This is a genomic window from Streptomyces sp. NBC_00354, from assembly GCF_036106915.1.
Classification (GTDB): domain Bacteria; phylum Actinomycetota; class Actinomycetes; order Streptomycetales; family Streptomycetaceae; genus Streptomyces.
The window spans coordinates 7,268,665-7,492,855 of record NZ_CP107983.1 but is presented as its reverse complement, the minus strand read 5'-3'; the positions used below and the strand labels follow the sequence as shown (position 1 = coordinate 7,492,855).

Genomic DNA, 224,191 nt, shown 5'->3' with positions numbered 1-224,191 from the left:
CCGCCGCGGCTGGCCACCCGCGAGGCGCTGCTGTGGACCCTGCTGTCCCTGCTCGGCACCGAGGACGACGGGTCCTCGCACGAGGCCGGGCTGTACGGGCAGTGCGCGGCGTTCGTCCGTGCCGGTCTGCCCTCGCTGCGCCACGCGGCGGCCGCCGCTCCGGGCTCCGTGTCGGCCGCCTACGTGGACGGCGTCGTGGAGCTGCTCGGGCTGGGTTCCTGACGGTCCTGCCGCGGAACACCCCCGGCGAGGCAGCGCCGCAGCAGGTCCGGAGTCACGTCCTCCAGGGACTGCGCGAAGGTCCGTACGGGTGAGGCCGGCACCTCCAGCAGCGACGGGACCACCAGCACCCCGCACCCGGCGGCTTCCGCAGAGGCCGCCCCGTCGGGCGAGTCCTCCACCGCCACGCAGTCCCGTACCGCGGCGCCGAGCCGGTCGGCGGCCGCCCGGTACGGGTCCGGGTGCGGCTTCGTCCGGTCCGTGTCGTCGGCGGACAGGGTGAACGCGAACGGGACATGGGCCAGCGAACCGCCGACGACCGAGTCGACGACCAGCCGCGGCGAGGCGCTGACCAGGGCGAAGGGCACGCCCTCGGCCTCGAGCGCGGTCAGCAGCCGTTGGGCGCCGGGCCGCATCGGCGCCCCGGCCTCCACCCGGCGGAAGAAGTCCGCGGTCAGGGCCTGCGCCACCTCGGACGGATCTCCCCCTCCGGAGACCCGTACGAGGTGGGCGGCCGTGTCCTCGACGGCCCGGCCGACGACTTCGGGCGCGTCCGCGCCGGTGAGTTCGTGGCCGAGGCCCTGCGCGATCCGCTCGGTGGTCCGCCACCACAGCACCTCGGTGTCGACCAGGGTGCCGTCCATGTCGAACAGGACGGCGGCGAGGCCGGTCACGCGGACCGGGCCACGACGAGCACCGGACGCTCGGCCAGGCCGACTGCGGCCCGCGCACCCGGTGCCAGCTCGCCGGCGTCCCGCGAGGGCAGGTCCGCCTTGACGGAGGTGCCGCCGGGCAGTTCGAGGTGGAGCCGGGTCACCGCGCCGAAGAAGGACGCGGACACCACGGTGGCCGTGCCTTCGGGGACGGCGGTCGCCGTCACGTTCTCGGGCCGGACCAGCACCTCCACCTCCCGCGTCGCCGTCGGGACGGGGCCGTCGACGGGCAGCCGGGTGCCGGCCACCTCCACCAGGCCGGAGTCGGTGAGCCGTCCGGGCAGCCGGTTCATGGTGCCGACGAACTCGGCGACGAACGGCGTCGCGGGGCGCTCGTACAGCTCGGCCGGGGCCGCGCACTGCTCGAGGCGGCCGGCGTTCAGGACGGCGACGCGGTCGGCCATCGACAGCGCCTCCTCCTGGTCGTGCGTGACGAACACGGTGGTGATGCCGAGGGAGAGCTGGAGCCGGCGGATCTCGTCGCGCAGGTTGGCCCGTACCTTGGCGTCGAGCGCGGAGAGCGGCTCGTCGAGCAGCAGGACGCGCGGGCGCAGCGCCAGGGCGCGGGCGAGTGCGACGCGCTGCTGCTGGCCGCCCGACATCTGGTGGGGGTAGCGGTCGCCGTGGTCCGGCAGGCCGACCAGGTCGAGGAGTTCGGCGGCCCGCTCGCGGCGCTGGGCCGCGCCGACCTTGCGTACGCGCAGGCCGAAGGCCACGTTGTCGCGGGCGCTGAGGTTCGGGAAGAGGCTGTACGACTGGAAGACCATCCCGGCGTCGCGCCGGTTGGCCGGTACGCGGGTGATGTCCTCGCCGTCGACCAGGACTTCACCGGAGTCGGGCTGTTCGAAGCCCGCGACCACGCGCAGGGCGGTGGTCTTTCCGCAGCCCGACGGGCCGAGCAGGGCGACGAGTTCGCCCGGCTCGATGGTCAGGTCGAGTCCGTCGAGGGCGACGGTGGAGCCGAACGCCCGCCGCAGGCCGCGGAATTCGACGCGCGCGCCCGCGGGGGTCGCGGAGTTCGCGGGCTCCTCGGGCTTCCTGGCCGCGGGAAGGGTGGTGGACATGGAGGTCAGGACTCCTTGCGGGAGGTGGGGGACGTGCTGGGGGCGGAGGACACCGTGGCGGGGTTGGTCCCGGCCCGCGAGAGGACGAGCAGCAGCAGCCACGTGATGAGCAGGCTGAGGATGGAGACGGCGACCGACATCCGGGCGTGGGCTCCGGAGATCGTGACGATCCACACGGCGAAGGGCCGGAAGCCCAGCAGGGAGGCGATGGTGAACTCGCCGAGGACCAGGGCCAGCGTGAGGAAGGCGGCTCCGGCGAGGGAGGACCGCAGGTTGGGCAGCAGCACGCGCAGGACCACGTACGGCCAGCTCGCCCCGCAGCTGCGGGCGGCCTCGACGAGCGTCGGCACGTCGATGGCGCGCAGTCCCGCGTCGAGCGAACGGTAGACGAAGGGCAGCGCCAGCACGGTGTACGCGAGGACCAGGACGACGGGGAACTGCTCGTTCTGCACGGCCAGGAAGGTCTGGTAGAACGGCGTCCGCGACAGGCGCTCGGGGCCCCAGCGCAGCACGGTGGTGATACCGGTGACCAGCGCGATCGGCGGGACCACCAGCGGCAGCATGCACATCACCTCCACGACCGGGCGCAGCCGCGGCGAGCCGAGCCGTACGGCGACCAGCGCGGGCACGGCGAGGAGCAGCGACAGCGCGATGGTGGCGGCGGCCAGCCCGAGCGAGAGCAGCATGCTCTCGGTGAACCCGTCGGCGGAGAGCAGCTGGGTGTACGCCTCGAAGCTGATGCCCTGGCCGGGCACGTGCACGGTGAAGACGAAGGAGGCGATGAGGGGGACGAGGAAGTACGCGCCCGCCGGCAGGAGTACGGCTCCGCGCCAGACCCGGGGACGGGGGCGGCGGCGCGGCCGGGAGGCCGGGGCCTGCGCCGTGGAGCCGGCGGGCGCCGCCCCGGTGTCCGGGGCGGTCGGTGCGGGCGTCGGGGTCATCGCAGCCATCGGGCGCTCCGTCGCTGGAGGGGCAGGTAGACCGCCATGACGAGGCCGGCGATCAGGATCATGTCGAGGCCGAGGGCGAGCGCCACGTTCTCCTGTCCGGTCAGTACGTTGCCGGACAGCGCGTCGGCGATCTTCAGCGTGACCAGCGGTACGGAGCCGCCGACGAGGGCCGCGGCCGTGGCGTGCGCGGCGAACGCGGTGCCGAAGAGCAGCACGAACCCGCCGAGCAGCGAGGGCGCCAGGACGGGCAGTCCGACGTGGCGCCAGAACTGCCATCCGGTGGCCCCGTTGTTCTGGGCGGCTTCGCGCCACTGCGGGCGCAGCCCGTCCAGCGCGGGGGCGATCACGAGCACCATGAGCGGGATGAGGAAGTACAGGTAGACCACGGCGAGGCCGGTGAAGGAGTACAGGCTCCAGCCGAGGCTCGTGAGGTCGGCGAGCTGGGTGACGACTCCGGAGATGCCGACGGTGGCGATGAACGCGAACGCGAGCGGCACGCCGCCGAAGTTGGCGAGGACGCCGGAGGCGGTCAGCGCGGCACTGCGCAGGGCCTGGGAGCGGGAGGTGACCAGGCCTTGCGCGATCAGGACCCCGAGCACGCCGCCGATCAGTGCGGTAAGCGCGGAGAGCTGCACGCTGCCGATGAGCGAGCCGAGGTAGGGGCCCTGGAGCGAGCGCGCGAGGTGCTCGCCGGTCAGCCGGGTGGCGCCGCTCGACGGGTCGGTCCGGGTGACCGCGCCGAAGGCGATGGCGCCGAGCGGGACGCCGAAGCAGAGCCCGGTGAAGACGAGGAGCGGGAGGGCGGCGAGCCAGGTGCGCGGGCCGCGCCGCCGGCGGCGGCTGGTGCTGCCGCCGGCGGTGCCCTCCGAGTGGGAGGCTGGGGTGGAGGGGGACATCAGGAGAGGGCCTTGTCCCACTTCTCGGCGAGGGTGGCCTTGGCCTTGTCCAGCTCCGCGGAGGCGGGGAAGGCCGGGGTGCCCTGGATCTGCGGGAGCTTGGCTGCGGCGTCCTTGTCGACGGTGCCGTCCTGGGTCATGACCGGGAGCAGGACCGGGCGGGCGTGGCCCTTCAGCCACAGGTTCTGGCCCTCGGCGCTGTACAGGAACTCCATCCACAGGCGGGCGGCCGCCGGGTTGGGGGCCTCCTTGTTGATGGCCTGCGAGTAGTACTGGGCATAGACGCCGTCGGTGGGTACGGCGACCTTCCAGTCGACGCCCTTGCCCTTGAACTGCTCGGCGTAGCCGGCGTTCAGGTAGTCCCAGTCGATGGAGATGGGCGTCTCGCCCTTCTCGACGGTGGCCGGGGTGGACTCGACGGGGATGAGGTTCCCGCTCTTGCGCAGCTGGCCGAAGAAGTCGATGCCGGGCTGGATGTCCGCGAAGGAGCCCTTGTTGGCGAGGGCGGCCGCGTAGACGCCGCCGAAGGCCGAACCGGACTTGGTCGGGTTGCCGTTGAGGGCGACCTTGCCCTTGTACTCGGGCTTCAGCAGGTCCGCGAAGGTCGTCGGGCAGTTCGGGATCTTGGCCGCGTCGCAGCCGATGGAGATGTAGCCGCCGTAGTCGTTGTACCAGCGGCCGTCGGCGTCCTTCTGGCCGGCCGGGATCTTGTCCCAGGCGGTGACCTTGTACGGGGCGAACAGGTTCTCGCCGGCGCCGCTGCGCGCGAAGGCGATGCCGAGGTCCATGACGTCGGGGGCGCGCTTCTGGCCCTTGCGGGACTTCACGGCGGCGATCTCGTCGGAGCTGGAGGCGTCCGGGTTCTCGCTGTTGACCTTGACCTTGTACTTGGCCTCGAAGGCCTTGATGATCTCGCCGTAGTTCGCCCAGTCCGGCGGCAGCGCGATGACGTTGAGCTGGCCTTCCTTCTGGGCGGCCGCGAGGAGGGCGTCCATGCCGCCGAGGTCGGCGAGCGAGGCGGCGGCGCCCGGCTGGACCTTGGACTTGCCGTCGGCAGCACCGGCGGCCTGGTCGGGAGCGGCGCCACACGCGCTGAGCGTGGTGAGGACGGCGGCGCTGAGCAGTACGGCTGCACCACGGCGGGCGGAGGAACTGAGCACGGTCTCTCCCGGAGACGGGTTCCTGACGGGGGTCTACTTGTCTGAACAAGTTGGCTCCAGTTCGCCCGGCTTCCCTGTACGGACGATGAACGGAGCCTGGACCGCGGGGCACGGCTCGACGAAGAGACGAGAATGACCGAAAGAAGACGTGACAGGAGGGGTGTAATGATCTTCGAGGCCTAGGCCGGCGGGCACTTCGGGTTACGGTCGTCGGCAGATTCGACAGCAAGGGGGCGGCGCGGAATGGGTACGGTCCGGTATCTGGAGATCGCCGAGGCACTGCGTACGGCGATCCTGTCCGGTGAGTACGCGGTGGGCGCCCAGCTGCCCTCGGAGAGCGATCTGGCCGCGCGCTGGTCCGCCTCGCGCGGGACCGTCCGGCAGGCGGTGGCCACGCTCGCCGCGGAAGGGCTGATCGGTTCCCGGCAGGGCGCCCGGAGGATCGTTCTGCGCCACGAGCGCCGGCACAGCTTCGGCGAACTGAACAGCTTCGCCCAGTGGGCCGAGGGGCTCGGCCAAGAGGTCACCAGCCGCTTCCTCTCCCGGATCCGCCGGCCGGCCACCGCCGAGGAGGCGGAGCGGCTCGCGCTCGCGCCGGGCACCGTCATCCTGTACGTGGTGCGGCTGCGGCTCCTCGACGGGGAGCCCACCATGGTGGAGCGGACCGCGTACGCCGACTGGGTCGCGGCCGCGGTCGAGGCGATGCCGGACGACGTCCGCTCGGTGATGGACGGCCTCGCGAACGACTCCGGGATCGTCGCCCATTACGGCGAGCACCTCATCGACGCCCTTCCGGCCGGCAGCGAGGACGCCCGGCTTCTGGAGATCCGGCGCGGGAGCCCGCTGCTGCGCCAACGGCATGTTTCCGCCACCGCCACCGGCCGCCCGATCGAGTGGACGGACGACCGCTACCGCGCGGGAAGCGTCACGTTCAGTGTGAGCAACTCAGCGGTAGCCACTCCGTTGGAGCGCCGTACGGGCGACGGGTGAGGGGTCAGCGGGCCGCCTCGGCGAGCTCCTCGGTGATCGCCCCCGGCAGCCAGTCCGCGACCCGGCCGAAGCCGAAACCCAGGCCGGCGGCCCGGCTGTTGTCCAGGGCGTAGGAGCGGTCGAAGGAGAACGGCGAGGCGGGGGCGCCCTGTTCGACGACCCGGTGGCGGGCGGGCCTCCCGACCCGGTCGGCGACCAGCTCGCACAGCCCGAGGACGTCGAGCGCTCCGTGGGAGGCGGCGTCGACCACCCCGGTGAAGGACTGCCCGGCCGCCCACTGCAGGAAGCGGGCGATCTCCCGGTGGTGGATGAAGGAGGTGGCGTACGGGGCTGCGTGGACGTCCACCGGGGTTCCGGCGGCGATCCGCCCGACGTAATGGGCAAGGCGCCCGGTGAACTCCTCCCGGCCGCCGCCGAGGACGTGCGCGGTCCGTACGGCGGCGAAGCCGAAGGGCGCGGGACCGACGCCCTCGGTGCCGACGGTCTCCGGTGCACCCTGGAGGACGGCCTCGGCCTGCCGCTTGCCCTCGGCGTAGGCGCGGGCCTCGAGGTTGGGCGGCGCGGGGTCGTACACCTCCATCGTGGAGGTCATCACGTACCGTGCGGTCCGGCCCGCGAAGACCCGGCGGGCGACGGCGGCCTGAAGCGGCGTGTAGCAGACCTGGTCGACGACGGTGTCGAAGGTGCGCGCGCCCAGGGCGGCGAGCAGCTGCGCCGCGTCGTCGCGGTCGGCGACGAGACGGCGCACGCCGGGCGGCGCAGCGGCGGAGCCGCGGTTGAGGACGGTGACCTCGTCGCCCGCATCGCGCAGCAGGGTGACGAGGTGCTTTCCGAAGTACCGGCTTCCGCCGATCACGAGAATCTTCTGCATGGCTTCGACTGTGCCGCTGTATCGTCCCCAGCAGAACCGATCACCTGCTGAACAGGTATGAAGGAAAACTGATGATGGCGGTGCGCAGCACCCGCGGGGTCACCCTGACGGAGCCGGGGCAGCTCCTGGCCGAGGCGGCGGTGGAACGGTGAGCGGGCACCTGCTGGCCGGTCTCGCTGCCAACCCGGCGCTGCCGGCCGAGCTGCTCGACCGGCTGATCGCCGGGCTGCTCGCGCGTACGGCCTCGGACGTGGACAAGGGCCCGGACGAGGACGATGCCGACCTCGCCCGGGCCCTGAGCGAGCGCACGGACCTCGGGCCCGCCCGGGTGGCCACGCTCGCCGCGGGCGACGAAGACGCCGCGCTCCGCCTCGCCCACGCGGGCCTGCTGGACGCCGCCGGTGTGGACCCGGTGGTCCGGCCGTCGGTGGCCCTCGCCCTGCTGGCCGAGGGCGCCGGACCGCCCGGCTGGGCCCGCCTGCTGGCGGCCCATCCGGACCGGCAGATCCGCCGGCGGCTGGCCTCCCGGCCCGGTCTGCCGCTCGACGTACTGGAGACGCTGGCTGCCGATCCGGATGTCGAGGTGGTCGCCGAGCTGGCCTTCTGCACGACCGAGCCGTCCATCGCCGCACGCCTCGCGGCGCATCCGCATGCCGAGGTGCGCAGGGACGCCGCTTCCAACGAGGCGACGCCGCCCGCTGCGCTGGCCGCGTTGATCACCGGCGAGGGGCTCGCTCCGGCCCGCTCCTGCCTGGTCTGCGACCGCGAGGAGATCCCCTTCACGCACGATCCGCACTGCCCCCGGACGGACTGCGACCTGCGCGGCGGCGCGGCGTGCGCGGGCGGGCACGATTCCACCGTGCACGAGATCCGGCAGCAGGCCGCGCGGAATCCCGCCACGCCGACGGCCGCCGCGGCATCCCTCGCCTGCCATCCGTCCATGCTGATCCGCTGGGCGCTGGCCGAACGGACCGACCTGCCGCAGGAGTTGTACGCACGGCTCGCCGCGGACCCGATCCCGGGGGTCCGGTCCGAGGTGGCCGGGAACCCCGCGATCGGCGAGCCCCTGATCCGCGCCCTGGCCGCCCGCTGCGGGAAGGGCGGAACCGGTGGGGACGAGGTCGCCCACAGCCTCGCCCGGCACCAGCGGGTGCCGCTCGACGTCCTCGCGCAGCTGGCCCGGGCGACCAGGATCGGGCCGACCCTGTTGCCGCGGATCGCCGACGCCGCGCCCGCCGAGCTCGCCGGTCCGGCCGCTTCGGCTGATGCCCGCGTACGGATGCTCGTGGCCCAACGGCATGATCTGGCACCGGAATTGCGCGACGCCCTGGCCGCCGATCCTGATGCGGCGGTGGTCAAGGCCGTAGCCCCGCATCCGGGTCTGTCCGAGGCGCAGCTGCGCGCCATGGCCGGGCTGCACGGCGTACGGGTCCTCGCGCGGGTGGCGGCCAACCCGGACGCCCCGCCGGCCCTGCTGGTGGACCTGGCCCGGCACGATCCGCCGGTGCGGCGGGTCTTCCGCGAGATCGCCGGCCACCTGCACGCGACGGCCGAGGCGCTCCTGCCCTGTCTCGCCGACGAGAAGGCCCGGCCGCGCGCCGCCGGTCACCCGGCCCTGCCCGCGGAGGTCCTCACCGGCCTGCTCACCGACGCCGATCCCGAGGTGGCACGGGCGGCGGCCGCCAACCCTTCCCTTCCGGTCGACGTGATGACGGACCTGCTCGGGGATCTGCTCAAAGACCGGCGGGGGTGACGGGACGTGGAGTCAGACCGCCGCCCGTCAGGGCCTTGACTGGGGCGCCCGCCTCGAGGGTGACGGGGGCGCGCCCCGGAGCGGGCTCGGCCCCGCCGCTCAGGCGACCAGGCCGTCGACGATCCGGCCGTCGCGCAACTCCACCACCCGGTCGGCGAGTTCGATCAGGTTCTGGTCGTGGGTGGCGACCAGGACGGTGACGCCCTCGCTGCGCACCACCGCGCGCAGCAGCTGCATGATCGAGCGGCCGGTCTCGGAGTCGAGCTGGCCGGTCGGCTCGTCCGCGATGATCAGCGCGGGCTCGTTGGCCAGGGCGCGGGCGACGGCGACCCGTTGCTGCTGGCCGCCGGAGAGCTCGCCGGGGCGCTGGTCCATGTGGTCGGCCAGGCCCACCAGGGCCAGCAGGGTACGGGCGCGCTCCTCGCGCTGCTGCGCCGGTACTTTGCGCATCCGCATCGGGATGCCGACGTTCTCGAGGGCGGTCAGTACGGGGATCAGCCCGAAGGACTGGAAGACGAAGCCGATCCGGTCGCGGCGCAGGGCGAGCAGTGCGGCCTCGTCCAGCCCGGCGAGATCGGTGCCGTCGAGCGTGACCGTGCCGCCGGTCGGGCTGTCGAGGCCGCCGACCAGATTGAGCACGGTGGTCTTGCCGGAGCCGGACCGGCCCTTGAGCGCGGTGAGTTCGCCGCGGCGAATCTCGAACGACACCCCGCGCAGCGCGTGGACGGCCCGCGCGCCGCTGCCGAAGCTCCGGCGGAGGTCCTGCACCGCCACCATGGGTGCTGACGTGCTGTTCTGATGCTGCGTCATGGTCTGGATCCCCCTGGAATCGGCCCGGCGGACACCGTCTGACATCCCGCCCTTTCGAATTTGCTCATCCGTCACATCGTTCGCGCAAGTCCCTTCCGGTCCCTTCCGCTCTGCATTCGAATCTGACAGCATCGTCCGCTATCCGGTGCCAACGGTCCGGATGGGGGAGGAAAACGGCACATGCTCGGCTTCGTCGTGCGCCGGCTCCGGGGGCGACTGCCGCTCGCCGCCGCCGTACTGCTGACCGTACTGATCACCACGACCGTGCTGACCGCACTGCTCGCGTTCAACCAAAGCGTGGGCGAGGCCGGGCTGCGCCGGGCGCTCCAGGCACCGGGCCAGACCCGGACCACCGTCCTGGTCGCCGGCGAGCATCCGGCGGCCGCGCGCAGCAAGGACGACGAGGCCGTACGGGCCTTCTCCGACGAGGTGTTCGGCAGACTGCCGGTCACCGTCGAGAGCGTGGCGCGCAGCCGCTCGTACGGGCTGCCCGGCGTACGCACCCCCGGCCGGGACGCCGACCTGACCCTGCTCGCGGCCCTCGCCCGGGACCGCGTCCGCCTGGTCTCCGGGCAGTGGCCCGAGCCGGCCGCGGCGCCGGGGGGCCGGGTGCAGGCGGCCGTCCCGCAGGCGGCCCTGACCCGGCTCGGGCTGGCGCCGAGCGCGCTCCCCGCCGAGGTGCGCCTCGACGACCGGTACGGCGGCGCCCCGCTCACCGTGGTGGTCACGGGCGTGTACCGCGCGGCCGACCCCGACGCCGCGTACTGGCGGCTCGACCCGCTCGGCGGCCGGGAGTTCCAGGTCGGCAGTTTCACCACGTACGGGCCGCTGCTCGTGGACGACACCGTCTTCGGCGCCGGCGGGCTCGTCCAGAACAGCCGCGACTCCCTCCTCACCGCCGACTTCGCCACCGTCCGCGTCGCCGAGACCAGGGCGCTCCGGGCCCGCGCCGACGGCGCGGCGGACGCCCTCGCCGGCGCTTCGGGGCTCCACGCCAGGACCGAACTGCCGGAGCTGCTCGGCGAACTGGAGTCCGGGCTGCTCGTCGCCCGGTCCACGCTGCTGGTCGGCGCACTGCAGCTCACCGTCCTGGCCACGGCCGCACTGCTGCTCGTCTCCCACCTCCTGACGGGCCGGCAGGAGACCGAGCGCCTGCTGCTCGCCGCTCGCGGGGCCTCCCGGCGCCGCCTCGGAGCCCTCACCGCGGCGGAAGGCCTGCTGCTCGCGCTGCCGGCCGCCGTCCTGGCACCTCTGCTCACCCCTCCGCTGCTGCGGCTGCTCGCCGGTTTCGGCCCGCTGTCCCGGGTGCCGCTGGACAGCTCCGGGACCTGGCTGCTGTGGCCGGTCGCGGCGGGCTGCGCCCTCGCCTGTGTCCTGCTGACCGCGCTGCCGGCCGTACTGCGCGGCGCGGCGGCCGCGGCCCTGCGCCGTGCGCGCGGCCGGCAGGTGCTCACCGCGCGCGCCACCCGTTCCGGGGCGGACCTCGCGCTGGTGGTGCTGGCCGTCCTCGCGTACCAGCAGCTGTCCCGGTACAACGACGCCGGGCACGGGTCGGGCCGGCCCGGGGGCTCCGGCGCCTCCGGCGCTCTGGGCATCGACCCGGTGCTGGTCGCCGCGCCGAGCCTCGCGCTGTGCGCCGGCACCCTGCTGGTGCTGCGGCTGCTGCCGTTCGCCGCCGCCCGGCTGGGCGGGCGGCTGGCGGCCCGCGGACGCGGCCTCGGCCCGGCGCTGGTCGGCTGGCAGCTCGCCCGGCGGCCCGGTCGCGCCACCGGGCCGGTGCTGCTCCTCGTCCTCGCCGTCTCCAGCGGGGTCCTGGCCCTCGGCCAGCAGAGCGCGTGGTCCGCCTCCCAGCGCGACCAGGCCGAGTTCGCCACCGCGGGCGGGCTGCGGATATCCGGGGCCGATCTGTCGGCCATGGGCCAGGGCGGCCGGTACGCGGCGCTGCCCGGCGGCGAGCGGGTGATCCCGGTGATCCGCGAGCAGCAGGAACTGGTGGGCGGGACTCCCGCGGAGTTGCTCGCACTGGACGCCGGGGCCGTGGCGGAACGGGTGCCGCTGCGGGCCGATCTGCGGGACGGGCGCCCGATGGCGCAACTGTTCACCCCGCTCGCCGCCGACGCGGGCACACCCGCTGCCGACGGTGTCGTACTGCCCGGCACACCCGTACGGATCGACGTGGACGTGACGCTGCGCGGGCAGCAAGGCAGCAACCCCGGCATCTCGCTGCTGCTGCGCGACCGGTTCGGCCTCACCTTCCGGACACCGATGATGGCGATCCCCGCCGACGGCGAGGCCACCCTCTCCGCGCATCTGGGCGCCCTGACCGATGCCCCCGTCGGGTCGGCCGCCGCGCCGCTGAGCCTCGTCGGCATGGCGGTCGGATACTCCGCCCTGATGCCGGAACCCGGGGAGTTCCGGGTGTCCGCCGGAGAGCTGGCCGTCCGCCGGATCTCCGCCTCCGACACGGCGAGCGGCGCAGCCGTCCCCCTCCCCCCGTCCGCGACGTCCGGCTGGAAGCTGTCGGCGCCGACCCTCAAGGACGGAGCCGCCGCCGCGCAGTTGCCGGGCGCGACCGACGGCTCGGAGCTGCTGCGGATGAGCTACCGCGGCGGGGCCGACGCCCTGGGAGACGCCGGCATCATGCTGACTCCCGCCGCCATGCCGCCGGCCTCCCGCGAGCTCCCCGGCATCGCCACGCCCGGCTACCTCGACGCCGTGGGAGCGAAGGTGGGCGATACGATCCCCGTCCGGTTCGGCGTCTCGGCCCTGCGGGTCCGGGTGACCGCGGCCGTGAGCTCGCTGCCCGTGGCCGGAGACACCGCGCTGGCCGTCGATCTGTCCGCCCTGGGCCGGATGTTCGCCGCGGAGAACGGGCGCGCGCTCCCACCGCCCACCGAATGGTGGCTGCCGGCGGCCTCCGCCGACGATCTGCGCCCTGCACAAGCTGCCGCCGAACTGCGCTCCGGCGCCGGCCTGCAGAAGGTGCAGCTGCGCGAGGAGGTGGCAGCCGAACTGCTCGACGATCCGCTGAGCGCGGGCCCGCAGAGCGCGCTGGCCGCCCTCGCCGTCGCGTGTGCGGTCCTGGCCGCGATCGGCTTCGCGGCCTCGTCCGCGGCAGCCGCACGGGAGCGGACCCGGGAGTTCACCGTGCTGTCGGCCCTCGGTGCGCCCCGGCGGAGCCTGGCCCGCACGACTGCCGCCGAGAGTCTGCTCCTGGTAGGCCTCGGCAGTGCCGTGGGTGTGGGGCTGGGCGCCGCGATCGTGCACCTGGTCGTACCGCTGATGGTGCTGACACCGGCCGGCCGCCGCCCGCTGCCGCCTGTGATGGTGGATCTGCCGGACGGCCGGACGCTGCTGCTGGCCGTCGCGATCGCCGTGCTGCCGCTGCTGTCGGCTCTGGCCGGCGGCCGGCGTGACCGTAATGTGGCCGCCCGGCTGCGGTACGTGGAGGAGATATGACCAGCCCGGCCACGCCGGACGCCGGCACGGCGCCCGAGTCCCCGCCCGGCACCGCGCCCGGTGCCCGGCCCGGCACCCCGCCCGGGTCCGGCATCCGCCCGGCACCCTGGGTGCGTACCCGGCTGAGTGCGGCGCCGCTGACCGCCCTGCTCGCCGCCGCGCTGGCCTTCGTCACCGTGCTGCTGTCGGCCGCCCTGCCGCGCGCCATGGACCGCGGCGCCGATCAGGGGCTGCGCTCCTTCCTGCACGACCGCGGCGCGAGCGCGACGAGCGTGCTGGTCACCTCCCCCGCGCAGGACGGGCCGCAGAGCCCGGAGGGCCTGGACACGGCGCTGGCCGCCCTGCTCGCCCGGACCGGCCCCGGATACGGCATCGCGCCGAGCGGGCCGGTGTACGGCGCCCGGGGCGTCAAGCCGCGCTCCCTCGACAATCCCGAACTGGCCCGCCCCGAGAAAGTTTCGCCGATTCTCCACCTGATGCACGTGCACGGGGCCGAGGAGCACGTACGCCTGGTGGAGGGGCGCTGGCCGGGCGGCGGGACGCCCGACGGCCCGGTCCCCGTCGCGCTGCCGCAACAGACTGCGCAGACCCTCGGTGCCAAGGTCGGCACGGTGCTGCAGGGCTCCTCCGGCACCTCGGACGCCATGAGCGCCGAAGTCGTCGGCCTCTACGCCGCGCACGACGAGGCGGACGTCTTCTGGACCGATCTGCCCTGCCCTACGCACGCCTGTCAGCGGTACACCCGCGCTGCCCTGCCGGAGATGTACTGGGAGGCCGCCGCCCTCGTCGGGCCGGACGCCCTCGGCCGGCTCGGCACGTGGGGCGGGAAAGCCGAGGAGTTCTGGCGGCTCCCGGTGGACACGGACGTGCTCCGGGCCGATCAACTGGCCACCGTCGGGCACCGGATCGCGGCGTATGCGGCCGGGCAGACCGCCACCGACCTGGCGCAGGCCACGGGCCGGCCCGGGCTGCGGATCAGTTCCGGGCTGCCGGAGCTGTTCACCCAGGCCCGGGCCCGGGAGGCGGCTGCCGCGCCGCTGGCCGCGATCGGCCCGGCAGGGGTCGCCGGGGTGGCCGTCGTGGTGTTCTGCCTGGCCGGCGCGCTCACCGGGGACCGGCGCGAGACCGAGCTGCGGCTGCTGCACGCCCGCGGCGGGTCCCGCCGCGGCATCCTGCTCCGCCTGCTCGGCGAGGGCGCGGTCACCGTCCTGCCGGCCGCCGCGCTCGCGACCGCGCTGGCCGTACTGCTGCTGCCGACCCCGCGGTGGACGGCCACCCTGCTCGCCGCGTCGGCCGCCGCGCTGTTCGCGCTGCTCGCCTTCCCCGTACGGGCCGCCGTGGTGCTGTCCGGGCGGCGCGGCCCGCGCCCCCGGCGCCGGCTGGCCGGCGAGCTGCTCGTCCTCGTCGCGACCGCCGCCGCCGTGTTCGAGGTCCGGCTGCGCGGGGTCGCCCCGGCCGGGGAGGGCGTGGACCCGCTGCTGGTCGCCGCCCCGCTGCTGCTCGCCCTGTGCGGCGGCCTGGTGCTGGCACGGCTCGTACCCGCCCTCGTCGGAGCGCTGGCCTGGCTCGCCGGACGGCGGTCCGGACTCATCGGCTTCCTCGGGCTGGCCCGGGCCGGCCGCGGCACCGGCGGCCGGCGACGCCCCTCCGTACTGCCGGTGGTCGCCCTGCTGCTCGCGATCACCACGGGAGGCTTCGGGGCCGCCGTCCTCGCCACCGTGGACAGTGCCAGGACCGAGACGGCGCGGGTGAACGTGGGCGGCGACGCGCAGGTCACCGCGCCCTACGGGGAGATCCTGCCGGAATCCCTCCTCGAGGCCGCCGCCGCACTGCCCGGGGTACGGCTGTCCGTACCGGTGTGGACGGACGACGACGCGTTCGTCTCCGGCACCGAGCAGGGTTCCACCAAGGTGCGGGTGGTCGTCGCCGACCCGGTGGCGTACGCGCAGCTGGCCCGGGCCGTGGGGTCGGGCGGGTTCGACCCGGCCCGGCTGGCGGTCGGCGGTGCCGGAGCTCCCGTACCCGCCCTGTTCAGCCGCGACCTCGCCCGGCTGGCCGGCTCCGGCCCGCACGAGCTGCGCCTCGACAACGCCGGGGCGGTGCCGGTGAAGGAGGCGGGAGTGGTCGAGGGCACGCCCGCCCTGCCGGGCGTCGGCGGCTCCTTCCTCGTCCTGCCGGCCGGCCCGGCCACGGCGGCGATCGCCCAGACGGCCCACCCGACCCGGTGGTTCGCCCTCGGCTCCCCCGACAAGGCCGCGCTGGACGAGCTGGTCCGCGCCGCGCCCCGGAGCCCCACCTTCGATGGCTGGGCCGTGCACACCAGCGCCGACGAGAAGGCCCGGCTGGCGCGCGACCCGCTGGGGCGCTCGGCGGCCCGGCTGTTCTGGGCGTCGGTGGCCGGCGCGGGGGGCCTCGCCCTGCTGGCCGTCCTGCTCACCATGGTCCGGGCCGCGCCGGAACGGGCCGCGCTGCTCGCACGGTTGCGCACCATGGGTCTGCGTCCCCGGCAGGGCGTGGCGTTGATCCTGACGGAGGCACTGCCCCAGGCCTTGGCCGCCGCACTGGGCGGCGCCCTGGTCGCGGCGGCCGCCGTGGCCCTGCTGGGTCCGGCCGTGGACCTGTCCGCGCTGGTCGGCTCGCGTGCGCACACCGGCGTACGGCCGGCCGTGCGGCCGGTGCTGACACAGGCCCTGATCCTGGCCGGCCTGGTCGCGGCGGCCGTGCTCGCCGAGGCGGCCGTGACCGGGCGGCGCCAGATCACCACCGAGTTGAGAGCGGGAGACCAGCGTTGAACAGCGACCAGCCGACCTACGAAGAGCTGCGCCGGCAGGCCCTGGCCGCCGCCGAGCCCCGGAGCATCGGGGCGGACACGGCCATCGCCTGCGACCGCCTGGTCCGGATCTTCAGCAGCGACGGCATCGAGGTGCAGGCTCTGCAGGGGCTGGAACTGACCGTCGCCCAGGGGGACCTGGTGGCCCTCGTGGGTGCCTCCGGCAGCGGCAAGTCCACCCTGCTCAACATCCTGGCGGGTCTGGACGTGCCCACTGCGGGCACCGCGACCGTCGGCGGCTACAACCTGCTCGAGATGTCCGCGAAGGACACCCTGCGCTACCGCCGCGAGGCGGTGGGCTTCGTCTGGCAGCAGACCGCCCGCAACCTCCTGCCGTTCCTGACGGCTGCTCAGAACATCGCGGTGCCACTCCAGTTGAAGAGCGGTGCGGGGCGTGGCGCGGCGAAACGCCATGCCGCCCGGGTCGCGGACCTCCTCGAAGCCCTCGGGATCGGCCACCTCGCCGACCGCCGCCCCGCCCAGCTGTCCGGCGGCGAGCAGCAGCGCGTGGCCGTCGCCGTCGCGATGGCCAACAACCCGCCGGTCCTCCTCGCGGACGAGCCCACCGGCGAGCTCGACTCCGAGACCGGCGCCGCGATCTTCGAGGCGTTCCGCACCGTGAACCGGGAGCTCGGCGCCACGGTCGTCATCGTGACGCACGACCCGCTCGTCGCGGGCGAGGTCCGCCGTACGGTCGCCATCCGCGACGGCCGCACCAGCAGCGAGGTGCTGCGCCGCACGGTCACGGACGAGCACGGCGCGGAGTCGGTGAGCGAGCGCGAGTACGTGATGCTGGACCGGACCGGCCGCGTGCAGCTCCCGTACAAGTTCCTGGAGGCCCTGGGCATGGAACACCGCGTGGCGGTCGACCTGGCCCCGGACCACATCGAGATCCGCCCCGACTCCGCGGAGGACCCGGCCTGAGCCGGGATCGGCTGCCCTGACCCGGGCGTCACTTCCGTGGGGCGGGTGTCGTTAGGGGCTCGGGGTTGACTCTGGGGGCGAAGGGATGACGGTATGCGGCAGTTTCCTCTGGAGATGCACCACATGGCACCCGGACGGGTCGTCGAGTGGCGGTTGCGGTCCACGGCCGGGGCGGCGGCGGACACCGACGGCACGGGCGATGCGCCGGGCGGTGCAGCGAGCGATGCGGCGGGCAGGAGGGCTTCGTTCAACCAGGACAAGCACTTCACCGTCGCCGAGGAGAGCCGTGGCGCCGACGATCCCGTGGCGTCCTGGGTCGCGGTCACCTTCGAGGTCGCGGGGGCGCTCGACGAGCAGGCCCTGACCCGGGCCCTGCTGGCCCTCGTACGCCGGCACGAGGTGCTGCGGTGCGAGTTCCGGCGCCTCGCGGGCGAGTTGGCGTGCGAGCCCATCGACGCCGGCGAACTCGCCCTCGACACCACGCCCGTGGGCGCCTTCGATTCCTCCGAGGCCCTGCGCGGCTTCCTCGCCGAGCGGTTCACGCGCAGCATCGACACCCTCTCCTGGCCGCTGTTCACCATGGGCGCCGTCCTGCGCGAGGACTCCGCGACCGTCTACCTGGCCTTCGACCACATCGTCTGCGACGGCCTGTCGATGCCGATCGTCGTCCAGGAGGTGCAGAACGCGTACGAGGCGCTGCTTCGCGGCGAGGACGCCGATCTGCCGCCCGCGCCGAGTTACCTCGACTTCGCCGAGGAGCAGCGGCGCCGCTACCTCTCCATCGACGCCGACGACGAACGCCTCGGCTACTGGAAGTCGTTCATCGCGCGCGGCGGCGGCGAGTTCTTCCCCCGGTTCCCGCTCGAACTCGGCGTGGAGCCGGACCGGATGTACCCGATCGTCAACGAGGCCTCGACGCTGCTGGACGCCGCCGAGGCCGAGGTGTTCGAGAAGGCCTGCCGGGCCGTCGACGGCAAGCCGTTCATGGGGGTCCTCGCCGCAGTCGCGGTCTGTCTGCGCGAGGCCGGCGGGCCGGGCGTGTACCGGGGCTTCATGCCGCTCAGCGAGCGCGGCCGGGGCGGCTGGGCGAACTCGGTGGGCTGGTTCGTCAACACCCTCCCCATCGAGTTCGATGCCTCGCCCGGCCGGGACTTCGCCCAGGTCATCGCGGCGGTCCGGGCCGGGTTCGGCGAGATGATGAAGCACATCGACGTGCCGTTCGTCCGGGCCTGGCAGCTGCTGGCGCCCACCGAGTTCGCCGCCCGCTCCTGGCCGTACCCGGTGAACTTCTTCTCGTACATCGACGTCCGCAAGTGTCCCGGCGCCGAGCGGCACGAGGACTGGCGCCCGACCTCGCACGTGTGGTCGGCGCGCGCCAACGGCGCCTGCTCCTGGTTCCAGCGGGACACGGACGGCCTGCACATGAACTCGCTCTACGTGGACACCGCCGCCGCACGCCGCACCATGGAGGACTTCCAGGAGGCGCTGCGTCAGACGGTCCGGGAGATCGCCCGGCACGGGGCGCTGCGCCGGCCGGTCGCGCTGACCTCGCCGCGCCGCGCCGTCGGCACCCCGCTCGACACGGCCCCGTACGCCCGCCGCTCCTGACGACGCCGGCCGCCCGTGTTCATGCGCGGGCGGCACGCCCCCGCAGCAGCGACTGTTCCCGTGCGTTGCGCGTGAGCGAGGCGGCGCGTTCGAACTCCGCCCGGGCCTCCTCCCGGCGGCCCAGCCGCTCCAGCAGGTCGCCCCGTACGCTCGGCAGCAGGTGGTAGGCGCGCAGGGCCGGTTCCTCGGCCAGGGCGTCGACCAGCGGGAGCGCCGCTTCCGGGCCCTCGGCCATCGAGACGGCGACCGCCCGGTTGAGTTCCACGACCGGTGACGGGACCAGCTCGACGAGCCGTCCGTAGAGGGTGGCGATCGTCGCCCAGTCCGTGTCCTCGTAGCGGACCGCCTCCGCATGGCAGCCGGCGATCGCGGCCTGGACGGAGTACGGACCGCTCCCCGCGTGCTGCATCGCCAGGGCGCCGCGGCGGATCAGCATCCGGTTCCACTTGGACCGGTTCTGGTCAGCGAGCAGCACGGGCTCGCCGTCGGGGCCGGTGCGTGCGGAGATCCGGGAGGCCTGGAACTCCAGCAGGGCCGCCAGCCCGTGCACCTCGGGCTCCCTGGGCATCAGGGCGGCCAGCACGCGGGCCAGGCGCAGGGCGTCCTCGCACAGGGCGGGGCGGACGAGGTCGTCGCCGGCCGTCGCCGAATACCCCTCGTTGAAGATCAGGTAGATGACCTCGAGGACCGAGGCGAGCCGCTCCTCGCGATCGGCTCCGTACGGGACCTCGAAGGGCACGTCCGCCTTGGCGAGCGCCCGTTTCGCCCGGACGATGCGCTGGGCGACGGCCGGCTCCGAGGCCAGGAAGGCGCGGGCGATCTCCTGGGTGGTCAGTCCGCCCATCAGGCGCAGGGTGAGCGCGATGCGGGCCTCGGTGGCCAGGACGGGGTGGCAGGCGGTGAAGATCAGCCGCAGCAGGTCGTCGTCGATGTCGTCCGGGGCCGCCGGCTCGGCGGGCGGCGGCACGTCCTCCAGGGTCCGGCCGACCTCGGCGAGCTTGCGGGCGTACGTCTCCTTGCGGCGGACGAGGTCGATCGCGCGGTGTTTGGCGGTGGCCGTGAGCCAGGCGCCCGGCTTGTCCGGGACACCCGACTCCGGCCACTGTTCCAGGGCGGCGACCAGTGCGTCCTGGGCGATCTCCTCGGCGATGCCGAGGTCGCGCACGATGCGCGCGACACCGGCGATGATCCGCGCCGACTCGATCCGGAACACCGCTTCGACCGCCTGGGTCGCACTCACTGCCGTCACGGCCACCCATCAGAGCAGCCGTGACGGGGCAGGGCAAACGCGGCGCGGCGCGGCGCGAGGCGCAGCCGCGTGCGGTCAGCCCTCGTCGATCTGGCGCAGCTCGGCGCCGACCGTCCACTCCACCGGGTGGATCTCGAGGAACCGCTTGGTCCACTCCAGCGCCTCGGCCTTGTCCTTGGCCTGGAGGATGGCGTAGCCGCCGACGGCCTCCTTGGTCTCGGTGAAGGGCCCGTCGGTGTAGCTCAGCTTGCCGCCGGACCACGTCACCCGGGTCCCCTCGGAGGTCGGGAGCAGCCCGGCGGTGTCCAGCATCACCCCGGCCTTGGTGATCTCCTCCATCAGCGCGCCCATCCGCTGCCCGAACTCGGGCGGGAACTCGGTGTCGGCGGGAAGGGCCTGCTCGTCGATACGGATCATGGAAAGGAAGCGCGGCACGGTGACTCCTCGGTCGGACGGGCGGGGGCTTTCCCCGCCTCTCACTCCTGCGTCGAACGGGAGACGCCCGGATCGACAACTCCCCGGAGATTTCTTCAAAAGAAATCTTCCAGGCCGAAAAGCCCTACCCGCGAGTAGGATCGCGGGCTCCGGCCCCTCCGAGAGGACCTTCCGATGCCGCGCACCCCTTCTTCCCCTGTCCTGCTCGCCGGCCTGCTGGCGACCGCGAGCGTGGCGCATGCGATCGCGCCGAAGCAGTTCGACGCGACCATCCCGAGCTCTCTGCCCGGCACCCCGCGGCAGTGGACGTACGCGAGCGGCGCGGCCGAGCTGGTGCTCGCCGCCGGTGTCGCCCATCCGCGGACCCGCCGGGTCGCGGCGCTGGCCGCGGCGGCGTTCTTCGTCGGGGTGTTCCCCGCGAACGTGAAGATGGCCGTCGATGCCCGCCGCCGCTCCCCCGCCGCCGTGCAGGCCGTGACGATCGCCCGGCTGCCGCTTCAGCTCCCGCTGGTCCTGTGGGCCCGGAACGTGAGCCGCGGCGCTGCCGGCTGACGCCCCGCCACCGGGGTCACTGCCCGGGTCACCGGCTGTCGCCCGACCAGTCCCAGTGGTCCGGGTCGGCCGCGCGGCGGCGGTAGTGGGCGCGGCCGCCGGCCCCGTAGCGCCCTATCTCGGTGGGGAGCCGGGCCTCCTCGGCAAGTTGGGGCGCACTCCAGCCCGTGATGTCCAGGAGGAGCCCGTCGAGGGGGCCGCCCACGAGTTCGCCGTAGACATGGCCGGGGCGTGGGCCGGGGTCGGGGTCGTCGTGGTCGGCGCCGTAGACCCGGCGCCGGAGCATCCTGTCGTCCATACCGCCCAGCTTCACAGGCGCCACTGACAACGAGCCCGGGGGCGGCGGGAGCCGGCCCGCCCGAGGGACCTCCGGCTTCAGCCTTCGAGCAGGCCCTGCCCGACGCACTCCCCCGGCGCGGCCCCGCCCGGCACGGCGAACAGGGCGGACACCTCGTGCTCGATGCAGCGCGCGAGCGCGTCGCCCCGGGCCGGCCGCTGCCGGACGGGGCCCTTGGCGGAAACACCCATTGCGGACGGGATTTCGGGGTCGGCGGAGCCGGCGGCGATGATGGGGCCGACCGCCCACGGCCACTCGGCACACGAAGCAGGAGCACCATCCATGACACGTCGGGTACACCAGCCGCTGGAGAACCAGGAGTTCGACTTCATCCTCGGCATGGCCGGGGGGCCGGTTCTCGCCTACTTCATCGGGACCTGGCCCAAGGCCCTGGAGGGCTGCCGGGCGATGGACGCACTCGTGGCCGAGGCGGCCGAGGAGTACGGCACGCGGCTGACTGCCGTCCGCACCGACATGACCCGCTGCCCCGAGCCGACCAGGCGGTTCGGCGTGACCGGCGCGCCCACCGTCGTCATCGTCAAGGACGGCGAGGCCGTGGCGAGCCGGGCCGGCGCGATGAGCCGCGCGGAGCTCCGGGAGTTCCTGGACACCCACCTCTGAGCGGCTCGGCGGCCACCCGGCCGGGCGGGCCAAAGTGGGCTATCTGGCCGAAACTGGCATAGGTCAGATAGGTGCCTAGGGCATGTAATGGGTTCCGGTGAGACGGACACACGGAACCATGCTTACGAGGTGCTGCATGTCAGAGACCGTTGCCTTCCCTCAGGACCGAACCTGCCCCTACCACCCGCCGGCCGCCTACCGACCCCTCCGCGAGGGCCGGCCGCTCTCCCGGGTCACCCTCTTCGACGGCCGCTCGGTCTGGGTGGTCACCGGGCACGCCGAGGCGCGCGCCCTGCTCTCCGACGGACGGCTCTCGGCCGACCGGCAGAACGAGGCCTTCCCCGCCCCCACGAAGCGGTTCAAGGGCCTGCAGAACCGCCGCACGGCCCTGCTCGGCGTCGACGACCCCGTGCACAACACCCAGCGCCGGATGCTCATCCCGAGCTTCACCCTGAAGCGGACGGCGGCCCTGCGGCCCGCGATCCGGCAGACCGTGGACCGGCTGATCGACGACATGATCGCCAGGGGGCCGGAGGCCGAGCTGGTCAGCGCCTTCGCCCTGCCCGTGCCGTCGATGGTGATCTGCGCCCTGCTCGGAGTCCCGTACGAGGACCACGAGTTCTTCGAGGCGCAGTCCCGGCGGCTGCTGCGCGGACCGGAGCCCGCCGACGTCGAGGACGCGCGGGCCCGGATCAACGGGTACCTGGCCGATCTGATCGAGCGCAAGCGGACGCACCGGGGCGACGGGCTGCTGGACGAGCTCGTCGAGCGGCGCCTGGAGACCGGTGAGACCGACATCGACGAGCTGGTCTCGCTGGCCGCGATCCTGCTGATCGCGGGCCACGAGACCACGGCGAACATGATCTCGCTCGGTACGTTCACCCTGCTGCGGCACCCGGAGCAGCTGACCGAGCTGCGCGCCGACCCCTCGCTGATCTCGGTGGCCGTGGAGGAGCTGATGCGCTTCCTGTCCATCGCGGACGGGATGCTGCGGGTGGCGACGGACGACATCGCGATCGGCGGGGTGACGGTCCGCGCCGACGACGGGGTGATCTTCTCCACCTCCGTCATCAACCGGGACCCGGCGGTGTTCGAGGAGCCCGACGCGCTGGACTGGCACCGGCCCGCCCGGCACCACGTCGGGTTCGGCTTCGGGGTCCACCAGTGCCTCGGGCAGAACCTGGCCCGCGCCGAGATGGAGATCGCCCTGGGGACGCTGTTCGCCCGGCTGCCGGGGCTCCGGCTGGCGGCCGAACCGGACCGGATCCCGTTCCGGCCCGGCGACACCATCCAGGGCATGGTCGAACTCCCCGTGGCATGGTGAGAGGCATGTCGCCACAGCGCATCGACATCGACACGGCCGTCTACATCGGCGCCGGGCAGTGCGCCCTGACCGCGCCGGACGTGTTCACCCAGGACGACGACGGCTTCAGCCAGTTGCTCCCGGGCCGGGAGGACGGCAACGGCAGCCCGCTGCTCCGCGAGGCCGCCCGCGCCTGCCCGGTCGCCGCCATCCGGATCCAGGAGGAGTAGCCGGCGCAGGCGAAGCGGAGCAACCCCTTCGCGGGGGCCCGTACGGCTCAGAGCAGGCCGACGGCCCGGCGCTCCAGGTCCAGCGAGCGGTCCACCAGGTCGGCGCACGCGTCGAACAGGGCCCGCCGCCCGCCGACGTCGGAGTCCGGGTCGGCCGTACGGGCCAGGGCCGCCAGCTCGGACCAGTGCCGGGCGGAGTCCCGCAGGAGCGAGGCCGCCTCCGGCCGCCCGGCGAGGTCGAGGAAGTCGGCGTACAGCGGCCGGGTGGCGCCGGGGGCGGTCCACTCCTCCTCCAGGCAGGCGTACAGCCGCCCGGTGCCCACCCGGAACGCCTCCGGGCTGCCGAACCGCCGCTCCCAGCCCGTCTTCGTGCTGGTGTCCCGCAGCTGCGCGGCGAACTTCGCCATGCCGGAGAAGCCGAAGTTGACGTCGAACTGGTTGCCGAGCACCGGCCCGGTGAGCCGGGCGGCGGTGGTGGCGACGGCCTCGTCGAGGTCCGGTTCGGCGGTGGCCGGCCCGGTGGGCACCACCATCTGGTGGTGGCCCTTGCGGTGCCCCGTCCAGGCGGCACCGAATTCCTCCCGGCCGATCCGGTACGGGACATCGGCCCCGTCCTCGACGTACAGGGTCTCGCCCTCGGCGCCCTCGTAGCCCACCACGACCACGGTGTACGGATCCGCGCCGGCCATCTCCGGAACGCCCTCGTGCCACGGCAGCCGGGACCGGTCGACCGTGCAGAACACCGGACGCCCGTCGTCGAGGGCGGCGCACACCCGCCCCCAGCGGGGTCTGGCGCTGCGCGTGGCCTCGTACGGGACGTGCAGCCGGCCCAGAGCCGTCTGCACCCAGGGCTGGGGGTGGGCCTGCGCGACGATCGTCGGCATCGGCGGGTGGCCCGCGTACTCGAAGACGAAGTACATGAAGCCGATCCCGCCCGCGAGGCCCGCGACCAGCACCTCGTCGTGCACGCTCCCGAGGGCGTGGCGGATGAGCGAGGCCTCGCGGTGGCGGCCGGTGCCGAAGTCCGAATGGACGAGGGGGGTCATGTGGTCAGCGTAGCCGCGCCCGTTCGGGTGACCGCACATCCGACTTCCTGTACAGTTGTCCAGGAAGTCGCCCGCCGGCGCCTTTCCCACAGCCCGAGAAACGGAGGTGGCCGTGCACACGGTCGCTCAGGTCCTCATCGGCGTCGTCGCCGCGCTGCACGTGTACTTCCTGGTCCTGGAGATGTTCCTGTGGCAGCGGCCGCCCGGCCGGGCCCTGTCCGGGTTCGACGAGGACCTCGCCCGCCGCACCGCACCGCTCGCCGCCAACCAGGGCCTCTACAACGGCTTCCTGGCCGCCGGCCTGGTCTGGTCGCTGGTCATCGACTCGCTCGCCACGCAGATCTTCTTCCTCGTCTGCGTGATCGTCGCCGGTGTGTACGGTGCCGCGACCGCCAATCGCCGCATCCTGATCGCCCAGGCCCTGCCCGGCGCACTCGCCCTGGGCACGACGCTGCTGGCCGCGTGAGCGCCGAGCACCCCGTGAGCCCCGAGGACCCGCGGACCGCCCGCACCAAGGCCCGGCTGCGCGAGAGCCTGCTCGCCGAGTGCGCGGACCGGCCGCTCGGCGAGGTCAGCGTCTCGGCGGTGGTCCGCCGGGCCGGGGTCGGCCGCGCCACGTTCTACCTGCACTACGAGGACCTCCCGGCGCTGGCCGTCGACGCGTGCGCCGATGTGGTGCACGCGGCGGTCGACGCCCTGCACGCCTGGCAGACGGAGCCCGGGGCGCGGGCCCCGGTCCGGCCCCCGGCCGCGCTCGCCGGCTTCCTCGCCGGCGCCGCCGCGCATGCGGCCCTCTACCGCGCGCTGCTCCTGCCGGGCGGCGGCGGCCCGCTCGGCGAGCGGCTCCACCGGGAGCTGCGCGCCCGCGCCCACGCCGAGCGCACGGCGGCCGGCGCCCCGCACGCCGACCTGGTGGCCTCGGCGGTGGCCGCGACCTTCACCGGGATCCTCGCCGACTGGCTGCACGACAGCGTTCCGGGCTCCCCGGCGGAGCTGGCGGACCACCTCTGGCCGCTGCTGCTGGCCCTGCACCGCGCGGGCTCCCGGCCGCCCGCCCCATGACAGCGATGAGCCCCGCCGGACCGACCGGCGGGGCTCATGTCACGGGCCGGGCTCGTGAAATGGCGTCAGCGAGCGACAGTCACATTCTCCGCCTGCGGGCCCTTGGGGCCCTGGGTGACGTCGTACTCGACCTTGTCGTTCTCCTGCAGCTCCTTGAAGCCGGTGCCCTGGATGGCGGAGAAGTGCACGAACACGTCGGGGCCGCCGTTGTCCTGCTGGATGAAGCCGAACCCCTTCTCCGAGTTGAACCACTTCACGGTGCCTGTTGCCATCAGTACTGATCCTTCTCAACGTTCCACGCGGGCCGCACGTGCGGTGCAGCCAGGTCCATCCTGCCCACCCGTCACGCCCACCACACCGCAGGCGCGGCCAATCGGGGACACTTCGAACTTTCGTTCACACACCGCCGTCCGCTGCGGGCGACAGTTCGGCGGGCCCGGGCAGCTTGGCTGCCGCCGCGGCGCGCCGGGGTCCACCGGCCCGGCAGCCCAGGCACTGCGCGTGCCCGGTCCGGGCGACGGTGTCCCGGGTGCGCCAGTCCCAGTCGGCGCGGGGGCGGGGGCCGCTGGGCTTGCCCCAGCCGGCGAGGTGCAGGCCCCAGGTGAGGACTCCGGCCACGGCGACGAGACCGAGGCCGAGCCAGATGCCGGGGGCCCAGGCCGCGCAGACGGCAACCCCGGCTCCGGTGCAGCCCAGCAGGGCCAGGGCGGTGCCGGTCCAGCCGGCGACCGTGTGACCCATGTCGACGTCTCCGTGCGCGCTCATGATTCTCCCCGGACGGACTGGCGGCAGTAGGCTCGAAGGGCGAGATGCCTTAGTGGGCAAGATAAGCATCTCACGAGCTAAGTTACTTAGACAGTAAGGAGTATCTGCGTGCAGGGCAAGTCCCGCCCCGCGGCCACGCCCGCGGAGGCGCTGTCGCGCATGGACCGGTACGTCGCGCTCGGCCTCATCGGCCAGCAGGAAGTGGCGCAGCTGCTGGGGCTGAACGTCACCGACCTGACCTGCCTGGGCCACGTCCTGGGCGCCGGTGACACCCCGCTGGGCGCCGGCGACCTCGCCGAGCTGACGAACCTGACCACCGGGGCCGTCACCGGGGTGCTCAACCGTCTGGAGCGGGCCGGATACGCCCGCCGGCAGCCGGATCCCGCGGACCGGCGCCGGGTGCGCGTGGTCGCCGACCCGGCGGCCGCCGCCCGGGTCTTCGCCGTGTACGAGCCCTTCTACGCCCGGCTCGGCGCGGTGTTCGCCGAGTACTCCCCCGACGAGATCGCCGTCATCGCCGACTGGTTCGCGCGGGCGACGGTCGAGATGACCGCCCACCTCGCCGAGGTGCGGTCCGGGCAGCTCGGCCCCGTGGCTCCAGGTGCCGTTACGCCGTAATCCCGTGGCGCCGTGGTCCCGTGGCCCCGATGGTAAAATTTCTCTTTTCACGTCTCACGGAAGGTTCTGCATGAGGAACCCGTCAGCTCACGGGCGTTTCGGCATCAAGGCCGGAGCCAAGGCAGGCCCCAAGGGCGGTGCGAAGTCCGGCGGCAAGACCCCCCGGACCGCCCCCCTGAAGGGCGAGTTCGCGATGCCGAAGACGGTCGAGCCGGCGCTGCCGCCGGTGGAGGCGTTCGCCGAGCTCGACCTGCCCCGTGAGCTGGTGAAGACGATGACCGACCTGGGGGTGACGGAGCCCTTCCCCATCCAGGCGGCCACGCTCCCCAACTCCCTGGCCGGCCGGGACATCCTCGGCCGGGGGCGGACCGGCTCCGGCAAGACCCTGGCGTTCGGCCTGGCCCTGCTGGCGCGTACAGCGGGCCGCAAGGCCGACCCGAAGCGCCCGCTGGCCCTGGTCCTCGTACCGACGCGCGAGCTGGCGCAGCAGGTGACCGAGGCGCTCACGCCGTACGCGCAGGCCCTGGACCTGCGGATGGCCACGGTGGTCGGCGGACTGTCGATCGGCAGGCAGGTGAGCGCGCTGCGCACCGGCGCCGAGGTCGTGGTGGCCACCCCCGGGCGCCTCAGCGACCTGGTCGGGCGGCGCGACGTCCACCTGGAGCGGGTGAAGATCACGGTCCTCGACGAGGCCGACCAGATGTGCGACATGGGCTTCATGCCGCAGGTCACCGAGATCCTGGACCAGGTGCACCATGCCGGGCAGCGGATGCTGTTCTCGGCCACCCTGGACCGCAATGTGGACCAGCTCGTGCGGAGCTACCTGAAGGACCCGGTCTCCCATTCCGTCGACCCGTCGGCGGCTTCGGTGAGCACGATGGACCACCACGTGCTGCACATCCACTCCGCCGACAAGTACTCGGCGGCCACCGAGATCGCGGCGCGCGAGGGCCGGGTGCTGATGTTCCTGGACACCAAGCACGGGGTGGACCAGTTCGTGAAGCACCTGCGGGCCATGGGCGTACGGGCGGAAGGGCTGCACAGCGGCAAGTCGCAGCCGCAGCGCACGCGGACGCTCGCGCAGTTCAAGACCGGGGCCGTCACGGTCCTCGTCGCGACGAACGTCGCCGCGCGCGGCATCCACATCGACGACCTCGACCTCGTCGTGAACGTGGACCCGCCGGCCGACCACAAGGACTACCTGCACCGGGGCGGCCGTACCGCCCGTGCGGGCGAGTCCGGCAAGGTCGTCACCCTGGTCACCCCGAACCAGCGCCGGGACATGGTCCGGCTGATGGCCGAGGCCAAGATCCGGCCGACCACCACCCAGGTCCGCTCCGGCGAGGCCGCGCTGAGCCGGATCACCGGGGCCAAGCCCCCGTCCGGGGTGCCGCTGGCGGGCGCCGAGCCGACCGACGCGAAGGGCCGGCCCTCGGGCTCGGACCTCGGCTTCCGCGGGATCGGCACCCGCCCGGGACGGCCGGGTGCGGCCAAGGAGTCCCGCAAGACCGCGGAGGCCCGGCAGCTCGCCGAGGCACGCCGCGCGGCCCGCGTCCGGCGGGGCGGCTGAGACCCGACGCTTGCGGTGCCGGCCCCCGGATGCGGGGACCGGCACCGTACGTGCATACGCGTGCGGGCGGCTCGACCGGTCAGCCGCGGCGGCGGCGCCGCCAGGACACGATCGCGCGGGTGACGACCGGCGGGAGCAGGTCCTTGGCCAGCCTGCGCCACGCGGTTCCGGCCCGCGGGCGGGGTCCGGGCAGGTGCACGGGCGGCGCGGGCGCCACGACGGGCTCGGGCGCGGGATGCAGCAGTTCGGGGGGCGCCGGCGGGACGGCCCCTTCGTCACCGATGCGGACGAGGGACTGGCCGGCCACGGCGTCCACCCCGTGCCACAGGTCGGTGCGGCCCTCCAGCCAGGCGAGCAGCGCCGACTGGTAGACCGCCGGGTCGTCCCAGGTCGCGTACAGCTTCGACCCGGACACGGCGATCAGGTGCAGCTCGCCGGTGGCCACGGCGCCCCAGACGGCGGCGGCGACGCCGGGGCAGTGTTCGGAGCGGTAGTCGTCGAAGACGACCACGGCGCCCGGGGCCGCCACGACGCGCGAGGACGCGATGTCCTGGACGACGTGCTCGTAGAGGTGCGAGGCGTCGATGTGGATGAAGCGGCAGCTCGCCGGGCGCACCCGGTCGGCGACCACGAACGTCGGTGCCTGGATGACCGTGGGCAGGGCCTCGTGGAAGGCCAGGTAGTTCGTCTCGAACCCGCGGCGCGTGAGGGTGGGGTACGAGTCCTGCATCTCCGCGAGGTTGGAGTCGTCCGGTGCGGGCGAGTCGAAGAGGTCGCAGACGGTGAACTCCTCGCCCTCCCGCAGATACCCCCCGAGGAAGATCGCGCTCTTCCCCATGAAAGCGCCGAGCTCGAGAAGATCGCCCGGTTTTTCCTCTTCGCCGTTCTGGCGTGTCAGGAACCAGTCGAAGAGCACCTGGTCATAGTCCGAGAACCAACCCTTGACCTGGCTGTACTCGGTCGGGGCGGGCGGGGCCGGCTCGCCGTCGGGGGTGGTGACGGGAGCTTGGGAAACGTGCGACACGGAGAGCAGCCTCCAGTGGAACGGCATCGGATCAACGCTGATACCCGGCCAGGTAGGCAGACCATAAACCCCCGAACAGCCGTGTGACGAGACTCCTGTGCGCAGCGGACAAAACCGCCGGCGCCGTTTTCCCATCTTGCTCCTGATTGCCCCTTTCTTTCCAGCTGCACCGGTCCTTCCAGCTGCACCGGGGGGCGGGCGGGCTCGCGGCCTCAGCTCGCGATGTTGCGGCGGTGCAGGCGCTGGGCGGCGGCGTTGCGCACGCGGCGGGTGCGGGCCGTGGCGGCGAGCAGGTCGAGGGCCTCGTACGAGGGCAGCGACCGGGCGGCGGTGCGCTGACACCAGTCGGAGGCGGCGGTGAGCTCGGCCGGCGACCACGGCACGCCGTCGGTGATCGCCTTGAGCAGGGTCCACTCGCGCAGCCGGCGGGCCGGGAAGGCGCGGGCGCCGATCGCGGTGTCCATGGCCCGGGCCCAGCCGGGGAAACCTGCGTCGGTCAGCAGGTGGGCGGCGCGGCGGTCGAGGTGGGTGACCACCGCGCTCTCGGCCATCACCGGGTCGCGATCGCGCAGCACCTCGGCCACGGCGTCCGCCTCGGCCCCGACCGTCGTACCGGCCGCGGCGGCCAGGGCGTCGAGGTGGCGGGCGTAGCGCCAGCGGTCGGGCGCTGTGGTGGTCGTGCTCTCGGCGCGGTGCGCCGGGCCGCCCCCCTCTCGTATCTGGTTCTCGCTTCTCCCCATGCCGCCCATTCCACACGACCGCCGTGAACGACCGGCGCGCAGGGGTGCTTCAGCCCGCGCCCCGGTCACCGTCCACCGCGGCTACCGCTGCGGCTGCGGCAGCAGCAGGGCCTCGGAGCCCACGGGGCGGAACCCGGCGGCCTGGAAGGCGCGGATGCTGCGGGCGTTGCCCGCGGCCTGCTGGGACCAGACCGGGCCGCCGTCGGGGACGAGATGGCGTGCGGCGCGGGCCAGCTCCCGGCCCAGACCCCGGTGGCGGACGGCCTCGTCCACCTCGATCGCCGTCTCCCAGCGCCCGGCCACGCCGCGGCCGAGGACGAGCACTCCCCCGTCGGCCGCCCAGACCCGCACGTCGTCGCGGCGCCGCAGCGCCCGGCGCACCCGCGGGTGGTCGGGATCTGCGATCTGCCGCAGCTCCAGCGGCGGGTCGCCGGGCAGCGACGCGGCGACGGTGAGCAGGTCAATGGTGTCGGTGGTACGGCCGGTGCGGTCGAGCAGGGCGGCGAGGAAGCGCGGGTTCATGCTGGCCGCGAGGCCGTCGCACTCGAGCGCGCCGAGGGCGGAGTGCACCCAGTGGGGGTCCTCGTCGGTGAACACCACGGAGTGCGCGGTGAACGCGATGACGCCCACGTCGCGCGGGCTCGGCTGCGGGACCACGGTCGTGCCGCCGTCGGGCGGCGGGAACCGCCCGGCGGCCGCCGCGTCCAAGATCGCCTCGAGGGTGTGGCCCATGCCCGTCAGACCTGCTCGAAACGGAAGGACTTGATGAAGCAGTCGCGGGGCTGGCCGATGGCGAAGAAGATGCAGTCCACCAGCGACTGGGCGGTGAGCGGGTCCTTCGCCGTGCGCGGGGCGCTCTCCCATTCCGGGGACAGCGGGTCGTGGTTGTCGAAGTCCGGCGGGTAGAGGGAGATGACGCGGACGCCCTGGTCGCGCAGCCGGCGCGAGAGGATCTCGGTGAAACCGGCCTGGGCGGACTTGGCGGCGTAGAACGCGTCGTGCGCGTCGGAGCGGTGGTGTCCGGTTTCGCCGCAGCCGGAGACCATCGTCACAATGTCTGGCTTGTCCGAGTTCAGCAGCATCGGGAGGAAGGCTTTGGTGACGAGGACGGTGCCGGTGGCGCCCGAGGCGAGGGTGTCGACGACGTCGGCGTCGGATGCGGAGAGCAGGTCCGTGCCGTGCTGGTAGCGGGAGCCGTTGTTCACGAGTACGTCGATGCGGTCGGTGCGGGCGGCCACTGCGGCGGCGAACTCCCGTACGGAGGCCGGGTCCGTGAGGTCGCACGCGAAGGCGTGGACGCGGTCGGCGGCGTGGCCCTGCGCGAGGATCTCCTCGCGGACGCGTTCGGCGGCTTCGAGGGTGCGCGCGGAGAGGTGGACCTCGGCGCCCCGGGCGGCGAACCGGAGGGCGAGGGTGCGCCCGAAGTCGCGGCCTGCGGCGGTGATGACGACGCGGTGGTGGTCGAGGGTCATGTCAGCGCTCCTGATTCCGTGGTCGTTACACATGATCTCAGGCGCGACGTACGGCTGTTCGGGCGGGGCTGCGCGGGGCGGGGGCGCGGGGCGGGCACGGCGGGGGCGGGATGGACCGGCGCCGGGCCCGCCCCCGGCCGGTGCCCCCGGGCTCAGCCCCCGTGGCTCTCGTACCCGCCCCGCCCCTGGTCCGTATCGTGCCCCGGTTCCGGCAGCGGAGCCCCGGTCTCCAGCAGGGTCTTGAGGCTGGAGGCGAGCATCGGCCAGGCCCGGCTGCACATGCCGATCAGGGTGCCGCCGGGTTCGAAGCCCTCGTGGAGGATGGTCAGCCGCGCGAGCGTGTCCCCGACGGGCTCGATCTCGTACGTCACCGTCGTACGCCGCTCCTGCGCCAGCTCGGCCCGCAGCTCCTCGGCGATGCCGACCGAGGCCGCCCACTGCGGGGTGAAGGTGTGCCAGGTGTACGAGAGCCGGCGGTTCGGGACGCAGTCGAGGACCACCTGCTCGGGATCACTGGTCCGGGCCCCGCGCTCCACCCAGTCCATCCTCGATCCCACCGCCCAGTCGGTCTCGAAGCTCAGCCCCCAGTACCGCCGGGTGAAGGCGGGCTCGGTGAGGGCCTGCCAGACCCGGTCGGGATCGGCCTGGACGTACAGGGTGTAGGTGATCGCGCTGTCGCTCATCCCCCCATGCTGCGGGACCGGCACCCGCGGACCCCGGATTTCCCAGGTCGCGGCGGGGGCGGCCCGGTACCTGGGATCCGGCGAACACCCGGCCCATCGGGATGGACCGCCGCCTCGTCTTCACCGACGCGGCATGGGCCTGCCCCTGAGCCCGTGATCCCCCGCCGGGCCGGTCAGTGGACATGCAACGCGACCGCGCAGAGCCCGCGCCCCGCCGCGGCGGCGGACCGCCAGACGCGGAGCGGCCCGTCGGTGACGTGCTCTTCGCGGGCGCCGTAGTCCAGCCAGTCCCGGTCGGAGACGTGGGCCCGTTCCCCGGAGGTGAAGTTCAGCGCCTGCTCCACGCCCGGCAGCGTCCGGCGCACCTCGGCCGCGGTGAGGAGCACGTTGCCGCACCAGCCGGGCAGCAGGGCGGCCCGGTCCGGGCCGATGGCGTGGAACAGGGCGGCGACCGCGTAGTCCTTGCGATGCACGGAGACGAACATGTCCGCCGGGTCCGGTTCGGGCTCCCAGAGGTCCTGCATGACATGGAACTCGGGGTCGGTGATGCCGTTGCAGACGTCGTCGACGTGCTCGCCGGGGCGGGTCAGGTTCCAGAACGAGTCGATGGCATCACCGTGTGCCCGGTCGGTGTACCAGGTGCGGTGGTCCGGCAGCGGGGCGCCCTGCCATGCCTCCCAGCGGCGGCGGGCCGCCGGGTTCGTGCGGTCGGCTTCGAGGGCCGGCGCGAGGCGGGGCGCGAGCTCCTGGATGACGGAGTCGGGGTGGCTGCTGATCGACCAGACGCTGGTGAATCCCATGCCGATCACGCTACGGGGCACCACTGACGGGGCCCGGTGGCGTCACCGGTGGGTGCCGTGTTCGGGGAGTTCCGTGAGGGGGGTGCGGGGTGGGCGCGGGAGGGAGAGGTGGGCGCGGGCCGTGTGGACCGCGGCGAGTTCGGCGTGGCCGGCCGGGCCCCAGTCGGCGAGTTCACGGACCTGCTCGGGGGTGGCCAGCAGGCGCGCGTACGCCGGGTCCGCGGCCGGGGGCAGGGAGCCGAGGCGGGCCGCGCTACGGGGATGGGCGGCCTCGTCGGCGTACCGGTAGCCGAGCGGGGTGGAGCCCGCCGTCGGGGGCGGGAGCTGGGCGGCGCCGGTGGTGCGGCAGACCAGGAGCAGGACCCGGCCGTCGGGGGCGAACAGCCAGGCCGAGGGCTCCCGTACGGGCAGCGCCGCGGGCACCGGGCCGGGGTGCCAGGTGCCGTGGTGCCGGGTGCGGCGGGTGCGCAGGACCCCGAGCCGGTCCAGGGCGGTCGGCGCGACGGGGCGGCCGTCCTCCAGCAGGGCCGGGCCGCCGCCGTTGATGCGGGCGCGCAGGGCCGACAGGGCGCGGCGGGCGTCGCCCGGGTCCATCAGGGCGGGCAGGTCGGCCGGTTCGGCGAAGTGGACGCCGGTGATCTCCTGGGCGGGGAGGCGGATCGCATCGATCCGGTCCGGGCTCCAGGTGCCGCCGTCGTACACGTACAGGACCTCTCCCGGGAAGCGCATCTCGGGCGGGAAGCCGGGGGTGTCCGCCGGGATCCAGTCCACGGCGAGGCCGTTCGGGTAGCTGCCGTCGACGCCGAGCTCCTCCCGCATCTCGCGGGCCGCGGCGGCCGACGGGGCCTCGCCCGCGTCCACCGCGCCGCCGGGCAGCATGCGGTCGGCGCGGTAGTCGACGCTCTGGACGAGGACCCGGCCGTCGGTGTCGGTGACCAGGACGACGGCGCCGGTCCAGAGCGCGGCCCGCGAAGCCCCGTACTCCTGCGGGGTCATCCACGTGCCCGGCCGTCCGCCGTCCTCGTCGGTCACGGCCTCGTCGGTCAGCTGCGGCATCGGAACTCCGTTCACCGTGGATGGGCCCTCTCCCTGTGCAACAGCCCGCACGGCCTGCGGGTTACGCCGGTCGCGCCACTCCGGCCACTGACCGCCGCTTTGCCGCCCCTATACCTCCTTATTACCTTGTTACGCCCTCCTTGGTACGTTCGCGTCGCGGACTGGCGGCCTGAAAACCCGCCGGTCCGACCACGTCACCGGACCCGCGCCGGACCCGCACCGGACCCGCACCGGGCCCGCACCCAGGAGAGACACAGCCATGCGACGCGCATCCCGTCCGGACCCGGCACCGGCCAACAGGCCCGCCACCGCCGGACGGTGGAGCGCGCCGCCCGCAGCGGGCGTGGCCGGCGGCCGGCCCGCCCGCACGTGCGCGTGACGGCCGTGCGCAACGGCGCAGCGACCGGCACCGGACCCGGCCCCGGGCGGCTCGCCGCCGTCGACGCCGTCCGCGGGCTCGCGGTCCTCGGCATGTTCGCCGTACACGTCGGCCCGGGCCCGCGCCCCGAGGGCGCCGGCTACCTGCTGGTCGCGGCCGACGGGCGGGCGCCCGCGCTGTTCACCCTCCTCGCAGGGTTCTCGCTCGCCCTCGCCCAGCGCGGCCGCACCCCCGCGGAGCAACCGGACGGCTGGGCCCGGCGCTACCGCCCCCTGCTGATCCGCTGTGCGGTCCTGGCCGGGCTGGGCCTGCTGCTGGCCGCGCTGTGGCCGGGGATCCTGGTCATCCTGGCCTTCTTCGCCGTCTACTTCCTCGCCGCCGAGCCGTTCACCCGGCTGTCCACCCCGGTGCTCACCGTCGTCGCCGGGGTCTGCGTGGTGGCGGGTCCGCTGCTCTCGTTCCTGCTCGGCCCGGTGTTCGGGTACGAGGCCTCCGGGCGTGGCGCGGTCCCCGAACCGACCGCCCTGACCGGCTGGGACGGGCTGGGCCGGGTGCTGTGCGATCTGCTGCTCACCGGCGCGTATCCGCTCGCCACGTACTTCCCGTACGTTCTGGCCGGGCTGGCCCTCGGCCGGCTGTGCGATCTGCGGGAACGCCGCGTCGCCCGGCGGATGGCGCTCTGGGGTACGGCCGCCGCGGCCGCGGCCTACGGCACCGCCTGGGTGGCCGCCCATGTGCTCGGCGGCCGGGAGCGGCTGCTCGACGCGGTCGCGGCCCGCCATCCGGAAGCCCTCGGTGCGGCCGATCCCGTACGCGAAGTGCTGCGCGGGCAGTTCGGAGCCGTGCCCAGCACCTCCTGGGACTGGCTGCTCGTGGCCGATCCGTACAGCCAGACGCCGCTCGAGACGATCGGCAACGCAGGGGTGGGCTGCGCGCTCATCGGGCTCTTCGTGCTCGCCGCGCGCAGCCGGGCCGGTGCGCGGCTGCTACGGCCGCTGACCGCGCTCGGGGCGATGGCGCTGAGCGCGTACGTCCTGCATGCGCTGGCGCTGGCCGGACCGGCCCACGGGGCCGCCTCCTGGGGTGCGCTGGCCGGCTTCGCGGGTGTGGCGCTGTCGGCGGCCTGGGCCTGGCAGCGGTTCTGGGCGGACAGCCCGCTGCGCCGGGGCCCGCTGGAACACCTGCTCCGGCTGGCCACACAGGGGCCCCGGCCGCGTAGCCGGTCCGAGCCGGGCCGTCACCCGTGTGTGTGACGGCGCGTAGGTTCCACGGGCTGCCGTACGGCAGGGTGGGCGGATGCAGTTACGCCAGGTGGCTCTGCCCCTGCCCTTGATCCTCGCTGCGCTGGCGCTGACCGCCGGGTGCGTGACCGTACGGCCGACCGGGCCCGCACAACCGGTTCCGGAGGTGGACCGGACCGCGGCCCGGGAAACGGCGGTCGGGGCCCTGCCGTTGGGCCGGCTGCCGACGTCGGAGCCCCCGTCGGCCCCGCCGGCGGCCGAGCCCGAGCCGGAGCCGGAGCCCGAACATCCCGCGCAGCCCGCAGCGCAGCCCCGGGAGAACCGGCCGCCGCGGCACCGGACCGGCGATCGCGCGCCCGCTCGGCCGGCGCGGCCCGAGCGCGCCGCCCCGGCGCCGAAGCCCCGCAAGCGGCCGCCCGTACGGCCGAAACCGCGGTCCGCGCCGCCGCGCACGTACGACATGGCACCCCTGTGCGAGGCGGCCAAGGGGACGGTCTCCCCGTCGATCGTCGCCCTGTGCCGGTAATCACCGCGCCCGGCGGACCGGATCATCCGAGTGGACCCGGCCCGGCTGCCGGGTGACGGCGGACCGGTTCGCTTGGATGGGCGGCGCGGGTCCGACCGGAGGCCCGTACCGCCTCCACCCCCAGGGAGTCGCCATGGCGAAGATCGCCCTGTTCGGCGCGACCGGCACCATCGGAGCCCTTGTGCTGCGCGAAGCGCTCGGGCGCGGCCACGAGGTCACGGCGGTGGTACGCGACCCCGCGAAGCTCGCGGATTCCGGCGCCGAGGTGCTGCGCGGCGACGTCCTCGACCCGCACTCCGTCGCCGAGGCGGCCGCCGGCCGGGACGTGGTCGTCAGCGCGATCGGCCCCGGGGCCGGGGATCCGGGCGTGCTCGTCACCGCCGCCAAGTCCCTGATCGGCGGCGTCTGCACGCTCGGCCCGGACGTCCCCCGACCCCGGCTGATCGTCGTGGGCGGAGCAGGCTCGCTGCGCACCCCCGGCGGCCCGCTGGTCTGGGAGGCGGCGGGCGTCCCGGAGCCGGTCCGCGCGCTCATGCGCGCCCACGGGGAGGCGCTGGACTTCCTGCGCACCGTGCCCGTGGAGGAGGTGAGCTGGACCTGTCTGAGCCCCGCGGCGCAGATCGGTCCGGGTGAGCGCACGGGCACGTACCGGCTGGCCCTCGACGATCTGATCGTGGACGAGGACGGCCGCAGCCACATCTCGGCCGAGGACTACGCCGTGGCACTGGTCGACGAGATCGAGCGCGACGCGCATCCGGGCCTGCGGTTCACCATCGGCTACTGACCGGGCGGCGCGTCCCGCGTGTCCCCCGCGTACACCGCGGTGAGCTCGGCGCCGATCCGGGCCAGCCACTGCCGTACCTCCGGCGGCTCCAGGACCTCGACCCCCGCTCCCAGCCCGGACAGGTGGCCGGCCAGGGCCTTGGGGGCCGGGCCGTCGACCCACACCTCGGTCCAGCCGTCGGGCAGCGGGCCGCCGACGCGCACCCGGCCGCCGAGGAACCGTTGCAGCAGGGCCAGCGCGTCGGGGTGGACGCGGGCCCGCGCCGTCACCGCGTACATGCCGTCCTGGAAGGCCCCGGACAGCTCCCGCCAGGCCGTGGCGAGGTCGAAGCCGGGCGGCCGGACCACGGGTTCGCCGGTCGGCTCGACGGAGCGGACGCGGCTGAGCCGGAAGGTGCGCAGGCCCTTCTCCGTGTCGGCGACCAGGTAGTCGACCCCCGCCTTGGCGACGAGCCCGAGGGGGTCGACCGTACGCTCGCCGGCCGGTTTGCCGACGCCCGCGTACCCGAGGCGGACGCGGATCCCGTCCACGACGGCGCCCTGGAGCGCGGTGCGGTGGGCGGCATCGGCGGTGACGGCGTTGCGGGACCAGTCCGTCGCGTCGACGACTCCGGCCCGCGTGGCGGCCACGGCCTCCGCCCGCAGGGTGGACGGCAGGGCCCGGACCAGCTTGCGCAGGGTGGTGCGCAGTTCGGGGGTGGCCGTCAGCGGCCCGGTGACGAGGAACAGCGCCCGGATCTCGTCGGCGGTCAGCCCGGTGAGGTTGGTCCGGGCGCCGCCGACGAGGGACCAGCCGCCACCGCGGCCCCGCTGCGAGTAGACGGGGATGCCGGACGCGGCCAGCGCCTCCAGATCGCGGCGGGCGGTGCGCTGGGACACCTCCAGTTCGGCGGCCACCTCGGGGACGGTGACGCGGCCGCGTTCCTGGAGGAACAGCAGGGTCGCCACCAGCCGGTCGGCTCTCATGTCCCTCTTCCCTGCCTGCGTCCCGGGCGTTTTCGCCGGTCCGTTCATTCTCCCCGGGAAACTGGCCAGAAGGTGGCCAGTTCAGCTTCCAGGATGAAGTCATGACCGAGATCACTCAGCTCACCAAGACCCCGTCCGCCTCCACCATCACGTTCGACCCGCGGCTCGACCTCGCCGCGGCCGTCGAGCTGGCGGGCCGCACCCTTGCCGCCGTCCGGCCCGACCAGTACGACATCCCCACCCCCTGCGACGAGTTCGACGTCCGGCGGCTCTCGAGCCACCTCGTCGCCGTCGTCCGCCGGATCTCGGTGATCGGGCGCGGCGAGGACCCGTTCAGCGTCCCGTCCTTCGCCGACGAGCTCGCCGACGGGGCGTGGGCGGCGGCCTGGGAGCCGGGCGCCCGCGAGGTCGCCGAGGTGTGGGCGGACCCGGCCCTGCTCGGCCGGCAGCTGCGCCTGCCGATGGGCGTCATGCCGGGCGCGGCCGCCGCGGCCGTCTACACGCACGAACTCACCGTGCACACCTGGGACCTGGCCAGGGCGACCGGACAGCACCCGGAATGGGACGCCGCCCTGATCGAGCGGGTGATCGCCGTCGTACGCCGCGCGCTGCCGGCCGAAACCCGCGGCGGGCGGATCCCGTTCGCCGAGGTCGTGGCCGTGGACCCCGGTGCGCCGGCCATCGACCGGCTGGTGGCCTGGGCCGGGCGGCGGCCCTGACGGACCGGGCGACCCCGCGCGGGGGTTATTGATTGGATGCCCCGGCTCCGGATACCTAGAGTGACGACGACCCCGTCGTCGAGCAGGAGCCGGTCATGCGCACCCACTACCCCCGTACGCCGCATCTTCCCTGGTCCCCCGGGGTGACTGCGGACGACGTGCGCGCCTCCGGGCTCCCGGGGCTGGCCGGGCGCGAGGTCGTCGTCACCGAGAAGCTCGACGGGGAGAACACCACCCTGTACGCGGACGGCCTGCACGCGCGCTCGCTCGACTCGGGCCACCACCCCTCGCGGGCCTGGGTCAAGGGCCTCCAGAGCCGGATCGGCGCCGGCATACCGGCCGGGTGGCGGGTGTGCGGGGAGAACCTGTACGCCCGCCACTCGATCCCCTACGAGGACCTCGACAGCTGGTTCTACGGTTTCTCGGTGTGGGACGGCGAACACTGCCTGGACTGGGACCGGACCGTGAGCTTCCTGCACGGCCTCGGGGTGCCCACCCCGCGCGTGCTCTGGCGGGGCGTCTTCGACGAACGCGCGCTGCGCAAGCTGCGGCTCGACACCGCTCGGCAGGAGGGCTACGTCGTACGGACGGTGGCCGGCTTCTCGCGTGCGGACTTCGGGCGGTACCTCGCCAAGTGGGTGCGCGTCGGCCATGTGCAGACCGACACCCACTGGATGTACGCCCAGGTGGTGCCGAACGGGCTCGGTCCGCAGGCACCGCTGTGGGCGGTGCGCTCGGGCGCCGAGCCCGATGCGGCGGAGCTGGCGGCCGCCCTCGGCCCGGATCCCGCACCCGGTGCCGCGCCTGATGCCGCAGTCGAGCCGGTCGTCGCCGAGGTGGCGGGCCGGCTGGACGCGTCGGGCCGCACCGGTGAGGACCGGCTGGCCGGCGTACTGGCCGCCGTGCTGCACCGCGCGCCGCGGGCCCGGATCGGGGCGCGGCTGGCGGCGGGGCCGCTCGGGATGCCGCTCGCCCGGCGGGTCGCCGACCTGGTCGGGCTGTACCCGTCTCTGCAGCGGCCGTTCCCGGACGAGGGGCGGCGGGCCGGCCTGGTCCGGATGGCCGTGGCCGCCGATCTCGGGGTGCTGCACGCCCTCGCCGGTGCGGAGGCCGCGCGGGATGCCGAGGCGCGGGAGTGCGTGGACTGGTCCGCGCTGTACGCCGAGGAGGCCGGGCTCCTCGGTCCCGATCCGCTGGGCCCGCTGCGCACCGGACTGCGGGAGGCCCTCGGGGGGCTCGGCGCGGACGCTGCGGACCGGTGCTGGGCGGAGGCCCGGGAGGCGTTCGCGCGGGGCGGGATCTCCACCTCCGAGGAGGCGGTGGCCGCGACCTGGCGGTGGCGCGACGGCGGCTTCCCACGGCTGGTCCAGCTGTGCGGGCCCTCGGGCAGCGGCAAGAGCACGTACGCCCGGAGCCTGCCGGGCGTGGCCGCGTACATCAGTCTCGACGATCTGCGCACCGCCCGGGGTTCCCGCGCCGACCAGCGGGCCAATGCGGATGTGTTGCGCGAGGGCCTGGACCGGCTGAACGCTGCGCTGGCCGCCGCGGCGGGCGCCGGCGGCACGGTGGTGTGGGACGCCACCTCCCTCACCGAGCAGCAGCGCGGGCTGGTCGCCGCGGTCGCGCAGCGCCGCGACGCGCTGGTCACCCAGGCCGTGGTGCTGGTCGAGGAGGCGGAGCTGGTCCGGCGCAACGCCGTCCGTCCCCATCCCGTACCGCCGCAGGTGCTGGCCACCCAGCTGCACCGGTTCAGCCCGCCGTACCCCGGACACGGGCCGGGGCACCGCACCTGGTACGTCGGGGCGGGCGGGACCGTGGAGGACACGGCGGGAACCATCGGGGCGACGGCAGTGACGGCGGCCGTCGCCGCGGCAGCGGGCGAGGACGGCTGATGCGTACCAGCGAGGAGCTCTACCACCAGGTCCGCTGGGACCCCCGGTTCGATCCGGCGCGCTTCGTGTTCGGGCTGCACCAGCGCGGGGCGCCGCCGAAGCGGATCCCGCTGCACTCGTTCGTGCCCGGCGGCGACATCCCCTGGCACCGGGTGCTGTTCGTCGAGGCGGACGGCGAGCTCGTCTGGGACCGGGCGAGCGGCGTCGACCGGATCGACTCCACCGAGGCCGGGCGGATCCGCGAACCGCGGCTGCTGCGGGCCCCGTTCTTCACCTCCCGTACCCCGCACGCGTGGGATCCGGCGGACGGCGGCGCCTGGCGGCCGGCCGAGGTGCCGGCCGGCGGGTCTGCGTCATCCGGCCCGGCCGGCGGCCCGGGGCCGCAGCAGGTGCGGCTGCTGACCTGGAACACCCTGTGGGACCGGTACGACGCCCCGCGCATCGACACTGCCCGGCGCAGGCCGATGCTGCTGGCCGACCTGGCGGGCGCCGACGCCGATGTAATCGCCCTCCAGGAGGTCGAACCCGCGCTGCTCGGCATGCTGCTGGCGGAGCCGTGGGTGCGGGCCGGATACACGGTGGGCACCGATCCGCGCGGCAAGGACGTCGCCGCCAGCGGGCTGCTGGTGCTGAGCAGGCTGCCCGTGCGGGAGGCGGGGTTGCACCTGCTGGGGCCGCACAAGGCGGTCGCCGCGGTGACGGTGGGCACCGCGAGCGGCCCCCTCGTCGTGGCCTGCCTCCATCTGACGAGCGATCACACGGAGAACGGCGCCGGGCGGCGGACCGTCGAACTGGCCCGGATCGCGGAGGGCTTGAGCGGCATCGAGGCGGACGCGGTGCTGCTCGGCGACTTCAACGACGGCCGCTCCGGCCCGGAGGGGCCGGCGGCCGCACTCGGCATGCGGGACACGTGGAGCGAGGTCCACGGGGCGCCGGACGCCACGCCGACCTTCGACCCGGCTGCCAATCCGCTGGCCGCGGTGGGCTCGCTCTCGGGGCGGGCCGCCCGGCTGGACCGGGTCCTGCTGCGCTCGGCGGGGGCGCGGGTGCGGGAAGCCGTCCTGCGGGGCAACACCCCGGGTCCGGACGGGCTGTTCATCTCCGACCACTTCGGGGTCGAGGCGGTGGTGGACTTCGCCGAGCCGGACGCCGGGCGCGCGGCGCTCGACGTACGGGCGACCGCGCGGACGGCGGTGGCCTGGCTGCCGCCGCACGATCCGGCGGTCGAAGAGCTGCGGCGGGAGCACGACCCGGCGGTCCACCGCTGGCCCGCGCACGTGAACCTGCTGTTCGGCTTCGTACCGGAGTCCTCGTTCGAGGAGGCGCTGCCGCTGGTGGCCGAAGTGGCCGCGCAGACGCCGCCGTTCACGGCCCGGGTGGCCGGGGTGCACAGCTTCGGGCACCGGGAGGACGGCACGCTGTGGCTGGACCCGGCGGCGGCCGGCGACGCGCCGTGGCAGCAGCTGCGGCGGCGGCTCGCCGAGCGGTTCCCGGGGTGCCGCGGGCGCGACGGCTTCACCCCGCACCTGACGCTGGGGCGCAGCCGGGATCCGCAGCGGGCCCTGGCCGAGTTCGCCGCGCGACTCGGCGGATCCGGGACGGGGACGCCGGCCCGGGTCGGGGAGCTCGCGGTGCTGTCACGGCGCGGGGACGGGCCGATGCAGGTCCGGGCGACCGTGGAACTCGGCACCGGCAGGTGGCGGTGGGCACAGGAACCCGAGCCTGGACCGGGGCCCGGACCGGGGCCCGGACCGAAGCCTGGACCGGAACAAGAAGCCGAACCGGAAGCAGCATCCGCACGTGACGCGGAAGCCGAGTCCCTCACCGCCCGGATCGCGGAGGCGCTCGGCGACGGCGTGCTGCACCTCGCCGGATCCCGTCGCATGGGCTGCGCCCTGCCCGGGGCCGACCTCGACCTGGTCGCGGCCCTGCCGGGCACGGTCGGGATCGAGGAGGTGCGGGAGCGGGTGGCGGCAGCCCTCCCGGAGGCCGAGGGGCTGCGGGAAGTGAAGGGCGCTCGGGTGCCCGGGCTGCGGCTGCGTACGGCCGGACTGGATGTGGACCTGGTGGTCGTCGCCACGGGCGCGGTGGACCCGGCTCAGGCGGTGGAACGCCGGGCGGAGCTCGGCGAGGCGGCCGCGATCGCGCTGAGCTCGGTGAGCGACGCCGATGCGGTACGGGACTTCGCGGGCTCCGAGGCGCACGCGGCGTTCGTCCGGCTGGCCCGGGAGGTGAAGGCGTGGGCCCGGGCCCGGGGGCTGGATTCGGCTCCGTTCGGCGGACTGCCGGGGGTGGCCTGGGCGGTACTGGCGGCGCGTACGGTCCGCGAGGCCGCCGACCTGTCCCCCGCTGCCCTGCTCCGGGAGTTCTTCGGAACCTGGGCGGCCTGGGACTGGCGCGACCCTATCGCCCTGACGCCCCCGGCCGCGGACCCGCACGCGGAGCCTCTTGCGCACCCGGCCCCGACCCCGGACCCCGTCACCGTCCTCACCCCCTCCGCACCGGCGCGCAGCTGCACGGCCCAGGTCGGCCCGGGGGTGGGCGACCTGCTGGGCCGGGAGCTGTACCGGACGTGGGAACTCCTGGAGGCGGAGCCCCACCTCCAGGCCCTGCCCCTCGGCAACCCGCCGCTGCACCGCCGGCACGCGGCGTGGGCCGTGGTGACCGTACGGGCCGATGCGCCCCGGGAGTTCGAGGAATACCTGGGCCGGGCGCGGGGCCGGATGCGCGCCCTGCTCGGTGCACTGGCAGAGGCCGGTGTCCGGGACGCGCACGCCTGGCCGCGGCCCTGCGCGGTCTCCCCCGTCTCGGCCAGGTATGCGATCGGGCTCGGCGCGAGCCCGCCGGATGCGGCCGGTCTCGACGCGCTCGCAGGCCGCTGGTCCGCCGGCCTCACGGGCGTCGAGGTCGCCTGGGCGGAGTGCGGGGCGGTCCCCCCGCTCGGCTGACGCATCCGCCTCGCTGACGACAAGTAACGAACGGACGGCAGCACTTGCCCTCCGGACCGGGCCACTCCCCGAAGACGGCCGAGCTCTGTCCCGCCCAGCGGGCGCGGCGGGACAGAGCGGCCTGAAGTCTCAGTAGATTCCTGACACCTTTTTTCGTCAACACTTTTCACAAGGATTGAAGAAACTCCGAGTTCACAGGCCCCAAGGGCAATTGACACCCCCTCAAGCCTTCACTTCATGAACGCTGAAACCCTTGACGGCCCTCGTGGCGGGCAGTTCACTCACGCTTCGATCCCCCCGGATCCACGACGTCAGGAGAGCCCCCCATGCCCCGCCTCTCGGACCATCCACCGCGACCGACGGTCGCGGCTCTCGCCGCCGCGCTGGTCGCAGCCCTCCTCGTGCTGCTGCCGGGTACCACCGCCCAGGCCGCGCCCGTCCTCCTCTCCCAGGGCAGACCCGCCACCGCCTCCAGCCAGGAGAACGGCGGCACCCCCGCCTCCGGCGCTGTCGACGGCGACAACGCCACCCGCTGGTCTAGCCAGTTCGCCGACCCGCAGTGGATACAGGTCGACCTCGGCGCCCCCGCCCAGGTCAGCCAGGTCGTGCTGCGCTGGGAGACCGCGTACGCGACGGCGTACCGGATCGAGCTGTCCGACGACGGCGCGCACTGGAGCACCGCCTACTCCACGACCACCGCCACCGGCGGGGTCCGGACCCACGACATCACCGGCACCGCCCGCTACGTCCGCGTGTACGGCACCCAGCGCGCCACCCAGTGGGGTTACTCCCTCTACGAGTTCCAGGTCTACGGCACCACCGACGCAGGCCCCACCCTCCCCGGCGGCGGCGACCTCGGCCCCAACGTGATCGTGTTCGACCCGTCCACGCCCGGCATCCAGGCCCGGCTCGACGAGGTCTTCCGGCAGCAGGAGTCGGCCCAGTTCGGCGCCGGCCGCTACCAGTTCCTGTTCAAGCCGGGCACGTACAACGGCCTCAACGCCCAGATCGGCTTCTACACCTCCATCTCGGGACTGGGCCTCAGCCCCGACGACACCACCATCAACGGCGACGTGACCGTCGACGCCGGCTGGTTCGGCGGCAACGCCACCCAGAACTTCTGGCGTTCGGCCGAGAACCTCGCGCTCAACCCGGTCAACGGCACCGACCGCTGGGCCGTCTCCCAGGCCGCGCCCTTCCGCCGCATGCACGTCAAGGGCGGCCTCAACCTCGCCCCCGACGGCTTCGGCTGGGCCTCCGGCGGCTACATCGCCGACTCGAAGATCGACGGCCAAATCGGCAACTACTCGCAGCAGCAGTGGTACACCCGCGACAGCGCGATCGGCAGCTGGGGCAACGGCGTCTGGAACCAGGTCTTCTCCGGGGTCCAGGGCGCACCCGCCCAGTCCTTCCCGAACCCGCCGTACACCACACTCGACTCCACGCCCGTCTCCCGGGAGAAGCCTTTCCTCTACCTGGACGGTGCCGAGTACAAGGTCTTCGTCCCGGCCAAGCGCGTGAACGCCCGCGGCACTTCATGGGGCAGCGGCGCACCGCAGGGCACCTCGATCCCGCTGAGCAGGTTCTACGTGGTCAAGCCGGGCACGACCGCCGCGACGATGAACCAGGCGCTGGCCCAGGGCCTGCACCTGCTCTTCACGCCCGGTGTCTACCACGTCGACCAGACCATTCGGGTGAACCGCGCGGACACGGTCGTCCTGGGTCTCGGCCTGGCGACGATCGTCCCGGACAACGGGGTGACGGCGATGAAGGTCGCCGACGTCGACGGGGTGAAGCTCGCCGGGTTCCTGATCGACGCCGGCCCGGTCAACTCGCCGAGCCTGCTGGAGGTCGGCCCGGCCGGGACGACCACGGACCACGGCGGCAACCCGACGACCGTGCAGGACGTGTTCGTCCGGGTGGGCGGCGCAGGCGCCGGCAAGGCCACCGTCGGCATGGTGATCAACAACCACGACACGATCGTCGACCACACCTGGATCTGGCGCGCCGACCACGGGGACGGGGTGGGCTGGGAGACCAACCGCGCCGACTACGGGTTCCGGGTGAACGGTGACGACGTCCTGGCCACCGGGCTGTTCGTCGAGCACTTCAACAAGTACGACGTGGAATGGAACGGCGAGCGCGGCCGCACGGTGTTCTTCCAGAACGAGAAGGCGTACGACGCCCCGAACCAGGCGGCGATCCAGAACGGCACGACCAAGGGCTACGCGGCCTACAAGGTGGCCGACTCGGTGACCACGCACGAGGGCTGGGGGCTGGGCAGCTACTGCTTCTACAACGTGGACCCGACGATCCGTCAGGACCACGGCTTCCAGGCGCCGGTGAAGCCGGGCGTGCGGTTCCACGACCTGCTCGTCGTCTCGCTCGGCGGCAAGGGCCAGTACGAGCACGTCATCAACACCACGGGCGCACCCACCTCGGGTACGTCGACGACCCCGTCCACGGTCGTCTCCTTCCCCTGATACACAGCACCCTCCGGGAGGAGCGGGCCGATGCCTGCGCCTCCCGGAGCGGGGGAGCAAACCTCGCCCAATCGGTGTGCGCGGCCACGGCGTTCTGCCAGAATTCGCTTCCGGCAGAGCGTGCGCGCGTGAGGGGCGGAAGCACTTGTCAGCAGAGAGTTCCGGAACCAGCCTGTCAGAAGTGGCGCTGTGGGTGGCGCCGGCCCTACTCCTGATCGGCCTGCTGGTCTGGGCAATCAAGGCGATCCAGGTGATCCCGCAGGCCAGCACCGCCGTCGTCGAGCGCTCCGGCCGCTACAGGCGCACCCTCTACGCGGGCCGCCACGTCGTCGTCCCGTTCATCGACTCGATCCGCAACCGCATCGACCTGCGCGAGCAGGTCGTGCCGTTCCCCCCGCAGCCGGTCATCACCCGGGACAACCTGGTCGTCAACATCGACACGGTCGTCTACTACCAGGTGACCGACTCCCGCGCCGCGACGTACGAGGTCGCCAGCTACATCCAGGCCATCGAGCAGCTCACCATCACCACCCTGCGCAACATCGTCGGCAGCATGGACCTCGAGCGGACCCTGACCTCCCGCGAGGAGATCAACGCGGCCCTGCGCGGAGTCCTCGACGAGGCCACCGGCAAGTGGGGCATCCGCGTCAACCGCGTCGAGCTCAAGGCGATCGAGCCGCCGACCTCCATCCAGGACTCGATGGAGAGGCAAGCGAGCGCCGACCGCGACAAGCGCGCCGCGATCCTCCAGGCCGAAGGTGTCCGGCAGTCCGAGATCCTGCGCGCCGAAGGGGACCGGCAGGCGGCGATCCTGCGGGCCGAGACCGAGGTGGCGGTCGCGGAGATCCACCGACGCGGCGCACGGGCGACGGCGCCGCCCGGTGTGTCCGTACGCCCCGTGCAGCACGATCCGCTGCTGCCCGGCGACCCCCGCCGGGTCGGTCGCTACCGGCTCAGCGCCCGGCTCGGCGAGGGCGGGATGGGGACGGTCTACCTGGGGCTGTCGCCCGGTGAGCGGCGGGTGGCGGTGAAGGTCGTACGGGCGGACCTGGCGGCGGATCCGGGCTTCCGGCAGCGGTTCGCCCGGGAGATCGAATCCGTGCGCCGGGTGGGCGGCTTCCACACGGCGCAGGTGGTGGACGCGTCGGCCGAGGGAGAACTGCCCTGGCTGGTGACGGAGTACATCCCGGGCCCGTCCCTGCACGCCGTCCTGCGCGAGCACGGAGCGCTGCCCGCCTGGACGCTGCGCACCCTGGCACTCGGGGTGGCCGAGGCACTGGAGGGGATCCACGCCTGCGGGATCGTCCACCGCGATCTGAAGCCCGGCAACATCATCATCTCGGACACGGGTGCGCGGGTGATCGACTTCGGGATCGCCCGGGCGGTCGATGCCACCGCCCTGACCCGGACGGACTTCCTGGTCGGGACCCGGGGCTTCCTCGCCCCGGAGCAGCTGACGGGGGCTCCGCTCACGCCGGCCGTCGACGCGTACGCCTTCGGAATGGTGCTGGGCCACGCGTGCGGGGCCGCGCCCTTCCCGCCGGGAGCTGAGCTGGCTACGGCCCTGCGGTCGCTGCCCTCGGACCTGTCGGCGGTCGTGACGGGCTGCCTCTCCCCCGACCCGGTCGCCAGGCCGACCCCGGCGCAGATCCTGGAGCGGCTGGGCGCCGGGGACGAGAAGCCAGCCGGGGACTGGCTGCCCCCGGCCGTACGGACGATGGTGGATCTGCACAACATGCCGACAGCTGCGGCAGGCTGACGGGGTCTCGGGTCAGACCTCCAGGATGATCTTTCCGGCGGCGCGCCCCGTCTGGCTGAACTCGAAGGCCGCCGCCAGCTCCGAGAGCGGGAAGGTCTTGGCCACGGGGACCGTGAGCTGCCCGCCGTCGGCGAGCCGGGCCAGCTCCGCCAGGCCCTCGGCGTCGGGCCGGACCCACATCCACTGGCCGCCCGCGCCGAGCACGGTGTGGTCGGCGATGGAGGCGTGCCGGCCGCCGTTCGCCAGGACCGCCTGGGTGACGTCGAGGACGCCGCCGACGAAGTCCGCGGCGACGGTGATCCCGTCGGGGGCGAGCGCACGCACCCGGTCGATCAGGCCGTCCCCGTACTCGACGGGCTCGCAGCCGAGGTCGCGCAGCCGGTCGTGGTTGCGCGGCGAGGCGGTGCCGATGACCCGGGCGCCCAGCGCGCGGGCGATCTGCACGCCGAACGAGCCGACGCCGCCCGCCGCCCCGTGGATGAGGACGATGTCGTCCTTGCCGGTGGCGAGCCGGGTGAGCAGCTGGTACGCGGTGAGCCCGGCCAGCGGCAGGCCGGCCGCCTCGTGCCAGCTGAGCGAGGCGGGCTTGGCCGCGGCGGCGCGGACGGGCACGCTGACGTACTCGGCGAACGTCCCTCCGTGCACGTAGTCCTTGCGGGCGTACGCCATGACCTCGTCGCCGACCGAGAACTCGGGTGTGTCGATGCCGACCCGCTCGACAGTGCCGGCGACGTCCCAGCCGGGGACGACGGGGTACACGACGTCCATCAGGGCGTCGAGCCCGCCCGACATGATCTTCCAGTCGACGGGGTTGACCGAGGCGCACTTGACCCGGACGAGGAGCTCGCCGGGGGCGAGCTTGGGCATCGGCAGCCGGGTCTCGGTGAGCACCTCCGTCCCGCCGTACGTCTCGTACGCCATCGCCCGCATGGTGTCCTCGGACATCTACCCGACCTCTCCGTGAGCTGGTGGAAGCACTCGTTCCCCATCCCATCACGAAAGGCCGGGCCCGCCCCGAGAAGCGGGGCGGGCGCGGCGCGGCGCGGGGGCCTGCGGTCTCACAGGGCCCGGTGCGCGGCGATCACCTCGGCGTAGCGGCGGCCGCTGGTCTTGATCGTGCGGCGCTGGGTGGCGTAGTCGACGCGGACGAGGCCGAAGCGCTTGTCGTAGCCGTAGGCCCACTCGAAGTTGTCCAGCAGGGACCAGGCGTAGTACCCGGCCACCGGCGCGCCGCGGCGGGCGGCGCGGGCGCAGGCCGCCAGATGCCCGGTCAGGTACGCGGCCCGCTCGGGGTCGTGGACGCTGCCGTCGGCGGCGACGGTGTCGTGGTACGAGGAGCCGTTCTCGGTGACATGGATGCGCCGGGCCCCGTACTCCTCGGTCAGCCGCATGAGCAGAGCCTCGAGGCCGTTCGCGTCGACCTCCCAGTCCATGCCGGTGCGCGGGACGCCGGGCCGGTCGATCTGGCGGGCGTACGGGGCGGGGCCGGCCGGGTCGGCGGTGACGGTCTGCGGGAAGTAGTAGTTCAGGCCGGTCCAGTCGAGCGGGGCGGCGATGGCGGCCAGGTCTCCGGGACGTTCGGGGAGGTCCACGGCGTAGACCTCGCGCATGTCGGCGGGGAAGCCGCGGCCGTGGACGGGGTCGAGCCACCAGCGGTTGACGTGGCCGTCCATACGGAGGGCTGCCGCCCGGTCGGCTTCGCCGCCGGTTGCGGGCTCGACGGTGGAGAGGTTGTTGACGATGCCGATCTGCGCGCCGGGGGCGGCGGCCCGGACGGCCTGGGTGGCGAGCCCGTGGCCGAGCAGCAGGTGGTAGGAGGCCCGGACGGCGGCGGTGAGGTCGCGCCGGCCGGGGGCCATCCTGCCCTCCAGGTGGCCGATCCACGCCGAGCACAGGGGCTCGTTGAGCGTGGCCCACTGCGTGACGCGGTCGCCGAGGCGGGCGGCGACGAGGCCCGCGTACGCGGCGAAGTGCTCGGCGGTCGCCCGCTCGGGCCAGCCTCCGCGGTCCTGGAGGGCCTGGGGCAGGTCCCAGTGGTAGAGGGTGACGGAGGGGGTGATCCCGGCGGCGAGCAGCCCGTCGACGAGCCGGTCGTAGAACGCGAGGCCCTTGGGGTTGGCGGGGCCGTCGCCGCCGGGGACCACGCGCGGCCAGGCGACGGACATCCGGTAGGCGTTCGTGCCGAGCTCCCGCATCAGGGCGATGTCCTCGCGCCAGCGGTGGTAGTGGTCGCAGGCGGTGTCGCCGGTGTGGCCGCCGTCGACGGCGCCGGGGGTGTGGGAGAAGGTGTCCCAGATGGAGGGGGCGCGGCCGTCCTCGTCCACCGCACCCTCGATCTGGTAGGCGGAGGTCGCGGTGCCCCAGGCGAAGTCGCGGGGCAGGGCGGCGAGGTCGACGGATGCCGGGTCGCGAGCAGTGTCGGGGCGGGCTTCGGAACGCGTTTCGGAAAGGGTCACTTGACGGCTCCTGCCGAAAGGGTCATTTGACGGCTCCCGCCGTGAGGCCGGCCACCAAGTACCGCTGCAGCAGCAGGAATCCGGCGACGACGGGGATGCTGACGACGAGCGAGGCGGCCATGATCTGGTTCCAGTAGACGTCGTTCTGCGTGGAGTAGCCCTGCAGGCCGACGGCGAGGGTACGGGTGGTGTCGTTCGTCATGACGGAGGCGAAGAGCACCTCGCCCCAGGCGGTCATGAAGGCGTACACGGCGACGGCGACGATGCCGGGGACGGCGGCCGGGACCACGACCCGCAGCAGCGCGCCGAGGGGGCCGCAGCCGTCGACGGTGGCCGCCTCGTCGAGGTCGCGGGGCACCGAGTCGAAGTAGCCGATGAGCATCCAGATGGAGAAGGGGAGGGAGAAGGTCAGGTACGTGAGGATCAGGGCGCCGCGGGAGCCGTAGAGGGCGATTCCGGTGGCATTGCCGATGTTCACGAAGATCAGGAACAGCGGGAGGAGGAAGAGGATCCCGGGGAACATCTGGGTGGAGAGCACGGTGACGGTGAACAGGCGCTTGCCGCGGAAGCGGTGGCGGCTGACCGCGTAGGCCGCGAAGACGGCGATGACGACGGAGGCGGCGGTGGCCGCGCCCGCCACGATCAGGGAGTTCACGAAGTACCGGGCGAGCGGGACGGTGTGCCAGATGTCGACGTAGGGGCGGACGGTGAGCCCGCTGGGGATCCAGCGGAATCGGCCGGCGACGTCCTGGAGCGGTTTGAGCGAGCTGGTGACCATCACGTAGACGGGCAGCAGGACGAAGCCGGTGAGCAGGGTGAGGAAGACGGCGCGGACCACCCGGAAGGAGGCGGGCGGGGCCGACGGCGACGATCGGCGGCGGTCAGGCACGCTCGTTCCTCCGTCCGCGTGTCGTGGCGAGCAGGTAGCCGGCGGTGACGAACAGCAGGAAGAGCAGCAGCAGGACGGACATCGCCGATCCGGTGCCGAAGTTCCAGGTGACGAAGCTGGATTGGTAGATGTGGAGGGAGACCAGGTCGGCGGCCTCGGGGGCGGATCTGCCGAACAGCACGAACGGCGTGTTGAAGTCGTTGAAGGTCCACAGGAACAGCACCAGGACCAGCACCCGGTTGACCGCGCCGACGGAGGGCAGGGTGATCCGGCGGATCTGCTGCCAGACGCCGGCGCCGTCCAGCGCGGCGGCCTCGTACAGCTCCGCGGGGATGTTCTGCAGGGCGGCCATCACGATGAGGAAGGCGAAGGGCCAGCCCTTCCAGACGGAGACGGTCAGCAGGGCCCAGAAGCTGTTGTCGCCCAGCAGCCAGAAGGTGTGCTCGGCGCCGCCGAGGCCGAGCTGGTCGTGGAGGACGTGGTTCACCAGGCCGTTGTCCCGCTGGAACATGAACGCCCAGGTGATGACGGCCGCGTACACGGGCAGGGCGTACGGGACGAGGAACAGGGCGCGCAGGATGCCGCGGCCGCGGAAGTTCTCCTGCATGAACACCGCCGCAGCGGTGCCCAGCAGCCAGCACAGGCCGACGGAGAGCAGGGTGAACAGGCAGGTGGTGAGGAAGGAGCGCAAGAGGGCCTCGCCGACGGGCCGGTTGACGTCGACGGCGAGTTCGTAGTTGGCCAGTCCCGTCCAGGGGGCGCGGGACCAGTCGCGGATGAAGAACTGGGTCAGCTGCCGGAAGCTCATCAGGATGCCCATCACCATGGGGACGAGGTGGATGAGCAGTTCGAGGAGCAGGGCGGGCAGGAGCAGGAGGTAGGGCAGGGCGCTGCGGCGCAGGCGGGCGGCCCTGGGGCTCATGCGGCTCTTGGGGATCTTGGGACTCGTCGGGCTCGTCGGGCTCATCGGGCTCTTGAGGCTCATCGGGCCGGACTCAGCTCGCCATCTGCTGCTGCGCCTTGGTGAGCTTGGCCTTGACCGACTCGGTGGTGACCGGGCGTCCCGCCGCGGCGTCGGCGAAGAGCTCCTTGACGGCGGTGCCGACGGCGGTCTCGAACTGGGACTCCTGCGGGACCTGCGGGAGCGGGGCGGCGCTGGTGCCCAGGGTGGTACGGAGCACGGTGAGGTCGTCGGTGGCGAACGCGGGGTCGTTCTGGGCGGCCTTGACCGGCGGGACGGAGCCGTACGTCTTGTTGAGGAGCTTCTGTTCCTCGTCGCTGGTCATGAACTTCACGAACTTGAGGGAGCCGTCGATGTTGTCGGTGTTCTTGAATACGGCCAGGTTGATGCCGGCGACCATGGAATTGGTGTTGCGGCCGGTGCCCGGCACGCTGCCGGCGGGCACCGGTACCGGGGCCACGCCCCAGTCGCCCTCCTTCATGCCGTGGGTCTTGAAGGAGGAGGCGGCGCTCTGCCACAGGACCATGGCGGTCTTGCCGTTGGCGAAGTCCTGGAGGGACTGGTTCTGGGCGTACTCGGCGTTGCCCGGCGCGATGATCTTGTCCTTGGCCATCAGGTCGACGTACTGCTTGACGGCGTCGACGGCGGCCGGGGAGTCGAAGGTGGGCCTGCCGGCCGCGTCGAAGAAGTCCGCACCGTGCTGTTTGGCGAGGACGAAGACCTGGTGGATGTTGTTGGCGAGGTTGCCCCCTTCGGCGCCGAGCGCCCACGTGCCGTCCTTGGACAGGCTCCGGCCGATCGTGACCATCTCGTCCCAGGTGGCCGGGGGCTTCGCTATGCCCGCCTCCTGGAACATCTTCTTGTTGTAGTAGAGCGCGTACGACATCGAGTAGAGCGGGACGGCGGCCGGGTCCTGGCCGGCGGCGCCCGCCGAGCCGATGGCCGACTCCACGAAGCGGTCCTTGCCGCCGATTGCGTCGAAGTTCTTGCCGTCCCACGGGAGCAGGGCCCCGGTGGCCTGGAGGGAGGCGGACCAGGTGTTGCCGATGTTGAGGACGTCCGGGCCCTGGCCGGAGGCGGTGGCGGCGAGGATCCGGTTGAGCAGATCGGACCAGGGGACGACTTCGAGCTTGACCTTGATGCCGGTCCGCTCCTCGAACTTCTTCAGCTCCGGGCCGAGGGTCGCCTGGTCCGCCGCGAGGTCGGGGCCCTGGTTGGAGGCCCAGTACGTGAGCTCCTCGGGGGCGGTGTTGGAGCCGCCGCTGTTGTCCGCGGTGCCGCCGCCGCAGGCGGTGGCCGTGGCTGCGAGCAGGCAGGCGGTGACGGCGGCAGCGGCGGCTCGGGTTCTGCGCATGGCGGATCGGCCCCTTTCGGCAGGTTCGGGGGAAGGCCGGCGGATGGTCTCGGCTCGGGTGCTTCGAGGGCGCCCCACGCGCCAAGGCCTTAATTCAGGACGTGAGTTAAGCCTCGTGAAAGGGTCGCGTCAAGGGGCCCCGCACGGGTATGTTGCGAGCGACGACAGGGCGGACGGCAGGACGGAAGGAGCCAGATGACCACAGGGCGTGGCGGCCGTACGGTGCGGGACCTGCGGCGCGGCAACCGCAGCGCCGTGCTCCAGCGGCTGTACTTCGGCGGGCCGATGAGCCGGCAGGAACTCGGGCCCGCCACCGGGCTGAGCTCCGGTTCCGTCAGCAACGTGGTCGGCGAACTCGTCGCGGACGGACTCCTGGAGGAGGCCGGCATCGTCGACTCGGACGGCGGCCGGCCCCGCACCCTGCTGCGCGTGGCCCCCGGCAGCGCCCACATGATCGGGGTCGACGTCGGCGAAACCCGGGTCCGCGTGGAGCTGTTCGACCTGGCGCTCACCGAACTGGCCCGCACCGAGCTGCCGTTGCTGCCCCGTGGCTGCTACGACGTCGGCCCGATCGTGGACCACGTCCGGACCGGGATCGCCACCGTCCTCGCCGAGGCCGGGGTCGGGACCGAGCGGCTGCTGGGCGTGGGCGTCGGCGTCCCGGGCATAGTGGACCGCGAGGCGCCGGGCGGAGCGGTCGTGCACGGGCAGACCATCGGCTGGGACGCGGTGCCGCTGGAGGCGCTGCTGCGCGCCACCGGGGCCCTGCCGGACGAGGTCCCGTACATCATCGACAACGGCGCGCGCACCCTCGGCCAGGCCGAGATGTGGTTCGGGGCGGGGCGCGGGGCCCGGGAGGCCGTCGTCGTCCTGTTCGGCTCGGGCGTCGGCGCCAGCCTGATCACGGACGGCTCGCCCGACGGGAGCACGACGGAGGGCACCCCGCTGGAGTGGGGGCACCTCACGGTGTCGGTACGGGGGCGGCGCTGCCGGTGCGGTGCGCTGGGCTGCCTCGAAGCGTACACGGGGGCCGAGTCCCTGCTGGCGCGCTGGGCGGAGCGGGGCGGGCGCGCCGGCGGCGCGGTGGACGCGGTGGACGCGCTGGACGAGCTGGACGAGGAGGAGGCCCTCTCGGCCCTGCTGGCGGCGGCGGTCGCGGCGGATCCGGTGGCTCTGGAGGTTCTGGAGGAGACCGCGGAGTACCTGGGCGCGGGCCTGTCGGACGTCATCAACCTGTTCCGGCCGGAGCGCATCCTGATCGGCGGCTGGGCGGGCCTGCTGCTGGGCCCGCACATCCTGCCCGCCGTACGGGAGCACGCGGCCCGGTACTCCCTGCGCCATCCCGCCGACCGGGTCACCATCGACCTCGGTTCCCTGGGCCCGGACGCGGTCACGGTCGGGGCGGCGACGCTCCTGCTGTCGGCCTTCTTCGCCACGGGAGGCCGCCGCACGCCCCCGCAGCAGCAGGCCGAACCGCCGGGCTGGCGCACGGCCCTGGAGGTCCGCGGCGAACCGGCGGCCCGCCGGGGCTGAGTTCAGGCGGCGCCGGCCCCCGCATGCCCGGCGAGGGTGTCCAGGAAGGCCGTGGTCAGCGGGTCGGGGTGCGGGCGCGTGTAGGCGGCCAGCATCCGGCGCACCGGCGGCTCGGGGCGCAGTACCCGGCCCGCGAAGCCGGGCGGCAGAACGCTCTCGGGGACCAGGGCCGGACCCAGACCGGTGGCGGCCAACAGCGGCGCTGCGGCCGTCTGTTCGGTCCGTACGGCGGCACGCGGCCGGAAGCCGGCCGCCGCACAGGCCTGGTCCACCACCTCGGCCAGGCCGTTGCCGGGCGCGTAGTGCACCCACGAGCGGTCCGCCAGGTCCCCGAGGTGCACCCGGTCCGGGGCCGGATCGTCTACGGGGACGGCGACCACGAACTCCTCCTCCCCCAACTCCCGTACGGGACCGTCCCATCCGCGCGGTGCCGGGCCGACGGCGAGGTCGGCGCTGCCCGCGGCCATGGCGGCGAGCAGCGCGTCGGTGTGCGGGAACTCCCTCAGCCGGATGCGCACCTGCGGATGCCGCTCGTGCCAGGTGCGCAGCACCGGGAGCAGGATCCCGAGGGTGATCGAGTAGACCGCGGCGACCTGGATCTCGCCACCCTCCAGGCCGACGGCGCGACGGGCGGCGGTACGGGCCCGTTCGGCGTCGGCGAGCGCGGCGCGGGCGTGCGGGAGCATCGCACGGCCCATCGGGGTCAGCCGGACCGCCCGCGGGAGCCGCTCCAGCAGCGGGCCGCCCGCCTCCCGCTCCAGCGCGCGGACCTGGTGGGACAGGGCGGGCTGGGAGACGTGCAGCAGCTCGGCGGCGCGTGTGAAGGAGCCGGTGTCGACGACGGTGACCAGGTACTCGAGCTGCCGCAGGGTAGTCATGAGCAAATGTTATGGCAGCAGTAGAAACCAAGTCTTGGACGTATGGGCTCCGGCCGACGGAGAGTCGTGTCGTACCCGGCGGCCATCCTCGGCACGCACCGGAACTCACAGGACACAGGACCTCCGATGCCCACTTCCGCTCTTTTCCAGGACTCCCTCGACGGCAAGCGGCTGGTCGTCGTCGGCGCCGGCTCGCACATCGGGCGCACGCTGGCCCGTACGGCATCGGCTGCCGGCGCCGAGCTGATCCTCGCGGGGCCCGACGCGGAGCGGCTGGCGGCGACCGCGAACGCGCTGCCCGCACCCGCCCGCCTCCAGCCGGCCGACCTCACCGACGAGGACTCGATCGCCGCCCTCGCCGAAGCGGTGGGCCCGGTCGACCACGTCGTCTCCACGGCCGCCGTCCCTGCCAACGGGCCCGTCTCCGGGCTCGTGCTCGCCGACGTCCAGCGGGCGTTCGCCGCCAAGGTGTTCGGCCCGCTGCTGCTCGCCAAGCACCTGGCGGGGCGGATGAACGAGGGCGGCTCCCTCACGTTCTTCTCCGGCGTCGCGGCCTGGCGGCCCGCCCCGGAGCGGGTGGTCATGGCCACCGCCAACGGCGCGCTGTCCTTCCTGGTGGAGGCGCTCGCCGTCGAGCTGGCGCCACTGCGGGTCAACGCAGTCTCCCCCGGCATCATCGACTCCGGGGCCTGGGACCGGCTCGGCGCGGACAAGGAGGCGTTCCTGCGCGGCGTCGCCGACCGCAACCCCGCCCGCAGGACGGGCACTCCCGACGACGTGGTGCGCTCGGTGCTGTACGCGATCGGCAACCCGTTCGTCACCGGGACCGTGCTGCACGTGGACGGCGGTGCGCGCCTTGTCTGACACCCGTTCCGGACGGCGGTGACGTCCGGGCGAAGCCGCCGGCACACCGGCGACGGCGCCACCGGCGAGGTCGCGTACGAGCAGGGCGACACCCGCCATCTCACCTTCGCCCGGGGCGAGTTCCTGCTGCACGGTCTGGGAAGCAGACAGCTCAGACCGGAAAGGCGGCCTGGAAGGCCAGCCGACGATCGGCACCGTCGGCGATCCGGCCGAGCAACTCGTCCAGATCGAGGAATACGGCCCACGGCTCGGTGTCCGCGGCCTCGGCGATCCGGCGGACCAGGAGGTTCTCCAGTTCGGGCACGCGCTTGCCCTTCCACACCTTGTCGGCGGTGCTCACCAGCAGCTCCTCGACGCTGATGCCGGGCGCCGCCCAGCCGGCATGGGTGGCGGCGAAGCGGGCCTGCTCCTCGGTGAACCCGTGTGCGAGGAGCATTTCCCGCCCGGCGGCCTCGTGTGCGGAACCCGGTCCGCTGAGCTCGGCGGTGTGGACTGCCTTGCCCACGTCGTGCGTGGCCGCGCCGAAGAGCACGGCCTCACGGGCGAAGGGCAGGCCGGGGCAGTATGCGGCCAGCCAGTCGGCGAGCCGGCCCGCCACGTCGTGCACGAGCCGCAGGTGCGCCGCCAGCCGGGGCGGCGCAGCCAGCTCACGCAGCAACGCGGCCACGCCGGGCGGCAACTGGCGCAGCGGAGGTTCCGCCTGCGCCTCGAGGGCCCGGGACAGCACATCGGAGTCGGCCATCGGGTCAGGCTACCCGGAGCTCCTCGGCCCGCACCGGGGTCACTCGTACTCCGTGCCGCCCTTGCGGGTGAGGTACGCCGGGCTGACCGCCTTTGCGATCGCGCGGCCGCCGACCACAGGGCTGTAGCGTTCCGCCGCCGGGCGGATCACGACGCCCTCGCGCAGGTGCTCGGCCCGGCCGGACACCGTCTCCCTGCCGGTGGCCAGCTCCAGGACCGCGTCGAGCTCGTACGGGCCCTCGAACAGCCTGGGTACGAGCGGCAGCTCGCCGCCCTGGAGCAGCTCGTGCGGGTCCAGCCAGCGCACCTGCCCGTCGATCTCCGCGGACACGTCGAAGACGGCGTATCCCGGCCCCGTGGCGGCCGTCCGCGCGTCGGTTCCGTACGCGAGGTCCTGGACGCCCGCGCCGTACACCTCGCCGAAGACGCCGATCCGGGTGGCTCCCAGCCGCGCGGCCAGCTTCGCCGCGATCTCCGGGACGCCGTGGCCGCGTACGGCCCGCCAGTAGAGGTTGCGGTCCTCCTCCTTGAGTGCCAGCCCCTTGGACCCGAAGCCCTTGGAGGAGACCAGCACCCGGCCACCCTCGACGACGTACGTCACCAGGCAGGCCGTGCCGTGCAGTTTCTCGGTGAGGACGACCGGCTCGCCGGGCTCGAAGAGGTGCGGGTAGCGCTGGAGGTTCTCGATGTCCACCCAGGGCAGCAGGTCCGGCGCGGCCTCCACCTCGCCGTTCATGGTCGTCGGCACGGGCGGCGCCCATTTGGTGATCCCGAGCAGCTCGGCGAAGTCCGTACCCTCCTCGGCCGCCTGCGCCAGGTCCACATCGGCCAGCGCACGCGGCCGGCACACCAGCCCCTGCGACAGCTCACCGCGCAGCCGGACCGCCTTGACCCGGTCGGCGGAGCCGCCGGCGAGGCGGCCGGTCAGGCCGAGCTCCTCGATCAGCTCGGCCGGCAGCACGGCCTGTTCGGGTATGTAGACGGCGAACTCGCCGCTGCGGTAGGCGCCCTTGGCGACGACGGCGCGGTAGAGGCCCACTTGGGCCAGCTCCAGCGCGTCGGCGTTCGGATGCTCGTGGACGGTCAGCTCTTCGGCGGTGACCCGCAAGGTCGACATGTGCGCAACTCCTCGGATGTGACGGCGTCGTGTGACGGCGTCGTGTTGCCATGCCGTCCACTCTGCGGCCCGGCATTTTTGCTGGTCCAGCCGATATCACGGTGTTAGCCTGACCCGCCCGCCGCCCCGGCGGCCCGTCCCGTCGCCCAGGAGGCCCCCGTGCCACGTCGTCCGGTCACCGTCGTCACCGGAGGCAGCAGGGGCATCGGCGCCGCGACGTGCGTGCGGCTCGCAGCCGACGGCCATGACGTGGTGCTCGGCTACCTCCGGGACGACGCAGCCGCCGAGGCCGTCGCGGAGCGCGTACGGGCGACCGGTGCGCGCTGTCTGACCGTACGGGGCGACACCTCCCGGGAGTGCGGGGTGGAGCGGCTCTTCGACATCGCCGGGGCCGAGTTCGGCGCGGTGACCGGGCTGGTGAACAACGCCGGGGTGACCGGCCCGCTCGGCCGGCTCGCCGACGCAGCGACCGAGGATCTGCGGCGCGTGGTCGAGGTCAACCTGCTCGGGTACCTGCTGTGCTGCCGCCGCGCCGCCCGGGACATGGCGGATGCGGGCGGCGGGGCCATCGTGAACGTGTCCTCGGCGGCCGCCACGCTCGGCAGCCCCGGCGACTACGTCCACTACGCGGCGACCAAGGCCGCCACGGATGCCCTGACGGTGGGGCTGTCGAAGGAGCTCGGCCCGGACCGCATCCGGGTCAACGCGGTGGCGCCCGGCATCATCGAGACCGGCATGCACGCCGCGATGGGCGACCCCGACCGGCCGGCTCGCGCAGCTGCCGGCATCCCGCTCGGGCGGGCCGGGCAGCCCGAAGAGGTTGCCGGGGCCATCGCATGGCTGCTGTCCCCGGACGCCTCGTACACGACGGGCGCCGTCCTCCGCGTCTCCGGCGGCCGCTGAGTTCGATCTTTGTCTTCGGCTGAGCAGGGCCGATGCCCCGGCCCCGGCGGGTCACCCCCCGAAGGCGGCCCGGGTGGCCGGGCCGTAGACGCCCGGTTGGTCGCCCTTGATGTCCCGGTCGCGCTGGAGCTGGGCGACCCCGCGCTTGGTCTGGCTGTCGTAGACGCCGGTGACGTCGACGTACGTGAACCCCTGGCCGCGGAGCCGCTCCTGCAGGGCGCTCACCTCGGGCCCTCGGTCGCCCATCCGCAGCGTCCCGGAAGCCCCCGTCGGCTGCTGCCCGGCCGAGGCGCTCGGCGGGGGCGTCGACTTCGGCGTCCGGCTCGCGGACGGGCCGGCCGACGCCGATGCGGCCGCCGAGGATGCGGAGGCCCGTACGGACCCCTCGGGCGAGGGCTCGTCGCCCGCGCCGGAGCTGCGCGCCGGGAGCATCGGTACGGACAACTCCGGCGGCGCCACGGCCCGCTCGGGCCGCGGATCGGGGCCGCTCAGCAGGTACACCAGCCCGCCGGCCGCACCGAGGGCGACCAGGGCGAGGACAGCCGGCAGGAGCGGGCCGCCACGGTCCCGCCGGCCGGCGCGGGCATCGGCAGCGCCAGTGGCCCCGGCGGGCCGCTCGGGGTCGTCCTCAAGCCGGCCGTCGGGGGCGCGGAAGGAGACCGGGACGGGTCCGGTGTGCGGCCAGGCGGGCGTCGTCGCCCGGTACGGCCGCTGGGAGGAGGCGACGTACGGGCCTACGAGCCGGCGGTCGTCCGGGACGCTTTCGCTCTCATCGGGATGGTGGGACACGATTGTCTCCCGGCAGGGGTGGGGACCGGCGCGGCGGTGCGGTGTCGGCCCCCACCCGGCCGGTCAGGCCCTGCGCCGCCGCGCGACCAGGACCATGCCCGTAAGGGGTGTCCCCGGCACGAGGACGCCTCCGGTCGTCATGGGGTCAAGCGAAGAGCGGACCGATATGAACATATGAGATATCTCCGAAGTGCAGCTCATGCGGTGGTTCTTGAGTGCTTGATCGGCGCACTCTTTCCCCCCGGGACGGCCCGGGTCAAGCCAGGTGTCCGAACTGCCCCATCCGTCCGGTCTACCCATCGGCGGCGGTAGCCCTCGGCATCCGGACCGTGACGGTGAGGCTGACCGTGACCGCGGCCACGAGCATCAGCGCGGCCCCGGTGAGCGGGGCCGCCGGGGCGCCGATCCCGTCGACCGCGAAGCCGCCCGCCAGGGCGCCCGCCGCGATGGCCAGGTTGAACATGGCCACCATCAGCGAGGTGGCGGCCTCGGCCGCGCCCGGCGCCGCCTTGATCATCCAGCTCTGCAGACTGACCGAGACACCCCCGTACGCGAGCCCCCAGGCGATCAGCAGCGCGGTCCCGGCGGCCGCTCCCGGCAGGGTGGCGATCAGCCCGAGGACCACGGTCAGCGCGGTGCTGATCACCAGGACCGCACGGTACGCATCGCGCGCCCCGGCCAGGAAGTTGCCCGCGACGCCGGCCACCCCGTAGCCCAGGAGCAGGGTGCTCACGTACGCGGCGTCGATGCCGGAGACGTCCTGCAGGACGGGCCGTACGAAGGTGTAGGCGGCGAACTGCCCGGTCACCACCAGGAAGGTGACGATCACCCCGGCCCGGACCCCGCGGTTCCCGCGCAGCAGGGCGGGCAGTTCACGGAAGGTGACGTCCCGGGTCGGCGGCAGCGGGGGCAGCAGCAGAAGCAGCGCGGCCAGCGCGAGGAGGCCGAGGACGCCGACCGCACCGAAGGCGGCCCGCCAGCCGCCGAGTTCGCCGAGCAGCGTGCCTGCGGGCACGCCGAGTACGGAGGCGGTGGGGACGCCGCCGAAGACGAGCGCGGTGGCCCGGCCGACGTGGCGCTCCGGTACGAGGCGTACCGCGAGCCCGCCCGCCAGCGCCCAGAAGCCGCCGACGCCGACCCCGACGAGCAGGCGCGCGGCGAGCAGCACGGCGAAGCCCGGGGCGACGGCGGCGGCGAGGTTGGCGGCCGCCATCAGGGCGATCAGTACGCACAGCACGAGCCGCCGGTCGAGCCGGCCCGCGCCGACGGTGACGAGCGGGGCGCAGAGTCCGGCGACGAGCCCGGGCACGGTCACCATCAGCCCGGCGGTGCCGTCGGACACCCCGAGGGCGTCCCCGACGGGGGTGAGCAGGCCGACGGGCAGTAGTTCGGAGGTGATCAGGCAGAAGATCGCGAGCGCGACGGCGAGGACGGCCGCCCAGCCCTTCCAGGGCGCGGGGAGGGCGGTGGGTGGGAGGGGGTCAGGAGTCGGTGCGGGTTCGCCGGGCGCGTCGGCTGCAGTCATGGATCGGTACTCCGTACGGTCCGTCGGGATGTGAGGGCAGGGCAGCGCGGTGCACCGGGGGTCGCGCCTCCCCGGCCATCGCACTGTCGTTCCCGTCCTCCGGCAGACTACGGAAATTCCCGGTCCGGGCAATCGTTTCTGCAGTCGTCGCCGGGCCGGGAGCGACGCCGGGCGCCCCTGGTGACGCCGGGCCGACTCCGCGATCGCCCCCGCGGCGGGCTCCGCGGGCCGGCTTCGGGCCTCGTCACCCGGACGCGTGAGCGCGGGGACCGGCCGGCCGTGCGGTACGGCATGGTGGTCGGATGCAGTTACGCCGGGCCCTGCCCCTGTCCCTCGCCGCGCTGCTCGCGAGCAGCGGCTGCGTCTCCGTCGGCTCGGGCGCGGATCCGGCCCCGGCGCCCGGCACCTCGGCGCCGCTGGACGCGCGGGATCCGGCCGATGCGCCGCCCCCGACGGCTGGTCCCGACCTGCCGCCGCCCATCCCGGAGTCCCGGCCCCTGCCGCTGGGGCGGCTCCCGCAGCCCGACGGGGAGCCGGATCCGGAACGTCCGCCGGCCGGGGCCGCCCGGCAGCCTGCCGCGCGCAGCGCGAAGCCGGCGGCTGCGCCGCGCCGGGCGCACCCGCCCCAGCCCGCGCCGCCGCGCGGCCCGCGGCATGCGGCCCCGCTTCCCCGGCCGGACGAGGTGTGCGCGGCGGCCGAGGGCACCGTACCGCCGTCCATCGTGGACCTGTGCATTCGGCAGTATGGCCGCTGACCAGCAGGTATCGCTCAGGACTTGACCCTCCCCCCGTGTCAGGGCCTGCACTGGAAGGCGTCATGTTCACCATCGGAGACTTCGCCAAACACGGCCGGGTATCGGTCCGCATGCTGCGCCACTACGACGCCATCGGACTGCTGCACCCCGCACGTGTCGACCCCGCCAGCGGCTACCGCTACTACGAGGCCGAACAGCTCGCCCGCCTCAACCGTGTCATCGCGCTCAAGGAGCTCGGCTTCAGCCTGGACCAGGTGGGGTCGATCCTCGACGAGCGGGTGGGCGCGGAGGAGTTGCGAGGCATGCTGCGGCTGCGCCGGGCGGAGCTGGAGTCGGCCATGGCCGCCGCGGCGGCCCGGCTGACCCAGGTCGAGGCGAGGCTCCGGACCATCGAGAGCGAGGGATCCATGTCCACCGTCGACATCGTCGTGAAGAGCCTCCCGCCCGTCCGGCTCGTGGAACTGACCGGGGTCGCGGGGAGCTACCAGCCGCAGGACATCGGGCCGGTCATCGGCCCGCTGTACGACGAGCTCTGCCGCCGGATCGAGGCTGCCGGGGTGGTTCCGACCGGCCCGGGGACCGCGTACTACGAGGACGCGCCGGGGGCCGAGGCCGGAGCCGTCCTCGTCCACGCCGGGCTGCCGGTGGGGGCCTCGGTCCGCGCCGAGGACCTCGGGGGCGCGGTCCGGGTGGTCGAACTGCCGGGGGTCGAGCGGGCAGCGACCGTGGTGCACCGCGGCTCGATGGACCGAGTCCTGCCCACCGCCCAGACGCTCGCGCGGTGGATCGACGCCAACGGCCACCGCTCGGCGGGGTACGCGCGTGAGCTGACCCTCGCCTGCCCGGAGGACCGGGACCAGTGGGTCACGGAACTCCAGGAGCCGCTCGCGCCTGCCTAAGGGCTGTCCCGCTATTCCCCCGCGGACGGTCAGGCGGCGCGGTCCCGGGGGACGGCGGCGGGGCGGCGGCGGGTACGGACCGAGGCGTAGCGGCGAGCCGTGTCCCGGCGGGCGGTGCGCAGTCGGCGCATCGTGGCGTGGCCGCGCCGGCGCCACTCGGCCCGGGGCAGGCCCGCCCGCTGGCCGCCGTTGGTGATGAGGGCGTTGACGGGGGTGTGCGGGTCGGCGGCCATGCCCTTGGCGACCAGGACGCCGACCACGAGCGGGACCAGGGCCACGGCCAGGGCCGAGCCGGCGGTGGTCACGTGCTGCATGCGGCGCGGGCGGGGCGCGGTGCGGGCGGCGGCGTCGAAGGTCATGCCCCTATTCGATCAGCGGCGGGGGCCCGGGGAATCGGGGCGGATACTCAGGTCGTTGGGTGTGAGGTACTCAGACCGAGGGAGGGCGGTGGGTGGTGACGTCACCCGGGCAGGGCTTCGAACCCGCGACCGGCGACGGACCGCAGCGGCCCGCCACGGCAGCGCGGGCGGCCGAGGTCCGCACGGCGTACGAGGGCCTGCTGCAGATCCGCCGCCTGGTGAACGGCCCGGCGGGGACGGCGGTTCCCGCCCCGTGGGAGCTGCGGCAGATGCCGCGCGCGGTGGCCCTCGTACTGGAGGCGGCGGGTATCACGCCGTCGGCGGTGGACGCGGAGGGCCGGCGTACGCGGACGGGGTACCGGGTGGCGCCCGGCCCGTCCGAGTCCGGGGACGTACGGGTCGAGGTGACCTGGGCCGGCCCGCCGGGCGGCGGCGCGGCCGAAGCCGAGCAGGAGCGCCTGACGGCCTGCGCGGCCGCGCTGGAGCCCCTGGGCTGGGGCTGCCTGCTCTACCGGGGCCCACGCCGCCGCCGCTTCCTCGAGGTGGAACCCCCGCGCTGACCGGCCCGGCGCGTACCGCGCCCGAGAAAAGCGGTGTCCCGAACGCCGCCACGGCGGGCACACTCGCCCGATGGGCATGCTCGACGCATTGGCGGACCGCATCGGCCGGGGCGAGACCGTGGAGTTCCGGCCTGCCGGCGACTCGATGGTGCCTCTGATCCGCAGCAGGCAGCGGGTCCGGGTCGCCCCGGTCGACCCGGCGCTCGTCGAGCCCGGCGACATCGTCCTGGCCCGGGTCGCCGGCACGGTGTACCTGCACCTGGTCTCGGCCGTGGACACTCCGCGCCGACGCGTGCAGATCAGCAACAACCGGGGCCGTGTCAACGGCTGGACCGGCCACGACCGCGTCTTCGGGATCTGCCTCGCCGTGGAGGGCGTGCCTCGCCCGCGTGCGGCGGCGAAGGTCCGGCGGCCCCGGGCCCGTACGGCCGGTGCCGGTCCGCTCGGCAGCGCCCGCCTGGACCTCCTCCCCCTGGGCGTCGAGCACGCCCCGGAGATGGCCGTCGTCCTGGGCGATCCCGTACTGCACGAATTCATCGGCGGCGCCCCGCTCACGGCCGACGCGCTGCGCGAGCGCTACGCCCGGCTGGCGGCCGGGTCCGCGGACCCCGCGGTCGTGTGGTGCAACTGGGTGCTGAGGCTGCGCGGGGACGGGCCGCTGGTGGGGACCGTACAGACCACCGTCACGCCCGCGCGGGACACGGCCGAGCTGGCCTGGGTGATCGGAACCCCCTGGCAGGGCCGGGGCTTCGCCACCGAGGCGGCCCGGACGGTCACGGCATGGCTGGCGGACCTCCCCACCGGGCTGCTGATCGCGCACGTCCACCCGGACCACCACGCCTCGGCGGCGGTCGCCGCGGCCTGCGGCTTCGCCCCGACCCCGCACCGCGAGGACGGCGAGATCCGCTGGGAGCACCGCCCGACGGAGCCGCCGGTCACCTACGCCTGGGGGGTGTCAGAGATTCGGTCGAGTCTGCTTCGGCGAAGTCCACAGTGAGCGTGGTGCGTGGCACGCTGATCACCGCGTCGTAGGCATCCAGGGCCGGCACGGGCAGGAAGCCGTTGTCCATGCGGATCAGGGCCGGCTCCGGCAGGCCATGTCGCCGGGCGTGCGTGCGCAGCGCGCGGGTGTCCACCAGCGCGGGCTCCTCGAGCACCCCTGCGAACAGCGACTCCACGCTGTCAGGTGTCGCTTCGGGGGCGTCGGCCGCAGATTGGCGCATCCCGGAAGGGTGCGCCGGATCGGGGACGTTCGCCACGGTCCGGCCGCCACCGCTGGTCAGCGCCACGGACACATAGTCCGTCCCGAGCTCTTGGGCGAGTGGGTATCCCATGGGCGTCCGGGCGAGCGGGCTGCCCTCGGGGTTGGCGGTGCGTTGGATGTGGGCGTTGTGCGCGGAGACGATGATGCGGGTACCGGGTGCGGATCGGTCGATCAGGTGCAGCAGGCTGTCTGCCAGGTAGCGGTCTCGGGTGGCGAGGTCGGCGGCGTCGGGTGCGCCGCCGAGCAGTTCGGACATCGCGCGCTGCATCTGGTCGGTGCGCCAGGCCGCCCAGACGTCCGAGAGGGCATTCTCGTACGCCTGGCGGCCGCCGTTCTCGACATAGACCTCACGCATGACGGTGACCCGATTGAGCAGCCGGCCGAGGATGGCCGAGAGTCGATCCTGGACTGCGGGATCGAGGCGCAGGCGGGCGTGGGCGGGGACCAGACCCGAGCCGCCCGCAAGCGGCTCCGACAGCTCCAGAGCGGTACGCGCATAGTGCACCGCGCCGGAGTCGACATCGGCCAGATAGCTGGCGACCGGCTCCAGTACGGGCGCCAGCGAGCCGCCGGCCGCCGGGACGTCGAGCCCGGCGAAGCGGACCGGATGCGGCGCGGTGGCATTGTGGGCGCGCAGCCACCGCAGGGTGTCGCGGCCCTCGGCGGACTGGCCCGGACAGCCGTCGCTGCGAGGCGTGATCAGCGCGTCGAGATCACCGTCATCGCCCCTGACCCAGGCGTCAACGGCCCGGCCGGAGGCAGCCCCGAACTCCGCCGCGTAGACGGTGAATCCGCACTCCTGGACCAAAAAGCGCAGCATCCGATCGCGCATCAGCCCGAACTCGCGTATCTGGTGGGAGTTCTCGCCCAGCGCGACCACTCGCGCGTCACCGATGAGTCGGCGCAGCGGCTCAGGTCGTCGAGCGGGGCGGCAAGGTCGGGAGTGGCAAGACGGACGGCGTTGTGCGTAGTCCACTCGGCGAGAGGGAGCGGGCGTGACAGGCTCGTGATCGCGACACCAACAATCAGTACTCCTGCTCGAGTGAGCTGATTCAGACGTTCCCTGACAGTTCCCGCTCGGGCTGAGGTTCAGCCGTACCGCTCGGCCAGCGCCGCGACCGTGTCCGTGAGGGCCTGCCGGAGCTCGGGCGGGCCGAGGACCTCGGCTTCGGTGCCGAGGCGGAGCAGGTCTCCGACCGCGACGGCCTCGGATTCGACGTCGAGGTCGACGCGGACCCAGCCGTCGGGGTCCGCGGGGTCGACCGGGCCGGCGCCGGCCAGCGCCCGTACGCCGGCGGCGCCGAACTGCATCGGCAGCAGCCGGCGGCCGCGCGGGGACAGCAGCAGCCGGGCGGTCCCCTGCCGGGTCGCCTCCTCCATCCGGCGGGCGGACTCCGCCCAGTACGCGGCGAGTTCGAAGCCGGCCGGACGCTCGAAGCCCTCCTCCGCGGTGTCCACGGCGAGGAACCGCGAGACCCGGTAGCTGCGCACGCGCTCGTCGGCAGCCTGCGCCACCAGGTACCAGATGCCGCCCTTGAGGACGAGGCCGAGGGGGTGCAGCGGCCGCCCGGCCCGCTCCTCGCCGTTCCAGCGGCGGTAGTGGGTGAGCAGTACGCGCTGGTCCCAGACCGCCTGGGCGATCTGCGCGAGGTGCGGGACGGGGTCGGCGTCGCGGAACCAGGCCGGGGCGTCCAGGTGGAAGCGGTCCTGGAGCCGCCGGGCCCGGTCGGCGAGCGCGGCGGGCAGTGCGGCCTGGAGCTTGAGCTGGGCGGCGGCCAGATCGGCGCCGAGGCCGAGCTCCTGCGCGGGGCCGGGCGCACCGGCGAGGAAGAGGGAGCCGGCCTGGGCGTCGGTGAGTCCGGTGAGCCGGGTGCGGTAGCCGTCCATGAGCCGGTAGCCGCCGTCGGGTCCGCGGTCGGCGTGGACCGGGACGCCGGAGGCGCCGAGGGCTTCGACGTCCCGGTAGACCGTACGGACCGACACCTCGAGCTCGGCGGCCAGTTCGGGTGCGGTCATCCGGCCGCGGTTCTGCAGCAGGAGGAGCAGGGAGAGGAGCCGGTCGGCGCGCATGGGGCCATTGTGTCCGAGGTACCTGACAGAGGATGTCAGGTATCCCGGACAGACTGTTCTCGTGCCGGAGGGACCGAACCTGCCCGGCCGTGAACCAGGAGGTCCGCCCATGTCCGCCCGTACCACCACCCGTACCACCGGCAGTTTCACCTTCGCCGACTGGGAGGAGCAGCCGATCGGTTCGCCCGACTCCACCCCGCGCCTCGCCCGTTCCACGGTCGTCAACTCCTTCGCGGGCGGGATCGAGGCCGGGGCGACCAACGCCGGCTACACGTTCACGTACACCGGGGAGGGCTCCGGCTCCTACGCCGGCATGGAGCTCCTGTCCGGCACCGTCGACGGCCGCAAGGGCACGTTCGTCATGGAGCAGCGCGGCACGTTCGACGCCGCCGGCACCCGGTGCACGTTCGAGGTGGTCCCGGGCTCCGCGACGGGCGAGCTGGCCGGGCTGGCGGGCTCCGGCTCGTTCACGTACCGCCACGGCGAGACGCCCGTCCCGTACGAGTTCACCTACACGGTGGCCTAGGCAGGGCGGACGTCGGCCGTACGACCGAGGGGGCGCGGACCACAACGGTCCGCGCCCCCTCGGTGCGGTCACTCCTACGGTGCGCCGAAGGTCAGCGTCAGCTGCGGCGTGCCTTCGTTCGCCGTCGCCTCGGAGGACCACAGCCACAGCGCGTCCGTACCGGGGCTGGTCAGGGCCAGGGCGTAGCTCGTGCCGAGTGCGCCCGCGAGGGCGGTCGCGGACAGGCCGGTGGTGTGGACCGCCGAGCCGTCCGGGAACCCGGCGAAGCTGCCGAGGGCCGGAGTGCCGGTGGCAGGGCGGTTGTTGTAGGTGGTGCCGGCCTCGGTCCAGCTGCCGGTGACCGGGACCACCGAGACGGTGTCCGCCGTACCGGCTCCGCTCATCGTGCTGGTCTTCACACTGAGGGCGGCCGACTTGAGCACGGTGCCCGCGGGTGCGGCGGGCAGGTTGAAGCGCAGGTAGCTCGTGTACAGCGAGGTGCCCCGTACGGCGAGCGAGGACGAGGTCCCGTAATTCGTGTCCGGGGCGCCCGCGTTGGCGTACGTGTCCTCGGCGGCCTGCACCTGGACGACCGAGTCGGCCGGGGCAGTGGCCAGGGCGTAGTGGTTCTGCACCTGGGCCCCGCTCAGGACGCTCGGGTAGACGGCGGTCTCGTCGAGCTGGCCCGCCCAGAACTCGCTGGTCGGCCGGTCGGGCCAGCCGCCGAGGCTGTCGCCGCCGGCGTGCCAGTAACCGGCGTAGTTCTCGTGCGTGGTGACGGCGAGGGTGCCCTTCTGGGCGCCGTCCACGTAGAGGACCATGCCGCCCGGTCCCTGGGTGGCGACGGCGTGGTGCCACTTGTTGTCGTTGTACGCGGCGCCTGTGGTGACGGTGCGGGTGGCGCCGGTGTAGACCCCGAAGACGATGCGCCCGTCGTTGGTCATGTAGAGGTGCTTGTCGTACTGGTTGCTGCCGCGCACCTGGTTGTTGCCGAAGCCGAGGAGTTTGCCGCCCCGTGTGGTGTTCGTCTTGAACCAGGTCTCGATGGTGTAGCTGCTGCCGATGTTCTGGCGGAGGTCCCCGTAGACCCGGGTGTCCGTGCCGTTGAAGCCGATCGCCGTGCTCGCGCCCGAGACCGCGCCGGGCGTCTGGCGCAGGGCGGGGGCGTTCAGGTGGACGCCGTTCTGGTTGCCGCTGCCCGAGGAGTCCGCGACGTTCGGCAGGGCCGACTCGTCGTAGCGCCAGAACAGCTGGGCGCCGTCCGTACGGACCTGGTTGGGGTACGCGTCGACCGAGGCCGGGACCGTCACGCTCGCGGTCGCCGACAGGGCGCTGGTGTTGCCGGCCGCGTCGGTGGCCGTCACCCGGTACGTGTACGACTGACCCGCGGTGACGGTGGTGTCGGTCCAGGAGGCCTGCGGACGCTTGAAGAACAGCGAGTCCGCCGTGACCGTGGCAATGGGCGTGGCCGCGCCATTGCGGTAGACGCGGTACGTCAGCGCGCTGTCGTCCAGGTCGAGACTGGTGCGCCAGCGCACCTGCACCTCACCGGGCTTGAAGCTCGCCGCGGTCGCGACGGGGACGGTGGGCGCACCCGTGTCCCCGGTGGACGCGAACCGGGTCAGGCTCTGCTGTGCGGACCCGTTGACGGTGGTGAACTCGCCGCCGACCCACAGGTACTGGACGCCGCCTTTGGAGCCGACCGCCATCACCCGCGGGCCGATGCCCTCACCGATGCCGTCGTTGGTGTCGGGGGCCCACCCCAGTTTGCCGACGCCGGTGGTCGGCTGCGCGAGCAGGTGGTGGCGCTGGCCGTCCGGGTACTCGCCCACGCTGGAGCAGTCGTGCGCATGCGAGGCGCTGTACAGCACGTTCTGGTACGGGAGCACGGCCTGCGTGGCGCCGAGGCAGGTGTCGCGCCAGCGCTGGTTGAAGTCGGTCAGGTTGAGCGCGATCCGGCCGTCGAAGACACCTCCGCCGGTGCCTTCGTTGGCGGTGTAGAAGCCGGTCGCGTCCGTCGCGATGTCCTTGACGACGGAGTTGGTCTCGATGAAGCCGGGGTACGTCTTGGTGAGCGCGCCGCTGGTGGCGTCGACGACGGCCAGCGCGTGCGTGTTCGTGCCGTTGAGGGTGAAGAAGTCGCCGCCGAGGACGACGTTGTTGCCGTCGGGCGTGACCTCGACGGCGCGGCCCGGCTCGTCGGCGTCGGCCGTGAAGGGCCGGAGCGCGCCGTCGGCCGCATCGACGGCGGCGAAGCGCTCGCGCTGCTGGCCGGCGACGGTGAGGAAGTCGCCGCCCGCGTAGACGGTGTCGTTCGTGACGGCCAGGGCGCGGACGGTGGCCGCGAAGGCCGGCCGGAAGGAGGCCTTGACGGTACAGGTCGCCACGTCGATGGCGGCGAGACTGGAGACCGGGGTGCCGTTGACGGCCCCGAAGTAGCCCCCCGCGTACAGGGTCTTCTTGTCCGGCGAGAGGGTGAGGGCGCGGACGGTGGCGGTGCCGCCGCCGACCGTGAAGGAAAGGTTGCAGGAGGTCGGGGCGCCGGTCGCGGCGTCGAGTGCGGCGAAGTTCACCGCCGGCTGCTCGCTGCCGCCGGCGCCGTCGGGAGGACGTACGGCGGAGAACGTGCCGCCGACGAACACCGTGCCGCCCGCCTCGGCGAGGGCCCAGACGACGCCGTTGGGCTGCCAGGTGGACAGCGCGTCGGCGGTGAAGGCAACGGGCGGGGTGATGGCCGCCGCCTGCGGGACGAGGCCGAGGCCCATCCCTGCGCCGGTGCCGGCCAGGGACAGGGCGAGAGCGACCGCCAGCCCTCTGGATCTACGCATGAGCCCCCCAGTTCGGTTCACTGTGCGGTGGTGGCCGAAAACAGCCGTACAGCCGTTCGCAACCGTGCGTACGGGCGCACCCTAGGCCCCTTTGGGCACGCGTTCAGCACACTTGACGCATCGGATGCCGAATTGCCGGATCCAGGCTCTTCCGGCTTGCCTATCCTTCCCTCATGATCACTTCCACTGAGCCGTTCGAACTCGTCATATTCGACTGCGACGGGGTCCTCGTCGACACCGAGCGGATCGCGACCCGCGTGAACGTCGCCCTCGGCGCGGAATTCGGCTGGCCCCTCACCGAGGACGAGGCGATCAGCCTGTTCATCGGCCGCTCCAGCGCCTCGAACCGGGAGCTGGTCGCCGACCGCCTCGGCGCGCAGGCCGCCCGGGAGTGGGAGGAGCGCTTCGCGCAGATGCACACGGAAGCGGTGGACGCCGGGCTCACCCCGGTCGACGGCCTGCCCGAGGCGCTCGCCGCGATCACGCTGCCGACCTGCGTCGCCTCCAGCGGCAGCCACGAGAAGATGCAGCACACCCTCGGCCGCACCGGCCTCTACGAGCGCTTCGCGGGCCGCATCCACAGCGCCACCGAGGTCGCCCGCGGCAAGCCCGCCCCCGACGTCTTCCTGTACGCCGCGCAGCGCATGGGCGTCGACCCCTCGGCCTGCGCGGTGGTCGAGGACAGCCGCCCGGGCATCGAGGCCGCCCGCGCGGCGGGCATGCGCTCCTTCGGCTACGCGGGCGGCCTGACGCCGGCGTCCCACCTCGCCGGCCCGGGCACGGTCGTGTTCACCGACATGCGCGACCTCCCGGGCCTGCTCGCCGGCGCCGCCGCCGACGGCGGTCGCTGACGGCGGTCGCTGACGGCGGTCGCTGACGGCGCCGACGTCGTGGGTGAACCGATCAGGCGGACGGCAGCGGGCGGCACAGGAGCGCCGCCGGGCCCGGTCGGGAGGCCGCGCGGGTGGTGAAGGCGATGCCCGCCGCGTACTCGGTGGGCAGGCACTGGCCCTTGTAGTCGCCGTACGCGTACTCGCCCCCGGGGCCGCCCGGCGGGCGGTTGTCGCCGCGGTCGAACCAGAGCGTGCGCCCGCCCGTGGGGAGGGCCGTCCGGGACGGCGCGCACAGGGCCGCCGAGACCCGCTCGCCCCGCAGGCTGTACCCGATCAGGAACTGGCCGGACGGGCACTGGAACTTCGTGTACCCGGTCGCCCAGTCGCCGCCCGCCGGGACGTACGCCTCGTCGCGGACCACGGTGTGCCCGCCCGTCGGGGCCCTCAGGTCGGAGGTGGTGCACAGGCCGCGGCCCCCCGTGTGCCCGAGTCCGGCCAGGCGGGCGCCGTCGGGGCAGACCGCCTTGCGGGCCCCGCTGTCCCAGTCGCCGGTGGCCCGCGTGCGCAGCGAGGCGTTGTGGTCGCGGTGGTCGGTGGTCAGCTGGTACCAGGCGGGGGTGGCGGGCACCTGCCCGGTGCGCCCGGCGGTGGCGGCGAGGGCGGTCCACGGCTGCGTACGCCAGTCGGCCGCATCCAGGACGCCGGACCGGCGGCCGGAGGAGTCGTAGCGGAGCATCGCCCAGGTGTCGCCGCCGGGGGCGCCCTGGGCGGTGGTGCTCCAGCCGACGAGCGGCCAGTACGCGAAGTCGGCGTCGGCGGCGGTCAGATAGCCGGTGAGGTTCTGGAACCAGGCGCGCGGGAGGGCGCCCGTCTCGTCGGCGCCGATGCCGAACTCGCTGATCCAGACGGGGGCGGTGAAATGGGCGCCGGTCTCGGCGGATACGTAGAGGGCCTGGTCGTGGAGGGTGTCTGTTCGAGCTGGGCCCGGCTCATGTCCTGGTAGCGGAGGTCGCTGGTCTCGCCCATGCCGGTCGCGCCGCTGTGCCGGGGGCCGGTGTACCCGTAGAAGTGGGCCGAGTACACGAGCTTGTTGGACACCACGAGCGTGTGGGACAGGGTGCGTACGGGTGTGAGGGTGGGGCGGCCGTGCGGGAAGCCGTCCACGGGGATGCCGGTCCAGTTGATGCCTTCGACCACGATGAGCAGGTTCGGGTTGGCCTCGGCGAGGATCCGGTCGCCGGCCTCCTGGGCGGCCGCCTGCCAGTCGTGGCCGTCGCCGAGGCCCCAGTTGGGGTCGTCGAGGAAGTCGCGGCGGACCTCGTTGTAGAGGTCGGCGCCGACCACGCGCGGGTTGTCGCGGTAGCGGCGGGCCAGGAACACCCAGTCGTCGGCCCACTGGGCGGTGGACCGGCCGCTGTTCCAGCGTTCGTTGCCGTCGAGTGCGCAGCACCAGCGGGTGGTGACGGTGTGGTTGTTGAGGATGACGGCGAACCCGGCGTCGGTGAGCGCCGTGACGACGGCGTCGTAGACCTGGAGCGGGGTACGGCCGCGCAGCGCCGGGTTGGCGGCGACGGCTGTGTCCGGGACGGGGGCGGTGGTGCGGAGCATCTCGTTGGAGAAGGGCAGCCGGATGCTGTTGAGGCCGAGGGCCCGGAAGTCGGCCAGCAGGGTGGGCAGCGGCACCCGGTCGAGTCCGAGCGGGATGCCGTGGGAGTCCTGGCCGCTGTGGTGGGTGGCGGGGTCGTTCCGGTCGCCGGAGCCGCCCCAGGAGCCCTGGGCTCCGTCCCAGTTGCCGGAGCGGAGGCGGAACCGGTTGCCGTTCGCGTCGACGATGTAGCGGCCGCGGGTGGACAGCGGCGGGGCCCACGCCTCCCCCGCGGGCGCGGCCGGCGCGGCCACGGCGGGCACCGGAGCGGCCACCGCCGGCAGGACTCCCACCAGCAGCAGGAGGGCGGCGAACAGCGCGCGGACGAGGCTCTTCATGTCGCTCCTGGGGGGTCGGGCCGTCCGGGCCGGTCGGGCAACGGACGGATGCCGCGGCCAAGTTACCGGCCGGTCGCCGACCAGGGAACCCAAAGGAGCGCCGACTTTCCGGCCGCCGCCCCGCCGACGCCCATGCCGGTCGCAAGGCCGGGACGGGCGGTGGTGCGGGCCGGCCCCTTACGTGCGGTCACCCTGGCGAAACCGCCCCGCGCGGGGCCCTCAGCGCCTACCGTGCCCCTGAGGGGGACGGGAACGCACGGGAGGGTGGGGCAGATGGACGAAGAAGAGGACCTGCGGCTGGCGAGGATGACGCCGGAGATCTCCCGCCGCACCCTCACCATGCTGCGCGGTCTCGCCGGGCTCGAGCCACCCGAGCAGGTTCCCGAGGACGCGATGATCGTCGCCGACGCGATCCTGGCCGAGCACGGCACCGACGGGCTGCGCGTCCTGGTCATGACCCTGGCGGCCTGGGCCACGGCGCAGATCGAGAACGTCGCCGAGCTGAGCCGGCGCAGCCACGAGGCGGTCCTCGACGCGATGGAGCTGGCCTGCCTGGAGGCGAACGCCGAGGAATGACCCTGCGCCGGGACCCTGCTCAGGAACCCCGCGCAGGGGCTCTGCGGAAGGACCGCCCGGACGGACCACCCGGAGCGACCGCCCGGACGGAGCGCGCGCCGTGACCCCGGGGAGACTTCGGGGAGTCGTCGGCGATGCCCGCGTCCGGCGTGTGCAGGGCCGCCTGTGGGGTACTCGGACAACCGGGTGATGCGCCGCACCTGCATTCGTACGGGCGTCGGCGACACTGGGGGTAGCGGGGGGCCCTGATCGGAGGCCGTCGTGAGCACACCTTCCCCCATCCGAATCGCCGCCGTCCTCTCCGCCGAACATCGCGGACGGCTGATGTCACAGGCCCGTGAGGTCAACTTCCCCGAAGGCGCGACGATCTTCGAGGAGGGCGGCCGGACCGAAGCCTTCTGGATCGTGCGGTCCGGCACGGTGACGCTCCAGATCCCCCTGCCCGGCCGCCGGCCCGCCCCCGTCGAGAACCTCGGCCCCGGTGAACTGGTGGGCTGGTCCTGGCTCTTCCCGCCGTACGTGTGGCAGCTGAGCGCGGAGGCGATGACCCCGGTGCGCTCGTACGAGTTCGACGCGACCGCCGTACGGATGCTGATGGACGCCGACCCCGCCTTCGGCTCCGCCGTCGGCCACTGGGTCGGACGCGTGCTCGCGCTCCGGCTCCAGCAGACCCGCACCCGGCTCATCGACCTCTACGCCCCGCGCATGTCGACGACCCGCTAGGACGCCGAAACCGCCCCCCGGGGGCCGGTCCCGACCCGCCCCCGGAATGTTTCAGCGCGTGTGTTCGGCCGATTCGGCGGCCCGCTCCCCCACAGGTCAGCACCCCTCACACGGCTGCGGTCTGCATACATTCGCTTACGATCGGTGACGAGAAATGGCCATACGAACGGGCGATCACGGTCCGTGTCGGCAAGACTCCTGTCCGCTATCCGAAGCAACCACTCAAGGGAGTTCGAAATGCGGTCCATCGCAAAGGGTCTCGGCCTCGGTTCCGCCGCCATGGCGCTCACCGCTCTCACGGCCCTGGCCTGGCCCGGAGCTGCCGACGCCGCACCGTCCGGTGCGCAGAGCCTGTACGCGCCGTCCGCCCTCGTCCTGAGCATCACGGCCGGGGAGGACACCACCCACGGCACGGTGCTGCGCGCGGTGACGCTCGTCTGTGCGCCGGCCCCGGGCGGGACGCACCCGGCCCCGGCCGCCGCGTGTGCCGAACTACGGGCGAACTCGCACGAGTTGGACGCGGTCGCGGCACCGGGCGCCGGCGTCGACTGCACCAGGGAGTGGAACCCGATGACGGTCACCGCCGTCGGGGTGTGGCAGGGCCGCCGGCTGAACTACTCGTACACCTTCGGCAACCCCTGCGGCCTGCGGCACACCAGCGGCGCCCTGTTCGGATTCTGACCCGGCACGACGCGACCGGCCGGGCGGCGTCGTGCGACCGCCGTCCGGCACCCCGCCTCACGCCCGCCCCATCCCCGCATCACGCCCGGCGTCCCGTCGGGCCGTCAGCCCAGTTCGAGGCTCGTCACCCCGTACACCCCGGCCAGCTCGACCTCCGGGGCAGGGCCGGTGTACATCCGGGCGGCCTCGAACGAGGGGGCCAGCCCCAGACCGGCCAGCAGGGCGGTGGCCGCCGGATTGGCGTCGGGCACGTCCACGGCGACCGCCCCGTCGGGGGTGTGCTCCGCGAGCCGGTACAGCAGGGCGGCCGCGATGCCCGGGGTGGAGGCGTACAGCGGGCCGATCCGGGAGGCCCCGCTGCACGGGCGGATCACGCCGAGGCCCTCGATCCGCCCGTCGCGGACGGCGGCGAGGGCGGTGCGGCCGGGCAGGCCGGTCCAGGCGGACAGGAAGGCGTCGCGCGACGCGGGGAAGAACCGGCGGTCGTAGGCGGCCAGCTGCCCGAAGGGGAGCGAGGCCGCGTCGACCACCTCGACCCCGACCCCGACCCCCTCCGCGCCCGCGCCGTTCACCCGTGGGGCGCCCTCGTACCGGACGTTGTTCCAGGCCGAACGGAACCCGGACTTGCGGTAGTTGTCCTGCTGGTCGACCACCCCGTCCAGGCCGACGAGCCGCCCGTCGAGCCGCTCCATCCCGGCGTGCCACAGCCGGATCCCGTAACCCCGCCCGCGGACGGCGGGGCGGGCGATGTAGAAGCCGATGAAACCGAAGGCGGACCCGTACCGCACGGCCGAGATGCAGGCCACCGGTTCACCGTCGGTCCGGCCGACGAGGAAACCGGCCGGATCGGCGACCGCGAAAGCGAACCGGTCGGAGTCGCCCGGGTTCCACCCTTCCTCATCGGCCCAGGTACGGATCATTTCCATGTCGGCGGCGCTCGCGCCGGTGATCTCGAATCCCGTCATGTCCGGTGTTGTACCAGACGGCGTACGGGCGGTCAGCCCGCGCAGATCACATCGTCGAGCTTGATCGGCCGGGAGTCGAGCCGCACGTACGCCGTGAACGTGTCGGTGCTGTCCGCGCTCCAGTGCGTGGTGACGGTGGCCCAGCCGACACCGGCCGACTGGGCGACGGTGACCGCGCCGATGGCGATGTCCCAGGGCTCGTTCTGGGCGCAGAGCAGAACGTCGGAGTACGGGCTGTGTGCCTGCTTCTCCTTGAGCTGCTGCGAGACGCGCTGGTCGCGGTCGTGCGGGGAAGGGCCGTGGTGGCCGTAGAAGGAGGCGAGGAAGGTACTGATCTCGGCGGCGTTGTGCCGGTGGCGGACGGCGACCGGGGCGGGGTCGGCGACGGCGGTGGTCGGGGCCGGCAGCGCGAGCAAGGGCAGCAGCAGGGCACCGAGGCTGTACGGCATGATCTTCATGCGGGATGTGTAACCACCGCGGGTCTTCGCGGGCAGGGGTGGACCGCGGATCTCACTCCTGTGGGGGGCGGGATTCACCGCAGAAACGACCCTCTCGGACGAAGGTAATCCAGTCGCGGGTCCGTACCGGCCGTACGTAGGGTCGGGGCATGGGGAAGCCGCTTGTCGCAGTGTTGAGTGGGGCCGGGATGTCCACCGACTCCGGGATTCCGGACTACCGGGGGCCGCAGGGGTTGTGGCGCCGTGATCCCGAGGCCGAGAAGCTCGTGACGTACGAGTACTACATGGCGGATCCGGAGATCCGGCGCCGCTCCTGGCAGATGCGCGCCGAGGTCGGCGCCCTCGGGGCGCGGCCGAATGCCGCGCATCTGGCCGTGGCCGCACTGGAGCGCGGCGGCACCCCGGTCCGGGTGATCACGCAGAACGTGGACGGGCTGCACCAGCTCGCCGGGATGCCGCCGCGCAAGGTGTTCGAGCTGCACGGGACCGCGCGGGCGGTGGTCTGCACGGCGTGCCACGCCCGGTCGGGGATGGACGAGGCACTGGCCCGGGTCGCCGCCGGGGAGCCGGATCCGGCCTGTCCCGCCTGCGGCGGGATCCTCAAGTCGGCGACCGTGATGTTCGGCGAGCGGCTCGACCCGGAGGTGCTGCGGCAGGCGGTGGCCGTGGCGAAGGGCGCTCACGTGTTCATCGCCGTCGGGACCACGCTCCAGGTGCAGCCCGCCGCCTCGCTGGCCGGGATGGCCGCCGAGGCGGGGGCCCGCCTGATCATCGTGAATGCCGAGGAGACCCCGTACGATCCGCTCGCGGACGAGGTGATCCGCGAGCCGATCGGGACGGCCCTCCCGGCGCTGCTGGCCCGGATCGGCGACCTCGGCCCGGCCGCCTAGGCGCCGGCTCGGGCAGGTTCGGAGCTCCTCCTCGGACCTAGCGGAGCCCTGTTACACGGCGTCGGCCGCCCGGCGCATTTCCGCCACGTCCAGCTTCTTCATCTTCATCATGGCCGCGGTGGCGCGGGCGGCCCGCCCCGGGTCCGGGTCGGTGACCAGGTCGATGGCGCCGGCCGGGACCACCTGCCAGGACACCCCGAACTTGTCCTTGACCCAGCCGCAGGCGGACTCCTGGCCGCCGTCCTTCGTCAGCTCGTCGTAGTAGTAGTCCGACTCCGCCTCGTCGCCGCAGTGGATCTGGAACGAGATCGCCTCGGTGAAGGGGAACTGCGGACCGCCGTTGAGGCCGACGAACTTCTGGCCGTTGATCTCGAACTCGACGACCATCACGTCACCGGCCGTGCCCGGCCCCGCCTCGTTGTAGTAGCCGGTCCGCCCGATCTTCCCGTCCTTGAAGACGGACACGTAGTAGTCGGCGGCGGCCTCCGCGTTGCCGTCGAACCACAGGCACGTGGTGAATCCGTTGCTGCTGCTCATGACTGCCTCCAGGCGGGTGCGTGGTCGAGTCCGTGCGGTGGGGCACCGTCTCGCTCCTATACAGACCGGCCCCGGTCCCGAAATTCATCGGTGGGCCCGGGGCCGGTCCGTAACGCTTCCTGAATGCACTCCTACGGCTTACACCGCAGGCCTGAGGCTCACACCGCGAGCTCGGCCGCCATGCCGAGCATCCGGTCGACGACGCGCTCGGCGGCGCCGCCGTCGTCCAGGTCGCAGAACTCGGCGCGGAACGCGGCCCGCGCCTCCTTGTACTCCGCGCCGACCGAGTCCGCGCCCCGCACGGCCTCGATCAGGCTCGCCGAGTCCGCCAGCAGCGGGCCGGGGGCCTTCTCCGCCAGGTCGAAGTTGAAGCCGCGCAGCGTGGTCCGGTAGTGATCCATGTCGTACGTGAAGAGCAGGATCGGCCGGTCGGTGAGCGCGAAGTCGAACAGCGCCGAGGAGTAGTCCGAGATCAGCACGTCGGCGACGAGCAGCAGGTCCGTCGCGTCGGGCCAGCGGGACACGTCCACGACGAAGCCGTCGCGCACGTCGTCCCGGACCTGCTCGGTGACGTGGTGGTGGCCGCGGACCAGCAGGACGTGGTTCTCGCCGAGCTCGCGCCGCGCGGCGTCCAGGTCGATCTGCAGGTCGAGCTTGTAGCCGCCCGACCAGCCCTCGCGGTTCTCACGCCAGGTCGGCATGTAGAGGACGACCTTCTTGCCCTCGGGCAGGCCGAGCCGGCGGCGGACCTCCGCGATCCGCTGCGCGTCGGGCTTGACGAGCGCGTCCGTACGCGGGCTGCCGGACTCGATGACCTCGCCCTTGTAGCCGAGGGCGCGCTTCAGGAGGGGCGTCGCGTACGAGCTCGGGGAGGCGAGCAGCGACCACTGGGCGCTGTCGTGCTCCAGTGCCTCGAGGATCTCGGGGCTCGTGTAGTAGTCGTGGATGAAGTCGTGGCCGATCTCCTTGATCGGCGTCCCGTGCCAGGTCTGGACGACGATCTGGCCGGCGCGGCGCTGGAAGCGCTGCGGCACGTTGTCGTTCACGACGTAGTAGCGGGCCCGGGCGAGGACCTCCCAGGCCTCGACGCTGTCGTACTGCACGGCGCGGGCGGTCGCGGGGACCTCGGCGCGGCCGTCGCGGACGAGCCAGACGTGGTCCAGCTTCTCGCCGCGGCGCAGCAGCTCCTCGTGGATGGCGCGGGGCGAGTCGCCCGCGCCGTTCCCCTGGAAGGTGTCGTACACGACGATGTCCTTGACCGGCAGGGCGCGCTGCGCCGGGTAGGTCTCGTACCGGGTGACGCGCTGGGCGTACCGGGTGCGGTCGTGCGGGCTGAGCAGCGGGTCGGCGACGAGCACCATGCGGTCGTAGAAGCGGGCCTCGACCCGCATCCGGCGGCCCTCCACGGTGAGGGCGTGCGGCCCGGCGTGCAGGGCGGTGGGCGCGAACTGCACCGGGGCGCCGCGGTCGACGCCGAGCAGGCCCGCGGTGGTGCCGCCCTGGGCGAGCGGGCGCAGGGTGGGCCACCAGCGGCCCTGAGGCAGCGTGGTGCGGCCGGCGTAGGCCTCGGGGAGCACGGGCTCGAACGAGGACTCGAAGCGGTCGCCGTCGCGGGTGAGGGGGTAGCTGAACTCGGTGCCGTGGGCGTCGTGCAGGACCAGCTCGTACGGCTCGTCGGTCGGGGCGACGAAGCGGCCCTTCAGGGTGACGGTGCCGTCCTGGGTGGCGACCGAGTCGACCAGCGGCGGCGAGGGCTGCACCGAGAGGGTCAGGTGTCCGGTGTTGCCGCGCTTGGCGAAGAGGGCACGGCCCGCGTCCCCGCCGGTCAGGGGCACGACCAGACCGGCGAAGCCGCCGCGCTCGTCGTGCACGAGACGGTGGTCGGAGCCGTCGGCGCCGACGATGGTCAGGCTCCACGGCTCGGGGGTCCACTCGCCGGGCTCGCACGCGGCGTCCGGTACGGCGGCCAGCTCGGCCAGCGGTACGCGCACGGTGAACGGGATCCGCCCGCCGCCGGCGGCGGCGGTCTCGAGCGGGAAGGTGAGGACTGTGCCGGTGGAGACGTGCTCGGCGCGCAGGGTCGCGTCGGCGCCGAGCTCGGCGGCGAGCTCGCCGGCCACCTCGACGGCGTCGTCACCGGCGGCGCGGACGTCCAGGGCGCGGGCCCGGACGACCTCCACCTGGATGGTGAGGGCACCGGTGGAGTTCGGGACGATCCGGACGTCCGGGGCCACCCAGTGGGCGGGCGGGTTCTGGCCGGTGTCGGACTCGCCGCCCTTGAGGCGGGCGCGGTGCAGGCCGCCGGCGCCGGTGACGGCGATGGACGTGGTCCATATGCCGTCGTTCCACTTGCCGCCCGACTGGAAGACGGTGGGGTCGACGACGGCGGTGAAGCCGGCCCAGTCGGCGTGCCGCAGGGCGAGGTGCGGGGAGTTCACGGTGGCCATCGGGGAGGCCACCGTACGGGTGCTGACGACCGTGCGGCGGCGCTTGCCGCCCTCGCGGAAGACCAGCACCTTGCGCGAGCCGAGGCGGCTCTCCGCGCCGAGGTGGCCGGGCAGCGCGTAGCCGCGCAGCAGCAGCTTGCCGTCGCTCCAGACGGCCTGCTCGAGGCGGCTGACGACGCGGCGCTCGCGCGGGCCGAGGGCGAGGATCTTGGCGGGGACCGGCGGACGGCCGTGCAGGAAGGGGTAGTCGGCCTGCGGGCGGGCCAGCCCCTTGACGGGGACGCTGTAGGAGTAGTCGCTCTGGTGCTGCGTGAGGGCGATGAAGTCCTCGACGCGGCCTTCGCCGGCCAGGTACGCCTTGAGGCGGTCGGCGACGGTCAGGGCGGCCCAGGGACCGGTGCCGATCTCGCGGACGAGCCCGCCGACCTCCTTGACGAAGGCGGCCCGGAAGTCGGCTCCGCCCTCACCGACGTACTTGTAGATGAGCGGGAGCTCCTCGCTCAGCACGTTGTAGTCGTAGTCGCGCAGGTAGCGGACGTACTTGGCGCCCTCCTTGGCCTTGAGGGCCTCGCGGACCAGGCGGACGGAGGTGACGCGGTCGATCAGGGAGACCGGGTCGGTGGAGCGCTGGGTGATCGAGCGCTCGCCGGTCTCGCGGACGCGCCAGTGGTAGACGCAGTCACTGATGACGTCGACGCTGGACGCGAAGTAGTGCGCGGGGATGCTGACGGGGGCGTCCTCGTAGAGGATGCCCTCCGGGTACTGGAAGCCGTGCTCGTCCCAGAAGCTGCGCCGGTAGACCTTGTTCCACGCGGTGCGGTCGGTGACCAGCGCCGGGAACTTGGAGATGTGGGTCTTCAGCTGCGTCTTGGCGAAGGCGGCCCGGTGGCCCCAGGACTGCTGCATGCCGACGGAGCGGAAACGCTTCACGTTGCCGCCGGCGAAGTCGGAGCCGGTCTCGTCGAGGGCGGCGATCAGGCGCTCGTAGGCGTAGTCCGGCATCGTGTCGTCACTGTCGACGAAGGCCAGGTACTCGCTGTCCTTGGACGCGTGGCGGGCGCCCACGTTGCGGGCGGCACCGAGTCCGGCGTTGTCCTGCATGACGACCCGGAAACGCTTGTCCCGCGCGGCGAAGGCCTTGGCGATGACGGCGCTGGTGTCGGTGGACCCGTCGTCGACGAGGATGCACTCGAAGTCGTCGAACGTCTGGGCGGCAATGGACTCCAGGCACTCGTCGAGGTAGAGCTCGACGTTGTAGACGGGGACGACGATGCTCAGGCGCGGGGGCATGGGTGGCGGGTTCTCCAGCGTTTTAAGCTATTTCGATGATCAGGTGATGACAGCATCCTACTCGGTAACGGGATGATAAAGTCCCCCCATCCTGGACATATAGCCCTTGTCCCCCGGGGCGGACGGCAAAGAATTCAGCCGCCCGCCACCTCTGCGTCGGGGTCGGACCGAACGTCTGCTCAGATTTCGAGCTCCGCCTCGATCTTCTTGAGCTGGTGCCGGGCCATCGCGAGGTTGGCCCGGCCGCGGTCGAGCGCGAGGTAGAGGAAGAACCCCTTGGAGTCGCGGTTCTTCATCAGCCGGATGAGGTGGTACTGGGTGCCGAGGGTGATCAGGATGTCCTCGATCTCGTCCTTGAGGCCGAGCATCTCCATGGTGCGGACCTTGGCTCGGACCACATCGGTGTTGCCGGCCGCGGCCACCGTGAGGTCGAGGTCCTTGCCGCCGCCGATGGTGCCGAGGGCCATGCCGCTGCCGTAGTCGACCAGGGCGGCGCCGATCGCGCCGTCGATCGTGGCGAGGGTTTCCTTGAGTGCGGTCTCCACGTTGGCCATGAGGGGCCCTCCTTCTTCTTCTACCGTTTCTACGGTGTCTGCGGTTTCTGCGGTCTATCGGTGGTGGGTACGGGGTGTGGTGCGGCAGCGCGGCTCAGCCCGACGGGATCTCGGGGCCGCGGCGTCCGAGGACGTGGTCGATGAGCTCCGCTATCCGGAGGCTGGAGCGGCGGGCCTCCAGATGGAGCCGGCCGACGTTGACGCGGGGCTCCGCGATCAGGGTGAGGACGGCCGCGTCCCCGGCCGCGTAGGTGGCCACGTATCCGTGTTCGCCGCGTATCAGCAGCTCACGGAATCCGCCCTGGCCGGTGCAGTCGCTGAGCCGCTGGGCCACACCGAGGGCGGCCGCGGTCAGTGCCGCGACGGACTCCACCTCGGTGGCGGCGCTGTCCTGCGCGAGAACCAGGCCGTCGGCGCTGCCGGCGAGGGCGCCGGTGAGCTGGGGGACCCGGGCGCGCAGCCTGCGGAGCTCGGCGAGTATGTCGGCCTCGGCCTCGGGGGGCACCATCGCCGTGCTCATGTCGGCCTTTCTCCTTTCGGGCTGCCTTCGCTCGGAGCGGTCGGCGCGCTCGGAGCGCAGAGCCGGTCGCAGCGGGAGCCTCACAGGCTTGCCTCCAGTGCGTCGCGTAACCGGCGAAGCAGCGCCACGTCCGGGGATTGGGTCTGGGTCATCCAGTCGGGCAGGGGTGTTTCGACCGGTGCCAGGACCGGCGTGTGCGGGGTCTCGACCAGTCCGGCCGCCGCGAGGCGCCGTACGTCGAGCAGCGTGTGGAACGCCGGCCGGCCCAGCACCCACGCGAGGTCCGCGGGGGTCCGTACGCCGTCCGCCTGGGCCAGCAGGATCCGCTGGCGCGCGGTGACGGTCTGGCCGGGGGCGGCGGCCCGCGGCACCACGGGGGAGGTGTCCAGCAGCGGGTACGGCCACACGGCGTCGAGCAGCTCCCGCCTGCGCCGGGTCTCCCGCTCGACGGCGGCGGCCGGGACCGAGCGGACGGAGCCGATCCAGTGGGTGGCGCCGCGGCGGAACCGGGAGGGGCCGGTGCCCGGGGACAGGGCGAAGAAGGCGGCGTCGAATATCGCGGCGAGATGGCAGATCTCCAGTTCGCCGCCGGCGAGGCCGCCGCTGTCCACGAGGAAGCGGGCGACCTGGCGGCGGGCGCCGGCCCGGTCCACCGCCTCGCGCCAGCGCTCGGGGGCGAGGCCGCCGCCGGTGGTGAGGAGTACGTCGAGGCCGGGGGTGGCCGGGCTCTCTGCGTGCACGATGCGGCCGTCCTCCAGGAAGAGGGTGCCGCGGTCGCGGAGCAGGGCGCCGGTGGCGCGCTCGGCGGCGAGCCGGGTGAGCAGGGGGGAGACGGCGGCGAGGCCGCCCACCTGGGTCCCGGTCATCTGAGGACCAGCCCCTCGGCGAGGACGCGGAGTCTGTGCCGGGCGAGGGCGAGGTTGCCGTCGGTGCGGTCCAGCCACAGGTGGAGGAAGACGCTGCTGTCGAAGCTGGTCTCGACGAAGCGGAGGACGTGGTATCCGGTCCGGGTGGTGACGATCAGGTCCTCCACGGGCTGGCCCGCGGGCTCACCCCGGGCGGAGTCCGGGGCCGGCTGGGCGAAGGACTCGTACTCGGCGGCCGCCCGGGCCAGCTCGGCGGTCTCGGCGGCGGTGGTCTCGTGGTCGCCGACCGGCGAGTCCCCGGCGGTGCCGAGGGCCAGTCCGCTGCTCCAGTCGACCAGCGCGGCCCCCCGCGCACCAGGCAGGGCCATGGCTTCGAGCAGGCATTCGTCGATCCCGGGCACGCGGGCTCCCCTCCCGGCCAGACGTGCGAAGTGCACGGTCTACGGCGCGACAGGAGGGAACTTACTCACGTTCCACAGCACGGATGGGGCTTCTGGCATTTTCCGCTGGAACATGCACAGAACCACGCGACAGCTTGGCCGGAACCCGTCGACTTCTGATCACGAATGTTGATCACCGCCGCCGGTGGCGCAAGGGCGCACGGGGGCTCACGAAGCAAGCGGAAGATGTTCCGCGAGCCGGAACGCGCCGCCCTCGCGCTCCACATATCCCTCGTGGGTGAGGGTGCGCAGCAGGTGGTACACGGTGGGCAGCGGAATGCCGGTGACCCGCGCGAGCCGTTTCGCCGTCGCCCCGCCCTCGGCGTACATCGCCTCGACGAGGCGCAGCGCGCGCTGCACGGAACCGATCAGGGTGGGTGCGCTGTCCTTGTGGCTGCCGTCGGTGCCCATGAATACTCCCCCTGCTCCGGTACGAGTCCTGGCACCCCCATGAAAGTCGCTTACCGCCCGCAATCCCAGCTGACTCGCGCACTTCCGGGCATAAGATCACCACGCTTCGGGTCCGCTCCCCGCACACTCGCGCAAAACACCGCCCTCCGGCCCCGGTTCGGGCCGCATCGCCGCCGCGCGGCGCAGGCCCGCCGCGGAGTACTGGGTGCATTCGGACAGGCCGGCGGATGCGGCACGGTCCGGGCCCTCCCCTCGAACCCCTCCCCCGTGTCACTCTGCCCGTCATGGAGCGGATCATCGAGGAGATACGAGAGGACCTGTCCCGCCGCATCGCGGTGACAGCGGACCGGCTCGCCGACCGGACGCTGGCCGAGGACCCCGCGTACGCCGCCCTGCTCGGCCGGGCCGAGCTGCGCGAGCGGATCCACCACAACCTGCGGCAGGCGGTCGAGGGCCTGGTCCTCGGCATCCGCGGGCTGCCCGTGGAACTCGCCGATGCACGCGCCACCGGTACGCTCCGCGCCGAACAGGGCCTGCCGCTCGCCTCGCTGCTGCGCACCTACCGGCGCGGCGGCCGGCTGGTGTGGCAGGCCCTCAACGAAGCCGTGGCCGCGCACGATCCGGCGGCGCTGCCCCGGCTGCTGCCGGCCGCGGGCGTGCTGTGGGACGTACTGGACCAGCTGACGGACGCGGTGGCCGACGCGTACCGCCGTACGGAGGCCGCGCGCTGGGACCGCGACCGGGAGCGCCGGGCGGCCCTCCTGGACGCGCTGCTCGACGGCGCGGGTCCGTCGGACGGGCCCGCGGTCTCGGAGGCGGCGGCCCAGCTGGGGCTGCCCGAGCGCGGCCGGTTCGCGGTCGTCGTACTCGGCGCGGGCGGCTCGGGCGGGTCCGGCGATCCGGGCGGCCCCGGCCGGCCCGACGCCGAGCCGGCCGCGAGCGGCCTGCGCGTGCTGTGGCGGATCCGCGCCGACGGGGAGACCGGCCTCGTGGAGCTGGGCCACCATCCGCTGGAGTCCGTACGGGAGCTGCTCGGCCCGCTCAGAGCCCGCGCCGGGGTCAGCCCCGTCGTGGAGACCCCCGGCGACCTGGCCCGGGCACGCTGGCTCGCCGCGCTGGCACTGCGCACCGTCCCGGCGTCCGGCGGTCCGTGCACCGCCCTGCTGGACGAACGGCTGCCGACGGCGCTGGTCGCCTCCCAGGCCGAACTCGCGGGCCGGCTGCGGCAAGTGGTGCTGGGGCCGGTGCTGGCGCTGCCCGCGGAGGACCGCCGGGTGCTGCTGAACACGCTGGGCACCTGGCTGACCTGCCACGGCTCGACGACGTACGCCGCCCAGCGGCTGTACTGCCACCGCAACACCGTCTCGAACCGGCTGCGGCGCCTCGAGCAGCTGACCGGCCGCACGCTGTCCGACCCCGCGCACGTGGTGGAGCTGGCGCTGGCCCATGCGGCGGTGCTCCAGCGGGCCGCGGGCGAGCCGGCGGCACCGGGAGCGAAGCCGGCCGGCCGCGCCCCGCGCCGCAGCAACTGACCTCAGGCCCTGGTCGATTCCGCCGGCTCGTGCGGGGCGGCCGGCCGGGCCGACTCGAGCAGGTACGGTACGTCGATCACCGCGACGCCCGGGGTGAACAGCAGCCTCGCCTTCAGCCGGAACGCGTTCTGGTTGTGCAGGGGCTGCTCCCACCAGTGCCCGACCACGTACTCGGGGATGACCACGGACAGGATGTCCGTCCCCTCGGCGGCGGCCAGCTCCTGGATGTGCGCGAGCACCGGCCCGACGACCTCGCGGTACGGGGAGTGCAGGATCTTCAGCGGGACGCCCGGGTCGTGCTCCGCCCATGCCTCGCGCAGCCGGCGCGCGTCCTCCTCGTCGGCGGCGACGGTGACGGCCGTCAGGGTGTCCGGCCGCAGTGCCTGTGCGTAGCCGAGCGCCTTCAGCGTCGGGGCGTGCACGTTGGCGACCAGCACCAGCACGTGGTGGCGGGAGGGTTTGCGCGGTCTGACCCCGGGGGCGACGGCGACCTGGGCCGAGACCCGGTCGTAGTGCCGGCGGACCCCCTTCATGCCGAGGAACAGCAGCGGCATCGCGATGACGACCAGCCAGGCGCCGTGCGTGAACTTGGTGAGCAGGACGATGACCAGGACCACGGCGGTCAGGGTGGCGCCGACCGCGTTGATCGCCAGCCGGCGGTGGATGTGGATGCGCTGCTCCCGGGGCGTGGCCGGGGAGGCGAGTTCGCGGCGCCAGTGCCGGACCATGCCCGCCTGGGAGAGGGTGAAGGAGACGAAGACGCCGATGATGTAGAGCTGGATGAGGCGGGTCAGCTGGGCGTCGAAGGAGACGATGAGGGCGACGGCGACGAGCGCGAGCAGCACGATGCCGTTGGAGTAGACGAGCCGGTCGCCGCGGTTGAAGAGCTGGCGCGGTGCGTACTTGTCCTTGGCCAGGATCGAGGCGAGCATCGGGAAGCCGTTGAAGGCGGTGTTGGCGGCGAGGATCAGTACGCCCGCGGTGACGGCCTGGAGCAGGTAGAAGAGGAAGTGCCAGTCCCCGAAGGTGGCACGGCCGATCTGGGCGAGCGCGGTGGACATCGGTGTGCCGGGCGGCAGGCCCAGTTCCGTCGGGTCGGCGGCGACGTGCACCTCGTACACCATGGCCAGGATGGTGATGCCGACGAACATGGTCACCGACAGGACGCCCATCGCGGCAAGGGTGTTGGCGGCGTTGCGGCTCTTGGGCTTCCGGAAGGCGGGTACGCCGTTGCTGATCGCCTCGACGCCGGTGAGCGCCGTACAGCCGGAGGCGAAGGCCCGCATCGCGAGGAGCACCAGGCCCAGGCCGGTGAACGTGCCCTCGGCGGTGATCGGGAGGTCGGCGGACTCGGCGCGGATGGTCTCGCCGGTCGCGAGCCGGACGGCCGCCACGGCGAACATGACGTAGATGACGAGGACGAACCCGTAGGTCGGAATGGCGAAGATCCGTCCCGACTCCCGTACGCCGCGCAGGTTCATCAGCACCAGCAGCACCACGAACCCCACCGACAGGCCGACTTCGTGGTCGCTGAGGGAAGGGATCGCGGACGTGATGGCGTCCACGCCGGAGACCACGGAGACGGCGACGGTCATGACGTAGTCGACGAGGAGCGCGCTGGCAGCCGTCAGGGCGGCAGTCTGGCCGAGGTTCTCGGAGCTGACGATGTACGCACCGCCGCCGCCGGGATAGGCGTAACAGGTCTGCCGGTAGGAGGCGACGACCACGATCATCAGGAAGACGATGGCGGCGGCGGCGTACCAGGCGAGGTGGAGCAGGGCGACACCGCCGAGGGCGAGGATCAGCAGGATCTCCTCAGTGGCGTAGGCCACCGAGGAGAGCGGGTCGCTGCAGAAGATCGGCAGCGCGAGCCGTTTGGGCAGCAGGGTCTCGCCCAGTCGCGCGGTGTCGAGCGGTTCACCCACCAGCACGCGCTTCAGATTGATACGCCTCATCCCGGCATGATCGTGCATATTTCATGCACTTTGCCCCTTATTGGGGCTGTGTCATGCCGTGAACCCGGCCAGTTCCTCGGCCCGGTGAGCCAGCCACAGGTCGTAGCGGGCGCTCGGCGAGCGCAGCAGCGAGCGCTCCAGCAGCGCCTCGATCCGGGCCAGCCGCTTGCGCGTGCCCGGCACCGAAATGCCGAGCGCGGCCGCCGCCGGGACCAGGTGCGCGTCGTGGCGCAGCCAGGCCCGTACGGTCTCCCGGGCGCCGGGCGGGGCGTCCCGCCCGGCCAGCGGCGCCAGATGCGCGCGGGCCCAGGCCGCCAGGTCGGGGTGGCGCAGTACGCCGTCCAGATCGGCCGGAGCGCCGGCCGCGCCGCCGGGGGAAACCCCGGCGGCGCCGCCCGTGGAGGCCCCCGCGCCGCCGCCCGCCCCGCCCGGGGTCAGCCGCAGCGCGAGCGAGAGCGCCGCCTGCTCGGGGAGCCGCGCGAGGTCCACGCCGAGCACCGACTCGATCAGCCGCAGCCGGGTGGCCAGGGTGTTGCGGTGGATCTTCAGCAGCCGCGTCGCGTGCGAGCAGAAGTTCAGCCAGGCGTGCGCGGTGGCCCGCAGCTCCTGCGGGCCGGGGTCCTGGGGGCGCCGGGGCACGTACGTGTGCAGGGGCGCGAGCAGGGCCTCGGCCCAGCCGGTCCCGGCCACGTGGGCGGCCAGCTCCAGTTCGGGCCCGGGGCCGAAGCGGGCGTGGCGCCCGCCGCGGCCCCGGGCGACGGCCAGGGCGTGGAAGGCCTGGGTGTAGGCGGCCGGGGCCTCGCGCAGCCGCAGTTCCGCGCTGACCCCGACCGTGCAGTCGCGGGCCACCGCCGCCAGGGCCTCGGCGAGCGGATCGTGCGCGGCCGCGGTCGCCGCGAGGTCGCCGGGGACCAGGACGATGAGGTGGCGCACGTACACCGGGCAGCGCACGATCCAGGCCCGGCCGCCCGTCAGCTCCTCGCAGAGCCGGGCCACTTCGCCGCGCTCCCCGGCCCGGCACTCCACGACGTACATCCGCATCGGCTCGGGCAGCGAGGGGCAGAGCGCCTCGGCGATCTGGTGGGCGGTGGAGAGCCGGCCGTTCATCAGCAGGTGCAGGACGGCCTCGCGGGCCCGTGATTCGGCGAGTTCGGCCCGCTCCTCGCGCCGCTCGGCCTCCTCGGCCCGCAGGACGAGGGCCAGTACGGCGGCGGCGTCCGCGAGCAGCGCGGACGCTCCCGGGTGGTGCTGCGGGTCCGGTACTGCGGCCAGTGCGCGGCTCCCGTCCAGCGCGAACAGCAGCGCGGCCGAGCCCTCGCCGTGCAGGACGGCCGAGCGCACGCCCCGGGCGCCCCGCGGACGGCGAGTTCCGGGCCCGCGGCTCCGTCGGCGTCCACCACTCCGGTCCAGCCGCCCAGCCGGGCGGCGAGCCACTGCAACACCGCGGCCGAACCGCCCGAGTGGGCGAGCCGGTGCAGCTTGAGGATGTCCTCGGACCGGCTGCGGGTCCGGTCCGCCGACGTTTGCGGGATGCGCGGGTGCGAAATGAGAGGTCCCTTCGGTCCGGGTCGCGCTGTCGCAGTCGACCACCCGGTGTATCACTGTGCCGAGTGATACCCGCCCCGCCCGGTCACTGTGCACGGCGGACCCTGCGAACCGGCGGCCGACCGCCTAGGTTTGACCGCGAGCGGTCGGGCCCCGGGAACGACGGGGGAGTCCCCGGGGCCCCTCTCGCTCACGCCCGGATCACTCACGCCCGATCGCTCACGCCCGATCGCTCACGCCCGATCGCTCACGCCCGGTCGCTCACATCCGGGCGGCCGCGCTGCGGATGGCCTCCCGGATGCGGAAGTAGGTGCCGCAGCGGCAGATGTTGGCGATGGCGTCGATGTCCTCGTCCGTGGGCGTACTCGTGCGCTTCAGCAGGGCGACGGCGGCCATGATCTGGCCGGGCTGGCAGAAACCGCACTGGGAGACGTCCTGTTCGAGCCAGGCTTCCTGCACGGGGTGCAGCTCGTCCCCGTTCGCCAGTCCCTCGATGGTGGTCACCGTCTTGCCGGCGCACGCGGCGACGGGCACCACGCACGGGCGGATGTCCGTCCCGTCGAGATGGCTGGTGCAGGCCTTGCAGACGTCCACGCCGCAGCCGTACTTGGGGCCGCGTACGCCCAGCATGTCGCGGAGCACCCACAGCAGGGGCAGATCGTCGGGCGCGTCCACGGTGACGCTCTGCCCGTTGACGGTGAAGGTGTGCGAGGGCACGGCGGACTCTCCTGACCTGACTGGCTGTTGCTGTTCTAGCGGGGGTACGGGGTGAAGTCGACGTCGAAGTCGAGGGGGAAACTGCGCGGCTTGTTGCCGGTGGCCCGGGCCCAGGCGTTGGCGATGGCGCCCACCGCGGCGGGTACGCCGAGCTCGCCCGCGCCGCCCGGCTCCTCCCCGGTGGCCGGCAGCACGAAGACCCGTACGTCCTGCGGGGTGTCGCGCTGCCGGGCCCAGTGGAACTGACTGTAACTGCCCTCCAGCGGCAGCCCCTTGTCTATGTGCAGCCCGGCCTTCAGGGTGGTGGAGATCGCGTCGGTGAGGCCGCCGATCATCTGGGCCTCCAGTCCGCGCGGGTTGACGGGCAGGCCCACGTCGACCGCGATGACGGCCTTGGTGACGCGGACGTGCTCCGGGTCGCGGGCGTCGATCTCGACCAGGCAGGCGGTCCGGGACTTGTACTCGTCGTGGAAGGCGATGCCCTGCGCGCAGCCCGCCGGCATCGGCCGTCCCCACTCCCCCTCCGTCGCCGCCTTGTCGAGCACCGCGCGCTGGGCGGCGGTCTTCAGGAAGGCGCGCCGGAACTGGTACGGGTCCTTCCCGGTCCGCGCCGCGAGTTCGTCGACCACGATCTCCTCGGCGCCCCGGGTGTTGGCGGAGTACACCGAACGCCAGGAGCCGGTCGGGATGCCGGTGGGTACCTCGCTGAGCCCGTGGGTGGTGAGCCCGAAGTGGTAGGGGGACTTGATCGTGGTGTGGAACAGGGTCTGCGCCAGGGTCGCGTTGCCGATGCCGAGCGGCAGGCTGGCGGCGGTGGCGGTGATGATCTCGCCGAGCCCGTGCCGGAAGTCGGTCTCGGCGGCGGCCACCCGGTGCTCGAAGCTGAGTACCTCGCCCAGCAGGTGGGTGGCGCGGATCTTGTGGTGGGTGGCGGGGCGCATCCGGCCGTGCCGGGTGTCGTCGACGCGGGTCCACATCAGCCGGACGGGACGGCGGCAGGCCTTGGAGACGCGGGCGGCCTCCAGGGCGGCGTCGAAGAAGAGCCGCCGCCCGAAGGAGCCGCCAGCCTGGACCACGTGCACGGTGACCTTGTCCAGCGGCAGGCCGAGCTCGGCGGCGATGGTCTCGCGGGCCACGATCGGGGACTTCAGCCCGGACCAGATCTCGGCGCGGTCGTCCCGTACGTCGGCGACGGCGGAGTTGGTCTCCATGGCCGCGTGGCTGACGAAGGCGAAGTCGAACTCGGCGTCCACGTACGGGGTGAGCAGCGGCGGCACCAGCAGCGGCGGGGTGGCGGCGCGCAGCTTGGCGCGGATCTGCGCGTCCGAGAGCTGGTCGGCGGGGCCGGGCCCCCAGGTGACCTGGAGGGCGGCCTTGGCGTCGAGGGCCTGCCCGAAGGTCTCGGCGACGACGGCGACCCCGGTCGGGACGGTGACCACGTGCAGGACGCCGGGCATGGCGCGGACGGCGCCGAGGTTGGCGACGGCCTTGACGCTGCCGCCGAGGGAGGGCGGGCGGCGCACCACGCAGGGCTTTGCGCCGGGCACGTCGAGGTCGAGGGTGTACTGCTGGGCGCCGGTCACCATGGCGCGGGCGTCGATCCGGCCGGTGGGCCTGCCGACGAGGGAGTGCTTCGCCGCCTTCTTCGGGGTGGCGCCGAGGACGATCAGGGCGGGGTCGGCGGCGGCCGCGGAGAGGCTGCCGTAGTCGGCGGTGCGTCCGTCGGGGGCCCGTACGGCGCCGTTCGCGGTGGCCAGCGAGGAGGCGGCGAGGCCCCACCGGCGGGCGGCCGCCGCCACCAGGCGGGCCCGGGCGGTGGCGGCGGCCTGCCGGACCGGCCCGTAGAGGGAGCGGATGGAGTTGGAGCTTCCGGTGAGCTGGTTGAACAGCAGCTCGGGCCGCGCGTCGTCCAGTTCCACGCGGACGGCGGCCAGCGGCGCGTCGAGCTCCTCCGCGACGAGCATGGCCACGGCGGTGGTGAGCCCCTGGCCGACCTCCTCGCGCGGCAGCCGGAAGCGGATGGTCCCGTCCGTCTCCACGGAGAGCGCCAGCAGGGCGGAGGTGGGCGCGCCGGCCAGGATGAACAGGTCGCCGAGGTCGACCAGATCGGCCGGGGCGGGCAGGCTCGGGACCACGGCGTGGGCGGGCTGCGGGGCGAGGACGTCGGCCCCGGCCCGGGTGACGAGGGCGAGCGTCGGCGCCGCAACGAGGTACGTGAGGAAGGAGCGGCGGCTCTGCCCGGTCATGTTGCTGTGTCCCCTCACCCTGCGCGGGCCCGCGTTCGCGGGCCTTACCCCGGCTCGTTACCGACACGTAGAGTAGCGATCACCTGGTGGGGTGGGAAGCGGGGTGACGGTAAAGGCCGCGCGGGGAGGGGGTCCTTCGTTCGGGGGGTACTCCCGCGGGGGTGTTGATCCGGCTCGGGTACGGGTTCTGCCGCGCGGAGGTCTCGCACATCTCGTCCGTACGATCGATCCGCGCCCTCCGAAGGGCCGGTTTCCGGCCGCGGGAGGACGATGGGAGGAGAAACGGCTGCACTCCCGAAAACGTGAGGAGGTGTGCGGCGGTGACGATGTACATGGATGTCCACCATGGCATGAAGGGCATCACGGAAGCCGAGCTGATGGCCGCCCACAAGGCGGACCTGGCGATCGAGGGCGACGAGAAGGTGCACTTCGAGCGCGCCTGGGCCGACCCCGCATCCGGGACCGTCTACTGCCTGTCCGAGGCTCCCTCGGCGGACGCGGTGCTGCGGATCCACGAGCGCACGGGACACCCGGCAAGCGAGATCCACCCGGTGCCGCTCAGCGTGTGAAACCGGACGGCGGCCGGAGACCGCCGACGGGAGCCCGGCACAGGGCTGACCGGAAACGTTCGTACAGGCGAGGGGGGGGCCGGGAGGCCCTTGGCATATGCCAGAAGCAACGACGTTACGGATGTTGCCAAACGCCTTACGGCCCGTCGCGGCCTGTGCAACAGTCGTAACCGGTCCTTCCTTCAGACTTGGCCGTGCCGCGCCGCCTGTATCGGAGTTCTCATGCCGTCCCACCTCTTCGCGGACCGTCCCGCGCAGCCGTCCGAGCCCGGTTCGGTGGACGCCCTGATCTCGCAGACCCGGCGGCTTCGCGGCGAGGTGGACGCGGTGCGCCGCGACACCGTGGTCGACGACGACGACGCCCAGGGCCGCTGGCAGCGCGCCCTGTGCGACCTCGCCGTCCACCACCTCGACGACCTGCGCGAGCACCTGGGACAGCTCAAGGAAGGCCTGCCGCCGGCCCCCGAACTCGACGAGCTCCCCGAAGGAGCGACCGGGGCCGAGCCGCAGCAGACCCGCGTCGGCAGCGCCGAGTGGAACCTGCTCACCGACGAGGTCAACTGGTCCGAGGAGCTGTTCCAGATCTTCGGCCGCTCGCCCGAGGCGGGCCCGCTCCCCCTCGACGAACTCGGCTCCACCCTCTTCTCCGAGGACCAGCCGCTGCTCACCTCGATGGTGACGGCCTGTCTGGTCGACGGCAAACCGATCGACGGCGAGTTCCGCATCGTCCGGGCCGACGGCCGCGTCCGGACGCTGCACATGCGAGGCGAGCCGGTACTCGACTCCGACGGCTGCACGGCCTCCATGTGGGCCGTGCTCCGGGACGTGAGTGAGCTGCGCCGAAGCCAGCGCGCCGAACGCGAGTCCCGTGACTCGTTGCAGCGCCGGCGGGAGATCGCGCAGACCGAGCACCGGCTGGCGGTCGAGCTGCAGGAAGCCGTGCTCCCCCCGTGGCGCGGCTCCCTGCGGTTCCCGCACCACACCACCGGCGCGCTCGACGTCGCCGCGCACTACCTGCCCTCCGCGACGAGTGCCCTGATCGGCGGCGACTGGTACGACGCGCTCGAACTGCCGGACGGCCGCTCGCTGTTGACGGTCGGCGACCTGACCGGGCACGGGGTGACGGCCACCTCCGGGATGGCGATGATGCTGGGCGCCCTGCGCGGCATGGCCATGGCCGGGATCGAGCCGGGCCCGCTGATGGGCTGGCTCAACCAGCTCCTGGAGACCTCCGTACAGCCGGCGCTCGGCTCGGCCGTTTGCTGCCGCTACGATCCCGCGCGCCGTGTGCTCTCCTGGGCGCAGGCCGGCCATCCCGCCCCGCTGCTGTTCCGCGGCAGCTCGGGCCGCGCCCTGCAGCCGCCGGAGGGCGTACTGCTGGGCGCGACCTCCGGGGCGGCGTACGGGCAGGCCGAGGAACGGCTCCAGGCCGGCGACGTACTCGTCCTGCACACGGACGGACTGACGCCGCGCAGCATCGAGTTCAGCCGGGCGGACGGCACCGAGCGGCTGCTGGCCCTCGCGCCGCGGTTCACGGCGGCGCGGTCGGCGCAGGACTGCGTGCGGATGGTGGTCGAGGAATTCGGCGAGAGCGAACGCGAGGACGACGCCTGCGTCCTGGTGGCCAGGGTCGGTGGCTGAGCGCCCGGTACCGACGTTTCAGGGCCGCGCCGGAAGGCGCGGCCTTTCTCGTCTCCGTACGGGTGCCGATGGCGGTGCCGGTGCACGCACCGGCGCGGGGTGCCCGCGCAAGGCTAGACGGTGCGCTGCGTCGGGCTGCTCGGCAGGGCCATCTCGATCTCCGCGCGCAGGTCCTCGATGCGCGCGTACCCGGCGTACTGGCCGGTGAGCCGGTACATCTCGCGCAGCCGGTCCCAAGTCCGGTGTGAGGAGGTCTCGTTCATCGAGACCAGCGCGAGCCGGGCGTAGCGGTCGGCCTGCTCCGGGTCGTCGGCGATGAAACAGGCCGAGGCCATGGAGATGTAGTCGAAGATCTGCGAGCGCTGGTGGCCGCCGGACCGCAGCCGCAGCGCCTCCCGGGCGTGCCGCTGGGCGATCGGCGCGACCGAGGGGTCGTGTTCGGCGAGGGTGCGGAACGCCAGGGCCTGCATGCCGTGCAGGTCCGCCTCGTCGAAGTTCTGCATCCACGACGGCGGGGGCACGTCGCCCTTGTCCGACACGAACAGGTCCTCGGCCTCGCCGAGCGTGCGGCGCATGGCCTGGCCCTTGCCCATCGAGGCCTGTGCCCAGGCCTCGATGGTGTGCAGCATGGCGCGGGTACGGGGCAGGGTCTGCTCGCCGGAGCCCGACTGCGCCAGTTTCATGAGGTCGAGGGCCTCGTGCGGCTTGCCCAGGTGGACCATCTGGCGCGCCGCCCGGGACAGCGCTTCGCCGGCCCGCGGCCGGTCCCCGCCCTCCCGGGCGGCGTGCGCGGCGATGACGAAGTACTTCTGCGCGGTGGGTTCGAGACCCACGTCGTGGGACATCCAGCCCGCCAGCACGGCGAGGTTGGCCGCCACGCCCCACAGCCGCCGCTGCAGGTGGTCGGGGTGGTGGTACGCGAGCATGCCGCCGACCTCGTTGAGCTGGCCGACCACGGCTTTGCGCTGCAGTCCGCCTCCTCGGGAGGCGTCCCAGGCGCGGAAGACCTCCACGGAGCGCTCCAGGGCCTCGATCTCCTGGGAGCCGATGGGGGCGGCCTCGTAGCGGTCGTAGCCGATCGGATCGGCCTGGTAGGAGTCGCCGAAGTTCTGCGGGGCCTTGGCGGGGGCGGGGTCGGTGTGCAGCCAGTCGTTCATGGCGTGGGTGAGGGCGGAGCCTGCGGTGAGCGCGACACCCGCGCCCATCAGACCGCGTCGGTTGAGCATGAGGTCCATTCCCGTGAATTCGGTGAGGACCGCGGCTGTGCGTTCGGGCGCCCAGGGCATTCCGTCGGGGTTGTCCTTCGCCCCGTCCGGCTGCCGTTTGGAGGTGCGCCGCTGCCGTACGAACCCGAGGTCCTCGATGGTCACGACACGACCGAGCCGCTCGGTGAACAGGGCTGCCAGTACGGTGGGCACCGGTTCGCGCGGGGTCTCCCCCATGTCGATCCAGCGCCTTACCCGCGAGGTGTCGGTGGCCAGTTGGTGGTGGCCCATGGCCGCCGCCTGCCGGTTGACCATCCTCGCCAGCTCACCCTTCGACCAGCCGGCAAGGCCGAACAAGTCGTTCAGGCGGGTGTTTGGACCTTTGCTCACGTCAAGCCCCCAGGTTCTCGGCTGATTTGACACTAGCCCGCAGTCAGAGGCCCCGTGCATATTCGCCAGCCTTCGCCAGGGCACGCTTCGTGGTCCGCCACCCACCGCCCGGTGTCAGGTAGGAATGCGCCTCCCCGACCCGGTCTCCGGGCGGAACTCCCCAGGGTGAAGTACGGGACCGGCGGGGTGGCGTACGCAACTCGTCGGCGCACGAAGGGATCCGTAACGCCATGTACGCAGCAACGTCCTCCGTGTCCGCCCCGGTTCGGCCGCATCGCACGCTCCAGGCGGGCGGCGGCCCCTACCTCGACCCCGGCCGCCAGGCGGCACCGGCGCAGGGCGCCGTACGGGCGCGGCGGATGCCCGGGGCCGGATCGCAGCCGCTCAGCGGAAGAATCGACCTCTCGGGGCCGCAGGGCGCGCAGCTGCGCACCGCGCTCGCCTCGGTGCAGCGCATCTGTCCGGAGTTCGCGCCGGTGCAGGTGCTGCGGCGCAGCGGCCGGTCGGTCCTCCTGGTCGGGACGACAGGCCGGATGACCGCCGTCGCCAAGGTTTTACTGGACCACTCGCCGGAATGGCGCGAGCGGTACCGGCACGAAATAGCGTCGTACCGGACGTTCGTCCGGCACCGCCCGCCGGTCCGGGTGCCGCGGCTGATCGCCGCGGACCCCGAGAACTGCACGCTGGTGGTCGAACGGATGGCGGGCCGGGTCGCGGCATTGCAGAGGCACCCCGTGGAGGCCCCGCCGCGGGCCGACGTACGGGCCGCGCTGGGCGCGGTGTGCCGGGTGAACCAGTGGCGTCCGCCGACCGATCTGTTCGGGGACCCGCTGAACTACGCGCAGAGGGTGGCGCGTTACCACGAGCTGGGGCTGCTCACCGACCGGGACCTGGGTGATCTGCAGAAGCTGCTGTGCGGGCTCAAACTGGCCGGCGTGCAGCGGCAGTTCAACCACGGTGACGCGCTCCTGTCGAACCTGCTGCTGTCCCCGGCCGGGCCGGTGCTGCTCGACTGGGAGCACGCGGGCTGGTACCTGCCCGGCTACGACCTGGCCACGCTGTGGACGGTGCTGGGCGACGCCCCGGCCGCCCGCAGCCAGATCAGCCGGCTCGCCCAGTCGGCCGGTCCGGCCTCGCGGGACGCCTTCCTGGTCAACCTGATGCTGGTGCTGACCCGGGAGATCCGGATGTGTGAGACGGCGGTCCAGCGCTCCATGCTGGCGACCGCCCCGACCCAGCCCCTGCCGATGGGCTCCCTGTCCTCCGGCGAGGAGCAGCGGCTGCTGCTGCGCCGTCTGCACGACGACTGCGGCATGGCCCGCAGGGCGGTACGCGCGGCGGTCGGGACCCGCTGACCCCGGCGGCCCGCACCCCGTACGAAAATCCCGTGGTGTACGCACTCGATGTGCGTACCACGGGATTTCGTGCGTTCGGGGCCGTCTCGGCCCGTCTCGCCACCCCTGCGTATGCCTTGACATCACATGATCCCCCGAACACCTTTTCTGACTCAGCATCAGACATGCTGGAGCCGCCGTCCCCGCCCTCCCCACTCCGCTGGAGCCCGCCCATGTCCGCAAGCGCCGGTCCCGTACGCCCCGGTCCCGTACTCCCTGATCCCGCGAGCCCCGGTCCCGTGCCGGCCGGTCCCGCGAGCCCCGCACTCCCCTCCCGCCGGACGGTCCTCGCCGGGGCCGGGGCGGGGGTGGTCGCGGCCGCCGTGCTGCCGGCGGCCGCCGCGCGGGCCGCGGACGGGGTTCCGCTCGGCGAGTACGACGTCGTCGTGGTCGGGTCCGGGGCTTCCGGGATGACGGCCGCGCTCACCGCCGCCAAGCGGGGGCTGAGCGTGCTGGTGGTCGAGAAGGCCCCGACCTTCGGCGGTTCGGCGGCGCGTTCCGGGGCCGGGATCTGGCTGCCGAACAACTCGGTGATCCTGGCCGCGGGGGTGCCGGACACCCCGCAGAAGGCGGCGGCGTACCTGGCGGCGGTCGTCGGCGACGGCTCGTCGGCGGACCGGCAGGCTGCCTTCCTCGCCAACGGCCCCCGGATGCTGGACTTCGTGATGGCCAACAGCCCGCTGCGCTTCCGGTACATGGACGGGTACAGCGACTACTACCCGAACCTCCCGGGCGGGCTGCCGAACGGCCGCTCCATCGAGCCCGACCAGATCGACGGCCATCTCCTGGGCGCCGAACTGGCCCGGCTGAACCCGGCGTACCTGCCGGTCCCGGCCGGGATGGTGGTGTTCAGCCAGGACTACAAGTGGTTGAACCTGGCGGCCGTGAACGCCAAGGGGCTGGCGGTGTCCACGGAGTGCCTGGCGCGCGGCACCAAGGCTGCGCTGTGCGGGCAGAAGCCGCTCACGATGGGCCAGGCGCTGGCGGCCGGCCTGCGGGCCGGACTGATACAGGCGGGGGTACCGGTGTGGCTGAACAGCCCGCTGGTCGACCTGGTGCAGGAGGCGGGCGCGGTCACCGGTGTGGTGGTGGAGAAGGAGGGCGTACGGGGGGTCGTACGGGCCCGCAAGGGCGTGGTCGTCGGCTCGGGCGGATTCGAGCACAACGAGCAGATGCGGGCGCAGTACCAGCAGCAGCCGATCGGCACCCAGTGGTCGGTGGGCGCCAAGGAGAACACGGGAGACGGGATCCGGGCCGGGCAGCGGGCGGGGGCTGCGCTGGCGCTGATGGAGGACGCGTGGTGGGGTCCGTCGATCCCGCTGCCGGGCGAGCCGTACTTCTGCCTCGCCGAACGCACCCTGCCGGGCGGGCTGATCGTGAACGGGGCGGGCGCGCGGTTCGTCAACGAGGCGGCCCCGTACAGCGATGTGGTGCACGTGATGTACGAGAAGGACCGGGGCGCGGTCGGCTCGCACATCCCGGCGTGGCTGATCGTGGATCAGAACTACCGCAACAAGTACCTGTTCAAGGACATCCTGCCGACGATCGTCTTCCCGGACTCGTGGTACCAGGCGGGCGCGGCGAAGAAGGCGTGGACCTGGGACGCGCTGGCCGGCCAGATCGGGGTCCCGGCGGGAGCGCTCCGGGCGACCCTCAACCGGTTCAATGCGCAGGCGTGGAACGGCACCGACCCCGACTTCCACCGGGGCGACACGGCGTACGACCACTACTACACGGACCCGGGGGTGCAGCCGAACTCGTGCCTGGCCCCGATCTGGGCGCCGCCGTTCTACGCCTTCAAGATCGTGCCGGGTGACCTGGGCACGAAGGGCGGCATCGTCACGGACGCGCGGGCGCGTGCCCTGCGGCCGGACGGCTCGGTGATCCGGGGCCTGTGGGCGGCGGGCAACGCGAGCGCGGCGGTGATGGGGCACAGCTACGCGGGGGCGGGGTCGACCATCGGCCCCGCGATGACGTTCGGCCATGTGGCGGCGAACGACATCGCGGACGCCCCCTGAGCGCCGGTGGCTGCTATCCCTGCTGGAAGAGCTCGGCGGGCAGCGGCTTCAGGAGGGCGTACAGGTCGTCGGTGATGGGCCGGTCCCAGCTCGCGATGGTGACCAGCACGTTGTCGCTGCGGTCGAACTGCACGCAGCTGATCCGGCCCTCGGAGAGCTTGATCTTCCGGACGATGAGGAGGTTGTCGCCCTGCATGACGGGGCAGTCCTCGGTGCCGGTGACCTCGACGTCCTCGTCGTTCTCGAGGGCGTCGAGGAGCTGGGCCACCTCGAAGGGGACCTGGCCCTCGGTGAGCTCCCGGGCCGGGGAGCCCTCGGGGAGGTTGCCGATGATCATTGCGGGGCCGCGTCCGCCGAACAGGTCGTAGCGGAGAAAGACGCCCTGGCAGCTGCCGTCGGGCGCGGGCAGCAGCCCGGCCCCGAGATTGCCCGGCCAGTCCCCCGGGTCCATGGCCAGGACGTCGAAGTCCGGGCCGGCGGGTGTGGCGGCGCGGTTGCGGCGGAGGAAGGACATGCCGCCATGGTACGTGCCCGCCCATGTTTTCCGGCCCCGGGCCCCGCCCATCCCCCGGAGGGCGCGCCTCCGGAAACCGGTCCGCTCGCGGCGGGGGTGGGGGGCTGCTGCGCGGGGCGCGGAGAGGCTTCGCGCAGCGGTCAGACCGGCGGGACCAGGGTGAAGTAGTGGGGCAGCAGGTCAGCGTCCCCGGTGACCGCCAGGTCGGTGGACGGGATCCGCCGCCAGAGGAACAGCAACAGGTCCGACGCCGTGCCCGCGGCCTCCACATCCACCGGGTCCGTGACCCCGTGCTCCACCAGGAGCCGCTCCCCCGAGAACGTGACCGTCCAGGACTCGGGACCGTCCGTCCGCCGGAAGCGGTACCGCTCCCCCGCCCCGGCCGGGGCCCGGTCACGGCACGCCAACGGGGCCATCGCCTCGAAGGTCTGCGGGACCGCGTCCACCGCGATCTCCGCGTCGACGGGCGCCGGCGCCCCGGTCGCGGACTGCGCGTCCCACCGGTGCACCGCCGGCTCGATGGTCTGCATGCGCAGCCGGAAGCCACTCGTGTGCGCCGCGCAGTCCGCTGCATCCACCGACCACGTCCACACCGGCACGTCCGGCCCCAGCTCCCGGAACAGGCCCTCCAGCTGCCGCGCGCCCTGCGCGAACCACTCCGTCAGCGCCTCCGGCACCGGCCCCCGGTTCGGCTCGGTCTCCGGCTTCGGCGATCACGTGCCGGATCGCCTTCTCGAAGGCCGGCGTCTCGTTGCGGAAGCGGGAGAGCCTCTGACTGTGGTCGATGACGTCCATGACGTCACCCTGCCCCCGCCGGTACCCGCCGTATCACCTTGAGCTCCGGGCGAACGCCTCCAGCGCCTCCGCGAGCCCGGACCGGTCCGTGCCCAGCTTCCGGTAGACGGGGGACAGGTCCCGGCCCCGCGCCGCCGGGTCGTCCCGTACGGCCATTTCCGCCACCCGGTATTCCTCCTCCGTCAGCCCGTCCTCCCGGACCGCAGCACGCGTCGCCGCAGCACCCTGCGCCGCCCCGCCCAGGCTCGCCACCAGCCCGTCCGCCCCGCACTCCCGCGCCGTCTCCGCCGCTCGCGCCAGCAGCTCCGCGTCCCCGAGCTCCGTACCCAGCGCGGCCAGCGCGCAGGCCAGCTCGTACCCGGCCGGCGAGGCCGACAGCAGCTCGACCGCCTCCGTCAGCAGCCCCACCCGCTCCTCCGGGGCCGCCACCTCCGCCGCCACCCGCAGCGCCTGCCCCACACCGGACGGGGCCCCGAAGGCGCGGGCCCGCCGTACTGCATCGGCGGTCAGGGCGCGCGCCCGGGCCGGTTCCTCCGCCGCCACAGCGCGGGCCAGGTGCAGCTGCCACGGGCACCAGGACGGGTTCTGGATCCCGCGCCGGCTCAGCCTGCGGTCCACCGCCTCGAGTTCGGCCGCCGCCGCCTTCGTCTGCCCACGGGCCAGGAGCAGTTCGGCGTACACGGTCTGCGGGTCGGGAAAGACCACGGCCGCCGGGACGGACTCGCCGAGCGCGTGCTCCCGCGCCAGCTCCCAGGCCTCGTCCACCCGTCCCCGCGCGAGCAGCGTCGTGGCGAGGATCGCGATGCTGTACCAGTGCACGGGCGTACCGCGCCCCACGCGCTCGGCGAGCCGCAGCCCCGCCCGGGCCAGCTCCTCGGCCTCCGCAAGGCGCCCGCGCCGGTAGCGGATGTACGCGCGCAGGCTGTACGCGAAGGACAGGTGCGCCCCGCGCCAGCCCTGCCGTTCGAACTCGGCGGTGCCGGCCTCGAACAGCGCCTCCGCCCTGCCGGGCCGGTCGGCGTACATGTGGACCATGGCGGCGAGCACCGGTACCTCGAAGCCGCGGTCCTCGTAGGCCCAGCTGAACTCCGCGCCCAGGGCCCGTACGGCGTGGTGCAGGACCACGTCCACCGGTTCGCCGCGCAGGCAGGCGTCCCAGGCGCGCAGCCCGATGATGTACCGCTCGGTGAGGTCGCGCCCGGTCAGCCGGTCGGCGAGCCGGGTCAGCCGGCGCGAGCGTGCCGGGGAGTCGGGCTCGACGGCGTCGAAGGCGTCCCACATGAACTGCTCGGACTGCAGGCGCAGTCGGGTCCGGGCGTCCGGGGTGTACGCGATCTCCCGCGCGAGCGAGTCCGAGGCCTCGGCAAGGCGGTCGCTGTGGGCGAGGACCTGGGCGAGCCGGATGACGATGCCCTGGCGCAGCGCGGGGTCGTCGAAGGGTTCGGCGAGCGCGGCCCGCAGGTGGTTCACGGTGTTGGCGGGTTCGGTGAGCAGGGAGGCGCAGCCCAGCTCGTACAGCACGGCCGCGCGCTCGTCGAAGTCCGGGGGCTCGCGCAGGGCTCGGGCGAGCTGGCGGCGGGCCGCCTCGGGGGCGCCGGCCCGCAGGTTCTCGGCGGCGGCCCCGCGCAGGGTCCGTACCACCCAGGGGTCGTTCTCGGGGTGGGTCTCCAGCAGGTGGCGGGCGGCGGCGGAAGCGCCGAGTCCGGCATCGACCAAGGCCACGGCGGCCTGTCCGTGGAGGGCGACGCGCAGTGCGTCGGGGATGGCCCCGTAGAGGGCGGTGGCGATGAGCGGATGGACGAACTCCAGTCCGGCGTCGGGCTCTTCGCCGGGGCCGGACAGGATGCGGGCCTCCCGCAGCCGTCCGGTGGCGTCGGCCGCCTCCTCGGGGCCGAGTCCGGCGACCTGGGCGGCGAGCTCGTGCCGGATGGCGGTGCCCAGGACGGCGCAGGCCCAGGCGAAGCGGACGGTGGAGGGGCCGAGGCGTTCGAGGCGGGCGACGAGGCCGCTGCCGCGCTGGGCGGCGGCGAGGTCGCGCAGCAGCGGGGCGCTGACCGAGGTGGGCGCGAGGCCCTTGTCGCGGACCTTGGCGGTGAGCTCGACGGCTTCGAAGGGGTTGCCGGTGGTGACGGCCCAGGCCTCCCGGCAGAAGGCGTCGTCGGCGTGGTCGCCGACGGCCTCGCGGACCAGGGTGGACACGGCGGCCTCGGTGAGCGGCGCGAGGGCCAGCGGGCGGTGTCCCGCGCGGCCGGGCAGCGTACGGAACGCCTCGGCGTGGGCGGGCAGTTCCTCGGGGCGGTAGGCGACGACGAGGAGCAGCGGGAGGTGTTCGGCGCGCGGGGCGAAGGCGGCGAGCCAGGAGAGGGATTCGGGGTCGGCCCAGTGGGCGTCGTCGAGGACGAGGGCGACGGGGGCGCGCTGCACGGTGAGGTGGGTGAGGACCCAGTCGAGGCCGTCGCGCAGGCCCTGGGGGTCGGGCGGGGCGCCTTGTTCGGGGGCGCACAGGCCGAGCGCGGGGCCGACGATGGAGTACCAGCTGCCGAGGGCGGCGTGCAGTTCCGCCTCGGAGTGGCCGGCCAGCTGGGGCTGGATGAGCTGGCGGGCGACGTGGAAGGGCTGGCTCTGCTCCTGTTCGCCGCCGCGGGCGGCCAGAAGGGTGTAGTTGCGGGCGAGGGCGCGGCGGCGCACCTCGGCGAGGAGGGTGGTCTTGCCGAGGCCCGCGGGCCCGGAGAAGGCGAGCAGCGCGCCGCCCGCGCCGGGGCCGGCACCGGCGTCCGTGCGGCCGTTGCCGTTGGAGCCGGTGAGCTGCTCCAGGGCTTCGTCCACGGTGGCGAGTTCCGCCTCGCGTTCGAACATATTTCGCCGTTTGCGGGTCCGGCGTTCCGTCATGGCTGGTACCCCCCAGGCCTGTTCGGGGCATCAGCGTACGCCCGCGCACCCATGGGGGAAGGCCCTCTGCCGGGAAAGATCGGAATCTTTGGTATCGGGCCGTTGCAGGCCTTTACGGGTGTCCCTCTTGCGCCGAACGGGTTGCCAGTTGCTCCAGTACCGCGACGGCCTCGGCCGCCCGCTCGGCGGGTACGAAGAGGTGGTCGTGGTGGTGGCCGGCGATGACGTTGCAGCTGAGTCCGTGCGCGGCGAGCTCGGCGGCGAAGGCACCGGTGAGGCCGACGGCGTCGAGGGCGGAGTGGATGCGCAGGGTGATCCACCCGGCGGTGTAGTCGTAGGCGAGGCCGGCGGCGTCGGCGTCCTCCTGGCGCAGGACCAGGGTGAGCCCCTCGGCTTCCAGGACGGTGGCGACGGGGGTGGTTCCGGAGGGCGGTGCGGTGGCGCCGGGGATCGTGCAGAAGACGTACCGCCCCTCGTGCAGTTCGGGGCGCATGCCGCTCAGCAGTTTCCTCAGGTCGCTCTCGCCGCTCATGTAGCCACCCTACCTATCATCCCGTTATGACCGATTCCACGCCGGCAGGGTCGGCTCCTGCGGAAGGCGAACGGCACGCCTCCTGGCTGGAACTGTTCTTCGACCTGACGGCGGTGGCGGGCGTCGCCCAGCTGGCGCACCTGCTTGCCGGCAGCCCCGGCCGCGGCGATGTCGCGCTGTACGTGGTGATGTTCCTGGCCTTCTGGACGGGCTGGATGCTGTTCACGGTGTACGGGAACGTCAGCGGCGAGGAGGCCCGCACGTGGACGGTGCTGGCGGGGATGTTCGGCATGGCGGTGATGGCGGCCTCGGTGCACGGTGTGCGGGAGGACCGGGCAGGGGCGTTCGCGCTCGCCTACATCCTGGTGCGGTCGCTGGCAGGCAAGGCGTGGGAGCGGCGCGGGGAGTACGTGCCGGACCTGCCGATCACGCAGCTGGGGCTGGGGCTGACGCCGTGGATCGTGTCGATGTGGTTCGACGGGACGGCCCGGTACGCGCTGTGGGCGCTGGGGCTGGCCATCGACCTGGCGGTGATGTTCTCGGTGTCCGGCACGAGGCTGGCCGCCCGGGTGGACGCGCAGTACGCCCAGGAGGCGGCGCGCAGGCGGCGGGCCGGGCCCAAGCCGGTGGCGGCGCTGATGGACGCGCCGCATCTCGGGGAGCGGCTGGGCCTGTTCCAGCTGATCGTGCTGGGCGAGGCGGTGGCCCAGGTGGTGGCCGCCGCCTCGCAGGCGGAGTGGGACGCGGCACTGTACGGGGTCGCCATCGGCGCGTTCCTGCTGCTGCTCCTGCTGTGGTCGCTGTCGCTGCGGCACGGGGCGGACGGGGTGCCGCTGCTGGCGTGGGACGTCCTTCCGGTACGGCTGGTGCTGCCGCTGCACTGCTTCGTCGCGGGCTCGGTGGCGGCGCTGGCGGCGGCGCTCGGCAACGCGGTGGAGTACACGGACCATCCGGTTCCGGAGTCGGTGCGGTGGCTGCTGTGCGGGAGCCTCGCGGTGTACCTGGCCATCGCGGGGGTGGCGGCGGTCGGCTCGGGCCGCGGGACGCGGGAGGTTCTGCTGCTGGTGGGGCCGTCGCTGGCCGTCGTACTGGTGGCGGGGGCGGTGGCCCGGGAGGCCGCGGCCGTACAACTGGTGTGGCTGCTGGTGCCGGCGGCGGCGTGGCCGCGGGTGATGCTGGAACGCCTTCCACGGACGCCGCCGCCCCCTCAACAGACCTCTCAACAGACCTCTCAGCCCCCGCCCTCGTAGACCCGGCGGTGCCACCAGGCGAGGGGGCGGCCCCTCCAGTCGGTCCACCGGTCGGCGGGCGGGTCCGGTTCCGGGAGGGTGCGCCGGCGGAACTCCGCGTCCAGGCCGTGCAGGACGCGGCCCAGCGCGGTGCGCGCGACGGGTGGCAGGGTGTGGTGGAGATCGGCGAGTTCGTCCCGGACGACGGCGATGTCGTCGCGCGCGCATCCGGGGCAGGCAGGGCACGGGGAGGGGGCCGGAAACAGGGGGCTGCCGGGGCGGCCCAGGAAGGCCCGGTACCGCGTCAGCAGGTCGGCGACCTCGTCGCCCCGGCCGGGCCGGGCCCAGTGGACCGCCGCTGCGGCGGCGGCCGGGAGCCGGTCCACGGAGGGCAGTTGCCATGCCCAGGCGGGCGGCCTCCGGTCCTCGTACGTTCCTCGTTCGGCGCGCAGCGCGCCGGGCCGTCTACGCGGCATCGCCCTTTCGGCGGGTGATCGTCATACCGGCCACCCTCGCACATCGGGGCGGCCGCGTCAGGCGGATTTGCGGCGGCGCCACCGGCGCGGCGGCTCCGCGTCCGGTGGTGCGCCGCGTCGGTCGGGCCGTACCGACTACGTCAGGTCGAACTCCCCGCCCCGCGCGTTCATGACGAACTTGCGCCACTCGTCCGGCGCGAAGATCAGCGAGGGGCTCTCGGGGCGGTCGCCGTTGCGCATCGCGATGAACCCCTCGACGAAGGCGATCTGGACGTCGCCCGCTCCCCGGCTGCTCGACTGCCAGTCCGCCTCGCTGAGATCGAGGTCGGGCTTGTCCCAGCCGGCCAGAGGCTGCGAGATCATGCTTTCGGCCACGTGCGTGCTCCTCCCGGTACGTCGTCCGGGGGCCAGAGTAACCATCGCAGCGGGTGCCGCACAGGCCACGGTGAGTCACCCGTGGCCGGTCCGGCACCAGCCGCGCGCCCGCCGGGAAGAGCAATTCCGTTCAGGAAGCCGGGGCCTGCGCCCCCACCAGCCACATCGCGAAGAACTGCGCGCCGCCGCCGTACGCATGGCCCAGGGCCCGGCGGGCGCCCGGAACCTGGTGTTCACCGGCCTGGCCGCGGACCTGGAGGGCCGCTTCCGCGAAGCGGATCATGCCCGAGGCGCCGATCGGGTTGGTGGACAGCACCCCGCCCGAGGGGTTGACCGGGAGGTCGCCGTCGAGTTCGGTGACCCCGGCCTCGGTGAGCTTCCAGCCCTCGCCCTCGTCGGCGAAGCCCAGGTTCTCCAGCCACATCGGCTCGTACCACGAGAACGGCACGTACATCTCGACGGCGTCGATCTCGCGGCGCGGATCGGTGATCCCGGCCTGCCGGTAGACATCGGCCGCGCAGTCCTTGCCCGCCTGCGGGGAGACGAAGTCCTTGCCCGCGAAGAGCGTCGGCTCGCTGCGCATCGCCCCGCCGTGCACCCAGGCCGGCGGCCGTGGCGAACGGGCCGCGCCCGCCCGGTCGGTGAGGATCATCGCGCAGGCCCCGTCCGAGGAGGGGCAGGTCTCGGAGTACCGGATCGGGTCCCACAGCATCGGCGAGGCCTGGACCTTCTCCAGGGTGATGTCGTGCTCGTGCAGGTGCGCGTACGGGTTCTTCAGTGCGTTGCGGCGGTCCTTGTAGGCCACGAGCGAGCCGACCGCGTCGGGAGCGCCCGTACGCCGCATGTACGCGCGCACGTGCGGGGCGAAGAACCCGCCGGCGCCCGCCAGCAGCGGCTGCTGGAAGGGGACGGGCAGCGACAGCCCCCACATGGCGTTGGACTCGGACTGCTTCTCGAACGCGAGGGTCAGGACGGTCCGGTGGACCCGCGCCGCGACCAGGTTGGAGGCGACGAGGGCGGTGGATCCGCCGACCGAACCGGCGGTGTGGACGCGGAGCATGGGCTTGCCGACCGCGCCGAGGGCGTCCGCCAGGTACAGCTCCGGCATCATCACGCCCTCGAAGAAGTCGGGGGCCTTGCCGATGACGACCGCGTCGATGTCCGCCCAGGTCAGCTCGGCGTCGGCGAGGGCGCGCGCCGCGGCCTCGCGGACGAGCCCTGCGATGGAGACGTCGTGCCGGGCGGCGACGTGCTTGGTCTGGCCGATCCCGACGATCGCGACCGGCTCCTTGCCCGACGTGCTCATGCGGGGTCCCCTTCCAGGACGGCGACCAGGTTCTGCTGGAGGCAGGGGCCGGAGGTGGCGTGTGCGACGGCCCGGTCGGACTCGCCGCGGTGGATCCGGGCGGCCGCCTCGCCGATCCGGATCAGGCCGGCGGCCATGACCGGATTGGCGGCGAGGGCCCCGCCGGAGGGGTTGACGGCCACGTCCTCGCCGAGCCCGAGGGCCTTCTTGAGAACGACCTCCTGGGAGGAGAACGGCGCGTGCAGTTCCGCCGTGTCCACCGGGCGTTCGAAGACCCCGGCGTGCTCGGCGGCGATCCGGGTGGACGGGGAGTCGGTGAGGTCGCGCAGGCCCAGGCTGTGGGCCTCGATGCGGTGGTCGATGCCGGTGATCCAGGCGGGCCGCCCGCAGAGCCGCCGCGCGGTGTCGCCCGCAGCGAGGATGACGGCGGCTGCGCCGTCGCCGATGGGCGGGCAGTCGCCCGTACGCAGCGGCCGGACCTGGTAGTCGCCCTGCGGGACGGCGCCGCCGAGCTGGGCGTGCGGGTTGGCGGCCGCCGAAGCCCTGCTGCGGGCTCCGACGGCGGCGAGGGCGCCCTCGTCGGTCTCGCCCGCGTCGATCAGGGCCTGGGCCTGGAGGGCGGCCAGGGCCACCGAGTCGGGCCAGAGCGGAGCGAGGTAGTAGGGGTCGAGCTGCCGGGTCAGGACGTCGCGTACGGATCCCGGCGAGGACTTCCCGTACGAGTACACCAGCGCGGTGTCGGCCTCGCCGGTCTGGATCTTGACCCAGGCCTCGTAGAGGGCCCAGGCGCCGTCCATCTCGACGTGCGACTCGGAGATCGGCGGCCAGGCGCCGACCCCGTCGAGGGTCATGGTGAAGGAGAAGGCGCGGCCGGCGAGGTAGTCGCTGGATCCGGAGCAGGTGAAGCCGATCTCGCCGGCCTTCAGACCGGTCTGGGCCAGCACCTGGTGCAGGACCGGCATGACCATCTCGACTTCGCTGAGTTCGTCGGTGCTGCGCCGGTGGTCGCTCTGCGCGAAGGCGACGACGGCGACGTCGCGTGCGTACCTGCTCGTCGCGGGCATCAGATGAGCTCCTTGTACGCGTCGTAGTCGGCGTCCGGCTCGCCGGTGGGGCGGTAGTGGTCGGGGTGGCGGCCGCCTTCGGTCCAGACGGGTTCGACGCGCAGCCCCATGCGGACCTGGTCGTACGGGATGCCGCCGATCCGGCCGTGGAGGGCGAGGTCGGCGCCGTCGAGGGCGATGTGGGCGTAGACGTAGGGGACTTCGAGGGCATCGTTCATGGCGTTCCGGGCCTTGATGTTGACGATGCAGTACGTGGTGACCGTGCCCGCCGGGCCGACCTCGACCTGGTCGGTGGTGGCGACCCCGCAGGTGGGGCAGGCGCCGCGCGGCGGCACGTACACCTTGTGGCAGGAGGGGCAGCGCTCGCCGACGGTCCGCCGGTCGGCGAGGGCGTTGATGTAGGCGGTCTGGGCGCGGCCGGGGCTGTACGTGTAGTCGAGGCGGGCGGCGGCGACGATGCCGGTGACGGCGTCGGCGAACTGTCCGTCGTGCGGGGCGGCTTGCGCGGAGGCGCTGCCGTCATGGGGCGCGAAGCAGGCGATGTCGGTGATGGCGCCGCTGCGTTCCCCGGCCCAGCGGATCCGGACCCGCATGCCGGTGCGGACGGCCTCGGGCCCGGGGGCGTCCAGGGCGTGCAGGATCGCGGTGTCCGCGCCGTCCAGGCGGACCAGGACCCAGGCGAAGGGGGTGGCCAGGGGCTGGTGGGGGCGTGGGGCGCCGTTCCAGGCCCAGGTGGTGACGGTGCCGGTGGCGCCGACCTCGACGAGCTCGCGGATCTCCTCGGCGGTGACGGGGTCGTACTCGACGGGCGGGACCATCACCGTGCCGTCGGTGGTCCTGACGCCGAGGACGACGCGCTCGCGCAGCCCGGTGAGGAAGGCGCTCTGGACCGGCCCGAGGGAGCGGGTGAAGGGGAACTCGACGACGAGGGGCGCGCGGAGCACCTCGGGTGGGGGCGCGGCTGCTGTCATGGCTGTCTCTCCGATGGTCTGAACGGCTGGGGCGGGGATCTCGCGCCGGGCCACTTGCGGACGGCCGGCGGCCACGTCCTGACGGCCGGCGCCACGTCCGGACGGCCGGCGGCTACTCCCTCCGATACACGGCGGGCCGCTTCTCGGCGAAGGCCCGCGCCCCCTCCTTGGCGTCCGCGGTGTCGAAGACCGGCCAGCCCCGCAACAGCTCGGAGGCCAGGCCTTCCGTCTCCGTCAGCTCGGCAGTCTCGTAGACCGAGGCCTTCACGGCCTCGACGGCCAGCGGCCCGCACGCGTTGACCAGCTCGGCGATCTCCAGGGCCTTGGCCAGGGCCGTCCCCTCGGGGACGACCTGCCCGACCAGCCCGATCCGCGCCGCCTCGTGCGCCGAGTACGGCCGGCCGGTCAGCAGCATCTCCAGGGCGTGCGTGCGCGGGATCTGCCGGGGCAGCCGTACCGTCGAGCCGCCGATCGGGAACAGGCCCCGCTTGACCTCGAAGAGCCCGAAGGTGGCGCCCGCGGCCGCGACCCGGATGTCCGTGCCCTGCAGGATCTCGGTCCCGCCTGCCACGCAGTAGCCCTCCACCGCCGCGATCACCGGCTTGCGCGGCCGGTGGTGGCGGAGCATCGCCTTCCAGTGCAGGTCGGGGTCGGCCTTCAGACGGTCCCGGTACCGGTCGCCCGCCATCCCTTTCCCGGCCAGCGCCTTGAGGTCCATCCCGGCGCAGAAGTCCCCGCCCGCACCGGTCAGGACCACCGAGCGGATCGTGTCGTCGGCGTCCGCCTCCAGCCAGCCGTCGTACAGCCCCACCAACAGCGGCAGCGAGAGCGCGTTCTTCGCCTCGGGCCTGTTCATGGTGAGCACCAGCGTGGCGCCGTGGCGCTCCACGGTCAGGTGTTCGGTCCCACCCATTGCCGTCCTCCCGTCTCAAGACCTAGAACAGGTTGCAGGAGGGCCGGGTGCAGTTCAATAGTTTTCTGACACACAGTCAGATTTCTTGGGCCGCGCCCTTCCCACTTGGGCTGAGCGGCGCTCTAATGACCGCCGCGGGCAGCACGGCCATGGGCCCGGCAACGGGCAACCTCGGGGGTGAGGAGGAACGGTGGAGTACAACCTTGCCGACCTGTTCGAGTCGGTCGTCGACGTGGTCCCGGACCGCGAGGCCCTTGTGTACGTGGACCACCCCGGGACCGGCGCCGAGCGCCGCCTCACGTACGCGGAGCTGGACGCCGCGGCGAACCGCATCGCGCACCACCTGCTGGACAGCGGCTTGACGGCCGGCGAGCACCTGGGCCTGCACCTCTACAACGGCATCGAGTACCTGCAGACCGTCCTGGCCTGCCTGAAGGCCCGCCTCGTACCGGTGAACGTCAACTACCGGTACGTGGAGGAGGAGCTGGTCTACCTCTACAACGACGCCGACCTCGCCGCGCTCGTCTTCGAGGGCGAGTTCACGGAGCGGGTGGCCGCCGCCCTCCCGCAGACGGCGAAGCTGCGCCACCTGATCCGCGTCGGGCCGGTCCCCGAAGGTGCTCCGGAGCCCTCCATCGCGCCCGTCGCGTACGCGGACGCCGAGGCGGCCGGCTCGCCCGCGCGCGGCTTCGCGCCCCGCTCCCCCGACGACCTGTTCATCATCTACACGGGCGGCACCACCGGTATGCCCAAGGGCGTCATGTGGCGCGCGGAGGACCTGTTCTTCGCGGGGCTCTTCGGCGGCGAACCTTCGGGAGAACCGGTGAAGCGGCCCGAGGAGCTCGCCGAACGGGTCGCGTCGAAGGGCGCCGGGCTCACTTTCTTCCCCGCTCCCCCGCTGATGCACGGCACCTCGACGCTGACCTCGTTCATCGCCTTCAACTACGGCCAGCGGGTGGTCATCCACCGCAAGTACGCGCCGGAGGAAGTGCTCCGTACGATCGAGAAGGAGAAGGTGTCGAGCGTCTCTCTGGTCGGCGACGCGATGCTCCGGCCGCTCATCGATGCGCTGAAGGGCCCGCTCAAGGGGACCGACCTGTCCTCGCTGTTCAGCGTCTCCTCGTCCGGGGCGATCATGTCGGAGACGGTACGGGCGGAGTTCCAGCGGCTGGTGCCGAACGTGATGCTCCTGAACAACTTCGGGTCCTCGGAGTCCGGGTCCAACGGCCGGGCGGCCGCCGACTCGAGCCCCGAGAAGGGCTTCCGCCTCGTCGTCAACGACCGTACGCAGGTGGTGGACCCGGTGACGCACGAGCCGGTGCCGGTGGGCGAACCGGGACGGCTCGCCCAGCGCGGCCACGTCCCGCTCGGCTACTACAACGACGCGGCGAAAACGGCCGAGACCTTCTTCCGGAAGGGCTCCGAGCGGTGGGTGCTGCTCGGGGACATGGCGACGGTCGACGAGGAGGGCATCGTCACGGTCCTCGGGCGCGGTTCGCAATGCATCAACACGGGCGGCGAGAAGGTCTACCCGGAGGAGGTCGAGCAGGCGCTGAAGTCCCATCCGGACGTGTACGACGCCCTGGTCGCGGGGGTGCCGGACGCGAAGTGGGGCAATCACGTGGCGGCGGTGGTCCAGGTCCGGCCGGGCGCCCCGGAGCCGAGCCTGGAGGAGATCCAGGGCCACTGCCGGACCCGGCTCGCGGGGTACAAGATCCCGCGCCAGCTGGTCGTCACGCCGGCCATACAGCGCTCGCCGAGCGGCAAGGCCGACTACCGCTGGGCGAAGTCGGTGGCGACGGAGGCGGACGCCGGCGCGGACACGTCGCGCTGATCCGGCCGGGCGCCGCGGCGGCGGGCGGGGCCGGCAGGCCACACGGGCCGCGTGCGCAGGTCCCGGCTACAGCTGGGTGCGCAGTTCGGCCGCCAGGCTGCGGGTCCAGGACGCGAGCTCGTCGCGGTCCGTGCCCTGGCCCAGTACGTCGGCCTGCTCGTCGGAGAGCCGCACCGGGCCGGGGTGTTCCAGCAGGAGGGCCACCTCGGCCAGCAGCCCGACCAGGCGGCGGGCGCCGGCGGCGCCGAGCCGTACCGATACCGCGGGGTCGATGACGGACATCGCCGCCGCCTCCCTTCACGCCCCGGGCGGGGGCATCTCCTTCGACCGTACGCCGGAGGCCGGGCGGCCGCCTGCCGCCCCGGGCCGTCCGGCCGCCCGCCCGCCCGTCCGTCCGTCCGGGCCCGGTGCTCAGGCCCCTTCGGCCAGGAAGCGCTCCACCCGGGCAGCGAACCACTGCGGGTCGTCCAGCCACGGGAAGTGCGCGCCGCCCGCCTGGACGTCGACGGCGCCGTGCAGGAAGAGCCCCGCGAGTTCGGCGGCAAGGGCGGGGGTGGGGTTGCTGTCCAGTTCCCCGGCCAGCACCAGCACCTCACCGGCGACACGGCGGAGCGCGGCCCGGGTGGCGGGCGGGTCGAAGGCGCCGGGGCCCGCGAACGCGGTGGCCGCCGCCGCGTTCTTCTCGCGGTCGCTCGCGTCGAGATGGGCGCGCACCTCGTCGTCCCAGCGCCCGTACGCGAGGGGCATCGCCCGGCGCCAGTCCTCGGGGGCGGGGGTGCCACCGGCCGCCATGATCCCCAGGATCCGCTCGTAGGCGGCGATGGCCGTGTCGTAGGGCTCGCTGCCCGACCGCACCCGGACCACCTCCAGGCGCTGCTCCGGGGTCGAGTCGAGATCGACGGCCCAGCAGGTCGGGGTGACCAGGACCAGGCGACGCACCCGCTCGGGGTGGGCGGCCGCATACAGCTGCGCGAGGTTGCCGCCGGCCGAGTGGGCCAGCACGTCCATGCGCTCCAGGCCGAGGTGGACCCGGAGCGCCTCGACGTCGGCGACCTGGTGGTCGACCCGGTACGTGGACTCGTCCGCCGGTATCGCCGAGTCGCCCGTGCCCCGCAGGTCGAGGAGGATCAGCCGGCGTCCGGCGGTCAGCCCGCCGAGGTCGCCCAGGTACGCGGAGGCCCGCATGGCGCCGCCCGGGAGGCAGACGAGCGGCTCACCCTCGCCCCGGACGTGGTAGGCGAGCTCGGTGCCGTCATGGCTGTTGAAGATCGACATGGGCCCATCCCATCATGCGATCACTCGTTCGAGTCATTGATTTAGTCGCCGAGCTGGGGCAATCTACCGAATGATCGTTCGGTTGGCTCGGCTCTCGATGGGGTGACGGCATGACGGCCTATGCGGATGTCCACGACGACAGTGAGCGGCTGAGCAGCGACGAGCTCGCCGCACTCCAGCTGAAGCGGCTGCGCACCACGCTGAGCCGTGCCTACGAGCGGGTGCCCCACTACCGGCAGGCCTTCGACAAGGCCGGCGTGCACCCCGACGACTGCCGCTCCCTCGCCGACCTCTCCCTCTTCCCCTTCACCACCAAGGCCGACCTGCGCGACCAGTACCCCTTCGGCATGTTCGCCGTGCCCCGCTCCGAGGTGCGCCGCATCCACGCCTCCAGCGGCACCACCGGCCGCCCCACCGTCGTCGGGTACACCGACGGGGACCTCTCCACCTGGGCGGACGTCGTGGCACGGTCCATCCGGGCGGCGGGCGGCAGACCGGGCCAGATCGTGCACATCGCGTACGGGTACGGCCTGTTCACCGGCGGCCTCGGCGCGCACTACGGCGCGGAGCGGCTCGGCTGTACGGTCGTCCCGGCATCCGGCGGGATGACCGACCGCCAGGTCCGGCTGATCCAGGACTTCCGGCCGGAGGTGATCATGGTGACGCCCTCGTACATGCTCACGCTGCTGGACGAGATGGAGCGCCAGGGGATCGACCCGCGCAGCACCTCGCTCCGTACGGGCATCTTCGGCGCGGAGCCGTGGACCGAGGAGATGCGCCGGGAGATCGAGCAGCGGCTCGACATCGACGCGGTGGACATATACGGCCTGTCCGAGGTGATCGGCCCGGGCGTGGCGCAGGAGTGCGTGGAGACCAAGGACGGCCTGCACATCTGGGAGGACCACTTCTATCCGGAGGTCGTCGACCCGTTCACCGGCGAGGTGCTGCCGGAGGGCGAGTCCGGGGAGCTGGTGTTCACCTCGCTCACCAAGGAGGCCATGCCGATCATCCGCTACCGGACCCGCGACCTGACCCGGCTGCTGCCCGGCACGGCGCGGCCGGCCTTCCGGCGGATGGAGAAGATCACGGGCCGCAGCGACGACATGATCATCCTGCGCGGGGTGAACCTCTACCCGACGCAGATCGAGGAGATCCTGCTGCGCACGCCCGGCCTGGCCCCGCACTTCCAGCTGCGGCTGACCCGGGAGGGGCGGATGGACGCCCTGACCGTACGGGTGGAGGCGCGCCGGGAGGTCGATGCCGGTCAGCGGGAGTCCGCGGCCGCCGCCGTGGTCCGGGCGGTCAAGGAGGGCATCGGCGTCTCCGTGGGCGTCGAGGTGGTCGACCCGGAGACCCTTGAGCGCTCGGTGGGCAAGATCAAGCGGCTGGTGGACCTGCGAGAAGCTCGGTAACCGCCCGCAGACCCGCCTCGGGACGGCCGAGGCGGGCCACGAGCTCTTCGACGAAGGCCTCCACGTGTGGCGGCCTGAGGCCGGGGCGGGTGGCGCAGAACCAGGTGCGGGTCAGGGGCCGGGCTCCGATCCGGACCAGCGCCAGGCCGTGGGAGGCCACGTACGGGGCGGCCACCCAGTTCGGCAGGACCGCGATGCCCTGGCCGCCGGCCGCCATCTCGATCACCAGGTCGGTGACCAGGGGCATGGTGGTGATCCGGGCGGGCCGGGCCCCGGGGGGAAGCGGCAGCGGGAACGACGGGATGCGGTTCTGGTCGTAGACGTCGTAGAGGACCAGGTCGACACCGGTGAAGTCGGCCGCAGTCACGTGCTTGCGGGACGCCCAGGGGTGCCCGGCCGGCACGACGGCCACCATCTCGTCCTCGAACAGCGGGATCAGCTCCACCCGGTCCATCTGCACGTCCGGCTTCGTGACCAGCGCGACGTCGACGAGATCGGCGAGCAGCGCAGGAATGGGAGCGTCGTCGGCAACCGCCTCGATCCGCACCTCGGCACGGGGCTCGCGTTCGCGGAACGCGCGAAGCACCGGAGGCAGCCACTGGAAGGTGGTGCTGCATTGCGCGGCGAAGCGGACCCGACGCTCCCGGCCGTCGCGCATCTCCTGCAGATCGCGGGTGGCCGCCTCCAGTTCGCCGAGGATCCGGTGCGCTGCGACGAGCATCCTGCGGCCGGCCGCATTCGGCACGAGACGGCGACCCTGCCGGTCGAACAGCTGCATGCCCAGCCGGTCCTCCAGGCGCGTCAGCCGCTGGCTGAGGGCGGGCTGGCTCACGAAGAGCCGTTCGGCGGCCGCGGTCAGCGATCCGGCATCGGCGGTGGCGGCCAGAAGTTCCAGGTCACGCAGGTCCACATCCATAACGCTGGATTATCACATGCTTCAAACTCCGTCGTGGTGTTATGGGTTCGGGGCCCATACGTTTCCGGTGTCGCTCGACGAACGACACAACCGGCCGGACCGACCGCCGGCCGGCCGAACCGACTGAGCCCGAAAGGCAGAACCATGTCCGACGCCAGCACCCGCACCCGCACCGCCCTGATCACCGGCTCCTCCAGCGGCATCGGCCTGGACATCGCCCGCACCTTCCTGGCCGACGGCGCCAACGTCGTCCTCAACGGCCGGGACGCCGACCGGCTCGCCAAGGCAGCGGCCTCGCTCGGCCACCCGGAGCGCACCGCCTGGGTCGCGGGCACCATCGCCGACCGCGCCACCGGCGAGGCCCTCGTCCGTACCGCGCTCGACCGGTTCGGCAGTGTCGACGTCCTCGTGAACAACGCCGGCACCTTCGCGCCGAAGCCCTTCACCGAGGTCACCGAGGAGGAGCTGGACGGCTTCCTGACCCACAACCTCAAGGGCACGTACATCACCACCCAGTCCTTCGTACGGGCCGCGCGCGAGCAGGGGCGCGGCGGCAGCGTCGTCAACATCGGCACCGTCCTCGTGGACCACGGACTGGCCGGCTTCCCGGCCTCCGCGCCGGTCGTCAGCAAGGCCGGTGTGCACGGGCTGACCACGAGCCTCGCCGCCGAACTCGCGGCCGACGGCATCCGGGTCAACCTCGTGTCGCCCGGCATCATCCGCACGCCGCTGCATGCGGGCTCCGACGTGGACTCCTTCGCAGGCCTCGCGCTGCTGAACCGCGTCGGCGAGGTCTCCGAGATCTCGCAGGCGGTCCTCTACCTCGCGGACGCCGAGTTCGTGACGGGCCATGCCCTGCGCGTGGACGGCGGCCACGTCACCGGCCGCTCCTGACCCCGCCCGCCGCAGCCCCCGCTCCCGCCCCGGCCCCACCCACCGGTTTCCCGGAAGGACCCGTCATGCCGTACGTCAATGTGAAGATCACCCGTGAAGGCGCCACCGCCGCACAGAAGGCCGAGATCATCGCCGGTGTCACGGAACTGCTCGTCCGGGTCCTCGACAAGGACCCCGCCACCACCTTCGTCCTCATCGACGAGGTCGCCCTGGAGGACTGGGGTGTAGGGGGCGTCCCGACCGAGGAGTACCGTCGCCGCACCAAGGGCTGAGCGCATCCCGCAAGCTGCCGCGCGGGCACGCGAAACCACCCCTTCGGGCCTACTTCGGGGGAGCCTCCGAGAGCCGGCGGGTCCGTCCGGGTAGTCCATGAGGCGTGACCTCGATCTTCCGACAGCTCCACGACCGGCTCCAGGCCTCCCCGGCCGGGCTGGCGTGGAGCCGGGGGCGGGAGATGGAGCTGATGCACCGGGCCATGGGCTTCGCCGCCCTCGGCTTCCTGACCCTGGTGCCGCTGCTGGTGGTCGTCGCGGCCGCCGCCCCCGGCAGCGGCTCCGGCTTCGGCCGCTGGCTCGGCCAGGCCCTCGGGGTCACCGAGTCCTCGCGGGCCCGGGTGGAGATGCTGTTCGGCGCGGCCGACCTGGCGCTCGAGCGGACCACGGCCTTCGGGCTCGCGGCCCTCGCCGTCTTCGGCCTGACCTTCGGCTCGGCCGTGCAGACCGGGTACGAGAAGGTCTGGGACCTGCCCACCGCCCGCTGGCACACCATGTGGCGGCACGTCGTCTGGCTCGCCCTGCTGGTCTGCTACCTCGGGCTGCTCGTCGAGATCCCCGCGCCGTCGAACGACGCGCCCGGCACGATCCTCGGCACCACCGGCGACCTCGTCGGCACCTGCGCGTTCTTCTGGGGCTCCCAGCGGCTGCTGCTCGGCGGCCGGGTCCGCTGGCGGGCCCTGCTGCCCGGCGCCGTGGCGACCAGCCTGGGCCTGCTCGGCCTGCGGGTCTTCTCCCAGCTGGTTTTCTCCCCGCTGATCGCGTCGAACGCCGTCACCTACGGCCCCTTCGGCACCCTGCTGGTCGTCCAGTCCTGGCTGGTCGGCGTCGGCTTCGTCGTCTACGGCGGCGCCCTGGTCGGTCGCCTGGTCCACGAACACCTCACCCTCCGGCGCGTCCAGGACACCGGGCTGCCGCCCGAGTGACGCCCGCCCGGGTCTACCGACCCTGCCGGCCCTCCTGCCCGAACCGGTCCCGGAGTTCACGCTTGAGGATCTTGCCGCTGGCGTTGCGCGGGAGGGCGTCCACGAACAGCACCCGCTTCGGGGCCTTGAAGCCGGCCAGCTTCTCCCGGGCGTACGCCAGCAGCTCCGCCTCCGTCACCTCACCGCGCGGCACCACCACCGCCGTGACGGCCTCGATCCACCGCTCGTCGGGCAGGCCCACCACCGCCGCCTCGGCCACCCCCGGATGGGTGTACAGCGCGTCCTCGACCTGCCGGGAGGCCACCAGCACACCGCCCGAGTTGATGACGTCCTTCACCCGGTCGACGACCGTGAAGTAGCCCTGCGCATCGCGCACCGCGAGGTCCCCGGAGCGGAACCAGCCGTCCCGGAAGGCCTTCTTCGTCGCCTCCGGGTCGTTCCAGTAGCCCAGGCAGAGCTGGGGCGACCGGTACACCACCTCGCCCGCCGTGCCGTCCGGGACGTCCGCGCCGTCCTCGTCGACGACCTTCGCCTCGACGTGGCGGACCGGCCGGCCGCAGGAGTCCATCCGCCCCTCGTGCTCGTCCGGTCCGAGGACGGTGGCCAGCGGCCCGATCTCGCTCTGCCCGAAGCAGTTGTAGAAGCCGAGCCCGGGCAGCCGCGCCCGCAGCCGCTCCAGGACGGGCACCGGCATGATCGAGGCCCCGTAGTACGCCTTGCGCAGCCCGCCCAGCTCCCGCCGCCCGAAGTCGGGGTGGCCCGCGAGCCCGATCCACACCGTGGGCGGCGCGAAGAGGCTGTCGGCCCGCCCCGCCTCCACCAGGTCGAAGATCGCCTCCGCGACCGGCGCGTCCAGGATCGTGTTCTGCGCGCCCACCGCCAGGTACGGCAGCAGGAAGACGTGCATCTGCGCCGAGTGGTAGAGCGGCAGCGAGTGCACCGGCCGGTCCCCCTCGGCCAGGTCCAGCGCCTCGATCGCGCTCTCGTACTCGTGGACCAGCGCCTTGTGCGTCATCATCGCGCCCTTGGGCAGCGCCGTGGTCCCCGAGGTGTAGAGCAGCTGCACAACGGCGTCCGGGTCGCGGTCCGTCGCGAAGGGCTGCGGACCGGCGAGCTCCGCCAGGAAGGAGCCGGGCGCGTCGCGCAGCGCCCGTACGGCATGGCCCCCGGGGATCCGCGCGGCGAGGTCCGGGTCGGCGAGGACCAGCGCGCTCGTGCAGTCGTCCAGGATGTACGCGAGGTCCTCGCCGGTGAGGTTCTGGTTGACCGGGACGTGGGTGAGCCCGGCCCGGGCGCAGGCGAGGAAGGCGAGCAGGTACGCGTCGGAGTTGTGGGCGAAGGTCGCGACCCGGTCGCCGGCGGCCAGCCCGTACCGCTCCCGCAGGACGGCGGCGCCGGTGGAGACGGCGGCGTCGAGCTCCGCGTACGTCCAGGTCCGATCGCGGTAGCGGACGGCCACCCGGTCGGGGACCCGCAGCGCGCTGTCGCGCACCAGCCCGTCGACCGTGTTCTGCCGCACCGGCTCCCCGGCCTGCCCTGCCTGCACCGTCTGCGCTGCCGTCATGGCGCGATCCTCGTCTCCGCCGACGGTCAAGGTCAAGGACCGGCACAACCGGGATACCAAACGGGATGTTGACAGATCATCAGGCCGCCTGCATGAGTGTGGGGGCACGCAAGCACCGCCTGTTCCACGGGCAACCACGCCCATCCGCAGGCTACTTGGGAGGCATGTTGCGCTTTCTTGATGGATACTGCCGCACCCGCCCGCTGCTCCGGCGCGCCGCGCTCACCGGCGCCGCCCTGCTCGCCGTCACGGCCGCGGTGCCGCAGGCCTCGGCCGCGACGGGCGCCGCCGAGCGCGGGCCGTCCGGCGGCGGCCTGTCCGCCGTCATCCGGTACACCGAGAACGGCATCCCGCACATCCTGGCCCAGGACTACGCGCACCTCGGCTTCGGCACCGGCTGGGCCCAGGCCGCCGACCAGGTCTGTGTGCTCGCCGACGGGTTCGTGACCGTGGCCGGCGAGCGCTCGCGCTGGTTCGGCGCCGACGCGGCGCCCGACGGCTCGCTCTCCTCCGCGGCCAGGAACCTGTCCAGCGACCTGTACTTCAAGGGGGTGCGGGAGTCCGGCACCGTCGAGAAGCTCCTCGCCACGCCCGCCCCGGCCGGCCCCACCCGGGACCTCAAGGAGCTGATGCGCGGCTGGGCCGCCGGGTACAACGCCTGGCTCGCCCAGAACAAGATCACCGACCCGGCGTGCAAGGGCGCCGCATGGGTGCGCCCGGTCACCGTCCTCGACGTGGCCTCCCGGGGCTTCGCCGTCTCCGTGCTCGGCGGCCAGGGGCGCGCCGTCGACGACATCGCCGCGGCGCAGCCGCCGGGCCGGGCGGCGTCCGGCGCCGCTGCCGTCCGTACGGAGCCTGCCGCCGGGGCCGACCCGGCGGCGGCCGCCGAGGCCGCGCGGGCCTTCTTCGACACGGGCCGCTACGACATGGGCTCCAACGCGGTGGCCTTCAGCGGCTCCACCACTGCGAGCGGGGGCAGTCTGCTGCTCGGGAACCCGCACTATCCCTGGCAGGGCGGCCGCCGGTTCTGGCAGTCGCAGCAGACCATACCCGGCGAGCTGAACGTCTCCGGCGGCTCCCTGCTGGGAACCGCCGTGGTCAACATCGGCTTCAATGAGAAGGTGGCCTGGAGCCACACCGTGGCCACCGGCACCCCCGTCAACCTGCACCAGCTCACCCTGGACCCGGCCGACCCGACCGCCTACCTGGTCGACGGCAAGCCGGAGAAGATGACGCAGCGGACGGTCAGCGTCCAGGTGGCGGGCGGCGGTCCCGTCACCCGCACCCAGTGGTGGACCCGCCACGGGCCCGTGGTCACCGGCCTCGGACCGGGCCTGCCGCTGCCCTGGACGGCCGCCACGGCGTACGCGCTGAACGACCCGAACGCCGCGAACCTGCGCGGCTCCGACACCGCCCTCGCCATGGGGAAGGCCCGCACGGTCGCCGGGATCCAGGACGCGCTGAAGCGCACGCAGGGCCTGCCCTGGGTCAACACGGTCGCCGCGGATTCGGCAGGCGGCACGCTGTTCACCCAGTCCCAGGTGCTCCCCCGGATCACCGACGAGCTCGCCGCCCGCTGCTCCACCCCGCTCGGCAGGGCCACGTACCCGGCATCCGGGCTCGCGGTCCTCGACGGGGCGCGCGGCGACTGCGCGCTCGGCTCGGACCCGGACGCGGTGCAGCCGGGAGTGTTCGGCCCGGGGAAGGCGCCGACGCTGCGCGACGCCCCGTACGCCGAGAACTCCAACGACAGCGCCTGGCTGGCCAATGCCGACCGGCCGCTGACCGGGTACGAGCGGATCTGGGGCAATGCGGGCACCCCGCGGTCGCTGCGCACCCGCGGCGCCGTGGAGGACGTGGCGGCGATGGCCGCCAAGGGCGGGCTGACCGTGGCGGACCTGCAGAAGCAGCAGTTCGCGAACCGGGTGCCGGCCGGCGACCTGGCGGCAGCCGACGCGGCGAAGGCCTGCGCCGCCCTGCCCGGCGGCGCGGCCACCGCGAGCGACGGCCGGCCGGTGGACGTCTCGGCGGCCTGCGCGGTGCTGGCGGGCTGGGACCGTACGGCCGACACCGGCAGCCGTGGCGCGCTGCTCTTCGACCGGTTCTGGCGCAAGCTGACGGCGGGCACGGCGGCCAAGGACCTGTGGCTGGTGCCGTTCTCCGCGGCCGACCCCGTACGCACCCCTCGTACGCTCAACCAGGCGGCGCCCGGGATCGGACGGGCGCTCGCGGACACGGTCGCGGAGCTGCGGGCATCCGGCATCGCGCTGGACGCGCCGCTCGGCGAGCACCAGTTCGTGGTGCGCGGCGGGCAGAAGCTGGCGGTGCCGGGCGGCACCGAGGCACTGGGCGTGTGGAACAAGATCGAGGCGCCGTGGAACGCGGCGGCCGGGGGCTACCCGGAGGTCGTGCACGGCTCCAGCCACATCCAGGCGGTCGGCTGGGACGGCGGCCGTTGCCCGGTGGCGCGCACGCTGCTGACGTACGGCCAGTCGTCGAACCCGAACTCGCCGTACTACGCCGACCAGACCCGGCTGTTCTCCCAGGAGCGGTGGGTGACCTCGCGGTTCTGCGAACGGGACATCCTCACCTCCCCGCAGCTGAAGGTGGTCCGGCCGCGCGAGCGCCGCTGATCCCGGTCCGGCCTGGGCGGGGCCGGATCGTTCCGGCCCCGCCCGGGGCTCAGGGGCTGACGGCGAGGAACAGGTACGCGGCCAGCAGCACGAGGTGCACGCCGCCCTGGAGCAGCGTGGCCCGGCCGGGCGCGATGGTGAGGGCGCTGACCACGACGGTCAGGGCGAGCAGCACCATGTGGACCGGCCCGAGGCCCAACAGCAGCGGGCCGGACAGCCAGATGGTGGCCAGGGCGATGGCCGGGATGGTCAGGCCGATGCTGGCGATGGCGGAGCCGTAGCCCAGGTTGAGACTGGTCTGGACGCGGTCGCGGCGGGCGGCGCGGACGGCGGCGAGGGTCTCGGGGGCCAGTACCAGCAGGGCGATGATCACACCGACGACGGCGTTGGGCAGGCCCGCTTTGGCGACGCCCGTCTCGATGGTGGGCGAGACGGCCTTGGCGTCGCCGACCACGGCGACGAGCGCGACCAGCAGCAGGCCGAGGCTGACCAGCGCGGCGCGGGAGCTGGGCGGCTCCGCGTGCTCCCCGTCGCCGTCGCCGGAGCCGTCGGGCTTCTTCGCACCGGCCTCGGTGGCGACCGGCAGGAAGTAGTCCCGGTGGCGGACCGTCTGGACGGCGATGAACAGCCCGTACAGGGCGAGCGAGGCGACGGCGGCGAAGGCCAGTTGCGCGGTGGAGAACTCCGGTCCCGGCTTGCTGGTGGTGAACGTCGGCAGGACGAGGCTGAGGGTGGCCAGGGTCGCCACGGTGGCCAGGGCCGCGCCGGAGCCCTCGGCGTTGAAGACGGTGACGCGGTTGCGCAGGGCGCCCGCCAGCAGGGACAGGCCGACGATGCCGTTGCAGGTGATCATGACGGCGGCGAAGACGGTGTCCCGGGCGAGGGAGGCGGTCTTGTCGCCGCCATCGGCCATCAGGGTGACGATGAGGGCCACTTCGATGACGGTGACGGCCACGGCCAGGACGAGCGAGCCGAAGGGTTCACCCACCCGGAGGGCGACGACCTCGGCATGGTGGACGGCCGCCAGCACGGCGCCCCCGAGACACAGGGCGACGAGGGCCACGGCGAACCCGGGTAGATCGCGCCCCCAGCTGAAGACGACCGCCAGGAGCGCGACCACAGGGACCACGACGGTCCAGTCGGTGACGGGGGACTTGTGTGCTGCCGTACTCATGTCCCCAACCTGCCACGAACGGCATGTTCAGGGCGAACGGGACCGAACGTGCCCTTTCGGTTCCCGCGGGTGGGCGCGCCGGCTGCGGGCGCCCGTGACGGGACCCGCGGCCGGCGCAACCCCGACCGGACTACCAGAAGATGACGGCGTACCCGTCGCCGCTGCCGCCGATCGACGAACCGCCGTTGCCGCCCGACACGGCGCCACTGGTACCGCCGGCCGCGCCGGACCCGCCGATGCCGCCGAAGTCGGGCAGGCCGATGATGCCGTCCGCGACACCACCGCCGCTGCCGTCGGTCCCGCCCGGTTCCCCGGGTCGGGTCACACCGCCGGTACGGCAGGTGGCGTTGCCGCCGGTGCCGGGCGTACCGTCCGCTCCGTCGACGGTGGTCCCGCCACCGCCGCCGCCACCGCCACCACCGCCGCCTGCGGTGACCAGGACGTCTCCGCTGGGCGAGACCAGGGTGGTGGCGCTGCCCGCAGTGCCCGGGTTGCCGGCGGCGCCGGGGCCTCCTCCCGTGCCACCGGCGCCACCGGTACCACCCGTGCCGCCGTCGCCGACGGCGACCACGTACGGCTGCCCCGGCTTCACCGGGACGCTGCACCAGGCGAGGCCCCCGCCACCTCCGCCGCCACCGGTGCCGCCGGAGCCGACGTTGGTGCCGCTGCCGCCGCCACCGCCACCGGCGCCGCCACCGCCGGCGCCCCAGGCCTGGATGAACACCGAGGTCACGCCCGGCGGGGGTACGAAGGTCCCGTTGTTGGTGTACTCCTGCACGCCGTGCAGCGGGGCCTTCGGCTTGGGCTTCGGCTTCGGCTTCGACCCCTCGCCCCCGGGCGGCGGGCCGTCCTCGTGGCGGGGGTCTTCGCCTCGGGAGGGCTCGTCGTGGCCCGGCGGCGGGTCCATCAGCTTCCCGGCGGCGTCCATTGCTTCGGCCGCGCGGGCTCCGTCCGCCTGGGCCAGCGGGGACATGACCAGCAGCTGGCCGGTGACGGCCGCCGCCGTGAGGGCCGCGACGGCCAGGGCCCGGCGCCGGGAGCGGCGGGAGGTGGTACTCGCGTTCATGGTTTCCTTACATCCCCCGGGCCGCGTACGGCCGGAGGAGTGCGGTGAGGTTCCAGGGAATCGAACCGTGCTGGTCCGCCGCCCATCTCACCGAGCTCTGCACCCGCGCCCGCCGAGGCACGCCCGACCGTTAGCCCGGCCGGCCCGAAGGGTTGCGCTGCTCAGCCTACGGCGGGGCCTCGGGCCGGAGGCCGGGTGCGCGCACTCAGGTCACATCACGCGCTCGCGGCCCTCCCAGTACGGATCGCGCAGGCGGCGCTTGTAGAGCTTGCCGTTGGGATCGCGCGGCATGACCTCGATGAAGTCGACCGACTTGGGCCGCTTGAAGCCGGCCAGCTGCCGCTCGCAGTGGTGCAGGATCTCCGCGGCGAGGGCGTCCCCGGCCACGAAGCCCTCGGCCGGTTCGATGACCGCCTTCACCTCCTCGCCCCAGTCGGCGTGCGGGATCCCGAAGGCGGCGGCGTCGGCGACCGCCGGATGGGTGAGCAGCGCCGACTCGATCTCGGCCGGATAGATGTTCACACCGCCCGAGATGATCATGTCGATCTTGCGGTCGCGCAGGAAGAGGTACCCCTCCTCGTCCATCAGCCCGAGGTCGCCCACCGTGAAGAAGTCGCCGATGCGGTTCTTCTTCGTCTTGCCCTCGTCCTTGTGGTAGCTGAACCCGCCGGTGTTCATCTTCAGGTAGACGGTGCCGAGTTCGCCGGGCGGCAGCCGATTGCCGTCGTCGTCGAAGATGGCGAGCTCGCTGATCGGCCAGGCCTTGCCGACCGTTCCGGGCTTCTTCAGCCAGTCCTCGGCGGTGGCGAACGCGCCGCCGCCCTCGCTGGCCGCGTAGTACTCCTCCACGCAACGGCCCCACCAGTCGATCATCGCCCGCTTGACGTGGTCCGGGCAGGGCGCGGCCCCGTGGATCGCGTGCCGCATCGAGGAGACGTCGTACGCGTCCTTCGTCTCCTGCGGGAGGGCGAGCAGCCGGTGGAACTGCGTCGGGACCATGTGGGTGTGCGTGCAGGCGTGGCCGTCGATGAGCCGCAGCATCTCCTGCGGGGTCCAGCGGTCCATCAGGACCAGCGGGTGCCCGATGTGCAGGGCGGCGCCCGCGAATTGGAGGACGGCGGTGTGGTAGAGCGGCGAGCACACCAGGTGCACGTTGCCGTCGAACGGGCGGATGCCGAAGATCCCGAGGAAGCCGCCGAGGTACGTCTCCTCCGGGACCTTGCCGGGCAGCGGGCGGCGGATGCCGCGCGGGCGCCCGGTGGTGCCGGAGGTGTAGTTCATGACCCAGCCCAGGGTCCGCCCGTCGGGCGGTGTTGCGGGCCGTCCGCCGAGGAGCTGGGCGTACGGGCGGAAGCCGGCGACCGCTCCGACCGCGTAGCGGTGGCTCGCGGGCAGGCCCGCCTCGTCGGCCGCGGCGGTGGCGGCGTCGGCGAAGCGCTCATGGGCGATGAGGACCTTGGCGCCGGAGTCGGAGACGATCCAGGCGATCTCGGGGCCGACGAGGTGGTGGTTGACGGGGACGAGGTAGAACCCGGCCTGGGAGGCGGCGAGGTAGGCGGTGACGAACTCGACGCCGTTGGGGAGGACGACGGCGAAGACGTCGCCCTTCTCCAGACCGGCGGCGCGCAGTCCGTGGACGAGACGGTTCACGTCGGCGTGCAGCCGGCCGGCGCTCCACTCCTCTCCCTCGGGGGTGACGAGTACGGTGCGCTCGGGGTCGGCGGCCGCCTGGGCCCAGAAACCGTTGGGCTGCTGGTCACTCATGCTGATCACACCTCTCAGGCCCGGCCGGCGATGCGGTTGATGCGGTCGATGGCACGCTCGAAGCCGCTGGTGAGCTCGTCGAAGACGGCCTGGACACTGCGTTCGGAGTTCATCCGGCCGACGATCTGGCCGACGGGCGTGCCGAGCAGCGGCTGGACCTCGTACTTCTGGATCCGGGAGACGGCCTCGGCGACCAGCAGCCCCTGCAGGGGCATCGGCAGCGCGCCGGGGCCGTCCGGGTCGTCCCAGGCGTCGGTCCACTCGGTGCGGAGCTGGCGGGCGGGCTTGCCGGTGAGGGCGCGGGAGCGGACGGTGTCGCCGGATCCGGCGGCCAGGAGCTTCTCGGTGAGGGCGCGGGAGTGCAGGTCCGCCTCGGTGGTGGTGAGCCAGAGGGAGCCGAGCCAGGCGCCCTGGGCGCCGAGGGCGAGGCCGGCGGCGATCTGCTCGCCGCTGCCGATGCCGCCGGCGGCGAGGACGGGGAGCGGGGCGACGGCCTCGGTGATCTCGGGGACCAGGACCATCGTGGCGATGTCGCCGGTGTGGCCGCCGGCCTCGTAGCCCTGGGCGACGACGATGTCGATGCCCGCTTCGGCGTGGCGGCGGGCGTGCTTGGCGCTGCCGGCGAGGGCGGCGACCAGGACACCGTGGTCGTGGGCGCGCGCGATGACGTCGGCGGGCGGGGAACCGAGGGCGTTCGCCAGGAGTTTGATGGGGTAGTCGAAGGCGACATCGAGCTGGCCCCGCGCGACCTGCTCCATCCAGCCGGTGATCCGCCAGCCGGAGACCTCGCCCTCGGCAAGCTCGGGGACGTGGTGCTTGGCCAGGGTGTCGCGCACGAACTCGCGGTGGCCCACCGGGATCATCGCCTCGATATCGGCCTCGCTGATGCCGTCGACGGCCTTCTTGGCGGGCATGACGACGTCGAGGCCGTACGGCTTGCCGTCGGTGTGCTCCTGCATCCAGTCGAGGTCGCGTTTGAGGTCGTCGGGAGCGGTGTAGCGAACGGCGCCGAGGACGCCGAATCCACCCGCGCGGGTGATGGCCGCGGCGACCGCCGGGAAGGGCGTGAAGCCGAAGATGGCGTGCTCGACTCCCAGTTTCTTGCTCAGCTCCGTCTCCATGGGCGGCAGCATGCCGCAGCTCGGCGGCCGAGGGAAGAGGTTTTCTGATGCATCGTCAGATTCTTTACGGGCCGGTCGGTGCGGGGCCCGCCGCGCCGGCGGGCAGATACTTCGAGAAGCCGATTCGGCGAACAGGAGGCCGCTGATGGAGGAGAACACGGGGGACGAGGAGGCGCGCCGCCGAGGCCCGGGCGGGCCGGAAGCGCCGGGCGCGGGCACGGTGGGGGGCGGGGTGAGCCGGCGGCGGCTCGGGGCGCGGCTGTTGGCGCTCGGCGGGGTGCTCGTCCTGCATGCCGCGCTGCCCGGGGCCGCGGGGGCCTCGGGCAACCCGGCCGAGCGGCGCGCACTCCAGGGGCTGCGCCTGCGGTACGGCTCCGCACGCCAGGCGGGACTCGTCGAGAAGCACCTGGAGGCGGCGGCCGACGAGGCCCGGCGGTTCCTCGGCCCCTCCCCCGAACACCCTTACTACGCCGGGGCCGTGGTGCTCGCCGGCCGGGGCCGCACGATCGCCCTGCACCGCGCGATGGGCGAGGCGGTCCGGTACGCGGACTACGACGGCCGCACCGACCGGGTCCGGGAGTTCCCGGCGGCGCAGCGCATCCCGATGGCCGAGGACACCGTCTTCGACCTGGCGTCGCTGACCAAGCTGTTCACCTCGCTCCTGGCCGTGCAGCAGATGGAGCGCGGGCACCTGGAGCTGGAGGCTCCGGTGGACCGGTACCTGCCCGAGTTCACCGGCGGCGGCAAAGAGCTGATCACGGTCCGCCAGTTGCTCACGCACACCTCGGGGCTGCGCTCCTGGGCGCCCTTCTACCAGCAGTCCACGCGCGAGGGGCAGCTGAGGATGCTGTGGGCCGTGCGCCCGCAGGAGGCCCCCGGGACGGTGTACCGGTACTCGGACCTGAACCTCATAGCGCTACAGCTGCTCCTGGAACGGATCACCGGTCACACTCTGGATCTCCTGCTCCAGGACGAGATCACCGCTCCGCTCGGGATGCACCGCACTCGTTACAACCCACCGCTCTCCTGGCGCCGGGTCACCGCCGCCACGGAGGTGCAACGGCCGCCCTGGTCGGGCCTGGACCGCGGGCTGGTCTGGGGCGAGGTCCACGACGAGAACGCCTACGCCCTCGGCGGCGTCGCCGGCCACGCCGGCGTCTTCGGCACCGCCTGGGACCTGGCCGTCCTCGCCCGCACCCTCCTCGACGGCGGCGTCTACGCCGGCAAGCGCATCCTGCGCCCCGCCTCCGTGGAACTGCTCTTCACGGACTTCAACACCGCCTTCCCCGGCGACGACCACGGCCTCGGCTTCGAGCTCTACCAGCACTGGTACATGGGGGCCATGGCCACCCCGCACTCCGCCGGGCACACCGGCTTCACCGGCACCTCCCTGGTCCTGGACCCGTCCACCGACTCCTTCCTGATCCTGCTCGGCAACTCCGTCCACCCCGTACGCACCTGGCGGGCCGGCAGCGCGCCGCGGGTCGCGGTCGGCAACCGCTTCGCTCGCGCCGTCCCGGTCCGTACGAAGCACGGCGGCCCCGCCTGGTACTCCGGCATGGAGACCGGCGGGTCCGGCACACTCACCCTGCCCCCGCTGACCCCGGCCACGGCCGCCGCCCGGCTGCGCTGCGCCGTGTGGTGGGACACCGTGCCCGGCGAGGGCGCCCTCCACCTGGAGGCCTCGGCCGACGGGGAGACCTGGGAGCCGCTGCCGTTCACCACCCTGCGGTCCACGGGCGGCTCCCCCGAGCAGTGGCCGCAAGGCAGGGTCGGCGGCTGGTCCGGCCGCCTCTGGCACCGCCTGGAGGCCCCGCTCACCGCCTGGGCGGGCCGCCCGGTCCACCTGCGCTTCCGCCACACCGCGACCGGCCGCTACGTCGGCCGCGGGGTGTACGTGGACGTCGTACGCGTGGCGGAACCGGCCCGCCTCCTCTTCGCGGAGGACCGCCCCGCCGACGCCTCCCGCATCGAGGCCGCCGGCTGGACCCGCTCGACGGACTAAGGGCTGTCCCGTAATCACCGCATCTGACGCCGCGCGCTGATCCACCAGGGCCTCCGCCTTGCGATGCAAGCGGCGAGGCCACCTGGGCCTGCGGCGCGCCCCGCGGGGACGTCAGGCCTGGCGGACCAGGCAGAAGGGGTGGCCCGCCGGGTCCGCGTAGACGCGCCAGCCATCGGGGCCGGCGTCGGCGCGGGCGTCCAGCAGGGTCGCACCGCAGGCCAGCACCTGCTCCTGCGCCCGGTCCAGGTCCGGCACGCCGAAGTCCAGGTGGAACTGCTGGGGGTGGGCGGGGTCCGGCCAGCGCGGCGGACGGTGGTCCGCCACCCGCTGGAAGGCGAGCACGAGACCCGACGGGGCGTGCACGGTCGCCCATTCCTCGTCGACCGACCACCGCGGGTCCGGCCGGTTGACGGCTCCACCCAGTACCGCCCGGTAGAACTCGGCAAGCCGCAGCGGATCGGGGCAGTCCAACACCACACACTGGAGATCGGCGATCATGGCTCGATCCTACGGCGGCATAAAAGCCGTGCCCGAGGCCGTTGACAGTCGTTGAGTTTCGTTCACTGTTCAACCCCCGCACACAGCTCGACAGTGAAAGCAGGTACAGGCAATGGCGACCACCGACATCGACTGGGACCACCCGAAGGACCCCAAGCCGGGGACCTGGCAGCTCGACCACGTCAAGCAGTACGTCGCATCGAACGGGGCCGAGGGCCACGACTGGAACGGCACCCAGACCCTGCTGCTCACCACCGTGGGGCGGGTCTCCGGCAACGCCGTGCGCACCCCGCTCATCTACGGCGAGGCCGACGGCCGCTACCTCATCGTCGCCTCCAAGGGCGGCGACGATGAGCACCCGCTCTGGTACAAGAACCTGACGGCCCACCCCGAGGTCCGCATCCAGGTCGGCCCGAAGATCCTCCAGGGCACGGCCCACACCGCGACGCCCGAGGAGCGCGCCGCGTACTGGCCCGTGATGGTGAAGCACTGGCCCGCGTACGACGAGTACCAGAGCAAGACCGACCGCGAGATCCCGATCGTCGTCATCGAGCCGGTCGGCCCCACCGCGTAACGGCGGTCAGTGCCCCAGCACCGCCATCGCCGCATTGTGGCCGGGGACCCCGCTGACGCCGCCTCCGCGCACGGCGCCCGCGCCGCACAGCAGGACGTTGGCGTACGGGGTCCCCACCCCCCAGCGGCCTGCCGCGCCCTGATCTTCCGCGTACGGCCAGGACAGGTCCCGGTGGAAGATGTGCCCGCCGGGCAGCCGCAGTTCGCGCTCCAGGTCCAGCGGGGTCTTGGCCTCGATGCACGGCCGCCCGTCCGCGTCGAAGGCCAGGCAGTCGGTGATCGGCTCGGCCAGGTGCGCGTCCAGCTGCGCGAGCGTGCCGGTCAGCAGCACCTCGCGCGCCCCCTGGTTGTCCTTCTCGAACAGCCGGGCCGGGGTGTGCAGGCCGAACAGGGTCAGCGTCTGGTACCCCTCCTCCACGAGCTCCGGCCCGAGGATCGAGGGGTCGGTCAGCGAGTGGCAGTAGATCTCCGAGGGCGGTACGGACGGCAGTTCCCCGGTGGCCGCCTCGGCGTAGGCCCGAGCCAGCTCCGCGTACCCCTCGGCGATGTGGAAGGTGCCGCCGAAGGCCTCCCGCGGGTCCACCGAGGTGTCCCGCAGCTGCGGCAGCCGCCGCAGCAGCATGTTGACCTTGAGCTGCGCGCCCTCGACCGGGGGCGCCGGCTCCGCCTCCCCCAGAAGCTCACCCAAGGCCCGCGGAGAGGCGTTGACCAGCACCGTCCGCGCGACGACCCGTCCCTCGCCGGTCGCCGTACGGAACGTCACCTCGGCCGGCGCCCTCCCGTCCGTCTCGATCCGCAGCACCTCGTGCCCGGTGGCGATCTCGGCCCCGGCCGCCCGGGCCGCCGCCGACAGGGCGTCGGTGAGCGCGCCCATCCCGCCGACCGGAACGTCCCAGTCCCCCGTCCCGCCGCCGATGACGTGGTACAGGAAGCAGCGGTTCTGCGCGAGCGAGGCGTCGTGCGCGTCCGCGAAGGTGCCGATCAGGGCGTCCGTGAGCACCACTCCCCGGACCAGGTCGTCGGCGAAGTGCTCCTCGACCGCCCGCCCGAGCGGCTCCTCGAACAGCATCCGCCAGGCCGCCTCGTCGTCGATCCGGGCCCGCAGCTCCGCCCGCGTGGGCAGCGGCTCGGTCAGCGTCGGGAACACCCTCTCGGCGAGCCGCCCGGTCCTCCCGTAGAAGGCGCGCCAGCTCTCGTACTCGCGCTCCGAGCCGGTCAGCCGCGCGAACGACTCGCGGGTGCGGGACTCTCCGCCGCCGACGAGCAGCCCGCCGGGCCGGCCGTCGCGCTCGACGGGGGTGTACGAGGAGACGGTGCGCTTGCGGACGGCGAAGTTCAGCCCGAGATCGCGCACGATCTTCGCCGGGAGCAGGGACACGAGGTACGAGTACCGCGAGAGCCGGGCGTCGACACCGACGAAGGGGCGGGTGGAGATCGCGGCGCCTCCGGTGTTCCCGAGTCTTTCCAGGACCAGCACCGAACGGCCCGCCCGGGCCAGGTACGCGGCGGCGACCAGTCCGTTGTGCCCGCCGCCCACGATCACGTCGTCGTATACATCGTGCCCGAAGCTCGTCATGGCTCTTGGTAACACACCTGGCCGAGCCGCTCCAGACAGTGCGCCTCGTCGGCGTGGGCCGCCACCGTGTCCGGATGGTCGTCGCCGAGGGAGCGTTCGCGGATGCCGGAGAGCTCCCGGTACACGGGCAGGGCCTCGTCCCACCGGCCCAGCCGGCCGAGCCCGACGGCGAGTTCGCGGCGGCTGACGAGGGTGTCCGGGTGCTCGGCGCCGAGCGTCTTGGCCCGGGCCGCGGCCACCTGCCGGGCCTCTGCCACCGCCTCCTCCCAGCGATCCAGCCGGCCCAGGTTGACGCCGAGGACGTGCCGGGCGCGGAGGGTCTCGGGGTCCGCGGCCCCGTACGCCCGGGTGCGGTCGCGGACCAGGCCCCGGTACAGGTCCAGGGCCTGGTCGGCGTGCCCGGTCCGGCCGAGCGCGATGCCGACCTCGTAGCGGGCGGCGAGGGTGTCGGGATGGTCCCGGCCCAGCACCCGTTCCCGTACGGCGGCGACGTGACGGAACCCGTCCAGGGCCTCTTGCCAGCGCTCGAGGCGGCCCAGCGCGTACGCGACCTCGTACCGGGTCAGCAGCGTGTCCGCGTGCTCGGCGCCCAGCACGGCCGCCCGGTCGGCGGCGACCTCGGCGGCGGTGCGGTGGGCGTCCGCGAACCGGCCCAGCGCCCCGAGGGTGCAGGCGAGGTTGTGGCGGCAGCGCAGCGTGTCGGGATGGAGCGGGCCGGTGCTGCGTTCCCGGGCGACGAGCACCGCACGGTAGACGTCGTGGGCCTCGCGGTGGCGTCCGAGCCGGCCCAGTTCGTACGCCGCCTCCTGGCGCGCCGCGAGGGTGTCGGGGTGGTCGGCGCCGAGCACCCGGGTGCGCCCCTCGGCGACGGCTTCGTACGCGGCCAGGGCCTCCTCGGGGCGGCCCGTGCGGCTGAGGGCGAAGGCGCGGGTGTGACCGGCGGCTAGCGCATCGGGGCCGGCCCCGTCCAGGCCGGTGCCGTCGGAGCCGAAGGCGTACGGGACCCCGTACGGCGCGGTGAGCCGCGGGTCCTCGGCGGCGGCGGGGCGCAGGATCCGGTGCTCGCCGCTGGGGCGGCCGGCGGTCCAGGAGCCGGTGAGCACGGCCCAGGCGCCGCTCGCGGGGCGGGCGTCGATGCCCGCCTTGCGGCCGGCGGTCATGCCGTCGGCCCAGGCGGGCAGGGGCGCTTGGGCGCCGGGCAGGCCGCCCGGGCCGACGCGGTCCTCGACGAGCCGCCGGTGCAGGTGGCGGGCGTCGCCGGGGCGGTCCTCGGGGCGCTTGGCCAGCAGGTCCAGGACCACCTGCTCGAAGTACTCGGGCAGCTCGGGGCGGTGCTCGCGCAGCGGTACGGGCGCGCTGTCGCGGTGGCCGACCAGCACCGACCAGGAGTCGCCGAGGTCGAAGGGCGGGGCGCCGGTGGCGATCTCGTACAGGACGCAGCCGAGGGAGTACAGGTCGCTGCGGTGGTCGACCTCGCCGCCCGCGATCTGCTCGGGCGACATGTAGTGCGGGGTGCCCATGGCCATGGCGCCACCGGTGAGTTTGGCGGTGAAGCCGATGTCGTGGGCGAGGCGGGCGATGCCGAAGTCGCAGATCTTCACCGTGCCGTCGGTGAGCCGCATGATGTTGGCCGGTTTCAGATCGCGGTGGACGACGCCCTGGTCGTGGGTGTAGCCGAGGGCGGCGGCCAGCTGCTCCGCGATGTCGACGACCACGTCCACGGGGAGCGGGCGCGTCTCGTTGTCCTCCAGGAGCTGGCTCAGGTTGCGGCCGTCGAGGAGTTCCATGACGAGGTAGAGCGGGCCGCCCGCGGCGCTGTCGTCGCCGAAGTCGTGGACGACGGTGACGCCGCGGTGCTGGAGGGAAGCGGCGACGCGCGCCTCGCGGCGGAAGCGTTCGCGCAGGACCTGGGTGAAGTGGTTGTCCTGCTCGGGCCCGAGCGGCTTGAGGCATTTCACTGCGACCTGCCGGCCGAGCGACTCGTCCCGGGCACGCCACACCTCGCCCATGCCGCCGCGACCGATCAGATCGAGCGACCGGTAACGGCCCTGGATCAGTCTGGACTCCGCCATGTCTTAAAGCCGCCCCCGTTGTCGTGCTACGTCCTACGCCCTCCCCGGCCGGTCCAGTATGGCCGCTGATGTACGCAGTGTGTACGCCGAGGGGCGGCTGCCGGGGCCCATGCGGCGCATCGCTTTCAAGATGTGACCTGGCGGCAGCTGCCACCGCAGACCTGCGGGAATGCTGCGCAGCAGGGTACCGGTGAGGCGCAGGCGACGGGTGATGACGGGCGCCGGTGGCGCCGCCCGCCCGTACAGCCGGTGTGCGTAGCCGGGGAGGGAACCGTAGGCCAGTTCCGAGATCGGGCGCCACAGCAGGTTTCGGCCAGGGATGAGGAGGGCAGGGGTGGGCGGGCTCCGCAGGAAGGCGACCACGGCGCGGGCGTCGGGGCCGGCGGCGAGCTCGGGGCGGACCTTCTCGAAGTACGCGGAGAGGGCTGCCGTGTCGGCCGGGACGTGGGCCGGGTCGAGGCCGACGAGGCGGGCGCCCACGCGGTTCTCGTCGACGTAGCGGTCGGCCTGGGCCGGGGTGAGGGGGACGCGGGAGCGGCGCAGGATGTGCAGGAAACTGTCGATCTGCGCGCAGTGCACCCAGAGCAGCAGCTCGGGGTCGTCGACGGGGAACCGTTCGCCGGTGGCGGGGTCGGTGGCGGACAGGCCCCGGTGGATCCGGCGGACGCGGGCGCCGGCGCGTTCGGCGGCCTCGGTGGTGCCGTAGGTGACGGTGCCGACGAAGTCGGCGGTACGGATCAGCCGGCCCCAGGCGTCGGAGCGGAAGTCGCTGTTCTCCACGACCCCGCGGACGGCGCGCGGGTGCAGGGCCTGGAGGTAGAGCGCGCGGACTCCGGCGATCCACATGATCGGGTCACCGTGGCACTGCCAGGTGACGGACGCGGGCCCGTAGAGCCCGGGGTCGGGGCCGGGCGGGGTCGGTGCGGATGCGCTGCCTCGGGTCGCGGCCATTCCCGTACCTCCCGTAACTCCCTTACGGCTCACGGATCGCCCTCTGCTCCAGCCTACCGAGGCGCGGCGGGCCGGAGCAGAGGTGCGTGCCGGGTCAGCGGCAGCGGTCGACCCTGATCTGGTTGGTGATCTTGTTTGCCGACACGAAGCCGCGGACGTAGGCCGGGCGGCCCGTGAACGGGTTGTATCCGCCCCCTTCGACGAAGAACCAGCGGTTGGTGCCGTTGGCCCACGCCCCGTCGCGCCAGCAGCGCATGGTCACCGGCCAGCCTCCGAAGATGCCACCGACGAGGGCCTGCGGAGCGAAGGGGCTGTCGTAGGCGGGTGTCAGGCTGTTGGTCTTGGGAGAGGTCGCGGCCCCCGCCGGGCTGGCGGCGGTCAGGGCCAGTACGGCGCCTGCCGCGCCGACGGCAGCCATGCGCCCCCAGCGCCGAAGACGCCGGTTGTGGTTGGACTTCACGTGCGTGTTTCCCCCTCTGTCGTGGTGCGGCACAGGCCGAAAACATCCTGCGGGCGACTGATTCTGGCCGCCGCCGACCGGCGTGTCAGGGGGCTGGACCCCGGCGCGCGGAAGCGCGCCCGCCCCGCGCCGCACCACCCCGCGCGCCCCTCGGGGGTCCGACTACTCGGCCGCGGGCTTGCCCGGCTGGTCGTGCGTCGAGCAGTGGATGCCGCCACCGCCGGACGCGATGGTGTCGATCTTCACGGGCACGATCTCCCGCTCGGGGAAGTGCTCCTGGAGGATCCCCCTCGCCCGGTCGTCGGCCTTGGCGTCCCCGAACCGGGGCATGAAGACGGCCCCGTTGGCCACGTAGAAGTTCGCGTAGGTGGACACGAAGGCGTCGCCGCGGCCGGTGATCCTGTCGAGGTCCGGCTGGGGCAGGTCGACGACCTCGAGGCGCTTGCCGCGCGCGTCGGTCGCGTCCTTGAACACCGTCCTCGCCTGGTCGGCCGCGCGCGACCACACGTCGGGCGGGGTACCGGGGAACGCCTGGTCCAGGAGGACGACGCCCGGGGCGGTGAACCGGACGAGGCTGTCGACGTGTGCGTCCGTGATGTCCTGGCCGCGCACGCCGGCGAGCCAGATCACCTTCTTGATGCCGAGGGTGCTCTTGAGCTCGGCCTCGACCTGGTCGCGGCTCTTGCCGGGATTGCGGTTCTCGTTGACCACCGAGCTCTCGGTGACCAGCAGGGTTCCCTGGCCGTCGCTCTCGAAGGAGCCGCCCTCGGCGACCAGCGGAGCCTGTACGCGCTCGATTCCGTACTTGGCGAGCAGGGCGCGGCCGACCTGGGCGTCGTTGCGGTGCTCCTGCTTGTTGCCCCAGCCGCTGAAGTTGAAGTCGACGCCGAGCAGTTTGCCGGGCTCCTCGACGAACACCGGCACGGTGTCCCGCGCCCAGAGGTCGTCCACCGGGACCGCGATCACCTCGACCTGCGAGCCGCACGCCTTCTGCGCCGCCGCCTGCTGGTCGGGCCGGGCGAGCATCACGACGGGTTCGTACGCGGCGACCGCGCGGGCCACGCGCGCGATGTCCTCCCGTACCGCGGGCAGCTGCTCGTACCAGACCCGCCCCAGTGCGGGCCAGGACATGAACGTCCGGGTGTGGCTCTCCCACTCGGCGCCGAACCTGCGCTTCTCCGCCGCGCCGGGGGCGGGCGGGGTGCCGGCGCCGGGGTCGGCCGGCTCGGCAGGAGCGCAGGCGGCGGCTCCGGCTCCGAGGGCGAGTGCGCCGCCGATACCGGCGAAGGCGCGCAGGGCGGCGCGGCGGGACAGGAAGGAAGGGGGCACAGAAGGCTCCTGCGGTGACATGGCCCCACTGTCACACTGACTGGATTTTCAGTCAATTCGCAGGACCGGGGCGTACGGGGGCAATGGGTACCCAGGTAGGGTGTCGGCTTGTGGCGGATCGTCGAACAGCAATCATGGAAGGAGCCGCGCGGGTGATCGCCCGTCGCGGCGTGCGCGGCCTGCGCGTGGAGGAACTCGCCGCGGAGGCGGGCGTGTCCACGGCGTTGATCTACTACCACTTCAAGGACCGCGCCGGGATCCTGCGCGCGACCCTGGAGTTCATCAACGACCGCGCGGGACGGTACACCACGGAGCGGGAGCCCGACGCGCCCCCGCTCGACGCCCAGGGCGAGCTGGAGGAGACCCTCCTCCTCGAGTTCCAGGACAGCCCCGCGGTACGGGAGAACAGCACCGCCTGGGGAGAGCTCCGGGCGAGTGCGGTCTTCGACCCCGACCTGCGCGAGGACCTGGCCCGTGCCACGCTCGTATGGGTGCAGGAAGTGGGCGAGCTGCTGGGCCGCGTCCGGCCCATGGCGGGCGCCGCGGCACTCGCCGGAGCCGCCGAGCGGCTGACGGCCCTCGTGGAGGGCCTGAGCTCGCGCTGGCTCAGCGGCAGCCTGCCACTGACACACGCGCGCGAGCTGATGACCACGGCCATCGCGGCCGAGCTCCGGCACCTGGCCCAGCCGGACCGGTAGCGGTACCGGGCCCCCTCCAGCTCACCCCACCCCGCCGCCGAGGCCGGCCGCTCCTCCGGCCTCTGCGACGGGCGGTTTTCTCGCACTCTGCATCTTGACTGAATTTTCAGTCAGTGTCAGAGTCGAGTCACGGCGCCTCCCCGCGCACGAGATCTGGAGAGACCCATGAGCCCATCCGACGGCGAAAGCCGCTCCCTCCTCAGCCGCCTGCTCGGCTCCGCCGAACCCTCCCGCAGGCGCGTCCTCGGTGCCGCCGGCCTCGGAGCGGCGGGTGTGGCACTGGGTGCGACGGCAGCGGCCCCTCAGCGGGCGAGTGCGGCGGCGCCGGGCCGGTGGGTGGACCGGGACGACGTACCGCATGCCCGTACGTGGATGTCCTGGCCGTCCCGCACGTCCATCTGGGGCGGCCGGCGCCTCGCCGGGGTGCAGGAGGACATCGCCCTGATCGCCCGGACGATCGCCCGCTACGAACCGGTGGTCCTGTGCGCCCCGGACTCCCACACGGCCGCCAAGGCCCGGTCCCTGTGCGGCCCGGGGGTCACCGTCATCAGCTCGATCCCCACCGACGACCTCTGGATGCGGGACACCGCACCGGTCTTCCGCCGTGACGCCCGCGGCGGGCTCGACGCCCTCGGCCTCAACTTCAACGGGTGGGGCGGCAAGCAGACCCACTCCTACGACGCCGATGTCGCGGAGCTCGTCGCGGACGACGTCCGCCTGCCCTTCCGGCGGGCCGACTTCGTCGGCGAGGGCGGGGCGATCGAGACCGACGGCGACGGCACCGTGATGGCCACGGAGAGCAGCCTGGTCAACAAGAACCGCAACCGGGGCATGAGCAAGGCGGAGATCGAGGACGCCGTCCTCCATGCGTACGGCGCGGACAAGATGATCTGGGTCCCCGGCATCAAGGGCAAGGACATCACGGACGACCACATCGACGTGACCTCGCGCTTCGTGGGCCCGGGTGTGGTGATGGTGCAGGTCCCGCCCGCGGACCGCGACGACGTCTGGGCCCGCGACGCCCGCGAGCAGTTCTCGGTCCTCTCCCGCGCCACGGACGCCCGTGGGCGACGGCTGGAGGTGATCCGGGTGGAGGGCCCCGACACCGTCCGGTCGAAGGACTCCCAGTTCGTCGATTCCTACCTGAACTTCCACGTGGTCAACGGCGCGGTCATCACGGCCCAGTTCGGGGACGCGGCGAAGGACGCCGCCGCCGTGCGCGCCCTGGCGGAGGCCTTTCCCGGGCGGGCGGTCGTGCAGATCGACGTCGACCGGCTGATGGCGGGCGGCGGCGGCATCCACTGCTCCACGATGCACGAGCCGATCCCGTAGGACCTCCGCGCACCAGTCCGGCGTATCCCTTCCAGGCGAGGCAGTATGCGACTGACACCGACCGAGCGGGACCGACTGCTCATCTTCACGGCGGCGGAACTGGCCCGCGCCCGGCGCCGCCGGGGTGTGAAGCTCAACGTCCCCGAAGCGACCGCGCTGATCGCGGACACCGTGTGCGAGGCGGCCCGGGACGGCCGCCGCCTGGCCGAGGCGATCGAGGCCGGCCGCAGCGTCCTCGACGCCGACGACGTACTGCCCGGCGTACCCGACGTGGTCACCGGCCTCCAGGTCGAGGCGGTGTTCGACGACGGGACCCGGCTCTGCGTCATCGACGACCCCTTCGGGCAGCGCGGTGCACCCGGGCCCGCCGCCCCCGGCGCCGTCCTGCCCGGGGACGGCGCCGGCTACCACCCCGCCGAACCGACGCTGCGGCTACCGGTGCACAACACCGCGACCGTGCCCATCAGCGTCTCTTCGCACTTCCACTTCTTCGAGGCGAACCCCCGCCTCGCGTTCGACCGCGCGGCGGCGTACGGCGCCAGACTCGCCGTCCCGGCCGGCTCCACGGTCCGTTTCGATCCCGGATCCACCGTCCTGGTGGAGCTCCTGCCGATCGGCGGGGCGCGCGTCGCCATCGGTTTCGCCGGGCTCGTCGACGGCCCCCTGGACGCCCCCGGCGCACGGGAGGCCGCACTGGCCAAGGCCCGCGCCACGGGTTACCTCACCGCATACCAGGAGCAGGATCAGGAGCAGGCATGAGTGGCAGCATCTTCGACGCCGCGGGCTGTCACGGCCGCCCCGGCGCAGCCCCGGCGGACGGTACGGACCCGTACGCGTACACGGCGGTCCACGGCCCGCGTGCCGGAGACCGGGTGCGACTGGGCGACTCGGGCCTCATCGTGCGGGTCGAGTCGGACTCGCAGCAGCCCGGTGACGAGTTCCTGGCCGGCTTCGGCAAGACCGCCCGCGACGGTCTGCACCTGAAGGCCGCGGCCGTCCGCGAGACCTGCGACTTGGTCATCAGCAACGTCCTCGTCATCGATGCCGTCCTCGGCGTCCGCAAGACCAGCATCGGCATCCGCGAGGGCCGGATCGCCTCCATCGGGCGGGCGGGGAACCCCGACACCCTGGACGGGGTGGAGGTGGTGGTCGGCACCGGGACGACCATCGTCTCCGGCGAAGGGATGATCGCCACCGCCGGCGCCGTCGACACGCACGTCCACCTGCTCTCGCCCCGGATCATGGAGGCTTCGCTGGCCTCCGGCGTCACCACGATCATCGGCCAGGAGTTCGGTCCGGTCTGGGGGGTCGGCGTCAACTCCCCCTGGGCCCTGCGCCATGCGTTCAACGCCTTCGACGCCTGGCCGGTCAACATCGGCTTCCTCGCCCGCGGTTCGTCCTCCGATCCGGCCCCGCTGGTCGAAGCCCTCGCCGAGGGCGGTGCGTCCGGCTTCAAGGTCCACGAGGACATGGGCGCCCACACCCGCGCCCTGGACACCGCGCTGCGGGTGGCCGAGGAGCACGACGTCCAGGTCGCCCTGCACAGCGACGGCCTCAACGAGTCCCTCTCCGTCGAGGACACCCTGCGCGTCCTCGACGGCCGCACCATCCACGCCTTCCACATCGAGGGCTGCGGCGGCGGACACGTCCCCAACGTACTGAAGATGGCCGGCGTGCCGAACGTCATCGGCTCCTCCACCAACCCCACCCTCCCGTTCGGCCGGGACGCGCTGGCCGAGCACTTCGGCATGATCGTCTCGGCGCACGACCTCAAGGTCGACCTGCCCGGCGACGCCGCGATGGCCCGCGACCGCATCCGGGCCGGGACGATGGGCGCCGAGGACGTCCTGCACGACCTCGGGGTCATCGGCATCACCTCCTCGGACGCCCAGGGCATGGGGCGGGCCGGCGAAACGGTACGCCGTACGTTCGCCATGGCCGGGAAGATGAAGGCCGAGCTCGGCCCCCTGGACGGCGGCGGCTCCTACGGCACAGCGGCCGGCGGCGACGACAACGAGCGCGTCCTGCGCTACATGGCCAAGCTGACCATCAACCCCGCCATCGCCCACGGCTTCGCGCACGAGGTCGGCTCCATCGAGGTCGGCAAGCTCGCCGACATCGTCCTGTGGTGGCCGCAGTACTTCGGCGCCAAGCCCCAGCTCGTCCTCAAGGCCGGCTTCCCCGCGTACGGGGTCACCGGCGACCCGAACGCCTCCACCGACCGGTGCGAACCCCTCGTCCTGGGGCCGCAGTTCGGCTCGTACGGAGCCACTGCCGCCGACATCTCCGTCGCCTTCGTCGCGGAAGCCGCCGTGGCCAACGGCGATCGGATGCCGACGCGCCGGCGTCGCGTGGCGGTCCGCGGAACCCGCGGGATCGGACCGCGGAGCATGGTCCGCAACGCCCGTACCGGCACGGTCGATGTGCATCCCGGCACGGGCCTGGTGTCGCTCGACGGCGAGCCCCTCGTCTCGGCACCCGCCGATTCGGTCTCGCTCAGCCGCCTCTACTTTCTGTAGCCGGCTGCCACAAACCCGCCCGGCTCAGCGGCGGTTCAGCTCCACCTCGATCGCGTCCGCGAGGAGCCGGCGCGCATGTTCCAGCGGCAGGGAGCCGCTGAGCCAGCGGACGCTGAGGCCTTCGAGGAGGGCCGTCAGGCGTTCTGCCGCGGCCGCGTGCGCCGGAGCCGTGCCCATGGGCCGGGCGTGGGCGAGCAGGTCGGCGATCTCGTGCACCCAGGTGTGCGTGGCCCTGGCCACGTCCTCGCGCAGGTCGGCGTCGAAGACGGCGCTGGCCCGCAGCTCTCCCCACGCGGTGCTGTTCTCCCGTACCTCCGGTGTGTCCTGGAGTTCGAGGAGCAGTACCTGCGCCAGCTCTGTCCGCGGGTCGGCGGGATCCAGTCCGGGATCGCGCTCGGCGGTGTAGCGGTCTGCGCGGTCGCTGATGAAGTCCAGGGTCCGGCGCAGGATTCCGGCGCGATCGGTGAAGTGGTAGTAGATCAGCGAGGTGGACACCCCCGCCTCGGCGGCGAGCTCTCCGACGCGAAGTCCGCGCACGCCGCGGCGCGCGATCACTCGCGTGGCGGCCCTGAGTATTTCCGTTCGACGGTCTGACACGAGGGGTCACTCTACCCGCCGAGCCGGTCACCTGGGGCTATTTCCTGACCATTGCGTCAGGCGTGCTTTCCGTGCGTCGGCGCCACGATTCTGCCTGGTCAGAGGCAGGTCACAGCGTTACAGCTGATCAGTACGACAGCGCGTCCACGCCTCACCGGACGCGCCGTCGGCCGATTCGGCAACTCATTGACCCGAACCATTGACTGAATTTTCAGTACGGAGGAGGATGCGGGGCACACAGCCCCACCTCCCCTCCCTCCATGCTGACTGAATATTCACACAGGAGTGATCATGACGGATTTCCGGATGCCGGCCGAGTGGACCGAGCACGAGGGCTGCCTGATGGCCTGGCCGACGCGGCAGGAGCTGTGGGGTGACGTCTTCGACGAGGTGAAGTCGGAGTACGCACAGGTCGCGAGCGCGATCGCGCAGTTCGAGCCGGTGACCATGGTGGCGCTGCCGGGAAGCGGAGCCGAGGCCCGCGAGCGGTGCGGGGAGGGTGTCACGGTGGTGGAACTGCCGCTGGACGACTCCTGGTTCCGGGACTCCGGCCCGATCTTCGTGCTCGGCCACGACGGGCAGCGCGCGGGGGTGGACTTCCGCTTCAACGCCTGGGGCGGCAAGCACCACCCGTACGACACCGACGACAAGATCTCGGCCGCCCTGCTGGAGCACCTCGGCGTGCAGCGCATCGCGTCCCGGATGATCCTCGAAGGCGGCGCGATCACCGTCGACGGCGAGGGCACGCTGATCACCACGGAGCAGTGCCTCCTGCACCCCAACCGCAACCCGGGGATGAGCAAGGAGGAGATCGAGGCGGAGCTGATCGCCCGCCTCGGCGTCACCAAGGTGATCTGGCTGCCGTACGGCGGTCTGCTGGACACCGAGACGGACGGGCACGTGGACGGGGTCTGCGCGTTCGTCGCCCCCGGCACGGTGGTCGTACAGCTGCCGAGCGACCCGGAGCACCCCGACCACGAGCGGATGCGGGTGAACCGCGCCGTCCTGGAGGAGGCCACCGACGCCGCCGGGCGCCGCCTGGAGATCATCGACCTCCCGCAGAGCGCCTTCGTCGAGGTGGCCGGCCGGGAGACCGAGGTCGGCTACCTGAACTTCTACGTCGCCAACGGCGGGGTCGTCGTCCCGGTGGCGGACGTCCCCGAGGACGAGGGGGCGCTCGCCGTCATCGCCGCCGCGCTGCCCGGCCGCAAGGTCGTCGGCGTCCGCTCCCGCGTGATCGCGTACGGCGGTGGCGGCGTCCACTGCATCACCCAGCAGGTCCCGTCCCCGGTGTCCGTCGCCACCTCCCGCTGAGCATGGAAGAGAGAGCCCCGATGCCGAGATCCGTTCCCTGGTCCGGAACCCGCAGGTCCGCGCTCCGGCGGGCCTCGCACGGGCCGTCCGCGCTCCGGCGGTACGCACTGCCGGCCGCCGCCCTGGCCGCGGTCTGCCTGGTCGCCGCCTGCTCCGGCCCGCCCAAGGACGGACCGGCCCCCGGGAGCGCCGCGTTCAAACTGTCCGCGGGCACCCCTGCCGCCACCGGTGAACTGGACTCCTTCACCTGGGCGCTGTACGCGGAACCGCCCACCCTGGACTACGTCTCCGCCTTCGACTACCCGCAGAACACGATCGTCTCCAATGTCTGCGAGAGCCTGATGCGGTGGACCCCGCAGCTCACCGTGGCTCCGGGCCTGGCGGAGAAGGCCACCAACCCCGACCCGACGACCTGGGTCTACGACCTCCGCCCGGGTGTGCACTTCCACGACGGCGGCGTGCTGAGCGCCGACGACGTGGTGTTCAGCCTCGGCAGGCAGCTGGACCCCGCCGGCGGATCGGCCTGGAACAGCAACTTCGCCAACGTCGAATCGATCACCAAGACCGGCCCGCTCCAGGTCACGGTCAAGCTGAAGCAGCCCGATTCGCAGTTCCCGCAGTACATGGCGACCGCCGCCGGCGTCGTGGCCTCGAAGGCCGGTGTGGAGAAGGCGGGCCAGGACTACGGCACTTCGGGCAGTCTGGACTGCACCGGCCCGTTCAAGCTGGGAACCTGGAACAAGGGCCAGTCGATCGAGCTCCAGCGCTTCGACGGCTACTGGGGCGCCAGGGCGAAGTCGGCGAGGGTGGTCTTCAGCTTCCTCACCGACCCCTCCGCCCGCACCAACGCCCTGCTCAACGGCGAGGCCGACGGCGGGTACCTGATCCCCACCGAGAGCTATGACCGGCTGAGCAGGAGCGGGGTGGGCACGCTCTACTTCGGCGAGGGACTCAGCACGGTCAACGTCAACGTGACCAGCATGAAGGGAGCACTCGGCGACGTACGGGTGCGCCGGGCGCTGTCCATGGCGCTGGACCGCGGCGGCTTCGTCAAGGCGGGCCTGGGCGGCGCGGGCACCGCCACCAACTCCCTGACCACCAAGGCCGTCTGGGCAACCGCCCCCGAAGAGGTCCGCAAAGCCGCCTTCGACGGGCTGCCGTCACCCGAACAGAACATCGAGCAGGCGAAGGCGCTGATCAAGGAGGCGGGCGCCACCGGCAAGACGGTCACCATCGCCACCAGTGCGATCGGCCAGGACGTATCGCTGCTGGCCACCGCGGTCCAGGCCGCCGGCAGCAGGATCGGGCTGGACGTCCGGCTCAAGACCATCGCCCCGAACGCCTTCACCGCGCTGTTCACCGACCCCCAGGCGCGCGAGGGCCTGGACATGTTCCCCGAGACGTACTACGACTCCATCACCGACCCGATGGACCTGCTGAGCAACTTCCAGACCGGGGCCTTCCAGAACTACGCCGGCTACAGCGACCCGGCCTACGACGACCTCGTCACCAAGGCCCGGGCGGAGTACGACCCGGCCCGGCGGATGGCGGCGGCCGCCCAGCTCCAGAAGAAGGCCGCCGAAGAGGTCCTGTGGATCCCCGTGGCCGAGTGGCCCACGGCCGTCTTCCTGAACAAGCGGATCACCGGCGCGCCCACCACCATCTCGTACCTGTACCACCGTGGGCCGCCGACGTCGGGGCGGCCGGGCGATGAGTTTCCTGAGATTCGCCGTACGGCGGCTGGCCGAGATGGCGGCCACCCTGCTCGGAGCCTCGTTCGTCATCTTCGGCGCGATGTACCTGGCGCCCGGCAATCCGGCGAGCTTCCTGCTCGCCGGGCGGTCGGCCTCCCCGGAGGCACTCCGGGCGATCAACGCGCAGTACCACCTGGACGAGCCGTTCGCGGTGCAGTACCTGCGCTGGCTCGGCCAGGTGCTGCACGGCGACTTCGGGCGCTCGATCACGTACCGCACCGACGTGTCCCGGCTGCTGGCGGACCGCCTGCCCAGCACCCTGCTGCTGATCTCGATGGCGCTCGTGCTGGTCGTCACCGTCGGTCTGCTGCTCGGCTGGATCGGCGCGGTCCGCGGCGGCGCCGCCGACTCGACGATCCTCGTCACGACCACCTTCGCCATCGGCACCCCCTCGTTCGTGGCCGCGGTCCTGCTCCAGGGGCTGTTCGCGGTGAAACTGCACTGGTTCCCCACCGGCGGCACCGGCGAGGGCCTCGGCCCGATGCTGTGGCATCTGACGCTGCCCGCCGTCGCGTTGGCGCTCTACCTGATCGGCATGCTCGCCCGCGTCACCCGGGCCGCGATGCTCGAAGTCCTCGGCCAGGAGCACGTCACCGTCGCCCGCAGCCGCGGGGTCGCCGGGCACCTGGTCATCCGGCGGCATGTGTTCCGTAACGCGCTGGGCACCGTGCTCACCACCGGCGGGCTGATCGTCTCCACCCTGCTGGTGACCACCGTCCTGGTGGAATCGGCGTTCAGCGTCGGCGGCATCGGTCAGCTGCTCGAACTGTCCACCACCACCAAGGACTTCCCCACCGTGCAGGCCATCTCCCTCATCATGGTCGCGCTGTTCATGACGGTGAACCTCGTCGTCGACCTGCTCCATCCGCTGGTCGACCCCCGGGTCGCCCTCGGCCCCGGGAAGCAGGCCGCATGACCGCCACCCTGCTGCGCCGGCCCGGCCTCGCCCGGATCCGGACCTCCCGCGCACCCCTGTCCGCGCTCTGCCTGGGCTTCGTCGCCCTGGTCGTCCTCGTCGCCCTGCTCGCCCCCTGGATCGCCCCGTACGACCCGAACGCCGTCGACCTGGGCAACGCCCTGGCGGGGCCGTCCGCCGAGCACCTCCTCGGGGTCGACGCCTCCGGGCGCGACACGCTCTCCCGCCTGGTGCTGGGCGCCCGTACCTCCCTGCTCGGCCCCCTCGGCGTGGTCGTCTTCTCCACTCTGACCGGTGTCGCCATCGGCACCGCCGCCGCCTGGCGGGGCGGCTGGCTGGACTCGGTCCTGTCCCGCAGCACCGAGCTCGTCTTCGCCTTCCCCGGCATGCTGCTGGCCATCCTGATCGTCTCGGTCCACGGGGAAGGACTGCTCGCGCCGGTCATCGCCCTGGCCGTCGCGTACCTCCCGTACGTCAGCCGCCTCACCCGCTCCCTCGTCCTCGCCGAACGGACACGCCCGTACGTGGAGGCGTACCGCGTGCAGGGCCACTCCGGGCTGCAGATCTGCCTGCGCCACGTCGTCCCCGGGGTCGCCCCCGTCGTCCTCGCCCAGTCCACGGTCAACTTCGGCTACGCCTTGATCGACCTGGCCGGCCTGTCCTTCCTCGGCCTGGGCGTACCCGCCCTGACGCCCGACTGGGGCCGCATGGTCTTCGACGGCAAGACCGCCATCCAGTCCGGCTACCCGCTCTCGGCGATCGTGCCGTGCGCGGCCATCGTGCTGACCGTGGTCGCCTTCAACGTCGTCGGTGAACGCCGGGCCGACAAGGTCGCCAGGAGGGACCGTTGAACACCCTCGACATCCAGGCGCTGCGGCTGCAGCTGCCCCACACCGCCAGGCCCGTCCTCGACGGCGTCGACCTCACCGTCGCCGCCCGGGAGACCGTGGCCCTGGTCGGCGAATCCGGCTCGGGCAAGACGCTCACCTCCCGCAGCGTGCTCGGCCTGCTGCCGGCGGACGCCTCCGCGGAGGGGTCGGTGCGCGTCGTCGGCGACGACGTCCTGACGATGACCGCAGGGCAGCTGCGGGTCCTTCGTACGAGCACGGCGGCCATGATCTTCCAGGATCCGCGGGCCGCCATCAACCCGATGCGCCGCGTCGGCGACTTCCTCACCGAGAGCCTGCGCCTGAACGCCCGTGCGGGCAAGGCCGCCGCCGAAGCACGGGCGGTGCAGATGCTGGAGGCCGTCGGCCTCACGGGGTCGGCGCTGCGGAAGTATCCGGGGCAGCTCTCCGGCGGCATGCTGCAACGGGTCATGATCGCCGCCGCGCTCATGGGCGACCCCGCGCTGATCCTCGCCGACGAACCCACCACGGCCCTGGACGTCACGACGCAGGCGGAGGTGGTGGCGCTCCTCGGCGAGCTGCGCGAGCGCTTCGGCACCGGCCTGCTCTTCGTCACCCACGACCTCGGACTCGCCGCCGCCATCAGCAACCGCGTGTACGTGATGTACGCGGGCCGGATCGTCGAAACGGGCCCCGCCGAGGAGTTGTTCGCCCGGCCGCGCCATCCGTACACGGTCGCGCTCCTCGACTCGACCCCGCGCCTGGACGCCCCGCGGGGCCGGCTCGCCGCCATCGAGGGCCGGCCGCCGAGCCTGCGCGAGGGGTTGGCGGGATGCCCCTTCGCCGCGCGCTGTGCGTACGTGACCGACCTCTGCGCGCGGCAGGCACCGGCGCTGCTGCCGCTCGCGCAGGCCCCGGGCCCGGCCGCCCACCTCGCCTCGTGCCATCACAGCGACCGGGTCGGGGCAGTGGGCCGGCCACAGTCCCAGTCCCCCGCCTGAGAGGAATGCCACCCATGAGCAAGACCGTCCTGGAAGCCGTCGGCCTGCACCGGGCGTACGGGCAGGTCCGGGCAGTGGACGACGTCTCGTTCCGGCTGGCCGAGGGCGGGTCGCTCGGCATCGTCGGCGAATCGGGCTCGGGCAAGACCACCACCGCCCGCATCGTCGTGGGCCTCGAGCACGCGCACGCCGGCCGGATCCTGGTCCGCGGCCGGGACCGGGGCGATCGCGTGCGCGGGAGGGCGCAGCGCCTCGCACGGGCACGGGAGGTGCAGATGGTCTTCCAGGACCCGTTCCTGTCCCTCGATCCGCGCACCACCGTGGGCGCGGCGCTGCTGGAGACCCTTGCCCTGCACTTCCCCGACGCCGATCACGACCGGCGCATCACCGAGCTGCTCGACCAGGTGGGGCTGGGGGCCCGGGAGGCGGACGCCCTGCCGCGGCAGCTGTCGGGCGGGCAGCGCCAGCGCGTGGCGATCGCCCGCGCGCTGGCGGTGGAGCCTGCCGTCCTCGTGCTCGACGAGGCGGTGGCCGCGCTGGACGTGTCCGTACAGGCGCAGATCCTGAACCTGCTCGCCGACATCCGCGAACAGACGGGCATCGGCTACCTGTTCATCACGCATGACCTCGGCGTGGTGCGGTGCGTCACCGACGACGTCCTCGTCATGCGGCACGGCCGGATCGTCGAAGCGGGTCCGACCGCGCAGGTCCTCGCCGAGCCCCGGCATCCCTACACCCGGCTGCTGCTGGAGTCCGTGCCCCGGCCGGGCTGGGACCCGCGGGGCATCGCGGCTGCCCGCCGCGCCCTCTGAGGGGGCCCTCTGCGGGGGCGCGGCTCAGGGGCGTACGGCCGCCGTGGCGAGGCCGGCGACGAGGACGCGTACGGTCACTTCGGGATCGACGCGGGAGTCCAGGGACTGGAGGGCAGCGAGTCCGTCTGCGGCGGCCGCGAGCGCCGTGCCCGGCGGAACGGGGTCGAAGGGGCCTTCGTGCTCGTCGGCCAGCACCTGGAACAGCCGGACGAAACACTCCCGCCAGCGCCGGTACTCCGCGTCCACCGCGGCCCGGACCCGGTCGTCGTTCAACGCGAACCAGTGGAGCGCGGAGTGCAGGCGGGAGAGGTCCGGACCCTCGGGCTGCGTCAGCAGTCCGATCACCCGCTCGGCACGCTCGGAGAAGGAGCCGGGGCCGTCGACGGCGGCTTCCATCGGGCCGATCCATTCGGGTCCGATGTCCTGGGCGACGGCCACGATCAGGTCGGTCCGGTCCTGGAAGTGGTAGTGGCACATCCCGTGCGAGATCCCGCAGAGCGTGGCGACGTTGCGGGTGCTGAAGCGGGCGAAGCCCTCGCCGGCCAGCAGCGTACGGGCGGCGGCGATCAGCCGCGCGCGGGTCTGCTCACCCTTCGCCGAGGTACGGGAGGTGCGGACGGTGCGGGCCGGAGGGGACGGCTGTCCGTCCGCGGCTTCTGCTGCCAGGTCTGCTGCCACGGCGCCACTCTAACGACCCGGTGTCCGCAGCACCGGCGAAAAGGATCAAGAACTCTCAACTCCCTTGTATTTCAAGGAGGTTGATGCCGCCAGATTATTGACCGAGCGCTCGGTCAGTAATACGTTCCGGGCCAGTCGGTGGAGCGATCCACCCCTGGCTGATCGGAGCACAGTGATGAACGATCACGCTGCACCCAAGGACCCGGCCGGCAGAACGCCGCGCCGGACCCTGGACAGGCGAGGCTTCCTGACGGCGGCAGGCCTCACGGCCGTCGGCGCCGCACTGGCCGCGGCGGGCGGCGAGGCCTTCGCGGCCGCGCGGCCCTCGGCGAGGACGGCAGCCGCCGGCGGCTTCGCCGTCCCGCTCGACACCGTCCGGCACACCCGTACGTGGATGGCGTGGCCCGACAGCACGGCCGTCTGGGGCCGCAAACTGGCGGGCGCCCAGGCCGACATCGCGCTCATCGCGAAGACCGTCGCCACGTACGAGCCGGTCGTGATGTGCGCCAACTCCGCGAGCGTCTCGAAGGCGACGAGCGCCTGCGGACCGGCCGTGACGGTGATCGGATCGATCCCGGTCGACGACTGCTGGATACGCGACAGCGGCCCGGTGTTCCGTACGAACGGCGCGGGCCGCCTCGACACGGTCGGCCTGAACTTCAACGGCTGGGGCAACCAGCAGACCCACGCCAAGGACTCCCTGGTCGCCGGGCGGATCGCGGCCTACGTCGGGGTTCCGCTCACCACCGCCGGCTTCGTCGGCGAGGGCGGCGCGGTGGAGACGGACGGCGCCGGCACCCTCATGGCCACCCGCAGCAGCATCATCAACCCGGACCGCAACCCCGGCCTGACGCAGTCACAGATCGAGGCGGCGATGTGCAGCGCCTTCGGGGCCTCCAAGGTGATCTGGTTCAAGGGAGTCCTCGGCCGGGACATCACCGACGACCACGTCGATGCGACGTCCCGTTTCCTCGAGCCCGGCCGGGGGCTGGTCCAGATGCCACTGGCGAGCGATACCGACCCCTGGTCGAACGGCGCGCGCCGGCAGTACCAGATCCTCTCCACGTCCACCGGCGCCCAGGGCAACCCCATCTCGGTCACCAAGCTCCAGGGCCCCGACTACAACCTGATCCGTTCGACCGACCCCGGCTTCGTGGGCGCGTACGCCAACTACTACGTGTGCAACGGCGCCGTCATCGCGCCCCAGTTCGGCGACACCCGCGCCGACGCCGGAGCCAGGGCGACCCTCCAGCGGCTCTTCCCCGGCCGGACCGTCGAGCAGCTCGACATCGACAACCTGGGCGCGGGCGGCGGCGGGATCCACTGCGTCACCCAGCAGCAGCCCGCCCCGTAACGTCGGACGCACGCCCGGTCGGGCGCGATCACCGCACCCGACCGGGCACAAGCAAGGGGAAGTCGGGCCGCGCGGAGCGCGCCGCCCGCCACGGCCGCGCCGTCCCCCGCGGCTGACCGTCAGTCCTGGACGATGGTCCAGGGGCGCATCAGGTCGTCGTCTTCATGCTCGAGAAGGTGGCAGTGGTGGACGTAGGTCGCCGGGAACTCGGTTCCGCTGTCCGGAATCGACGCGATCGTTTCCGTCGGCGGGCTGAATTCCCGGCAGATGATTCTGGTCACCGTCTCCGGATAGGACTTGACCGTGTCCTTTTCGGAGAGCGCTTCGTCAGGGTCCGGCGGAATGGCCGGGCCGGTGAAGTACTTCTCCAGCACCGGAATGTCCTCCGGTTTGCGGCCACCGTCGATCCACTTCTCGTAATCCGCCTGGTAGGCGGCTGCGTCGATCGGCTGCCGGTTCAACACCTGGAAGTTGACGAGGTGGACATGCATCGGGTGGGCGTCGTGGTTGGGATTGATGTACTCCCAGATCTCGGTCGAGCCCGCCTTGATGAAGTCCTGCGACGGCTCCATGAACGGCACCGCGTTGAACGTCATGGTGCCGAAGAGCTTGTGCTGGTACACGACCCATTGACGCCGGCGGGTGTCCGGCTTCGGCACGATGGGTTCGGCCGTCGGCAGCTTGAGGTCCTTGGGCGGAGTACTCCTGTCCGGGCCTCCGGACAGTCGCTTGGTGACCCGGAACTGCATGATTTCCGAGATTTGCGGCCCTTGGCCCGGCATGCCGGGGTAGTGGACCGGCGCGTGGTAGTTCGTCATCGTGATGTTCGCGCCCATGGGCATCTGGCTGAAGTCGACGATCAGGTCGTACCGCTCGGCCGGCCCGATCAGGAAGTTCAGCATCTGCAACGGAGCACGGAAGCCGCCGTCGGTGCCGATCAGCCAGAACGGCAGGTTGGGCTGGAGCAGTGCGTCCCTGGGAGTGTCGAACCTCAGCCGCCAGAAACGCTCGTTCGAAGCGTTGAGAATGCGCAGCCGGTAGCGTCGCGGCTCGACCGCCAGGAAAGGGTACGCCTTTCCGTTGACGACCGGGGTGTCCTCGCCCTCCTGCAGGGTCATGGTGTAGGCGAGCGAGCCGTCCGGGTTGAAGGTCCGGTCCTGCAGGATCAGGGGGACCTCGAATTCGCCGTGCGGCAGCCCGAGCTGCTCGTCCTCCGGGTCTCGGATGATGTACAGGCCGGCCAGACCCGCATACACGTTGAGGCTGGTCATCCCCATGCCGTGATCGTGATACCAGAGCAGGGACGAACGCTCGTGGTTGGTGTAGGCGCACATCGCCTCGTTGGGTTTGACCCGGCTCGGGTCCAGGGTGGTGTAGGACTCGGCGTGGATGCCGTCCGGGCTGAACGAATGCAGCGGCATGCCGTCGGACTGCGGCGCCGTGAAACCGCCGTGCTGGTGCACGACGTTCCACACGTTGACGTTCGAGGGGAAAGGCAGCATCGGCTCGTAGGGCGGCGGAGGAAGCGGGGTGAGCTCCGGGTCCCCGGTGCGAATGCTGTCGATCACGGATTGGAACAGGTGGGTGGTCGGCAGGTGGTTGCGGTACTTGACGACGGTCGGGTGGTCCTTGTTGACGCTGATGGTCGGCCCGAGATAGCCCATGCCGATCGCCTTGCGAGGACTGTGCGGGTTCTTGGCCCAGTAACCCCACACCGTTGCCGGCCCGAGATCCCGGTGGAATTGCCAGGAGCCCTGCCGCATCGTGTATTCGTAGTAGTCGGCGCCCGGATAGACGGAAGGATCGGGGATGGCTGTCACCGGCGTGGGCAGCGCGTCGACGTACTTCGTCAGCGGAGGGGTCTTCGGCACCGCGGTGTCCGCAGACCCTGATCCGTGACCGTGACCGTCCGACGCATGCGCCGGCGTTCCCAGAACACCCCGCGGAAGCATGACCGCACCCCCCATGGCACCGGCCATGAGGAAGTTCCTTCGCCCAACCATCGTCTCCGCCCTTTCCCTCGCCTCGCCTAACGCTCAAGGGATACAAGGCTGGTTCGGAACGCTGCCACAGCACGCCGGTCCGGTCCGGGAATGCCACTCATTGAGCGGCAATTCGGCAGGCATCAGAATTGGAATCCAATTATTCGGAATTGGAACCTGATGATTATCGCCCGTTGCACCGTCTTTCAGCGGCGGACGCGGGGCATGCCCAGGCCGATCCAGGAGATGATCTCGCGCTGGATCTCGTTGTTGCCGCCGCCGAAGGTGAAGATCACGGCGCTGCGGTAGCCGCGTTCGAGCTCGCCGTGCAGGACCGCGCCCGCAGAGCCGTCCTTGAGGGAGCCGGCCGCGCCGACCACCTCCATCAGCCAGGCGTACGCGTCCCTGCGGGCCTCGGAGCCGTACACCTTGACGGCGGAGGCGTCCTGCGGGGTCAGGGTGCCGTCCTGGACGGCGTTGACCATCTGCCAGTTGAGCAGTTTCATCGCGTCGAGCCGGGCGTGGGTGCGAGCCAGACGGCCGCGGACCCAGGAGAGGTCGATGACGCGGCGGCCGTCGGCGAGCTTGGTCCCGGCGGCCCAGCGCTGTGCGTCGTGCAGGGCGCGGATGGCCATGGTGCCGTGGGCGGCCAGCGTGACGCGCTCGTGGTTGAGCTGGTTGGTGATCAGGCGCCAGCCCTTGTTCTCCTGCCCGACCCGGCGGTTCGCGGGGACCCGGATGTTCTCGTAGTAGCTGGCGGTGGTGTCGTGCGAGGCGAGGGTGTTGATCAGGGTGCAGGAGTAGCCGGGGTCGGAGGTCGGCACGAGGAGCATGGTGATGCCCTTGTGCGCGGGGGCGTCCGGGTCGGTGCGGACGGCGAGCCAGACCCAGTCGGCGGTGTCGCCGTTGGTGGTCCAGATCTTCTGGCCGTCGACCACGTAGGTGCCGGTCTCCTCGTCGCCCTCGCGGACGGCCCTGCACTTGAGCGCGGCGAGGTCGGTGCCGGCGTCCGGCTCGCTGTAACCGATGGCGAAGTCAATCTCCCCGGCCAGGATCTTCGGCAGGAAGTACGCCTTCTGCTCGTCGGTGCCGAACTGCATGATGGTCGGCCCGACGGTGTTGAGCGCCATCAGCGGCAGCGGTACGACGGCCTGCGCGGCCTCGTCGAAGAAGATGAACTGGTCCATCGGGGACATCCCGCGGCCGCCGTACTCCTTGGGCCAGCCGACCCCGAGCCAGCCGTCGGCGCCGAGCCGGCGGATGGTCTCCCGGTAGAAGCGCTTCTGCGCGGCGGGGTCCTCGTAGCGGGCGTAGACGTCCTCCGGCACCAGCTCGGCGAAGTAGGCGCGCAGCTCGGTGCGCAACTGCTGCTGCTCAGGCGTGTATTCGAGGTGCACGGCCCCTCCGGGTGTCTCGCGGTCCAGCCGGTCGCTGTGGTGGCGGCGCACAGAGTAGAACGTGTTCCAAGAAGGGGGAAGGACTCGCGGGCCGCCGATTCCGCCGACCGCCGACAGGGCGCCGGGCTGTGGCCGACAATGGGCGTGCGCGGTACGGGAGTTCACAGAACCGGGGGGACACATGGACAAGGCCTGGGAGCAGGAGTTCGCCGGCCGGGACCGGATGCCGGCGCGCCGGGACCGGATGCCCGCGGACCAGCCGCCCGCCGACCGCGTGCGCGCGGACCGGCTCCCCGCCGCCCGGTCGGAGCACTCCGGGGGCGTGACCCAGATCCACGAGCCGGGAGCGCTGCCCGTGGACCCCGGGGTCCCCGCCCGCGAGGGGTGCTGGGAGCTGCTGCCGAGCGATGTACGCGCCAAGACGCTCGAGAAGGCGGGCCGGTCCCTGGTGTGGTGGGCCCGGCTCTACGACGACGGCGCCCCGTTCGCGGTGGTGTTCGGAGACCGGGGGCTGTGCCGCGTCCAGCCGGTGTACCGCAACGGCCGCGCGGAGGAGCACCGGGGCGAGCGGGTCCGGGTGGAGCCCGGGTCGCTGCTGAGCCGCTCCTTCGACGCGCTGCCGGCGCAGGCGGGCGGCGGCTCGGCCGCGCCCGGCCGGCCCGGCGCACCGGTGGAGCGGCTGGTCCTGGACCCTGCGGAGGCGCAGGGGGTGCTCGGGCACTTCCCCCTCGACGTGCAGGACTTCCTGCAGCGCCCCTTCCTGGCCGGCCGGCGGACCGTCACGGCCGAGTGGTACTACGAGGAGACCGTCGAGCCCACGCACACCGGCCTGTTCGTCCTCTTGTGCCTCTCCACCGACCGCCACGTCACCGCGATCGAGGCCCGCCGCACCCTGGACCGGGGCGCGACACCGGACCGGGCCCGGTGGCACTCCCTCACGTGCCACCAGGCCCGGCTCACCCCCCGCTGACCCCTCGCGGGCCCGATCAGGGAAGGAAGACCACCGAGCGCAGCTTGAGGCGCGCCGAGCCGTAGCCGGTGAACGGGCGCAGGTCGAAGTGGTCGCCCGTGCAGTCGGCCCCGGTGAAGACCCGCGCGTAGGCGTCGGTCCGGTTGCGCGGGGAGAAGGCCGGCTCGGAGGAGTCCGGGTCGGCGACCTCGGGGATGACGATGCACGCGTAGTCCTCCGGGTCGGAGAACCGCTCCTGCCGCGGCTGCCCGTCCAGGCCGACGTACGAGTACTCGAACTCGCCCGTGGCGGCACTGGCTGAGCCGGGGACGGCGACGAGGAGGGCGAGGGCGCTGGCGGCGGCGACCACGGCGGTACGGAGACGCATGGGGGTGATCCCTTTCGGACGGCGGTGCGGAAGGCGTCGCCGAAGGCGACGGTGATCACGCTAGGGGGTTCCGAGCATGATCAAACGGTTCTTCCGCGCCACCGGAAAGGATGGTTTGCCAACGTATCGTCCAGGGCATTTACCCCTTTTGCACGCCTACAGCCGGCTCACCACACCGTCAGTTCAACGCCGTGATCATCGCCGCGGCCGTCGCCGCCATCGCCGTACGGGCCGCCGTCAGGTACGGGCGCGGGTCCGCCGGGGTCAGGTGGGTGCGGATGGCCTCGGTCATGGCGAGGTTCAGGGCGGTGCCGATGTTGACCTTGCGGATGCCGCCCGCCACCGCCGCCGCGAGCTCCGCGTCCGGCAGGCCCGAGGAGCCGTGCAGCACCAGCGGCACGTCCACGGCCTTCGCCAGCCGGGCGAGCAGCGTGTGGTCCAGCGCGGCGGTGCGGCTGGTCATCGCGTGGCTGCTGCCGACCGCCACGGCCAGCGCATCGACACCGGAGTCGGCGACGAACCTCCGGGCCTCGTCCGGGTCGGTACGGGCACCGGGCGCGTGCGGGTCGAGCGGGGCGGCGCCGTTCTTCCCGCCCACCTCCCCCAGCTCGGCCTCGACCCACAGCCCGTTGGCGTGCGCCCAGTCGGCCGCGGAGCGGGTGGCCTCCAGGTTCTCCGCGTACGGGAGCTGCGCGGCGTCGTACATCACCGAGCTGAACCCGGCGTCCACGGCCTGCCGGAGCAGGTCGGCGCTCTTGACGTGGTCCAGGTGCAGGCCGACCGGGATCCCGGCGGCCTCCGCGCAGGCGGTGGCGGCGCGCGAGATGGGCAGCAGCCGGCCGTCGCGGAACTTCACGGCGTTCTCGCTCAGTTGCAGGATGACCGGCAGGCCCGCCTGCTCCGCCCCGGCGACGACGGCCTCGGCGTGCTCCAGGGTGATGATGTTGAACGCGGCGACGGCGCGGCCGGCGGCCGCCGCCTCGAGGACGAGCGTCCCGGCGGAGACGAGGCTCATCGGACCGCCTCCTCACCGGCAGTGAGGATCACCGAGCGGGTCAGGTTCCGCGGCTGGTCCGGATCCAGGTCCTGGTGGGCCGCGACGGCGATCGCCAGCCGGTGGACCCGTACCAGCTCGGCGAGTGGGTCGAGCCGCCCGGCCACCCACTGGCCGCCGGTGGCCCGCACCTGCTCGGCGAGCCCTTCGGGTGCCTCGCCGAGCGACCAGGTGAGGGTTCCGGGCCCGGTGACGCTGATCGGCCCGTGCCGGTACTCCATCGCCGGATACGACTCGGACCAGGACAGGGAGGCCTCGCGCATCTTCAGCGCGGCCTCGTGGGCGAGGCCCACGCTCCAGCCGCGGCCGAGGAAGGTGAACTGCCCGCGGCTGGCCGCCTGTTCGGGCAGCGGCTCGGCGAGCGCCGTACGCGCGTCGGCGACGGCTGCGGCGGTGTGCCGGCCGACGTGGGCGCGCAGCAGGGTCAGGGCGGTGGTCGCGAAGCGAGTCTGCACGACGGACTGCTCGTCGGCGAAGTCGAGGACGACGAGCTCGTCGGCGAGGGTCATCACCGGCGTCGCCGGGTCCCCGATGACGGCGGTCGTACGCATACCGGCGTCCCGCAGCCCGGCCAGCAGGTCGAGCACCTCGGTGGTGGTGCCGGACCGGGTGAGCGCGACGACCCGGTCGTAGCGCCGGTGCAGGGGGAACTCCGAGGCGGGGAAGGCGTCGGTCTCCCCCTGGCCGACCTCCTCGCGCAGGGCGGCGGCCGCCTGAGCCATGTAGTACGAGGTCCCGCACCCGACGATCGCGGTACGCTCCCCCGGCTGCGGCAGCAACGCCCGCTGGGCCGGGGCCAGTTCGGCGGCCCGCTCCCAGCACTCGGGCTGGGTGCCCAACTCGTACGCGACGTGGCTCATGACGGCTCCCTGGCGTGGTCGGTGCAGTTTCCTGCAAGGTAGCGGCCCATTTCACGCAACTTCAAGCACCTTAGGGGTTGATCTCCTGAGTTAATGTCGACACGTAGGCCGATGGAGCACACTCGAGGGGGTCGAACGCCGTGGGGTCCATGACCCGCAAGGAGCGCTGGCAGACGCTGCTGGATCTGCTGGTGGAGCGGGGCGAGCTGGAGGTCGAGCCGGCGGCGGAGGCCCTCGGCGTGTCCGCCGCGACCATCCGCCGCGACCTCGACCAGCTGGCCGAGCAGCAGCTGCTGGTCCGCACGCGCGGCGGAGCGGTGGTCCACGGCGTCTCGTACGAACTCCCCCTGCGCTACCGGACGTCCCGCCGCGCCGCGGAGAAGCAGCGCATCAGCGAGGCGGTGGCGGAGCTGATCACGCCGGGCGAGGTGATCGGCCTGACCGGCGGCACGACGACCACGGAGGTGGCCCGCGCCCTGGCCGGCCGCCCGGACCTGGCGTCGGGCTCGCCGGCGCTGACGGTGGTGACCAACGCGCTCAACATCGCGGGCGAGCTCGTCATCAGGCCGCAGTTCAAGATCGTGCTGACCGGCGGGGTCGCCCGCCCCCAGTCGTACGAGCTGACCGGCCCGCTGGCGCAGCAGGTCCTGGGCCAGCTCACGATGGACACGGCGGTCGTCGGTGTGGACGCCTTCGACCCGGCCGACGGCGCGGCGACCCGCCACGAGGACGAGGCCGCGATGAACCGCCTGCTGTGCGAACGGGCCCGCCGGGTGGTCATCGCGGCGGACTCCAGCAAACTCGCGGTCCGCGCCTTCGCCCGCATCTGCCCGACCCGCTCGGTGGACATCCTCGTGACGGACGTGTCCCTCCCGGACGCGGTGGCGGCGGAGTTCGAAGCGGCGGGTGTGGAGGTACGGCGGGTGTAGGAGGCGGTCTCGGTGGTACTGCTCGACCGGGTTTCCCGGGAACGCCTGGCAGCGGTGTAATTCAGCGCCGCCGATGCGCCTCGCGCCGCCCGCTGGACCGGAATCCGTGAGCGTCCCCCACCGAGGTGCCCGCTCGGGCTACCGGGCGAACCGTTCCCGCAGGGCCGCCAGGCCCGTCGCGTACGTGCCGTCGCCGAAGAGCTGCTCGACCTGGGCGACGGCGTCGGCGGACTCCGCCTCGTACGTGCCCTGCCAGCGGACCTCCGAGCCTTCCCCGTGCGGGTGGACGGAGAGCGTCGCTTCGTACCCGGTGACGGGGAAGGACGGAGCCTCGGCGGGGGCGGCGGGCACGACGGCGGTGCGCAGCAGCGTTCGGCTCACCATGCCCCGTCACCGCGCAGCGTGGCGTCGGCGCCGCCGTCGACGAAGACGATCTGACCGGTGACATGGGTGTTCTCGGGTGAGGTCAGGAAGTCGAGGAGCGGAGCGACCTGGTCCGCGGCGGCATGGCCGTGCAGGGGCATGGGGATGGCCGAGTCGACGACCTCGCGTACGCCCGGGATGGCGAGCATGGGCTCGGTCATGGGGGTGAGGACGGTACCGGGGGCGATGGCGTTCAGCGGGATGCCGGCGCCCGCCCAGTCCGCGGTGGGGGCGGTGCGGCGGACCCAGCGGGCGAGGGCGTTCTTCGAGGAGCCGTAGATGGCGTGGCCTTCGCCGCGCTGCAGGGCGGCTTCCGCAGCGGCGGTCGCGGCGGCCTCGTCGCCGGCGAGGGCGGCGTCGGCGATGGCCGGGTCGTGGGGGTGGATCGCGGTGACCGATGAGATGACGACGGCGCGCGGGTCCGTACCGGCGGCAAGAAGGGGACGCAGGCCCTCCAAGGTGGCCACCGCACCGAAGTAGTTGACCTTGACGGTCTGCGGGTCGAAGAGCTGGCGGCCCGCGGAGGCGATCACGGCGTCGAGGCGGCCGCCGGTCAGCTCCCGGGCCCGGTCCACGAGCAGCGCGCGCCCTTCGGGCGTGGACAGGTCCGCGTCGATGTCCGAGCCCGCGAGGTCGGCGCCGAGCACCGTGTGGCCCTGGGCGCGGAGGCGGGCTGCGGTGGCTTCGCCGATGCCGGAGGCGGCTCCGGTGACGAGGTAGGTGCGGGGCATGGCACTCCTTGGCTCGTATCGCTTGTCTGCGACCTGCACGGGCTTGATCAACCTATATTTAATTGCACGACATGCCAAGATGCGGGTTTCTGCCATATTTGGCCGCCCGGCCCCTGGCCAGGCAGCATGGGCCCCTACGGTTGGACCCCCGTCGGCGGGGATGAGGAGGGGGATCGCAGGATGGCGGCAGAACGAGGCCGGCCGCCTCTGACCGAGCGGCGGCGCCAGGAGACCCGCATCGAGATCGCGGAGACCGCGGCGGCCCTTTTCGCCGAGCGCGGGTACGAGGCGACGACGGTCGAGGACATCACGGCGGCGGCCGGCGTCTCGCTGCGCACCTTCTACCGCTACTGCTCCTCGAAGGAGGACGCGCTCACCCCCCTCGTCACGTCCGGCGTCGGCCAGCTCGTCGACGCCCTGGCCGCCCAGCCGGCGGACGAGCCGCTGATCGCCGCCGTGGAGCGGGTGTTCGCTACGCCGATGTCAGAACGGCGCCTCGCCGACGCGGAGCCCGGCCGTGCCCTCGTCCGCCTCATGGGCGATGTTCCGGCGCTCCGTTCGCGCTGGCTGGCGGCCGTGCGGGAGTTGCGGGACCGGTTGCTCCCGGTGCTCGCCACGCGGACGGGCAGACCTGCCGACAGCCTGGAGGTACGGCTGCTGGCGGGCGCCGTACTCGACGCGTTCACTGCGGCCGTGGAGCACTGGGCCGGCCAGGACGAGCCCGAGGACCTTCTCGTGCTCACCCGCCGGGCGCTCGCGTTCCAGCGGCTCGACGAGCTCTGACGGCCGGCCACCTGCAGGTCGACCCCACGCTGCCGCGGCTCGGTGGACCCCGCCCTCCTGCGCTCAGTGCGGGGGCAGGCGGCCCGCCTCGTGGCCCAGGGCTGCCAGGACCGGGGCGATCAGGGGGTGGGATTCCGCGCCGCGACGGGTTGCCGCGAAGACCCTGCGGGTGGGCGCCGAGCCCGCCACCGGGCGGACCTGGACCTCCTTGAGGTCCATGCCGCGCAGCGCCGAGCGCGGGACCAGGGCCACCCCCGCCCCGGCTCCCACCAGTGCCGTCACCGCGCGGAAGTCGTCCGACGAGTGCACGAACCGGGGCTGGAAGCCCGCCAGTTCGCAGGCCAGCAGGGTCACGTCGTGGCACGGGTTCCCCGGATACTGCCCCACCCAGTCCGCGTCGGACAGGTCCGCCAGCGACACCTCGGGGAAGTCGGCCAGGGGGTGCCCCGAGGGGAGCACCGCGTCGAAGGGCTCCGCGTACAGCGGGAGGACCGAGAGGCGGCCGTCATCGGCGCCCGGGGCGCCGCGGTACTCGACCGCCAGTGCGAGGTCGGCTTCGCCGTCCAGCAGCAGCGGCAGGCTCTGGTCGCCTTCCGCATCCCGGACGCGGAGGCGGATGCCCGGGTGCTCGCGGGCCAGGCGGGCGATGGCCGGGGCGAGCACCTCGGCGATGCCGGTGGCGAAGGCGGCCACCGTGACCTCACCCGCGGCGCCTCCCGCATAGGCGGCGAGCTCGGCTTCGGCACGCTCCAGCTGGGCGAGGACCTCGTGGGCGTGCCCGAGCAGGATTTCGCCGGCCGCCGTCAGCCGTACCCCCCGGCCGCTGCGGGTCAGCAGCACGTGGCCGGTCTCCTGCTCCAGCGCCGCGAGCTGCTGGGAGACGGCGGACGGGGTGAGGTACAGGGCTGCGGCCGCGGCGGTCACCGTACGGTGGTCCGCCACGGCCCGCAGAATACGCAGCCGGCGGGGGTCGATCACCCCACCATTCTCGCAGGTGACGCAGGCCGCCAAGGCCGCCGATCGCGCCGCCCGGGCCACCCGGCCGGTCCGGCCGGGCAGACCCGTCGGGCCACCCGACGGGTCGGACCCGTCAGGCCCCCGCCGCCAGCGCCGAGCGGGCGTCGATGAAGGCCGCGATCGCGCGTTCCACGTCGGCCGTGGAGTGGGCCGCCGAGAGCTGGACGCGGATTCGGGCCGCGCCCATCGGGACCACCGGGTAGGAGAACCCGATCACGTACACGCCGCGCTCCAGCAGCAGCTCCGCCATCCTGGCGGCCTCCGCCGCGTCACCGATCATCACCGGGGCGATGGCGTGGTCGCCGGGGAGGATCTCGAAGCCGGCCTCGGTCATCTTCGTGCGGAAGAGCGAGGTGTTGGCCGCGAGGCGCTCGCGCAGGTCGCCGGCCGACTCCAGCAGGTCCAGGACCTTCAGGGAGGCGGCCGCGATGACCGGGGCGAGGGAGTTGGAGAACAGGTACGGGCGCGAGCGCTGGCGCAGCAGCTCGACGATCTCGGCGCGGGCCGCGACGTAGCCGCCGGACGCGCCGCCCAGGGCCTTGCCGAGGGTGCCGGTGATGATGTCGATGCGGTCCATGACCCCGTGCAGCTCCGGCGTGCCGCGGCCGCCGGGGCCGACGAAGCCGACGGCGTGCGAGTCGTCGACCATGACCATGGCGTCGTAGCGCTCGGCCAGGTCGCAGATCTCGGCGAGCGGGGCAACGTAGCCGTCCATGGAGAAGACGCCGTCGGTGACGATCAGCTTGCGGCGGGCGCCGCCCTCGGTGGCCTCCTTCAGGCGGGCCTCGAGCTCGGTCATGTCGCGGTTGGCGTACCGGAAGCGGCGGGCCTTGGACAGGCGGATGCCGTCGATGATCGAGGCGTGGTTGAGGGCGTCGGAGATCACCGCGTCCTCGGCGCCGAGGAGGGTCTCGAATACGCCGCCGTTGGCGTCGAAGCAGGAGGAGTAGAGGATCGTGTCCTCCTGGCCGAGGAACGAGGACAGCCGCGCCTCGAGCTCCTTGTGCACCTCCTGCGTACCGCAGATGAAGCGGACCGAGGCCATGCCGTAGCCCCAGCGGTCCAGCGCGTCCTTGGCGGCGGCGACGACCTCGGGGTGGTCGGCCAGGCCCAGGTAGTTGTTGGCGCAGAAGTTGAGGACCTCACCGGGGGCGCCGCCGGCGGTGACCGCCACGGCCGCGTTCTGCGGGGTGCCGATGACGCGCTCGGGCTTGTGCAGGCCCGCGGCGCGGATCTCGTCGAGGGTGGTGCGGAGGTCTTCGCGTACGGACTCGAACATGGGCTTCGGCTTCTCCTTGAGCGGCGGACGAAGGGGGCCGGGCCCCGCGGAGGGGGGAGGGTGGGCGGGGCCCGGCCGGAGGGAGATGGTTCGGTGGGACGGAGGCGAGGAGGACCGGAGACCAGGAGGCCAGGAGGCCAGGAGGCCAGGAGGCCAGGACGGCGATAACGCCCTCCGGTCCAGGGGCCGGAGGGGCGTTACGCCGTCCAGTCCAGGATGATCTTGCCGCTGCGGGCGGTGGCCGCCTCGTCGAACGCGGCCTCGAAGTCACGGTGCGAGTAGCGGCCGGTGATGACCGGGCTGAGGTCCAGGCCGCCCTCCAGCAGCACCGTCATCGCGTACCAGGTCTCGAACATCTCGCGGCCGTAGATGCCCTTGATCGTGATCATCGAGGTGACGACCTTCGCCCAGTCCACCGGGAACTCCTGCGCGGGCAGGCCCAGCATGGCGATCCGGCCGCCGTGCGTCATGTTGTCGATCATGTCGCGCATGGCCTCGGCGCGGCCGGACATCTCCAGGCCGATGTCGAAGCCCTCGCGCAGGCCCAGTCGCGCCTGCGCGTCGGCGATCGTCGCCTTCGAGACGTCGAGCGCGAGCGTGGCGCCGGCCTTGCGGGCGATCTCCAGGCGCTCGGGGCTGACGTCGGTGATGACGACGTTGCGCGCACCGGCGTGCTTGGCCACGGCCGCCGCCATGATCCCGATCGGGCCCGCGCCGGTGATCAGCACGTCCTCGCCGACCAGCGGGAACGACAGCGCCGTGTGAACGGCGTTGCCGAACGGGTCGAAGATCGCCGCCACGTCCAGGTCCACGGCGGTCCGGTGCACCCACACGTTCTGCGCGGGCAGGACGACGTACTCGGCGAAGGCGCCGTCCCGCCCGACGCCGAGGCCGACCGTGCTGCGGCACAGGTGGCGGCGCCCGGCCAGGCAGTTGCGGCACTTGCCGCACACCAGGTGGCCCTCGCCGCTGACGAGTGCGCCGGTCTCGATGTCCTGGACGTCAGCGCCGACGGCGGCGACCTCGCCCACGAACTCGTGGCCGAGCACGAGCGGGGTCTTGACCGCGCCCTGCGCCCAGCCGTCCCAGGAGCGGATGTGCAGGTCCGTACCGCAGATGCCGGTGCGCAGCACCTTGATCAGCACGTCGCCGGGACCGTACTCGGGCTCGGGTACGTCCATGAGCCACAGCCCGGGCTCGGCCTTGTGCTTGACGAGTGCCTTCATGGGGGTGGCTCCAGGCATGCGGAGGGAACGTTGCAACCACAGGGTCGGGTGCGACGTATCGACAGGGACCAATCTGCCGAGCGCGGAGGTGATCAGTCCATCGAGGATTTCTTAAGCGGGTCGACAGCCCAGCTTCACGCCTATGCTCCTCACGTGAAGGGCTGTGGCCTGGGCAGGGGCCTGCGGCCGGGGCAGGGAATGGGGAGGTGAGGGGCGTGCCGAGTCTGCGCAGCAGAGCGCTGTCGGTCGCGCTGATCGCGGCGGGTCGGCGAAGACGGTTCGCGAGTGCCGAGGCGGTACGCGCGCGGGTGGCCGAGTCGGCCCGCCGGCCGGCGTCGCACCTGCCGCCGCGCTCGCTGGGGCGGGTCGCCGAGGTCTCCCGCACCTTCGTCGGTGCCTGGCCGGTGTACGACGCCTCGCCGCGCGGGGTCGAGCCTGCGGCCCAGGTGCTGTACGTGCACGGCGGCGGGTACATCAACGAACTGGTCCGGCCGCACTGGTCGATGATCCGGAACCTGGTCACGGAGGCGCAGGCGCGCGTCGTCGTACCCGCGTACATACTGGCCCCGCGCGGGACCGCGGACCGGACGGTTCCGGTGGCCGCGGACCTGCTCAGCGGGTTGATCGCGAGCGGCGGGGCGGGCGGCACCGTGCTCATCGGGGACGCGGCGGGAGCCGGGATGGCGCTGGCCGCCGCCCAGCGGCTGCGCGACCGTACGGGGGCGCAGCCGTCGCGGATCGTACTGATCTCTCCCTGGCTGGACCTGACCATGAGCCACCCGGACCAGGCGGCCATCGAGCCCGCCGACCCGGTGCAGGCGCGGCCGGGGCTGCTGGAGGCCGGCCGGCTGTACGCGGGCACCCTGGCCACCGACGATCCGCGGGTGAGCCCCTTGCACGGCTCGTTCGCGGGGCTGGCGCCGCTGACGGTGTTCACCGGCACCCGGGACGTGCTGACCACCGACAGCCGGGAGCTGCTGCGCCGGGCGCGTGCGGACGGCGTGGAGGTGGAGTTCCACGAGGAGCCGGGGCTGCCGCACGGGTACCCGCTGCTGCCTTTGCCGGAGGGGCGGGCGGCCCGTGACCGGATCGTCGAGCTGATCAGGTCGGCCGCCGACGAGTGACGGCCGGCCGGGCCGGCGGGCGGGCCGGCGTGGGGACCGCCCTGTGGGCTGCCGGGTGGGCCGTCACGCCGTGCAGGTCATCAGTGAGCTGATCGGCCAGGCACGGTAGGCGGTCCAGTACGCCTCGTCGCGGGCGCCGTCGGCGGGCGGGGTCCGGTTGGGCTGCCAGCCGACCGTGGAGAAGCCCGCCTCGACGGCGGCCTCGGCGAAGTCGGCGTGCGCCCATTCGCGGAACTCGAAATCGGCCGGGGGCTGGGTCAGGAACTGCGCCTTCAGCAGCGGCGCGTCGCCTTCGTGGACGCGGTCGACGATCCGTACCCCGTACGGCGACCAGTCGACGTTCGGGTACGCGCCGGCGTTGGGCACGATGGCCAGCAGGCGGCCGCCGTCGCGCAGGTTGGCCCGGATGGACCGGAACATGGCGTGCAGGGCGGACCGGTCGCTGGCGTAGTTGAACAGGTACACGGCGGTGGCCAGGTCGAAGGGGCCCATCTGCGGCAGCTTTGCGGCGTCGGCGACCAGGTACTCGATCGACGCGGCTTCGACGGGCGCTGCTTCCGTGGACGCGGCTTGCGTCGATGCCGTGTCGGCCGGGGCCGCCTCGGTGCCGGCGGCCGCTGCCGTGGCTGCCACTGCACCCGCCCCACGAACCGGAAGTACCGCACCCACCGCACCTTCCAACGCGCCCACGCCGTCCGCGCCGATCACCCCGTGCGCGCGGGCCAGCCGGATCATCTCCTCCGAGATGTCCACGCCGACGGCCCGGCGGGCCCCGCCGCGGGCCAGCAGCCGCGTGTTGTAGCCGTATCCGCAGGCCAGGTCGAGGGTGTCGAGCCCCCGCACCCCGCCGAGCGCGTCGAGCGCCCCGAGCAGGGTGTGGGTGTCGGCCGCCGAGAAGGCCGCCGTGGTCTTCGACTCCACGAACCGCTCGCCGATGCTGTCGTACTGGAACCGCATGCTCTGCCTTCCGTGGCGGGGTGGGACGCGTGCGTATCGTGCCCCGGAGCGCGGCCGGCGAGGGCGTGTGCGGCGGCCCGTCCCCCGGACGGGGGAGGCGTTCGGGTCAGTGCGTACGGCGTACGGGGTGTCCGGCGACCGCCGGGAGCAGTTCCCGGGCGCAGTCGCGCAGCCAGGCGTGGGCCGGGTCTGCGTCGTGGCGCGGGTGCCAGGCGATGCCGAACGGCAGGGTCGGCAGGTCGAGCGGGATGTCGAAGGCTTCCAGCCCCAGCTCGGCGGCGAGCGGCACGGCCTGTGAGGCGATCAGGCCGACGAGGTCGCTCTCGCGCAGGATGAACAGGGAGGCGGGGTAGGAGCCGACGCTGCCCACCACCCGCCGGGACAGGCCCCGTTCGGCGAGGGCCGCGTCCACCGGGCCCTCCAGCCGGCCGCGCCGGGACACGATGAGGTGCTGGACGGCGGCGAACCGGCGCGGGGTGATCCGGCCCCGCAGCAGCGGGTGGCCGGCCCGGGCGACGCCCATCATGTGCTCGTCGAAGAGGTGCTCGACGCGCACTTCGGGGGACCGGCTGTCCACGACGCCGAGTTCGAGGTCGGCGATGCCCTCGCGCAGGGCCGGGACGTCGACGTGGCTCTCGGACAGGAAGCGCAGCCGGACGCCGGGCGCCTCCTCGGCCACCCGGGAGAAGAGCGTGGCCCCGAAGGTGGCGGCGAAGGCGTCGTGGGCCAGCACGGTGAAGGTGCGGGTGAGGGTGGGGAGGTCGACCTGCCCACCCGTCAGGAAGAGGGCCCGGGCCCGTTCCACGACGGCCCGGACCTCGCCGTGGACGGCGAGGGCGTGCGGGGTCGGGACCATGGTCCGCCCGGCGCGGACCAGTACGGGGTCGCCGAGGGCCTTGCGGATCCGGCCGAGGGTGCGGCTCATGGCGGGCTCGGAGAGGTGCAGGCGGGCGGCCGCGCGGGACACGCTCGACTCCTCCAGGAGGACGTCCAGGGCGACGAGGAGATTGAGGTCCAGCCCGGATTGCGTCACTGGCATTCATCCCTTGCAGAACTTGCACTGGAAAGCAGGTCACGCCAACTCTACGGTGAGGCACAGGGGATGACGCCCACGCGCTTCCCCTCCCCCACACCACTTCACCGTCACCGACTCCGAGGAGGAGCCGTGCTCCGCCATGCCCGCGAACGGGATGCCACACATCCCGCCGCCGATCCGTCCGCCCCGGCGCCCGCCGCCCTCACCCGGCCCGCGCTGCTCGTCCTGTGCGCCTGCGTACTGGTCGCGCAAGCCATGGTCGCCGCCGTCAACCTGCTGATCCCGCAGCTCGCCGCGTCCGTCCTGCACCCGACCCCCGGCCAGCTGGTCTGGGCGGTCGACGCCTACGTCATCGTCTTCGCCGCGCTGCTGATCCCGGCGGGCGCCCTCGGCGACCGGTACGGCCGCAAGGGCGCGCTGCTCGCCGGACTTGCGCTGTTCGCCGCGGGCGGGGCGGTCAGCGCGCTCGCCGCGGCCCCGGCGGTGCTCATCGCCGGGCGCGGTCTGTGCGGGGCCGGCGCGGCCCTGATCATGCCCGCCACCATGTCCGTCCTGATCCACCTGAGCCCGCCCGAGCGCCGCGGCCAGGCGCTGGCCACCTGGACGCTGGCCGCCGGCCTCGGGGGCCTGGCGGGCAACGTCGGGGGCGGCCTGGCCGGGGAGTACCTGACCTGGCGGGCGCTGTTCTGGGCTGTCGTCCCGCTGGGCGCGCTGCTCGCGCTCGCCGTCGCCCGTACGGTCCCGCGCACCCCGGCCCGCTCCGATGCGTCCGTCGACCCGTTCGGCGCGGTCCTGCTGGCCGGGGCGCTCCTCGCGGTCGTCTACGGGATCATCGAGGGGCCTTCGTACGGCTGGACCTCGGCGGCGGTGCTGATCGCCTTCGGCGCCGGCGCCGCGCTGCTCGCCGCCTTCACCGGCCACGCGCTGCGCGCCGCGCAGCCGCTGCTGGACCCGCGGATCTTCGCCTCGCGCAAGCTGCGCGCCGGAGCACTCGGCATCGGCGCCGCGTTCTTCGGACTGTTCTCCCTGTTCTTCGTCAACGCCCAGTACCTCCAGTACGCCAAGGGCTTCTCGCCCGCCCGGACCGGCCTGGCGATCATCCCGCTCACCGTCGGCATGGCGGTCGTGCCGAAGCTGGGCGCGCGGCTCGCGGAGCGGACCGGGCCGCGGCTGCCGGTCGGCATCGGGCTGGGCCTGATCGGCGCCGGGCTGCTGCTGGTCTCCACCGCCGACGCGGACACCCCGTACGTCCTGTACGCCTGCCACCTGCTGGTGCTGTCGGTCGGGACGGGCCTGTGCGCGCCGTCGCTGACCCTGACGGTGGTCGCGGAGCTGCCCGCGCACCAGGCCGGGCTGGGCTCCGGGCTGAACACCGCGGCCCGGGAGATCGGTGCGGCGCTGGGGGTTGCGGTGGTCGGCACGGTGCTGGCCTCCCGGTTCCACGGCGATCCGCAGGATCCGGCGCAGATCGGCGCCTTCACGGACGCGATGGGGGTCGCGCTGCGCACGGTGGCCGCCGTGCTGCTGCTGGCGGCGCTCGCGGTGGTGGCCGGCCACCGGGACGGCGTGGGCACCCGCCGGCGCGCGGGGCGCGGGCGCCGGGATGCAGCGTCCGACGTCGGGGGCGCATGCTGACTGTGTGACGGCGAGAGCGGACAGCGGCCCCGCCACCGACGCCACGGCCCGCGTGCTCGCCCGGGCCTGCGTCGATGCGGTGCAGGCCGTCGGAGGGTTTGCGGGCGGCATTTACCTGCGCTCCGGCGCCGAGGGAACGCTGCTGCTCGCCGTGCTCACGGGCCTGCCCGGCAAGCTGTTCCGCCCGTGGTGGCGGATGCACGTGAACCGCCCGTACCCGGTCGCCGAGGCCTACCGCTCCGGCCAGTCGGTGCACCTGCCCGACGCGGAGACGGCCATACAGCGTTTTCCGCAGATGATGGCCGGGCTGCCGTTCCCCTTCGGCTCTCTCTACGAGCCCGTCATGGCCGGGGCCGAGCGGTTCGGGGTGCTGTTCGTCCTGCGCCCCGCGACCCCCGGCGCCGCGGTCGACGCCGCCGACCGGGAGCGGCTGCGCTCCGCCGCGGACGGGCTCGCCGACGGGCTCGCCGCGCTCACCGCGACCGGGGACCCGGTGCGCTGGAAGGGCGATCCGGTGTGCGTACCGCCGACGGACACGGCGCAGGGTGCACGCGAGGCGGTGGATCGGCTCACGCTGGCGGTGCTCTCCATGGACCGCGAGGGCAGGATCCGCTACGTCAACCACGCCGCCGCACGCCTGCTGCGCCTGGGTGCGCCGGAGCTGCGGGGGCGGGTGCTGTGGGAGGCGGTGCCCTGGCTCGGGCAGCCCGCGTACGAGGACCACTTCCGCGGGGTGTTCATGTCCGGCGAGCCGGTGCGCTTCCCGGCGCGGCGCGGTCGGCAGTCGGCCGGGGACTGGGTGACGGTGGATCTGTACCCGGGTCCGGACGGGGTGACCGTGACGATCGGCGCGACCGATCCGCCCGCCTACGCGCCCGGGTCGGTGGTCCGGCCGGGCGCGGGCGTGGGTTCGCCGGCCGACCGGGCCTCGGCGCTGTACCGGCCGGTGGCCCTGGCGATCGCGCTGACGGAGGCGGTCACGGCCCGCCAGGTGTCGGCGGTGGTCACTCAGGAGCTGCTGCCCGCTTTCGGCGGCCGCCAGCTGGCGATCTACCTCCTCAACGAGCGGCATCTGTACCTGGCATGGGAGACGGGCTTCCCGCAGGGCTTCCTCGACCGGTTCGACGGGGTCGCGCTCGATGTCCGGCTGCCGGGCGTGGAGACGCTGACCACGGGCCGGCCCATGTTCTTCGAGTCGATGGAGCACCTGGCCGCCGCCTATCCGGGGATCCCGCTGGACGCCCACATGGGGGCCCGCGCCTTCCTGCCGCTGATCGCGTCGGGCCGGCCGGTGGGCTCGTGCATCCTCGGCTTCGACACGCCGCGCGGGTTCAGCCCGGAGGAGCGCACGGTGCTGACCGCACTGGCCGGGCTGATCGCGCAGGCCCTGGAGCGGGCGCAGCGCTACGACTCCGAGGCGGCGCTGGCCCGCGGACTGCAGGCGGCGCTGCTGCCGCACCGGCTGCCGGTGCACGAGAACGTGGAGACCGTGGCCCGGTATCTGCCCGGCACCCAGGGCTTGGACGTGGGCGGCGACTGGTACGACGTGATCGAGACGAGCGAGGGCGTGCTGGCCCTGGTCATCGGGGACGTCCAGGGCCACGGGGTGGCGGCCGCCGCGACCATGGGCCAGCTGCGCAGCGCCGTACGGGCCTTCACCCTCGGCGGCAGTCCGCCGGAGCAGGTGATGGCGGGCACCAACCGGCTGCTGATCGACCTGGACCCCGGCCAGTTCGCCAGCTGCTGCTACGTCCTGCTCGATCCGGCGTCGGGCCGGGCGCGGGCCGTCCGGGCCGGGCACCCGCAGCCGCTGCTGCGCCACGCGGATGGGCGGGCGGAGGTGCTGGACCTGCCGGGCGGGGTGGTGCTCGGCATCGACGTGGACGCCACCTACCCGGTGACGGAGCTGCGGCTGGCGCGGGGCTCGGTGCTCGCCCTGTACACGGACGGGCTGGTCGAGGAGGCGGGGGAGGACATCGACTTCGGCGTGGAGCGGCTGCGGGCGGCGCTGGCCGCGGCCCGGCCGTCGCCGCTCACGGAAGCGGCCGACCTGCTGGTGGGCGAGGCCGGGGACTCGGCCGACCGGCCGGACGACATCGCCCTGCTGCTGGCGTTGCGTACGGACGGCAGGCCTGCCGCGAGCGGCTGACCCGGAAGGGTGCGGGAAGCGTCGCGGGCGGCGCCCACGGGTGCCCAGGGGTGCCCACTCCTTGGGCAGGTGGTGTCGCCGCGGGCACATGTCGGCAAAGCGGAAGAAAATTTGCCCGCACTCCGCTGCGGTTCCCGCACCGGGACTCTGCGCAGCGTTTACGCGGTCTTAACACCGCCGTAGGGCCGCCGCAGTGCGACGCAACGATGGAATCCGCAGGGGAACTGCTATTGACCTGCGGATCTCGCAGGGATTCGATGTCGGCCCGGGAGCCGCTGAACCACTCTGCTCACCACCGCCTCGGAGGCGATACCGCTCCCGCACCTCAGCTCACCGCACCTGCCGATCGGAACCCCGCACCGATGTCTGAAACGATCAGCGCCCCTCAGGCCCTCGCGCCCGCCACCGGGCCCGTCCCCCAGAAGCTCAAGCGTTCCATCGGCGTCGTCGGCGCAACACTGCTGACGCTCTCGTGCGTGACGCCCGCTTCGACCCTGTTCGTCGTCGTGCCCGACCTGTTCGCCAGCCTCGGCACGTGGACCGCCCTCACGATCGCCATCGGCTCGCTGCTCTGCATCGGCGTCGCGTTCTGCTACTCGGAGCTCGGCACCCTGATCCCCAGCGCCGGCGGCGAGTACGCGATGGTGTCGACCCTCGCGGGCCGGCTGGCCGGGTGGCTGGTGTTCGTGCTCTCCCTGCTGGTCGTGATGATCGTGCCGCCCGTGATCGCCATGGGCACGGCCGACTACCTCGCGCCGATCGTGCACATACCGGCCCCGGTCGCGGGCGGCGGCGTGATGCTGCTCGCCACCCTCGCCGGCCTTCTCGACCTGCGGGCCAACGCCTGGATCACCGGCATCTTCCTGGTGCTCGAGGTCGTCGCCGCGGCGCTGGTCGCCGTACTGGGCTTCGCGCACAGCGAGCGGGGCACCGATGCGCTGGTGCACGGCACGGTCGCGGCCGAGGGCGGCGGCACCTCCACGGTGACCGCGATGATGGTCGTCTCCGGGCTCGCCATCGCCCTCTTCATCACCCAGGGCTTCTCGACCGCGGTCTACCTCTCCGAGGAACTCGAGAACCCGCGGCGCAACGTCGCCCGTACGGTGCTCGCCACCCTCGCCATCTCGACGGCCGTCATCCTGATCCCGGTCATCGCCATCACCGTGGGTGCGCCCGACCTCTCCGCGCTGGCCGAGGGCGACCTCGGCGGCATGGTGACCGCCTGGTCCAACTCGGCCGTCGGCACCTTCGTCAGCCTCTGCGTCGCCCTCGCCATCATCAACGCGGGCATCGTCATGGTGATCCAGAACTCCCGCGTGCTGTTCGCCTCCGCCCGCGACAAGGCCTGGCCCGAGCCGGTCAACCACGCGCTGTCCAAGCTCGGCCGCTTCGGCTCCCCGTGGGTGGCCACCCTCCTCGTCGGCGTCCCGGGCGCGGCGCTGTGCTTCGTCAACCTCGACACCCTGTACGGGGTCACCGGCGTCTCGGTGACCGGCATGTACCTGCTGGTCGCGGTGGCCGCGCTGTTCGCCCGGCGCGGGGCGCACCGCGAGGTGGCCGCGTGGCGGATGCCGCTGTGGCCGGCGGTGCCGATCGTGCTGATCGCCGTACTCGCATACATCCTGACCCAGCAGGAGACCCAGTACCTGCTGTGGACCGGCGGGATCACCGCCGTGGCCACGCTGTACTGGGCGCTGTACCTGCGGCCGCGGCAGGACAGCCGCTGGCTGGTCAGCATCCCGGAGGACGGCGAGCCCGCCGCGGTCTGACCCGCTCCTCGGCCGGGCCGGCGGGATCAGTTCCCGTCGGCCCCGCCGATGCTGTCGACGGCGGGCCGGCCCAGGGTGATGGCCGTGTTCACCAGGCCGACGTGGCTGAACGCCTGCGGGAAGTTGCCGAGTTGGCAACCGGACACCGGGTCGTACTCCTCCGCGAGCAGCCCCACGTCATTGCGTACGGCCAGCAGCCGCTCGAACAGCTCCCGCGCCTCCTTCTCCCGCCCGGTCGAGTGCAGCGCGTCGGCCAGCCAGAACGAGCAGGCCAGGAAGGCCCCTTCGTCGCCGGGCAGCCCGTCCACGGACGGGCCCTCGGTGCTGTAGCGGCGGACCAGGCCGCTGCTGCCGAGCTCCGCCCGGACCGCGTCGACCGTGCCGATCACGCGCGGGTCGTCGGGCGGCAGGAACCCGACCCGCGGGATGAGCAGGGTGGCCGCGTCCAGCTCGCGGGAGCCGTAGTACTGCGTGAAGGTGCCCCGTACGGGGTCGAAGCCGTTCTCGATCACATCCTGGTGCACCTGGTCCCGCATGGTCCGCCACCGCTGCACGTCGCCGAGCAGCGAGGCGTCGCTCTCCATGGTGCGCACGGCCCGGTCCGCGGCGACCCACGCCATCACCTTGGAGTGCACGAAGTGCCGGCGCGGCCCCCGCACCTCCCACAGGCCCTCGTCCGGCCGGCGCCAGTTGCGCTCCAGGAAGTCGAGGAGCGCGAGCTGGATCCGCCAGGCGTGCCGCTCCGCGGGCAGTCCGCTCGACCTGGCCAGGTACAGGGAGTCGAGGACCTCCCCGTACACGTCGAGCTGGAGCTGGTCCACGGCCGCGTTGCCGACGCGGACCGGGGAGGAGGCGGCGTAGCCGCGCAGCCACGGCAGGTCGAATTCGGGGATCCGCCGCTCGCCGCCGATCCCGTACATGATCTGGAGGTCGGCGGGGTCGCCGGCGACCGCGCGCAGCAGCCATTCGCGCCAGGCGCGGGCCTCGTCCAGGAAGCCGGTCTCCAGGAGGGAGCCGAGGGTCAGGGTGGCGTCGCGCAGCCAGCAGTAGCGGTAGTCCCAGTTGCGGACGCCGCCGAGCTCCTCGGGGAGGGAGGTCGTGGCGGCGGCCGCGATGCCGCCGGTCGGCGCATAGGTGAGGGCCTTGAGGGTGATCAGGGAGCGGGTCACGGCCTCCCGGTAGGGGCCCTCGTAGGTGCACTGCTCGCTCCACTCCTGCCAGTCGGCGAGGCCCTGCTCCAGCGCCTCGTACGGGTCGCAGGGCTCGGGGCGCAGCTCGTGCGAGGGGTGCCAGGTGAGGACGAAGGCGACCCGCTCGCCGGCGGTGAGGGTGAACTCGGAGCGGGTGCTGTTGGCCTCGCCCCAGGTGTGCACGGACGGCTCGCTGCGGAACCACACGGAGTCGGGCCCGGCGACGGCGACCCGGTCGCCGTCGGCGCGCCGGACCCAGGGGACGACGTGCCCGTAGTCGAAGCGCAGGCGCAGCACGCTGAGTACGGTGACCTCGCCGGAGAGACCCTCGACGACCCGGATCACGTCGGGTGCGCTGTCGCGCTGTGGCATGAAGTCGATGACCTTGAACGAGCCGCCGTCCGGGGTGTCCCAGTAGGACTCCAGGACCAGCGAGCCGTCGACGTAGGCGCGGCGGGTACACCGCGCGCCGTCGGCCGCCCCGGCCGGGGCGATGCGCCAGTGGCCGTTCTCCTTGTCGCCGAGGAGCGCCGCGAAGCAGGCGGGCGAGTCGAAGCGCGGCAGGCACAGCCAGTCGATGGACCCGTCGCGGCCGACGAGCCCGCTGGTCATGAGGTCGCCGATGAGTGCGTAGTCTTCGATGGGTTGTGTCATTTGTGCGCTGTTCCCCCGAATGCCCGGGTCCAATCAGCGCAGGGCCCGGGCATTCGGCTGCGTGCGAGTACTAGTTGCGTACGAGGAGCAGCACGCTCGCGATGATCACGCCGAGGGCGACGGCGAGGGCGCCGTGGGCCAGGCGGTGGCTGCGCAGGACGGGCAGGAAGCGGTCGGCGGCGTACCGGCCGGGGCCGGTGAGGGCGACGGCGGCGGCGCCCACGGTCAGGAGGAGCTCGTACTCGATGCCCTTCGGGGCGAAGAACGACCCGGCGCCGTGGACGGCGATCGCATTGATCATGGTGCCGACGACCGCGGCTCCGGCGAGCGGGGTGAGCAGCCCGAGGACGAGGCCGAGGCCGCCCAGGGTCTCGGTCAGGCCGGCGAGCACGGCCATGGCGTCGCCCGACGGGTATCCGCTGGCGGTGAAGAACTGGCCGGTGCCGCTGATGCCGCCGCCGCCGAACCAGCCGAAGAGCTTCTGGGTGCCGTGGCCGGCCATGGTGAGGCCGAGGACCACGCGCAGGAGGAGCAGGCCGGCGTCGTGGGCAGGGGTGGAGAGGGCGAGCGGGACGGCCGGGACGGCAGCGGCCTGCGGCTTCGTCGCGGTGACGGAGGGGCTGGTCATGGGGGGATCCTTCCGGTCGGGCGGTCCGGGGCGGGGACGGAGTAGTTCAAATTCGAACCGCCAGCCCCGACCCTAACCATTGATTCAAATTGGAACAACCCGTGTACCCTGGGCCCATGGCTGAAACGAGATGGCTGGACGAGCGCGAGATGCGCGCCTGGAGCGGCTTCCTGGCCGCATCCGCCCTGGTGAACCGCCGTCTCGACCAGCAGCTCAAGGACGATTCCGGGCTCTCGCACCCGCAGTACGAGATACTCGTGCGGCTCGCCGCGGCTCCGGACCGCGAGCTGCGGATGACGGAACTGGCCAATGGCCTGATCAATTCGAAGAGCGGGCTGACCTACCAGGTCACCCAACTGGAGAAGGCGGGCCTGGTCCGCCGCCGCAGCTGCCCCTCCGACGTGCGCGGGGTCTTCGCCGTCCTGACGGACGCCGGCAGCGCCCGCCTGGAGGCGGCAGCGCCCGGCCATGTGGCCACCGTCCGGGAGGCACTGATCGACGTCCTCACCCCCGAGCAGCTCGAGGTGCTCGCGGACGGGCTGGGCGAGGTCAGCCGCCGACTGCGCGAGCCGGGCGGACAGCACGGCGGACAGCACGACAGACATCACGGCGAATAGGCGGATATCAGCGCCCGACGGGGTATAGGGGTGACATGGACGGAACGGTCTGGCTGACGGTCGTCGCGGTCCTCGCCCTCGGGCTGGCGATCGCGGCCGGTGTGCTGCTCCTACGCGTCTTCGCGGCGCGGCGCCTGCTGCTCGACGCCGGGATCCCGCTGCGCGACAAGGCGCTCTTCTGGGTCGCGGTGATCTACACCGTCTCGCCCGTGGACCTGATCCCGGACCCGGTGTACCTCGACGACATCGGCATGCTGCTGCTGGCGCTGCGCTCCCTGCACGCGGCGGCGGGCGCGGTGCGGCCCGGCGCGGTGGAGGCCTCGAGGCCCGCTGCGGCGAAGGAGCCGGACCCCGCGTAGCGGAGGGCGCCTCGGCCCCAACACCCCCTGGACCGGGGACTGTCAGTGGCCTGCGGCACCATGGTCGGCATGCCTCGTGAAGACCTTGATGCCCTGTTCTCCTCGCCCGCCGCCCTGTTGGAGGCCGGAGCCGCCCGCATACGGGAGCGGCCCGGCCCCGGGGCCGGCGGCGGGGCCGGCCGTGAGGTCTTCACCCAGGCCGAGGCCGTGTTCGGGTACGCGGAGGTGTCGCGGGCGGAGTTCGGCTCCTGGCTGCACTTCGCCGCGAAGGTGCTGGGGCACGACGCGTACGCGGAGCAGGTTGCCGCGGCCGAGCCCGGCATGCCGTGGCGGACCGTATGGGCCTGGTGGCGGCCCGTCGGGGCCTTCCGGGCCGAGCCGAACCTCAGCGGGGACGCCTCCGCCGACGTGTTCGACGGGCCGGACGGCCGGAGCCTGCTGAAGGTCTGGTCGCTGTGGACCGAGGAGCGCTGGTTCGATCTGGGCACGGGCGAGCCGTGCCCGGCGCCCGCCGCCGGGGAGTTCACCGAGCGCAAGGAGGATGCCGGGGAGGACGAGCCGTTCCTCTTCGCCCCGGACGAGGACGCCTGGGCCCTGCACTGCCCCGGCACCTGGGAGGACCCGATACCCCTCGGCGGGGGCCGCTTCCTGCTCGCCGAGGCGCGCGGGATCCTCGTGGTGGAGCGCAACGAGGCGGTGGCTGCGGCCGGCTGGCCCACCGGCGGCGCCGACACCTCGTCGTGGGACGAGGGTGCGGGCAATCCGTGGTTCGCAGGCCCGGAGCCGGGCGAGACCCCGCTGGACGCGGCCCGCGTGGAGGCGGTGTTCGGCGCCGATTGGACGGTCCGCATACCTGAGGCGCGGCTGCCCGCGGAGCTGACCCACCTCCCGACCCGGGAGCTGATCAGCACGGTGGGCCTGCCGCGCCACTGGGCGGCGGGTGTGACCTCGTTCGAGCTCGCCTGGACCGAGGAGGGACCGGGGGAGCCTGAGTCCGAAGTCGACTTCGGAGGGCTCATGCACCTGGGGACGTTCGAGCTGGGCTACGCCGACGAGGGCTACGTGCTCCTCCACCCGGAGACGGGCGCGGTGTCGCTGGTCCGCGAGGACGAGGCGCCGTTCCCCTTCGCCCGGGACACGGAGACGTTCGTACGCCTCCTGGAGGCGGTGCGCCGGTTCATGGGGGCGTGCTGGGACCCGTATCCGGAGGAGAACGGCTACGGCTCCTTCCTCTGCGAGGTGGGGAAACTCGAGCCGGACGTCCTGGAGTCCGACGACCCCGAAGAGCCCGGCGCCGCGGTCTGGGAGCACATCTTCGCGGCCATCACGGAACTGAGCGTCTACGGCTACTGACCGGGGCGCGGCCGGCGGCCCGGACCCGGCTCAGCGGACGCCGCGCGGGCGGTACTGGATGCTGATGCGCGGGCCGACGGCGCGGCCGGACTTGGGCACCGCGTGCTCCATGGTCCGCTGGCAGGAGCCGCCCATCACGACGAGGTCGCCGTGCCCCAGGGGCAGGCGCAGCAGGGTGGGGCCGCCGTCGCGGGGGCGGAGGACGAGATCGCGCGGGTCGCCGACCGACACGATCGCGACCATGGTGTCCTCGGTGGCGGACCGGCCGATGCGGTCCCCGTGCCAGGCAACGCTGTCCCGGCCGTCGCGGTAGAGGCAGAGCCCGGCGGTGGCGAAGGGTTCCCCGAGCTCGGTGGCGTAGTGCCGGGTCAGCGTGGAGCGGGCCTCGGTGAGCGCCGGGTGCGGCAGGGGCTCCCCCTCGTCGTAGAAGGCGAGCAGGCGGGGTACGTCGACCTCGCGCTCGTACATCCGGCGGCGCTCGGCCCGCCACGGTACGTCGTCGGCCAGCCGCTCGAACAGCGTGTCGGCGCCGGAGAGCCAGCCGGGCATGTGGTCCACCCAGGCGCCGGAGCCGAGCTGGGTGCGGCGCAGGTCCGAGAGCGGGCCGAGGCGGATCTCGTCGCCCTGGTCGAAGAGGGAGCCCTGGAGGCCGGGGATCGTACGCACGGATCCATCGTAACGCTTCATTCGAACATGCGCTCGATTCAATGCGCGTACGGACCTGCCGCCCCGCGCCCGCTCCCCCGCGAGCGGCCCGTCAAGGTATCGCTAGAGAGCCGTTAAGGAGCCGTCAAGACCGGTCGCTGCCGCGAGCCCGGGCGTCCGTCGGCAGCGGGGCCTACGACGTCACGTCTGCGCAGGTGGGAGCCGGGTCCGGGCCGGATCACCGCTCTCCGGACAACCGGAGCAGCCTGCCGCGCGACGGTGTCAAGGGCTCGTCAGCATGGGAAGGCGCGCGTGCACGAATGATCGGGTTCCGTACGCTTGCCCAGCCGTCGCACCGATGGCCGGATCCAAGCCGTACGAAGGAGCACCCGCGATGGCCACCCCCGCCCAGCCGAGCCGCCTGAGGGCATGGCTCCTGGAAGGCCTGACCGACCAGACGAAGCACAGGTCGGGGCATCGGCCGGAGGAGGAGCCGGGCGAGGGCGGAACCTCCACAGCTGCCGACCACGGGCGGCCGTGGTGGCGGGTGATGTGCCTGACGGGCCTCGACTACTTTTCGACCCTCGGCTACCAGCCGGGCATCGCGGCGCTCGCGGCCGGCCTGCTGTCGCCGCTGGCGACGATCGTGCTGGTGGTGCTGACGCTGCTGGGGGCGCTGCCGGTCTACCGGCGGGTCGCCGAGGAGAGCCCGCACGGCGAGGGGTCCATCGCGATGCTGGAGCGGCTGCTGTCGTTCTGGAAGGGCAAGCTGTTCGTCCTGACCCTGCTGGGCTTCGCAGCGACCGACTTCCTCATCACGATCACCCTGTCTGCGGCCGACGCGACCGCGCACCTGGTGGAGAACCCGCATCTGACCAGCACGCTGAACGGCCACCAGGTACTGATCACCCTGATCCTGATCGCCCTGCTGGGCGGCGTGTTCCTCAAGGGGTTCAGTGAGGCCATCGGGCTGGCCGTGGTCCTGGTCTTCTCGTACCTCGCACTGAACGTCGTCGTCATCGGGGTCGGCCTGTGGCAGGTCATCAGCGAGCCGCACGTCATCACCGACTGGAAGGAAGCACTGACCGCCGAGCACGGCAACGTGTTCATGATGATCGCCATCGCGCTGGTGGTCTTCCCCAAGCTGGCACTGGGCCTGTCCGGGTTCGAGACCGGGGTCGCGGTCATGCCGCACGTCCAGGGCTCCCCGGACGACACGGACGAGAAGCCCGCGGGCCGGATCCGGGGCACGAAGAAGCTGCTGACCACGGCCGCCGTGATCATGAGCATCTTCCTCATCACCAGCAGCTTCGTCACCACGCTGCTGATCCCGCCCGCCCAGTTCCAGCCGGGCGGCGAGGCCAACGGCCGCGCCCTGGCCTACCTCGCCCACGAGTACCTCGGCTCCGCCTTCGGCACCGTCTACGACATCTCGACCATCCTGATCCTCTGGTTCGCGGGCTCCTCGGCCATGGCCGGCCTGCTCAACCTGATGCCGCGCTACCTGCCCCGCTACGGCATGGCCCCCTCCTGGGCCCGCGCCCTGCGCCCGATGGTCATCGTCTTCACTCTCATCGCGTTCCTGGTGACCTGGATCTTCGACGCCGACGTCGACGCGCAGGGCGGCGCGTACGCCACCGGTGTCCTGGTCCTGATCACCTCGGCCGCCGTCGCCGTGACCATCGCCGCCCGCCGGGCCGGGGAGCGCGGCTGGACCGTCGGCTTCGGTGTCATCTCCGCCGTGTTCGTCTACACCACCGCGGTCAACGTCGCCGAGCGCCCCGACGGCGTGAAGATCGGCGCCTGCTTCATCGCCGGCATCATGGCGCTCTCCCTGCTCTCCCGCCTCGCCCGTGTCTTCGAGCTGCGCGTCACCCACATGGAATTCGACGACATGGCGCAGCGGTTCATCCGCGACACCGCCAACCGGACGATCCGCTTCATCGCCAACGAGCCGGACAGCCGGGACCTTGAGGAGTACCGGCAGAAGAAGCAGCAGATCCGCGCGGACAACGACATCCCGGCCGAGGACGACGTCATGTTCGTCGAGGTCACCGTCCTGGACGCATCCGAGTTCGAGTCCGGGATGCGGGTACGCGGCGAGGTGCTGCACGACCGCTACCGCGTCCTGACCCTGGAGAGCTCCAGCATCCCCAACGCGCTGGCGGCGCTACTCCTGCACGTCCGCGACGAGACCGGCCAGCGCCCCCACATCTACTTCGAGTGGACCGAGGGCAACCCGATGGCCAACTTCTTCCGCTTCTTCCTCTTCGGCCAGGGCGAGGTCGCCCCCGTCACCCGCGAGGTCATCCGCGAGGCGGAACCCGACCGCAACCGCCGCCCCCACGTCCACGCCGGCTGACGCCGGCCCTCGAAGCGGAGCAGCAGCATCAGGAACCCGTCATGGTTCGCGGCTTCCGCATCAGGAACCCGTCAGCGGGCCTACCCGGCCCCGCCCGCCCGGCGCTTGTATGGGCGGGCGGCAGCAAACCGGATGAGGGGTGGGGCGCAGTGCGGCACAGGGTCGTGGTCGGTGTGAGCGGGAGCTCCGGCAGCCTGACGGCCCTGCACCGGGCCGCCGGCGAGGCCCGGGTACGGGCTGCGGAGCTGTGGGTGGTCCTGGCCTGGCAGGGTCCGGGCGGGGACGTCGGCAGCCGCGGCCCGGCCGGCGCCGCGGTGCTGGCAGCCGCCCGGGCCGCGGCCGTGGAGCGGTTGCGGCTGGCCCTCGACACCGCGTTCGGCGCGGGCGGCCCGGGCGTGGTCCTCGAGGGCCACGCCGTACGGGCCACGGCCGGCGCGGCCCTCGTGGACGCGGTGGACGGCCCCGGGGACCTGCTCGTCGTGGGGACGGGGGCGCGCGGCCCGATACGCCGCCTGCTGCGGCCCTCGGTGGCCCGCTACTGCCTGGCGCACGCGCCCTGCCCCGTACTGACCGTGCCGCCGTCCCCGCTCCAGGCCGAACTCGACGCCGTCCACCGGCGCAACGTGTGGCGGCTGCCGCTGGACGCGCGCGAGCTCGCCGAATGAGAGTTCCGGCCGGCCGGGTCGGTCGCTACCCCAGCCAGGGTGCGAGCCCCCACTGCAACGTGTGCTGAGCCCCCGGTTCGAGGCGCACGCGCGCGGTGTCGCAGCGGAAGGCGTCGGGGCCGCAGCTCATCGGCTCCACGGCGACGCTCCGGCGCCGGTGCGGCCCGGGCAGGGTGTCCCCGGTGAACACCTGCACGAAGTCCGCCCCCTCGCCGAGCCACAAATCGGTACCGTACGCGCCGGACGGCTCGGCAAGACGTACGACGGCACGCCCGTCCGCCTCCCGCCGCAGGTCCGTGAAGGCCGTGTCCAGCCGCTGCGGGCCGATGGGCCGCAGCGCGCCGAAGTCGTTGGGCGTCCCCGAGACCGGCTCGGACGCGACGGGCAGGCCGCGGTCGTCGGTGCGGAGCCAGGTCCGGGCGGGAACGGCCAGCAGCATGGCGTCGACCGTGCAGGGTCCCGCCGCGAGATACGGGTGCTGGCCGACACCGTACGGTGCGGGGGTGTCGCCGACGTTCCGCGCGGTGATCGTGACCGTCATACCGCGGCTGTCGAGTGCGTACTCGGCCCGCGCCACCAGGTGGAAGGGGTAGCCGGGTTGCGGCCAGAGCGTGGTAGCCAGCACCACGCGGCCGTCCGCCTGCTCCACCGCCTGCCACGACGTCCAGCGCAGCAGACCGTGGATGGCATTGGCGTGTTCGATCTCGTTGAGGGGCAGCTGCAGTTCCTGCCCCTGCCACCGGTACCGGCCGTCTCCGATCCGGTTGGGCCACGGCAGGAGGAGCTGTCCGCGTCCGCCCTCGATCGGGTCGTCGGCGTCGAAACCGTCGACGACCAGGCGCTCGGCGACGGAGTAGTGGCGCAGGGCGCCGCCCAACTCCACGACGACGACGGTCTGCGGACCACAGGTCAGCCGGAACTGGGCACCCGTCCGAAGCATGTTCGCCATCCTCGCCGGTGGCGGTCAGGGTTCGGGATCCCGCACACCGGGTGGTTCCATTCCATCACCGTGGGGATTGCATCGCACCTCGGCGGGGCCGTCCCTCACCGTGGGCGGGCATGCATCAGCCTGCCTCCCGAGCCTCCATTGAGCCGTTCGGCTCGGGAGAGCACTCCAATGGGCCAGCGGCAGTCGTGCCGCCGGGCCGCGGCCATGCCGCAGTGCTCTCGTTGTGGCGCGGATTTCGTGTCGCCGCCAGCACCCAGGGAGCGTTTCAGTGGAAGCCAGCAGCAGTGACCGCAGTCGAACGCTCCTTCTTCCGCAGGTCCTCAAGGGGCAGAAGGCCCTGGTGACGGGGGCGAACTCCGGCATCGGCAAGGCCACCGCGATCGGCCTCGGACGGGCGGGCGCCGACGTGGTCGTGAACTACGTCTCCGGGCAGGACGCCGCGGAAGAGGTGGTGCGGGAGATCGAGGGCTTCGGGGTCCGCGCCTACGCGCACGAGGGCGACGTGTCGCAGGAGGACCAGGTCGTCGACATGGTGGCCCGGATGGTCCAGGAGTTCGGGACCATCGACGTCATGGTCGCGAACGCCGGTCTGCAGCGGGACGCCGCGGTCACCGACATGACCATGGCCCAGTGGAGCAAGGTACTGGACGTCAACCTCACCGGTCAGTTCCTGTGCGCCCGCGAGGCGACCAAGGAATTCCTGCGCCGCGGCGTCGTGCCGGAGGTGTCCCGCTCCGCCGGGAAGATCATTTGCATGAGCTCGGTGCACCAGATCATCCCCTGGGCCGGGCACGTGAACTACGCCTCCTCCAAGGGCGGCGTACAGATGCTCATGACCACGCTCGCGCAGGAGCTCGCCCCGCACCGGATCCGGGTGAACGCCGTCGCTCCGGGTGCGATCCGCACGCCCATCAACCGCAGCGCCTGGGACACCCCCGAGGCCGAGGCGGACCTGCTGCGGCTCATCCCGTACCGCCGCGTCGGCGACCCCGAGGACATCGCGAACGCCGTGACCGTCCTTGCCTCCGACCTGCTCGACTACGTCGTGGGGACGACGATCTACGTGGACGGGGGCATGACCCTGTTTCCCGGGTTCGCCACCGGTGGCTGAGGCCCGCAGTCCTTCAGCCGTCCGGCACGAACTGCTAAGGCTCACATGAACAGCGCGATCGCGATCATGGCGGACACCCCTCCGCAACTGCTCCCTGCCCGCGAACTCATGGCCTTCACCCTGGCCTCCCACATCCTGCTCGTGCCCTTCGGCGTGGCCCTGCCCGCCATCACCCTCCTGATGCACTACCGCGGGCTGCGCAAGGGCGACGCGGTCGCCCTGCTGCTCGCGCGGCGCTGGTCGGCGGTCATGGCCGTGCAGTTCGCCATCGGCATCGTCACCGGTACCGTGCTGTCCTTCGAGTTCGGCCTGCTCTGGCCGGGCCTGATGGGCAGGTGGGGCGATGTCTTCGGCCTCGGATTCGGGGTCGAGGCGTGGGCGTTCTTCCTCGAAGCGATCCTCATCGCCATCTACCTCTACGGCTGGCGAAGGCTGAAGCCGTGGACGCACTTCTGGCTGGGTCTGCCCCTGCCGCTGACGGCGCTGCTGGGGGCGTTCGGAATCATCGCCGCGAACTCCTGGATGAACACGCCGCGCGGCTTCTCGCTCGACGCGGACGGCAACCCCGTGGACGTCAACGTCCGCAAGGCGATCTTCACGCCGATGTTCGGCCCCGAGTACTGGCACTTCGTGGCAGGTGTCGTCCTGACGGCGGGCTATGTCGTGGCCGGGGTGTACGCGGTCGGCTGGCTGCGCGGCCGGCGTGACCACTACCACCGGCTCGGCTTCACCGTGCCGTTCACCGTCGCCGCGATCCTCACCCCCGTGCAGTTCATGCTCGGGGACTCCATCGCCCGCTCGGTCTTCCACAAGCAGCCGGTGAAGTTCGCCGCCACCGAGATCGTCTGGAAGACCGATACCCACGTACCCGAGTACATGTTCGGACGCCTGCATCCCGACGGGTCGATCTCCGGCGGGATCAAGATCCCCCAACTGGACTCGATCCTCGCCGGTTTCAGCCCGGACACCCAGGTGACGGGTCTGTCGTCGGTCCCCGCGAGCGACCGCCCGACGGCGACCCAGGCCACGATCGCCCACTGGGCGTTCGACATCATGGTGACGATCGGAAGCCTGCTCGTCCTGCTCGCGCTCTGGTACGGCTGGTGCTGGCTGCGCCGCCGCGACCTGCCGCGCTCACCATGGTTCTTCCGGTGCGCCGCCGTGGCCGGGGCGGCGTGCCTGGTGACGGTGGAATGCGGCTGGATCACCACCGAAGTGGGACGCCAGCCCTGGATCGTCTACGAGAACATGCGCGTGTCCGAAGCCGTCACGGACACCCGGGCCGCGTCGCTGTGGGCGATGCTCGGAATCGTCATCGTGGTCTACACACTGATCTTCGGCACCTTCCTGGCCGTCCTGCTCAAGATGCGCACCCGCTGGCGGGACGCCGATGAACAACAGGGCGACGCTCACACCGCCGGCACTCCGGAAAGTGACACCCCCTACGGGCCCCGCCGGACGACCGCCGCGGCCGCACCGGATCACGGCACTGCACGCGGTGACGGAGGAGGGCAATGATCCAGGACGTCGTGGCCTGGGTGCTGCTGGCCGCGGTGGCCGCCTACGCGTGTGCCGGCGGGACCGACTACGGAGCCGGGTTCTGGGATCTGTTCGCGGGCGGCGCCGAGCGGGGCAAGCGGCCCCGGTGGCTGATCGACCACGCCATGGAGCCCGTCTGGGAGACGAACAACGTCTGGCTCATCTTCGTCCTGGTGATCATGTGGACGGGCTTTCCGGTCCTGTTCCAGACGATCTTCACGGCCATGTGGCTCCCCCTGGCGCTCGCGGCCGTCGGGCTCGTCCTGCGCGGTGCGGGCTTCGCCCTCCGCAAGCCCATGACACGCCTCGCGCGCCGCAGGATCTACGGCGCCGCCTTCGCCGTGTCCTCCCTCCTGGTGCCCTTCTTCCTCGGAGCGGTGGTCGGCGGCCTGGCCACAGGCCGGGTCGCTCCGGGGACGAAGGCGTCCGCCGACGCATGGTCCAACGGGACTTCCGTGCTCGCCGGGCTGCTCACCGTCGCCGCGACCGCCTTCCTGGGCTCGGTGTTCCTCACCGCCGACGCCCGCCGCTTCGACGCCCCCGACCTCGTCCACTACTTCCGGCTGCGCGCCTGGTGCAGCCTCGGGGTCATCGCCGTCCTGGCCGTCGTCGGCCTCGCCGTCACCCACCACGACGCGCGCTACGTCTACGACGGCCTCACCAGCGGCATCGGCCTGGCCCTCGTCGTGGTGGCCGTCGTCAGCGCCGTGGCCACCGCCGGGCTGCTGTACCGCACGGCCACGGGCTGGGCGAGGATCACGGCGGTCGGCAGCGTCGCCCTCGTCGTGGTCGCCTGGGGGCTGGCCCAGCGGCCGTACCTCATCCCCACCTCGCTGACCGTGGACCAAGCGGCCGGGGCGTCGACGACACTGCGCTGGCTGCTCCTGGTCACGGTCATCGCGATGGTGCTCGTCGGACCGCCGCTGGTCCTGCTCTACCGGCTGGACACCAGCGGCACCCTGCAGCCTCTCGCCGAGAACGACCTGCGGCGGACAGCCGCGAACCGGGATCCGGGCACGGATCGGTGATCGTGGTGGTGCTGGGCGTGGCGGGCGCCGGGAAGAGCACCGTCGGCAGGGCCCTGGCCGAGGGACTCGGAGCGGTGTTCCTGGACGGTGACGACCTCCACCCCGCCGCGAACATCGCCAAGATGACCGCCGGCCGCTCCCTGGACGACACGGACCGCGCCCCGTGGCTGCGTACGCTCTCGGACCGGATACGGCAGTCCTCCCGGTCGGGCCGACGGCTGGTCGTCGCCTGCTCGGCCCTCAAGCGCGCGTACCGCGACGAACTCCGCAGGGCCGCCCCGGGCGTCTGGTGCCTGTACCTGGCGCTGGACCGCGACACCGCCCGGGCCCGGGTCTCCCGGCGGACGGGCCACTTCATGCCGCCGCGCCTGGTCGACTCGCAGTTCGAGATCCTGGAACCGCTGGAATCCGACGAGCCCGGCGCGACCGTCGACGCCACCGCCGGCCCCGAGGTCACCGTGGCTCGGGCGCGTCGCGCCGTCGCGGACTTCGGCAGGGGGCCGGCCCGCTGAGGAATCAACCGCCCAGGAGTACGGCGACGTCCCCGGATCGCGGCACCGGACCGCCGGTCCGGGTGACGGGCAGCAGCGTGCCGTCCGCACGCACCAGGAACAGCAGATGGTGTCCGGCCGGGACGGGCCCGTCGAGGCGACGCGTGACGAGGCGGGCGCCCTGGTCGTAGCGGCGGGACAGCTCGGCTCCGGTCAGCGCGGGATCGAAGAGCACCTGGCCGCCGGTGTACGGGGCGACGACGCCCTGGCTGTCGGTCGCCGGCCCCAGGCGGTACACCGAGCCCTCCACGCTGCCCTGGAGGTTCATGGAGGCCAGGGCGTTGAAGTCGCTCTCGTCGGTGAGGAGCAGGACGCCGGTGAGACCCTCCAGCTCGGCGCCCGAGCCGGTGGCCGCGGCGAACAGCTCCCCGGGGGCGAGTTCGAGCCCGGCGGCCCTGATCCGGTCCCGCTGCGCATCGTGCCCCGCCCACATGACGACCTCCAGCCCGGCCGACCGCAGGGCCAGTCCCAGATCGACCACCCAGGGATCGCCGCCCACGAGCAACGGCCGGGAGCGCGACGGGCGCACGACGCCCAACCGCTTCGCGACCGGCACGGCGGTGAGCCCGTAGAGCGTGACGGTCACCACGATCACCACGAACGTGGCGGGAAGGATCTTCGAGGCGCCGCCCACGCCCTCGTCGGCCAGCGTGGCCGAGAACGTCGAGGCGGTCGCCGCGGCCACGATGCCGCGCGGCGCCATCCATCCCAGGAAGCCCCGCTCCCCGCGCGTCAGATCCGTACCGAGCGACGCGACGGCCGCCACGAGCGGCCGGGTCACCAGGACGAGGACCGCGACGAGAGCGAGCGTCGGCAGCACCACATGGCGCAGCGAATGGGGGCTGACGGTGGCCGAGATGGAGATGAACAGGAGGCCGATGACCAGATGCACCAGGGTCTCGAAGAAGGGATTGCGGGCGCCCGTGTCGGAGCCGGGCAGGTTCGCCACCGCCAGCCCCATCAGAACGGCGGCGATCAGGCCCGTGTCGTCCCGGATCACGTCGCAGGCCGCCGCGACACCGATCACCGCGGCCAGCTGGACCGTGGTGCCCAGCACCGCCCCCGGCCGCAGCCCGCGCAGCAGCTTGAGCACCACGGTCCCCACGATGCCGCCGGCCAGGCCCACCGCGACACTGGTGGTGAACGACAGCACCTTGCTGCCGAAGCCGCTGCTGTTCCCGGCCACCACGGCGTGGAAGACGAGGGCCCCCAGGATGGCCCCCACCGGGTCGATGAGCGTGCCCTCCCAGATGAGGATGTGCTGCAGCCGTTCCGTGGGACGTACGAAGTTGAGCAGCGGTCCGACGACCGTGGGGCCGGACACGATCAGGATGGCCCCGAGCATCACGGCCGCACCGCCCGACATCCCCAGCAGAACGCCGGCGAGCAGCGCCGCCGACCCTGCGGTGAGCAGCCCGCCGAGCCAGATCAGCCGCACCACGACCCGGCGGGTGTGCGCCCTGAACCGCTTCAGGTCCAGGCCGAGCCCGGCGTCGTAGAGGATCACCGCGACGGCCAGCGAGACCAGCGGGGAGAAGGCGGCTCCGAGCAGTTTCTCGGGGTTCACGTCACCGGTCAGCGCGCCGGCGGTGAATCCGACCGGCAGCAGGACGATCAGCGCGGGGATGCGCAGCCGGCTCGCCAGCAGCTGGGAGCCCACGGCCAGGACGACGATCAGTCCGAGGCCCGTGAACACCTGGTCTTCCGACAAGGCGGCGGCTGCGTTCACGGCCCTGCCCGCCGGTTCCGGTGCGCACTGACACGCCGCCACATCGCGCGCTGGACCTTGAGCGTCCCGGTTCCGACCAGGATCAGTACGGCGATGTTGAGCAGCAGTTGGAACAGGGATCCCAAGGCCTCGTCCCAGCTGGCGAACGCGCACGAGACCCCGATGTCGGCTGCCGCCGGGATGGTGGTCACCGAGATGAAGACGCCGAGCAGTGCGCTGGTGCGGGCTTCGGTCAGCGAGACGATGCCCACGATCCCGGCGAGCACGGCCACCACCGCCGAGAAGAAATTGGGTGTGTTGATCAGGTTCGACACCGGCCTGATCCCGAGCTCGAAGGCCTGCGACTGGAGGCCGAAGCCGCGGACGAGCAGGCCGAACAGGAAGGTGGCGGCCACGGCCAGCGCAGAGCCCACGAGCAGCGCCGCCAGGCCTTCCCGGACGGGTGACCGGGAACGGTGGTCGATGCCCAGGGCGACGCTGGTGACGGCTCCGTACTCCGGACCGACCACCATGGCCGCGACGATGAGGATCTGCGAGTTGGTGATGATGCCGACCGCACCGATGACACCGGCGATGACCATGAAGAGGTAGAAGCTCGGGGGGTACCGCCCCTCGGCCCGGATACGGGCCTCGACCTGCTCCCATACCGGCACGCGCAGCCGGGATCCGAGCACCTCGGCCCCGGCTCTGGCCGCGTGATCGGAGAAGGCCGTGTCGATCGGGTCGAGAACGATGGACCCCCGCCGTTCGAGTCCGAGGTCGCGGAGCCCGCGCAGTACCTCGTTGGCGACTCCGGTGAGGACATCGCACGCGATGGCGTCGCCGTCGGGGTTTCGTACGCTGTCGGGCTGCAGGGAGAGGTTGAGGACACACGGCTGGGCGCTCAACAGGGCCATGACACGTCCCGTGAGGTCCGGTGGACTCACGGCCCGGACGTGCAGCATGTCCAAGCGAATCTCCGCGTGTGAGAGGGAGGCGCACGGGTGCGCCGGGCCCGGACAGGCCCCGCTCGTCCATTAACGCGGCGGCCCGGGAGCTCGGCAAATCGGATGCGGCCGGGTCACCGCTCAGCGCGCGCCGGCAGCGGGTGTGCGGGATGGTGAGGACATGGGTACGCCCGACGGGATGAGCGAGGCCGGCTTCCGCTCGCTCTATGGTGAACTGCGCCGTACGGCACCCGGCGGCGGCGCACCCCTGGGAGCTCTGGGCACCCTCACCCCCGCACAGACGCTGGCCGCCGTCAGCGAGGTCAGCTCCGGCCGCACGGTCTCGCTCGCCGCGCCCGTGAACACCCGCGAGGGACCGGACAACGCCGAACCGGCGGAGCACCGGCTCACCGCCCCCGTCGGCGGCGTCCCGGACCCGGGCGGCCTGCAGTTCGCCCGGGACCGCATCGCCATGAACATCCACGGCGACGTCGACAGCCACATCGACGCGCTCTGCCACGTCATCTACGGGGGCACCCTGCACGGCGGCGTTCCTGCGGCGGACGTACTCTCCCCGGACGGAGCCGCGGCCCTGTCCATCGACCTGGCCCGCGACGGCATCGTGGGCCGGGGAGTGCTCCTGGACGTCCCGCGCCTGCACGGCACCCCCTGGCTCGAACCGGGATCGCACGTGACCGCCGAGGATCTTGCTGCCGCCGAAGCGCGGCAGGGGCTGCGGGTCGGCAGGGGCGACATCCTCCTCGTACGCGTCGGGCACCGGCGGCGGCGTGAGGAGCTCGGCGCCTGGGACTCGGCCGGCGCGCGGGCCGGACTCCACCCGACTGCCCTGCGCTTCCTGGCCGACCGCCAGGTGGCCGTACTCGGCAGCGACGGCAACAACGACACTGCTCCCAGTGCCGTGCAGAGCGTCGCGTTCCCGGTGCACGTACTCGCCATCCATGCGATGGGGCTGCACCTGCTCGACTACCTGCAGTTCGAGGAGCTGGCCCCCCTCTGCGAACGGGAGGGCCGCTGGTCGTTCCTCTGCGTGATCGCACCACTACGGCTGCCCGCGGCGACGGGTTCTCCCGTCAACCCCATCGCGATCCTGTGACCGGCCGGGCATCCCGGCGTTCCGGCCCGCCCGATTCGCTGGGCATCCCCGCCGGAGCTACGTTGTAGATGCGATACGGACCCCAACTCACCCGACAGGAGCAGTCATGCTCCGGGGAGGTGGCCCGCATGACCGAGGCGCGGGAGTACGACGTCATCATCATCGGCACGGGCGCCGGCGGCGGCACACTCGCCCACCGCCTGGCGCCGACCGGCAAGCGGATCCTCCTCCTCGAGCGCGGCGACTATCTGCCACGTGAACGGGACAACTGGGACTCGACCGCGGTCTTCGTCAAAGGGAAGTACCGCGCACCTGAGTTCTGGTACGACAAGCACGGAGACCGGTTCCCGCCCGAGGTGAACTACTACGTCGGCGGGAACACCAAGTTCTACGGCGCCGCGCTCTTCCGGATGCGCCCCGAGGACTTCGGCGAAATCCGCCACCACGACGGCGTCTCTCCCGCCTGGCCGCTGAACTACGGCGACCTGGAGCCGTACTACACGCAGGCCGAGCATCTCTACCTCGTGCACGGGCGGCACGGCGAGGACCCCACCGAGGGGCCGGCCAGTGCCCAGTACGCATACGGGCCCGTGCAACACGAGCCGCGCATCCAGCAGTTGAGCGACGATCTGGAGAAGCAGGGCCTGCACCCCTTCCACCTCCCGATCGGGGTGAACCTCGTCCAGGACGACCAGGGGCGGGCAGCACACGGGAGCGCCTGCATCCGCTGCGATCGCGTCGACGGCTTCCCCTGCCTGGTCGGCGCGAAGTCGGACGCCCAGGTCATCTGCGTGGACCCGGCCCTGGAACACGCCAACGTCGAGCTGATCACGCATGCCGATGTGCGCCGGCTCGAGACGGACGCCACCGGGCGCAGCGTCACTTCGGTCGTCGCGGAGCTGGAGGAGGGCACCGTCCGGTTCGCCGCCGCTATCGTGGTGGTGGCCTGCGGGGCCGTCAACTCCTCCGTCCTGTTGCTGCGTTCGGCCGACGACAGGCATCCTCAGGGCCTGGCCAACAGCTCGGACGTGGTCGGCCGGCACTACATGCGGCACAACAACCTGGCCCTGATGGCGGTGTCCAAGGAGCCGAACGACACCAAGTTCCAGAAGACGCTGGCACTGCACGACTGGTACCTGGGCAGCGACGACTGGGACTACCCTCTCGGCGGTATCCAGATGCTCGGCAAGTCCGACGCCGAGCAGATCCACGGCGAGGCACCGCGCTGGGCCGGTGCCGTCACCCCGGACATGCCCTTCGAGGTGCTCGCCCACCATGCGGTCGACTTCTGGCTGTGCGGCGAGGACCTGCCGGCCCCCGGCAACCGCGTCACCCTCGACGCGGACGGCGCCATCCACCTCGCCCTCGACGAGAAGAACAACATCGCCGGGCTGAAGCGGCTGCAGCACAAACTGCAGGGCATGCTCGGTCACCTGGGCATGCACGAGCACCATCTGCTGCCGCACAGCATCTACCTGCACAAGGGCATGCCGATCGGAGCCACGGCGCATCAGGCCGGCACCGTCCGCTTCGGCCGCGACCCGCAGAGTTCCGCGCTCGACGTGAACTGCAAGGCCCACGACCTCGACAACCTCTACGTCGTCGACACGAGCTTCTTCCCGAGCATCGGCGCGGTCAATCCCTCGCTGACGGCCATCGCCAACGCGTTGCGCGTCGGAGACCACCTCGCGGAGCGACTGCAGTGACCGGACCCGGGCGGATCACCGCTGAGGCGTCCTGAGGAGGAGAATCATGGAGCGCTACCCGCCCATCGCCGACCACGGACTCGTGGGGGACCTGCAGACCGCAGCTCTGGTGTCGTCCAGGGGCGTGGTCGACTGGTTCGCAGCGCCACGGTTCGACTCCCCCAGCATCTTCGCCTCGCTGCTCGACCACGACGGGGGCGGGCACTTCCTGCTCGCGCCGGAACAGGACGAAGGGACGTGGAGACAGCTCTACTACCCGGACACCGCGGTCGTGGTGACCCGCTTCATGTCCCCCGACGGGGTCGGCGAGACCGTCGACTACATGCCGGTCCACCAGGGCCTCACGGCATCCGACCGGCACACCCTGGTGCGGGTGATCCGCGCGGTGCGCGGCACGGTGCGCTTCTCCCTCGAATGCCGCCCCCGCTTCGACTACGCGCGGGCACCCCACCAACTCGACCTGGCAGAGCGCCGGGCGACCTTCCGGGCGCCCGGGACGACCGCGTTCCTGCAGGCCACCTTTCCGCTCGATCGGGACGGCCAGGACGTCCGGGCCTCGATCACGCTCAAAGCGGGTGAGGCGGAGGCTGCGGTGTTCACCACCGGCGGGGAGGGCAGCACGCCGCCGCCGCCGCCGGAGCGCGAGAGGATCACCGAGGAGCTCTGGGAACAGGTCGACTACTGGCAGAAGTGGGTGCGCAGGTCGCGCTACCACGGCCGCTGGGCGGAGATGGTGTACCGCTCGGCCATCACGCTCAAGCTGCTCACGTACGCCCCGTCCGGCGCGCCGGTCGCCGCCGCCACCATGGGACTTCCCGAGCAGGTCGGCGGCGAGCGCAACTGGGACTACCGCTACACCTGGGTGCGGGACGGATCCCTGTCGGTACGGGCCCTGCTCGACCTCGGCTTCGTGGAGGAGGCGACCCGCTTCACCCACTGGCTGGGCGACCGCCTGCGCGCCCACGAGGGTCCGGACGGGGAGCCCCTGCAGATCATGTACCGGGTCGACGGTGACCCTCACCTGACCGAGGAGATCCTCGAGCACTTCGAGGGCTACCGGGGTTCGTACCCCGTGCGGGCCGGAAACGCGGCGATGGACCAGTTGCAACTCGACATCTACGGCGAGGCGATGTACGCCCTGTCCGAGGGCCAGTCGATCGCCATACAGGGCGATTACCACGGATGGAAGGCCCTCGCCCGGACCCTGGACTGGCTCGCCGACTCCTGGGACCGGCCCGACGAGGGCATCTGGGAGACCCGCGGCGGCCGGCAGGACTTCACCTACAGCCGCGTGATGTGCTGGGCGGCATTCGACCGCGGCCTGAAGGTCGCCACCGAGTTCAGCCGGCCGGCCGACACCGCCCTGTGGACCAAGGCCCGCGACGACATCCTCGAACAGGTGATGGAACGCGGCTGGAGCGACGAGCAGCAGTCCTTGGTCCAGCACTACGGCAGCCACGTCCTGGACGCCTCGCTGCTGCTGATTCCCCGGGTCGGATTCCTCGCGCCGAGGAGCACGAGCTGGCTGTCCACCCTCGACGCCATGGACCGGGTCCTGGTGTCCGACAGCCTCGTCTACCGCTACGACCCCGCAGCCTCCCCCGACGGCCTCCGCGGCTCGGAAGGAACGTTCAGCCTCTGTACGTTCCTCTACGTGGACGCCCTCGCCCGCGCGGGACGGCTGCCGCAGGCCCGCTACACGTTCGAGAAGATGCACACGTACGCCAACCACATCGGCCTGTTCGCCGAGGAGATCGGCCCCAGCGGCGAGCAACTCGGCAACTTCCCCCAGGCCTTCACCCACCTCTCGCTCATCATGGCCGCGACCACTCTGAACGAGGCCCTCGACGCCGCCCAGCGCTGAATCCGCAGCCGTCCCCGCCGGATACGGCGGCCTGGTCGCGGGCAACGGGCTGCTCTACCGTCGCCATCGGGCCCACTGCCCGGAGGCTCACCAGGCTCACTGGTTGACCCGATCAGGAGACACACATGCGGATGCTGATCAACAATCCCAAGACCGTCGTCGCCGATGCGCTGCGGGGGATGGCAGCCGCGCATCCCGAGCTGGCCGTCGATGTCGAGCGGCGGGTCGTCGTACGGCGGGACGCGCCGGGCGGTGGCAGGGTCGGGGTGGTGTCCGGGGGCGGGTCCGGGCACGAGCCGCTGCATGCCGGGTTCGTGGGGTACGGGATGCTGTCGGCCGCGTGCCCGGGGGAGGTGTTCACCTCGCCAGTGCCCGACCAGATGCTGCGGGCGGCCGCGGCCGTGGACGGCGGGCAGGGGGTGCTGTTCGTCGTCAAGAACTACACCGGTGACGTACTGAACTTCGAGATGGCCGCCGAACTCGCCGAGGAGGACGGCCTGCGGGTGGAGCGTGTCCTGGTGAACGACGACGTGGCCGTCACGGACAGCCTGTACACGGCGGGGCGGCGCGGCACCGGGGCGACGCTGTTCGTCGAGAAGATCGCCGGTGCCGCCGCCGAGGAGGGCGCCCCGCTGGAGCGGGTCGCGGCACTCGCCCGCCAGGTGAACGCGTCCTCCCGCAGTTTCGGGGTGGCGCTCAGCGCGTGCACGACCCCGGCGAAGGGCAGTCCGACGTTCGACCTGCCCGACGGGGAGCTGGAGTTGGGCATCGGCATCCACGGCGAGCCGGGCCGCGAGCGGCGGGCCATGATGCCGGCGCGGGAGATCGCGGAGATCGCGGTGGGCGCCGTACTGGAGGAGCTGACGGAGCTGGGGCCGGCGGACGGGCCGGTGCTGGCGCTGGTCAACGGCATGGGGGCGACGCCGCTGCTGGAGCTGTACGGATTCCACGCGGAGGTGGCCCGGGTGCTGGCGCAGCGCGGGGTACCGGTGGCGCGGACGCTGGTCGGAAACTACGTCACCTCCCTGGACATGGCGGGGTGTTCGGTGACGTTGTGCCGCGTCGACGAGGAGCTGCTGCGACTGTGGGACGCGCCGGTCCGGACGGCGGCGCTGCGGTGGGGCTGCTGAGAAGGTGAGCGGACAAGGTGCGGACAATGTGAGGAGACGGAATTGCGTGACGCAGATTTCTTCCGGCGCTGGATGACGGCCGCCGGGGCCGCGGTGGAGCGCGAGGCGGACCGGCTGACCGAGCTCGACTCCCCCATCGGGGACGCCGACCACGGGAGCAATCTGCTGCGCGGCTTCACCGCAGTACGGGCGGCCCTGGAGGCGGACCCCGCCGCGACGCCCGGGGCGGTGCTGCAACTGGCGGGGCGGACGCTGATCTCGACGGTCGGCGGCGCGTCGGGCCCGCTGTACGGGACGCTGCTGCGGCGCACGGGCAAGGACCTCGGGGAGGCCGCCGAGGTCTCCGACGAGGAGGTGCGCAAGGCCCTGTACGCGGGGGTGGGCGCGGTGGCGCAGCTGGGCGGGGCGGCGCCGGGCGACAAGACGATGCTGGACGCGCTGGTGCCGGGGGTGGCGGTGCTGAGCACCTCGTACCGGGCGGCGGCGGACGCGGCGGAGGGCGGCGCACGGGCGACGGTGCCGATGCTGGCGCGCAAGGGGCGGGCCAGCTACCTGGGCGAGCGGAGCATCGGGCACCAGGACCCGGGGGCGACCTCGTCGGCCCTGCTGGTGGCGGCTCTCGCCGACACGGCCGAGGCGGCGGATGCGGCGGACGCCGTATGAGCGCGCCGGCGGTGGTCGGGATCGTGCTGGTCTCGCACAGCTCGATGGTCGCGCAGTCCGTGGCGGACCTGGCACGGGGCCTGGCGGCGGGCGGGCCGGTCGTCCCGGTGGCGGCGGCGGGCGGCACGGCGGACGGCGGCCTGGGCACGAGCGCGGAGCGCGTCGTGGCGGCCGCGCACGAGGTGGACCGGGGGGCGGGGGTCGCGCTGCTGGCGGACCTGGGCAGCTCGGTGCTGACGGTGAAGGCGCTGCTGGTGGAGGACGAACTGCCGCCGGGGGCCCGGCTGCTGGACGCGCCGTTCCTGGAGGGCGCGGTGGCGGCGGTGGTCGCCGCCTCCGCGGGCGCCCCCCTGGACGCCGTGGCCGCGGCCGCAGAGGAGGCCTACACCTACCGCAAGGCCTGACCGGCGGGCAGGCCCGTCAGCGGCGGCGCAGAGATTCGATTTCGCGGCGGTCGCGCTTCGTGGGGCGGCCCGTGCCGCGGTCGCGGACGCCGACCACCTCGGCCTCGATGCGCGTCGGCGCCGGCGGGCTGTTGTCGACGAAGCATTCCGCGGCCACCGGGGCACCGACCCGCTTCGTCACCGGCCGCTTGACGACGACGATGCGCTCACGCCCTGCGTGGAACAGCCGTACCTCGTCCCCCGCCCGCACCGCCTGCGCCGGCTTCGCGCGCTCACCGTTGACCTTCACATGGCCCGCCCTGCAGGCGGTCGCCGCGACCGAGCGGGTCTTCGTCAGGCGGACCGACCAGATCCAGGCGTCCACCCGCGCCGTTCCCGTTTCCGCGCCCGTTCCCGTTGCTTCATCAGCCATACCAAGACTTTAGCGAGCGGGCCCGGCCGTAACGGAATGGATTTTGGCAGATTCGCCAAGAGCCATGGCATCTGCCATGTACATCATCCCAATGGAATTGCAAATGCAGGACATGTGCCCCTACCTTGTCGCACATGCAGTCCTACACCATCGGACAGGCGGCGCGCCTGCTGGGCGTCAGCCCGGACACCGCCCGCCGCTGGGCCGACGCCGGCCGGGTCGCGACCCATCGCGACGACGCCGGCCGGCGACTGATCGACGGCCGCGACCTGGCCGCCTTCTCCGTAGAGGTGGGACAGGGCGCCCACACCGAGGACGACGAGCCGTACACCTCGGCCCGCAACGCCTTCCCCGGCATCGTCACCGCCGTGAAGCTCGGAGACGTGGCCGCCCAGGTCGAGATCCAGGCAGGTCCCCACCGCCTGGTCTCCCTCCTCACCCGTGAGGCCGTCGAGGAGCTCGGACTGGAGGTCGGCATGCAGGCCACCGCCCGCGTGAAGTCCACCAGTGTGCACATCGACCGCACCTGACCCGTCCAGCACCAGTACGCGTCCCCACCCGCTCCGCCCGTCACCGGCGCGGGTCACCACCGCGCGGTCCCGGCACCCGGCCGGCCGCCGACCCGACCGAGGAGCACCCGCTCATGTCCCCGATCCCGAACCGCCGCAGTGCCGTTGCCGCCGCGCTGACCGCCGCCCTCCTCGTACCCGCGCTGTCCGCCTGCGGCAGCAGCGACAAGAAGGCCGCCGCCGACACCGGGGCCTCGGCTTCCGCCTCGGCCTCCGCCGAGCCCAAGGCCGCGAACCTCACCGTCCTCGCCGCCTCCTCCCTCACCGACGTCTTCAAGACCGCGGGTGCCGCGTACGAGAAGGCGCACCCGGGTACGAAGATCACCTTCTCCTTCGCCGGCTCCCAGGAGCTCGCCGCCCAGGTGAAGCAGGGAGCCCCGGCCGACGCGCTGGTCACCGCCGACACCAAGACGATGGACGGTCTCAAGGCCGAGACCGGCGACGCGTCGATCATCGCCAAGAACCGCCTGGTCATCGCGGCCGGCAAGGGCAACCCGTTCAAGGTGGACGAGCTGAAGGACCTGGCCGACAGCAAGATCAAGGTCGTGCTCGCCGCGCCCGAGGTGCCGGTCGGCCGCTACAGCAAGCAGATCCTCGACGCCCAGAAGATCGAGGTGAAGCCGGTCTCCCAGGAGCCCAACGTGCGCGCCGTGCTGAGCAAGGTCGAGCTCGGTGAGGCCGACGCCGGCCTCGTCTACAAGACCGACACCATCAAGTCCGGTGACAAGGTCTCCGTCGTGGACATCCCGGACGCCGAGAACGCCGTGGCCTCCTACCCGGCCGCCTCCCTCAAGGCGTCCAAGAACGCCGACGCCGCCGCCGCGTTCGTGGCGTGGCTGAGCACCCCCGAAGCGCAGAAGATCCTCCAGGACGCGGGCTTCCAGAAGGCGTAACCGGCACCGCGCGCAGCAACACAAGCAGCCGCAGCCGCAGCCGCAGCCGCAGCCGCAGCCGCAGCCGCAGCCGCAATGATCGAAAGGGACTGCCTGGTCCGGGGGGACAGGCGGTCCCTTTCGGCGTGTCGCCCGCCAGGCCCCCGGGCCCCCGTACCCGTCCCCCCGTACGCTCCAGCCAGGAATCCACATGAGCAGACACCGCACCCGCACCCGGCCCCCCCTGACCCTGGCGCTCCCCGCGCTGCTCGCCGTCGCGTTCCTGCTGCTGCCCCTCATCGGCATCCTCACCCGCACCGAGTGGGGCGAACTCGGCGCCCACCTCACCAGCCCCGGTGTGGTCGAGGCCCTGCGCCTCTCGCTGTTCGTGTCCCTGTGGGCCCTCGGTCTCTCGCTGCTCCTCGGCGTGCCGCTCGCCTGGCTGCTGGCCCGGGTCCCGTTCAAGGGCAAGGCCTTCGTACGCTCGCTGGTGCTGCTCCCGATGGTGCTGCCGCCGACCGTCGGCGGTGTGGCGCTGCTGCTGGGCTTCGGCCGGCGCGGACTGCTCGGGCCCTGGCTCGAGGGCACGTTCGGCATCACGCTGCCCTTCCACACGTCAGGGGCCGTCGTCGCGGCCACCTTCGTCGCCATGCCGTTCCTCGTGATCAGCCTGGAGGGTGCGCTCGGCGGGCTCAAGCAGAGCTACGAGGAGACCGCCGCCTCCCTCGGCGCCTCGCCGGTGCGGGTGTTCTTCACCGTGACGCTGCCGATGGTGGCGCCCGGCCTCATCGCGGGCGCCGCGCTCACCTGGGCCCGTGCGCTCGGCGAGTTCGGCGCGACGATCACCTTCGCCGGCAACCTGCCCGGCACCACGCAGACGCTGCCGCTCCAGGTCTACCTGCTGCTCCAGGACCAGCCGGAGGCGGCCACCTCCGTGTCCCTGCTGCTGCTCGTGATCGCCATGGCGGTACTGATCGCCCTGCGCGGCCGCTGGACCGGCACCCCGGTCGCCCGTACACCCGCCGAGGCTCCGCAGCTGCCGGACGAGGCGGCGGCCGCGGCCCTCGAAGCCGAGCGGACACCGACAGCCCCGGTTCCGGCCGGCCGGGCATCCGGGAAGCCCGCCGCCGGAGACCTGGCCTCCGACCTGCCCGGCGCCCCCCACGACGACGGCCGTTGGCCGCTGCACGCCGTCGTCACCGGCTTCAACGAGCTCACCCTCGACGCCGAACCCGGTACCACCATCGCCGTCGTCGGCGAGAACGGCGCCGGCAAGACCACCCTGCTGCGCGCCCTCCTCGGCCTCACCCCGCGCGCCCGCGCCGAACTCCGGCTCGGCGACACCGATGTCACCGCGCTGCCCTCGCACAAGCGCCAGGTGGCCTGGGTCCCGCAGGACGGCGCGCTGTTCCCGCACCTGAGCGCGCTGGCCAACACCGCCTACGGGCTGCGCGCCCGCCGGGTGCCGCGCGCCGAGGCCCGCCGCGAGGCGCAGCAGTGGCTGGACCGGCTCGGCGTCGGCCACCTCGCCCACCGCAAGCCCGCCCAGCTGTCCGGTGGCCAGGCCCAGCGCGTCGCCCTGGCCCGCGCCCTGGCCACCCGGCCCCGCCTGCTGCTCCTCGACGAGCCGCTCGCCGCCCTCGACCAGACCACCCGGGCCCGCGTACGGCACACCCTGCGCACGCACCTGGCCGGCTTCGGCGGGGTCTGCCTCATCGTCACGCACGACCCCGTCGAGGCGGTGTCGCTGGCCGACCGGGTCCTCGTACTCGCCGACGGGCGCACCCTCCAGGACGCCCCGCCCTCCGAGGTCACCCGCCACCCGCGCTCCCCGTGGGTCGCGCGGATGCTCGGCCGCAACGCCTGGTCCGGCACGGCGTCGGCCGACGGGCTCGTACTCGCCGCGGGGGGCCGGCTGGTGGTGGCGGATGCGCTGCCCGAGGGGTCCCGGGCACTGGCGATCATCGGCCCCGAGGCGGTGTCCGTGCACCGCGACCGCCCGACGGGCAGTCCCCGCAACGTCTGGCAGGGCTCCGTACGGGAGATCACCGCGGTCGGCAGCCGGCTGCGCGTGCTGGTCGGCTCGGCGCAGACCCCCGACCTGGTCGCGGAGATCACCCCGGAGGCCGCGGCCGAACTGGGCCTGGTCGACGGCTCGAGGGTATGGACGAGCGTGAAGGCGACCGAGGTCACGCTGGTGGAGCTCTAGGTCATGTCGTCAAAGTCCCGTCTGGCTGGCGGGCGGCCGACGCCACTTTGACGACACTCCCTAGGGGGTCTGCCGGACGGCGAGCCAGTCCCGCCGGGCGAAGGCGTCCACGCCCACCAGGGTCCGTCCGGTGCGCGGGGCCGCGACGGACAGCACGCCCTCGGAGCGGCCGGCCGCGAAGGCCGGGGCGCCGAGGGCGAGCACGGCGGCCCGCTTCCCGGTGGTGCGCCGGAACTCGGCGAGCAGGTGCGCCGTCAAGGCCGTTTCCTTGCGGTCGACGGTGTCCGGCGCATCCGCCTGTACGACGGCCAGCGCGCCCGTGGCCGGATCCCGGGCGGCGGCCGCCAGAGCCTTGCGCAGGGCCCGCATCCGGTCCAGACCGCCGCCGCCCAAGGTGGGCCGGGTGGTGTCGAGCGGCAGAAACCGTACGCCGCGGTGCACGAACTCCGGGCGGTCGGCGCCGGTCAGCACGAAGTCGGCCCCGCCGTCCCCGGTCCCCGCCCGGATCCCCCCGGCCGGCTCGACGGCGAACCGCCAGGGCCGCGCCCGGACCCCGGCCTCGGTGGCCACGATCGGATCCCGGACCACGGGCGCTGCGGCGGGCCCCGTGGGCGGGGTCCGGGCGCCGAGCGTGTCGAGGGCCAGCCGTCCGGGGCGCGTCCCCCCGACCGCCGAAAGCCGGATCACGCTGAGCGGCGGCTCGGCGGTGGCCGGGAGCGGAAGGGTGAGCTCCCGCCAGCCGGTCCAGTCCACGGCGGGCCCGCGCACCGTGACGGCCGCCCCGTCGGCGTCGGCCAGCTCCACCGCGGGACGGGCCCCGGAGCCGTCGCCGCCGACCCAGAGCGTGAGCGAACGGGCCAGCTCCGGGACGGGGAGGGGCCGGGGTGGGGCGGCGCTCCCCTGGGCCGCGGCCCCGGCCGGCTCCAGGGCGAGCCCCGCACCGGGATGCCCCTCGGCCGCGGAGGCGCCCGGCCCGGTCCAGTCGGCGACGTCGGCCAGATCGGTGACGGGGAACGTCACCAGCCCGACGCCCAGGGCGAGTTCGGCGGTGAGGCCGGAGCCGGCGCCGGGCGCGCCGACGGCTCCGGGCGCTCCGGCAGCCCCGGCGGCCCCACCCGCCCGGACCGTGGCGCGCAGGCGGCCCGTGGCCTGGGGGACGAGGGCGGTGACGGTGAAGCCCCCGTGCCCGTCATCGGTGACGCGCCACCGCGACCGGTCGAACTCCAGAGCCACGTCCCGGGGTTCCACGACGGAGGCCGCGCCCTGCGCGTCGTACCCGGTCAGCCGGAATCCCGCGCTCTCCCCCTGCTCCGCGAGTCCGATCCGGGCATGCGTGGGCCGGATCCGGATCAGCGGGCCGAGGACCTCGAGCGAGAGCTCGCCGTGCGGGACCGCGCCGTGCGCCGTCGTGCGCCGGGCGTGCGCCGTCGCACGGCCGGGGCGCACCGCGTGGAACACCCCGGCGGAGTCGACCGTGCCGGCCCCGTCCGCCGACCACACCGGCGCGCCCGGCGCCGGGCCCAGCAGCGCGTCGTACCCGGTGGCCGTGAGGGTCCGGGTGAGCCGGGGGAAGACCCGGGTGAGATCCTCCGTGGTGCCGCCGACGGGTTCGACCCGGTAGCCGGCGGTCCGGCCGGAGCCCGCCGGGGCCGTGAGGACGAGCCCGTTGGACACGGGCCGCAGCCGCCCGTCCGACGGGGAGTTCTCCAGCGCGAGCGCCGTCGCCCCGCTCAGCCCCGCGAGCAGGGTCGAGGAGCCGCCGCCGTCGAGGTTCAGGGCCTCGTACGCGCCGAGCCGGTGCATCAGGCGGCCCAGCGCGGTCAGGGTGAGGCCGCCGCTGTCCCGCCGGCGGCCGTCCACGGTGAGGATCCGCAGCCGCCGCCCGTCGCGCGAGAACCCGACGGCCGTGCGCGGGGCGGCGGTGTTGTTCGGCTCGCCGTCGTGGTTCTGCGGGACGCCGGCCACGACGAGGGCCTCGCGCCCGCCGACGGCCGCCACCGGGACCGGTCCGGCGTCCGGGAGGGCCCGGGCGGCGACGGCCACGGCGTCCCCGGGGCGCAGGGCGGCGAGTTCGGCAGCGGCCGCACCGCCGGCGGCGGCGGTCAGCACGGTGGTGCCGGGTGCGGGGCGCTCCCGCCGGGCCGGGCTGCGTACCGGCGGGGCGGCTGTCGTGACCCGGCCGTCCCGGACCGCCACGGCGGTGCCCACGGCGGGCAGTTCCGCCCCCGGCCAGTCTGCGGTGTACGCGGCGAGGCCCACGGCGGGGGGCCGGGCCGCGTTGTACCCGGCGAGCGGGCGCACCGCCCCGCCGGGCAGGGTGACGCTCCCGTCGAGTGCGATGCGCAGGACCCGCCCGATGCCGTCGGCGCCGAATCCGACGGCCGGGGCCGCGCCGGGCCCGGAGGTCGCGGAGTGCAGCAGCCGGCCGCCGCCCAGGCCGGGGCCGAGCGGTGCGCCCGTACCGCGGATGTCGAAGAAGTCGCCGTTCACGGCGGCGACCACGCGCCTCCCGGGCCCTGTGGGGTGGCGGGCGGCGGCCTCGGCGACGGTGGCCGGTCCGTGGCCGCCCAGGTACTCGGCGCGGACGCCGCCGCGTCCGCCGAGATCGACGAGGAGCTCGTCGATCCGCAGCCAGCGGTCGGCTTCCAGCCGGTCGTACGACTCAAGGCGGATCCCGGGGGCGATCTGCCGGCCGGTACGGGCGGTCTCGATGCCGTCGGCCTGCGCCGCGGCGGATGCCTCGGCGGGGCCGGCCAGGGCCACGGCGAGCAGGACGGGCAGCAGCGGACGGAGGCTCAGCACCCAGGCAGGATCGGCCACTCGGCCCGCCCCGGGCGGGCACGACCGTTCGCGCCCCGCGGTTTCAGCCATTCGCCCGGCCACACGGGGCACGGGCTCCCGCTCCGGGCCCGGATAAGGATTTGGCGGCCGGATGCCGGGCTGGCATGGTTCGGACGTGTCCCGCCGCAGGTCAGCGGGGCATCCGCTGCTTCATCACATGTTCCCGTGGGGGGTACACACCGCATGTCCTTCAACGAGCCGCCGGGCCCGCCGACTCCGCCCCCGTCGCAGGAGCAGCAGCCGCCCGTCGCGCAGCCGTACCCGCAGCAGGCACCGCCGCAGCCGTACCCGGCTCAGGCCTACCCGGCCCAGCCGTACCCCGGCCCGCAGCCCTACCCCGGCCGGCCCTTCCCCGGGCAGCCCCAGCCCGGGTACCCCGCCGGGCCGTACCCGGGCCTGCCGTACCCGGGGCCTCACCCCACCACCGACGTGCTGCGCTCGCCGCGCGGCCTGGCGGTCGCGCTCACCGCGTTGCTGTCGGTCGCGGCCGTGGTCAACGTGTTCTCGGCGGGCATCAGCGGGTACGTCTTCTCGCTCATGCAGAGCCTGATCGCGGACCCGGCGAAGGTCGGTGACAGCACGCTCGAGCAGGGGGACCTCCTGACCGGCGTCGCCGGCGTACTCCAGTTCGTGATGCTGCTGGCGACGGCGGTCGTCTTCGTCATCTGGTTCCACCGCGTGCGCGTGAACGGCGAGATCTTCGCCCCCGACGGCTTCTCGCAGACCCGCGGCTGGGCGATCGGCAGCTGGTTCATCCCGATCGGCAACCTCTTCCTGCCGTTCCGCATCGCGAAGCAGATCTGGGCCGCCAGCACCCAGCGCGGGCCCGACGGCTCCTACCGCGAGGTCTCCGCCGTGCCCCTCAACGCCTGGTGGGCGCTGTGGGTCGGCTCGCTGGTGCTCGACCGCGTCTTCGGCCAGATGTACAAGCGGGCCGAGACCCCGGAGGCGCTGCGCGCGGCGTCCGCCGTGGGGATCGTCACCGACCTGTTCTCGGTCGGCGCCGCCGTCCTCGCCATCCTCTTCGTCCGCAGGCTGACGGCCCTGCAGACCACCAAGGCGGAGCAGGGCCCGTACGCGGCCGTCTGAGCCCGCCGGGCTGAAACCCGCCAGCCTGAGACCCGCTGGTCTGAGACCCGCCGGGCGTATCTCAAGGCACCGCGTGCCCCGGGACGGCGAACTCGCACCACACGCTCTTCCCGCCACCCCGGGGCTCCACGCCCCATTCCTCCGCGAGCTGCTCCACGAGCAGCAGGCCGCGCCCCGACACCGCCCAGTCGCCCGCCTCGCGCCGGTGCGGCAGGGCGCTGCTGGAGTCCTCGACCTCGATCCGGATCCGGCCCTCCGCGGACAGCCGTACGTTGACGTGGCCGCCGCCGTCGGTGTGTACGAGGGCGTTGGTCATCAGCTCGTCCGCCGCCAGTTCGATCTCGTCGGCCCGCTCCGCGGCGCCCCAGGCGGCCACCGCCGCCCGGATCAGGTGGCGGGCCATCGCCGGGCCCTCGGGGTCGCCCGGGGTGAGCCGCAGGCGCAGCGGGCCGCCGCCGCGCGGGCTGGGGGTGCCGCGGCGGCGCAGCAGGAGCAGGGCCATATCGTCCCCGACGCCCGCGTCGCCGACGAGGTCGCACAGCACGTCGGCGAGCTCCTCGACGTCGACCGGGCCGCTGTGGACCGCTTCCATGAGCTCGCGAATGCCGGCCTCGGGGTCGCCGTCCTGCCGTTCGATCAGGCCGTCGGTGCACAGCACCAGGGTGTCGCCCGGGTGCAGTTCGAGGCTGGTGACGGGATAGCCGGAGCCGGTTCCGGACTGCTCGCGCGGCGGCAGCCCGAGCGGGAGTCCGCCGGCCACCTGGATCCGGTGGCAGCTGCCGTTGCCGCGCCGCACCACCGGGTCGAGGTGGCCGGCGCGGACCATCTGGAGCATTCCGGTGTTCAGGTCCACCTCGGCGTAGGTACAGGTGGCGAATCGTTCCGTCTCGAGCTCCCGCAGAAAGGTCGAGGCCCGGGCCATGGCTGTCCCGGGCGTGTGCCCCTCGGCGACGTAGGCCCGCATGACGATCCGCAGCTGGCCCATGACGGCCGCCGCGTCCGTGTCGTGCCCTTCCACGTCGCCGATCATCACCCCGACCCGGCCCTCGCCGAGCGGGATCACGTCGTACCAGTCGCCGCCGATGTCCCGCCCCATCCGGGCGGCCCGGTACCGTACGGCGATCCGCGCGCCCGGCACCTCCGGGATCCGGCGCGGCAGCATGGCCCGCTGCAGGCCCTCCGCTAGGTCGTGCTCCTGTTCGAAGAGGATGGCGCGCTGGAGGCTCTGCGCGATGCCGCTGCCGAGCGCGACGAGCAGGTTCCGTTCCTCGGCGGTGAAATCGCCGTCCCGCTCGTACAGCAGCCCGAGCGCGCCGATGGCCCGGCCCTGGGCGATCAGCGGCAGGTAGACGCCGCTGTGTACGGCCAGCGGCTCGATGTACGGCCAGAGGTCCGGGTATCGCTGCCGGAACTCCTCGCGCGAGGCGAGGAACACCGGCTGCAGGTTCCGTACGGCCTCGCTCATCGGGAACTGCGCGTCGATGCGGGTGTACTCGATCTCCGGGACGTACGAGGCGAGCTGCCCCTCCGCGACGAGGTGGATGCGGCCGCCGTCCACGACGCCGAGCATCACGCTGACCGCGCCGAGGTGGCCGAGGGCCTCGGGGTCCTTCAGGACGTCGGTTACGTCGTTGACGGTGCGGGCATGGGCCAGGATGGCGCTGGTCCGCTCGACGACGCCGGTCATCCGGCGCCGCCCCTCCGCCTGCTCCCCGCCGGCGCCGGGCTCGCCGGGGTCGTGGGCGGCGTCGCGCAGGATCCCGATGATCCGGTAAGGGCGGCCGTTCGCCTCGCGCAGGATGTGGCCCTGGATGTGGGTCCAGGCCGGGGTGCCGTCGCGGCGCCGGGTGCGGACGTACGCCCCGTAGTGGCTCCGGCCGTCCTTGAGCGCCTGCGCCACCCGGGCGTCGAGCCGGACCTCCTCGCCGGGTGACACCCGCGACCGCAGCCCCTCGGGGGTGCCGCTGAACTCCTCCGGGCGCAGGTCGAGGACCTCGAGGGCGGTGGGATCCAGATGCATCTGCCCACTGTCGAGGTCCCAGTCGAAAGTGCCCATGCGGTTGAGCGCGAGGCTCATGTCCGGCTGCGCGGGCCAGTCGACCTCGGGGCTCGCTCCCCTTTCGGCCATGCAGCCAGGGTCTCATCCTTCCCGCACGTATGCCCGCCCGCGTCAGGTCCCGGCGTCGCCGTCGGCTCCGGGCCGCTCCGTCGCGGGAGGCTGGGTCGGGGTGCCGGCCCGGGTCGGCGCGTCCGTGTCAGCCCCGGGCTCGTTCGTCCTCGGCCTCAGCTCCGGCGCCACCGAGGACGGCGGCGCCGGAGACGGTGGTTCCGCCGAGCTCGGCGGGGGCGCCGGCGCGGAGGACACGGACGCGGACGCGGTCACCGGCGGCTTCGAGGACGCGGGCGCCGACGCGGGCTGCGAGACGGACGGCGTGACGGACCCGGGCGGCGCCTTGGACTCCGGCGGCGTCGGGGTCGGCATCGGCGATTCGGGCTTGAGCGGCGCCCTGGACGCGGGCTTGGACGGCGCGGTGGACGCGGGCTTGGACGGCGCCGTGGACTCGGGCTTGGACGGGAACCCGGAAGGGCGCCCGGAAGGCGGCGCGGTCTTCGCCGGCGATTGCGCCGCGGACGGCGAGGCCTTCGTGACCGACGGGCTCGGCGGCACCGGCGTGATCGGCGGTTTCGGGATCACGGGCGGCGGCACCGGCTTGTCGTGCTTGGCCTGGTGGTCGCCGCGGTCACGCTCGAACCAGTGCCGGTCGTGGCGGTCGTAGATGACGAACTTCTGGACGACGGCCACCGACGGCGCGACGGCGACCACGTTCTTGGGCTGGTACGAGCTCCACGGCTCACCGGACCGCTTCGGGTTGCCCTTCAGCGCCACCGGGGACCCGAGCGGGTTGCCGCACGCGCACCGCACCCGCGGCACCCCGCGGGCGTCGACCAGCACCGCCGTCCCGGCCTGCAGCACCGCCTGGTAGCCGGTGGCCTTGCCGTCGCGGTAACCGTGGTTGGTGACGCGGGTGTCCATGCCCAGCTGAACCGGGGTGAGCGAGCGCAGGTAGCCGGGTACGGTCGCCGGCTGGATGCCGAGCGCCGAGGCGAAGGCGCTGTTCTTGGCGGGCTGGGCGGTCAGCACCTGGATCTGCTTCTCGACGTCGCAGCTGGCCGTTGCCTTCGTACCGCCGTACAGGCCCGGCGCCGCGCCGCTGACGCTGCGCGTGACGATGGCGCCGGTGGTGGGTGCCGCGCTCTGTGGCACGGGCGGGGTGGCGGTCCGCGGCGGTGGAGTGGCCTCCTTCGCGGCGGTGGACTCCGTGAACGGGTCCGGGCCGGCCACGGCGGCGGGCTGCAGGAACACCTCGCCGCCGGCGGTGGAGGTGCCGCTGGGCCGGGTCAGGACCACGGCGAGGGCCACCGCAGCGACCACCGCGACGAGCGCGGTGGCCAGCCGGGGCCCGGACCGCCACCAGGGGCCGCCGGGCGGTGGCCCCGGTGGCGTGCCGCCGGGCGGAGCCGGCGGCGGGGGTGGCGGCGGCCCTTCCCGCCCGCCGGAGAGGGGGCCGGAAGGGGGACCTGCGGGGCGCTCGGCCGGCGGGTGTATGGACTGCGTCGGCTGCTGCGGCTCCCGGCCGGAGGGTTGCGTCGTCACGTGCCCTTCTTCCCGGGCGGAGGAGTTCCGGCCCCTGTGGCGCCTGCGTGACTCGGACACGGAGGCCACACGGACACGGAGATGACTCGGACACGGAGATGCCGGGACTTCCTGCACTCCTGCGGACCATTGTCTGCGCCGCTCGGGTGGTGGCCGCAAGCCGAGCGTGCCTACGGTGGCAGCGTGAGCAGTCCGTCAGCACCCAGTTCGCTACCCGGGGGCTCCGCGAGGGCATGGCGGGACGCCCTCGTCGCCGTCGTGGCGGGCTTCGCGGTGATGGCCGCCGTCGCCGCGGCGGGACTGGCCTGCGCGGGGGCGACCGACCTGCCCGGCGGGGCGTTCCCCCGGGTGGTCGCGGCGGTCGTCGTACTGGCGGCCGGCGGATCGGTCGAGGTGACCGGCGCGGCCGGCTTCCTGGCCGACGCCCATGCGAGCCTGTCCGTACTCCCGCTCTCGGTGAGCCTCGCCGGGGCCCTCACGGCCGGCGCGCTCTTCCTGCGCCCCCTGCACAACCGTGCGGTGACCCGGCCGGGCGAACTCGCGGCCCGCGCCGCCCCGTTGGTCTTGCTGTGGCTGCTCGCCCTCACCGGCACCGCGTTCCTCGCCCGCCAGACCTTCGGCATCTCCGCGGGCGACTCCCTCGTCGCCGACCTCGGCGAACTCCTCGACTCCGCCCCGACGGTCGGCTTCAGGGCCGTCCTGCCCGCGACCCTCTTCTTCGGACTGCTGTGGATCCTCGGCCTGTTGCTCATCGCCCTGCTGATCTCGCGCCGGGCGCCGCTCCCGGCCCGGCTGGTCCGCTTCCACGCGGCGGTGCGGCCCGCCGCCTTCGCCACCGTGGCGCTGCTCCTCGCGTACGTCGTCATCGGCCTCGGCGTCGGCGTGGTCGTGGCCGTCACGCAGGGCCACGCGGACCGGACGTTCGCCGTGATCCTGCTCGGCCTGCCGAACCTCGCCTGGCTCGCGCTCACCCTGGGCCTCGGCGGGGCCTGGGAGGGCCGGGTCGAGGGGCTGTTCGGGCTGCCGATGCCTCAGTTGCTGGACAAGGTGCTGCGCGGGCCGGACCTGTCCACGGTCGAGGTGGGCTCGCTCGCTCAGCAGGACTCCCGGGCCTGGTGGCTGGTGGCCGTGGCCGCCGTGCTGCTGCTCGGCGCGGGCTTCCTGGCGTCCGTACGCTCCCCCGCGCACGTCCGCGCCTGGCAGCACGCGCTCCACCTGGGCGTGGCCCTCGCCCTCGCCACCCTGACGGTGTGCCTGCTGACCGCCTTCGAGGCCCGGTTCGGGCTGTCCCTGCTCGGCATCGGCAACGTCGGCATGCTCGACGCGAAGACGGAGCTGCGCCCCGAGCTGTGGCGCAACGTGGGCCTCGCCCTGGTCTGGGGCGCGCTCGCGGGCTTCCTCGGGGCCCTGCTGGCCCGTCCGGTGCACCGCCGCGGTCTCGTCGAGAAGCCGCCCGAGACCATCGCCCGCTGAGCCGGCCCCGTCCCTCCGCCTGCCGATCGCTCGTACGGCCCCGGCTCAAGCGCGTACGGCCCCGGCTCAAGCGCCTTCCGGCGGTGACACGACCTGCGTCGGTTCGCGCCCTTCGCCTGCGGGCCCCCGTCCTGGTTCCCGGCCGGGTTCGCGCCCCGGTGCACCGCGGACCCGCCCGCCTGCCGTTGCCGTGTCCACCCTTGCGCCGGGCGATGCCTTGCGTTCCGTCTCCGCGGCCGGCGGCTCCGGCTCGGCCGAGTCCCCCGGCCCCGTGCCGACCGCGTACGTCGTGAGGCGGGTGCCGTCGCCGTACATCCAGCGCCCGCTGGCCTCTTCGTACAGCCAGACGGCCTCGTCGTCGACCACGATCCCGATCCGCAGCCCCTGGGTCGCCCGCCGGAAGCCCTCGGTGTCCGTGCGCCCGGCGGCGAGTTCCTCGGCGGCCTGCCGGTAGCGCTGCAGGGTCTCGGCGCCGTGTGCGAGCAGCGGCAGCGGGTCCTCCTCGGCGTGCGCGATCGGCCGGCCGCCGGTCGGCGGTGGCTCGGGCACGGCGACCAGGAGCCGTCCGTCCACCCAGGCGGACCACCCGTTGGCGCACAGGATCTCCCCCCATTCCCCGCGCCGGGACAGGAGTTGCACGGGCAGGAAGGCGTCCAGGGGCACGGTGGGCCGGGAGACGTCGGGCTCTTCCCAGGCGGGCAGCCCCTCACGGGGGACCACGTGCGTGGGCTGGAAGTCGAAAGGCCCGGTCAGGTTGGCCATCGACGCCTACTTTCGCATGATCGCGGGCTCGTGGCGGCGCAGCAGCCGCAGGACCAGCACTCCGAACAGTACGGACAGGCCCACGAGCATCCCGAGATCGAGCAGCCACACCCCGGCGCTGTGCGCGAAGAGCGGGTCGTCGGTCAGTTTCCCGGGGACGATCGCGCCGAGGTCGATGGTGCCGGCCATGGCGCCGAGCGCCCACCGGGACGGCACCAGCCAGGCCAGCTGCTCGATCACCGGCACGCCGTTCAGCTGCAACAGGGCTCCGCAGAAGACCACCTGGACGATGGCGAGGAGGACCAGCAGCGGCATGGTGACCTCCTCCTTCCGGACCAGGGCGGAGACCAGCAGGCCGAGCATCATCGCGGTGAAGGACAGCAGGGCGACGGCGAGGGTGATTTCGGCGAGGGGCGTGAAGAAGACCCCTCTGCCGCCGGGGGCGTTGGTCTTCACTCCGTAGAGGCCGACGAGCGTCATCACCACGGCCTGGGCCACGGTGATGGCGCCGAGCACCACCACCTTGGACATCAGGTACGCGGATCTGGACAGGCCGACGGCGCGTTCGCGCTGGTAGATGACTCGCTCCTTGACCAGTTCCCGTACGCCGTTGGCGGCGCCCGTCAGCACGCCGCCGACGCACAGGATCAGCAGGGCGTTGATCGCCGTCTCCTTGGTGAGGGAGCTGCCGGCCAGGGCCCGGGTCATGGCGCCCATGACGAACGGCAGGGCGATCATGATGACGAGGAAGGTGCGGTCGGCGCTGAGCGCGGCGGCGTAGCGGCGGACCAGTGTGGAGAGCTGGGAGCCCCAGCTCTGGGCCTTGGGCGGCGGGGCGACGAAGCCGGCCGCCCCGGACCGGTCCTCGTCGAGCCGGGGCTGCCGCGCGGCGTTCTGTACGTAGGTGCGGTGCTGCGGGGAGGTGCGGTACTCCCCCTCCCAGTCCCGGCCCTGCTGGTTCTCGAAGGCTTCGAAGGCCTCCGGCCATTCGGTGAACCCGAAGAAGCCGAGGGTCTCCTCGGGCGGCCCGAACCAGGCGATGCGCCCGCCCGGGGCGAGGACCAGCAGCCGGTCGCAGACGTCGAGGCTGAGCACGCTGTGGGTGACGACGATGACGGTGCGCCCGTCGTCGGCGAGGCCGCGCAGCATGTGCATCACGGAGCGGTCCATGCCGGGGTCGAGGCCGGAGGTGGGCTCGTCCAGGAAGAGCAGGGAGGGCTTGGTCAGCAGTTCCAGGGCGACGGAGACGCGTTTGCGCTGGCCGCCGGAGAGGCTGTGGATGGGCTGGTCGGCGCGCTGCCCGAGGCCGAGTTCGCCGATCACCTCGTCCACCCGGGCCTGGCGTTCGGCCCGGGCGGTGTCCTGCGGGAAGCGCAGTTCGGCGGCGTAGGCGAGGGCGCGGCGGACGGTGAGCTGCGCGTGCAGGATGTCGTCCTGGGGGACGAGGCCGATGCGGCTGCGCAGTTCGGCGTAGTCGCGGTAGAGGTCGCGTCCGTCGTACAGGACGCTGCCGTGGTCGGCGGGGCGCAGTCCGGTGAGGGCGCCGAGGAGGGTGGACTTGCCGGCGCCGCTGGGGCCGACGACGGCGAGCAGGCATTTGGCGCCGACGGGGAAGGAGACGTGGTCGAGGAGGATCTTGCGACCGCGGTCGACGGAGACGGCGAGGTCCTGGACGTCGAGGGAGACCTCTCCGGTGTCGAGGTACTCCTGGAGCTGGTCGCCGACGAGGCAGAGCGCGGTGTGGCCGATGCCGACGATGTCGCCCTCGGCGACGGGGGCGCGTTCGATGCGGGCCCCGTTGAGGAAGGTGCCGTTGTGGCTGCCGAGGTCGGTGATCTCGTACGTGCCGTCGGCGAGGGCGTGCAGTTCGGCGTGCCGGCGGGAGACGACGAGGTCGTCGATGACGAGGTCGCTGTCGGGGGCGCGGCCGATGCGCACGGCGGTCCGGGTGGGGAGCGGGCGCACGGTGGTGGGGCGGCGGAAGGTGCCGGTCAGGGACGGGGTGGACACCGAGGACGGCCTGGAGACGGCGGGCCCGCCGTTCGGGACCGGGCCGAGGCACCGGGCGCGCGGGCCGTCGGAGGCGTTGCCGAAGCGCAGCTCGCTGCCGACGCCGATGCTCCACTCGTGGACACGGTGGCCGTCGACCCAGGTTCCGTTGGTGCTGTGCTCGTCCTCCACGGTCCAGTGGTCGCCGTCGGGGCGCAGGATCGCGTGGTGCCAGGAGACGCGGGCGTCGTCGAGGCAGATTTCGCACAGGGGATCCCGGCCGACGTGGTAGGTCCGGCCCGGGCTCATCGCGGTGGAGCCCGTGTCGGTTTCCAGGACGAGCTCGGGCGCGGTCGGCACACCGGGGCGCTGGACCATGAGCAGATTTTCCCACGATCCGACCGGTCCAGCATAACCGCAGGTCAGCGGCCTCTTATGGGTAATGACAACGGTCCCCGTTGCAGCCTTTGCCCATTGCGTCACGGTGCGCTTCACTTCACGCGTCGGAACCGAACACACGGGGGACGCCATGAGTGGGCACGACCACGCACACGACGACCACGGCCACGCCGCCGGCCACGACCACGGCGGTCACGGTCACGGCGGCCACAGCCACGGGGTCTCCGCCGACGCCGACCGGCGCTGGCTGGCCATCGCGCTCGGCCTGATCGGCGCGTTCATGGCGGTCGAGGTGGTCATCGGCATCGTGGCCCAGTCCCTGGCCCTGATCTCCGACGCCGCCCACATGCTCACCGACGCCGTCTCCATCGTCCTCGCGCTGATCGCGATGCGGCTCGCGGCCCGCCCGGCGCGCGGCGGATTCACGTACGGCCTCAAGCGCGCGGAGATACTCTCCGCCCAGGCCAACGGGCTCACCCTGCTCCTGCTCGCGGTCTGGCTGGCGTACGAGGCGGTCCGGCGGCTGATGGACCCGCCGGAGGTGGCGGGCGGGCTGGTCCTCGTGACGGCGCTCGCGGGCATCGTCGTGAACGTGGCGGCCGCGTGGTGCATCTCCAGGGCGAACCGCTCCTCGCTCGCCGTCGAGGGCGCCTACCAGCACATCCTGAACGACCTGTTCGCCTTCATCGGCACCGCCGTCGCCGGTCTGATCGTGCTCACCACGGGATTCGTCCAGGCGGACGCGATCGCCACGCTCGTGGTCGTGGTGCTGATGGTCAAGGCGGGCTACGGGCTGGTCCGCGAGTCCGGCCGGATCTTGCTGGAGGCCGCGCCGGCGCACATGGACCCGGACGCGGTGGGCGACCGGCTGGTCGGGCACCCGCCCGTCACCGAGGTGCACGACCTGCACATCTGGACGATCACCTCCGGGCAGGCGGCCCTCTCGGCGCACGTGCTCGTCGAACCGGCCGGCGACTGCCACGCCGTACGCCGCGACCTGGAGCGGCTGCTGGAGAAGGAGTACGGGATCACGCACACCACCCTCCAGGTGGACCACGTACAGGAAGCGCTGCTCAGCGTCGGCCGCCCGGGCGAGGACCCGGCCGACCCGCACTGCGCGGACGCCCACGGCCCGGTGCACCGGCAGGGGCCGCACGACCACTGACCGCCGACGGCTGGTCCACGGCCGCGCCGGCGGCCGATCGCCGGTGGCCGCCGCGCTGACCCTCCCGCCCACGGGGCATACATGCACGCATGACGCAGAAGCGCAGCGCCGGACTGCTCCTGTTCCGTACGGCCGCCGAGCCCGCCACCTCGGCCCAGGACGCCGTCGAAGTACTCCTCGGCCATATGGGCGGCCCCTTCTGGGAGCACAAGGACGACGGGTCCTGGGCCATCCCCAAGGGCGAGTACGAGGCGGACGAGACCCCGCTCGACGCGGCCCGCCGGGAGTTCACCGAGGAGATCGGCCTGCCGCCGCCGGAGGGCCCGTACCTTCCGCTGGGCGAGGTGCGGATCCCGGGCGGCAAGCTGGTGACGATCTGGGCCGTACGGGCCGACCTCGACCCGGCGCTGATGGTGCCGGGAACGTTCACGATGGAGTGGCCCCCGCACTCGGGCCGGACGCAGGAGTTCCCCGAGCTGGACCGGGTGGCCTGGTTCACTCCGCCCGTGGCCGAAAGCAAGCTGATCCCCTCTCAAATTCCCTTTTTGGAGAGGCTGTTGGGGCTCCTGAAGGGTTGACCTGACCTTGACTTGCCAACAAACCCCACCTGCATGGACATTGCACATATGACGAACGTCGTGCTGGTGGGAACCCTGGACACCAAGGGTGTCGAGTACGGCTGGCTGCGCGAGAGGCTGCTGCGCACCGGCGTCGAAGTGATCATGGTCGACACAGGCATCATGGGCGAGCCCCGGGTGCCCGCGAACATACCGCGCGAAGCGGTGGCCCGGGCAGCGGGAACGGAACTGCCGGAACTACGCGCGGCCGCCGACCGGGGTGCGGCCGTGACCACGATGGCGAGAGGCGCCGAGGCGACGCTGTTGCGCCTGCACGCCGAGGGCCGGCTGCACGCGGTGCTCGCCATCGGCGGCAGCGGCGGCACCTCCATCGCCACCCGGGCGATGCGCGCGCTGCCGCTGGGCGTGCCGAAGCTGATGGTCTCGTCCATGGCGTCCGGGGACGTGGCCCCTTACGTCGGATCCTCGGACATCGCGATGATGTACAGCGTGGTGGACATCGCGGGCATCAACAGCATCTCCGCGCCGGTCCTGGCGAACGCGGTCGAGGCGGCCGCGGGGATGGCCAAGGCCTTCGAACGGGCCTCCCGTGAGCTGCACCGCCCGGTCCGGCTGGGCGCCGGCTCCCGGCCGCTGATCGCGGCGAGCATGGCGGGCGTCACCACCATCGGGGTGGACGCCGCCCGCGAGCACCTGACCGAACTCGGCTACGAGGTGCTGGTCTTCCACGTCAGCGGCACCGGCGGCCGCACCCTGGAGACCCTGGCCGGGCAGGGCGTCTTCGCGGGCGTGCTCGACCTGACGCTCAGCGAGCTGGCCGACGACCTGTGCGGCGGCATCCTCACCGCCGGCCCCGACCGGCTCAGCGCGGCCGGCCGGGCCGGGATTCCGCAGGTGGTGAGCCTGGGGGCACTGGACATGGTGAAGTTCGGGCCGCTGGAGACCCTGCCCGAACGGGCCCGCTACCGCCGGGTCCACGTACACAACCCGTCCATCACGGTGATCCGTACGACCTCCGCCGAGTGCGCGGAGCTCGGCCGCCGGGTCGCCGCCAAACTCCGCGCGGCGACCGGTCCCACGGCCGTCTGCGTCCCGCTCCGCGGACTGTCCACGCTCGGCGCGCCGGGGGGCACCTACCATGACCCCGACGCGGACCGGGCCCTGTTCTCGGCGCTGCGCGAGGGGCTGCGCGGCAGCTCCGCCCGGCTCTACGACTACGACACCCACATCAACGACCCGGACTTCGGGAGGGCGGCGGCCGACCGGCTGCACGCCATGATCGGCGCGGCACGGGCCGCGGCGTGACCGTCGTCTGACCGCCGACCGCCCGACCGACCGCCGTGCGAGATGCCCGGCAGGGTTGGGAACCGGCCGTGGCGGAAACCGTGTCCCTGGGTGTGGCCGGTCGGCGTGCGACCGGGCCTGGGGCTCGGTGACGCCACGGACGGGGGCAGACGATGAAGAACGTGTGGACGGTGCCCGGCTATGCGCAGGTCCGGGAGCTCGGCTCGGGTGGCAGCGGCCGCGTGGTCCTCGCCGTCCACGAGGCCACGGGCACGCCGGTCGCGGTGAAGTACCTCAGCGACCGGCTGCGCGAGGACCCTGCGTTCGTCGGGGAGTTCCGGGCCGAGGCCCGGCTGCTCGGCGGACTGGACACGCCGTACGTGGTGCGGTTGTACGAGTACGTGGAGGCGCCCGACGGCGCCGCCATCGTGATGGAGCTGGTCGACGGGATCTCCCTGCGCGCGCTGCTGAAGCAGGCCGGGCAGGCCGATCCCGAGGCCGCCCTGGTGGTGCTGAAGGGCTCGCTGCTGGGCCTTGCCGCGGCGCACCGGGCGGGCGTCGTCCACCGCGACTACAAGCCCGAGAACGTACTGGTCGCCCCCGACGGCTCCTCGAAGCTGGTGGACTTCGGCATCGCCGCACGCCGCGGTACGACGCCAGGGGTGGCCGGTACCCCGGCGTACATGGCCCCCGAGCAGTGGCAGGGCCGGCCGGCCTCGCCCGCGGCCGACGTGTACGCGGCGACGGCGACGTTCTTCGAGTGCCTGACCGGCCGCAAGCCGTTCGCCGGGGAGAACTTCGCGGAGCTCGCCGTCCAGCACATAGAGGCGCCGGTCCCGGAGACCGAGGCCCCCGAGCCGGTACGCCCGCTGATCCGGCGGGGTCTGGCCAAGGCCCCGGAGCAGCGGCCGGAGAACGCCGAGGCGTTCGTGGCGGAGCTGGAGGGCGTGGCGCTCGCCGCGTACGGGCCGCACTGGGAGGAGCGCGGGCAGCGCAAGCTCGCGGCGCTGGCCGCGCTGCTGCCGCTGCTGTTCCCTTCGGCGGGCGCCCCCGCCGCGGGGACCACGGCGGTGGCGACGACCACGTTTCCGAGCCCCTCGCGTTGGGCCCCGGGCCGGCGCGGCCTGATCGCGGGCGGCGCGGCGCTGGTCCTGGGCGTACTGACGGCGCTCACCTACAGCGCGGTCGGCGGGGAGACCGGCGGGGCCTCGGCGCTGAACGCGTTCGCGACGTCGAGCGCGAGCCCGGGCGGTACGGGTCCTGCACCGGCTCCCGGCCCGAGCGTGTCCGCCTCCCCCTCGCCGTCCCCCTCCCCCTCGCTGTCCCCGTCCCCGTCCGCGTCGCCGTCGCCCACCCCGAGCCCGAGCTACTCGCCGACGGTGACGCCCACGATCACGGCGCCGACGACGAAACCGCCCACCACCCCGCCGCCCTCACCGAAGCCGACGGTGGTCGTCGGCGCGGTGTCCGTCACCGTTCGCCAGACGGGGACCTCCCTCGGCCAGGCGACCGTGGCCGTCAAGGCGTCGGGCAACGCGCCGGTGACGGTGGTGCTCGAATGGTTCACCGGTGATGCCGAGGGAAAGCTGGGCAGGACCGACGGCGCACCGGACACCCTCACGTACCAGCCGGGTGCCGCGCCGCTCGTCCAGGCTCACACGTTCTCCGGCACGGGCTGCTACTGGGGCGTGCGGGCCACCACCAAGCCCGCCGCCGGCAACGGCTCCTCGACCTCCCAGGTCTTCATCAGGCGGTGCACGATCTCATGAGCGACAGCGACGACGACTACAGCGCCACCGTCCTCGGCAGCCACTGGTTCAGCGGGCAGCCGCAGCCGCAGGAGGCCGTGCCCGACCGGATCGAGGGGTCGGTCCTGCGGTTCGGGCCCGGGGTGACGGCCGCCATGCCGGCGCCCTTCCCCGTGGTCGCGGAGCCGGTGCCGGCCCGCCGGCGCGTGGAGTGGCGCCGGTACACCCTGGCGGCCGTCGTCCTGCTCGCGGTGCTCGCGTACCTGGCCTGGCAGCGGTACGGCCCGGCCATCGAGGTGCGGGACGTGACGGTCGCCGCCGCCGACCCGCAGGGTCCCGGCTGCGATTCCGCCGCCGACGTGGTGGCCGTCGTACGGACCAACGGGCGGCCCGGGACCCTCACGTACCGGTGGATCCGCTCCGACGGCACGCAGTCGGAGCAGCTCACCGAGCGGGTGCCGCGCGGGAAGAAGGAGGCCCGGCTGCACCTGCTGTGGACCTTCCAGGGCCGGGGCACGTACGCGGCCGAGGCGAAGCTCCAGCTGGTCTCGCCCGGGCAGCACACCGCGGCGACGCAGTTCACGTACCGCTGCACCGGCTAGCGGGCGGCGGGACCAACGGCCCGGTGGCGGCGGGACGGGTCAGTCCCCCCTTGTTTCGACGTTTCAGAACCTGGCGTGGGCGGTGATGTCCGCCTCGAACTCGCCCGTCATCGCCGGGGTCACCGTCGGCCTGCACTGCGCGACCGCCGCCAGATAGTCCTGCGTGGAGGCGCCGAGCTGGGCCGCCGCCGCGCCGCGCGCGCCCACCGCCTCCAGGTCCCGCTCGAAGGAAACCTGCGCCGCGATCCGCGCCGCGTGCTCGATGTCGGCCGGGGTGAACAGCTCGCTGGCCGCCACCAGGGCCGCCACGTCCACGTCCGTCCGGCCCGCCGTGTAGCGGGACCAGATCGCGGCGCGCGCCCCGGCGTCCGGGGTGCCGATCGGTATCAGATAGTCGAAGCGCCCCGGCCGCAGGAACGCCGGGTCCAGGGAGCGGATGGAGTTGGTGGCGCACACCAGCAGCCGCTCGTCACCCTCCCGGAAGCCGGGGATCAGCTTGAGCAGCTCGTTCGTGACCCCGTGGATCCCGCCGGGCTGCGCGGGCTCGGTGCGCACGGGCGCGATCTCCTCGACCTCGTCGATGAAGACGAGGACCCGCTCCAGCTCGGCGATCCGGGCGAACGCGTCGCGCAGGGCGGCGGCCAGATTGCCCTCGTCGGCGAGGCGGGACGGCAGCAGTTCCACGAACGGCCAGCCGAGCCGGGAGGCGATGGCGCGGGCGAAGGTGGTCTTGCCGGTGCCGGGCGGGCCGAAGAGGGTGATGGCCCGCGGCGGCCGCACGCCGTGCGCGGCGGCCCGCTCGGGCTCGGCGAGCGGCAGCACCACACGCCGCTCGATGAGGTCCTTCTCCTGCTCCATGCCGGCGACCTTGGTCCACAGGTCGTTCGGCAGGAAGCGGCCGCCGAGGTCGTCGAGGAGGCCGGCCGCCGGTCCGTGCAGCGGCTCGGTCTTCTCGAAGTAAGCGACGGCGGGCTGGCGCGTGTAGCCGGCGTTGAGCAGGCCCTCGCCGAGCAGGTCCTCCTCGGGCAGGACGTACGCGATCCGGCCGACGCGGGCGGCGATCAGCCGACGCTCCAGCTCGACGAGCAGAGCGCTGGCCAGGCCCCGGCCGCGCCAGCCCGCGGCGATCGCGATCCGCATCACCCAGGCCCGCTCGCCGGTGACGCAGGCGAGGGCCGCACCGATCGGGACGCCCTGGTGGACGGCGACCACGCACGGCTGCCGGTCGGTGAGGGCGCTGATGCACTCGGCGAGCGAGAAGACGGATTCCTGGCCGAGTTCGGCCGTGGTGTCGATCAGATGGACGACAGCGGCGAGATCGCTCTCGCGGTAGTCGTGGATGAGCCAGTTCACCGGGTACCGCCCCTCGTTCGTGCTCCTGCGGCGAGGCTAGGGGCGGCCGGGCTCGGCGATCACGCTCCGCGGTGCACAACAGCCGGTCCGGAAACCGTCCGTGTCGTCCATAGACTGGTGGTTTCCGCCCGAGCCGCGCATCGAGGACCCGATCAGTTTCATGACTTCCGACATACCCGCCGCCGACAGGTCCGCCGACGGCTCTGCCAATGGGTCCGCTGCCGGCCTGCGGACGATCGTGTGGCTGGTTCCGGTCCTGTGGACGCTGGGGCTCGGGCTGTGGGGGCTCTCCCGGCAGGACAGTGTGTGGCGGGACGAGGCGGCGACCTGGCAGGTGGCCGGCCGGTCGGCGGGCGAGATCCTGGACATGCTCGGCAACGTCGATGCCGTGCACGGTCTGTACTACCTCCTCATGCACGGGCTCTTCGAGCTCTTCGGGGCGAGCACGGCCACCCTTCGGCTGCCGTCGGTGCTGGCGGTGGCGGCCGCCGCGGCGTGCGTGGCCCTGATCGGGCAGCGGCTGGCCGGTTTCTGGGCGGGACTGGGCGGCGGGCTGGCGCTGGGGCTGCTGCCCGCCGTGCAGTTCTACCTCCAGGAGGGCAGGCCGTACGCGCTGGTCGCGGCCGGTGCCGGGCTGTCGACCCTGCTGCTGGTGTCGCTGCTGTCCGCGCCGCCGGGGCCCCGCCGCGGGCGGCGGGCATGGCCGCGCTGGGCCGCGTACGGGGTCGCGGTGCTGGTGTGCGCGCTGCTGAACTGGCTGTCGCTGCTGATCCTGCCCGCGCATGCGGCGACGCTGTGGTGGGTGCGGGCCGGGCGCGCTGTGTGGCTGCGCTGGGCGGCGTACGGAGCGTGTGCCGTAGCGGGGGCGCTGCCGCTGGTGCTGTTCAGCCGGAGCCAGTCCGACCAGGTGTCGTGGATACCGCCGCTGACCTGGCACATGATGATCGGCCCGGCGATCCTGCTGGCCGTCGGCGGCCTCGGGGCCTGGCTGGACCGGCCGCGCGCGGGCCGGCTGTCGGCGGCCGCGGTGGGGCTGCCGCTGCTGGCGGTGCCGCAGCTGGGGCTGATCGGGATCTCCCTCGCCCAGCCGCTGTTCCTGGACCGGTACGTGCTGTTCAGCATGCTGGGTCTGGCCCTGCTGATCGGTGCGGCGCTGGGTGCTTGCGTACGGGCCGCCCGGCCCCGGTTCCCGAGGGCGGCGGGCCTGCTCGTGCCGGGCGTGGTCGGGATCGCCGTGCTGGCGCTGCTGCCGGTGGAGCTGGGCAAGCGGGCTCCGGCCAGCCGGGTCGACGACGTGCTGGCGGTGGCCGGCGAGGTGGCCCGGCTGGGGCGGCCCGGGGACGCGGTGCTGTTCGTGCCAGCCGCCCGGCGGGACACGGCGCTGGTCTCCCCGGGGGCCTTCGCGGGGCTGGTGGACGTCGCCCTGGAGCGGAGTCCGGTGGCCTCGGCCACCCTCAAGGGCGAGGAGGCGGACCCGGCGCGGATCCGGGCGGCGCTGCTCGGGCAGCGGCGGGTACTGCTGGTGACGGACGCGGCGAAGGTGGCGAAGCCGTCGGGGGCCGCGCGGGACGCGGCGAAGGCGGCGGTGCTGAAGGAACGGTTCACCGTGGTGGAGGACCGCCAGGTCCGGGGCCGCCGCGTGACGGTGTACGAGAGGCGCTGACGGCGTACGGGGGCCGGTGGACGCCGATGGCGGTCAGGCGGCGTGGGGGTGGGCCGCCGCGGTGTGGGAATCCAGCCACGAGAGCGAGGCCTGGGCCAGGTCCGGCCAGCCGTGGTCGACGGTCAGCGAGTGGCCGCGGTCCTCGAAGCACTGGTACTCGGTGGTCGCGTGGGAGTGCCGGTACTGCTTGTAGGTGGAGCGGGTCAGCAGGTCCGGGACGGTGTGGTCGAGCCTGCCGGACAGCAGGAGCAGCGGACCGCGGCTCTCGTTCTCCGTGTCGACCTTGGTCGGTGAGTGCGGCGTGAAATTGCCGAGGGCCAGCTGGAACAGCGGGCGGGCGGAGCTCGGGATGGTCCAGTGCTCGAAGAGCTCCTCGGCCTCCTCCTCGGAGACGGCGTTGGCGAAGCCGTAGCGGAACTGCTCGCGGTTCAGCGAGACGGCCCGCCGGGTGTTGCCGGGGTTGTGCAGTACGGAGAACGTCGACTTGGCCTGGGCCGGGGCGATGGCCTTGACGCCCTTGATCTGCCCGGGGCAGATGGCCACGGCGGCCTCGGCGAGGCCTTGGCCGAGCAGGTACTGGGCGATGAACCCGCCCACCGAGTGCCCCACGAGGACGGGGCGGACGGGCAGCGAGCGGATCACCTTGGCGTGCGCCTCGGAGATCTCCACGAGTCCGACGCCGGCCTGGTCGTCCGGCCGGCGGCGAGCCTCGGCGACGGTGTCGGGGACCCCGGGCCACTCCGGCAGGACGGGCTCGTACCCGGCTTCGCTGAAGGTGTCGGCCCAGCCCTCCCAGCTGGTGGAATGCAGCCAGAGGCCGTGGATGAACACCACGGGCGTTCGGCGCTGTGCGGTCATTCGGGACACCTCCTGGACCCCCCTGGCGCCTCTGCCAGTCTCGCCCGTGCGACGCGCCCCCGCCTGCGGAGCCCGGATTCACAGCGCATTCATATGGAATACCGGGCTCCGGGCATAGTTTTTGCGGGGAGGCTCGGTGCATGATCCCGCGCATGCTTCCCCGCCCGGCCCACCGCGCCCGCACCCGGCGGGCGTCCCGGATCCTGCTGGCGCTGGCCGCGATGGCCGCCCTGGTGAGCGTGGACCTGCCCGACGCCGCGGCGGTGCCGCCGCTCGGGGTCACCGCCGAGGCCGGGTCCGACCAGGCGGCGGACCGGGTGGGCGCCCTTTTCGCGGGCACCCTCGACGGCGGACACTTCTGCACCGCCGCCGTGGTGCACAGCGACGACCGCAACGTGATCGCCACCGCCGCGCACTGCCTGGACAACCCGGACACCACGGTGTTCGCGCCGGGCTACCGCGACGGCAAGGCCCCGTACGGGATGTGGAAGCTGACCGGCGTGCACGTCGCCCCGGACTGGACGGACGGGCGGGACCCGGACGAGGACATCGCCTTCGCGACGGTCGCCGCGGCGGACGGCGGCGCCGGGCGCATCGAGGACGCGGTGGGCGGCTTCCCGGTGGCCACCGAGCAGCCGGACGACGTGACGGTGACGATCCTCGGCTACCCCGCCACCGAGGAGGCCCCGCTGCGCTGCGCCAACACCACGAGCCTGTTCTCGCAGACCCAGCGCCGCATCGACTGCCCCGACCTCAGCGGCGGCACGAGCGGCAGCCCCTGGCTGGCGAACGGCGCCCTGGCCGGTGTCCTCGGCGGCTACGAGGGCGGCGGCACGGTCCCGGAGGTCTCGTACAGCGCGGTGATGGACGACCAGGCCCTGGAGCTCTACCGCGAAGCAGCCGTCTCCGCCGGCTGACCGCCCACCGGGCCGTCAGGCAGGGCGGTGTGCCTCCTGGATCCCGACCGGGGGTGCGAACCAGGTCGGCTCGTGGCGTATGGCGCGTTGGATGCGGTCCAGTCCGAAGTGTTCCAGCGGGGGCAGGGCGTCCGGTTCGAACCAGGCCACCTCCAGCGACTCGTTGTCGTTGGCCCGGGCCTCGCCGCCGGTGGCCCGGCAGCGGAAGGTGATGTCCTGGAACTGGCAGACGTCGCCGTTCGGATAGGTGATCGGCTCGAGCATCTGGACCAGCACCACCCGCTCCGGGACGCAGTGCACCGCCGTCTCCTCGTACACCTCGCGCACCGCCGTCTCCGCGGGCTGCTCCCCCGGCTCCGCGATCCCGCCGACCACGGCCCACCGGCCGGTGTCGGAGCGCCGGCCGAGCAGCACGCGCCCCCGGTCGTCGAAGACGATGGCCGTGACCCCGGGCAGCAGGAGCAGCTGGTTCCCGGCGGAGGCGCGGATCTCGCGGATGAACTCGGGTGTGGTCATCCCCCGACCCTACGAGGCCGCGCCCGATGACCCGCGTCAGGCTGCCCGGCGGGCCCTGATCCGGCGCACGAGAGTCCGGCCGAGGCCGCCGGCGGCGACCAGGAGCAGCACGTACTCGGGCAGCGGGCCGAAGCGGGTGGCCGGGGTCTGCGTGGAGCGCAGCGGGATCTCGGCGACCAGCGCGTCCGCGGTGAACATCTCGGTCTGCCGGACGATCTCGCCGTCGGGGCGGATGACGGCGCTGACCCCGCTGGTGACGGGGACGAGCACGGTCCGGCTGTGCTCGACCGCGCGGACCCGGTCCATCGCGAGCTGCTGGTAGGTCATCTGCGACCGGCCGAACGTGGCGTTGTTGCTCGGTACGGCGATCACCTGCGCACCGTCCTGGACGGTGGAGCGCACGGCGTCGTCGAAGGCGGCCTCGAAGCAGGTGACCATGCCGACCCCGCTGCCCGCCATGTCGAAGACGCCCGGTTCCTTGCCGGGGCCGAAGTCGCGGCTCACCCGGTCCACGTCGGAGCTGAAGAGCCGGACGACGGAGCGCATCGGGATGCGCTCGCCGAAGGGCTGGATCTTGCGCTTGTCGTAGGTGTCGACTGGTCCCTTGACCGGATCCCAGAGGATCATCGTGTTGCGCAGCGGGCCGGTCTCCGGGGCCAGTACGGAGCCGATCGCGACCGGCACGCCGATGGCCTTGACCGCCTTGTCGATGACGCCGTACGCATCGGGCTGGGTGTACGGGTCGATGTCGGAGGAGTTCTCCGGCCAGACCACGAAGTCGGGCTTCGGAACCCGGCCGGCCTTGACGTCCGCGGCGAGCTGCAGCGTCCGGTTGGCGTGGTTGTCGAGGACCTGGCGGCGCTGGGCGTTGAAGTCGAACCCGGCGCGCGGCACGTTGCCCTGGACGACGGCGGCCACGGCGGTGCCGTCCTCGGCGGCGTCGGACACCAGCGGGCGGGCGGCGAGGGCCGCGCCGATCGGGGCGGCGACGGTGAGGGCCGCGAGGGCCGCAGTGGCG

Annotated in this window: 196 protein-coding genes and 6 pseudogenes (2 of these 202 running past the window's edge); 96 read left to right on the top strand and 106 right to left on the bottom strand. The window is 73.1% G+C overall.

Features of this window, described 5'->3' with window-relative positions:
- On the top strand, window positions 1-222 hold the final stretch of the coding sequence (locus OHT74_RS34380) for a hypothetical protein (protein WP_266670073.1). Its footprint begins 258 nt before the window's first position; only the last 222 of its 480 coding nucleotides appear in the window; its start codon lies off the left edge, out of view; it ends in the stop codon at window positions 220-222.
- Here the strand turns inward: OHT74_RS34380 and OHT74_RS34375 are convergent.
- Genes OHT74_RS34375 through OHT74_RS34355 form a run of 5 tightly spaced genes read right to left on the bottom strand, consistent with a single transcriptional unit; the run spans window position 180 to window position 5,002 of the window.
- Window positions 180-893, bottom strand: a complete 714-nt coding sequence (locus OHT74_RS34375) for an HAD family hydrolase (RefSeq protein ID WP_328622355.1) — start codon at window positions 891-893, stop codon at window positions 180-182. The two genes, OHT74_RS34380 and OHT74_RS34375, sit on opposite strands and share 43 nt — an antisense overlap.
- The gene (locus OHT74_RS34370) at window positions 890-1,996 is read right to left on the bottom strand and encodes an ABC transporter ATP-binding protein (RefSeq protein WP_328622354.1); all 1,107 of its coding nucleotides are present in this window, start codon (window positions 1,994-1,996) and stop codon (window positions 890-892) included. The genes OHT74_RS34375 and OHT74_RS34370 overlap by 4 nt, the downstream gene beginning before the upstream one ends.
- A 5-nt stretch (window positions 1,997-2,001) precedes the next feature.
- On the bottom strand, window positions 2,002-2,946 hold the full coding sequence (locus OHT74_RS34365) for an ABC transporter permease (protein WP_328622353.1): 945 nt from the start codon (window positions 2,944-2,946) through the stop codon (window positions 2,002-2,004).
- Entirely contained in the window at window positions 2,934-3,842 is a 909-nt protein-coding gene (locus OHT74_RS34360; RefSeq protein WP_266670065.1) for an ABC transporter permease, read from the bottom strand. The genes OHT74_RS34365 and OHT74_RS34360 overlap by 13 nt, the downstream gene beginning before the upstream one ends.
- Window positions 3,842-5,002, bottom strand: a complete 1,161-nt coding sequence (locus OHT74_RS34355; protein WP_443047619.1) for an ABC transporter substrate-binding protein — start codon at window positions 5,000-5,002, stop codon at window positions 3,842-3,844. The genes OHT74_RS34360 and OHT74_RS34355 overlap by 1 nt, the downstream gene beginning before the upstream one ends.
- A gap of 243 nt (window positions 5,003-5,245) precedes the next feature.
- On the opposite strand from OHT74_RS34355, the gene OHT74_RS34350 reads away from it, so the two are divergent.
- Window positions 5,246-5,992 (top strand): GntR family transcriptional regulator, encoded by a 747-nt coding sequence (locus OHT74_RS34350; RefSeq protein ID WP_266670063.1) that lies wholly within the window; start codon window positions 5,246-5,248, stop codon window positions 5,990-5,992.
- A 4-nt stretch (window positions 5,993-5,996) separates the two neighbouring features.
- Here OHT74_RS34350 and OHT74_RS34345 read toward each other — a convergent pair whose 3' ends face one another.
- Window positions 5,997-6,863 (bottom strand): NAD-dependent epimerase/dehydratase family protein, encoded by an 867-nt coding sequence (locus OHT74_RS34345; RefSeq protein WP_266670061.1) that lies wholly within the window; start codon window positions 6,861-6,863, stop codon window positions 5,997-5,999.
- A 148-nt stretch (window positions 6,864-7,011) separates the two neighbouring features.
- On the opposite strand from OHT74_RS34345, the gene OHT74_RS34340 reads away from it, so the two are divergent.
- Window positions 7,012-8,616, top strand: coding sequence for a hypothetical protein (locus tag OHT74_RS34340; RefSeq protein WP_328622352.1), 1,605 nt, complete (start codon window positions 7,012-7,014; stop codon window positions 8,614-8,616).
- Between the two features lie 99 nt (window positions 8,617-8,715).
- Here the strand turns inward: OHT74_RS34340 and OHT74_RS34335 are convergent, their stop codons facing one another.
- Window positions 8,716-9,426 (bottom strand): ABC transporter ATP-binding protein, encoded by a 711-nt coding sequence (locus OHT74_RS34335; RefSeq protein ID WP_328622351.1) that lies wholly within the window; start codon window positions 9,424-9,426, stop codon window positions 8,716-8,718.
- 180 nt (window positions 9,427-9,606) lie between these two features.
- Between OHT74_RS34335 and OHT74_RS34330 the strand changes: the two genes are divergently transcribed.
- From OHT74_RS34330 to OHT74_RS34315, 4 genes are all read left to right on the top strand, one after another.
- Window positions 9,607-12,885, top strand: coding sequence for an ABC transporter permease (locus OHT74_RS34330; protein ID WP_328622350.1), 3,279 nt, complete (start codon window positions 9,607-9,609; stop codon window positions 12,883-12,885).
- Window positions 12,882-15,677 (top strand): hypothetical protein, encoded by a 2,796-nt coding sequence (locus tag OHT74_RS34325; protein WP_328622349.1) that lies wholly within the window; start codon window positions 12,882-12,884, stop codon window positions 15,675-15,677. Before OHT74_RS34330 ends, OHT74_RS34325 begins: the two co-directional genes overlap by 4 nt.
- The gene (locus tag OHT74_RS34320) at window positions 15,674-16,639 is read left to right on the top strand and encodes an ABC transporter ATP-binding protein (protein ID WP_266670052.1); all 966 of its coding nucleotides are present in this window, start codon (window positions 15,674-15,676) and stop codon (window positions 16,637-16,639) included. The genes OHT74_RS34325 and OHT74_RS34320 overlap by 4 nt, the downstream gene beginning before the upstream one ends.
- 93 nt (window positions 16,640-16,732) lie before the next feature.
- Entirely contained in the window at window positions 16,733-18,247 is a 1,515-nt protein-coding gene (locus OHT74_RS34315; protein WP_328622348.1) for a condensation domain-containing protein, read from the top strand.
- Window positions 18,248-18,266: 19 nt separating this feature from the next.
- Here the strand turns inward: OHT74_RS34315 and OHT74_RS34310 are convergent, their stop codons facing one another.
- Both OHT74_RS34310 and OHT74_RS34305 read right to left on the bottom strand, forming a co-directional pair.
- Window positions 18,267-19,487 carry an RNA polymerase sigma factor gene (locus OHT74_RS34310; RefSeq protein WP_328623451.1) on the bottom strand — a complete coding sequence of 407 codons (1,221 nt, stop codon included), beginning with the start codon at window positions 19,485-19,487 and terminating at the stop codon, window positions 18,267-18,269.
- An 84-nt stretch (window positions 19,488-19,571) separates the two neighbouring features.
- Complete coding sequence (locus OHT74_RS34305; protein WP_328622347.1) at window positions 19,572-19,931, bottom strand: YciI family protein; 360 nt, start codon at window positions 19,929-19,931, stop codon at window positions 19,572-19,574.
- Window positions 19,932-20,105: 174 nt separating this feature from the next.
- Between OHT74_RS34305 and OHT74_RS34300 the strand changes: the two genes are divergently transcribed.
- A complete protein-coding gene (locus OHT74_RS34300; protein WP_328622346.1) occupies window positions 20,106-20,483 on the top strand; it encodes a DoxX family protein in 378 nt (125 codons plus the stop codon).
- Between the two features lie 28 nt (window positions 20,484-20,511).
- On the opposite strand, the gene OHT74_RS34295 is transcribed toward OHT74_RS34300, so the two are convergent.
- Window positions 20,512-20,781 (bottom strand): hypothetical protein, encoded by a 270-nt coding sequence (locus OHT74_RS34295; protein ID WP_266670046.1) that lies wholly within the window; start codon window positions 20,779-20,781, stop codon window positions 20,512-20,514.
- A gap of 77 nt (window positions 20,782-20,858) precedes the next feature.
- Complete coding sequence (locus OHT74_RS42215) at window positions 20,859-21,104, bottom strand: hypothetical protein (RefSeq protein WP_443047618.1); 246 nt, start codon at window positions 21,102-21,104, stop codon at window positions 20,859-20,861.
- Between OHT74_RS42215 and OHT74_RS34285 the strand changes: the two genes are divergently transcribed.
- The 3 genes from OHT74_RS34285 to OHT74_RS34275 all read left to right on the top strand — a co-directional run bounded on the left by OHT74_RS34285 (window position 21,103) and on the right by OHT74_RS34275 (window position 22,974).
- Window positions 21,103-21,441: a thioredoxin family protein gene (locus tag OHT74_RS34285; RefSeq protein WP_328622345.1), complete on the top strand. Its 339-nt coding sequence runs from the start codon at window positions 21,103-21,105 to the stop codon at window positions 21,439-21,441. The genes OHT74_RS42215 and OHT74_RS34285 overlap by 2 nt on opposite strands.
- Before the next feature lie 136 nt (window positions 21,442-21,577).
- Window positions 21,578-22,765 carry a cytochrome P450 gene (locus tag OHT74_RS34280; RefSeq protein ID WP_328622344.1) on the top strand — a complete coding sequence of 396 codons (1,188 nt, stop codon included), beginning with the start codon at window positions 21,578-21,580 and terminating at the stop codon, window positions 22,763-22,765.
- 5 nt (window positions 22,766-22,770) lie between these two features.
- Window positions 22,771-22,974: a ferredoxin gene (locus OHT74_RS34275; RefSeq protein ID WP_328622343.1), complete on the top strand. Its 204-nt coding sequence runs from the start codon at window positions 22,771-22,773 to the stop codon at window positions 22,972-22,974.
- A gap of 47 nt (window positions 22,975-23,021) precedes the next feature.
- Here the strand turns inward: OHT74_RS34275 and OHT74_RS34270 are convergent, their stop codons facing one another.
- A complete protein-coding gene (locus OHT74_RS34270) occupies window positions 23,022-24,020 on the bottom strand; it encodes a BtrH N-terminal domain-containing protein (RefSeq protein WP_328622342.1) in 999 nt (332 codons plus the stop codon).
- A gap of 112 nt (window positions 24,021-24,132) precedes the next feature.
- Here OHT74_RS34270 and OHT74_RS34265 point away from each other — a divergent pair, with 112 nt between their 5' ends.
- Both OHT74_RS34265 and OHT74_RS34260 read left to right on the top strand, forming a co-directional pair.
- Window positions 24,133-24,486 carry a DUF1304 domain-containing protein gene (locus tag OHT74_RS34265; RefSeq protein ID WP_328622341.1) on the top strand — a complete coding sequence of 118 codons (354 nt, stop codon included), beginning with the start codon at window positions 24,133-24,135 and terminating at the stop codon, window positions 24,484-24,486.
- Window positions 24,483-25,082 (top strand): TetR/AcrR family transcriptional regulator, encoded by a 600-nt coding sequence (locus tag OHT74_RS34260; protein WP_266670026.1) that lies wholly within the window; start codon window positions 24,483-24,485, stop codon window positions 25,080-25,082. The genes OHT74_RS34265 and OHT74_RS34260 overlap by 4 nt, the downstream gene beginning before the upstream one ends.
- 65 nt (window positions 25,083-25,147) lie before the next feature.
- Here OHT74_RS34260 and OHT74_RS34255 read toward each other — a convergent pair whose 3' ends face one another.
- On the bottom strand, window positions 25,148-25,354 hold the full coding sequence (locus OHT74_RS34255; RefSeq protein WP_328622340.1) for a cold-shock protein: 207 nt from the start codon (window positions 25,352-25,354) through the stop codon (window positions 25,148-25,150).
- A gap of 124 nt (window positions 25,355-25,478) precedes the next feature.
- The gene (locus OHT74_RS34250; protein WP_266670022.1) at window positions 25,479-25,847 is read right to left on the bottom strand and encodes an HGxxPAAW family protein; all 369 of its coding nucleotides are present in this window, start codon (window positions 25,845-25,847) and stop codon (window positions 25,479-25,481) included.
- A 108-nt stretch (window positions 25,848-25,955) separates the two neighbouring features.
- Between OHT74_RS34250 and OHT74_RS34245 the strand changes: the two genes are divergently transcribed.
- Both OHT74_RS34245 and OHT74_RS34240 read left to right on the top strand, forming a co-directional pair.
- Entirely contained in the window at window positions 25,956-26,465 is a 510-nt protein-coding gene (locus tag OHT74_RS34245) for a MarR family winged helix-turn-helix transcriptional regulator (RefSeq protein WP_328622339.1), read from the top strand.
- A gap of 70 nt (window positions 26,466-26,535) precedes the next feature.
- The gene (locus tag OHT74_RS34240) at window positions 26,536-28,035 is read left to right on the top strand and encodes a DEAD/DEAH box helicase (RefSeq protein WP_443047617.1); all 1,500 of its coding nucleotides are present in this window, start codon (window positions 26,536-26,538) and stop codon (window positions 28,033-28,035) included.
- Window positions 28,036-28,114: 79 nt separating this feature from the next.
- Here OHT74_RS34240 and OHT74_RS34235 read toward each other — a convergent pair whose 3' ends face one another.
- The 7 genes from OHT74_RS34235 to OHT74_RS34205 form a co-directional block, all read right to left on the bottom strand.
- Entirely contained in the window at window positions 28,115-29,059 is a 945-nt protein-coding gene (locus tag OHT74_RS34235) for a class I SAM-dependent methyltransferase (protein ID WP_443047616.1), read from the bottom strand.
- A 212-nt stretch (window positions 29,060-29,271) separates the two neighbouring features.
- Entirely contained in the window at window positions 29,272-29,799 is a 528-nt protein-coding gene (locus tag OHT74_RS34230) for a hypothetical protein (protein ID WP_328622338.1), read from the bottom strand.
- Window positions 29,800-29,880: 81 nt separating this feature from the next.
- The gene (locus OHT74_RS34225; RefSeq protein ID WP_267001462.1) at window positions 29,881-30,531 is read right to left on the bottom strand and encodes a GNAT family N-acetyltransferase; all 651 of its coding nucleotides are present in this window, start codon (window positions 30,529-30,531) and stop codon (window positions 29,881-29,883) included.
- Between the two features lie 5 nt (window positions 30,532-30,536).
- Window positions 30,537-31,271: an SDR family oxidoreductase gene (locus OHT74_RS34220; RefSeq protein ID WP_266670014.1), complete on the bottom strand. Its 735-nt coding sequence runs from the start codon at window positions 31,269-31,271 to the stop codon at window positions 30,537-30,539.
- A 152-nt stretch (window positions 31,272-31,423) separates the two neighbouring features.
- On the bottom strand, window positions 31,424-31,954 hold the full coding sequence (locus OHT74_RS34215; RefSeq protein ID WP_266670012.1) for an SRPBCC family protein: 531 nt from the start codon (window positions 31,952-31,954) through the stop codon (window positions 31,424-31,426).
- A 173-nt stretch (window positions 31,955-32,127) separates the two neighbouring features.
- Window positions 32,128-32,754, bottom strand: coding sequence for a hypothetical protein (locus OHT74_RS34210; RefSeq protein WP_328622337.1), 627 nt, complete (start codon window positions 32,752-32,754; stop codon window positions 32,128-32,130).
- 42 nt (window positions 32,755-32,796) lie between these two features.
- The gene (locus OHT74_RS34205; RefSeq protein WP_266670008.1) at window positions 32,797-33,810 is read right to left on the bottom strand and encodes an NUDIX domain-containing protein; all 1,014 of its coding nucleotides are present in this window, start codon (window positions 33,808-33,810) and stop codon (window positions 32,797-32,799) included.
- 384 nt (window positions 33,811-34,194) lie between these two features.
- Between OHT74_RS34205 and OHT74_RS34200 the strand changes: the two genes are divergently transcribed.
- From OHT74_RS34200 to OHT74_RS34190, 3 genes are all read left to right on the top strand, one after another.
- Complete coding sequence (locus OHT74_RS34200; RefSeq protein ID WP_328622336.1) at window positions 34,195-35,442, top strand: DUF418 domain-containing protein; 1,248 nt, start codon at window positions 34,195-34,197, stop codon at window positions 35,440-35,442.
- Window positions 35,443-35,485: 43 nt separating this feature from the next.
- Complete coding sequence (locus OHT74_RS34195) at window positions 35,486-35,956, top strand: hypothetical protein (RefSeq protein WP_328622335.1); 471 nt, start codon at window positions 35,486-35,488, stop codon at window positions 35,954-35,956.
- A 133-nt stretch (window positions 35,957-36,089) separates the two neighbouring features.
- Entirely contained in the window at window positions 36,090-36,740 is a 651-nt protein-coding gene (locus OHT74_RS34190) for an NAD(P)-dependent oxidoreductase (protein ID WP_267001451.1), read from the top strand.
- Here the strand turns inward: OHT74_RS34190 and OHT74_RS34185 are convergent.
- On the bottom strand, window positions 36,734-37,705 hold the full coding sequence (locus OHT74_RS34185) for a helix-turn-helix transcriptional regulator (RefSeq protein WP_328622334.1): 972 nt from the start codon (window positions 37,703-37,705) through the stop codon (window positions 36,734-36,736). The two genes, OHT74_RS34190 and OHT74_RS34185, sit on opposite strands and share 7 nt — an antisense overlap.
- A 101-nt stretch (window positions 37,706-37,806) precedes the next feature.
- Here OHT74_RS34185 and OHT74_RS34180 point away from each other — a divergent pair, with 101 nt between their 5' ends.
- The 6 genes and pseudogenes from OHT74_RS34180 to OHT74_RS34155 all read left to right on the top strand — a co-directional run bounded on the left by OHT74_RS34180 (window position 37,807) and on the right by OHT74_RS34155 (window position 47,506).
- Window positions 37,807-38,424 (top strand): TIGR03086 family metal-binding protein, encoded by a 618-nt coding sequence (locus OHT74_RS34180; protein WP_328622333.1) that lies wholly within the window; start codon window positions 37,807-37,809, stop codon window positions 38,422-38,424.
- Window positions 38,425-38,519: 95 nt separating this feature from the next.
- On the top strand, window positions 38,520-40,316 hold the full coding sequence (locus OHT74_RS34175) for an RNA ligase family protein (protein WP_328622332.1): 1,797 nt from the start codon (window positions 38,520-38,522) through the stop codon (window positions 40,314-40,316).
- Window positions 40,316-43,264 (top strand): poly(A) polymerase, encoded by a 2,949-nt coding sequence (locus tag OHT74_RS34170; protein WP_328622331.1) that lies wholly within the window; start codon window positions 40,316-40,318, stop codon window positions 43,262-43,264. Before OHT74_RS34175 ends, OHT74_RS34170 begins: the two co-directional genes overlap by 1 nt.
- Window positions 43,265-43,590: 326 nt before the next feature.
- A complete protein-coding gene (locus tag OHT74_RS34165; RefSeq protein WP_328622330.1) occupies window positions 43,591-45,747 on the top strand; it encodes a discoidin domain-containing protein in 2,157 nt (718 codons plus the stop codon).
- A 181-nt stretch (window positions 45,748-45,928) separates the two neighbouring features.
- Window positions 45,929-46,606: pseudogene (locus OHT74_RS34160) on the top strand (SPFH domain-containing protein); the annotation flags it as partial.
- A gap of 24 nt (window positions 46,607-46,630) precedes the next feature.
- The gene (locus OHT74_RS34155) at window positions 46,631-47,506 is read left to right on the top strand and encodes a serine/threonine-protein kinase (RefSeq protein WP_443047749.1); all 876 of its coding nucleotides are present in this window, start codon (window positions 46,631-46,633) and stop codon (window positions 47,504-47,506) included.
- A gap of 12 nt (window positions 47,507-47,518) precedes the next feature.
- On the opposite strand, the gene OHT74_RS34150 is transcribed toward OHT74_RS34155, so the two are convergent.
- From OHT74_RS34150 to OHT74_RS34130, 5 genes are all read right to left on the bottom strand, one after another.
- A complete protein-coding gene (locus OHT74_RS34150; RefSeq protein WP_328623448.1) occupies window positions 47,519-48,436 on the bottom strand; it encodes an NADP-dependent oxidoreductase in 918 nt (305 codons plus the stop codon).
- Window positions 48,437-48,564: 128 nt separating this feature from the next.
- Entirely contained in the window at window positions 48,565-49,887 is a 1,323-nt protein-coding gene (locus OHT74_RS34145; RefSeq protein ID WP_443047748.1) for a GH1 family beta-glucosidase, read from the bottom strand.
- A 97-nt stretch (window positions 49,888-49,984) separates the two neighbouring features.
- Entirely contained in the window at window positions 49,985-50,851 is an 867-nt protein-coding gene (locus OHT74_RS34140) for a carbohydrate ABC transporter permease (protein WP_328622328.1), read from the bottom strand.
- Window positions 50,844-51,818, bottom strand: a complete 975-nt coding sequence (locus OHT74_RS34135) for a carbohydrate ABC transporter permease (RefSeq protein ID WP_443047747.1) — start codon at window positions 51,816-51,818, stop codon at window positions 50,844-50,846. Before OHT74_RS34135 ends, OHT74_RS34140 begins: the two co-directional genes overlap by 8 nt.
- A 28-nt stretch (window positions 51,819-51,846) precedes the next feature.
- Window positions 51,847-53,166, bottom strand: a complete 1,320-nt coding sequence (locus OHT74_RS34130; protein ID WP_328622326.1) for an ABC transporter substrate-binding protein — start codon at window positions 53,164-53,166, stop codon at window positions 51,847-51,849.
- Window positions 53,167-53,361: 195 nt separating this feature from the next.
- Here OHT74_RS34130 and OHT74_RS34125 point away from each other — a divergent pair, with 195 nt between their 5' ends.
- Complete coding sequence (locus tag OHT74_RS34125) at window positions 53,362-54,699, top strand: ROK family transcriptional regulator (RefSeq protein ID WP_328622325.1); 1,338 nt, start codon at window positions 53,362-53,364, stop codon at window positions 54,697-54,699.
- Window positions 54,700-54,701: 2 nt separating this feature from the next.
- Here the strand turns inward: OHT74_RS34125 and OHT74_RS34120 are convergent, their stop codons facing one another.
- Window positions 54,702-55,577 (bottom strand): LysR family transcriptional regulator, encoded by an 876-nt coding sequence (locus OHT74_RS34120; protein ID WP_266669982.1) that lies wholly within the window; start codon window positions 55,575-55,577, stop codon window positions 54,702-54,704.
- A gap of 126 nt (window positions 55,578-55,703) precedes the next feature.
- Between OHT74_RS34120 and OHT74_RS34115 the strand changes: the two genes are divergently transcribed.
- Entirely contained in the window at window positions 55,704-56,441 is a 738-nt protein-coding gene (locus OHT74_RS34115) for an SDR family oxidoreductase (protein WP_328622324.1), read from the top strand.
- A gap of 151 nt (window positions 56,442-56,592) precedes the next feature.
- On the opposite strand, the gene OHT74_RS34110 is transcribed toward OHT74_RS34115, so the two are convergent.
- Together OHT74_RS34110 and OHT74_RS34105 are read right to left on the bottom strand one after the other, a co-directional pair.
- Window positions 56,593-57,183: an HD domain-containing protein gene (locus OHT74_RS34110; protein WP_328622323.1), complete on the bottom strand. Its 591-nt coding sequence runs from the start codon at window positions 57,181-57,183 to the stop codon at window positions 56,593-56,595.
- Window positions 57,184-57,222: 39 nt separating this feature from the next.
- On the bottom strand, window positions 57,223-58,299 hold the full coding sequence (locus OHT74_RS34105; protein WP_328622322.1) for an RNA ligase (ATP): 1,077 nt from the start codon (window positions 58,297-58,299) through the stop codon (window positions 57,223-57,225).
- A 159-nt stretch (window positions 58,300-58,458) separates the two neighbouring features.
- On the opposite strand from OHT74_RS34105, the gene OHT74_RS34100 reads away from it, so the two are divergent.
- Complete coding sequence (locus OHT74_RS34100) at window positions 58,459-59,202, top strand: SDR family NAD(P)-dependent oxidoreductase (protein WP_266669974.1); 744 nt, start codon at window positions 58,459-58,461, stop codon at window positions 59,200-59,202.
- Between the two features lie 51 nt (window positions 59,203-59,253).
- Here OHT74_RS34100 and OHT74_RS34095 read toward each other — a convergent pair whose 3' ends face one another.
- Together OHT74_RS34095 and OHT74_RS34090 are read right to left on the bottom strand one after the other, a co-directional pair.
- Window positions 59,254-59,991 (bottom strand): peptidoglycan-binding domain-containing protein, encoded by a 738-nt coding sequence (locus tag OHT74_RS34095; protein WP_328622321.1) that lies wholly within the window; start codon window positions 59,989-59,991, stop codon window positions 59,254-59,256.
- Between the two features lie 292 nt (window positions 59,992-60,283).
- Entirely contained in the window at window positions 60,284-61,516 is a 1,233-nt protein-coding gene (locus OHT74_RS34090) for an MFS transporter (RefSeq protein ID WP_328622320.1), read from the bottom strand.
- A gap of 302 nt (window positions 61,517-61,818) precedes the next feature.
- Between OHT74_RS34090 and OHT74_RS34085 the strand changes: the two genes are divergently transcribed.
- Entirely contained in the window at window positions 61,819-62,271 is a 453-nt protein-coding gene (locus tag OHT74_RS34085) for a hypothetical protein (RefSeq protein ID WP_266669968.1), read from the top strand.
- Between the two features lie 62 nt (window positions 62,272-62,333).
- Window positions 62,334-63,170 (top strand): MerR family transcriptional regulator, encoded by an 837-nt coding sequence (locus tag OHT74_RS34080; protein ID WP_266669966.1) that lies wholly within the window; start codon window positions 62,334-62,336, stop codon window positions 63,168-63,170.
- Window positions 63,171-63,199: 29 nt separating this feature from the next.
- Here OHT74_RS34080 and OHT74_RS34075 read toward each other — a convergent pair whose 3' ends face one another.
- Complete coding sequence (locus tag OHT74_RS34075; protein WP_266669964.1) at window positions 63,200-63,529, bottom strand: hypothetical protein; 330 nt, start codon at window positions 63,527-63,529, stop codon at window positions 63,200-63,202.
- A 95-nt stretch (window positions 63,530-63,624) separates the two neighbouring features.
- On the opposite strand from OHT74_RS34075, the gene OHT74_RS34070 reads away from it, so the two are divergent.
- Entirely contained in the window at window positions 63,625-64,089 is a 465-nt protein-coding gene (locus tag OHT74_RS34070) for a hypothetical protein (protein WP_328623447.1), read from the top strand.
- Between the two features lie 70 nt (window positions 64,090-64,159).
- Window positions 64,160-65,086: a GNAT family N-acetyltransferase gene (locus OHT74_RS42210; RefSeq protein WP_443047615.1), complete on the top strand. Its 927-nt coding sequence runs from the start codon at window positions 64,160-64,162 to the stop codon at window positions 65,084-65,086.
- Here OHT74_RS42210 and OHT74_RS34060 read toward each other — a convergent pair.
- Complete coding sequence (locus tag OHT74_RS34060) at window positions 65,025-66,233, bottom strand: erythromycin esterase family protein (protein WP_328622319.1); 1,209 nt, start codon at window positions 66,231-66,233, stop codon at window positions 65,025-65,027. The genes OHT74_RS42210 and OHT74_RS34060 overlap by 62 nt on opposite strands.
- Before the next feature lie 209 nt (window positions 66,234-66,442).
- Window positions 66,443-67,423 carry a helix-turn-helix transcriptional regulator gene (locus OHT74_RS34055; protein ID WP_328622318.1) on the bottom strand — a complete coding sequence of 327 codons (981 nt, stop codon included), beginning with the start codon at window positions 67,421-67,423 and terminating at the stop codon, window positions 66,443-66,445.
- Window positions 67,424-67,532: 109 nt separating this feature from the next.
- Between OHT74_RS34055 and OHT74_RS34050 the strand changes: the two genes are divergently transcribed.
- Complete coding sequence (locus OHT74_RS34050) at window positions 67,533-67,949, top strand: DUF3224 domain-containing protein (protein ID WP_328622317.1); 417 nt, start codon at window positions 67,533-67,535, stop codon at window positions 67,947-67,949.
- Window positions 67,950-68,023: 74 nt separating this feature from the next.
- On the opposite strand, the gene OHT74_RS34045 is transcribed toward OHT74_RS34050, so the two are convergent.
- Window positions 68,024-70,756 (bottom strand): DNRLRE domain-containing protein, encoded by a 2,733-nt coding sequence (locus OHT74_RS34045; protein WP_328622316.1) that lies wholly within the window; start codon window positions 70,754-70,756, stop codon window positions 68,024-68,026.
- A gap of 173 nt (window positions 70,757-70,929) precedes the next feature.
- On the opposite strand from OHT74_RS34045, the gene OHT74_RS34040 reads away from it, so the two are divergent.
- Window positions 70,930-71,607: an HAD family hydrolase gene (locus OHT74_RS34040; protein WP_267001408.1), complete on the top strand. Its 678-nt coding sequence runs from the start codon at window positions 70,930-70,932 to the stop codon at window positions 71,605-71,607.
- Window positions 71,608-71,659: 52 nt separating this feature from the next.
- Here OHT74_RS34040 and OHT74_RS34035 read toward each other — a convergent pair.
- Window positions 71,660-73,572 (bottom strand): annotated as a pseudogene (locus OHT74_RS34035) (glycoside hydrolase family 5 protein).
- Between the two features lie 273 nt (window positions 73,573-73,845).
- On the opposite strand from OHT74_RS34035, the gene OHT74_RS34030 reads away from it, so the two are divergent.
- The 3 genes from OHT74_RS34030 to OHT74_RS34020 all read left to right on the top strand — a co-directional run bounded on the left by OHT74_RS34030 (window position 73,846) and on the right by OHT74_RS34020 (window position 75,552).
- Window positions 73,846-74,148 carry a hypothetical protein gene (locus OHT74_RS34030; protein ID WP_030864982.1) on the top strand — a complete coding sequence of 101 codons (303 nt, stop codon included), beginning with the start codon at window positions 73,846-73,848 and terminating at the stop codon, window positions 74,146-74,148.
- A gap of 261 nt (window positions 74,149-74,409) precedes the next feature.
- Entirely contained in the window at window positions 74,410-74,871 is a 462-nt protein-coding gene (locus OHT74_RS34025; protein WP_266669949.1) for a cyclic nucleotide-binding domain-containing protein, read from the top strand.
- A gap of 237 nt (window positions 74,872-75,108) precedes the next feature.
- Complete coding sequence (locus OHT74_RS34020; protein WP_266669947.1) at window positions 75,109-75,552, top strand: SSI family serine proteinase inhibitor; 444 nt, start codon at window positions 75,109-75,111, stop codon at window positions 75,550-75,552.
- Window positions 75,553-75,656: 104 nt separating this feature from the next.
- On the opposite strand, the gene OHT74_RS34015 is transcribed toward OHT74_RS34020, so the two are convergent.
- Both OHT74_RS34015 and OHT74_RS34010 read right to left on the bottom strand, forming a co-directional pair.
- Window positions 75,657-76,517 (bottom strand): GNAT family N-acetyltransferase, encoded by an 861-nt coding sequence (locus OHT74_RS34015; RefSeq protein ID WP_266669945.1) that lies wholly within the window; start codon window positions 76,515-76,517, stop codon window positions 75,657-75,659.
- A gap of 32 nt (window positions 76,518-76,549) precedes the next feature.
- Complete coding sequence (locus tag OHT74_RS34010) at window positions 76,550-76,975, bottom strand: hypothetical protein (protein ID WP_266669943.1); 426 nt, start codon at window positions 76,973-76,975, stop codon at window positions 76,550-76,552.
- A 149-nt stretch (window positions 76,976-77,124) separates the two neighbouring features.
- Here OHT74_RS34010 and OHT74_RS34005 point away from each other — a divergent pair, with 149 nt between their 5' ends.
- On the top strand, window positions 77,125-77,865 hold the full coding sequence (locus tag OHT74_RS34005; RefSeq protein ID WP_266669941.1) for an SIR2 family NAD-dependent protein deacylase: 741 nt from the start codon (window positions 77,125-77,127) through the stop codon (window positions 77,863-77,865).
- Between the two features lie 51 nt (window positions 77,866-77,916).
- Here the strand turns inward: OHT74_RS34005 and OHT74_RS34000 are convergent, their stop codons facing one another.
- The 7 genes and pseudogenes from OHT74_RS34000 to OHT74_RS33970 form a co-directional block, all read right to left on the bottom strand.
- Complete coding sequence (locus OHT74_RS34000) at window positions 77,917-78,402, bottom strand: VOC family protein (protein WP_266631982.1); 486 nt, start codon at window positions 78,400-78,402, stop codon at window positions 77,917-77,919.
- A 158-nt stretch (window positions 78,403-78,560) separates the two neighbouring features.
- Window positions 78,561-82,139 (bottom strand): bifunctional glycosyltransferase/CDP-glycerol:glycerophosphate glycerophosphotransferase, encoded by a 3,579-nt coding sequence (locus OHT74_RS33995; RefSeq protein ID WP_328622315.1) that lies wholly within the window; start codon window positions 82,137-82,139, stop codon window positions 78,561-78,563.
- Window positions 82,140-82,318: 179 nt separating this feature from the next.
- Window positions 82,319-82,693, bottom strand: coding sequence for a hypothetical protein (locus tag OHT74_RS33990; RefSeq protein ID WP_266669937.1), 375 nt, complete (start codon window positions 82,691-82,693; stop codon window positions 82,319-82,321).
- A gap of 94 nt (window positions 82,694-82,787) precedes the next feature.
- Entirely contained in the window at window positions 82,788-83,213 is a 426-nt protein-coding gene (locus OHT74_RS33985; RefSeq protein ID WP_266669935.1) for a roadblock/LC7 domain-containing protein, read from the bottom strand.
- Between the two features lie 80 nt (window positions 83,214-83,293).
- Window positions 83,294-84,079: a transcriptional regulator gene (locus tag OHT74_RS33980; protein ID WP_267001399.1), complete on the bottom strand. Its 786-nt coding sequence runs from the start codon at window positions 84,077-84,079 to the stop codon at window positions 83,294-83,296.
- A complete protein-coding gene (locus OHT74_RS33975) occupies window positions 84,076-84,480 on the bottom strand; it encodes a hypothetical protein (protein ID WP_266669931.1) in 405 nt (134 codons plus the stop codon). The genes OHT74_RS33980 and OHT74_RS33975 overlap by 4 nt, the downstream gene beginning before the upstream one ends.
- Before the next feature lie 234 nt (window positions 84,481-84,714).
- Window positions 84,715-84,930, bottom strand: a pseudogene (locus tag OHT74_RS33970) (helix-turn-helix domain-containing protein); the annotation flags it as partial.
- Window positions 84,931-85,214: 284 nt separating this feature from the next.
- Between OHT74_RS33970 and OHT74_RS33965 the strand changes: the two are divergent.
- The gene (locus OHT74_RS33965; RefSeq protein WP_266669929.1) at window positions 85,215-86,462 is read left to right on the top strand and encodes a PucR family transcriptional regulator; all 1,248 of its coding nucleotides are present in this window, start codon (window positions 85,215-85,217) and stop codon (window positions 86,460-86,462) included.
- A 2-nt stretch (window positions 86,463-86,464) separates the two neighbouring features.
- Here OHT74_RS33965 and OHT74_RS33960 read toward each other — a convergent pair whose 3' ends face one another.
- The 4 genes from OHT74_RS33960 to OHT74_RS33945 all read right to left on the bottom strand — a co-directional run bounded on the left by OHT74_RS33960 (window position 86,465) and on the right by OHT74_RS33945 (window position 92,925).
- Entirely contained in the window at window positions 86,465-88,417 is a 1,953-nt protein-coding gene (locus OHT74_RS33960; protein ID WP_328622314.1) for an APC family permease, read from the bottom strand.
- 51 nt (window positions 88,418-88,468) lie between these two features.
- A complete protein-coding gene (locus OHT74_RS33955; protein ID WP_328622313.1) occupies window positions 88,469-89,758 on the bottom strand; it encodes a helix-turn-helix domain-containing protein in 1,290 nt (429 codons plus the stop codon).
- 465 nt (window positions 89,759-90,223) lie between these two features.
- A complete protein-coding gene (locus OHT74_RS33950; protein WP_266669925.1) occupies window positions 90,224-90,679 on the bottom strand; it encodes a (2Fe-2S)-binding protein in 456 nt (151 codons plus the stop codon).
- Window positions 90,680-90,714: 35 nt separating this feature from the next.
- Window positions 90,715-92,925, bottom strand: coding sequence for a xanthine dehydrogenase family protein molybdopterin-binding subunit (locus OHT74_RS33945; RefSeq protein ID WP_328622312.1), 2,211 nt, complete (start codon window positions 92,923-92,925; stop codon window positions 90,715-90,717).
- 320 nt (window positions 92,926-93,245) lie between these two features.
- Between OHT74_RS33945 and OHT74_RS33940 the strand changes: the two genes are divergently transcribed.
- Window positions 93,246-93,494: an SCO4226 family nickel-binding protein gene (locus OHT74_RS33940; RefSeq protein WP_266631957.1), complete on the top strand. Its 249-nt coding sequence runs from the start codon at window positions 93,246-93,248 to the stop codon at window positions 93,492-93,494.
- 222 nt (window positions 93,495-93,716) lie between these two features.
- Entirely contained in the window at window positions 93,717-95,135 is a 1,419-nt protein-coding gene (locus OHT74_RS33935; protein WP_266669921.1) for a PP2C family protein-serine/threonine phosphatase, read from the top strand.
- A 113-nt stretch (window positions 95,136-95,248) separates the two neighbouring features.
- Here the strand turns inward: OHT74_RS33935 and OHT74_RS33930 are convergent, their stop codons facing one another.
- Window positions 95,249-96,730, bottom strand: a complete 1,482-nt coding sequence (locus tag OHT74_RS33930) for a DNA-binding protein NsdB (protein WP_266669919.1) — start codon at window positions 96,728-96,730, stop codon at window positions 95,249-95,251.
- Window positions 96,731-96,960: 230 nt separating this feature from the next.
- Here OHT74_RS33930 and OHT74_RS33925 point away from each other — a divergent pair, with 230 nt between their 5' ends.
- Together OHT74_RS33925 and kstD are read left to right on the top strand one after the other, a co-directional pair.
- Window positions 96,961-98,085 (top strand): aminoglycoside phosphotransferase family protein, encoded by a 1,125-nt coding sequence (locus OHT74_RS33925; protein ID WP_266669917.1) that lies wholly within the window; start codon window positions 96,961-96,963, stop codon window positions 98,083-98,085.
- A gap of 212 nt (window positions 98,086-98,297) precedes the next feature.
- Window positions 98,298-100,142, top strand: a complete 1,845-nt coding sequence (kstD, locus tag OHT74_RS33920) for a 3-oxosteroid 1-dehydrogenase (RefSeq protein WP_328622311.1) — start codon at window positions 98,298-98,300, stop codon at window positions 100,140-100,142.
- 13 nt (window positions 100,143-100,155) lie between these two features.
- On the opposite strand, the gene OHT74_RS33915 is transcribed toward kstD, so the two are convergent.
- The 5 genes and pseudogenes from OHT74_RS33915 to OHT74_RS33900 form a co-directional block, all read right to left on the bottom strand.
- Window positions 100,156-100,656: a hypothetical protein gene (locus OHT74_RS33915; protein WP_053787178.1), complete on the bottom strand. Its 501-nt coding sequence runs from the start codon at window positions 100,654-100,656 to the stop codon at window positions 100,156-100,158.
- Between the two features lie 140 nt (window positions 100,657-100,796).
- A complete protein-coding gene (locus tag OHT74_RS33910; RefSeq protein ID WP_443047746.1) occupies window positions 100,797-101,177 on the bottom strand; it encodes an SCP2 sterol-binding domain-containing protein in 381 nt (126 codons plus the stop codon).
- A pseudogene (locus OHT74_RS42205) lies at window positions 101,157-101,342 on the bottom strand (maleylpyruvate isomerase N-terminal domain-containing protein); the annotation flags it as partial. The pseudogene OHT74_RS42205 and the gene OHT74_RS33910, both read right to left, overlap by 21 nt.
- A 142-nt stretch (window positions 101,343-101,484) precedes the next feature.
- Window positions 101,485-104,307, bottom strand: coding sequence for an ATP-binding protein (locus OHT74_RS33905; RefSeq protein WP_328622310.1), 2,823 nt, complete (start codon window positions 104,305-104,307; stop codon window positions 101,485-101,487).
- A gap of 145 nt (window positions 104,308-104,452) precedes the next feature.
- On the bottom strand, window positions 104,453-104,872 hold the full coding sequence (locus OHT74_RS33900; protein ID WP_266669909.1) for an ACT domain-containing protein: 420 nt from the start codon (window positions 104,870-104,872) through the stop codon (window positions 104,453-104,455).
- A 26-nt stretch (window positions 104,873-104,898) separates the two neighbouring features.
- Here OHT74_RS33900 and OHT74_RS33895 point away from each other — a divergent pair, with 26 nt between their 5' ends.
- Window positions 104,899-106,122, top strand: coding sequence for a low temperature requirement protein A (locus tag OHT74_RS33895; RefSeq protein WP_328622309.1), 1,224 nt, complete (start codon window positions 104,899-104,901; stop codon window positions 106,120-106,122).
- Here OHT74_RS33895 and OHT74_RS33890 read toward each other — a convergent pair.
- From OHT74_RS33890 to OHT74_RS33865, 6 genes are all read right to left on the bottom strand, one after another.
- A complete protein-coding gene (locus OHT74_RS33890; RefSeq protein WP_328622308.1) occupies window positions 106,104-106,577 on the bottom strand; it encodes a hypothetical protein in 474 nt (157 codons plus the stop codon). The two genes, OHT74_RS33895 and OHT74_RS33890, sit on opposite strands and share 19 nt — an antisense overlap.
- Before the next feature lie 135 nt (window positions 106,578-106,712).
- Window positions 106,713-106,952 carry a DUF397 domain-containing protein gene (locus OHT74_RS33885; RefSeq protein WP_328622307.1) on the bottom strand — a complete coding sequence of 80 codons (240 nt, stop codon included), beginning with the start codon at window positions 106,950-106,952 and terminating at the stop codon, window positions 106,713-106,715.
- 130 nt (window positions 106,953-107,082) lie between these two features.
- A complete protein-coding gene (locus OHT74_RS33880) occupies window positions 107,083-108,258 on the bottom strand; it encodes a thiolase domain-containing protein (protein WP_266669902.1) in 1,176 nt (391 codons plus the stop codon).
- Window positions 108,255-109,322: a thiolase domain-containing protein gene (locus OHT74_RS33875; protein ID WP_328622306.1), complete on the bottom strand. Its 1,068-nt coding sequence runs from the start codon at window positions 109,320-109,322 to the stop codon at window positions 108,255-108,257. The genes OHT74_RS33880 and OHT74_RS33875 overlap by 4 nt, the downstream gene beginning before the upstream one ends.
- On the bottom strand, window positions 109,322-110,293 hold the full coding sequence (locus OHT74_RS33870; protein WP_328622305.1) for a Zn-ribbon domain-containing OB-fold protein: 972 nt from the start codon (window positions 110,291-110,293) through the stop codon (window positions 109,322-109,324). The genes OHT74_RS33875 and OHT74_RS33870 overlap by 1 nt, the downstream gene beginning before the upstream one ends.
- Before the next feature lie 112 nt (window positions 110,294-110,405).
- Window positions 110,406-111,206: a crotonase/enoyl-CoA hydratase family protein gene (locus tag OHT74_RS33865; RefSeq protein ID WP_328622304.1), complete on the bottom strand. Its 801-nt coding sequence runs from the start codon at window positions 111,204-111,206 to the stop codon at window positions 110,406-110,408.
- Between the two features lie 190 nt (window positions 111,207-111,396).
- On the opposite strand from OHT74_RS33865, the gene OHT74_RS33860 reads away from it, so the two are divergent.
- Window positions 111,397-113,040, top strand: a complete 1,644-nt coding sequence (locus tag OHT74_RS33860) for an acyl-CoA synthetase (protein WP_328622303.1) — start codon at window positions 111,397-111,399, stop codon at window positions 113,038-113,040.
- Window positions 113,041-113,106: 66 nt separating this feature from the next.
- Here OHT74_RS33860 and OHT74_RS33855 read toward each other — a convergent pair whose 3' ends face one another.
- The gene (locus OHT74_RS33855) at window positions 113,107-113,322 is read right to left on the bottom strand and encodes a hypothetical protein (RefSeq protein ID WP_266669892.1); all 216 of its coding nucleotides are present in this window, start codon (window positions 113,320-113,322) and stop codon (window positions 113,107-113,109) included.
- Window positions 113,323-113,451: 129 nt separating this feature from the next.
- Window positions 113,452-114,315 (bottom strand): alpha/beta fold hydrolase, encoded by an 864-nt coding sequence (locus tag OHT74_RS33850; protein ID WP_328622302.1) that lies wholly within the window; start codon window positions 114,313-114,315, stop codon window positions 113,452-113,454.
- A 110-nt stretch (window positions 114,316-114,425) separates the two neighbouring features.
- On the opposite strand from OHT74_RS33850, the gene paaK reads away from it, so the two are divergent.
- The gene (gene paaK / locus OHT74_RS33845) at window positions 114,426-115,727 is read left to right on the top strand and encodes a phenylacetate--CoA ligase PaaK (protein ID WP_328622301.1); all 1,302 of its coding nucleotides are present in this window, start codon (window positions 114,426-114,428) and stop codon (window positions 115,725-115,727) included.
- Here the strand turns inward: paaK and OHT74_RS33840 are convergent.
- On the bottom strand, window positions 115,693-116,643 hold the full coding sequence (locus OHT74_RS33840; RefSeq protein WP_328622300.1) for a LysR family transcriptional regulator: 951 nt from the start codon (window positions 116,641-116,643) through the stop codon (window positions 115,693-115,695). The two genes, paaK and OHT74_RS33840, sit on opposite strands and share 35 nt — an antisense overlap.
- Before the next feature lie 144 nt (window positions 116,644-116,787).
- On the opposite strand from OHT74_RS33840, the gene OHT74_RS33835 reads away from it, so the two are divergent.
- The 3 genes from OHT74_RS33835 to OHT74_RS33825 all read left to right on the top strand — a co-directional run bounded on the left by OHT74_RS33835 (window position 116,788) and on the right by OHT74_RS33825 (window position 118,735).
- Window positions 116,788-117,537 (top strand): SDR family NAD(P)-dependent oxidoreductase, encoded by a 750-nt coding sequence (locus OHT74_RS33835; protein WP_328622299.1) that lies wholly within the window; start codon window positions 116,788-116,790, stop codon window positions 117,535-117,537.
- Window positions 117,538-117,602: 65 nt separating this feature from the next.
- Entirely contained in the window at window positions 117,603-117,809 is a 207-nt protein-coding gene (locus OHT74_RS33830) for a tautomerase family protein (protein WP_266669882.1), read from the top strand.
- Window positions 117,810-117,913: 104 nt separating this feature from the next.
- Window positions 117,914-118,735 carry a YhjD/YihY/BrkB family envelope integrity protein gene (locus OHT74_RS33825; RefSeq protein WP_266669880.1) on the top strand — a complete coding sequence of 274 codons (822 nt, stop codon included), beginning with the start codon at window positions 117,914-117,916 and terminating at the stop codon, window positions 118,733-118,735.
- Between the two features lie 13 nt (window positions 118,736-118,748).
- Here OHT74_RS33825 and OHT74_RS33820 read toward each other — a convergent pair whose 3' ends face one another.
- Entirely contained in the window at window positions 118,749-120,299 is a 1,551-nt protein-coding gene (locus tag OHT74_RS33820; protein ID WP_328622298.1) for a fatty acyl-CoA synthetase, read from the bottom strand.
- Between the two features lie 164 nt (window positions 120,300-120,463).
- Between OHT74_RS33820 and OHT74_RS33815 the strand changes: the two genes are divergently transcribed.
- Window positions 120,464-122,932 (top strand): penicillin acylase family protein, encoded by a 2,469-nt coding sequence (locus OHT74_RS33815; protein ID WP_328622297.1) that lies wholly within the window; start codon window positions 120,464-120,466, stop codon window positions 122,930-122,932.
- Window positions 122,933-122,981: 49 nt separating this feature from the next.
- Here OHT74_RS33815 and OHT74_RS33810 read toward each other — a convergent pair whose 3' ends face one another.
- From OHT74_RS33810 to OHT74_RS33795, 4 genes are all read right to left on the bottom strand, one after another.
- Window positions 122,982-124,106 carry a calcium:proton antiporter gene (locus OHT74_RS33810; RefSeq protein WP_328622296.1) on the bottom strand — a complete coding sequence of 375 codons (1,125 nt, stop codon included), beginning with the start codon at window positions 124,104-124,106 and terminating at the stop codon, window positions 122,982-122,984.
- A 130-nt stretch (window positions 124,107-124,236) separates the two neighbouring features.
- A complete protein-coding gene (locus tag OHT74_RS33805) occupies window positions 124,237-125,172 on the bottom strand; it encodes a hypothetical protein (RefSeq protein WP_328622295.1) in 936 nt (311 codons plus the stop codon).
- A 210-nt stretch (window positions 125,173-125,382) separates the two neighbouring features.
- Entirely contained in the window at window positions 125,383-126,936 is a 1,554-nt protein-coding gene (locus tag OHT74_RS33800) for an acyl-CoA synthetase (RefSeq protein WP_328622294.1), read from the bottom strand.
- Window positions 126,937-126,950: 14 nt separating this feature from the next.
- Entirely contained in the window at window positions 126,951-128,057 is a 1,107-nt protein-coding gene (locus OHT74_RS33795) for an NAD(P)H-dependent flavin oxidoreductase (RefSeq protein ID WP_266669869.1), read from the bottom strand.
- A 145-nt stretch (window positions 128,058-128,202) separates the two neighbouring features.
- Between OHT74_RS33795 and OHT74_RS33790 the strand changes: the two genes are divergently transcribed.
- Window positions 128,203-130,062: a serine hydrolase gene (locus tag OHT74_RS33790; protein ID WP_328622293.1), complete on the top strand. Its 1,860-nt coding sequence runs from the start codon at window positions 128,203-128,205 to the stop codon at window positions 130,060-130,062.
- 111 nt (window positions 130,063-130,173) lie between these two features.
- On the opposite strand, the gene OHT74_RS33785 is transcribed toward OHT74_RS33790, so the two are convergent.
- Window positions 130,174-130,560: a VOC family protein gene (locus OHT74_RS33785; RefSeq protein WP_328622292.1), complete on the bottom strand. Its 387-nt coding sequence runs from the start codon at window positions 130,558-130,560 to the stop codon at window positions 130,174-130,176.
- A gap of 112 nt (window positions 130,561-130,672) precedes the next feature.
- Between OHT74_RS33785 and OHT74_RS33780 the strand changes: the two genes are divergently transcribed.
- On the top strand, window positions 130,673-131,134 hold the full coding sequence (locus tag OHT74_RS33780) for a nitroreductase family deazaflavin-dependent oxidoreductase (protein ID WP_328622291.1): 462 nt from the start codon (window positions 130,673-130,675) through the stop codon (window positions 131,132-131,134).
- 6 nt (window positions 131,135-131,140) lie between these two features.
- Here OHT74_RS33780 and OHT74_RS33775 read toward each other — a convergent pair whose 3' ends face one another.
- The 5 genes from OHT74_RS33775 to OHT74_RS33755 form a co-directional block, all read right to left on the bottom strand.
- A complete protein-coding gene (locus OHT74_RS33775) occupies window positions 131,141-132,709 on the bottom strand; it encodes a phytoene desaturase family protein (protein WP_328622290.1) in 1,569 nt (522 codons plus the stop codon).
- A complete protein-coding gene (locus OHT74_RS33770; RefSeq protein ID WP_328622289.1) occupies window positions 132,706-134,781 on the bottom strand; it encodes a serine/threonine-protein kinase in 2,076 nt (691 codons plus the stop codon). The genes OHT74_RS33775 and OHT74_RS33770 overlap by 4 nt, the downstream gene beginning before the upstream one ends.
- Before the next feature lie 33 nt (window positions 134,782-134,814).
- Complete coding sequence (locus OHT74_RS33765) at window positions 134,815-135,732, bottom strand: oxygenase MpaB family protein (protein ID WP_328622288.1); 918 nt, start codon at window positions 135,730-135,732, stop codon at window positions 134,815-134,817.
- 94 nt (window positions 135,733-135,826) lie between these two features.
- Window positions 135,827-136,192, bottom strand: a complete 366-nt coding sequence (locus OHT74_RS33760) for a hypothetical protein (RefSeq protein WP_328622287.1) — start codon at window positions 136,190-136,192, stop codon at window positions 135,827-135,829.
- A 162-nt stretch (window positions 136,193-136,354) separates the two neighbouring features.
- Complete coding sequence (locus OHT74_RS33755; RefSeq protein ID WP_443047614.1) at window positions 136,355-137,542, bottom strand: agmatine deiminase family protein; 1,188 nt, start codon at window positions 137,540-137,542, stop codon at window positions 136,355-136,357.
- A gap of 113 nt (window positions 137,543-137,655) precedes the next feature.
- Here OHT74_RS33755 and OHT74_RS33750 point away from each other — a divergent pair, with 113 nt between their 5' ends.
- The 4 genes from OHT74_RS33750 (at window position 137,656) to OHT74_RS33735 (ending at window position 142,070) form a co-directional block, all read left to right on the top strand.
- Entirely contained in the window at window positions 137,656-138,219 is a 564-nt protein-coding gene (locus OHT74_RS33750) for a TetR/AcrR family transcriptional regulator (RefSeq protein ID WP_266669849.1), read from the top strand.
- Between the two features lie 165 nt (window positions 138,220-138,384).
- Complete coding sequence (locus OHT74_RS33745; protein ID WP_328622285.1) at window positions 138,385-139,551, top strand: agmatine deiminase family protein; 1,167 nt, start codon at window positions 138,385-138,387, stop codon at window positions 139,549-139,551.
- Between the two features lie 45 nt (window positions 139,552-139,596).
- On the top strand, window positions 139,597-140,310 hold the full coding sequence (ureA, locus tag OHT74_RS33740) for an urease subunit gamma (protein WP_328622284.1): 714 nt from the start codon (window positions 139,597-139,599) through the stop codon (window positions 140,308-140,310).
- Window positions 140,307-142,070, top strand: a complete 1,764-nt coding sequence (locus tag OHT74_RS33735) for an urease subunit alpha (RefSeq protein WP_328622283.1) — start codon at window positions 140,307-140,309, stop codon at window positions 142,068-142,070. The genes ureA and OHT74_RS33735 overlap by 4 nt, the downstream gene beginning before the upstream one ends.
- A gap of 24 nt (window positions 142,071-142,094) precedes the next feature.
- Here OHT74_RS33735 and OHT74_RS33730 read toward each other — a convergent pair whose 3' ends face one another.
- A complete protein-coding gene (locus tag OHT74_RS33730) occupies window positions 142,095-142,667 on the bottom strand; it encodes a TetR/AcrR family transcriptional regulator (protein WP_328622282.1) in 573 nt (190 codons plus the stop codon).
- Window positions 142,668-142,958: 291 nt separating this feature from the next.
- On the opposite strand from OHT74_RS33730, the gene OHT74_RS33725 reads away from it, so the two are divergent.
- The 6 genes and pseudogenes from OHT74_RS33725 to OHT74_RS33700 all read left to right on the top strand — a co-directional run bounded on the left by OHT74_RS33725 (window position 142,959) and on the right by OHT74_RS33700 (window position 149,312).
- On the top strand, window positions 142,959-143,981 hold the full coding sequence (locus tag OHT74_RS33725) for an agmatine deiminase family protein (RefSeq protein ID WP_328622281.1): 1,023 nt from the start codon (window positions 142,959-142,961) through the stop codon (window positions 143,979-143,981).
- 2 nt (window positions 143,982-143,983) lie between these two features.
- Window positions 143,984-145,381: pseudogene (locus tag OHT74_RS33720) on the top strand (ABC transporter substrate-binding protein); the annotation flags it as partial.
- 310 nt (window positions 145,382-145,691) lie between these two features.
- A complete protein-coding gene (locus OHT74_RS33715) occupies window positions 145,692-146,651 on the top strand; it encodes an ABC transporter permease (RefSeq protein ID WP_266669837.1) in 960 nt (319 codons plus the stop codon).
- Window positions 146,648-147,502: an ABC transporter permease gene (locus OHT74_RS33710; protein ID WP_266669835.1), complete on the top strand. Its 855-nt coding sequence runs from the start codon at window positions 146,648-146,650 to the stop codon at window positions 147,500-147,502. Before OHT74_RS33715 ends, OHT74_RS33710 begins: the two co-directional genes overlap by 4 nt.
- Window positions 147,499-148,500: an ABC transporter ATP-binding protein gene (locus OHT74_RS33705; protein WP_328622280.1), complete on the top strand. Its 1,002-nt coding sequence runs from the start codon at window positions 147,499-147,501 to the stop codon at window positions 148,498-148,500. The genes OHT74_RS33710 and OHT74_RS33705 overlap by 4 nt, the downstream gene beginning before the upstream one ends.
- A gap of 14 nt (window positions 148,501-148,514) precedes the next feature.
- Entirely contained in the window at window positions 148,515-149,312 is a 798-nt protein-coding gene (locus OHT74_RS33700) for an ABC transporter ATP-binding protein (protein ID WP_328622279.1), read from the top strand.
- Between the two features lie 24 nt (window positions 149,313-149,336).
- Here OHT74_RS33700 and OHT74_RS33695 read toward each other — a convergent pair whose 3' ends face one another.
- The gene (locus OHT74_RS33695) at window positions 149,337-149,990 is read right to left on the bottom strand and encodes a TetR/AcrR family transcriptional regulator (protein ID WP_328622278.1); all 654 of its coding nucleotides are present in this window, start codon (window positions 149,988-149,990) and stop codon (window positions 149,337-149,339) included.
- 175 nt (window positions 149,991-150,165) lie between these two features.
- Between OHT74_RS33695 and OHT74_RS33690 the strand changes: the two genes are divergently transcribed.
- The gene (locus OHT74_RS33690) at window positions 150,166-151,344 is read left to right on the top strand and encodes an agmatine deiminase family protein (RefSeq protein WP_328622277.1); all 1,179 of its coding nucleotides are present in this window, start codon (window positions 150,166-150,168) and stop codon (window positions 151,342-151,344) included.
- Between the two features lie 119 nt (window positions 151,345-151,463).
- Here OHT74_RS33690 and OHT74_RS33685 read toward each other — a convergent pair whose 3' ends face one another.
- Window positions 151,464-153,323: a multicopper oxidase family protein gene (locus OHT74_RS33685; protein ID WP_266669825.1), complete on the bottom strand. Its 1,860-nt coding sequence runs from the start codon at window positions 153,321-153,323 to the stop codon at window positions 151,464-151,466.
- Between the two features lie 209 nt (window positions 153,324-153,532).
- Window positions 153,533-154,723, bottom strand: coding sequence for an acyl-CoA dehydrogenase family protein (locus tag OHT74_RS33680; RefSeq protein WP_328623445.1), 1,191 nt, complete (start codon window positions 154,721-154,723; stop codon window positions 153,533-153,535).
- A gap of 181 nt (window positions 154,724-154,904) precedes the next feature.
- On the opposite strand from OHT74_RS33680, the gene OHT74_RS33675 reads away from it, so the two are divergent.
- Complete coding sequence (locus OHT74_RS33675) at window positions 154,905-155,693, top strand: hypothetical protein (RefSeq protein WP_328622276.1); 789 nt, start codon at window positions 154,905-154,907, stop codon at window positions 155,691-155,693.
- A 16-nt stretch (window positions 155,694-155,709) separates the two neighbouring features.
- Here the strand turns inward: OHT74_RS33675 and OHT74_RS33670 are convergent, their stop codons facing one another.
- From OHT74_RS33670 to OHT74_RS33660, 3 genes are all read right to left on the bottom strand, one after another.
- The gene (locus OHT74_RS33670; protein WP_266669822.1) at window positions 155,710-156,060 is read right to left on the bottom strand and encodes a hypothetical protein; all 351 of its coding nucleotides are present in this window, start codon (window positions 156,058-156,060) and stop codon (window positions 155,710-155,712) included.
- Window positions 156,061-156,238: 178 nt separating this feature from the next.
- Complete coding sequence (locus OHT74_RS33665; RefSeq protein WP_266669820.1) at window positions 156,239-157,075, bottom strand: class II fructose-bisphosphate aldolase; 837 nt, start codon at window positions 157,073-157,075, stop codon at window positions 156,239-156,241.
- Window positions 157,072-157,974, bottom strand: coding sequence for an SIS domain-containing protein (locus OHT74_RS33660; RefSeq protein WP_266669818.1), 903 nt, complete (start codon window positions 157,972-157,974; stop codon window positions 157,072-157,074). The genes OHT74_RS33665 and OHT74_RS33660 overlap by 4 nt, the downstream gene beginning before the upstream one ends.
- 149 nt (window positions 157,975-158,123) lie before the next feature.
- Between OHT74_RS33660 and OHT74_RS33655 the strand changes: the two genes are divergently transcribed.
- Window positions 158,124-158,903 carry a DeoR/GlpR family DNA-binding transcription regulator gene (locus OHT74_RS33655; protein ID WP_266669816.1) on the top strand — a complete coding sequence of 260 codons (780 nt, stop codon included), beginning with the start codon at window positions 158,124-158,126 and terminating at the stop codon, window positions 158,901-158,903.
- Between the two features lie 138 nt (window positions 158,904-159,041).
- Here OHT74_RS33655 and OHT74_RS33650 read toward each other — a convergent pair whose 3' ends face one another.
- Both OHT74_RS33650 and OHT74_RS33645 read right to left on the bottom strand, forming a co-directional pair.
- The gene (locus tag OHT74_RS33650) at window positions 159,042-159,287 is read right to left on the bottom strand and encodes an SRPBCC family protein (RefSeq protein WP_328622275.1); all 246 of its coding nucleotides are present in this window, start codon (window positions 159,285-159,287) and stop codon (window positions 159,042-159,044) included.
- The gene (locus OHT74_RS33645) at window positions 159,281-160,057 is read right to left on the bottom strand and encodes an SDR family oxidoreductase (protein WP_328622274.1); all 777 of its coding nucleotides are present in this window, start codon (window positions 160,055-160,057) and stop codon (window positions 159,281-159,283) included. Before OHT74_RS33645 ends, OHT74_RS33650 begins: the two co-directional genes overlap by 7 nt.
- Window positions 160,058-160,237: 180 nt before the next feature.
- On the opposite strand from OHT74_RS33645, the gene OHT74_RS33640 reads away from it, so the two are divergent.
- Complete coding sequence (locus OHT74_RS33640; protein ID WP_328622273.1) at window positions 160,238-160,840, top strand: TetR/AcrR family transcriptional regulator; 603 nt, start codon at window positions 160,238-160,240, stop codon at window positions 160,838-160,840.
- A 63-nt stretch (window positions 160,841-160,903) separates the two neighbouring features.
- Here OHT74_RS33640 and OHT74_RS33635 read toward each other — a convergent pair whose 3' ends face one another.
- From OHT74_RS33635 to tdh, 3 genes are all read right to left on the bottom strand, one after another.
- Window positions 160,904-161,818, bottom strand: a complete 915-nt coding sequence (locus OHT74_RS33635) for a LysR family transcriptional regulator (protein ID WP_266669812.1) — start codon at window positions 161,816-161,818, stop codon at window positions 160,904-160,906.
- A 112-nt stretch (window positions 161,819-161,930) separates the two neighbouring features.
- Window positions 161,931-163,136 carry a glycine C-acetyltransferase gene (locus OHT74_RS33630; RefSeq protein WP_266669810.1) on the bottom strand — a complete coding sequence of 402 codons (1,206 nt, stop codon included), beginning with the start codon at window positions 163,134-163,136 and terminating at the stop codon, window positions 161,931-161,933.
- A gap of 197 nt (window positions 163,137-163,333) precedes the next feature.
- Window positions 163,334-164,362, bottom strand: coding sequence for an L-threonine 3-dehydrogenase (tdh, locus tag OHT74_RS33625; protein ID WP_030295467.1), 1,029 nt, complete (start codon window positions 164,360-164,362; stop codon window positions 163,334-163,336).
- 215 nt (window positions 164,363-164,577) lie between these two features.
- On the opposite strand from tdh, the gene OHT74_RS33620 reads away from it, so the two are divergent.
- On the top strand, window positions 164,578-165,486 hold the full coding sequence (locus tag OHT74_RS33620; protein WP_266669802.1) for an alpha/beta hydrolase fold domain-containing protein: 909 nt from the start codon (window positions 164,578-164,580) through the stop codon (window positions 165,484-165,486).
- A gap of 63 nt (window positions 165,487-165,549) precedes the next feature.
- Here OHT74_RS33620 and OHT74_RS33615 read toward each other — a convergent pair whose 3' ends face one another.
- Both OHT74_RS33615 and OHT74_RS33610 read right to left on the bottom strand, forming a co-directional pair.
- Window positions 165,550-166,443 carry a class I SAM-dependent methyltransferase gene (locus OHT74_RS33615; protein WP_266669800.1) on the bottom strand — a complete coding sequence of 298 codons (894 nt, stop codon included), beginning with the start codon at window positions 166,441-166,443 and terminating at the stop codon, window positions 165,550-165,552.
- Window positions 166,444-166,549: 106 nt separating this feature from the next.
- Window positions 166,550-167,482, bottom strand: a complete 933-nt coding sequence (locus OHT74_RS33610) for a LysR family transcriptional regulator (RefSeq protein WP_328622272.1) — start codon at window positions 167,480-167,482, stop codon at window positions 166,550-166,552.
- Window positions 167,483-167,545: 63 nt separating this feature from the next.
- On the opposite strand from OHT74_RS33610, the gene OHT74_RS33605 reads away from it, so the two are divergent.
- The 3 genes from OHT74_RS33605 (at window position 167,546) to OHT74_RS33595 (ending at window position 173,032) form a co-directional block, all read left to right on the top strand.
- Window positions 167,546-169,114, top strand: a complete 1,569-nt coding sequence (locus tag OHT74_RS33605; protein WP_443047613.1) for an MFS transporter — start codon at window positions 167,546-167,548, stop codon at window positions 169,112-169,114.
- Between the two features lie 4 nt (window positions 169,115-169,118).
- Window positions 169,119-171,263 carry a SpoIIE family protein phosphatase gene (locus OHT74_RS33600; RefSeq protein ID WP_443047612.1) on the top strand — a complete coding sequence of 715 codons (2,145 nt, stop codon included), beginning with the start codon at window positions 169,119-169,121 and terminating at the stop codon, window positions 171,261-171,263.
- Window positions 171,264-171,625: 362 nt separating this feature from the next.
- Window positions 171,626-173,032 carry an APC family permease gene (locus OHT74_RS33595; RefSeq protein ID WP_328622271.1) on the top strand — a complete coding sequence of 469 codons (1,407 nt, stop codon included), beginning with the start codon at window positions 171,626-171,628 and terminating at the stop codon, window positions 173,030-173,032.
- Window positions 173,033-173,058: 26 nt separating this feature from the next.
- On the opposite strand, the gene OHT74_RS33590 is transcribed toward OHT74_RS33595, so the two are convergent.
- Together OHT74_RS33590 and OHT74_RS33585 are read right to left on the bottom strand one after the other, a co-directional pair.
- Window positions 173,059-174,876, bottom strand: a complete 1,818-nt coding sequence (locus tag OHT74_RS33590; RefSeq protein WP_328622270.1) for a glycoside hydrolase family 15 protein — start codon at window positions 174,874-174,876, stop codon at window positions 173,059-173,061.
- A 70-nt stretch (window positions 174,877-174,946) separates the two neighbouring features.
- Window positions 174,947-175,504, bottom strand: a complete 558-nt coding sequence (locus OHT74_RS33585) for a DoxX family protein (RefSeq protein ID WP_328622269.1) — start codon at window positions 175,502-175,504, stop codon at window positions 174,947-174,949.
- Between the two features lie 116 nt (window positions 175,505-175,620).
- Here OHT74_RS33585 and OHT74_RS33580 point away from each other — a divergent pair, with 116 nt between their 5' ends.
- The 3 genes from OHT74_RS33580 to OHT74_RS33570 all read left to right on the top strand — a co-directional run bounded on the left by OHT74_RS33580 (window position 175,621) and on the right by OHT74_RS33570 (window position 177,833).
- On the top strand, window positions 175,621-176,121 hold the full coding sequence (locus OHT74_RS33580; protein WP_266669788.1) for a MarR family winged helix-turn-helix transcriptional regulator: 501 nt from the start codon (window positions 175,621-175,623) through the stop codon (window positions 176,119-176,121).
- A gap of 35 nt (window positions 176,122-176,156) precedes the next feature.
- On the top strand, window positions 176,157-176,480 hold the full coding sequence (locus tag OHT74_RS33575; protein WP_328622268.1) for a YkvA family protein: 324 nt from the start codon (window positions 176,157-176,159) through the stop codon (window positions 176,478-176,480).
- A 69-nt stretch (window positions 176,481-176,549) separates the two neighbouring features.
- Window positions 176,550-177,833 carry an SUKH-4 family immunity protein gene (locus OHT74_RS33570; protein ID WP_328622267.1) on the top strand — a complete coding sequence of 428 codons (1,284 nt, stop codon included), beginning with the start codon at window positions 176,550-176,552 and terminating at the stop codon, window positions 177,831-177,833.
- Window positions 177,834-177,863: 30 nt separating this feature from the next.
- On the opposite strand, the gene OHT74_RS33565 is transcribed toward OHT74_RS33570, so the two are convergent.
- On the bottom strand, window positions 177,864-178,499 hold the full coding sequence (locus OHT74_RS33565) for an alpha-ketoglutarate-dependent dioxygenase AlkB (protein ID WP_328622266.1): 636 nt from the start codon (window positions 178,497-178,499) through the stop codon (window positions 177,864-177,866).
- Between the two features lie 373 nt (window positions 178,500-178,872).
- On the opposite strand from OHT74_RS33565, the gene OHT74_RS33560 reads away from it, so the two are divergent.
- Together OHT74_RS33560 and OHT74_RS33555 are read left to right on the top strand one after the other, a co-directional pair.
- Window positions 178,873-180,840 carry an amino acid transporter gene (locus OHT74_RS33560; protein WP_328622265.1) on the top strand — a complete coding sequence of 656 codons (1,968 nt, stop codon included), beginning with the start codon at window positions 178,873-178,875 and terminating at the stop codon, window positions 180,838-180,840.
- A gap of 149 nt (window positions 180,841-180,989) precedes the next feature.
- On the top strand, window positions 180,990-181,505 hold the full coding sequence (locus OHT74_RS33555) for a universal stress protein (RefSeq protein WP_266669778.1): 516 nt from the start codon (window positions 180,990-180,992) through the stop codon (window positions 181,503-181,505).
- 25 nt (window positions 181,506-181,530) lie between these two features.
- Here the strand turns inward: OHT74_RS33555 and OHT74_RS33550 are convergent, their stop codons facing one another.
- Window positions 181,531-182,445 (bottom strand): aldose 1-epimerase family protein, encoded by a 915-nt coding sequence (locus OHT74_RS33550; protein ID WP_328622264.1) that lies wholly within the window; start codon window positions 182,443-182,445, stop codon window positions 181,531-181,533.
- A 277-nt stretch (window positions 182,446-182,722) separates the two neighbouring features.
- On the opposite strand from OHT74_RS33550, the gene OHT74_RS33545 reads away from it, so the two are divergent.
- From OHT74_RS33545 to OHT74_RS33530, 4 genes are read left to right on the top strand one after another with little or no spacing between them, the layout of a single operon-like run.
- Window positions 182,723-183,565: an SDR family oxidoreductase gene (locus OHT74_RS33545; protein ID WP_266669774.1), complete on the top strand. Its 843-nt coding sequence runs from the start codon at window positions 182,723-182,725 to the stop codon at window positions 183,563-183,565.
- Window positions 183,566-183,610: 45 nt separating this feature from the next.
- Window positions 183,611-185,083, top strand: coding sequence for a cytochrome ubiquinol oxidase subunit I (locus tag OHT74_RS33540; RefSeq protein ID WP_328622263.1), 1,473 nt, complete (start codon window positions 183,611-183,613; stop codon window positions 185,081-185,083).
- Window positions 185,080-186,132 (top strand): cytochrome d ubiquinol oxidase subunit II, encoded by a 1,053-nt coding sequence (locus OHT74_RS33535; protein WP_266669770.1) that lies wholly within the window; start codon window positions 185,080-185,082, stop codon window positions 186,130-186,132. Before OHT74_RS33540 ends, OHT74_RS33535 begins: the two co-directional genes overlap by 4 nt.
- Entirely contained in the window at window positions 186,129-186,644 is a 516-nt protein-coding gene (locus OHT74_RS33530; RefSeq protein WP_328622262.1) for a gluconokinase, read from the top strand. Before OHT74_RS33535 ends, OHT74_RS33530 begins: the two co-directional genes overlap by 4 nt.
- A 4-nt stretch (window positions 186,645-186,648) precedes the next feature.
- On the opposite strand, the gene OHT74_RS33525 is transcribed toward OHT74_RS33530, so the two are convergent.
- Both OHT74_RS33525 and OHT74_RS33520 read right to left on the bottom strand, forming a co-directional pair.
- Window positions 186,649-188,394 (bottom strand): cation:proton antiporter, encoded by a 1,746-nt coding sequence (locus tag OHT74_RS33525; protein WP_266673260.1) that lies wholly within the window; start codon window positions 188,392-188,394, stop codon window positions 186,649-186,651.
- 14 nt (window positions 188,395-188,408) lie between these two features.
- Window positions 188,409-189,362: a DUF389 domain-containing protein gene (locus OHT74_RS33520; protein WP_328622261.1), complete on the bottom strand. Its 954-nt coding sequence runs from the start codon at window positions 189,360-189,362 to the stop codon at window positions 188,409-188,411.
- Between the two features lie 157 nt (window positions 189,363-189,519).
- Between OHT74_RS33520 and OHT74_RS33515 the strand changes: the two genes are divergently transcribed.
- From OHT74_RS33515 to OHT74_RS33490, 6 genes are all read left to right on the top strand, one after another.
- A complete protein-coding gene (locus tag OHT74_RS33515) occupies window positions 189,520-190,452 on the top strand; it encodes a cyclase family protein (protein ID WP_328622260.1) in 933 nt (310 codons plus the stop codon).
- A gap of 128 nt (window positions 190,453-190,580) precedes the next feature.
- The gene (locus OHT74_RS33510) at window positions 190,581-192,158 is read left to right on the top strand and encodes a GMC oxidoreductase (RefSeq protein WP_266669763.1); all 1,578 of its coding nucleotides are present in this window, start codon (window positions 190,581-190,583) and stop codon (window positions 192,156-192,158) included.
- A gap of 46 nt (window positions 192,159-192,204) precedes the next feature.
- Window positions 192,205-194,022: a glycoside hydrolase family 15 protein gene (locus OHT74_RS33505; protein ID WP_328622259.1), complete on the top strand. Its 1,818-nt coding sequence runs from the start codon at window positions 192,205-192,207 to the stop codon at window positions 194,020-194,022.
- Window positions 194,023-194,147: 125 nt separating this feature from the next.
- Window positions 194,148-195,152 (top strand): dihydroxyacetone kinase subunit DhaK, encoded by a 1,005-nt coding sequence (dhaK, locus tag OHT74_RS33500; RefSeq protein WP_328622258.1) that lies wholly within the window; start codon window positions 194,148-194,150, stop codon window positions 195,150-195,152.
- Between the two features lie 42 nt (window positions 195,153-195,194).
- Window positions 195,195-195,815, top strand: coding sequence for a dihydroxyacetone kinase subunit DhaL (gene dhaL / locus OHT74_RS33495; RefSeq protein WP_328622257.1), 621 nt, complete (start codon window positions 195,195-195,197; stop codon window positions 195,813-195,815).
- Entirely contained in the window at window positions 195,812-196,219 is a 408-nt protein-coding gene (locus tag OHT74_RS33490) for a PTS-dependent dihydroxyacetone kinase phosphotransferase subunit DhaM (protein WP_328622256.1), read from the top strand. Before dhaL ends, OHT74_RS33490 begins: the two co-directional genes overlap by 4 nt.
- Before the next feature lie 16 nt (window positions 196,220-196,235).
- Here the strand turns inward: OHT74_RS33490 and OHT74_RS33485 are convergent, their stop codons facing one another.
- The gene (locus tag OHT74_RS33485) at window positions 196,236-196,631 is read right to left on the bottom strand and encodes an RNA-binding S4 domain-containing protein (protein ID WP_266631846.1); all 396 of its coding nucleotides are present in this window, start codon (window positions 196,629-196,631) and stop codon (window positions 196,236-196,238) included.
- A gap of 134 nt (window positions 196,632-196,765) precedes the next feature.
- On the opposite strand from OHT74_RS33485, the gene OHT74_RS33480 reads away from it, so the two are divergent.
- The 3 genes from OHT74_RS33480 to OHT74_RS33470 all read left to right on the top strand — a co-directional run bounded on the left by OHT74_RS33480 (window position 196,766) and on the right by OHT74_RS33470 (window position 200,281).
- Entirely contained in the window at window positions 196,766-197,161 is a 396-nt protein-coding gene (locus OHT74_RS33480; protein ID WP_266631845.1) for a TOBE domain-containing protein, read from the top strand.
- 113 nt (window positions 197,162-197,274) lie between these two features.
- Window positions 197,275-198,093, top strand: a complete 819-nt coding sequence (gene modA, locus OHT74_RS33475; protein ID WP_328622255.1) for a molybdate ABC transporter substrate-binding protein — start codon at window positions 197,275-197,277, stop codon at window positions 198,091-198,093.
- Between the two features lie 190 nt (window positions 198,094-198,283).
- Window positions 198,284-200,281, top strand: coding sequence for an ABC transporter permease (locus tag OHT74_RS33470; protein ID WP_328622254.1), 1,998 nt, complete (start codon window positions 198,284-198,286; stop codon window positions 200,279-200,281).
- Window positions 200,282-200,341: 60 nt separating this feature from the next.
- Here the strand turns inward: OHT74_RS33470 and OHT74_RS33465 are convergent, their stop codons facing one another.
- A complete protein-coding gene (locus tag OHT74_RS33465) occupies window positions 200,342-203,083 on the bottom strand; it encodes a phosphodiester glycosidase family protein (RefSeq protein WP_328622253.1) in 2,742 nt (913 codons plus the stop codon).
- Between the two features lie 222 nt (window positions 203,084-203,305).
- Here OHT74_RS33465 and OHT74_RS33460 point away from each other — a divergent pair, with 222 nt between their 5' ends.
- Complete coding sequence (locus OHT74_RS33460; RefSeq protein ID WP_266669745.1) at window positions 203,306-204,211, top strand: DUF4328 domain-containing protein; 906 nt, start codon at window positions 203,306-203,308, stop codon at window positions 204,209-204,211.
- 61 nt (window positions 204,212-204,272) lie between these two features.
- On the opposite strand, the gene OHT74_RS33455 is transcribed toward OHT74_RS33460, so the two are convergent.
- Both OHT74_RS33455 and OHT74_RS33450 read right to left on the bottom strand, forming a co-directional pair.
- Entirely contained in the window at window positions 204,273-206,339 is a 2,067-nt protein-coding gene (locus tag OHT74_RS33455) for a SpoIIE family protein phosphatase (RefSeq protein ID WP_328622252.1), read from the bottom strand.
- A gap of 303 nt (window positions 206,340-206,642) precedes the next feature.
- A pseudogene (locus OHT74_RS33450) lies at window positions 206,643-207,866 on the bottom strand (DUF6777 domain-containing protein); the annotation flags it as partial.
- A gap of 183 nt (window positions 207,867-208,049) precedes the next feature.
- On the opposite strand from OHT74_RS33450, the gene OHT74_RS33445 reads away from it, so the two are divergent.
- A complete protein-coding gene (locus OHT74_RS33445; protein WP_328622250.1) occupies window positions 208,050-209,339 on the top strand; it encodes a streptophobe family protein in 1,290 nt (429 codons plus the stop codon).
- Window positions 209,340-209,405: 66 nt separating this feature from the next.
- On the opposite strand, the gene OHT74_RS33440 is transcribed toward OHT74_RS33445, so the two are convergent.
- Window positions 209,406-210,101, bottom strand: coding sequence for a hypothetical protein (locus tag OHT74_RS33440; RefSeq protein ID WP_328622249.1), 696 nt, complete (start codon window positions 210,099-210,101; stop codon window positions 209,406-209,408).
- Between the two features lie 6 nt (window positions 210,102-210,107).
- The gene (locus tag OHT74_RS33435) at window positions 210,108-212,468 is read right to left on the bottom strand and encodes an FHA domain-containing protein (RefSeq protein ID WP_328622248.1); all 2,361 of its coding nucleotides are present in this window, start codon (window positions 212,466-212,468) and stop codon (window positions 210,108-210,110) included.
- Window positions 212,469-212,619: 151 nt separating this feature from the next.
- Here OHT74_RS33435 and OHT74_RS33430 point away from each other — a divergent pair, with 151 nt between their 5' ends.
- From OHT74_RS33430 to OHT74_RS33410, 5 genes are all read left to right on the top strand, one after another.
- Window positions 212,620-213,654 carry a cation diffusion facilitator family transporter gene (locus OHT74_RS33430; RefSeq protein WP_328622247.1) on the top strand — a complete coding sequence of 345 codons (1,035 nt, stop codon included), beginning with the start codon at window positions 212,620-212,622 and terminating at the stop codon, window positions 213,652-213,654.
- Window positions 213,655-213,743: 89 nt separating this feature from the next.
- Window positions 213,744-214,232 carry an NUDIX domain-containing protein gene (locus OHT74_RS33425; RefSeq protein ID WP_328622246.1) on the top strand — a complete coding sequence of 163 codons (489 nt, stop codon included), beginning with the start codon at window positions 213,744-213,746 and terminating at the stop codon, window positions 214,230-214,232.
- A gap of 48 nt (window positions 214,233-214,280) precedes the next feature.
- On the top strand, window positions 214,281-215,537 hold the full coding sequence (locus tag OHT74_RS33420) for a Tm-1-like ATP-binding domain-containing protein (RefSeq protein WP_328622245.1): 1,257 nt from the start codon (window positions 214,281-214,283) through the stop codon (window positions 215,535-215,537).
- 152 nt (window positions 215,538-215,689) lie between these two features.
- Entirely contained in the window at window positions 215,690-217,285 is a 1,596-nt protein-coding gene (locus tag OHT74_RS33415; protein ID WP_328622244.1) for a serine/threonine-protein kinase, read from the top strand.
- Window positions 217,282-217,866 carry a hypothetical protein gene (locus tag OHT74_RS33410; protein WP_328622243.1) on the top strand — a complete coding sequence of 195 codons (585 nt, stop codon included), beginning with the start codon at window positions 217,282-217,284 and terminating at the stop codon, window positions 217,864-217,866. The genes OHT74_RS33415 and OHT74_RS33410 overlap by 4 nt, the downstream gene beginning before the upstream one ends.
- Window positions 217,867-217,929: 63 nt before the next feature.
- Here OHT74_RS33410 and OHT74_RS33405 read toward each other — a convergent pair whose 3' ends face one another.
- A complete protein-coding gene (locus OHT74_RS33405; protein WP_266669724.1) occupies window positions 217,930-219,219 on the bottom strand; it encodes an ATP-binding protein in 1,290 nt (429 codons plus the stop codon).
- A 160-nt stretch (window positions 219,220-219,379) separates the two neighbouring features.
- Here OHT74_RS33405 and OHT74_RS33400 point away from each other — a divergent pair, with 160 nt between their 5' ends.
- Window positions 219,380-220,882: a hypothetical protein gene (locus OHT74_RS33400; RefSeq protein WP_328622242.1), complete on the top strand. Its 1,503-nt coding sequence runs from the start codon at window positions 219,380-219,382 to the stop codon at window positions 220,880-220,882.
- 33 nt (window positions 220,883-220,915) lie between these two features.
- Here OHT74_RS33400 and OHT74_RS33395 read toward each other — a convergent pair whose 3' ends face one another.
- On the bottom strand, window positions 220,916-221,740 hold the full coding sequence (locus OHT74_RS33395; protein ID WP_266669720.1) for an alpha/beta hydrolase: 825 nt from the start codon (window positions 221,738-221,740) through the stop codon (window positions 220,916-220,918).
- A 152-nt stretch (window positions 221,741-221,892) separates the two neighbouring features.
- On the opposite strand from OHT74_RS33395, the gene OHT74_RS33390 reads away from it, so the two are divergent.
- On the top strand, window positions 221,893-222,657 hold the full coding sequence (locus OHT74_RS33390) for a trypsin-like serine peptidase (protein ID WP_267001214.1): 765 nt from the start codon (window positions 221,893-221,895) through the stop codon (window positions 222,655-222,657).
- Window positions 222,658-222,672: 15 nt separating this feature from the next.
- On the opposite strand, the gene OHT74_RS33385 is transcribed toward OHT74_RS33390, so the two are convergent.
- Both OHT74_RS33385 and lnt read right to left on the bottom strand, forming a co-directional pair.
- Window positions 222,673-223,173 carry an NUDIX hydrolase gene (locus OHT74_RS33385; RefSeq protein WP_266669716.1) on the bottom strand — a complete coding sequence of 167 codons (501 nt, stop codon included), beginning with the start codon at window positions 223,171-223,173 and terminating at the stop codon, window positions 222,673-222,675.
- 36 nt (window positions 223,174-223,209) lie between these two features.
- Window positions 223,210-224,191, bottom strand: the 3' portion of a protein-coding gene (gene lnt, locus OHT74_RS33380) for an apolipoprotein N-acyltransferase (protein ID WP_266669714.1). It continues 641 nt past the right edge of the window; the window shows 982 of its 1,623 coding nt (coding positions 642-1,623); its start codon lies beyond the right edge, outside the window; it ends in the stop codon at window positions 223,210-223,212.

What these genes read in the sequence shown, in the direction of transcription:
- OHT74_RS34370 (WP_328622354.1), bottom strand. Translation starts at nt 1,996, where the DNA reads ATGTCCACCACCCTTCCCGCGGCCAGGAAGCCCGAGGAGCCCGCGAAC.
- OHT74_RS34365 (WP_328622353.1), bottom strand. Translation starts at nt 2,946, where the DNA reads ATGGCTGCGATGACCCCGACGCCCGCACCGACCGCCCCGGACACCGGG.
- OHT74_RS34360 (WP_266670065.1), bottom strand. Translation starts at nt 3,842, where the DNA reads ATGTCCCCCTCCACCCCAGCCTCCCACTCGGAGGGCACCGCCGGCGGC.
- OHT74_RS34350 (WP_266670063.1), top strand. Translation starts at nt 5,246, where the DNA reads ATGGGTACGGTCCGGTATCTGGAGATCGCCGAGGCACTGCGTACGGCG.
- OHT74_RS34345 (WP_266670061.1), bottom strand. Translation starts at nt 6,863, where the DNA reads ATGCAGAAGATTCTCGTGATCGGCGGAAGCCGGTACTTCGGAAAGCAC.
- OHT74_RS34335 (WP_328622351.1), bottom strand. Translation starts at nt 9,426, where the DNA reads ATGACGCAGCATCAGAACAGCACGTCAGCACCCATGGTGGCGGTGCAG.
- OHT74_RS34330 (WP_328622350.1), top strand. Translation starts at nt 9,607, where the DNA reads ATGCTCGGCTTCGTCGTGCGCCGGCTCCGGGGGCGACTGCCGCTCGCC.
- OHT74_RS34325 (WP_328622349.1), top strand. Translation starts at nt 12,882, where the DNA reads ATGACCAGCCCGGCCACGCCGGACGCCGGCACGGCGCCCGAGTCCCCG.
- OHT74_RS34315 (WP_328622348.1), top strand. Translation starts at nt 16,733, where the DNA reads ATGCGGCAGTTTCCTCTGGAGATGCACCACATGGCACCCGGACGGGTC.
- OHT74_RS34300 (WP_328622346.1), top strand. Translation starts at nt 20,106, where the DNA reads ATGCCGCGCACCCCTTCTTCCCCTGTCCTGCTCGCCGGCCTGCTGGCG.
- OHT74_RS34295 (WP_266670046.1), bottom strand. Translation starts at nt 20,781, where the DNA reads ATGGACGACAGGATGCTCCGGCGCCGGGTCTACGGCGCCGACCACGAC.
- OHT74_RS34285 (WP_328622345.1), top strand. Translation starts at nt 21,103, where the DNA reads ATGACACGTCGGGTACACCAGCCGCTGGAGAACCAGGAGTTCGACTTC.
- OHT74_RS42215 (WP_443047618.1), bottom strand. Translation starts at nt 21,104, where the DNA reads ATGGATGGTGCTCCTGCTTCGTGTGCCGAGTGGCCGTGGGCGGTCGGC.
- OHT74_RS34280 (WP_328622344.1), top strand. Translation starts at nt 21,578, where the DNA reads ATGTCAGAGACCGTTGCCTTCCCTCAGGACCGAACCTGCCCCTACCAC.
- OHT74_RS34275 (WP_328622343.1), top strand. Translation starts at nt 22,771, where the DNA reads ATGTCGCCACAGCGCATCGACATCGACACGGCCGTCTACATCGGCGCC.
- OHT74_RS34270 (WP_328622342.1), bottom strand. Translation starts at nt 24,020, where the DNA reads ATGACCCCCCTCGTCCATTCGGACTTCGGCACCGGCCGCCACCGCGAG.
- OHT74_RS34255 (WP_328622340.1), bottom strand. Translation starts at nt 25,354, where the DNA reads ATGGCAACAGGCACCGTGAAGTGGTTCAACTCGGAGAAGGGGTTCGGC.
- OHT74_RS34250 (WP_266670022.1), bottom strand. Translation starts at nt 25,847, where the DNA reads ATGAGCGCGCACGGAGACGTCGACATGGGTCACACGGTCGCCGGCTGG.
- OHT74_RS34240 (WP_443047617.1), top strand. Translation starts at nt 26,536, where the DNA reads ATGAGGAACCCGTCAGCTCACGGGCGTTTCGGCATCAAGGCCGGAGCC.
- OHT74_RS34230 (WP_328622338.1), bottom strand. Translation starts at nt 29,799, where the DNA reads ATGGGGAGAAGCGAGAACCAGATACGAGAGGGGGGCGGCCCGGCGCAC.
- OHT74_RS34225 (WP_267001462.1), bottom strand. Translation starts at nt 30,531, where the DNA reads ATGGGCCACACCCTCGAGGCGATCTTGGACGCGGCGGCCGCCGGGCGG.
- OHT74_RS34220 (WP_266670014.1), bottom strand. Translation starts at nt 31,271, where the DNA reads ATGACCCTCGACCACCACCGCGTCGTCATCACCGCCGCAGGCCGCGAC.
- OHT74_RS34215 (WP_266670012.1), bottom strand. Translation starts at nt 31,954, where the DNA reads ATGAGCGACAGCGCGATCACCTACACCCTGTACGTCCAGGCCGATCCC.
- OHT74_RS34210 (WP_328622337.1), bottom strand. Translation starts at nt 32,754, where the DNA reads ATGGGATTCACCAGCGTCTGGTCGATCAGCAGCCACCCCGACTCCGTC.
- OHT74_RS34205 (WP_266670008.1), bottom strand. Translation starts at nt 33,810, where the DNA reads ATGCCGCAGCTGACCGACGAGGCCGTGACCGACGAGGACGGCGGACGG.
- OHT74_RS34195 (WP_328622335.1), top strand. Translation starts at nt 35,486, where the DNA reads ATGCAGTTACGCCAGGTGGCTCTGCCCCTGCCCTTGATCCTCGCTGCG.
- OHT74_RS34190 (WP_267001451.1), top strand. Translation starts at nt 36,090, where the DNA reads ATGGCGAAGATCGCCCTGTTCGGCGCGACCGGCACCATCGGAGCCCTT.
- OHT74_RS34185 (WP_328622334.1), bottom strand. Translation starts at nt 37,705, where the DNA reads ATGAGAGCCGACCGGCTGGTGGCGACCCTGCTGTTCCTCCAGGAACGC.
- OHT74_RS34180 (WP_328622333.1), top strand. Translation starts at nt 37,807, where the DNA reads ATGACCGAGATCACTCAGCTCACCAAGACCCCGTCCGCCTCCACCATC.
- OHT74_RS34175 (WP_328622332.1), top strand. Translation starts at nt 38,520, where the DNA reads ATGCGCACCCACTACCCCCGTACGCCGCATCTTCCCTGGTCCCCCGGG.
- OHT74_RS34170 (WP_328622331.1), top strand. Translation starts at nt 40,316, where the DNA reads ATGCGTACCAGCGAGGAGCTCTACCACCAGGTCCGCTGGGACCCCCGG.
- OHT74_RS34165 (WP_328622330.1), top strand. Translation starts at nt 43,591, where the DNA reads ATGCCCCGCCTCTCGGACCATCCACCGCGACCGACGGTCGCGGCTCTC.
- OHT74_RS34150 (WP_328623448.1), bottom strand. Translation starts at nt 48,436, where the DNA reads ATGCGGGCGATGGCGTACGAGACGTACGGCGGGACGGAGGTGCTCACC.
- OHT74_RS34135 (WP_443047747.1), bottom strand. Translation starts at nt 51,818, where the DNA reads ATGAGCCCGACGAGCCCGACGAGTCCCAAGATCCCCAAGAGCCGCATG.
- OHT74_RS34130 (WP_328622326.1), bottom strand. Translation starts at nt 53,166, where the DNA reads ATGCGCAGAACCCGAGCCGCCGCTGCCGCCGTCACCGCCTGCCTGCTC.
- OHT74_RS34125 (WP_328622325.1), top strand. Translation starts at nt 53,362, where the DNA reads ATGACCACAGGGCGTGGCGGCCGTACGGTGCGGGACCTGCGGCGCGGC.
- OHT74_RS34120 (WP_266669982.1), bottom strand. Translation starts at nt 55,577, where the DNA reads ATGACTACCCTGCGGCAGCTCGAGTACCTGGTCACCGTCGTCGACACC.
- OHT74_RS34115 (WP_328622324.1), top strand. Translation starts at nt 55,704, where the DNA reads ATGCCCACTTCCGCTCTTTTCCAGGACTCCCTCGACGGCAAGCGGCTG.
- OHT74_RS34110 (WP_328622323.1), bottom strand. Translation starts at nt 57,183, where the DNA reads ATGGCCGACTCCGATGTGCTGTCCCGGGCCCTCGAGGCGCAGGCGGAA.
- OHT74_RS34105 (WP_328622322.1), bottom strand. Translation starts at nt 58,299, where the DNA reads ATGTCGACCTTGCGGGTCACCGCCGAAGAGCTGACCGTCCACGAGCAT.
- OHT74_RS34090 (WP_328622320.1), bottom strand. Translation starts at nt 61,516, where the DNA reads ATGACTGCAGCCGACGCGCCCGGCGAACCCGCACCGACTCCTGACCCC.
- OHT74_RS34085 (WP_266669968.1), top strand. Translation starts at nt 61,819, where the DNA reads ATGCAGTTACGCCGGGCCCTGCCCCTGTCCCTCGCCGCGCTGCTCGCG.
- OHT74_RS34080 (WP_266669966.1), top strand. Translation starts at nt 62,334, where the DNA reads ATGTTCACCATCGGAGACTTCGCCAAACACGGCCGGGTATCGGTCCGC.
- OHT74_RS34075 (WP_266669964.1), bottom strand. Translation starts at nt 63,529, where the DNA reads ATGACCTTCGACGCCGCCGCCCGCACCGCGCCCCGCCCGCGCCGCATG.
- OHT74_RS42210 (WP_443047615.1), top strand. Translation starts at nt 64,160, where the DNA reads ATGGGCATGCTCGACGCATTGGCGGACCGCATCGGCCGGGGCGAGACC.
- OHT74_RS34055 (WP_328622318.1), bottom strand. Translation starts at nt 67,423, where the DNA reads ATGCGCGCCGACCGGCTCCTCTCCCTGCTCCTCCTGCTGCAGAACCGC.
- OHT74_RS34050 (WP_328622317.1), top strand. Translation starts at nt 67,533, where the DNA reads ATGTCCGCCCGTACCACCACCCGTACCACCGGCAGTTTCACCTTCGCC.
- OHT74_RS34045 (WP_328622316.1), bottom strand. Translation starts at nt 70,756, where the DNA reads ATGCGTAGATCCAGAGGGCTGGCGGTCGCTCTCGCCCTGTCCCTGGCC.
- OHT74_RS34040 (WP_267001408.1), top strand. Translation starts at nt 70,930, where the DNA reads ATGATCACTTCCACTGAGCCGTTCGAACTCGTCATATTCGACTGCGAC.
- OHT74_RS34030 (WP_030864982.1), top strand. Translation starts at nt 73,846, where the DNA reads ATGGACGAAGAAGAGGACCTGCGGCTGGCGAGGATGACGCCGGAGATC.
- OHT74_RS34020 (WP_266669947.1), top strand. Translation starts at nt 75,109, where the DNA reads ATGCGGTCCATCGCAAAGGGTCTCGGCCTCGGTTCCGCCGCCATGGCG.
- OHT74_RS34015 (WP_266669945.1), bottom strand. Translation starts at nt 76,517, where the DNA reads ATGACGGGATTCGAGATCACCGGCGCGAGCGCCGCCGACATGGAAATG.
- OHT74_RS34010 (WP_266669943.1), bottom strand. Translation starts at nt 76,975, where the DNA reads ATGAAGATCATGCCGTACAGCCTCGGTGCCCTGCTGCTGCCCTTGCTC.
- OHT74_RS34005 (WP_266669941.1), top strand. Translation starts at nt 77,125, where the DNA reads ATGGGGAAGCCGCTTGTCGCAGTGTTGAGTGGGGCCGGGATGTCCACC.
- OHT74_RS34000 (WP_266631982.1), bottom strand. Translation starts at nt 78,402, where the DNA reads ATGAGCAGCAGCAACGGATTCACCACGTGCCTGTGGTTCGACGGCAAC.
- OHT74_RS33995 (WP_328622315.1), bottom strand. Translation starts at nt 82,139, where the DNA reads ATGCCCCCGCGCCTGAGCATCGTCGTCCCCGTCTACAACGTCGAGCTC.
- OHT74_RS33990 (WP_266669937.1), bottom strand. Translation starts at nt 82,693, where the DNA reads ATGGCCAACGTGGAGACCGCACTCAAGGAAACCCTCGCCACGATCGAC.
- OHT74_RS33985 (WP_266669935.1), bottom strand. Translation starts at nt 83,213, where the DNA reads ATGAGCACGGCGATGGTGCCCCCCGAGGCCGAGGCCGACATACTCGCC.
- OHT74_RS33980 (WP_267001399.1), bottom strand. Translation starts at nt 84,079, where the DNA reads ATGACCGGGACCCAGGTGGGCGGCCTCGCCGCCGTCTCCCCCCTGCTC.
- OHT74_RS33965 (WP_266669929.1), top strand. Translation starts at nt 85,215, where the DNA reads ATGGAGCGGATCATCGAGGAGATACGAGAGGACCTGTCCCGCCGCATC.
- OHT74_RS33960 (WP_328622314.1), bottom strand. Translation starts at nt 88,417, where the DNA reads ATGAGGCGTATCAATCTGAAGCGCGTGCTGGTGGGTGAACCGCTCGAC.
- OHT74_RS33945 (WP_328622312.1), bottom strand. Translation starts at nt 92,925, where the DNA reads ATGACCGGGCAGAGCCGCCGCTCCTTCCTCACGTACCTCGTTGCGGCG.
- OHT74_RS33935 (WP_266669921.1), top strand. Translation starts at nt 93,717, where the DNA reads ATGCCGTCCCACCTCTTCGCGGACCGTCCCGCGCAGCCGTCCGAGCCC.
- OHT74_RS33925 (WP_266669917.1), top strand. Translation starts at nt 96,961, where the DNA reads ATGTACGCAGCAACGTCCTCCGTGTCCGCCCCGGTTCGGCCGCATCGC.
- kstD (WP_328622311.1), top strand. Translation starts at nt 98,298, where the DNA reads ATGTCCGCAAGCGCCGGTCCCGTACGCCCCGGTCCCGTACTCCCTGAT.
- OHT74_RS33915 (WP_053787178.1), bottom strand. Translation starts at nt 100,656, where the DNA reads ATGTCCTTCCTCCGCCGCAACCGCGCCGCCACACCCGCCGGCCCGGAC.
- OHT74_RS33905 (WP_328622310.1), bottom strand. Translation starts at nt 104,307, where the DNA reads ATGTTCGAACGCGAGGCGGAACTCGCCACCGTGGACGAAGCCCTGGAG.
- OHT74_RS33900 (WP_266669909.1), bottom strand. Translation starts at nt 104,872, where the DNA reads ATGAGCGGCGAGAGCGACCTGAGGAAACTGCTGAGCGGCATGCGCCCC.
- OHT74_RS33895 (WP_328622309.1), top strand. Translation starts at nt 104,899, where the DNA reads ATGACCGATTCCACGCCGGCAGGGTCGGCTCCTGCGGAAGGCGAACGG.
- OHT74_RS33890 (WP_328622308.1), bottom strand. Translation starts at nt 106,577, where the DNA reads ATGCCGCGTAGACGGCCCGGCGCGCTGCGCGCCGAACGAGGAACGTAC.
- OHT74_RS33880 (WP_266669902.1), bottom strand. Translation starts at nt 108,258, where the DNA reads ATGAGCACGTCGGGCAAGGAGCCGGTCGCGATCGTCGGGATCGGCCAG.
- OHT74_RS33875 (WP_328622306.1), bottom strand. Translation starts at nt 109,322, where the DNA reads ATGCCCGCGACGAGCAGGTACGCACGCGACGTCGCCGTCGTCGCCTTC.
- OHT74_RS33870 (WP_328622305.1), bottom strand. Translation starts at nt 110,293, where the DNA reads ATGACAGCAGCCGCGCCCCCACCCGAGGTGCTCCGCGCGCCCCTCGTC.
- OHT74_RS33865 (WP_328622304.1), bottom strand. Translation starts at nt 111,206, where the DNA reads ATGGGTGGGACCGAACACCTGACCGTGGAGCGCCACGGCGCCACGCTG.
- OHT74_RS33855 (WP_266669892.1), bottom strand. Translation starts at nt 113,322, where the DNA reads ATGTCCGTCATCGACCCCGCGGTATCGGTACGGCTCGGCGCCGCCGGC.
- OHT74_RS33850 (WP_328622302.1), bottom strand. Translation starts at nt 114,315, where the DNA reads ATGTCGATCTTCAACAGCCATGACGGCACCGAGCTCGCCTACCACGTC.
- paaK (WP_328622301.1), top strand. Translation starts at nt 114,426, where the DNA reads ATGACGGCCTATGCGGATGTCCACGACGACAGTGAGCGGCTGAGCAGC.
- OHT74_RS33840 (WP_328622300.1), bottom strand. Translation starts at nt 116,643, where the DNA reads ATGGATGTGGACCTGCGTGACCTGGAACTTCTGGCCGCCACCGCCGAT.
- OHT74_RS33835 (WP_328622299.1), top strand. Translation starts at nt 116,788, where the DNA reads ATGTCCGACGCCAGCACCCGCACCCGCACCGCCCTGATCACCGGCTCC.
- OHT74_RS33830 (WP_266669882.1), top strand. Translation starts at nt 117,603, where the DNA reads ATGCCGTACGTCAATGTGAAGATCACCCGTGAAGGCGCCACCGCCGCA.
- OHT74_RS33820 (WP_328622298.1), bottom strand. Translation starts at nt 120,299, where the DNA reads ATGACGGCAGCGCAGACGGTGCAGGCAGGGCAGGCCGGGGAGCCGGTG.
- OHT74_RS33815 (WP_328622297.1), top strand. Translation starts at nt 120,464, where the DNA reads ATGTTGCGCTTTCTTGATGGATACTGCCGCACCCGCCCGCTGCTCCGG.
- OHT74_RS33810 (WP_328622296.1), bottom strand. Translation starts at nt 124,106, where the DNA reads ATGAGTACGGCAGCACACAAGTCCCCCGTCACCGACTGGACCGTCGTG.
- OHT74_RS33805 (WP_328622295.1), bottom strand. Translation starts at nt 125,172, where the DNA reads ATGAACGCGAGTACCACCTCCCGCCGCTCCCGGCGCCGGGCCCTGGCC.
- OHT74_RS33800 (WP_328622294.1), bottom strand. Translation starts at nt 126,936, where the DNA reads ATGAGTGACCAGCAGCCCAACGGTTTCTGGGCCCAGGCGGCCGCCGAC.
- OHT74_RS33795 (WP_266669869.1), bottom strand. Translation starts at nt 128,057, where the DNA reads ATGGAGACGGAGCTGAGCAAGAAACTGGGAGTCGAGCACGCCATCTTC.
- OHT74_RS33790 (WP_328622293.1), top strand. Translation starts at nt 128,203, where the DNA reads ATGGAGGAGAACACGGGGGACGAGGAGGCGCGCCGCCGAGGCCCGGGC.
- OHT74_RS33785 (WP_328622292.1), bottom strand. Translation starts at nt 130,560, where the DNA reads ATGATCGCCGATCTCCAGTGTGTGGTGTTGGACTGCCCCGATCCGCTG.
- OHT74_RS33780 (WP_328622291.1), top strand. Translation starts at nt 130,673, where the DNA reads ATGGCGACCACCGACATCGACTGGGACCACCCGAAGGACCCCAAGCCG.
- OHT74_RS33775 (WP_328622290.1), bottom strand. Translation starts at nt 132,709, where the DNA reads ATGACGAGCTTCGGGCACGATGTATACGACGACGTGATCGTGGGCGGC.
- OHT74_RS33770 (WP_328622289.1), bottom strand. Translation starts at nt 134,781, where the DNA reads ATGGCGGAGTCCAGACTGATCCAGGGCCGTTACCGGTCGCTCGATCTG.
- OHT74_RS33765 (WP_328622288.1), bottom strand. Translation starts at nt 135,732, where the DNA reads ATGGCCGCGACCCGAGGCAGCGCATCCGCACCGACCCCGCCCGGCCCC.
- OHT74_RS33755 (WP_443047614.1), bottom strand. Translation starts at nt 137,542, where the DNA reads ATGTCACCGCAGGAGCCTTCTGTGCCCCCTTCCTTCCTGTCCCGCCGC.
- OHT74_RS33750 (WP_266669849.1), top strand. Translation starts at nt 137,656, where the DNA reads ATGGAAGGAGCCGCGCGGGTGATCGCCCGTCGCGGCGTGCGCGGCCTG.
- OHT74_RS33745 (WP_328622285.1), top strand. Translation starts at nt 138,385, where the DNA reads ATGAGCCCATCCGACGGCGAAAGCCGCTCCCTCCTCAGCCGCCTGCTC.
- ureA (WP_328622284.1), top strand. Translation starts at nt 139,597, where the DNA reads ATGCGACTGACACCGACCGAGCGGGACCGACTGCTCATCTTCACGGCG.
- OHT74_RS33735 (WP_328622283.1), top strand. Translation starts at nt 140,307, where the DNA reads ATGAGTGGCAGCATCTTCGACGCCGCGGGCTGTCACGGCCGCCCCGGC.
- OHT74_RS33725 (WP_328622281.1), top strand. Translation starts at nt 142,959, where the DNA reads ATGACGGATTTCCGGATGCCGGCCGAGTGGACCGAGCACGAGGGCTGC.
- OHT74_RS33715 (WP_266669837.1), top strand. Translation starts at nt 145,692, where the DNA reads ATGAGTTTCCTGAGATTCGCCGTACGGCGGCTGGCCGAGATGGCGGCC.
- OHT74_RS33710 (WP_266669835.1), top strand. Translation starts at nt 146,648, where the DNA reads ATGACCGCCACCCTGCTGCGCCGGCCCGGCCTCGCCCGGATCCGGACC.
- OHT74_RS33700 (WP_328622279.1), top strand. Translation starts at nt 148,515, where the DNA reads ATGAGCAAGACCGTCCTGGAAGCCGTCGGCCTGCACCGGGCGTACGGG.
- OHT74_RS33690 (WP_328622277.1), top strand. Translation starts at nt 150,166, where the DNA reads ATGAACGATCACGCTGCACCCAAGGACCCGGCCGGCAGAACGCCGCGC.
- OHT74_RS33685 (WP_266669825.1), bottom strand. Translation starts at nt 153,323, where the DNA reads ATGGCCGGTGCCATGGGGGGTGCGGTCATGCTTCCGCGGGGTGTTCTG.
- OHT74_RS33675 (WP_328622276.1), top strand. Translation starts at nt 154,905, where the DNA reads ATGGACAAGGCCTGGGAGCAGGAGTTCGCCGGCCGGGACCGGATGCCG.
- OHT74_RS33670 (WP_266669822.1), bottom strand. Translation starts at nt 156,060, where the DNA reads ATGCGTCTCCGTACCGCCGTGGTCGCCGCCGCCAGCGCCCTCGCCCTC.
- OHT74_RS33665 (WP_266669820.1), bottom strand. Translation starts at nt 157,075, where the DNA reads ATGAGCCTCGTCTCCGCCGGGACGCTCGTCCTCGAGGCGGCGGCCGCC.
- OHT74_RS33660 (WP_266669818.1), bottom strand. Translation starts at nt 157,974, where the DNA reads ATGAGCCACGTCGCGTACGAGTTGGGCACCCAGCCCGAGTGCTGGGAG.
- OHT74_RS33655 (WP_266669816.1), top strand. Translation starts at nt 158,124, where the DNA reads ATGACCCGCAAGGAGCGCTGGCAGACGCTGCTGGATCTGCTGGTGGAG.
- OHT74_RS33650 (WP_328622275.1), bottom strand. Translation starts at nt 159,287, where the DNA reads ATGGTGAGCCGAACGCTGCTGCGCACCGCCGTCGTGCCCGCCGCCCCC.
- OHT74_RS33645 (WP_328622274.1), bottom strand. Translation starts at nt 160,057, where the DNA reads ATGCCCCGCACCTACCTCGTCACCGGAGCCGCCTCCGGCATCGGCGAA.
- OHT74_RS33640 (WP_328622273.1), top strand. Translation starts at nt 160,238, where the DNA reads ATGGCGGCAGAACGAGGCCGGCCGCCTCTGACCGAGCGGCGGCGCCAG.
- OHT74_RS33630 (WP_266669810.1), bottom strand. Translation starts at nt 163,136, where the DNA reads ATGTTCGAGTCCGTACGCGAAGACCTCCGCACCACCCTCGACGAGATC.
- tdh (WP_030295467.1), bottom strand. Translation starts at nt 164,362, where the DNA reads ATGAAGGCACTCGTCAAGCACAAGGCCGAGCCCGGGCTGTGGCTCATG.
- OHT74_RS33615 (WP_266669800.1), bottom strand. Translation starts at nt 166,443, where the DNA reads ATGCGGTTCCAGTACGACAGCATCGGCGAGCGGTTCGTGGAGTCGAAG.
- OHT74_RS33610 (WP_328622272.1), bottom strand. Translation starts at nt 167,482, where the DNA reads ATGCCAGTGACGCAATCCGGGCTGGACCTCAATCTCCTCGTCGCCCTG.
- OHT74_RS33605 (WP_443047613.1), top strand. Translation starts at nt 167,546, where the DNA reads ATGACGCCCACGCGCTTCCCCTCCCCCACACCACTTCACCGTCACCGA.
- OHT74_RS33595 (WP_328622271.1), top strand. Translation starts at nt 171,626, where the DNA reads ATGTCTGAAACGATCAGCGCCCCTCAGGCCCTCGCGCCCGCCACCGGG.
- OHT74_RS33590 (WP_328622270.1), bottom strand. Translation starts at nt 174,876, where the DNA reads ATGACACAACCCATCGAAGACTACGCACTCATCGGCGACCTCATGACC.
- OHT74_RS33585 (WP_328622269.1), bottom strand. Translation starts at nt 175,504, where the DNA reads ATGACCAGCCCCTCCGTCACCGCGACGAAGCCGCAGGCCGCTGCCGTC.
- OHT74_RS33580 (WP_266669788.1), top strand. Translation starts at nt 175,621, where the DNA reads ATGGCTGAAACGAGATGGCTGGACGAGCGCGAGATGCGCGCCTGGAGC.
- OHT74_RS33575 (WP_328622268.1), top strand. Translation starts at nt 176,157, where the DNA reads ATGGACGGAACGGTCTGGCTGACGGTCGTCGCGGTCCTCGCCCTCGGG.
- OHT74_RS33570 (WP_328622267.1), top strand. Translation starts at nt 176,550, where the DNA reads ATGCCTCGTGAAGACCTTGATGCCCTGTTCTCCTCGCCCGCCGCCCTG.
- OHT74_RS33560 (WP_328622265.1), top strand. Translation starts at nt 178,873, where the DNA reads ATGGCCACCCCCGCCCAGCCGAGCCGCCTGAGGGCATGGCTCCTGGAA.
- OHT74_RS33550 (WP_328622264.1), bottom strand. Translation starts at nt 182,445, where the DNA reads ATGCTTCGGACGGGTGCCCAGTTCCGGCTGACCTGTGGTCCGCAGACC.
- OHT74_RS33540 (WP_328622263.1), top strand. Translation starts at nt 183,611, where the DNA reads ATGAACAGCGCGATCGCGATCATGGCGGACACCCCTCCGCAACTGCTC.
- OHT74_RS33535 (WP_266669770.1), top strand. Translation starts at nt 185,080, where the DNA reads ATGATCCAGGACGTCGTGGCCTGGGTGCTGCTGGCCGCGGTGGCCGCC.
- OHT74_RS33515 (WP_328622260.1), top strand. Translation starts at nt 189,520, where the DNA reads ATGGGTACGCCCGACGGGATGAGCGAGGCCGGCTTCCGCTCGCTCTAT.
- OHT74_RS33510 (WP_266669763.1), top strand. Translation starts at nt 190,581, where the DNA reads ATGACCGAGGCGCGGGAGTACGACGTCATCATCATCGGCACGGGCGCC.
- OHT74_RS33505 (WP_328622259.1), top strand. Translation starts at nt 192,205, where the DNA reads ATGGAGCGCTACCCGCCCATCGCCGACCACGGACTCGTGGGGGACCTG.
- dhaK (WP_328622258.1), top strand. Translation starts at nt 194,148, where the DNA reads ATGCGGATGCTGATCAACAATCCCAAGACCGTCGTCGCCGATGCGCTG.
- OHT74_RS33490 (WP_328622256.1), top strand. Translation starts at nt 195,812, where the DNA reads ATGAGCGCGCCGGCGGTGGTCGGGATCGTGCTGGTCTCGCACAGCTCG.
- OHT74_RS33485 (WP_266631846.1), bottom strand. Translation starts at nt 196,631, where the DNA reads ATGGCTGATGAAGCAACGGGAACGGGCGCGGAAACGGGAACGGCGCGG.
- OHT74_RS33480 (WP_266631845.1), top strand. Translation starts at nt 196,766, where the DNA reads ATGCAGTCCTACACCATCGGACAGGCGGCGCGCCTGCTGGGCGTCAGC.
- modA (WP_328622255.1), top strand. Translation starts at nt 197,275, where the DNA reads ATGTCCCCGATCCCGAACCGCCGCAGTGCCGTTGCCGCCGCGCTGACC.
- OHT74_RS33470 (WP_328622254.1), top strand. Translation starts at nt 198,284, where the DNA reads ATGAGCAGACACCGCACCCGCACCCGGCCCCCCCTGACCCTGGCGCTC.
- OHT74_RS33460 (WP_266669745.1), top strand. Translation starts at nt 203,306, where the DNA reads ATGTCCTTCAACGAGCCGCCGGGCCCGCCGACTCCGCCCCCGTCGCAG.
- OHT74_RS33455 (WP_328622252.1), bottom strand. Translation starts at nt 206,339, where the DNA reads ATGGCCGAAAGGGGAGCGAGCCCCGAGGTCGACTGGCCCGCGCAGCCG.
- OHT74_RS33440 (WP_328622249.1), bottom strand. Translation starts at nt 210,101, where the DNA reads ATGGCCAACCTGACCGGGCCTTTCGACTTCCAGCCCACGCACGTGGTC.
- OHT74_RS33435 (WP_328622248.1), bottom strand. Translation starts at nt 212,468, where the DNA reads ATGGTCCAGCGCCCCGGTGTGCCGACCGCGCCCGAGCTCGTCCTGGAA.
- OHT74_RS33430 (WP_328622247.1), top strand. Translation starts at nt 212,620, where the DNA reads ATGAGTGGGCACGACCACGCACACGACGACCACGGCCACGCCGCCGGC.
- OHT74_RS33425 (WP_328622246.1), top strand. Translation starts at nt 213,744, where the DNA reads ATGACGCAGAAGCGCAGCGCCGGACTGCTCCTGTTCCGTACGGCCGCC.
- OHT74_RS33420 (WP_328622245.1), top strand. Translation starts at nt 214,281, where the DNA reads ATGACGAACGTCGTGCTGGTGGGAACCCTGGACACCAAGGGTGTCGAG.
- OHT74_RS33415 (WP_328622244.1), top strand. Translation starts at nt 215,690, where the DNA reads ATGAAGAACGTGTGGACGGTGCCCGGCTATGCGCAGGTCCGGGAGCTC.
- OHT74_RS33410 (WP_328622243.1), top strand. Translation starts at nt 217,282, where the DNA reads ATGAGCGACAGCGACGACGACTACAGCGCCACCGTCCTCGGCAGCCAC.
- OHT74_RS33400 (WP_328622242.1), top strand. Translation starts at nt 219,380, where the DNA reads ATGACTTCCGACATACCCGCCGCCGACAGGTCCGCCGACGGCTCTGCC.
- OHT74_RS33395 (WP_266669720.1), bottom strand. Translation starts at nt 221,740, where the DNA reads ATGACCGCACAGCGCCGAACGCCCGTGGTGTTCATCCACGGCCTCTGG.
- OHT74_RS33390 (WP_267001214.1), top strand. Translation starts at nt 221,893, where the DNA reads ATGCTTCCCCGCCCGGCCCACCGCGCCCGCACCCGGCGGGCGTCCCGG.
- OHT74_RS33385 (WP_266669716.1), bottom strand. Translation starts at nt 223,173, where the DNA reads ATGACCACACCCGAGTTCATCCGCGAGATCCGCGCCTCCGCCGGGAAC.